A 230686-nucleotide genomic window follows, 5' to 3' on the forward strand; every position below is an offset into this window, starting at 1 on the left:
AGGAGTTGGGCAAAGTGAAACTACCGTAAATGATATGGTAGATTTCTTTTTACTTTTAAAATTGGCAGGTGCCGGTGATGAGTTACAGGGTATTAAACGGGGGATTATTGAAATGGCCGACACCATAGCGATTAACAAAGCTGATGGTGACAATTTAAAAGCGGCCAAATTAGCAAAGGTTGAATTTAGTAGAGCGCTACATTTGTATCCCAAGAAATCATCCGGATGGCAACCCAATGTCATGCTATGTAGTGCCTTAAAAAATGATGGTATTGACGCTATTTGGAGTAATATTGAAGCTTATTTACAGTTGACAAAAGAAAACGGTTATTTTTCAAAACGACGCCAAGAACAAAATAAGTACTGGTTAATCCAAACCATCAAGGAGCAATTACATCTAGCTTTCTTTGAAAATCCCGCTATAAAAAAAGCCTTAACAGAGCAATTACATCTGATAGAACAAAACAAAACGACACCATTTGCCGCTGCTGATTATCTCCTTAATTTAAAAACTGGTCTATAGAAAGTTTTCTTTGTACCAAGCCACCTGCTTCTTAACGCCATCAACTAAAGAAGTTTCAGGGTTGTAATCCAATAATTTTATCGCTTTATCAATATTCGCTTTGGTGCGCCATTGATCTCCAGCTCTGGCAGCAACATGATCTATTTTAATGGTCATACCCATAACTTCCTCGACGGCATCAATACCTTCTTGTGTGGTATGCTCAATCTCTGTCCCCAGGTTAATAACTTCGCCATTTACCAATGTTTCCTTACCAATAACACTCACTATTCCATCTACAATGTCATCAACATATGTAAAACTTCGTAAATGTCTGGCACTTCCTTCATATAAAGGAAAAGCTTCATTATTAAAACCACAGGCTATGAGTTTGGTATACATTTTTTCAGGACGCTCCCTTGGCCCAAAAACGGAATACAAGCGCAATGAACAAGCTGGCATTTGCTTTTCACGACTTTTTTGAAGTACTAATTGTTCGGCTGCCAATTTGGTAACACCATAGTGCGAAGCGGGTTTAGGTGCCATATCTTCCGGAAAAGTGGCCTCTAAACCATATATTGAAGAGGTTCCAATATTGACAAATAATTTTAAATCCTGAAGCTGTAACGCGTAATCAATTAAATTTTTGGTAGCAATAATATTATTGGAAAAATAATCCTCAAAACTTGAAGACGCTGAAATACCTGGTTGAGCTGCAAAATGAAAGATATATTGGATATCTTCCGGTAACTCGTTTATTAAATCTGCAGTTCGCAAATCAATTTTAAGAACTTCGATTCCTTGATTCTTAAGGGCAGATTCATTCAACTTCTTTAATTCTTCACTATAGTAAGGTGAAAAATTATCGAGTCCAACCACGTCATGACCCAATTGCTTTAAACGTTCCGACGTATGCGATCCAATAAATCCTACAGCTCCTGTAACCAGTATTTTCATAAATCTATATTCTGTTACAAAGAAACATTTTTTTTCTGTAAGATTGGAATTCCACTAAAAAGAATACATTTGTATAACCAACACATTCAATATGGCTTACGATTTTACAATCATTGTACCTGTGTATAATGAGGAAGACAACTTACTTCGTGTTGAAAAAGAGCTTTTAGAATACTCCAAAATAGCTTCCAAAAAAACAAAGATTCTTTTCGTTAATGATGGTTCAAAAGACACTAGTCAGGCGATTATGGAAACAATATGTGAGCGACAGGAAAATTTCAGTTATATCAGTTTTGCTGAAAATCGTGGGTTAAGTGCTGCCATCAAAGCAGGCTTTGATTACGCCAATACCGAATTGGTAGGGTATATCGATTCCGATTTACAGACGGCTCCCGAAGACTTTAATTTACTTCTGGAGTACATTGGTGAATACGATTTAGTGACAGGCGTTAGAGCCAATAGAAAAGATTCCTTTGTAAAAAATATGTCTTCAACTATTGCTAATGGTATTAGAAGAGCATTTACCCATGATGGTATGGATGACACAGGCTGTCCGTTGAAAGTCATAAAAACAGAATATGCCAAACGCATTCCTATGTTTAAAGGACTTCACCGATTTTTGCCTGCTATGATTTTACTGCAACATGGTAAAATTATTCAAATTCCCGTTCAGCATTTTCCGCGAATTGCCGGTCAGGCTAAATTTGGGCTTTGGAACAGATTGATAGGCCCATTAATGGATTGTTTTGCCTATTTATGGATGAAGAAAAAGTACATTAATTATTCTGTTGCAAAACAAAGCGAATGAGTAACTGGATAATATATAGTATCGGGTTTTTTGCCCAAATCCTTTTCTCTTCTCGTTTAATAATTCAATGGCTATATTCAGAAAAACATAAACGTGTCATAACCCCAACTATATTTTGGACCTTAAGTTTAATTGCCTCACTCCTATTGTTCATTTATGGTTATTTACGTGATGATTTTGCCATCATGCTGGGTCAGGGACTGACTTATTTTATCTACATCCGTAATTTGCAATTGCAGAATGAATGGGAAAAATTTCCTAAATGGCTACAATGGTTCATTTTATTGATGCCAACTTTTGTCATTATTTATTATTTCAATAACAACACCATTGACGTAGAGAAATTATTTAAAAATGAAGCCATCCCATTTTGGCTATTAAGTTTGGGTATCGTTTCACAAGTGGTATTTACCTTGCGTTTTGTTTACCAATGGCTATATTCAGAAAGGCAAAAACAATCTTCCTTGCCTTTTGGATTTTGGTTATTGAGTTTGGCAGGTTCCATCCTCATTTTAATTTATGCCATTTTCAGAAAAGACCCTGTATTGTTTACTGGTCATGTTTTAGGAGCCATTATTTATATTCGAAATTTAATTTTAATTCATAAAGATGCTAGCCGGCCTCATTAAAAAATATCCCATACAAACACTCTGTCTAATCTTTGCGATCATGTTGTTGCCCAATCTTCATGTTTTGGATGTGACCATAATGGAAGCTCGAAATTTCATTACCGCTCGCGAAATGATAACCGACAACAATTGGTTATTAACAACCATGAACGGTGAAGCACGCTATGAAAAGCCCCCTTTACCCACCTGGCTTACTGCCATTTCAGGATTGATTTTTGGAATTAATAGTGTTTTTGCCATGCGATTGCCAGCTGCCCTCATGGTCATATTATTGGTGACATTGATATATAAAATTTCCCATAAATTAAACCATAATCAAACCTTTGCTTTTAATAATGGTTTGATACTAGGGTCGTCTTTTTATGTCATTGGAATTATCATAGAGGCACCTTGGGATATTTTCACCCATGCTTTTATGAGTGTTGCCATCTACTACCTCATAGTTCTATTTCAAGAATCAAAACTCTTGATTAAACATCTTTTTTTAGTATGTTTTTTTATTGGATTATCCTTTTTAAGTAAAGGTCCTATTTCGATTTACGCCCTATTATTACCTTTTTTAATAGCTTACGGATTCACCTATAAATACAAGCCTTTGCCAAAAAAAATATTGATGATTATTGGATTATTAATAGTTGGAATGGCACTTGGTGGTTGGTGGTATATTTTCGTAAGAATGAATGACCCTGAAACTTTTGCAGCCATAGCTCAAAAAGAAACGGGAAACTGGAGTAGTTATAATGTGAGACCATTTTACTACTATTGGAGTTTCTTTACCCAAAGTGGCTTATGGACCATTCCTGCTTTTATAAGTTTGCTTTATCCTTATTTAAAAAGTCGTGTAACTAATCTAAAAGCTTATCAATTTAGTTTACTCTGGACACTATTGGCCGTTGTGCTATTGTCTTTAGTTCCAGAAAAAAAATCACGATACCTGATGCCTGTTTTGATTCCGTTATCAATCAACATTACTTTTTATATTGATTATTTAATAAGAGAATTTAAAAGCCTAAAAGACAAACGAGAAACTATACCTGTTTACTTTAATTTCGGTTTAATTGGGCTTATTGGATTTATTTTCGGATTACTTGGTTATTGGTATTTACAAGATGTACTAACAGGTTATTGGATGTATTTTATTACAACCTCCCTCCTTCTTTTTATAATTGGTTTCTCAATTTTCAAGTCATTGCGACATAGAGACCTTTCAAAAACATTTTATCTATCGTTTAGCTTATTTGTCATTTTAATGGTAACAGGCTTGCCGCTTAAAAATGCATTTTCAGGTGATGAATACCAGCCCATTAGTCAATTAAAAAAGACTGATGGTAAAGCGCTTTATCAATTAAATTACATTGCACCAGAACTGATTTGGCAATATGGAGACAAAATACCTCCCATTAAATCAGAAACAAACACTATTGAACTTCCTAAAGAAGATACTTTTGGATTACTAACCATTGGTGCTAGCCCAAAAGATTTTGAAATGCTTCAAAATAGCTATGATTTTGAAAAAGTAACTGTTTTTGATTTAAACCGCGTATCTAAAGATTCCCGTCAATATAAGGATCGGTTAAAAGCTAACTATTACGTACTTACCAAAAAATAATTACCGCATTCTAAACCGGTTTTGCAAGTACTTGTCCAATTTATAAAACATAAAGCCAGAAAGCGCTCCAAATATCATTCCGCTGACAACATCCAATGGGTAGTGAACACCAATATAAATGCGACTATAACCCATGAGGGCTGCCCAAAATAACATAATGAAAATGAGGTATTTGTAACGATACCGCAACATCAGTCCACTGAAAACCGCTACAGCCATAGAATTAGATGCGTGTCCTGAAAAATATCCAAATTTACCACCACAACTCGGCTTTACCAACCTTACTAATCCTTCCAAAGTGGGATCATGACAAGGCCGTAATCGCATTACTAAGACCTTTTTAAATAAATTGGTAACCTGATCTGTAAATAACACCATCAGAACAATGACAACAACTGTTAGAATAAAAATTTTAGGATTGGGCATCTTAAAAATTAAGAACAACAAAACAGCATACAGGGGAATCCAGTAAAATTTAGTAGTATAAAACATCCAAAAGGCATCCCATGTTGTGGATCCCAGATTGTTTAGGTATAAAAATAGTTCGGTATCCAGTTGTACTAATTGCTCAATCATAATTAATCCTCGTAACGTGCAATTTCACGATCGTAAAAATCTGTTGCCTGTTGAATTAAATTCTCTGCCTCCTGTTCCAATTCTTTTTGATCATGCTGATCAAAATCCTCTAACCACTCCACATCATCGTTTTCCAGATTAATAATAAATCTTGGAAACTCTGTGTGAATTACAAAAATAGAATCGGGATAATCTGTGTTATCGCCCAATAAAAATTTAGGAAAGTCCATGTTTAATATCAATTAGTTTTTTGGTCAAATAATTAAATCTAATATACAATAATATTGCTGCAGTTGTAAGTCCTGCTAACAACCCTAGCCAGATACCAAAACTACCCATCTTATTTTCCTGTCCAAAATAAATACTAATGGGAAACCCAATCACCCAATATGAAATAAAGGTAATTAAAGTTGGAATTTTCACATCCTGCAAACCTCGTAAGGCACCCAGTACCACAACTTGAATACTATCACTTATTTGGAAAATAGCTGCCGCTATCAATAATTTAGAGGCTATTTGAAGTACTTCAGTATTATCGGCGAGGTTCACTAGATCTTTTTCGTCCAAATATAATTTGGGTAATTCCGTATGGAATGCAAAAAATACCAATCCGAAGAATATGGCAAACAAGGTTCCCATTAAAAAAATGGAAAATGCAATCCGTCTCAAATCCAAATACCGCTGTAACCCTTTTTGATTACCCACTCTAATCATGGAAGCCACACTTAATCCCATGGCCACCATAAAGGTCATGGATGATAAATTTAAAGCTATTTGATTGGCCGCTTGGGCATTTTTACCCAACAAACCACTTAACCAAATAGCCGCTGTAAAAATGGCCACTTCAAAAAACATTTGCATAGCACTAGAAGACCCTAGTGCTATTATTTTTTTGAACATGATTTTATCCAAGACAAAAATCTTAATCTGACTCGCATAAGCTTTGGATTTTTCATGACCTTTAAGCATCCACCATAAAAAAGCGACCATCACGAACCTCGAGATCAGGGTTCCATAGGCAGCCCCAACAATACCCAATTTTGGAAAACCGAACTTACCAAAAATGAGCAAATAGTTTAAAACAATATTCACAATATTGGCCACCAATGTCGCATACATGGGATACTTGGTCATAGACAGTCCATCACCAAATTGCTTAAAAGCCTGAAAGGACACCAATGGAATTAAAGAAAATGCCACCAAATCCAAATATGGAATAGCCAATTTAACAACCTCATCAGGTTGTTTCATTAAATACATTAAAGGTTTTGAAAAAAAGACCATTAGAAACAGAACTATCCCTAAAGCAGTGCACAGAAACAACCCGTGTTTAAAAGCTGATTTTCCTTCCTTGAAATTCTTTTCAGCATCTGCTTCAGCAACCAAAGGGGTAATGGCTGTGGAAAAACCAATCCCTAAAGACATGGCAATAAACATAAAACTATTTCCCAAAGACACTGCAGCCAATTCTGCAGTTCCTAATTGCCCAACCATGATATTGTCAACAAAACTGACAAAGGTATGCCCTAACATGCCTAACATAACTGGAGCCGCCAATTGCCAATTGTATTTAAACTCTTTGGTGTAGTTACTCAAAACCATAGGGCAAATGTAGTATATTCATCTGGGTTTTGTGGGTAATTTAACCTCGAATAAAAGCCTCCTTTAAAAGAAATAAACCTGATTTATAATGAAGATACCGTCTTTTTGGCATCCTCAAATTCACGCATTAAATCCTGAACAATTTGTGCAGCTGGCTTGATGTCGTGAATCAATCCGGCTATCTGGCCAATTTCCAATTCGCCATCTTCCAAATCGCCTTCAAACATCCCACGTTTGGCTCTGGCACGACCCAACAATTCCTTTAATTGCTCTACAGACGGTCCTGTTTTATACAATTCCTGCAGGTCGTTGTAGAATTTATTCTTTACCAAACGAACAGGTGCTAATTCTTTTAATGTCAATTGGGTGTCTCCTTCTTTGGCATCAACTACCACTTGCTTGAAGGCCATATGAGCTGAACTTTCTTCACTGGCGACAAACCGACTACCCACTTGAACGGCATCGGCACCTAACACCATGGCAGCTAACATAGCCTGACCCGTCGCGATGCCTCCAGCTGCAATCAATGGGATTTCTAATTGTTCCTTTACCATAGGAATTAATGTCAAGGTTGTCGTTTCATCGCGGCCATTATGACCACCTGCTTCAAAACCTTCTGCCACTACCGCATCCACACCCGCTTCCTGGGCTTTTAAAGCAAACTTCACACTACTTACCACATGGACAACCGTGATGCCTTTTTCCTGTAACCAGGCGGTCCATGTTTTTGGGTTTCCTGCAGAGGTGAAAACAATTTGAACACCTTCCTCCACAATAATATCCATGATTTCCTGAATATTAGGATACAGCATGGGTACATTCACTCCAAAAGGTTTGTCGGTTGCCTGCTTGCATTTTTGGATATGTTCCCGTAATACATCTGGGTACATACTGCCTGCGCCAATCAAACCCAAAGCGCCTGCATTACTGGCTGCTGATGCCAATCGCCAGCCGCTGTTCCAAATCATTCCTGCTTGAATGATGGGATATTGTATATTGAAAAGTTTAGTTACTCTATTTTGCATATTACTTCTTTTATGGGGAGATTTCAAGACTACATTTCGAGTTGATTCAGTGACCAAACTCGAAATGACATTTTCAAAAATAAGAAAATGAAATCACTTTAATCAGCAGAAATAAGTTTTAAGAAATAACGCCAGAACCAATGAGTTCATCGTCTAGGTACCAGGCAGCAAACTGTCCTTCGGTTATAGCCGATTGTGGTTCTTCAAATTCCATGTACATACCGCTATCCACTTTGTGTAATGTAGCTACTTGTAATGGTTGTCTATATCGAATTCGCGCTTTTACACTCATAGATTCGCCATCCTGTAAGGCCAAATCTTCACGAATCCAATGGAGTTCACTATTTGAAATAAACAGTGCCGATTTATATAATCCTGGATGTGATTTACCTTCACCTGTATATATCACATTCTCTGCAACATCGGTATCAATGACAAATAAGGGCTCAATAGTACCACCTACAGCCAGTCCTTTACGCTGTCCTTTGGTATAGAAATGCGCACCTTGATGCTTACCCACAATTTTACCGTCAGTGATAGCATATTTTAGTTTTCTGGATTTGTACTCCAATTCAGCAACCTTGGAGTCAAACTGATTAATATGCTCCCCATAATTGGAATTGGAATCTGGCACTTGCACAATGACCCCCTCTTTTGGTTTGAGTTGCTGTTGCAAGAAATCCGGTAAGCGTACTTTACCTATAAAACACAATCCTTGTGAATCCTTTTTATCGGCGGTTACCAGATTAAGTCTAGTCGCAATTTCCCGAACTTGAGGTTTGGTCAATTCGCCAATTGGAAATAATGCCTTTGACAGCTGTTCCTGCGATAATTGACATAAGAAATAGGATTGATCCTTATTGGTGTCAACACCCGACAATAACTGATAAATGGTTTCACCTTCTTTTTCAATGGTCCCTTTTCGACAATAATGACCAGTTGCTACATAATCAGCTCCGAGATCCAAAGCGATTTTCATGAATACATCAAACTTGATTTCACGATTACACAGCACATCAGGATTGGGTGTTCTACCGCTTTCATATTCCTTGAACATGTAATCCACAATACGTTCTTTGTACTGCTCACTCAAATCAATTGTTTGAAAAGGAATACCCAATTTATCGGCCACTAACATGGCATCGTTGCTATCATCCAACCAAGGACATTCATCAGAAATCGTTACGGAATCGTCGTGCCAGTTCTTCATGAACAAGCCAATGACTTCATACCCTTGCTCTTTTAAAAGGTATGCAGCAACACTGGAATCTACACCTCCAGAAAGCCCGACTATAACGCGTTTTTGTTTACTCATAATTTGCTTGCAAATATACGGCAATTACCGCAATATTTATATTATATGATTGTGTCAATCCTATCATTTTGAAATTAATTGAACTAAATAAATGAATTTTATTGTTTTGATATTCAATACAATACGTATCTAATTGTGATTTTTTACTTTAAACTGTTTTGAAATATTGATATTAATATCTATCTTGACCGCACTTATGTTTAGGTAACTCTCCATTTTGATTGATTAATAGCTCACAACATTAAAATGTTTATACCTAAATAAGAAAAGCTCCTTAACTGATTAAGGAGCTTTCGTTTTTTATACGCGTTACGATCAGTTATTTTTTCTTTTTGTATGGGTTTTTACTTCTTACTGTAAAATCCTTTTCTTCTTTCAGCTCTCCATTTTCATAGTATTTCCAGATACCATGTTTCTTATCTTTTCTATACACCCCTTCAGCGACCAATACTCCAGCCTTGTCATAAAACCTGGCCTCACCATGTAACTCTCCCATAACATAATAGTATTTTTTAATCAGAATGCCTTCTTCACTATACCAAACAGCTTCACCATCCAGTTTGTTGGCTTTATAAATGGATTGTTCCGCTATTTGACCATTAGGATAGTAAATAAACTTTTTGCCATCCAACTCACCTTTATTGTTGTAGTGTTCCAATGTCATGAGTTGTTTACTGTTGGTATTATGGTAATACTTCCAAGGACCTATATATGTTTTTCCGCGCATAAGACCTTCACTTATTACGCGACCATCGGATGCATAGAACGTCACGTCAGCTAAATCATCATTGGGATGGAATTGCCTGGTTGCTGTTAAAACCGGGACACCTTTAATATTCTTATAGAATTTAAAAAGCCCCACTTCCTGACCATGTGAAAATTCGCCTTCATATCTGACAACCTGGGTGCCTTCAAAGTTCTTTTTCCATTTACCATGACGCTTACCATTACTGTCAAATCCATTTAAAGTCTGACCTAACATGGTAGCTGACATCAAAACCATCATCACTAAAACGAACTGCTTCATAAAACCTGTTTTCTTATTTGTACTTCTGTTAACGAAACTTTTTGTGAAATGTTATAACAAAAAAGCTGCCAAACTATAGTCACAGTAATCAGTCATACAGTTGGCAGCTTTTGTATTCGATCTTTCCTTTCTAATTATTAAGGATAAGACATTCCTTTATTTACTTACGTTGTTGATTCTTTTTTTGCTGCTCTGCCTGTTCCATCATTTCGGCCATTTTCTTCTGGAACCTATTTTGTTTTTTAGGCTTCTTTTTATTTTCCTGAATCTTGGCATGAATCTTATCTTCATCGATGATGTAGTTCTTAATCACCAACATGATACCAATGGTAATCAAATTGGAAATAAAGTAATACAAACTTAAACCAGATGCATAATTGTTGAAGAAAAACAACATCATGATTGGCGAGAAGTAAATCATGTACTTCATCATTTTACCCATGTCTGGCATGCCTTCCTGTGTTGGTTGTGACGCCATTTGCTGACCCGTAGTCATGCGCATGTAGAAGAAGATTGCCAATGAAGCCAATATCGGGAACAAACTCACATGATCTCCATAAAATGGAATATGAAATGGGAGTTTAGCAATGGTATCATATGACGATAAATCTTCTGCCCACAAGAAGCTCTTTTGTCTTAAATCGAATGCCGAAGGGAAAAACTGGAACAAGGCATAGAAAACCGGCAATTGCATCAATGCTGGTAAACATCCAGCCATTGGGCTCGCGCCAGCCTTGCTATATAAGGCCATTGTTTCCTGCTGCTTTTTCATTGGGTTATCCTTGTACTTCTCGTTAATCTCGGCTATTTCAGGTTTTAACACCTTCATTTTAGCTTGAGACACATAGGACTTATAAGTTACTGGCGACATCACAATTCGCACTAAAATAGTCATGACAATAATCGCAATACCATACGGTAAGAAACCGCTTAAGAAACCAAACATGGGAATAAACACATAACGGTTTATCCAACCAAAGATTCCCCAACCCAATGGCACCACCTCATCCAGGTTTCTGTCGTAGCTGTTTAGGATTTTATAATCACTAGGACCATAGTACCAGTTCATGTTTTTATTGATTTCACCACCTTGTAATTCCAAAGGTAATTTGGTAGCAAATGCTTTTGTGAATAAGGTATCAATCTCTTCATCTTTAACGAGGTTTCTAGACTCTAAATTGCCCGTTTTAAACGGTGAATCTGATAAAAGAATAGATGTGAAGAAATGTTGTTTATACGCCACATAAGTAACATCGGAAGCAGTGTCATCGGTTAATTCCTGCTGACCCAAATAATCATCCTTGCCTCCTTCATATTCAAAAACTACTTCAGTATATCTGTTTTCATACGAAATACTCTTGGCATGACGAATCGCCTTTAAATCCCAGTCTAAATTGACTTCTTGAGAACTATTGATGACGTTGCTCAACCCTTGTGATCGAATGGTAAAATCCATCATGTAATCATCGGGCTTCAATTCATAGCGGTATTCCAAGTATTGTTGCGGTGATACTTTCAGCTTCATGGAAACCACCGTATTGTCACCATTTTTGGTAATCGTTGGCTCAAAATACAAATCTTTTGTATTCAGAATACGGCTATCGGTTGTACCGAAATTGATATTGAAATTCGCGTTGCCATCCTTAATGATGTAGATTGGCACCTCATTAAAATCAACAAACTCCTTGAGTTTGATTTCAGAAATATAACCACCCTTGTTGCTGAACTTGATGGCCAGCAAATCGGTTTCAACCAAAGTTTCGGTTGGCTCGGCCGATGGCAATGTTGACGAATATGCAAAAGCTCCCAACTTGTTGTTTAATGCCACCAATTGCATGGAGTCCTGAACGTTGGTTACCGAATAGTCTTCAGCAGTGGTAACCGCTGTGGCTTCTTGTTCGGCTGCCTTTTTCTCGGCTTCAACTTGTTCTTGCTGGGCTTTTTCCTGTTCGGCTAGTTCTTCAGGAGTTGGTTGGTTGGTGTACATCATGTACACTAATATTCCGAAAATAAGAATGAATCCTATAATCGAATTTAAATCAAATTTCTTTTCTTCCATATTTCACTATTTCTCCAATTAGTTTTGGAGTTACGTTGGGATTACAAAAAGCTCTCCAATATTGTTATTGTGCCATAGTGACACCTTTCTGCTTATTCTTATGTTTTAAGGCAGCCTTTACAAATGCCACAAATAAGGGGTGTGGATTGGCTACCGTACTCTTATATTCAGGGTGATACTGCACACCTACAAACCAGGGATGCTCTGGGATTTCAATAATTTCCACCAATTGGGTATCCGGATTGATTCCTGTGGCTATCATACCAGCTGCTTCAATATCGGCTTTGTACTTGTTGTTAAACTCATAACGGTGTCTGTGACGCTCCATAATGGCATTGGCTTTATAGACTTTGTGCACAATACTGTTTGGTTTTAAGTCGCAGGCCCAAGCACCTAAACGCATGGTTCCGCCTTTGTCAGTCACATCTTTTTGCGATTCCATTAAATCGATAACCGGATTGCCGGCTTTTGGTTCCATTTCGGTAGAGTTGGCATCCTTAAGACCTAATACATTTCGGGCGAATTCAATAACTGCCATTTGCATACCCAAACAAATTCCAAAGAATGGAATATTGTTTTCACGAACATATTTTACGGCATCAATCTTACCTTCTATACCACGCTCACCAAAACCTGGCGCTACCAAAATACCATTTAAGTGTGCTAATTTAACCGCAATGTTATCTTCGTTTAAATACTCTGAATGGATAGGCTCCACATGAACTTTTACTTCATTTTCGGCGCCTGCATGAATGAAGGCTTCCAAGATGGATTTGTAGGAATCCTGCAATTCCACATACTTACCAATTAATCCAATAGTGACTTCGGTAACTGGGTTTTTATGACGCTTTAAAAATTGGTTCCACTGTGTTAAATCGGGCTTGGCACTTTCCAAGCCTAATTTCTTAAGAACCACTTGATCCAGCCCTTGCTTGAGCATCAAGTTAGGCACATCGTAAATGGTTGATGCGTCAATGGATTGTATAACCGCTTCCTCTCGCACATTACAGAACAAAGCTAATTTACTACGCAAATCTTCTGGTAATTCATGTTCGGTACGGCACACCAATACATCGGCTTGCACACCGCTTTCCATGAGGGTCTTGACACTGTGCTGGGTTGGCTTGGTTTTAAGCTCACCCGCTGCGGACAGGTATGGTATGAGTGTCAGGTGAATGACAATGGCATTGTTTTCGCCCAGGTCCCACTTTAACTGACGTACAGCTTCTATATAGGGCAGGGATTCAATATCACCCACGGTTCCTCCTATTTCTGTAATGACAATATCATAATCGCCAGACTTGCCTAAAATTTGAACGCGTTCTTTAATCTCGTCGGTGATGTGTGGAATAACCTGCACGGTTTTTCCTAAAAACTCACCACGACGTTCCTTTTCAATAACACTTTGATAAATACGTCCTGTGGTCACATTGTTTGCCTGACTGGTTGGCACATTTAGAAAGCGCTCGTAGTGGCCCAGATCCAAATCGGTTTCGGCACCATCATCAGTTACGTAGCATTCACCATGCTCGTAGGGGTTTAGGGTTCCTGGGTCTACATTGATGTAAGGGTCCAGTTTTTGAATGGTGGTGCGGTATCCTTGTGCTTGCAGTAGTTTGGCGAGTGAGGCGGCAATAATGCCTTTTCCTAGTGAAGAGGTTACGCCTCCGGTTACAAAGATGTATTTAGTTGTCGTTGTCATGTTGCGTTGTTAAACGCAGGCAAATTTACAAAATTAAATTAGGTATTTGGGCATGGATGGGTTGATAAAAAAGCTATTTTTTTTAGGCTTGATTTTGAGGTGGTTTTATGGGGTTTTGGGGTTTAAATGGCGTAAACGCCCTCCTTTTGTAAGAATTTTCGATAGCTGACCCGAAGGACATCCGAAGGAGACCCGAAGGAAACCCGAAGGAGACCGCAAGGAGCTCCTAGTAAAACCAGCTTTTGCGGGGTTGGGTTTGTAGGAATTTTAACGGGTTGACCTTAAGGAGACCTTAATAAAACCTGAGGCAGACCTTAAGGAACACTGACCCAGATTTGGCGCTAAAAACTAGGTACAGGTATGTATGGTTTAAGTGGTTTAAATTGATTAGATTTGGGAATATGAATAACAGAACAAGTGATGTTATCTGCCCGATTTGGGTGTAACTATAATAAATATAACATGACTAGTAATGTTATCCATACGTTAGGTGCAATTTGATCAAAACGACATTACTTTTTGATAAACCTTGTGAAAAACTTTTTTTGAGAAGCAAATATTTTAATAAAGTAATGACCAGATTTCAAATTTGAGACATCAATTTTAATATGCTCGTTATTTGGTGACACTTTTTTTACTTCCTGTCCCAAAAAATTAAATATAATAATTGATTCAACATCAATTTGTTTTTTCATCTTAAGATTAAAAAAATCATTGGTTGGGTTAGGGTATTGAATAAAATAATCAGAAAATTCAAAACTAGGAACATCTAATAAACAACATTGGAATGTATGTTCTAAATTAAAAACATTATCGCTAGGTGTAATTTCAGTTAAATCAGAACTTATAGTTCCAGTAAAATTTAAAACATCACCTTCATTAATAGGTGGAACATTAAAATCTAATGTAAATTCAATTGACCTATTTTCAAAAGGTTTAAGATCGATAAATTCCCAAATTAACTCATTAGTATTTTGCTCTGACACCATTGGGTTAGCCGAACTAAAATCAATTACGTTATCATCAAAACTGAAATTCACGAATCCTGACTGCGTCATAGTTCCTTGGTTTCTGTAATTAATTCTATAAGTAGCAGAATAATCATAATCAGAATTAATTGTTTCGATAGAAATTTTCAAATCAGGATATGAACCAACTGGAGTCATACAAAAATCTTGAACAACTGGACTTGATTCGTCTGGAAAAATAACTACAACACTTGTTGGAGAAATATTGAAATAGGTGTTATTCGACAAAACTGGTGTGATAGTAAAAGAACCCTCTTGCAAACTGTATTGATAATTCCCTAACTCATTTGAAAACATGTCTCCTGAATTAATGCCATCAGACACTGTTAGCATTAAACCTTCATAATTTATATCTGTAGCCAAACATCCATCATTATCTTCATCATACTTAACATTTCCAGCTAAAGAATAAAAAGACTCTCCTTCACTAAAATCACATAAAGAATTGGCATAACAATCCACATAACCATATTGAATAATTTTTTCTTCTACATCACTCAATTGATTCCCATCTGCACATACATATTGCAAATTCTCATTATCCGAGAAATTCAAACTCTCTACCGATTCATTCTTTATATATAAAGTTGTCAAATCATTAAATGAACAATCTAAAAATATCAAATTACCCAAATTACTTACATCAATAGTTGTTAAATCATTGTTATGACAATACAAGTATCTCAATGCTTGTGTTTCATCTAAATTTAAAGATGCAATTTGATTGTTCCTAATATCTAAAACTGCCAAATTTGATAATCCTAATAGATTTATGGTTGTTAATTGATTATCCCTAAACGATATATTATGGACTAATGATAAACCTGAAATATTGACATTTATAAGTTGATTATTATTAATATCAAAACCAACCATATTTGTTAAAGCTGATAAATCTAATTCAGAAATCGAATTATTATTGCACTGCAAGTGTTCAAGGTTTGTAAAAAATTCAATTCCTGTCAAATCAGAAATATTAGAATCACTTATGGCCAAACTACACACTAATAAAGCCTCTGAAACTTCTATTTCTCCATCATTGTTAACATCAATCTTGATAGAATTACCATTATTGCATGCGTATGCAATCCCATTTCCTGATACTGCGGACAATAATTTTGCTTTGAAATTGGTGTCTGGAAAATTTATGATTTGTGAATATGATGATGTACAAACGAGAAAAAACAAAAAATTAAATAAAATATTTTTCATAGCAGTAGTTTAGAATGTTTAATAAAGGTACATAAAAAACTGCACCTAACAGCGTGTATAGTTAATTGCTGCGCAAGTTGGTTAAGACGACGGTTCTTCCCTATTTTTATTATATTGCTTAGCAAAGAATAACAGCGTATTAGCACGCAACTAACCATACACAACATGTTAGGCAACATAAAAACTGAACATTGACAAACAGAAAAATCAACTTCAAAACTATTTGGCAAAGAGCTAAAATCAGACCTATACTATTACTTTTTGCATTTCAAGGAATTGGATTTTCATTATTCCTTTTTCTTCCTTTAGGCTTCATGATGAGTTCATTAGGAAATAGTTTACCATATAATGAGAATTTGGAAAAAATTCAAAATGATGGTATAAAAACAAATGCAATTCTGACTGACATCAAAGCATTTGACAACATAAATATTAATGGAAATAATCCTCAAATTTTGACCTATGAATTTGATTTTAATGGACAAAAAACGAAATCAAAGTTTACTGTATTAGACCCCGACAAAACCAGCGCTTTAAATACTGGCGACATTATAACGATTAAACATCTGAACGGAGATTCAATCCCGACTGAATTCGAACAATATTCGTTTAGATTGAATTTTATGTATTACATAGCAGGCTTTGTTCTATTAATCGGACTAGTTCTATGCTATCTGCTATACTCGAGAATAAAAAAAGAAATCACTTTATATAAAACAGGCAGAATTAAGGAGGGAAAAATAATTTCAATAAGTCATAATAAAGGCTTCACTTTTTCAAAATTTGGTTCATCAATGGATGTGCATTATGAATATGGAAATAAAGTTGCAAAATCCAGAACAAATAATTTCGCCTTGACCAATAATAAATCAATTGGAGATTCAATTAGAATTTTGGTTTCTCAAGACGGGAATGAATCTTGTCTTTATCCAGAATTAATCGCCAAGACCAATGGTTGGAAAGAAAATTACGTTGCCTAACACCGGCTATAATTCATTGCTTCTGACTTTCCTATCGGAAAGTCCTCGCAAATTTGCTATCTTCGGTTTACGGCGGAAAATCCTCGCGGATTTTCACGCAACGAAACCATAGCCAAACCGTTGGCGAAAATAACGATTAACTAAAACCATAATATTATGAAATTCAAAAAATTCACATTAAGCAAAGTAACCGTTCTACTTTTTATAATGGCTATAGTAACAATCTCTTTTCTACAATCTTGCAAGAATGACCAAAAATCAAAAGACAAAACAGAAGTTGAAAACGAGATGGTAGTAGATAGAAATATAGTTGAAGTCGTTACCGAAACGATGGAATTCCAAATGCCGGATACCATACCATCAGGTTGGACGACTTGGCGTTATCACAACAAATCAAACCAGACTCACTTTATTCTTATAGATGATTGGCCAGAGGACAAACACAACATAGATACCATCCGACAAAAAATATTGAAGCCTATCAATGATGGAATGCTACTATTTGACCAAGGAAAAGTAAAAGAAGGGCAAGCAGAATTCGGCAAATTACCGGTATGGCTTAACCAAGTTAAATTCCCGGGCGGTGTTGGTTTGATTTCCCCTGGTCTCACGGCTGAAACGACTATGAATTTGAATCCAGGAAAATATTATGCCGAATGCTATATACGAATGGAAAATGGAATGATGCATCATATTATGGGGATGATAAAGGAATTTGTAGTAACGGAAGAGACTTCGAACCTCAATGAGCCAACAGCAGACTATACAATTGATATTTCTACCGATAAAGGTATGGTCTGGGAACCACCTACATCAGCTGGCACCTACACATTTTTGGTGAATTTTGTTGACCAGATTGAGTATTCATTAGAAACTTCCATCGTAGGACTTGATGTACACCTTGTGAAATATCGTGACGAAGCTGATCTGGTGGCTTTGGAAAAATGGGTTGATTTTATTGCAGGTATGAAAGAACCAGCACCGGAAGGTTTGACGTTTTTAGGAGGAGTAAATGATATGCCAAGAGACAGTAAGGGTTATTTTAAAGCAACTCTAAAGCCAGGTAAGTATGCCCTTATTTCTGAAGTGCCAATGGCTTCAGAAAAGAACCTTTTGAAAACCTTTGAAATAATTGAATGAGCGAGGAATAATTACTTTCGCCAACAACGGCTATAGTTCATTACGGCTGAAATTCCTAATCGGAATTTCTAGCCTTTATACTAAATTAATGATTACGGAGGAATGATACTCGCGTACCATTCCGTAACGAAACCATAGCCAAAACCGTTGTGTGTCATTTAAACAGAACCTATTAAAAAATGAATAAACTGAAAACAATAATACTTATGGCTGGACTTTTAACTTGGTTTACTGGATGCAAAGGTCAATCTGATAATCGAGATTTTGAAGATGAAAAATTTAAAGTCGGGCAAATTTGGAAATATAACACTCGAACTGGAGAAGAAAATTCTACAGTAGAGATTTTAAAAGTTGAGAAATATGACAAATCAGGAATAGTGATTCATATTTATGTAGGAGAACTTAAACTAAAAAACCCTAATAAACCTTCTGGTTTTTCAGAAGAGATTGGACATTTACCATTATCAAAAGAAGCTGTACTCAAAAGTGTTACTTCTCTCGTTTCTGAAAACAACGAATTGTCTGACTATAAGGATGGATATAATAATTGGAAACGAGCATTTGACAGCGATAAAGGCGGAATCTTCTCAATAACAATTAAAGAAGCTGTTCAGTACGTTGAAGAGGCTATGAATAATGCACAAAAAGTAACCGAATAAAAACGCCACACAACAATATATAACCGTTGCCACAATATGAAAATAAAACTTTGAATGAATTATATAAAAAACAACATACTTCTATTAATAAGTTTGACTTTTTGTATAAGCACCTATTCACAAACAACCTATATCCCTGACGATAATTTTGAACAGACATTAATAAATTTGGGATATGATGATATTTTAGACGATTATGTCAATACCATAAACATCAGTTCCATAAACTATCTAAATATACCAGATTCATCTATTTCAGATTTAACAGGCATTGAAGACTTTTCAGCATTATCCATTTTAATTATTGACAATAATGACTTAACAAGTATTGATGTGTCGCAAAATTCAATGCTTGTTATATTAAAGTTCAATCAGAATAACATAAGTGGCACTATTGATCTTTCTCAAAACACACAATTATACGAATTAGAGTGTGATTCTAATTTCATAACCAATATAATTCTCCCAAATACGACTACTTTAGAAAATATTGTTTGTAGAGATAATTTGATAACGACCTTAAACACTACCCAAAATCCTAGTTTAAAGAATTTATTACTTGATCAAAATAAAATTAACAGTCTTGATATTTCACAAAACTTAGAGTTAGAACATGTAAGAGTTAGATTTAATCAACTTCATTCTATTAATACAGAACACAATTTAGATTTAATGATATTTTGGTGTGATTACAATTTTATTACAAATCTAGATGTTTCCTTTAATCATGAGCTGGTATCATTTTCCAGTTCTAATAATCAGCTAGTTGAGTTAAATCTACAAAACGAAAACAACTTGAACATGCTTATAGATACAAGGAGTAATCCCGACCTCATGTGCATACAAGTAGATGATGTGGACTATTCTAATATTCAATGGATAGAACTAATTGATATGCAGTCATATTTTGATTTAGATTGCGCAAACTTAAGTACTGAAGAATTCACAAATAAGGCAATACACGTTTTTCCAAATCCTATAGAAGATACATTATCTATTAAATGTCATGAACAGATTTACTATTCAGTATACGATCTAAATGGGAAAATTTGGGAACAAGGACATTTAATTGAATTGGAAAAGACTTTAAATCTAACTCAACTTAATACTGGAGTTTATTTTTTAAAAATTGAAACTGAAAATGGAATTGAGATAAAAAAAATAATTAAAAAATAGTATCCATTCTAAAATCAATTAATTCATTTATAATTTAAAAAAAATACTGTGGGGAACTATGGCTTTAATCCATTACGTGCTAAATGCTAACCCAAAAATCTGTATATTTATCAAGCTTCCCTTACTCTACCAAACTAGAATCTTAACGCTACGCTGTGCCTAACTAAACCAACTAAAACGTATGACGTCATGAAAAAACTCTTAAAAATTATTGGTATTGGACTGCTTTCTCTAGTAGTACTCATAGGTCTTGGGCTGCTCTATATTGGTATGTCTGACATTCCATCGTACGACGTTGCTACAATTGATTACCAAGTACAAAGTACTCCAGAGTCCATTGAACGTGGCAAGAAACTGGCCACTATGCTTTGTGCCAATTGCCATATGAACAAAGAAACAAGATCCTTAACCGGTGTTAGAATGCTAGATGCACCTCCTGAATTTGGAGATATTTATTCGGCCAATATTACTCAAGACAAAACCTATGGCATTGGCGAATGGACTGATGGCGAGTTGGTTTATTTATTGCGAACCGGTATTAAACGTGATGGGCAATACAGTCCGCCGTATATGGCTAAATTACCAACCATGGCGGACGAAGATATTAATGCTATAATAGCCTTTTTACGCTCGGATGACCCGATGGTTGCCGCCAAAGCCGTACCTGACACTCCTACCAATCCCTCGTTGCTGACTAAAGTATTATGTCGCGTGGCATTTAAACCATTTCCTATGCCAACAGCAAAAATTGAATTGCCCGACAGTACGAATACGGTGGCTTTAGGAAAATATTTGGCCCATAATCTGGATTGCTTTTCATGTCATTCGGCTGATTTTAAAACCAACGATTTTCTAAATCCTGAATTGAGCAAAGGCTATTTTGGAGGTGGCAACAAGCCACTAGACCTGAAAGGTCGCGTTATGCTAACATCAAACCTAACTCCTGATAAGGAAACGGGTATTGGAACCTGGACTCAAAACGATTTTATAAGAGCGGTAAAATATGGCCTTAAGGATGGCGAGCATGCCCTATCCTACCCAATGACGCCCTATACACAACTCACAGATGCCGAGGCTGCAGCCATTTTTGATTACCTCCAAACTATTCCACCTATTCACAATAAGGTGGAACGTTCGGTTTATGAGTAAACTGTTGTATATTTAGTTTTAATAATTTAATTCTTTAAAAGAGTATGGCCTCTAACCAAAACCCTATAACTGTGCGAGCCACCATTGTATCCGATCTGGATTCGGTTTGGGATTGTTACACGAACCCACAACACATTACCCAGTGGAATTTTGCCGACCCCAGTTGGCATTGCCCAAGCGCATCTAACGACATGAAAGTAGGCGGCACATACCTTGCCCGCATGGAAGCCAAAGATGGTAGTTTTGGTTTTGACTTTGAAGCTGTGTACACAGATGTTTCACCAAAAAAGCAGTTTACTTATGAGTTTGGCGGGCGTGAGGCTACGGTAACCTTTACGACTCATAATAACCTAACTGATGTCATAGTGGTTTTTGACCCTGAAACTGAAAACCCCATAGATATGCAAAAAAATGGCTGGCAAGCCATACTTAATAATTTTAAGAAATATGTAGAATCACAATAAAACGTAGCATTGGAGTCAATTGAATTTATCAGGGAATGGATGACAGCACATCCAACAACAGCATCAGTGATTACCTATATACTATGGGTGATTGTTGTTATTGGTTTGGTCCAGTTTTTAAGACGATTACTTCGGAAAAAATTACCAGATACCGATACACGTTACCGGACGCAAAAAGGCATTGAAGTACTTGGATATGTATTTATCATTCTTCTGACGGTATCCTACTTTACAGGCAATATTAAAGATTTTGCTTTGGCTATTGGTTTATTGACCGCTGGTATAACCATTACCCTTCAGGAATTGATATTGAGTATTGCGGGTTCTGTCTATATATTTTTAGTTAAGGTTTATAAACCAGGTGATCGCATTGAAATAAATGGTATTAAAGGTGATGTGATTGATATTGACAGTATTTATACCACTATGATGGAAATTGGCGAGTGGGTAACAAGTGATAATTACAGCGGACGTATTGTGAAGTTGAGCAACGCATTTGTTTTTAAAGGCCCCGTTTTTAATTATTCCAGAGACTTTCCATTTATATGGGATGAAATTGATTTACCCATACGTTATGGCTCCGATTTAGAATTGGCCAAAGAAATTATTATTCGTATTGCTTCTGAGCAACTATCGGACTATGTTGAAAAATCCATAGCTGAATGGAAAACCGTTGTTGACAAATATTATATTGAAGATGCCCAAGTGCAGCCTACTTTAGCCCTGACCATGACTGACAATTGGGTGCGTTTTAATTTACGCTATATCGTTGACTACAAAAAAAGACGTTATACCAAGCATCTGTTGAATTCACTGATAGGTCAAGAAATAGGTAAAACAAATGGCAAAGTAGAATTAGCTTCGGCAACCATTGAGGTCATCAGAGTACCTAAATTAGATATCAACACATCAACCACATAAGGAATCCTAAAAACCTGGAAACCATAAAAACTAACCCTTAAAGGTAGGATGGACGTGTTGCCATAATCATGACAAATTCAAATATATGGTTTCCTTTAATTCACCAAATAATTAGAATCATATCCAATAAATCTAGTTGAACTTCTATCTAGATGTATGAATTACCATAAAAAAAATACGCTCAAACAATCTTAAATTTTATATACCCTATAAGGCTTGTCTTTCAAAAAATCGTAACTTTATAACATAGATGGAGTCCAGAGACCATTAAAAACGGGGTAAATCCGAAAAACCAAACGAGTAGGAATTAAAAATTTTTAATCATGCCAAAATTTGTTATTGAACGCGAAATACCGGGTGCTGGTGATTTAACTCCAGAACAATTACAAGGAATATCACAAACCTCCTGCGGTGTTTTAAATGAATTGGGACCTAGTATACAATGGGTCCACAGTTATGTAACTGGCAACAAAATTTACTGTATATATAACGCACCCAATGAAGACATTGTTAGAGAACATGCCAAGCTCGGAGGATTTCCTGCCAACAGTGTCAGTAAGGTCGTAGCCATTATTGATCCTGTTACCGCTGAATAACAGTATGCAACAGATATTTAAAACATTATAACCAACTAAAACATGCATAATGATTACCAATCGAAAAATTTACACTCTAGCCCTTTTTACTTCCTTAATGTTTTTTGGCTGCAAAAACAACAACACCGATGCAATCAAAGAAAACAGCCCTGAAACCCAAATAACCGAAACGCCTGATGAACCGGAAGTGCAAACACAGTTATCGGATTTTTATAACAACACCAATGACTCTTTTTCAAAAGACCTGGGGCAGCAGGGCTATTTGGGAAATATTACTTTTAAAGTTTGGACTGATGTTGTAGATGGCAACAACCCTGTTGTTAAGGTACAACCTTCCGGCTATGAAGCTGTAAATGATGAGTCCATGTTGGAATACCAAGGTAAAGTTTATGATGCCTTTATTGATGACATGAATGGAGACGGGTTTCCGGAACTATTCATTTTGACCGTAAACAAGGAAAACCAAAGACATGTTATTGGCTATGCATCGAACTCAAATAAATCAATGAGTGGTTTTTATTTTACACCTACAGTTGATAATAGTCAGATTAATAGTGGTTATAGTGGTGGTGATGCGTTTACAGTCATTGAAGGTAAACTGGCACATCAATTCCCTGTATATGAAAACGGCCAGCCAACAGGTAAAACCCGTCAAATAGTTTATAAGATGGTTCCTGGCGAAGCAGGTTATTTATTTAAGGTCGATTCTGTTAACGAATTTTAGGAAGCTTTTTTAACAACAATGAACACTAGACGTCTTTCTCTGGTTGCAGGGATTAGTTACCTGGTTATATTTTTTGCAGCTATTTTTGCTAACTTTTTTGCCTTGGAAGCCTTGAGCAAAAATCCGTTAGAGACTATACAAAATCAGGGGCTAATGGTCCGGTTGGGTATTATGGCCTTTTTAATAACCGTTGTGTTTGATGTGGTGGTTGCCTGGGCTTTAAAACTAATATATCAGGAACATCCTCTTATAGGATTGAGCACCTACTTTAGAATGATGCATGCAGCCATAATGGGTGTTGCGGTTTTTGCCCTGCCTATTACTTTACGTTTGAACCATGCAGATACCATTCTTGATCAAGTAAATAATTTTAATACTATTTGGCTCATTGGCCTGTTCTTTTTTGGTATACATTTAATATTGCTGGGCAAGATAATTGGCAAACCTAAACTTATTGCCTTATTCCTTTTGATCGCAGGAATCATGTATATCGTTGACACTTCTGCCCATTTTTTAATGTCCAATTACGACGACTATAGTGATATATTTTTAGCTTTTGTAGCCGTGCCAAGTATTGTTGGAGAGATGTCGTTTGCAATTTGGTTGTTGGTCAAGGGTGGTAAGGGTTAACTTTAGATAGTTTTGAATTTCAGACTGATAGCAACTATTTATTTAAGTGTTTTTTAAAGAAGCTATTCATGTATTGCTTATTTTTGATACTGTTTGGCAAGCTAATTGCTCCTAACAATAAAAACCTGTATCATGATGAAAACCATTCAACTAATCTTTGTGAGTATTTTATGTATTACTTTAGGTTCATGCAACCAAAACGAGAAAACGACCTACAACGAGCTTTATAATGTTACTTGGGAACTGGAATATATTTCTGGTCCGCGGATAGCTTTTGAAGGGCTTTTTCCCGATAAGAAACCACAAATAACGTTTAATCAGGAAGCAAAAAAAGTAACAGGCAATAACAGTTGTAACGGGTATTCAGCTGATTACACACTAGAAGGCGATGTTATTTCTTTTGGTGAACCTGGCCCAAGCACACTGATGTACTGTGGCGAAGGGGAAAACGTGTTTTTAAAGACCATGAAACAGATAAATAAATTTACCGTTACAGATGGTAAATTGAATTTGATATTGGACGATGTAACTATGATGCGCTTTCACAAAACTGAACCTAATAATATTGAGGAGGTTTCTGAAACCAACAATATAGAAAATACTACTGCTAACACTAAAGAACAACCCATTGAACAAAAGTCTCTTACAGATGCTTATTTTATAGCCAATGGCACGGAACCTTTTTGGAGCTTGACTATTTCTGAAAAAATGATCAAACTCAAAACGATTGAGGGTGATTCCATCATGACACCTCACACTAATCCTGAACGTGCACAGGATGCCAACATAAAGTTATATAAGCTACATACGGAATTGACAAAAATGAACATTGAAATCAAACAGGAAGATTGTATCAATGCGATGTCCGGTAAGAAGTCTCCGTATTCCGCTACCATTAACTATATGAAAGGCAATGAAACTGAATTTACGAAATTAGTTGGTTGTGGTGAATATATTACGGATTATCGCTTACATGATATTTGGGTTTTGGAAGTCCTTAATGGCAAAGAAGTAACCATAGAGAATTTTGCAAACAACCTACCTTCCATGGAAATTGATTCAGCATCCAATTCTTTTAAGGGTTACGCCGGTTGTAATAATATGAATGGCCGATTGTTTTTTGAGTATGGTACTATCCGCTTTGTTGATATTGCTGCCACAAGGAAAATGTGTCCTGATAACCTGGAAACGGAATTTTTGAATGCTTTAAAAGCCAGTACCCGCTACCAAATTGAGAATAATCGTTTAATGCTCTCAAACCCTGACGTTGATTTGCTGGTCTTTAAAAAAGTGGATTAAAACAGCTATTATCGCTTTGGAAAATTGGATTTGATGTTTCTCACAATTTCTTCCAGTCCATTCACTTTCAGCTCGTAAACTGTTTGAAGGTATTCACCTAATTTCCCTTTTGGAAATCCCTTGTTATGATACCAAACGATATAGTATTCCGGTAAATCAATGATATAACGATCCTTATATTTCCCGTAAGGCATTTTGGTATGAGCCAGTTTAATCAGAAAATCTTTATCGGGTTGCAACATTATTCTTGTTTTGTAAAAGCCTTTAGTTCCTCTAGTTGTTTAGTAACTGTTTCTTTCCAATGTGTTTGCTGTTCCCTATTTCTGGAAAAATCACTGGCTGCGTCATAGGCGTCTTGCATAGCTCCCAGATCCTTCAAAACGCGTTGATGCCAATTTTCCAGTTCGGAATTGACCGAATTAGACACCTGTATTTTACTGATATGTTGACGCAGGATACGCGCATGCAACTCGGTTATATCAAAATGTAATTGCTCGTGTTCCAAAATATGATTGCTGACCTCTTCTGGTTTATACCATGATTTATCAGGATAAAAATGGGCCGTAACATCGGCTATAAACTGCGTTATTTGGCCATCCGTCTCACTCATTCTATAACCAAACGTTATTCCCGAAGCCGTTGTTGCTGCGGCATCAGAATTCATATTGGGTGCTCCCTTAAAATTGGACCATTGTAGTTTATAATCCGAAGACCAGGCTATTTCAGATTCTTTGGTTTGAAGCGATACAAAAACAAATAAAAGCATTAAGCCCTTATACATGATAACTATTTAAAATGATATAATAGAAACGTATAAACCCGATCAATATTATATATTTTAGTCCTGCTTTTCGGAAGTATCTTGGATTTCAACAATTTTTAAATCCTGATACTTAACTAAATAAACCGAGTTATTGTAGTAACCACCCATGAATTTCTTCTTGTAGGCAAATTTATTTTCTACATAGGTAGTGAGTGGTGCTTCATTGACCGACTCATAAAGGTCCTCATAATTCAATACTCTCAAAATAACATCCATGGTTATATCAAAACCACGTACTGCCACTTTATTGGGAGTTACTCCAAATCGTTTGACATAGTTTTTGGCAAAGCTATTGGCATCGTCCTCATTGTACATTTTAGCAATGGCTGCAAATTCAAATTGCAAATTGGATAAATGATAATTAGAAACCTCATCATCTTCAAAGGCATCATTCATATTGGTTGTCACCAGAACAATTTGACGCTCCTTTGTTATAAATGCATTCAGTTTGCTGGACACATTAGAAACCAATCCAGGGCTTAATGTTTCTAAAAAGACTACATTTTTACCTGGTTTTAGTTTTGGCAGAATATCATCATCATAAATAAAATAGGCTTCTTTATCATTCTTATCCTTACGGGAATAGACTTGTGGTGCTATTGGGAACTCCCTTTTAAGATTGTCACTGACTTTAACATGATCATTATCGGCTATTATGATTATTTGATCAATGCTTACATCTTGTTTTATGGTGTTGACAATTTTATCATATAATAAATCTTCAGATGGTCTGGATTGAAACACATTTTCTGATAAAGTGACATTTTTGGTAATTGGGGACACCACTGGGATATTATATTTCCTTAATTCAGTGGCCACTTTTTCAACATTGTTGGGCATAAATGGTCCAATAACAGCCGATACTTCTTTGAAGTCATTATCATTTAATATTTTAGAAACTTCACTTGCCTGATTTTTGGTATCAAAAACATTTACTCTTAACGATGCTCCCATTTTCTCCAAAGAATCTAATGCGACTATGGCTCCTGAATAAAAATCCATGGACATTTTCAAAAAAGGATCCTTTTTCATTAATGCTTTGGTATCAGCCACCGAGTCTATATCAATTTTATTCAACTTAAACGGAAGCATAATAGCAATTCGTTTCGTTTCTCTTGTATTAATGGTATGACCCAAATTCACTTCTTCCAAACCTGGCAAAGCAGCATCCACATTTTCAGAATAAGGTATTTTTAGAACCATACCTACTTTCAGGCCACTTTCCTTAAGCTCTGGGTTTAATGCTTCCAACTCTTCCTGTTCCAGTCCCAATTTAAGCTTCAGTCTATAAAATCCTTCTTTCGGTAAGACTTCGTAATAGGAGTATTGATTATCGACTTCTTTTTGATCAGCTGGCCTGATATTAGGTACGTTGATTTTGTCGCCTGGATTTAATACTTCCGCCATACCTGGATTCAATGCCTCCAATTCGTTAACCGTAATGCCATATTTATAGGCAATACGCCATTTACCTTCTTTGGGTAAAACTGTGTATTGTTGTGTTGCAGACTCTGGCTCCTTAACTTCCAAAACGCGTTTATAAACCGGAATTTTTAGTCGATCTCCCTTTTTTAGATTATCAGCATACAAAAAGGGATTATGCTTTTTGATATCCTCTTGCTCTACATCAAATTTTTTGGATATGCTATACAGTGTTTCCTTTCTTTTAACCTTGTATTCCTTAAAACCCGATAATTCTTTAGTAATTGCCGCCTGTGGTGAAGATGTACTAATTTTTGATTTTGGAATGATCAATACCGCATTGCGTTTCAAGCCTTTTTTAGCATCAGGATTGAGACTGTAGATATCAAATGGTGTTACATTATACAGTTTGGCTATTTCCTCAATGGTTTCACCTGCTTTTACTTTGTGGGTTTTATAATTTTGTGCATTTGCAGAGGCACAACCAATAGTCATAATAAAAGCCAGAAGGTAAAAAAACTGTTTCATAAATATATTTTATTAATATACGGACACTACAACGTATTGGACTATTCCCATTCTATGGTAGCCGGTGGTTTTGAACTAATATCGTATACTACTCTATTAACGCCCTTAACTTTATTTATTATTTCATTGGACGTTTTTTGCAAAAATTCATAGGGTAGATTCACCCAATCAGCCGTCATTCCGTCCGTACTTTCCACTGCTCTAAGAGCCACACATTTTTCATAGGTACGCTCATCGCCCATAACACCAACACTATTCACTGGAAGCAAAATCGCACCTGCTTGCCACACGCTATCGTATAAATTATACTTCTTTAAGTTTCCAATAAATACTGCATCAACCTCTTGTAATATACGAACTTTTTCAGCAGTAATATCACCTAAAATTCGGATAGCCAGAACCAGGTCCTGGAAACGGATGACGTCCCAAAAGCGCCTTATCCATTCCCATAGAAGCTCCCACTCTACGTACTTCATCCTTAAACAATGCCTTCAACGGTTCAACCACCTTAAGCTTCATAAAATCTGGTAATCCCCCTACATTATGATGACTTTTGATAGTCGCGCTTGGTCCACCAGTTGCCGATACACTTTCAATGACATCCGGATAAATAGTTCCTTGTGCCAACCATTTAACATCGGTAATCTCATGAGCTTCATCATCAAACACTTCAATGAACACGCGACCAATAGCTTTACGCTTTTGCTCTGGATCACTCAATCCTAATAATGCATCCAAAAAGCGTGCCGAAGCATCAACACCTTTTACATTTAGTCCCATACCCTTGTATTGCTCCAAAACGTCATGGAATTCATTTTTCCGTAAAAGACCATTGTTCACAAAAATGCAATACAGATTTTTTCCAATAGCCTTATGCAATAGCATAGCCGCCACCGATGAATCAACGCCTCCTGAAAGTCCTAATACCACTTTATCATTCCCAAGTTTCAACTTTAGTTCATCAACAGTTTCTTCTACAAAGGATTGTGGTGTCCAATCCGGATTGACACCTGCTATATGCACTAAAAAATTTTCTAATAATTGTTTCCCATCCGTTGAATGATATACTTCCGGGTGAAATTGAATGGCGTAAGTTGGTTCACCTTCAATTTTATAAGCCGCATTTTCAACATCATGGGTACTGGCCAATAAAACCGCATTTTCTGGTAGTTTTTTTATGGTATCGCTATGGCTCATCCAAACTTGACTACCTTCATAGATATTATGAAAAAAATCTTCCTTTTCCTTGACGAAGGATAAATTGGCACGACCATACTCACGAGTATTTGACGGTGCTACTTCGCCTCCAGAAAAATGGGCTAAATATTGTGCTCCGTAACAAACACCTAAAAGCGGTTTTTTACCGCGAATGTTTTTTAAATCGGGATGTAAAACACCTTCTCCTCTTACAGAATTCGGACTACCGGAAAGGATTACGGCTTTATATTCATCTATGTTACTTGGAATTTTGTTGTAAGGGTAAATTTCACAATAAATGTTCAACTCCCTGACTCGTCGGGCAATCAACTGTGTGTATTGCGAACCGAAATCTAAAATAAGTATGTTGTTGTGTTGCATGTGCAAAAGTAATATTTAATACCAAAAATGTATTTATATATTTTAAAAAATTAGGCCATGGAATCCAATATCATCTGAATATCTTTTTCAGTAGTATCTGGATTGATGAAACAAAATCTGGAAACCGTTTCAAATGTATCGCCATTTTTCCATTTGGTAGGTGTTACCAAAGCAAACCCTTTTCTGTGATTTTCATAGGTCCAATGCGTGTAATCTTCGGGTTTCCAACCCTTTCTTCTGTATAACACGCAAGAGAGACTAGGTTCCCTAACTAGTTCTAAATTAGGATCTGAATCAATCATTCGCCCAGCTATTTTAGCTAATTCAATACCACGTTCAACCGATTGCTTGTATTTTTCAGTACCATGTGTTGCCAGTGAAAACCACAAAGGTAATCCCCTAACACGACGGGTTAATTGTATTTGATAATCGGTTGGATTAAATCCATGAGCACCTTCATCCTTGAAAATATCCAAATAAGAACCTTGTTGAGAGTGAGCCTCTTTTGCCAATTCGGGTTTTTTATAAATAACCGCTCCACAGTCATAGGGTGAAAACATCCATTTATGAGGATCTATAGTAATACTATCTGCTTTTTCTATGCCTTTGAACAGCGGCCTTACGGAATCAGCTGCTAAAGCACCACCACCATAAGCTGCATCCACATGAAACCATAGTTTTTCGGATTGACACACTTCTGCAATACCATCTAAATCATCTATAATTCCAGCATTAGTGGTACCTCCTGTTGCTACCACTGCAAATAAGCGTTTACGTTGATGAAATGTTAAGTTTTCAATGGTCTCCTTTAATGATTGACCCGTTAGTTTTTCTTCAGTGTCTACCAAAAGAATATCCACATCCGCAACTTTCGCCATAGCTTTGATTGATGAATGCGCACCAATTGAAGTGATTATCAAACCCTTTTCGCGCTTGTAGGTATCGTCGCGTCGCCAGTATTCTCTTGCCGTCACAATTGCTGATAAGTTAGCTGCTGTACCTCCACTGGTAAACACGCCAAAAGCACCTTTAGGTAACCCTGTGAGTGACACAATCCATTGCATGGCTTCATTCTCGCAAAAAATTCCACCAGCACCTTCCATCCAATACGCACCATGGATACTTGAAGCCGAAGTAACCAAATCAAACATCACAGCAGCACGCGTTGGTGATGCTGGTACAAAGGCCAGATTTCTGGGATGATCCACGGGTACATTGGCTTTTGACAAATGCTCTTTCCATAGATTAAAAGCATACTCACCTCCGATACCTTTTTCGGTAATCGTTTCTCCTACAAGTGCCTTTAATTCTTCTGATTTTTTGGGTTTCCCTATATGATGCTCCGTAGCTGAAATTCTACCAATGGCATATTTCATAACATCCAGGGTCATTTCAATTAGCTCAATATCAATTTTATGCATGAATCAGTCTAGATTTAGTATTGTAAATTCGCCTTTTAACGGTTGCAAATTTAACACTAACTCATCAATTAATTGGTCTCCAAACTCCAAATAAAAGCTAGAAAAATTGGCTTGACGTTCTTGTAAACTTTTGTTGGGGAATAAATTGTTTTGAATTGAAACAACGCGCTCAATATGATCTTGAAATTTCCGTTTTTGAGCCTTTAAAAGACGTTTTTCAAGGTGTTCCAATCCTTTAATTTGTTTCTGCTCTTGAGCAGCAACGGCTCCCACAAAAGATTTATCTGTTTGTTCAGCCAATGCATAGAGATCTTTAAACTGTTTATTCAAGAATTCCTTTTGTGAAGAAAAATCGATGTCAATTTTTGAAAGTTGTTTGGTAACTTTCGATATCAAATGGTCTTGTTTCAAGAACAAATCCTCGATAGTTACATCTAGTTTATCCAGTTTCCCTTTTTGTTTTTTTGTAAGAAGCAACACCGAATTCCGCAATAATAATATGGGGAAAGGAATGTTTTGAGTCTCAAAGTTAGACTTTAACTGAAACCAGTAGGCCAATTCACCGCCACCACCTATGTAACATAAATTAGGAAGTACTACCTCCTGATATAAAGGTCTGGTAATGACGTTGGGACTAAACTGCTCCGGATGCTTTTCAACTTCGGTCATCAATTCATCTTTACTCCAGACTAGGTCAGTTTCTAAAACATGATATTTACCATCCATTTCAACAATGCGCTCCCGCAGATTTTTATCCAGATAAAATAGATTGATTTCCCTAGGGTTTACTTGAATTTTATAATTGGCATCCAACTTATTTAGACGCTCGTTGGTTTCGGAAACATTCTTGAATGATATGTTATTTAGTAGTTCTTCTTTTATGAATGGAATGAATAAATGTTTCAAATCAGCATCATTTCCATCAAGAATTACGAGTCCATGCTTAGAGAAGAGACTATTAACTAAATACCGCATAGCATCAGTTAACGTGTTGTGGTTTAAATAAGACTCCTTGAATAGATTTTTTAGGGCATCTGCATTTATTCCAGGCCCCAACTCCCCTGAAAAGACTTTGCAAACTTCATCGAGTCCTTCTAAACTTAACTCACCAACCGCTCCAGATACATTTTTACTCCATTGTACTTTCTTTCCTTGATAATTAAAGAAATTTATTTCCTCAAAATCATGGTCTTCACTTGCCATCCAATAAACTGGCACAAAGTTATATTCTGGATATTGCTTTTTTAAATCCTTACTCAAGTTAATGGCAGATACAATTTTGTAGAAAAAATAAAGTGGTCCTGTAAACAAGTTTAATTGATGACCCGTAGTGATTGTAAACGTGTTTTCTTGGCTAAGAGACTCAATATTTAATTCGGTTTCTTTTGAAACATGAATATTTTGATATTGATTTTTAAGGGAATCAACCAATACTTGTCTTGACTGCTTGTTGTAATTGGATTGCTTTTCTAAAATTTGTGCTTTGAAGTTTTCAATATTTGGGAACCTATTGTAAAATGGTTTTAGTTGTGCATACTCTTCAAGATAGTCACAAATTAAATCTGAAAAATAACCGGTTTCTTTAAACGGAATACATTCGGAATGCATAGTTTCAATTCAAAATTTATGTAAAGATACCATCTTTTACAGATTCTAAACAGATATTGTGTTTTTAGCTTTTTTTTAACACGACTAATTATGAATAACATATTATTAATTGGAACACAACGATATTCTTAGCACACTGAAATTACCATCTTGTTTATTTTATTCATAACTTTATCATTAGCTACAAAAAAAAATTAAACTATGCGGTATTATTTCAACTTTAGAAATTACGCTACAATGCTTTTCATGGTTTTAACAATACCTAATCTGGTAGCACAAGAACAAAATAGTTTTGTTGAAATCAAGGGTTCTGTCGTGGACTCATCCAACAACGATCCGTTGGTTTTTGCAGATATTATTGTAGCAGACACTAATATTGCTACCATTACCAATACCGAAGGTGAGTATTTGTTAAAAGTACCGGAACAATATTTGAATTCTCTGGTCACTATTCAATTTTTAGGCTATGCCGATCATAGCGTTTCCGTTTCCGAGCTTCTAAAAAATGGTCAGGTATCCCTAAAACCAACATTCACACAACTGGATGAAATACGAATTTCCAGGCCCAAAGATGCCGAGTCGCTAGTACGATTAATGCTGACGAAAAGTGGTGATAATTACTTTACAGAACCCGTAACCATGACGGCCTTTTATCGTGAAACCATAAAAAAACGACGCACAAATGCATCACTTTCAGAGGCAGTAATTAAAATCAACAAACAACCTTATACCAATAACAGACAGGATGCCGTTACGATTGTGAAGGTTCGAAAAAATACCAATTATTCTAAACTAGATACTTTGGCCTTAAAACTACAAGGTGGTCCATTTAGCAACTTATATGCCGATGTGGTGAAGTATCCTGAATATATTTTTTCGGAAGAAACTTTATCACAATACATTTTTTCGTTTGATACGTCTACACAAATTAATGATCAATTAGTTTATGTGGTAAACTTCAAGCAAAAACCTGAATTGAAGATTCCACTATATTATGGCAAATTATTCATTGATTCTGAAAGTTTAGCACTCACGAGTGCCATTTACAGTCTGAATGTAGAAAACAGAGTTTTAGCCAGCGAATTATTTATTCGTAAAAAGCCCAATAGGGTTCGAGTGTATCCTACCGAAGCCAATTATCGTGTAAATTATCGTACCCGAAATGGTAAATGGTATTTTAGTTACAGTAATATTCTTCTAACTTTCAAGGTCAATTGGAAAGGGCGACTGTTCAATAGCTATTACACCTTAAATAGTGAAATGGCCATTACCGATTGGGCGATTGCCCAAGAAAAATTTACAAAACCTGGCAATAGGGATTTAATATTAAGACCGACGACCATTTTAATAGATCAGATATCTGGATTTTCAGATCCTGAATTTTGGGGGCAATACAATATTATTGAACCTGAAAAATCTATTGAAAACGCCATTAAAAAAATTAATAAGCAATTAGAAAAGGACGAATCCGAATAATAAAGAAAGACAATTATTGTGGTGTAACAAATCCCGTATCCCTTCGTCTACCTTTAACAAACCAATCAAAAAAACCAAATGCTTAAAGATTTATCGGAACGGAGGGACGCTTGGAAAACAATCTTTTTATTTCTTTTAATCGTCGTTGTTCTTACTTCACCTTTTCATTATGCCATAGTCAACTTATATCCTTCTCGAATATATGTAGGTGCTATTATGTGGTGCCCCGCAATTGCTGCATTTATTACCCTAAAAATAAAAGGGCGCAAGATATCATCTTTAAATTGGAATTGGGGAGATTGGAAATATATTCGATGGTCTTATTTTATTCCAGCCTTATACGGTATCATGACTTATTTACTTATCTGGATTTTTGGTTTCGGAAGTGTAGTAAATGGTGAAGCTATTACTGATTGGGGAAAAGAACTTGGCTTGATTGGAATTGGGACATTAAGCCCCTTGTCGATAACAATTATTGCTATTCTACTTTTGGGGACTGTAGGCGTCGTAAGAGCTATGGCCACTACTCTAGGAGAAGAAATTGGATGGCGAGGATTTTTTATCTATGAGTTAAGAAAGGTACTGTCTTTTACTGGAGTATCTATATTTAGTGGCTTTATATGGGCTGCCTGGCATTGGCCGCTGCTTGTTTATTACAGCAATAACATGCTTTTGGAATTTATAACTTTCTTTACAGTCATTATTTCTATGTCATTTATTATGACCTACTACACGTTTAAATCTAAAAGTTTATGGCCAGCTGTAATCTTTCACGCCGTTAGCAATGTTTATATTCAAAAAATAATGCCACCACTAACCATGAAAGTTGAAGGAAGTGAGCATTGGTTGGGTGAGAATGGCATTATGTTTGCCATAGTTACTCTTGTTTTTGGTAATTACTATTGGAGAAAAGCAATTAAAGAAAACTTATAACTCATTTTTAATTCACCACTTCTGCATAAAGGTCAAAGTCCGCCGCATCCGTAATCATTACACGGGTATATTCACCAGTTTTCAAATAGGTTTTAGAGGCATCAATCAGGACTTCGTTATCTACGTCTGGTGAATCGTATTCAGTTCTGCCCACAAAGTAGTTGCCCTCTTTTCGGTCAATAACCACTTTAAAGGTTTGTCCTATTTTGGCTTGGTTGAGTTCCCACGAAATCTGGGATTGGATTTCCATGATTTCGTTAGCACGTTCTTGCTTCACATCTTCTGGAACGTCATCCTCTAAATTATAGGCATGGGTATTTTCTTCGTGACTATAGGTAAAGCATCCCAATCGTTCAAAACGCATATCCTGCACCCACTGTTTCAACTCCTGGAAGTTTTCTTCGGTCTCACCTGGATACCCTACAATTAATGTGGTACGAATGGTTATTTCTGGTACAGCCTCTCTAAACTGTTTAATGAGTTTAGTTGTTTTCTCTTTGTTAGTTCCACGACGCATACTTTTTAAAATGTCATCAGAAATATGCTGCAACGGAATATCCAAATAATTGCAGATTTTAGGCTCTCGTTTCATCACATCCAAGACATCCAATGGGAATCCAGTTGGAAAGGCATAGTGTAATCGAATCCATTCAATACCATCCACTTTTACCAAGGCTTCCAATAGTTCTGCCAGATTCCGTTTTTTGTATAAATCGAGTCCGTAATAGGTTAAATCTTGTGCAATCAAAATCAATTCTTTGACACCATTGGCTGCCAGTTTTTCGGCTTCAGTCACTAATTCTTCTATTGGTGTACTTTTATGTTTACCGCGCATTAAGGGAATAGCACAAAAACTGCAAGGTCTGTCACAACCTTCAGCTATTTTTAAATAAGCATAATTTTTAGGAGTGGTTGTTAAGCGCTCACCTATTAACTCGTGCTTATAGTCAGCACCCAAAGCTTTTAATAAATGTGGCAATTCCGTTGTTCCAAAATAGGCATCAACATCAGGTATTTCCTTTTGCAAATCGGGTTTGTAGCGTTCACTCAAACAACCTGTTACAAAAACCTTGTCCACTTCACCTGCCTCTTTTTTCTGCATGAATTCCAAAATGGTATTCACACTCTCTTCCTTCGCATTATTAATAAAACCACAGGTATTGATAACCACAACATTACCTTCCTCCTCATGAGCCACGTCCTTGCCATTGGCTTTTAATTGCCCCATGAGCACCTCACTGTCGTAAACATTTTTACTACAACCCAATGTAACCACATTAATCTTATTCTTTTTAAGCGACTTTGTTCTCATAACTAAATTTCAGGCAGCAAAGATACTGAATGATTGACGAATTTAGATTGACGATTTTTGATTTTTGATGTTTATGAATATGTTGGGGTGGAATATAAATTTTTAAATCATATTAATTAAACCTTTTATACCTTTAACAGTCATAAATAAAACATCTGTCTATGAAAGCCTCCCTTTTGTTATGTTTTGGTCTATCGTTATTGATATCCTGTTCTTCCAGTGATTCTGAACCCAACATCCCTAACAACCCTGAAAATTCAACTGTTTATTTCCCGCCAATAGATTCTAACAATTGGGAAACGATTGCTCCTAGCGACTTGAATTGGAATGACCAAGAGCTATCAAACCTGATGACTTTTTTGGAAGAAAAAAACACCAGAAGTTTTATCATGCTTTACAATGGTAAAATTGCTGTGGAATGGTATCTTAATGGTCATTCAGAGTCCTCACCTTGGTATTGGGCAAGCGCTGGAAAAACACTGACAACTGCATTGGCAGGAATTGCTCAAGACAATGGCACTATCAACATCAATAATAAAGTGTCTGATTATCTTGGAACCGCCTGGACCAGTGCTCCTTTGGAAAAGGAAAATCTGATTACATGTAGAAATCTGTTGTCTATGGATTCAGGATTGGATGATAGTTTAGGCGATGATGTTTCTCCTGAAAATTTACAATATATTGCTGATGCCGGAACGCGTTGGGCATACCACAATGTTTATGTAAAAATGCAGGATGTAATTTCACAAGCAAGTGGCCAAACTTGGCCTAACTATTTCAACGCAAACTTAAGAGATGTCATTGGTATGTCGGGTAATTGGATTCCATTGAACGATTTAAGTGTTTATTGGAGTAATACTCGCAGTATGGCACGTTTTGGCTTACTCATTTTTGCCAATGGTCAATGGGAGGAAACTCAAATTATCCCTGAAGCCTTTTTATATGATGCTACCAATACCTCTCAAGACATTAATGAAGCTTATGGCTATTTATGGTGGTTGAATGGTAAATCAAGTTTTCATTTACCACAATCCCAATTTGAATTTACTGGTGAATTGATTCCTAATGCTCCCAACGATATGTTTGCTGCTTTAGGTAAAAACGATCAAAAAATTTATGTAGTTCCCAGTAAAAATTTAGTGGTCATCAGAATGGGAGAAGCTGCTGATGATGAAAATTTTGCACTCTCTACTTTCGATAATGAACTTTGGGAACAGATAAATGCAGTGATTTATTAGACGCTATCTATTTAAAGAAAGAATCTACAAACTCATACTTATTGAAGACTTGTAAATCTTCGATACCTTCACCTACTCCGATATACTTTACGGGAATTTGAAACTGATCAGAAATTCCAATTACCACACCACCTTTTGCAGTACCATCTAATTTGGTAACTGCTAGAGAAGTGACTTCGGTTGCTGCTGTAAATTGTTTGGCTTGTTCAAAAGCATTCTGACCTGTAGAACCATCCAAAACCAATAAGACATCGTGAGGAGCATCGCCAACCACTTTTTGCATAACGCGCTTAACTTTGGTTAGCTCGTTCATAAGGTTAACTTTATTATGTAAACGACCAGCCGTATCAATAATGATGACATCGGCATCTTGATTAACACCAGACTGAAGTGCATCAAAAGCTACAGAAGCTGGATCACTACCCATTTTTTGTTTAATCATGGGAACATCCACACGATCAGCCCAAACTTGCAATTGGTCAATGGCAGCAGCTCTAAATGTATCGGCAGCTCCTAAAACTACTTTTAATCCTTTCTTCTTGAATTGATAAGCCAGTTTTCCAATGGTAGTTGTTTTTCCAACACCATTGACTCCCACTACCATCAAAACATATGGCTTTTTATCTGCTGGAATGGTATATTCTGTTTCTTCACCCGAATTTGTTTCACTTAACAACCCTGCGATTTCTTCACGAAGTATTTTATTCAATTCATCTGTTCCTAGATACTTATCCTTTGCAACACGGGATTCAATACGCTCAATGACTTTTAAAGTGGTATTGACTCCTACATCACTGGTCACCAAAACCTCTTCAAGGTTATCCAAAACCTCATCATCTACTTTAGATTTCCCTGCTACCGCTTTGCTTAATTTATTAAAGAAAGACGTATTCGATTTTTCAAGCCCTTTGTCGAGGGTTTCTTTTTTTTCTGAAGAAAATATTTTTTTAAAAAAACTCATAGTACTATTAATAACTAAACAGATCCTAGCAAATGTTTTGCCTCAATTGAAAATCTGCCCATTTGTCATTCGCCAATAAATATAAAACAAAAGCTGCTTTCGATAAACCGAAAGCAGCTTGAATATTTTTTACTTAAGTAAAGACTTATTATTGCTTACTTAACCAATCGTTAACCAATTCAGGAGCCATAACAGACTCAACAAATGTGTAAGATCCTGTTTTTGGAGATTTTACCATTTTAATAGCTTTTGTTAAACGCTTAGATCCTGTTTGTAACGATGCTACTGCTTTCTTTGCCATGTCTTAATTATTTTAGGACATTTTCACCAGGTGAAAATCTCTGTGATTACTTAATCTCTTTATGAACAGTCATTCTCTTAAGAATAGGATTAAATTTTTTAATCTCCATTCTATCTGGTGTGTTCTTTTTATTTTTAGTTGTAATATATCTTGAAGTTCCTGGCATACCAGACTCCTTGTGCTCTGTGCACTCTAATATTACTTGTATTCTGTTACCTTTACTTTTCTTTGCCATTTTTCTAAACTTTTAGCTATTACTTAATATATCCGTTTGCTTTGGCTTGTTTTAAAGCAGCAGAAATACCTATTTTGTTAATAGTTTTTAATGTTGAAGTAGCCACTTTTAATGTAACCCACTTATCCTCTTCTGGAATGTAAAAACGTTTCTTAACTAAATTCGCATTGAATTTACGTTTCGTTTTATTCATTGCATGAGACACGTTGTTTCCAACCATTGCCTTCTTTCCTGTAAGTTCACAAACTCTTGACATTTTTCTAACTTTAAGTATGTTAATGTGCTTTGATCAATCTATTATTTCAAAACAGGGTGCAAATTTAGTAAATCTTTGGAATATCAACAAACTAAAATAACTACTTTTTTAAAATTTCTTTTTGTAGCATTTCAAAACCTTTACTTACAGCCTTTCCAATTACTTTGGTACGATGGTTTCCAAAATTAAATTCTTCACAAAAAACTGTTTGTTTTGTTGCTATAGCAATAAAAACTGTACCCACTTCGGCATCAGAATCACCCTTATCTGGCCCAGCATTTCCCGTTGTTGCAATAGCATAATCTGTATTAAATAAATTTAAAACACTTTTAGCCATAGCTTCGGCCACGGGTTTAGAAACTACTGAAAATTCATCAATGAGTTCCTTTGAAATCCCTAGTACATTAATTTTAGCTTCCGTAGCATAGCTAACCACACTGCCTTTAAAATAATTGGAAGCGCCAGGAATAGCTGTAAATGACTCTGCTATCTTTCCTCCCGTACAGCTTTCGGCAGTAGCAACAGTTTTTTCTAAGTATATTAATTGCTTACCAATGAGAGCTTCAATGGATTCATCGGTTTCATAGCCCGCAAAAATATCATCTATTTGTGGCAACAAAGCATCTATTTGCTTTAGCATCTCGGTTTCTACCAACTCCTTACTCATTGCTTTAGCCGATAGACGCAACCGCACACGACCTAGTCCAGGGAGATAAGCCAACTTCATAAAACTCGGTAAATTATCTTCCCAATCTTCAATTTTTGCCGCCAAGGAACTTTCACCCATACCATACGTTAACAATGTGACATGTTTGATATATGGAAACTGATAGGCTTTGCGGAGTCTCGGAATGACTTCATCATTCATCAAGGCTTTCATCTCAAAGGGTACACCTGGAAGCGAAATAAAAATTTTATTGTTTTTTTCCAACCACATACCTGGAGCACTACCATATTTATTCATCAAAACCGTAGATTTTGAAGGGACTAATGCTTGGTCAATGTTCACTTGTGTTAGTGGCTTTTTAATATAGACTTCCCAAAGATGTTCTATATTTTTTAAAACCGCAGGACTTTGAATTAGAGTGTCATTAAAATATTCAGCAAGGGTTCGTTTGGTGATATCATCTTTAGTAGGACCTAAACCACCCGTAATAATAATTATATCAGCATTTTCTTCAGCTTCGCGCAGTGATTTTAGAATATGCTCCTTATCATCTTGAACCGATGTGATTTGATATACTGAAACACCTATTTTGTTGAGTTCCTTACTAATGAAGGCTGAATTGGTATCGACAATCTGACCAATTAGAATCTCATCTCCAATGGTTATGATTTCAGCTTGCATTACAATCCAAAGTCAGCTTTTATTTCTTCAATTGCATTCTCAACAGCCGTTGCGACAATATGTAATTTTTCAGTTGGGTCCATATCCGTTTTCTCAAACTTTCCCCAATCCTGAACCTCAATTAAATCCTGAAGGACACCCAACTCGAACAAATCGACAGTTGGCTTCATTTTGTGAGCTGCTTGGTAAGCCGAGTAGTAATCTGTTTTGGCAACAGCGGTTTTTAATCGTTCCAAATCTTCTGGCACTTCTTCCAAAAATGCAGCAGCCAAAGCCGCTACAAAATCTTCATCATTATCAGCCATTTCACGTACTCGGTATAATTTGTAATGTTGTTCCATTTATTTTATTGTTATTGAAAACATTTCTTTGTCTTCCAAAAATCCTTTTAGTTTATCATTGGCAACTACCTTGCCAACACCAGCAGGTGTTCCGGTAAATATAATATCTCCTATCTTTAAAGTAAAATATTTAGAGACATATTCTATTAACTCGTCAATTTTCCACATCATATGACTGGTGTTTCCCATCTGAACCACTTCATCATTTTTTTGAAGCGAGAAATTGATAGTGTTTAAATCTGAAAACTGGTCTTTGGAAAGCCACTTTCCTATAACGGCTGAACCATCGAAGGCTTTAGCCTTTTCCCAAGGCAACCCTTTTTCTTTTAGTTTTGATTGAACATCACGTGCCGTGAAATCAATTCCTAAACCTATATCATCGTAATATTTATGTGCAAACTTTTTATCGATGTACTTACCGACCCTATTTATTTTGACCAACACCTCAACCTCGTGATGAACCTCATCTGAAAAATCAGGAATGAAAAACGGTTGCTTTTTCAATAAAATAGCAGTATCTGGTTTTAAAAACACAACGGGCTCTGTTGGTCTTTCATTTTCTAATTCTTCAATATGCTTGGCATAATTACGGCCTATACAAATGAGCTTCATTCTAATTCAACTTATTATTAAATGCCCGTAATTTAATGGCTGTTAGCACTTTTTTTGTGTATAACGGAAAATCGGCATTCAGCAACCAGCCAAAATATCCAGGCTCTTCATTCAATACATCTTCTACCCGTTTCCCCTTGTGTTTTCCAAATGAAAAACACTCTTCGCCCTTTTTGTTGTAAATAATAAACCCAGCAAAATCCGCAAACTTTTTACGAGAACTGAATTCCGCTAAAAATTTAGAATCGTTTTCCAATTCGTCGTATTTAGCTACCTGGGCTTTAAGAACTTCATAAGTGGCCTTGGTATCTGCCTCTGCTGTATGTGCATCTTCCAAAATCTTATCGCAGTAAAATTTGTAAGCGGCACTCAAGGTACGTTGTTCCATTTTATGAAAAATGGTTTGCACATCTACCGATAATCTATTTTTCATATCAAAATCCATATCGGCTCGTAGCATTTCTTCTGCTAATAGTGGTATATCAAACCTATTGGAATTAAATCCTCCTAAATCGGAATCTTTGATCATGTTATGAATCTCTTTTGCTAATTCCTTAAAGGTTGGTTCATTGGCTACATCAGCATCTGATATTCCATGAATAGCAGTCACTTCTTTGGGAATAGGCATTTCTGGGTTCACCAACCATCGCTTTGATTCCTCCTTCCCATCAGGATACACTTTAAGAATGGCAATCTCAACAATACGATCTGAAGTAATGTTAACCCCTGTCGTTTCTAAATCGAAAAAACAGATGGGTTTTGATAAGTTTAAATTCATTAAAAAAGAATGTTTTGACAAAGATAACGGAGTTTCTTGGTAAATAAAATTTAGATTTAAAATACCTTATCAATACCTTATTATAAACTTTTATTTCTTATGTTTTTCACACAATAAGTACATTGGAAATCAATTCGCAACTGATAATTGTCATATTATTTATCTTATTAATACAGTAATTTTGACTATGATTTTGTTACAACATTTGTTATAAAATTATCATTTAAACTAGAATTAATTAAAACACTAATTAATCATGACAACAACAGTAGTAATTGGAGGCAGTTTTGCAGGTATGACTGCGGCTTTGGAAATTAAGCGTAAAGGTAAAAAAGACCATAAAGTTATTCTCATAGATAAATCGCCATTATTTCTATTCATTCCCTCTTTAATCTGGGTTCCTTTTAGAAGACGGGAAATGAAGGATATATCATTTAAAAAAGAATATATTTTAAGAAAGAAAGGCGTTGATTTTATCCACGCGGAAGCGTTGAGTGTCGATACCCAATCACAAACAGTTAGAACCACTGAAGGTGATTTCAACTACGACCATTTAGTTGTGGCTACAGGACCAAAAGTCAAGTTTGATGTTGCTCCAGGTGTTGCCGAATACTCACACTATGTAGGAACACCAAATGGTGCTATGAAATTGAGAAGTGCTTTGGAGGCTTTTAAAGAAAATCCTGGTCCGATTGTTATTGGCGCCACGCAAAACGCTGGTTGTATGGGTGCAGCCTATGAATTTTTATTCAATGTAGAAAAATGGTTACGTGAACAAAAAATCAGAAAAAAAGTCGATCTCTACTGGATAACACCAGAGGATTACCTTGGCCATTTTGGAATCGATGGCATGCCACTTGGTGAAACGATGCTCAAGACTTTTATGAAGATGTTCAACATTCATTACAGAACGCAAGTTGCCGTCAAAGAAGTGACTCCCAACTCTGTGATTCTTTCTAACGGAGAAGAAATAAAAAGTTCATTAACGCAATTGATGCCGCCATTTGTAGGTGTCGATTTTGTTCAAAACTCACCGTCACTTTATGCCAATCAGAATGGCTATCTTCCCGTTGAAGACACTTATCGTCATAAGCAGTTAGAAAATGTATGGGCTGCTGGTATTGCTGTGCAAGTTGATTTACCATTTGAATGTAAAAACATTCCTTTCTCTGCACCAAAAACCGGATATCCATCTGATGAAACTGGTAAAATTGTGGCTAAAAATATTATTCGAACCGTTAATGGTAATTCCAAGTTAGTAAAAAAACCTTGGGGTAAAATCCCAGGACTTTGTGTCATGGATGCCGGTAAGAAAGAGGTCCTTATTTTTTCCAATAATTTGTTTAAACCTAGAACCATTGCCATTATGCTACCGAATGTATTTTACGATTTTACCAAAATTTTGTTGGAAAAATACTTTCTGTGGAAATCAAAAAGAGGCTATGCTTGGATGCCTTAAGATTCCGTTTTTAAACAAAAAAAGCACCATAAAATGTGGTGCTTTTTGTTTTTTTAAGAGATTTCTCGACAAGCTCGGAATGACAATTTAAATTTCTCTATTTGGGTCCCAGGCTTCTAAATAATCTTTTACAGCCTTCACAAACTGACCACCTAATGCGCCATTAACAACTCTATGATCATAAGAGTGTGACATAAACATGCGGTAACGGATACCAATGAAATCACCTTCTGGTGTTTCGACAACTGCTGGTACTTTTCTAATGGCACCTAATGCTAAAATACCCACTTGCGGCTGATTGATAATTGGTGTTCCCATGATACTACCAAAAGTTCCAACATTCGTCACTGTGTAGGTTCCGCCTTGAATATCGTCTGGCTTTAATTGGTTTAATCTGGCGCGGTTAGCCAAATCATTCACTTTTTTAGTCATTCCAACCAAATTCAATTGGTCGGCATCTTTAATTACCGGTACAATTAAATTACCATCTGGTAAGGCAGCCGCCATACCTAAATTGATATGTTTTTTCTTGATGATGTTGTCACCTTGCACCGAAATATTCATCATGGGGAAATCCCGTAATGCCTTAGCAACGGCTTCCATAAATATAGGTGTAAAAGTTAAGTTCTCGCCTTCACGTTTTGCAAATTCATTTTTGACTTTATTACGCCAATTCCAGATTTTCGTCACATCAGCTTCAATAAAACTCTGCACGTGTGCTGATGTCTGAACAGACTCGACCATATGATGCGCGATGAGTTTACCCATTCGCGTCATTTCAATAATCTCATCATCACCAGAAGCCACGACAGGTGTCGCTTTTGTTTTTTCAGTTTCACTGATTGGTTGAGACTTCTCGACTGTACTCGATGTGGCAGATGCCTCAACTTTTGGAGTCGCTGAACGGTTTCCTAAATAAGCAAGTATGTCATTTTTAGTAACGCGTCCATCCTTACCAGTTCCAGGCATAGCATCCAATTCACTTTGAGAAATGCCTTCCTTTTTTGCAATATTCTTAACCAGCGGTGAATAAAATCGATCACCTGAAGAGACTATGGGAGCAGCAGTTTCTTGAGCTGCTACCACGGTTTTTTCAACTTCGGCAACAACAGGTGCTGCTGGAGCTGCTTCCGTTTTTGCCGATTCTGGTGATGATGCAGAAACACTGCCTTCTCCTTCAGTTTCTATAATAGCAATAGTTTGCCCCACTTGAACCACATCGTCAACATCAAATAGCTTTTCAACTAAAATACCCTCTACTTCACTGGGCACTTCACTATCAACCTTATCGGTTGCGATTTCTAAAACGGCTTCGTCTGCATCAATAGTTTCACCTACTTCTTTCAACCAAGATGTGATGGTTGCTTCTGCGACACTTTCCCCCATTTTAGGGAGTTTTAATTCAAATTTTGCCATATCTGTAATGGAACGCTGTTTTTTTAAATTACGCCTGCAAAATTAATGAAAATTCATTGAAAGTATTGCAGTTTCTTCAATTAATTATTTTCAACAAGAATGACTTCTCCGCGGTTTTTAGAACTATTACTTCCTAAAATAAAACTTTGGTTTTCTGACAATATCTTGAATGAAATTCCTTTTTGTGTTTTATAATTATCAATTAATTCTATGATGCCTTTATAGGTCATGGTTTTAGCATCAAAAATAATTTCAGTGTGCGCTTTTAAGTCTGGTAATTCAGTAACAACCGTAAAAGGTTTCTTCAATATTGTTTTTAAAAACTCACAGTTGCGACTAGACAAAACCACATATCTATCTACACGAATTTGAGGCTTTTTAGGCTCGCTTCGCATAAGATAAGCACCTTTTATTCCAAGCCAAACCATCATATTGAATAACCTATTTCGCTTGAAATGCTTTTTATAAAAAATCTGCATCGCGCCGTAAAAGCGTTTGGCATATTTGACATCTTTCAATGTGCTTTCTCCTTTATAATGAATGATGCTGGTATTGCCATTGTAATAATTGGTATACCCAGCTGTCAAAATTTTATAAGAAATATCGACATCTTCCCCATACATGAAATAGTCTTCATCAAAACCACCAACCTCATTGTAAAGCGATTGCTTCATGAACATAAATGCTCCAACGAATATCGGCACTTCCCCGATTTCAAATTCATTCACTTGATTGGCATAATAAGCATAGGAATTCCCAAGCAGTTTTTTAAGGGCAACACCTGGTTTAGGAATATTCCGCTTACTTTCGGGTAAAAAATGTCCTGTACCATCAATTAAACGACAACCCACGATACCCAAATTGGATTGCAGGTCCGCAAACTGTAATAATGTAGAAAAGGTATCTTCAGCTACAACAGTATCTGGGTTTAGAATGCATATATACTCCCCTTTGGCTTGATTTACACCTAAATTATTCCCCTTAGAAAAGCCGTCATTATTTTTGTTTTCTATCAGATTGACATTTGGAAAATGTGTTTTAACCATTTGACAACTATCATCTTCAGAATTATTATCTATCACAATGATTTCTGCATCTAAATTGGCAATAGCAGCCTCAACACTGTTGAGACATAACTCTAAAAAGTAACGGACATTATAATTTAATATGACTATGGAAAGTTTCAATAATTAAGTCTTAAGATTTTAGGGAAGCCTCAAAAGGAATACGATTAATAATACTTCTTCCAAGGGTAATTTCGTCGGTATATTCCAGTTCATTACCAACCGAAATACCTCTGGCTATGGTTGAAGTCACAATATTATAATCTTGAATTTGTCTATAAATATAAAAATTGGTTGTGTCCCCTTCCATAGTGGAACCCAAAGCAAAAATCAGCTCCTTAACCTTTCCTGCTTTTACTTTTTCAACCAACGATTCAATATTCAAATCATTAGGTCCAATACCATCCATAGGCGATATTTTACCTCCCAGCACATGATACAATCCTCTAAACGAACTGGTATTTTCAATGGCCATAACATCACGGATATCTTCAACCACACAAATAATTTCTTCGGTACGATGAGGATTTGAGCAAATTTCACAAACAGCATGATCACTGATATTGTGACATTTTTTACAGAAATTAATTTCAGAACGCAATGTTTTCAAAGCGTCTGCCAATTCCAAAGACTGACTTTCTGGCTGACCTAATAAATGCAATACCAAACGTAAAGCTGTGCGTTTACCAATACCCGGCAATTGTGACATTTCATTCACAGCTCGTTCCAACAATTTTGATGAAAATTCCATTGCTGCGAATTTACGATTTTACATTTAAGAATTGTATATACAATCGTAATTTGTATTTTGGCTTAACAATCCATTTTTATGAGTCCAACACAAATTATTTTACTCATTACGGCCTACTTTGGGTTATTAATTTTAATATCCTATTTCACTGGCAAGGAAGATTCCAATGCCGCTTTTTTTAAAGCAAACAAATCTGCTCCTTGGTACTTGGTTGCCTTTGGAATGATAGGCGCATCGTTATCAGGAGTAACCTTTATATCGGTTCCTGGTGCGGTTGAAAGTAAACAATTTGGCTATTTGCAAGTTGTATTTGGCTATTTTTTTGGATACTTAATTATTGCCTATGTCTTACTACCTCTATATTATAAATTAAACCTCACTTCCATATATACCTATTTAAGAGATCGATTTGGTAATACCAGTTACAAAACTGGGTCAGTAGCATTCTTAATATCTCGCACGGTTGGCGCAGCCTTTCGTTTGTTTCTTGTTGCCAAAGTATTGCAGTTATTGGTTTTTGATCAGTTAGACGTACCCTTTTTTGTAACCGTTATCATTACTATAGCCTTGATATGGCTTTACACATTTAAAGGAGGCATCAAGACGATAATATTTACAGATACCTTACAGACGTTGTTTATGTTGATTTCGGTGGTTGTGACTATCATTTTTTTAGCTTCCTCTCTGGATTTGCATGGTGTTTCAGAGGTTTATACTAATGTAAAACAGAGTGCATTAAGTAAAGTATTCTTTTGGGAAGATGTAAACGATGCGCAATACTTTATCAAAAGTTTTCTTGCAGGAATGTTTATTACCATTACCATGACTGGCCTAGATCAAGATATGATGCAAAAAAATCTGACCTGTAAAAATATTAAGGAAGCCCAAAAAAATATGATTTCGTTCAGTGTGGTGTTGATTTTTGTGAACATACTCTTTTTGGTATTGGGGTTGATGCTCACACAATATGCACAACAAAACGGAATCACTGCTAAAAAGGATGATTTATTTCCTACCATTGCCATGCTTCCAGAAATTGGCGTGGTAACTTCAGCCTTCTTTTTGTTAGGTCTTATTGCTGCAGCATATTCCAGTGCCGATTCTGCATTGACCTCTTTAACCACCTCATTTTGTATTGATATTGTGGAATTGGATAATAAACCTCTAGAAAAACAGAAAAGTATTAGAAAAAAAGTACACGTGTTATTCAGTGTTATCCTAATATTGGTTATTATCCTATTTGATTCACTTTTTAAAGACGTATCGGTTATTTGGGAACTATTTAAAGCAGCAGGTTACACCTACGGTCCATTATTAGGATTATTTGCGTTTGGCATCTTAACGAAAGCTCAAATAAAAGACAAGCATGTTTGGCTTATTGCTATTGTGGCGCCAATAATGTCTTACTTCCTCAATTTATATTCGGTTGATTTATTAAGTGGCTATCAAATTGGTTTTGAAATATTAATTATTAATGGACTATTTACTTTTCTGGGCTTAATACTGATTCGTAGAAAGTAACACCAACGTGCAGGATTCTTCAAAAGCAATATTATTTTCTTTCAACAATTTATAAAATTCAGGATTTTCAGTCCCTGGATTAAATATAACTCTCCTTGGATCCAAGCCAATAATATAATCGTAATATTCCTGTTGCCTCGCAGGATTTAGATACAAGGTTACAGTATCAATATTTTCATACTGAAGTAACTCGGTATCAATAGTTACTCCAGAGACCCGACCTGATTTCAAGCCAAAAGCCACAACATCATGGCTGTTTGCCACCAATCTTTGGATGGCATAATAAGAATATCGGTTTGGTTTTAATGATGCGCCAAGCACCAACGTTTTTTTGCCCATGTGTTAAAGTGTTGTTAAGTAATGTTAAAAAGAGTAACAGCTCTTAAAAGTAAGCGTCTATGATAATAATAACAAATTGTAACATCAATCATCAATCAAAAAACAATCAACCTCAATGAAAAAATTACTAACCACGTGCTTGTTATTATTATCATTAGTTATTCAAGCTCAAACATCTACAAATTATGTAGCTGTACTTTTAAATGGCAGTATTACTGGAACCATTTTAGACGCCAATTTGAATGAACCCTTACCGTATGTAACGATTATAGTCAAAAATTCTACTAATGAGACTATTAACGGAACGATTACAGACAATGATGGAAAGTTTCATGTTGAGAAAATTCCTGCTGGTTCGTACACAGTGAATATTCAATTCATTGGTTATAAGACTGTCAGTCAAACCATTTTAATTGACAAAGACCATAAGGATGTTGATCTAGGAAATATAATGCTTCAAGAAGAAGCTATGGACCTGGACGAGGTAACTATAGTTGCAGAAGTATCAACTATTCAACAAAAAGTAGATCGCAAAGTGATAACAGTGGGTAAAGACTTAACTACCACTGGGTCTTCAGCTTCTGATATCATGAACAATTTACCTTCTGTTAGCGTAGATAGTCAGAGTGGTAATATAAGCTTAAGGGGCAATGAGAATGTTCGGGTTTTAGTTGATGGCAAACCAACTAATGTGCCAGCTTCCCAATTACTAAAACAAATTCCTTCAACCTCAATAAAAAGTATTGAACTCATTACCAATCCTTCAGCCAAATATAATCCAGAGGGTATGAGTGGTATTATTAACATCATCCTGCACAAGAACACGAATATAGGATTCAACGGAAGCATTGACGTTGGTCTAGCAAAAGAAATCAATGCCAATTTTAACAGTGCCATAGATATGAACTACAGAAATGGCAAGTTTAATTTCTATGGTAATTACGGGAACAACATTGGAAAGCAAGCAAATTATGGTCATATTGATCGTTTTGATGACAATTCAACACAATTGTTCAATTTTGGCAATAATAACAAATCCCATTTATACAAAATCGGATTAGATTATTACATCAATGACAACAATACTTTTTCGGTTTATACGAATCAGAATATATATGATGGCAAAGGCTTTGGAACAACAGACATTCTATATCCTTTAGGCAATGACACGAATTTCAAACAGATTTTCAACAATGAAAACAGCAATAATACCTCCACCTATAATGCCAGCTTTAAACATGACTTTAAAAAAGAAGGACATAATATCATTTTAGAGGGTGACTATAGCACTTTTGAAAGTGATGAAACGGCTAATTTTAGGTTTTCTGGTGCTCCAAGTTATATTGATATAGTCAATAATGGTCGGAATAACACGGTTATCAATTTGGATTATGTAAATCCGCTTACTGAAAAAAGCAAATTAGAAATTGGTGCGGAATATCGAGATAACAATTCTGATAATGTTTACAACACATCAAATATCAGTTTATTCAATTCCAACTACAGCTATGACAGAAGTATCTATTCATTTTACACAACATTCGGGCAAACCTTTGAAAAATGGTCCTATCAGATAGGTGCTAGACTGGAACAGTATGATGTTGAAGCCAACTTTGAACAGCTTACTCAAGAAAAAGCTCAATTTACCGACAATCAATTCAGTGTATACCCTTCTGGTTTTCTAACTTATACACCTTCAGAAAAGAACACTTATCAATTAAGTTTTAGTCGTAGAGTTGACAGACCTGGACTGGGACAAATAAACCCGATTAGGGAATGGAGCACACCAAGGGTAACTTCAGTTGGAAATCCCAACTTAAGACAACAATTCACTAATTCCATTGAATTCAATTACACGCGAAACCTTGAAAAAGGTAGTGTAACAGCTGGTGGATTTTACAGAATAATTAATGATGAAATCAGTAGATCCGTTTCATTTGACCCACAAGACCCAAATGGTGATCGACTATTGTTAAGCTATGATAATTTTGATAATAACAAAGCTTATGGTTTTGAAGCATCGACCAACTTACGACCAACGACCTGGTTAAGCCTAAATGCCAGTGCCGAATACTTTTTCAAAACGGTAAACGGAGTTGTTCAAGATGCCACAGCTACACCCACCAATGTTCAAATTGACAATGGCACATTTAACTTTAGACTCAATACAAATGTCAAAGCCACAAAAAATCTAAATCTGTCTGTATTTGGTATGTATCGTGGGCAAGATGAAGGCTTACAATTTATTAGAAAACCGATGATATTGGTAAATACAGGCTTGCGTTATGCGTTTTTGGAAGGAAAAGCGACATTTAGTTTTAGCTACAATGATATTTTCAATACGATGAAGTTTGCTTTTGACGGCACCAGACCTTATGAATCGGAAGGTGAATTTAACTGGGAAAGCAACCAATGGCGTATTGGTTTAAACTACCGTTTTGGGGGTGGTAAGTACAGAGCATTACAACGTAAACAACGAGACAGTCGTGAAAAATCTGGTAGCGGCGGATTTATGTAAGATATATTTAGTAGCCTTCATAATAGTTGATGGTTAGTGTTATTGTTTGGCTATTAAATGAGAAAACCCAAGGTGTCACTGCCTTGGGTTTTTGATTATATATTGTTAAATGATAGTTAAAAATGTTAATGTTTGAAATAAAAACAGACTTTTCACGTCTATATAAATAAGTGATAAGTTTTTAAGTAATTTAACTGTGAACTTCTCGCGGTTAGTGTTAGTTAAAATTGGTTAATAGCGAAAAACCCGAGGCTATTAAGTCTCGGGTTTTTTATTTATTATTCCTTTAATATCCATTACCACCTAATAATCACACTACCCCAAGTAAATCCACTTCCAAATGCTGCCAGCACAACCGTATCGCCTTTCTTAATTTTACCCTGCTCCCAGGCTTCTGTTAGAGCAATAGGAATGGAAGCTGCCGTCGTATTTCCGTATTTCTGGATATTATTAAATACTTGGTCGTCATTCAATTTAAATTTTTTCTGAATAAATTGGGCTATTCGCAAATTAGCTTGATGCGGTATTAACATATCAATATCTTCAACCTGCAGTTTATTTTTTATAAGCCCTTCCATAATCACCTCACTAAAACGAACCACAGCATTTTTAAATACAAATTGTCCATTCATATACGGAAAATAACTTTCATCATTAGGGTCATTGTCTGCAATGATGTCATTTACCCAACGCTTGCCCATTCCCGGAGCGACTAACACCAATTCTTCGGCATGTTCCCCCTGTGAGTGTAAGTGTGTAGACAAAATTCCTTTAGAAGTATCCTCTTCACGAGTTAAAACGGCTGCTCCTGCTCCATCACCAAAAATCACAGATACACCACGCCCTCTGGTTGTTTTATCCAATCCATGTGAATGTAATTCACTACCAATCACCAGAACATTTTTATACATGCCTGTTTTGATAAAATTATCAGCTACAGATAACCCATAAACAAAACCTGAACATTGGTTTCTGACGTCTAACGCACCAACCGTTTTAATATCCAATGCATGTTGTACCTGTACACCAGGTCCCGGAAAGTACATATCGGGACTTAATGTCGCAAATACAATAAAATCAATATCATCTTTATCGATTCCAGCGCGCTCGATAGCAACCTTGGCTGCTTCCACACCCATACTGGCGGTCGTTTCGCCAGAGTTTGGTTTTACCCATCGACGCTCTTGAATACCAGTACGCTCTTGGATCCATTCATCACTGGTATCCATCATTTTAGATAAGTCATCATTGGTAACCACATTATCAGGAACATAATATCCTAGCCCAATTATCTTTGAATTGTACATATTTTAAGTTTAAATAAGTCATGCAATTTAACCATTTAGCACCTAAATAATTTTAAATGTCAATCGCAATCGTTATGCATGCATAACAAACTTAAAATGTCACTTTGTCACTTTTTTTGTCTTGGTACTTTTTTTGTCTTCCACCCAATAGAATTTTAACACAATTAAAAAATAGATATCATGACTAAAGGAAATATTAATGTTTCGGTTGAAAACATCTTCCCACTCATTAAAAAATTCTTGTACAGTGACCACGAAATCTTTTTACGTGAGTTAATCAGTAATGCGACAGATGCAACACTAAAACTAAAACACTTAACCAGTATTGGTGAGGCCAAAGTAGAATATGGCAATCCACAAATAGAGGTTAAAATTGACAAAAAAGGCAAAAAACTTCACATCACTGACCAAGGTATTGGTATGACTGCTGAAGAAGTTGAGAAATATATCAACCAAGTAGCTTTTTCAGGTGCTGAAGAATTCTTGGACAAATATAAAGATGCTGCCAAAGATTCTGGTATCATCGGTCATTTTGGTTTAGGTTTCTATTCGGCTTTTATGGTTGCTGATAAAGTTGAAATTATTACGAAATCTTACAAAGATGAACCTGCCGCACACTGGACGTGCGATGGATCTCCAGAATTCACACTAGAGCCAGCAGAGAAATCTGATCGTGGAACCGAAATCATTCTTCATATTACTGAAGATGACAAAGAGTTTTTAGAAGAGTCACGTATTCGTGAGTTATTGGTGAAATACAATAAATTTATGCCAGTCCCAATCAAGTTTGGCACCAAAGAAATTAACGATCCAGATTTCACACCAAAAACCACAACAGATAAGGACGGTAAAGAAACCACAGAACCACATAAAAAAATCACGGTTGATAATATTATTAATAATCCGAATCCTGCTTGGACCAAACAGCCAACGGATTTAAAAGATGAAGATTATAATAATTTCTACCGCGAGCTATACCCGATGCAGTTCGAGGAGCCTTTATTTCACATTCATTTAAATGTAGACTATCCATTTAATCTAACGGGAATTCTTTATTTCCCAAAAATGACGAATGATTTAAATATTCAACGTGATAAGATTCAGTTATACCAAAACCAAGTTTTTGTGACTGATAATGTTGAAGGAATCGTTCCAGAGTTTTTAACCATGTTACGTGGTGTAATTGATTCACCAGACATTCCGTTAAATGTATCGCGAAGTTATTTACAAGCCGATGGTGCTGTAAAGAAAATCTCATCTTACATCACGCGCAAGGTAGCTGATAAATTAAAATCGTTGTTCAACAACAATCGTGAAGATTTCGAGAAGAAATGGGATGATATTAAGATTGTAATTGAATACGGTATGCTTTCAGAAGAAAAATTCTTTGAAAAAGCCGATGCGTTTGCATTGTACCCAACAGTTGATGGTAAGTATTACACCTATGATGAATTATACAATGCCATTAAGGCCAAGCAAACTGATAAAGACGACAAATTAGTGATTCTTTATGCTTCAGATAATGACGCGCAACACAGCTATATTGAAACTGCCAAAGCCAAAGGCTATGAAGTGTTGTTATTAGATTCACCGATTGTTTCGCATTTGATGCAGAAATTAGAAGGTAGTAAAGAAAATATCTCTTTTGCACGTGTGGATGCCGATCATATTGATAACCTCATCAAAAAGGAGGATACCAAAATTTCAAAACTTTCAGAAGACGAAAAGAAACAATTGGATGAATTATTAAAAGAGGTCATCCCTTCTGAAAAATTTATGGTTCAACTGGAAACTATGGATAGTGATGCGGCTCCGTTTATGATTACGCAACCAGAGTTTATGCGTCGTATGAAAGAAATGCAGCAAACCGGTGGAGGCGGTATGTTTGGTATGGGTAATATGCCAGAAATGTACAACTTGATTGTTAACACCAATTCTGAATTGGTAGGTGAAATTTTAAACACCAAAACCAAGAAAAAACAAGAGCGTTTAATTAATCAGAGTTTGGACTTAGCACGATTAAGTCAAGGGCTTCTAAAAGGTGAAGAGTTAACAAACTTCATTAAGCGAAGTTATGATATGATAAAGTAACTATTTGAGTATACAATTAATAAAAAAACCACTTCAAAATTGAAGTGGTTTTTTTGTATTCAGATTTTCAATTGTGCTATTAATATTTCAAATAGTTTAGTGAACTATGAAACTCACATTATTAGTATCTTTAGATAAACTAAAAAATGACATTATGAAAAAACTACAAACTTTCACATTAATAATGGCAATTTTCATGACTGGAATTGTATTTGCCCAAGAGGTCGAAGAAAAAGCATATTCAAAAATTAGTGTTATTGCTTATGGTGGTATTGGCTATGGGATTGTTGATAATGACAATCAAGCAAACTATAATCTAAACAGTAATTCAGGAGATCTCGTAATTAACTACAAATTCTCCAAAAATTTTGGTGTTGCTACTGGATTAGGTTTAAACCAATTAAGTGGTAACGGATTTAATAGTGCTGGACAATTTTATCACGAACGTGACTTAATAAAAATTCCATTATTATTAAGTATCGATCAAAATGTCGGCGACAATTTTAAGGTGTTTGCTTATTTGGGTCCATATGCTCAAACTATTGTAAATGATGAATATACTTTTGTAAATGCAAAGGTTAAAGATGTTTATGAAGGATGGAATTTTGGATTTCAATTAGGTCTAGGCTTTTTATATGATGTCAGCGACAGATTCAGTCTAGGTCTGAATTATTTGGGGCAATCTGATTTGTCAAAATTAGAAACCAAAAACAATCAAATCATTAATGATGAACAGCGATTGAAAAACCTAAACACGGTTGGTCTTATGTTTATTCTGGGCTTCTAATTTAAAAATGGTAACTACTTAACTTCGAAATCAAAATACGTATCCGGAAATGGTTCATTTCTCAATGTAAAATGCCACCATTCTTTAGGGTAGTTTCGAAAACCATATTTTAGCATAACCGCCTGTAATAACTGGCGGTTTTGTTTTTGTTTTTTTGAAATTTCTGCGTGATCAACCCAAGATTCTTCTCCAAAAAAATCATAAGGACTTCCCATATCCAATGGCTGGAGTGTATTGGCATCGATAATGGTTAAATCCAGAGTACTGCCGCGACTATGACCTGAACGCGATGCAATATAACCTTCCTTAAACAGGTTTCGTTTATAAACTTCGGGATAAAACTGTAGTTTGTTAATTGTATCATTCAAATCTTTTGCCCAACGCATAAAATGATTGACCGCACGTTGTGGCCTGTAACCATCATAAACCAATAAACACAAGTTTTGTTGTTGTAGTTCTTCTTGAACCAATTTAAGGGCTTGAGCTGTTGGTTCGGTTATTATTAGTGAATTGGAATGATACCCATCAATTGTATCTCCAACAAAATTATGGATACCATAATAGCGCAAATCAACTTCTAAATCGGGAATAATCGATTTCGCATAAACAAAAGTATCTGGTAAGTGATTCTGTTTTGAAAATGCCAAAAAGAATATTACCAAAACAAAGATGACGAGTTTGTTTTTCATACGATAAAAGCTAATTTAGAAAAAAAATGCCATGAATTTGTTTTCAACTCAAAAAACCCATTTAAATCTGCCTGATGCTGAATTGACTTATATCGCTGATTTCTTGCCCAAGAAAAAAGCTGAAAACTTATTTGAATCACTTAAAAAGAATACAAATTGGCAGCAGGATACCATTTCCATATTCGGCAAAACATACAACCAGCCCAGGCTAACGGCCTTATTTAATAATACAGGTAAAACATACTCCTACTCTAATATCACCATGTATCCGGAACCGTTTTCGAAAGAATTGTTAGAATTAAAACAGACTATAGAAGAAATTTCTCATTCAAAATTCAACTCGGTATTGCTAAATCTTTATCGTGATGGTCAAGATAGTAACGGCTGGCATGCTGACAATGAAAAAGAACTTGGGACTAATCCCACAATTGCATCATTGAGTTTAGGCGCTGACAGAGTTTTCCATTTTAAACATCGTCGAATCAAATCAGAGAGACACAAAATAACATTAGCAAATGGTAGTTTATTAATAATGTCAGGAGCTATGCAGCACAATTGGTTGCATCAGATTCCAAAAACAAAAAAAAGTATTGGAGAGCGAATCAATCTGACATTTAAACAAATTTATTGAACAAAAAAAACCGAGGTCCCTCAACCTCGGTTTAATTTAATTTGCACTTTTATTATGCTGTTAGATTTAGGGTCTCTAGTATCAACGACATAATGCAAATATTAATTAATTAATCCATTGAACTAAAAAGTATGTCTTTTAGTACACTTCAAATGTAGAATTATATTTTAAAAACAACGTTTAAATACATTTATTTTCGATGAAATACACTTTTTTTTAACATTTGAAGTCGAAATATTACATTTTATCGACGAAATGCATCTTTTCTAAAACGATTGACAAACTTTTTAGAGGATAGAATTATATAATAAAAAGCTATTTTTACGGTTATTAGAAAATATGTCACCCATTAAAAATCTATCATTTAAATGAGATTATCACTTTTAGTTTTTCTTCTGATTTTTAATTTTATTGGATTCTCTCAAGAGGGAAATCCTTTGGAAACCGATATTGTCATCAATGAGCACATTGAGGGCTCACTCCTATTGCCTGAAGCTGGGCAATCTGATTATTTGGCAATCATCATAGCTGGATCAGGACCAACGGATAGAAACGGCAATCAGAATTTTTTAAAAAGTAATAACCTTAAAAAGTTGGCCCATAGTTTAGCCCAAGAAAATATCGCCAGTTTTCGGTATGATAAACGTATTGTTAAACAAATCCGCAAAGGTAATGTGGATAAAAATATCATGTTCGATGATTTTGTAACCGATGCCTCATCAGTGATTAACTATTTTTCTGAAAAGAATCAGTTTAAGTCCATTTATGTTATTGGCCACAGCCAAGGAAGTTTAGTTGGTATGATGGCGCTTTCGGATGAAGTTTCTGGTTTTATTTCACTGGCTGGTGCCGGACAATCCATTGATGCGGTTATTACCGAACAGATACAAAAAATGGCACCGGGTTTAACCGAAGATGCCAAGAAAACCTTTGAAATTCTTAAAAAAGGGGAAACTACAACGGACTACCCTCCTGCTTTAGCTTCGGTTTTTAATATTGACACGCAACCATTTATAACCAATTGGATGCAATACCAACCAAAAGAAATTATTTCTAAAGTAGATATTCCTATTCTCATTATAAACGGTACCAAAGATCTGCAGGTTTCAGTTGAAGAAGCCAATCAATTAAAAGAAGCCAATCCAAAGGCACAATTAACGATTATAGAGAACATGAACCATGTACTCTTTATAATTGAAGGTGATGATTTAGAGAACTCCAAATCTTACAATGAATCCTTCAGACCCATTTCAACAGATCTTGTAGAAGCTATTTCCAGTTTTATAAAACACTAAGCACAACACATTAGGTTTCCTTAAAGAAAAGCATCCCGAGAGGGATGCTTTTACTTACTAACCAACCAAAAATATGAAATGTTATTGCCTTTTATTAAAGTAACCACACTTTAACTAAAAGTTAGCTACAATAACAGTTTATACAATTCAATTAGCGTGCCAAACTTGATTTGCAGGATAAAAACTTTTGTGATATATTTGTGATATCATTTTAATATCATTATAAATTTTTAAATCATGAAAGAAGAGAAAATCATCGTCCCTGCCAATGGCTACTTGATGCTGTTTGTATTTCTAATATTATTTTTTGGGACCATAGCTTTAGCTATCCTAAAAGAACAACCAGAATATCTGCCCATAATACTAATAGCCATTCTTATTGCTCCGGGCTTTATTATGGTTCAGCCTAACGGTTCGCGTGTGCTATTATTATTTGGAAAATATGTAGGTACTGTCAAAAAGAACGGTTTTTACTGGGTCAATCCTTTTTATACTAAAAAGAAGATTTCCTTAAGGGCGAGCAACTTTGACAGTGAACGGTTAAAGGTTAACGATAAACTTGGTAACCCAGTCATGATCAGTACTATTTTGGTTTGGCGTGTTCAAGACACTTACAAGGCTGCTTTTGATGTCGATAATTATGAAAACTTTGTTCGCGTTCAAACAGATGCTGCCGTAAGAAAATTGGCAAGCATGTATCCTTATGACAATTTTGCTGATGAAGGGGTTGACGAGGATATCACATTGCGCTCCAGTGTTAATGAAGTGAGTAATGCCTTGGAAAAGGAAATAGATGAACGACTATCTATTGCCGGAATTGAAGTTTTAGAGGCTAGAATTGGTTATTTAGCTTATGCCCAAGAGATTGCCAATGCTATGCTAAAACGTCAACAAGCAACAGCTATCGTGGCTGCAAGACATAAAATTGTGGAAGGAGCTGTGAGTATGGTAGAAATGGCCCTGGAAGAATTAGGCAAAAAACAAATTGTTGATTTAGATGAAGAACGCAAAGCAGCCATGGTAAGTAATCTAATGGTCATTTTATGCGGTGATAAAGACGCTTCTCCAGTTGTTAACGCCGGAACCTTAAACCATTAAAATATGAAAGAATATAAGGTTGTCAATTGGAAAATGGGATTGTCGAATAACAATAAAAAGCTGGAAATGGTTTTAAACGAGCATGCCATTTCTGGTTGGCGCGTCATTCATATAAGCGAACAAACAACAAGAATTGTTTTTGAACGTGATAAAAACAGATAATTATGATAAACAATAGACCTCGTATAAAAGTACCGTTGGAGAGTATTGATATTATTCTTGAATTACTTTCAATTGCTTGTCTATTAATAATGTGGATCTATTTATTGGTTGAATACCCAAAACTCCCTGACATTATTGCATCCCATTTTAATGGAAAAGGGGAAGCAGATGGTTATAGCAACAAGGTTTATTTATGGTTTATTCCTTTATTATCCACGGCTATGTATATTGGATTGTTTGTGCTCAATAAATATCCACATGCACACAATTATATGATTAACATCACTGAAGAAAACGCCTTAAAAAACTATCGATTCAGTACACGAATCGTACGAATTGTAAATACATTAACAGTTATTATGTTTGCTTACATTATTTATTATATTGTACAAAATGCCCAGGAGCAAGACCTACAGTTTAGCAGTTGGTTTCTGCCCATTGTTATTTCTTTTAGTGTTTTGTTACCTATCGGAATTCTCTTGTACAATCGTAAAATAAACAAGTCTTAAAAAAATGTCTAAGAAAAAGGCCTTTGCATTACGTATAAATGAAGATATGCTCAAAGCTATTGAAAAATGGGCTTCTGATGAGTTCAGGAGTACCAATGGACAGATTGAATGGATGCTGATGCAATATTTAAAAGACAATAAAAGAGAACCTAAATCCAAAAAAGACACCCATGAAAAAGGCGACCAATAAGGTCGCTTTTTTTAACCCATTTATTTTGGTATTTTGCAACACTAATTAATCACTTATGCAAGAGGCACCATTATTTACTGACGATACCATTGTTTTTGGACTCCTAATGTTAACTTTAGGATTTATTTTTTATACAGAATCCTTAAAAACAGGCTTTTGGCCTAAATTCTATAAAATTGTACCAGGCCTCTTTATGGCTTATATGTTACCCGCTGTATTAACTACTTTAGGGCTTATTGCTCCCGAATGGGAAACCACTTCAGAATCAGGTGAAGTCTTAAAACACAGCACAAATTTATATTATGTTGCCAGTCGTTATTTGTTACCAGCTGCTCTAGTCTTGATGACCTTAAGTATTGATCTTAAAGCCGTTTTTAATTTAGGTTGGAAAGCTTTGGTTATGTTCCTCACCGGAACATTAGGTATTGTAATTGGTGGTCCTATTGCCATACTTATAGTTTCAATGTTTTCGCCAGAAACTGTTGGAGGCGTAGGTCCTGATGCCGTATGGCGTGGATTATCTACTCTTGCAGGAAGTTGGATTGGTGGTGGAGCCAACCAAACAGCCATGTTAGAAATTTATGGTTATAATCAATCGGAATATGGTAAAATGGTTTTTGTTGATATTGTTGTTGCCAACATTTGGATGGCCATTATTTTAATAGGCATTGGTCGCTCAAAAATAATTGACAAATGGCTAAAAGCTGACAACTCTGCTATTGAGGCCTTAAAGGATAAAGTAACCTCTTTTGCCAAGAGTGTAAAGCGCAATCCCTCATTAACTGATATTATGATTATTGTCGCAATTGCTTTTGGAACGGTAAGTTTTTCACATATTGGCGCCAATAATTTAGCGCCATTCTTTAAAAGTGTAGTGAGTGGCATAGAATCTACAACATTAAGAAATACATTTACATTTCTAGATTCGCAGTTTTTCTGGATGATAAGTATCGCAACTTTAGTTGCCATACTACTATCATTCACAAAAGCTAAAAATTATGAAGGAGCTGGTGCCAGTAAATTTGGAAGTGTTTTTATTTACATATTGGTAGCTTCCATAGGTATGAAAATTGATTTGGGTTCTATTTTTGATAATCCAGGGCTAATTATTGTTGGTTTAATTTGGATGAGCATTCATGCCATTCTCTTGATTATTATTGCCAAAATAATTAAAGCTCCTTACTTTTTCCTAGCTGTTGGAAGTCAGGCCAATGTTGGAGGTGCAGCCTCCGCTCCTATTGTTGCTTCAGCATTTCACCCTTCATTAGCTACGGTTGGAGTGTTATTGGCTGTCTTTGGTTATGCTATTGGCACTATTGCTGCCATAGGTTGCACGATTTTAATGGAATTGGCAGCAGTGAGTTAGTTTTTAAAAAATATTTATAGATATTTGCGCTCATAAATTTCAAAAAATTCCATGAAAAAAATATTGCTAATAGTTCTCATCGGCATAGTTGCATCGTGTTCTAAAGAACAACACGATTTAACGGTAAAAGGCACCGTAAAAGATTTAAAAAAAGGAACCCTGTATTTACAAAAAATGCAAGATTCCATACTAATCAATGTTGACTCATTAGTTATTAGTGGGCAATCTGAATTTGAGCTTTATAGCGATTTGGAATCACCAGAAATATTCTATTTGCATTTAAATAAAACCAATGAAGACAGTGATCGTAAAATAGTTTTCTTTGCTGACAAGGGTATTACAGAAATTCACACATCATTAAAGGACTTTGCATTCAATGCTAAAATAAATGGTTCAGAGCAGCAGAAAAAATTAGAGGAATACCTGAAAATGATGGAACGCTTCAATGATAGAAATCTAGACTTGATAAAAAATGAGTTTGATGCCAAAGCCGCAAATGATTCCATATTATTGGAGGAAAATCAAAAAGATTTTGAAAATTTAGTTAAGAGCAAATATTTGTATACCGTGAATTTTGCAGTAACCAATAATGATAGTGAAGTAGCACCTTATTTAGCATTAACAGAAATTTACGATGCTCAAATAAAATGGTTAGACACCATCAACAACGCATTAACTCCTAAAATCAAAAACTCTAAATACGGTAAAGAACTTGAGTCCTTTATTACAAAAAGAAAAGCAGAATAAAAAAAACCTCTCATTTTGAGAGGTTTTTTTTGAGCCGATAGAGGGACTCCCTTCGACTAAATTCAGGATAAACTTCTCGTCTCTACTTCACAATTTCAAAACCATTACAAACAAAAAAGTCCAGTGTTGAACTGAACTTTCATTTTGAGCCGATAGAGGGACTCGAACCCACGACCTGCTGATTACAAATCAGCTGCTCTAGCCAGCTGAGCTATATCGGCAAAATAGTTCGCAAATATAATCTTGTGGAAAACATTTGCAAATATTTTTTTTAGAATTTAGCCTAATTTATTGATTTTTTCGATTAAGGCTCTTCCTTTGTCTTCAAGCTCTTGGTTAATAGCTTTAAAATGAGCCTTTTTATCTTCGACAGCTCTATCATTCACTTTAGCAATTAATGAATCGAAAGTCTCAATAGCTTCATCAATGATAGCATCACTTTTTTTAGTGTCCTTATCAGTATTGTTGTATTCCCATACGTAAACTGCCTCAATAATGTCACCTAAAACATAATTAATATCCTTCTTAAGGTCTCTCTTATTTGCCATGATTATATAATTTAATTGGATACAAAATTACACATAAACTTCCAATAGCGTGACTTTTTCTGAAGTAATTTCAAAGTCTTTTAAGCCGGCTGGAATTAAGATTGTTTGTCCTTTTTTTAAGCTTTCTTGATGGTTGTCAGTTACAATTTTGGCCTCACCTTCCACACATACATAAATAATAAAAGAATCAAAGGTGTTTCGCTTTTTGATATTTTGAGTGACTTGTAAATAATTAGTTGTGAAATAAGGGCAGCTAACCATGTTATTTGAAGTGTTCAGTTCTTCCTCATAAGACACCCTAAAATTATCAGGCATATTAAAATCAAAAGCATCTATGGCCAAATCATTATGTAATTCACGCTCGTTGCCTTGATCATCCACACGATCCCAGTCATATACACGATAGGTTATGTCACTTGTTTGCTGAATTTCAGCGAGCATCACACCAGCTCCAATAGCATGTACACGACCTACTTCAATAAAATAGGTATCGCCTGACTTTACCTGATCAAAATTTAAAATATCTGTCAGTGTTTTTTCTTCAAGATGTTTTAGATATTTATCTGGTGTCATATCTTGATTAAAACCCACAATCAAATTAGAACCCTCATCGGCTTGCATAACATACCACATTTCTGTTTTACCAAATGAATTATGGCGTTTTGCTGCTAGTTCATCATTAGGATGCAATTGTATCGATAAGTCTTCACGAGCATCAATAAACTTGATGAGCAATGGGAATTTTTCACCAAACTGTTCGAAGTTTTTAGTCCCGATAAGTTCATCTTTATATGTCCTCAATAATTGCTTTAAAGACTGCCCCTTGAGAATTCCATTGGAAACTATTGAAGTATCCCCTTCAACATCACTTATTTCCCAACTTTCACCAACATTCGTTAAATCTGATGGTTTATTTAGAAAGGTTTTTAATTTTTGTCCGCCCCATATTTTATCTTTTAATATAGGTTTGAACATTAATGGATATAATTTGTCTTTCATAACTTAATTCCCAGAATAACTTACAAAATTCCTAGGCGTTTCGTAGAGTGTCACTTCAAGGTCCAAATCGTCAGGAAGTTTGGCTTTCATTTTGTTATAAATGACCACGACAATATTTTCTGCTGTAGGATTTAGATTCTTAAATTCAGGGACTTCAACATTTAAATTCTTATGATCAAAAGCATCCTCCACCTCACTCTTGATAATATCCTTCAAATCTTTCATATCAATTACATACCCAGTTTCTGAATCAATCGCTCCAGTAACACTAACAATTAATTCATAATTGTGTCCATGAAAATTTGGATTGTTGCACTTTCCAAAAACTGCATCATTCTTTTCTTCACTCCAATCTTTTCTATACAAACGATGGGCTGCATTAAAATGGGCTTTTCTACTAACCGTTACTCTCATAATTTGAAATATTAATGTATTGGTAGAATTTATCGAAAATAATTTTAAACCATGCGGTATATTGTTCAGGAGCATTGTCCATATCTTGCTTTACAGCATCTAATGACATCCATTTCCAATTGGCTACTTCATCAACATTAATCTGAGGTTCATCATTATAATAACCAATCATAACATGATCAAATTCATGTTCAGTCAGTCCATTATCAAAAGGCGCTTTATAGATAAACGAAATGGTTTCCTTTAAATCTGTAACGAAGCCCATTTCCTCCTTCAAACGTCTTTTTCCGGCTGCGATATTACTTTCCCCCTCACGTTGATGACTACAACAAGTATTGGTCCATAAGCCAGGTGAATGATATTTATGCATGGCTCGTTGCTGTAACATGAGCTCATTTTTGTCATTGAAAACAAATACTGAAAACGCCCGATGTAACAATGCTTTTTCATGGGCTTCCAATTTGGGCATTAAGCCAATCTGCTCATCCTTTTCGTTAACAAGAATTACATGTTCTTCTATCATAACACAAAAATACCAATCCTAAAATTAAATATATATCAAAGTTTTAATAAAATAAAAAGCTATGAAAACTATGGATTAAATTGTGTTTAATAATACTATCTTTGCAACCCATATTTCAAAGCATATTATGAGTTTTAAAAGTGAAATAGAAAGACGTAGAACCTTCGGAATCATCTCGCATCCGGATGCCGGAAAAACAACCTTAACAGAAAAATTATTACTCTTTGGCGGCGCTATTCAAGAAGCAGGTGCCGTAAAGAGTAATAAGATAAAAAAAGGGGCTACCAGTGATTTTATGGAGATAGAACGTCAAAGAGGTATCTCGGTAGCGACTTCTGTTTTAGCTTTTGAATACAATGGTATCAAAATCAATATTCTTGATACACCAGGTCACAAAGATTTTGCTGAAGACACTTTTAGAACCCTAACAGCGGTAGATAGTGTCATCGTGGTTATTGATGTAGCTAAAGGTGTCGAGGAGCAAACTGAAAAATTGGTGGAAGTTTGTCGCATGCGAAATATCCCCATGATAGTCTTTATTAACAAGTTGGATCGAGAAGGAAAAGATGCCTTCGACTTATTGGATGAAGTAGAACAGAAATTGGGTTTGAGTGTTGTACCATTGAGCTTTCCAATTGGTATGGGTTATGATTTTAAAGGTATCTACAACTTGTGGGAAAAGAACGTTAACCTATTTAGTGGTGATAGCCGAAAAAATATTGAAGAAACCATTGAGATTAATGATTTAGCTTCACCTGAACTTAACAAGTTGGTGGGTGACAAAGCTGCTGATACTTTACGTGAAGAAATAGAACTGGTAGAAGGTATTTATCCAACTTTTGATAAGGAAGAATATCTGAACGGGAAACAACAACCTGTTTTCTTTGGTTCGGCATTAAATAATTTTGGTGTTCGTGAGCTTTTGGATTGTTTTGTTGAAATTGCTCCAAAACCAAGACCCAAGCAAAGCGAAGAACGCTTGGTAAAACCAGATGAACAGAATTTCACTGGTTTTGTATTTAAAATTCATGCCAATATGGATCCAAACCATCGAGATAGATTGGCGTTTGTTAAAATAGTTTCAGGCAAATTTGAGCGCAATAAACCCTATTTACATGTAAGACATAACAAAAAGCTGAAGTTTTCCAGTCCAAATGCCTTTTTTGCTGAAAAAAAAGAAATTGTTGATGTTTCTTATCCTGGAGATATTGTGGGATTGCACGATACTGGTAATTTCAAAATAGGTGACACCTTAACGGAAGGTGAAACAATAAATTACAGAGGTATCCCAAGTTTCTCTCCTGAACATTTTAGATATATCAATAATGCCGATCCTTTGAAATCAAAACAGCTTTATAAAGGCATCGACCAATTAATGGACGAAGGTGTTGCCCAATTATTTACTTTAGAACTTAACGGTAGGAAGGTAATAGGTACTGTTGGGGCGCTTCAATATGAAGTGATTCAATACAGACTGGAACATGAATATGGTGCCAAATGTACTTATGAAAATCTTAATGTACATAAAGCCTGTTGGGTAGACCCCGAAGATAAAAAGAACGAAGAATTCCAAGAATTTTTAAGAGTCAAACAACGTTTTCTAGCCAAAGACAAGCAAAACCAGTTGGTTTTTCTGGCTGACTCACCCTTTTCATTACAAATGACTCAACAAAAATATCCGAGTATTAAATTCCATTTTACATCAGAATTCAATTAAAAAGCGTGTCGTTCATCTAATATTTTGGAAATAATTTGCTTTTAATCGAATTTTTAATACTTTTAATCGATGTTCTAAATATGCTATTTATTTAGATACATACATTTAAACTAGATTATAACCCCAAAAATGATCTACTTATGGAAACTAACGACAATGTTTTCAGTAATACTGATATTACTGTGACCTACAACCCAAGTGCATGTATCAATGCAGAGCGATGTGCTCGTGAACTTTCAAATGTTTTTAGAAACTCTGTTATTCCTTGGATTGACCTGGATGGTGCATCAACTTCAGAAATTATTAATCAAGTTAAAAAGTGCCCTTCTGGTGCTTTACAATTTTGTTTAAATAAAAAAGAGGCCTGTTAAGTAACAGCCCTCTTTTTTATTTTTTATTTCTGATCAAATGATTGATTAAGCCTGACCCGTTGGCCCAAAATTTAAAGGTATTGGAGGTTGTTCATAATCCTTAATCTCTCCATGGGCATTTTCAAAACGGGTAACATTCTCACCTAACGCCTTTAATAAGCGCTTGGCATGTTGAGGTGTTAAAATGATACGCGACTTTACCTTGCTTTTAGGTGTTCCTGGCATAATACTCACAAAGTCAACAACAAATTCTGAAACAGAATGATTTATAATCGCTAAATTGGAATAAGTACCTTCAGCTACTTTTTCATCAATTTCAATATTTATTTGCCCTTGTTTATTTTGATTTTTATTATCGCTCATAATATGATATATATTGTAAAAAAATAGCGTGAATTTCTTCACGCTATTTTATGTTTAGTTATAATTAACTTCTTGTTTAGCTTGCATCATTTCGTCAAACTCTTCTTTGGAACCTACAATGATGTTTTCGTAAGCTCTCATACCAGTACCAGCTGGTATTCTGTGACCTACTATAACATTCTCTTTAAGTCCCTCTAAATTATCAACCTTACCATTTACAGCAGCTTCATTAAGAACTTTTGTTGTTTCTTGGAAAGAAGCAGCAGAAATAAACGATTTCGTTTGAAGCGAAGCTCTGGTAATACCTTGAAGTATCGGTGTTGCAGTGGCTGGTTGCGCATCTCGTGCTTCAACCAATTTCTTATCTTCACGACGTAGCAATGAGTTTTCATCGCGTAATTGTCTTGGAGAAATGATTTGACCTGCTTTGATATTTTCAGAATCACCAGCATCTTCAACAACTTTCATTCCGAATATTTCATCGTTTTCTTCAATGAAATCATCTTTATGCACCAATTGGTTTTCAAGGAAAGTCGTGTCGCCAGAATCCATAATTCTAACTTTACGCATCATCTGTCTGACGACAACCTCAAAGTGCTTATCGTTAATTTTCACACCTTGTAATCGGTATACTTCCTGTACTTCGTTAACCAAATATTGTTGAACTGCAGAAGGACCTTTGATATTTAAAATATCGTTTGGTGTCACAGAACCATCAGATAATGGCATACCCGCCTTCACGAAATCATTTTCTTGTACCAGAATTTGATTTGATAACTTAACTAGGTATTTCTTGACATCGCCTAATTTAGATTCAACAATAATTTCACGGTTACCTCTCTTGATCTTACCAAAAGAAACTACACCATCAATATCACTAACAACAGCTGGATTCGATGGATTACGTGCTTCAAATAATTCGGTAACACGGGGAAGACCACCTGTAATATCCCCTGATTTCGCAGACTTACGAGGAATTTTAACTAAAATCTTACCGACTTTAATTTTCTCTCCATCATCAATCATCAAGTGTGCACCAACTGGTAAGTTGTAAGAACGGATAACATTTCCTTTAGCATCATCAATATGCAATGTTGGAATCAACTTCTTATTTCTAGATTCAGAAATTACTTTTTCCTGGAATCCGGTTTGTTCATCGATCTCAACTTGGTAGGTAACACCTTGTTCGATATTTTCATAACGAACTTTACCTGCAAATTCAGAAATAATAACACCGTTATATGGATCCCATTGACAAACAACATCGCCTTTATCTAGTTCTTGACCGTTTTTAACGAAAATTGTAGAACCATAAGGTATGTTATTGGTACTTAATGTAATTCCAGTTTTCTTATCAATTAATTTTAATTCAGATGTTCTTGAAATAACAATATTGATAGCATTTCCTTCAGAATCTTCACCTTTTACAGTCTTCAATTCATCAATTTCTGCGATACCACCAAATTTAGCTACCAATTTATTTTCTTCAGAAATGTTACCAGCAATACCACCTACGTGGAATGTACGCAATGTTAACTGTGTACCTGGCTCACCAATAGATTGAGCAGCAACAACACCAACGGCCTCACCTCTTTGAACCATCTTACCTGTTGCTAGGTTACGACCATAGCACTTGGCACAGATACCTTGTTTTGCTTCACATGTTAAAGCAGAACGCACTTCAATAGATTCAATTGGTGAATTCTCGATAGCATTAGCCACTTCATCATCAATCATTTGATTAGTAGCAACCAATAACTCATCGGTTAATGGATTGTAAACATCATTTAATGAGATACGTCCAACAATTCTTTCTGCAAGCGTTTCAACTACTTCATCATTTTTCTTCAATGGAGTTACTTCAACACCTCTTAACGTACCACAATCTTCACTGTTTACAATAACATCTTGAGATACATCAACCAAACGACGCGTTAAGTAACCTGCATCGGCTGTTTTAAGAGCCGTATCGGCAAGACCTTTACGCGCACCATGAGTAGAGATAAAATATTCCAAAATTGAAAGACCTTCTTTAAAGTTTGAAAGAATTGGGTTTTCAATAATCTCACCACCTCCAGCAGTTGATTTTTTAGGTTTTGCCATCAATCCACGCATACCTGTAAGCTGACGAATCTGTTCTTTAGATCCACGAGCTCCAGAATCAAGCATCATATATACCGAGTTAAAACCTTGTTGATCTTCACGAATACGCTTCATAGATAACTCGGTTAATTCAGCATTCGTAGACGTCCAAATATCAATTACCTGATTATAACGTTCGTTGTTGGTGATAAGACCCATATTATAGTTGGCAGTAATACCATCAACCAATCCGTTGGCCTTTTCAATCATTTCGTGTTTTTCTGGTGGAATAATTATATCACCTAAACTAAATGACAGTCCACCTTGGAAAGCAAAGTTGTAACCTAACGTTTTTATTTCATCTAAAAACAATGCTGTTTCTGGAACGCTAGTAACTTTTAAAATGTCTCCAATAATGTTACGTAATGACTTTTTAGTCAATACTTCATTTATGAAACCAGCATTGTGAGGTACTTTCTCATTAAAAAGTACACGCCCAACAGTGGTATTAATAATTTGAAGTTTTAACTTTCCTTCCTCATTGAAATCCCAAGTTCTTACTTTAATAGCCGCGTTCAAATCAACACGTTTTTCATTGTAAGCAATGACAACCTCTTCAGGAGAATAGAATGTTAAGCCTTCACCTTTAATTTTTACTTCATCAGTAGATTTACGCTCCTTGGTCATATAATATAAACCAAGTACCATATCTTGAGATGGTACCGCTACTGGAGATCCATTAGCAGGATTCAGGATATTGTGAGAAGCTAACATTAATAACTGCGCTTCTAAAATAGCCTCGGGTCCAAGAGGTAAATGCACCGCCATTTGGTCACCATCAAAATCGGCATTAAATGCCGTAGTTACCAATGGGTGTAATTGGATAGCCTTACCTTCAATTAATTTTGGCTGGAAGGCTTGAATACCCAATCTATGTAATGTAGGAGCTCGGTTTAGTAATACTGGATGTCCTTTAAGAACATTTTCCAAGATATCCCAAACCACTGGCTCTCTTTTATCTATAATCTTCTTTGCAGATTTCACAGTCTTAACAATACCTCTTTCAATTAATTTTCTAATGACGAAAGGTTTGTATAATTCTGCTGCCATGTTTTTTGGCAATCCACATTCGTATAACTTTAATTCAGGTCCAACAACAATTACCGAACGCGCTGAATAATCAACACGCTTACCTAGTAAGTTTTGACGGAAACGTCCTTGCTTACCTTTAAGTGAATCAGATAATGATTTTAACGGTCTGTTAGAATCCGTTTTAACAGCAGAAGACTTACGCGTATTATCGAACAACGAATCTACAGATTCCTGTAACATACGCTTTTCATTACGTAAAATCACCTCTGGTGCTTTAATCTCAACCAATCTCTTAAGACGGTTGTTACGGATAATGACACGACGATACAGGTCATTCAAATCTGAAGTAGCAAAACGACCACCATCTAATGGTACTAACGGACGTAATTCTGGCGGGATGATTGGAATAACTTTCATAATCATCCACTCTGCACGATTCTCACGATTTTCGTTAGACTCACGTAATGCTTCAACAACTTGTAAACGCTTTAACGCTTCAGTTTTACGTTGTTTAGATGTTTCCGTATTGGCTTTATGACGCAATTCAAATGATAATTCATCTAAATCAATACGCGATAATAACTCAATCAAACATTCAGCACCCATTTTAGCCAAAAACTTGTTCGGATCAGTATCCTCTAAATATTGGTTCTCTTGTGGAAGAGTCTCTAAAATGTTTAAATATTCTTCTTCAGTCAGGAAATCCATTTTTTGTACTGGCTCACCTTCTGCGTTCTTGGCAATACCTGGCTGAATTACTACGTAGCGTTCGTAGTAAATAATCATATCTAATTTTTTAGATGGTAAACCAAGTAAGTAACCTATTTTATTTGGTAACGAACGGAAGTACCAGATATGCGCAACAGGAACCACTAAATTAATGTGCCCTACACGATCACGACGTACTTTCTTTTCAGTTACTTCAACACCACAACGATCACATACAATACCTTTGTATCGTATACGCTTGTATTTTCCACAAGCACACTCATAATCCTTTACAGGACCAAAAATACGCTCACAAAACAAACCATCACGCTCTGGTTTATGAGTTCGATAATTGATAGTTTCTGGCTTTAAAACTTCACCTCTAGATTCTGCTAAAATAGATTCTGGTGAAGCTAAACCAATTGAGATTTTGTTAAATCTCTGTACTGTATTCTTATCTTGTTTTCTTGCCATAATATATGGTTGAAATGATTTTTTTAATTAACTACTCCTCTAATCTGATATCCAATCCTAGACCTTTCAATTCATGCATTAATACATTGAATGATTCTGGTAATCCAGGCTCTGGCATTGGCTCACCTTTAACAATACTTTCGTATGTTTTAGCTCTACCAATAACGTCATCAGATTTAACGGTCAATATTTCTCTTAAGGTTGCAGATGCTCCATAAGCTTCAAGAGCCCAAACCTCCATCTCACCAAAACGCTGACCACCAAACTGTGCTTTACCACCTAATGGTTGTTGCGTAATTAAAGAGTAAGGACCTATAGAACGCGCATGCATCTTATCGTCAACCATATGACCAAGTTTCAACATATAGATAACACCTACTGTAGCTGGTTGGTCAAAACGATTTCCAGTACCACCATCATATAGATAGGTATGTCCAAATCTTGGAATTCCAGCTTCATCTGTAAATTCATTGATTTGATCCAATGTAGCACCATCAAAGATTGGTGTTGCATACGTACGGTTTAATTTTTGACCAGCCCATCCAAGAACTGTTTCATATATCTGACCGATGTTCATACGCGATGGTACACCAAGAGGATTCAATACAATATCAACAGGTGTTCCATCTTCTAGGAATGGCATATCTTCCTGACGAACGATACGCGCCACAATACCTTTGTTACCATGACGACCTGCCATTTTATCACCAACTTTAAGCTTACGTTTTTTAGCAATGTAAACTTTCGCTAATTTGATAATACCAGCTGGTAATTCATCACCTACAGAAATCGTGAATTTCTCACGACGCAACGAACCTTGTAAATCGTTTTCTTTAATCTTGTAATTGTGAATTAAATCGGCAACTAATTTATTAGTATGATCATCTGTTGTCCATTGACCACTCGTTAAGTGAACATAGTCATCAACCGCGTTCAACATTTTAAGTGTGTACTTTTTACCTTTTGGCAATACTTCTTCACCTAAATCATTGTAAACACCTTGAGCCGTTTTTCCACCTACAATGGCAAATAGTTTATCAACTAAAATGCTTTGTAAATCATCAAACTTCTTATTATAAAGTGCCTCTAATTGAGCTATATCCTCTTTATCTTGTGCTCTTTTTCGTTTATCCTTAACTGCACGAGAGAATAATTTTTTATCAATTACTACACCGTTTAATGAAGGAGACGCTTTTAAAGACGCATCTTTAACATCACCAGCTTTATCTCCAAAGATGGCACGTAATAACTTTTCTTCAGGTGTTGGATCTGATTCACCTTTTGGCGTGATCTTACCAATAAGAATGTCACCAGGTTTTACTTCAGCACCCACACGAATCATACCGTGTTCATCTAAATCTTTGGTAGCTTCTTCCGAAACGTTAGGAATATCATTAGTCAATTCCTCGTTACCTAATTTAGTATCACGAACTTCTAGTGAATATTCATCAATATGAATTGAAGTAAAGATATCCTCACGAACTACTTTTTCAGAAATTACAATCGCATCCTCAAAGTTATACCCTTTCCAAGGCATAAAGGCTACTTTCATATTTCTACCTAGAGCCAATTCTCCGTTTTGAGTTGCATAACCCTCACAAAGTACCTGACCTTTGGTAACCTTATCTCCTTTTCTAACAATGGATTTAAGATTGATTGAAGTCCCTTGGTTTGTCTTTCTAAATTTAACTAAAGGATATGTTTTGGTTTCACTGTCAAAACTTACTTTAGCTTCATCTTCAGTTCTATCGTATTTAATGACAATTTCATTGGCATCCACGTACTCAACAACCCCATTACCTTCAGCATTGATTAAAACACGTGAATCAGTAGCTACCTGTCTTTCCAATCCTGTACCAACAATTGGTGCCTGCGGACGCAATAATGGAACTGCCTGACGCATCATGTTTGACCCCATCAAAGCACGGTTCGCATCATCATGCTCCAAAAATGGAATTAACGATGCTGAAATAGAAGCAATCTGGTTAGGAGCAACATCCGTGTAGTGAACTTTGTCTGGCTCAACCACTGGGAAATCACCTTCCATTCTAGCAATTACCTTATCATGAACAATTTTACCTTTATCATCAACTTCAACAGTTGCTTGCGCAATTAATTGTTCTTCTTCTTCTTCGGCACTTAAGTAAACTGGATCTCCTTTAATATCTACAACACCTTCTTCAACTTTTCTATATGGTGTTTCAATGAATCCCATGGAGTTTACTTTAGCATAAACCGATAGCGAAGAAATCAAACCAATGTTTGGTCCTTCTGGTGTTTCAATAGGACATAAACGACCATAATGCGTATAGTGAACGTCACGAACCTCGAAACCAGCTCTTTCTCTTGATAAACCACCAGGTCCTAATGCTGATAAACGACGTTTGTGTGTTATCTCCGCCAATGGATTCGTTTGATCCATGAATTGAGACAACTGGTTAGTACCAAAGAAAGAATTAATAACAGACGATAATGTCTTGGCATTAATCAAATCAATTGGTGTAAATACTTCGTTATCACGAACATTCATACGCTCGCGAATAGTACGTGCCATACGCGCTAAACCAACACCAAACTGTTGTGATAATTGTTCACCAACAGTTCGTACACGACGGTTAGATAAGTGATCAATATCATCAATCTCTGCTTTAGAGTTGATAAGCTCAATTAAATATTTAATAATGGTAATGATATCTTCTTTTGTAAGCACCTGCTTATCCATTCCAATATCAAGACCTAATTTTTTATTCATTCTATAACGACCTACTTCACCTAATGAGTAACGTTGGTCCGAGAAGAATAACTTGTCAATAATACCACGAGCCGTTTCTTCATCTGGCGGCTCGGCATTACGTAATTGACGGTATATGTGTTCAACTGCCTCTTTTTCAGAGTTTGTTGGATCTTTTTGTAATGTATTATGAATAATAGCGTAATCCCCTTGTTGAGCACTTTCCTTGTGTAAAAGAATCGTTTTGACACTTGTCTCAAGGATTTCTTCAACATTGTCCTTATCAAGAACTGTATCACGATCTAAAACAATTTCGTTACGCTCAATCGATACAACTTCACCTGTGTCTTCATCAACAAAATCCTCATGCCATGTATTCAAAACACGGGCAGCCAATTTACGTCCCAGTACTTTTTTCAATCCAGCTTTAGATACTTTTACCTCTTCAGCTAAATCAAAAATTTCTAATATATCCTTATCTCTCTCAAAACCAATTGCTCTAAACAACGTAGTAACTGGTAATTTTTTCTTACGATCAATATAGGCGTACATCACACTATTGATGTCTGTAGCGAATTCAATCCAAGAACCCTTGAATGGAATAACTCTAGCCGAGTATAATTTAGTTCCATTCGCATGGAATGATTGACCAAAGAAGACACCTGGAGAACGGTGTAATTGTGAAACCACAACTCGTTCTGCTCCATTAATAACAAAGGTACCACTTGGCGTCATGTATGGAATTGTCCCTAAATACACATCTTGAACAATGGTCTCGAAATCCTCATGTTCAGGGTCTGTACAGTACAATTTTAACCTCGCCTTCAGTGGAACGCTATAGGTAAGTCCTCGCTCAATACACTCTTCAATGGTGTATCGTGGTGGATCGATAAAGTAATCTAAAAATTCTAAAACAAATTGATTACGTGTGTCTGTTATTGGGAAGTTTTCCATGAAGGTATTGTATAAACCTTCATCTCCTCGTTCTTCAGATTTAGTTTCTAGCTGGAAAAAATCCTGGAAGGATTTTATCTGAATATCCATAAAGTCTGGATATTCTGTTCTATTGACAATAGATGAGAAATTTAATCTTTCAGCTTGTTTTTCTAACATCAATGGACGGAATTTTGATTAAAAAAAATGTGACTGCGTATAGGTCACGGTTATATACGCAAAATGGTCTAGGCCCAGAAGTGATTAACTTCAGGCCTAAACCTTTATGTGTTTGGGGTGTTAAGCTTACTTAAGCTCAACCTCTGCTCCTGCTTCTTCTAAAGAAGATTTTAAGCCTTCAGCTTCGTCTTTAGATACACCTTCTTTAATTGCGCTTGGTGCACCATCAACTAATTCTTTAGCTTCTTTTAATCCTAAACCAGTTAATTCCTTAACTAATTTTACAACTGCTAATTTAGAACCACCAGCGGCTTTAAGGATTACATCAAATTCTGATTTTTCTTCTGCAGCTTCACCAGCACCAGCACCTGGGCCAGCAGCAACAGCTACTGCAGCAGCAGCAGGCTCGATACCATACTCATCTTTTAAAATAGTAGCTAACTCATTAACTTCTTTTACTGTTAAGTTAACTAATTGTTCTGCGAAATCTTTTAAATCTGCCATTTTTCTATCGTTTTAATAAATTTTTAATTTTAATATAATTGTGTAAAAAGTGCGTACTTTTTTAGATTATCCTTCTTTTTCGGATAATGTTTTAATAATACCTGCAAGCTTACCGCCACTAGACTGAAGTGCCGAAATAACACTTTTAGCTGGTGATTGTAACAAGCCAATGATATCACCGATAACTTCTTCTTTAGATTTGATATCAACTAAAGCGTCAAGTTGCGCATCGCCAATGTAAACAGCTTCCTCAATAAAGGCACCTTTTAAAAGTGGCTTATCTGATTTTTTACGGAAGTTTTTAATTACTTTGGCCGGAGCATTACCAGTTTCAGAATACATGACTGAAGTATTTCCTTTTAATGTTGAAGGAAGATCTCCAAAATCTTTATCTGATGCTTCCATTGCTTTTTCAAGCAAGGTATTTTTAACAACTGCTAATTTAATGTTAGCCTTAAAGCAAGCACGACGTAAATCTGAAGTCGCTCCTGCATTTAATCCAGATATATCTGCAAGATATATATTTGCATTATCGGCTAATTGTGCAGTTAAGTCTTTAATTACTTGTGATTTTTCTTCTCTAGTCATAATAAAAGTTTTAAACTACTTAACCAATTTTTGGATCAACGGCTAAACTAGGACTCATGGTACTTGACATATAAATGCTCTTTACATAAGTTCCTTTAGCTGCAGTTGGCTTAAGTTTTAATAATGTTTGTAATAATTCATTTGCATTACCTGCAATTTTATCAGCACTGAAAGATGCTTTACCTATAGATGCATGTACGATACCGGTTTTATCAACTTTAAAGTCAATTTTACCAGATTTCACATCATTTACAGCTTTAGCAACATCCATAGTTACCGTACCTGTTTTTGGGTTTGGCATTAAACCACGAGGACCTAATACACGTCCTAAAGGACCTAATTTACCCATTACGCTTGGCATGGTAATGATAACATCCACGTCAGTCCAACCACCTTTTATTTTATCAAGGTATTCATCTAAACCAACATAATCAGCTCCAGCTTCTTTGGCTTCAGCTTCTTTATCTGGTGTTACCAATGCTAATACTTTCACGTCTTTACCAGTACCATGAGGTAATGTTACAACACCTCTAACCATTTGATTGGCTTTACGAGGGTCAACACCTAAACGAACAGCAATATCTACTGATGCATCAAATTTGGTATTGGTAATTTCTTTCACTAATGAAGAAGCTTCATCAATAGAATACAGTTTCCCTTTTTCTATTTTCGCTAAAGCCTCCTTTTGTTTTCTTGTTAATCTTGCCATTTTTTAAAATTTTTTAGATTAATTAGGGGCTTGACCTCCTTTTACAGTTATACCCATAGATCTTGCAGTTCCAGCTACCATAGTCATGGCAGATTCAACTGTAAATGCATTTAAATCCTGCATTTTGTCTTCAGCTATGGTTCTAATCTGATCCCAAGAAACTTTAGCTACTTTTTTAATATGAGGTTCACCAGAACCCTTCTTCACCTTGGCCGCTTCTAATAATTGTACTGCTGCAGGAGGTGTTTTGATTACAAAGTCAAATGACTTGTCTTTGTAAACAGAAATCACAACTGGTAATACTTTACCAGGCTTATCTTGAGTTCTCGCATTAAACTGCTTACAGAACTCCATGATATTAACTCCAGCGGCACCTAAAGCGGGTCCAACCGGTGGCGATGGATTCGCTGCACCTCCCCTAACTTGTAGTTTAACTACTTTACTTAATTCTTTTGCCATTTTTAATAATTTAGTTTATACAATTCTTATGATTGGAAGCGTAAGATTGTATTATATCTTGTAACAATTATTATACTTTTTCAACTTGCATATAACTTAATTCCAATGGTGTCTTTCTTCCGAAAATCTTAACCATTACCTCAAGTTTACGCTTTTCTTCATTGATTTTTTCAATAGTTCCATCGAATCCATTAAATGGCCCATCAATTACCTTAACCGTTTCACCTTTTGTAAACGGAATCGCGACATTAGCATCTGACTCTAAAGACAACTCATCTACCTTACCTAACATTCTGTTTACTTCAGATTGTCTTAATGGCACAGGGTCTCCTCCTTTTGTTTCACCTAAAAAGCCAATAACATTCGTTACTGATTTAATGATATGAGGTATTTCTCCTGTCAAATTTGCTTTTATCATGATGTAGCCAGGAAAATAAACTTTTTCTTTGTTTATCTTCTTGCCATTTCTGATTTGGATAACCTTTTCTGTTGGTACTAAAACCTCATCAACATAATCTCCATATCCTAAACGGGCAATTTCATTTTCGATGTAAGTTTTGATCTTATTTTCTTGACCACTTACAGCTCTAACTACATACCACTTTTTTTCATTTCCTTCAGACATACAATTTTATTTTATCCGTTAATCCATTTAAAGTAAAATCCTATGGCTTTGCTGAACACTGTATCTACTCCCCAAATTGCTAACGAGAAAATAATTGAAAAAACTGCTACTAAAACAGTTAAGCTCTGTGCTTCTGCCCATGACGGCCAAGTCACATTATTTTTTAATTCTCCGAACGATTCTTTTATATAGTTTACAAATCCAGCCATTATATATTTTTTTTTCAATATTGAGAGCCTCAAAATGACGACAGCTCTATACTTTGTTTAACTCTGCACGGGTTGAGAGGCTCGAACTCCCGACACCTGGTTTTGGAGACCAGTGCTCTACCAACTGAGCTAAACCCGTAAATACAAGTCAAGGTATTCCGAAAAAACGGAATACCTTAACTTTATTATTTATTGAATTTTATTAATCTAAAATTTCAGTTACCTGACCAGCACCAACTGTTCTACCTCCTTCACGGATAGCGAAACGTAAACCTACGTTCATGGCGATTGGTTGGATTAACTCAACAGTAATTGTTAAGTTATCACCAGGCATTACCATCTCAACTCCATCAGGAAGCGCGATGTTTCCAGTTACGTCAGTTGTACGTACGTAGAACTGTGGACGGTAGTTATTGTGGAATGGTGTGTGACGACCACCTTCTTCTTTTTTCAAGATATAAACCTCAGCTTTGAATTTTTTGTGAGGAGTAACAGAACCTGGTTTCGTAATAACCATACCTCTTGAGATTTGAGTTTTCTCAATACCTCTTAATAAGATACCTGCATTATCACCAGCTTCACCTCTATCAAGAATTTGACGGAACATTTCAATACCAGTAATAGTAGATGTTAACTTTTCAGCACCCATACCGATAATTTCAACTGGGTCACCAGTATTAGCAACACCTGTTTCAATACGACCAGTAGCAACAGTACCACGACCAGTAATAGAGAATACATCTTCAATTGGCATTAAGAAAGGCTTATCCATATCACGAACTGGCTCTTCAATCCAAGTATCACAAGCTTCCATTAATTCCAATACAGTATCTACCCACTTTTGCTCACCATTAAGGGCACCTAAAGCAGAACCTGAAATTACAGGACCATTATCACCATCATACTCATAGAAGTTTAATAAATCTCTAACTTCCATATCAACTAATTCCAATAATTCCTCGTCATCAACCATATCAACTTTGTTCAAGAAAACAACGATTCTTGGAATACCTACTTGGCGACCTAATAAGATGTGCTCACGAGTTTGTGGCATAGGACCATCAGTAGCAGCAACAACTAAAATTGCACCATCCATTTGAGCAGCACCAGTTACCATGTTCTTAACATAATCCGCGTGACCTGGACAGTCAACGTGGGCATAGTGACGATTTGCTGTTTGATATTCTACGTGAGATGTATTAATTGTAATACCTCTTTCTTTCTCTTCTGGAGCGTTATCGATTTGATCGAATGATCTTGCTTCTGAAAAACCTGCATCAGCTAATACTTTAGTAATAGCAGCAGTTAAAGTTGTTTTACCGTGATCTACGTGTCCAATAGTACCAATATTTAAGTGTGGTTTTGAACGATCGAAAGTTGCCTTTGCCATGTTTAATTTATTTTAATCTTAATTTATATTAGTGTTCAATTTAATGCATCTTGAAAAGAGCCAATGACGAGATTTGAACTCGTGACCTCTTCCTTACCAAGGAAACGCTCTACCCCTGAGCTACACCGGCTTTTCATTTACGATTGCCGATTTAAGATTTACGATTCGTAAACCGCATACCGTAACTCGTAAATTTTAGAGCGGGAGACCGGGTTCGAACCGGCGACATTCAGCTTGGAAGGCTGACGCTCTACCAACTGAGCTACTCCCGCAATCTTAATTTTTTGTGGGGAGAGCAGGATTCGAACCTGCGAAGTTAAAAAACAACAGATTTACAGTCTGTCCTCGTTGGCCGCTTGAGTATCTCCCCAATAAAAAATATGTTTCAGTTTCTTAAAGAACTTGAGCCGATGGAGGGACTCGAACCCACGACCTGCTGATTACAAATCAGCTGCTCTAGCCAGCTGAGCTACATCGGCTTTTCATCACTTTTTTAGCTAAAAAAAAGCCCGCTATTTCTAACGGACTGCAAATGTATATATTTATTTTCTTATTCAAAACATTTTTCGAAAAATTTTATCATAAATATGCTCTTAATTTTTCTTTTCGCTTTTTAAGCTGTCTTTCCAGTGAGGCAACAGCACTATCAGCTCCTTCTTCAAAGGTTTTACATTGTTTTTTTACAACAAAACTATCACCTGGTACACTTAATCGGGCTTCAAATATTTTATTGGCTTTGTCACTGGTATTTTCCACTTTTAAAAATACATCTGATTGAATGACCTTATCATAAAATAAATCCAGCTTGTTCATTCGTTTTTGAATGAAGTCTATCAATTTTCTGTCTGCGTTAAAATTGACTGATTGCGTGTTTACTTTCATACTCTACTAATTTTCGTTAAACAATAGATTAAATTTTCCTATTCGTCACTTCTGGGGTGCGATTTCAGGTATACTTTTTTCAATTCCGAAATACTGTTGTGTGTATATACCTGTGTCGCGGCTAAACTAGAGTGACCAAGCAGTTCCTTTACTGCATTTAAATCTGCACCTTGATTTAATAAATGAGTCGCAAATGAATGTCTTAATATGTGCGGACTCTTTTTTACCTTGGAAGATGCTAAACTAAAATACTCATTTATTATTCGGTAAACAAGTGTTTCATAAATTTTAACGCCTTTTTGGGTTAAAAACAAGTAATCAGAATCTTTGATTATTTCTAAATTATTTCTGGATTCTAAATAACTTTTTAAAGTTTCAATCACAGATTGAAGTAACGGAATAAAACGTTCTTTATTGCGCTTACCCAATACTTTTAATGTTCTTTTTGAAAAATCAATATTTGCAATTTTAATTTCAATCAATTCAATGCGCCGAATCCCTGTTGAATAAAATAATTCAATAATCAACTTATCACGTATGCCCTCAAAGGTGTTGTCAAACTCCCAATCATCCAAAACCGCTGTCACCTCTTTTTCAGAAAAAGGGATTTGAACCTTTTTACTTGTTTTAAGTGCTTTGTGTTTTGCTAATGGATTGGTTGTGATGTCTCCTACTTTCATTAGGAATTTGAAATAGGAATTCAGTGAGGATATCTTCCTATTAATCGATCTATTGGTCAAGCCTTTTTCTACCAAAGAGACGATCCAGCTCCTTATTTGAGAATAATTGACAAGAAGTAAGCTATCGTCGTCATATTCCGAAACTATAAAATCAGAAAATTCATTTAAGTCTCTTTCATAGGCATTGACTGTTAGGTTGGAATAGTTCTTTTCTAACTGTAAGTATTCTAAAAAAGACTTCAAGGACATATTTAATTGTATTTTTATAAAATTACAATCTTTTTTAATAATCACGTTTTAATGCAAAAAAAATCCTGCAACAATTATATGTGCAGGATTTTATATCATAATTAGTGAAATACTAAATATCTTCTTGGTCTCTTAAACGCTGAATGTATTGCGCTTTTTGAATTTGCGCTCTACGTGCAACAGAAGGCTTTGTAAACTGCTTACGCGTTTGTAAAGCTCGCTTTGTACCCGTTCTATCAAACTTACGCTTGTAACGCTTTAGCGCTCTATCTATATTTTCTCCGTCTTTAATTGGTATAATTAACATAGTTCTTAACCTCCTCTCTTTTAGAATTTTCAGGATGCAAAAATAATAACAAATTTAAATCCTGCAATAGAAATTATAATTTTTTATTCTTTAAACAATGAATAGCGTTTTGTTAAATCTTGAATAAGCTTTTCCTCTTCCTCACTTTCCAACAGCGTATTGTAATTTTTCCAGAAATCTTTATCATAAGGTTTCGGCGAAAATATATCCGCATCCCACATTTTGGTTACGGCTTCTGTTACGGCTTCCGGATCTGTTATAATTTCAGTAAACAATATTTCCTGCACTGTATAATAATACCGCTCATCTTTATTGACGGCCGATTCATCAACTTCTGTTCTTGGGTCATCTACAGCAACACCAACATTCACCAATTTTGGCGTTTCATAATAAATGTAATTCAAATACATTTTATCTTGATACTCTTTGTAGGAAATGATTAGTTTATGATTCAAATCGGTGTCAAAAAGTGTTTTACTTCTATTGCGCTGCGCTTGAGAGGCAGCGTGCAATTCATACTCAATTCTCTTAATGGCATAGGTATCCCAATACACATAAATCCACCCTTTGGGTTGAAATCCGTCATTAAACACACCCTTGGTTTCTAAATTGACATGCTCAAAACTTTCAGATATCTGAAGTTTGTAAATCTTTCTGTCGTTTTCAACTAAAACCGTATCCAGTTTAAATTGATGCTTACTCAAAATGTCATCTGAATTAAATAACGCTTTCGGGTTGCCAGAATTTCTCACCATGTTTAACTTACCATGAAACAACGTTTCCAAACCATTAATTCGATTGTCATTCCATTTAATAGCCTTTATTAGCGAGGCCGTTTTAATGGTATCACGGTTTAAGTTTCTTGACCTTAATTGAATACCGTTGTTTCTCAAATAGGATGTATAGGTCAATAAACTATCCACATCGCGCAAATCATAGCTTTTTCTAACCTGATCGACATTTACTTTGACATCACCTAGCGAAATGGAATCAAAACCTGGATCATATAATGTAATCGCACTTTCTATTAACCATTTGAACTCCTTTTTGTTTCGTTCCTTATGACGTAGAAATCCTTTTTGCAAATAAGATGAATCTGGCAAATTTTCAGGAAGTTCTTCCAAGACCCGAAGCATAATATCATTTCCTGTTTTGGGTCTCGTTTCAGCTACAAGTAAGACCTCATCCAGAGATGCTACATCTGGGTCCAGATACACATCAAATGAACTATCAAACTCACCTACAGGAATCTTATAACTTTTAAACCCTATGGAAGAAATCACCAAAGTATCCTTAAGATGTTTATTGGGAACAACAAGTACAAATTTACCATCGGTATTGGTAATGGTTCCAATGGTTGTGTTTTGAACATATACACTGGCACTTTCCAATGGCATAAATGTTTCGCCATCCAAAACGGTGTTTTTTAATTCGGTCTGTGAAAAGGCCATAGTTGAAAACAACGAGATGGTAATTCCCAAAAAATACTTAACTGACTTCATTCTTAAGCTATTTGGTTGCAGGTTTATAGTCCTTTCCGTCCAAAGTCATTTTTGCAATAATTTCACGTAGAATTTCAGAAGTCCCACCGCCTATTGGTCCTAATCGACTGTCACGAAGTAATCGCGCCATAGGATATTCTTCCATGTAACCATAACCTCCTAAAAATTGCAGACATTGGTAAATAACCTCATCGGCCATTTTAGTTGACTGTAATTTTGAAATGGTCGCTTCTTTTACAACATACTCACCCTTATCCATTCTATGTGCTACAGAATAATTGAATTCCTTACACACTTCCATGTAACTGTATGCATCAGAAAAGCTATGGCGTAAAGCTTGAAACGAATTGATGGTTTTTCCAAATGCCTGACGCTCACTCATATATTGTTTCGCGTAATCTAATGCATATTCTGCTCGTGCATGTGCATTCACGCCCATAATTAATCGCTCAAAAGCAAAATGCTGCATGATATACGGAAATCCTTTCCCTTCTTCTCCCATGAGATTGGATGCCGGAATTTTTACGTTATCAAAAGCTATTTCAGCAGTATCACTGGCACGCCAACCCAACTTGTCCAATTTTGTTGACGAAACACCTGGCGTATCACGATCAATGATAAACATGCTGATACCTTTATTCCCTAATTCCGGGTTGGTTTTAGCAGCAACCACCAAGTAGTCACTATAAACGCCATTGGTGATAAATGTTTTGGATCCATTAATTACATAACTATCACCTTGCTTAACAGCTGTTGTGCGCATACCAGCTACATCACTTCCTCCAAAAGGTTCGGTTACACACAAGCAGCCAATCATATCGCCAGAAATACTGGCCGTTAAATATTTTTGTTTAATAGCTTCACTTCCTTCTGCATTGACATGCGTCATCGCCAAGTAGGCATGCGCCCACATATTGGCGGCAAAACCGCCTGAATTTATTTTTTGTAATTCTTCAAGAAAAATAACGGTATAAAACAAATCGAGATTCAACCCGCCATAAGCCTCTGGGTAATTGACCCCAAAGAAGCCCATATCTCCGAACTTCTTCCAGATAAAACGCTCAACCGTCCCATCTTTTTCCCATTTCTCAATATGTGGTGTGACTTCTTTCTTTAAAAAATCCTGTAGGCTTTGCCTAAACATTTGATGTTCTTCGGTGAAGTACATACTATTCATAAATCAAATTTTAACGTTTTATTCGAGCGTCAAATATAACTTAATTATCTCAATTTTATTGAGTGGTAAACCCTTTACTTTTGTTAAATCATCAAGAGATTCAAAGCCTTCTCGCAAGGTTCGCGCTTCAATAATGTTATGGGCTATTTCGTAGTCTATGTACTTAATGGTGACCAGTTGGTCACGTGTGGCAGTATTTAAACTTACTTGCTTAATGGGTCTTGGTGTCTTTACAGTAAACTTCTTTATGATATTTTCAATAACCTCGGGTTTTAAGCCATAAACCTCCTGTAATTCCACATCGGATGCAAAACCACCGTTGAATTGATTCCGGTATTTTATAATATTTGCTGAAAGTTTCTCACCTACTCCATAAACACTTTGTAGTTGACTAGCCGTTGCTTGATTCAAATCGATTTTTTGCTCGTAAGTCTTTGGGGTATTATCATACGTTTTACTGTTATAGGTTTTGCTAACTTTTGGATTTGTCACCCATTCAGGAAATTTGAAATAAGGCGACATAATTCCCAATAACGAATCCGATACACGGGTAACCTGTTGAAATTCTTCTGCTGAATTAACCCATTGGTCTTTAGCCCTAAACGCTAAAAGTCTATCAATTTCTTCTGACGACATCCCGAGAGTATAGCCTTTGTAATCTGTAATGTAATTTGGATTAAACGGATAGATTTTAGGTTTCGAGTTTTCTACTTTTACTTGTTTCAAAGAATCGATCTCATTCTGAAATGCGATTAATTCAGCATCCCTTTTAAAAGGTTCATCATTTGAAAAATCACTAAAATAATACAAGCACTGAAAAGCAATAACCAATAGCAACAATAAAAAAATCCCATTTCGCTGCTTTTTTGAAAACGTGAAATGGGATTTGATATATTGCATTTTTCTGTTTTAATTACATGTGTTTTGTAATGTCTTCATGGCCATCCTCTAATGCCTCCTTTTTGATAGATATCGCATTTAGATAACGTGCCATTTCTTCACGTACTTTAGGGAATAAGAGTAATAAACCTATCATATTTGGAAACACCAAAGCCAAGATCATAGCGTCCGAGAATTTAATAACAGCATCTAAAGTTGCTGCTGCTCCAATAACAACGAATAACAGGAACAATACTTTGTATGTTAAATCAGCTGCTTTACCTCTTCCAAATAAGTATTTCCAAGACTGTAATCCATAATAAGACCATGAAATCATAGTCGAAAATGCAAATAACACAATTGCAATAGTCAACACATAAGAGAAACCTGGAATAACCGAGTCAAAAGCTTCAGATGTTAAATCAACACCACCAATTCGTTCCCCAGTAGCATTAATCATAACATTACTGCCTTCTACCGCACCATAGGTAAATACACTCTGCATATTAGCACCATCAATATTGAAGAATATGATTACTAATGCTGTCATGGTACAGATAACAACTGTATCGATAAAAGGCTCTAAAAGCGCCACAACACCTTCTGACGCAGGGTATTTAGTTCTAACAGCTGAATGCGCAATAGCAGCCGATCCAGCACCTGCCTCATTCGAGAAAGCCGCACGTTGGAAACCAACAATTAAGACACCCATAAAACCACCTAATCCTGCCATTGGCGTGAAGGCACCTTCAATAATTAATCCGAAAGCATCATCAATATATTGGTAGTTAGCAAAGATTATTATTAAAGCTGCTAATATGTAAATACCAGCCATGAAAGGCACCACTTTTTCAGTAATTTTTGCAATTCGCTTGATACCACCAATGATTACAATACCAACCAAAACAGCTAAAATTACACCAATAATCGTACCTGTAGCACCACCTTCTAATCCCATAAGTGATGATAATTGAACTGTTGCCTGATTTGATTGAAACGCATTTCCGCCACCAAATGAAGCTCCCACACATAATATAGCAAAAAGTACAGCAAGAACTTTACCAATTCCGGCTTTTCCTGTTGCTTTCAATCCTTTGGATAAATAATACATAGGACCACCATAAATGGTTCCATCATCTCCTACATCTCGATACTTGACACCAAGCGTACACTCCACAAACTTTGTTGACATACCCAATAATCCACAAACAATCATCCAAAAAGTGGCACCTGGTCCACCAGTAGCAATTGCAACAGCAACACCGGCAATATTACCCAGGCCAACTGTTCCGGACACAGCCGTTGCCAAAGCCTGAAAGTGAGAAACCTCACCATGAGCACTTTCATCACGAATAGTATCTTTTATATCTTCTTCAGCAAGCGCTTCATCATTATCGTATAATTTATCTACTCCGTGCTTCTCTATATCAACATACTTACCTCTTACAGTACTGATGGCAGTTGGAAACCTGGTAATACTTGGCACCTTAAAATATAAGGTAAAGAATGTTGCTCCAGCAACCAATAGAATTACAACAACAGGCACATTAAGTCCTGCTATGGGTACTGAAGTCAATATAAAACCTTCCCACCAAGATGCGACAGGCATAAAGGCATCATTTACTTTTTCATCAATTCCCTTTTCTTGAGCGAAAGTTATAAAAGGGACAATTAAGGTCAATAGAAACAGAAGATATTTCTTCATAATTTGAAAAGTTAGTTTAGTTTTTGTTTTAAAGCTAGCAAGATGCTAAAAAAAAATGAGTTTTTAAAACAAGAGTTGTTAAATCCCTACAAATGCGATTTGATATTATATTCGGAATTCAATCTCTGTATTTGTTCTGGTCTACCTAATACAATAATTTTTGAATTGGGCAGGAGTTGCTGATCTGCTTCAGGATTAACAATATACTCACCGTCACCATTTTTATAACCAATAACGTTGCAACCCGTTTTTCTTCGTAAATCCAAATCCCGAATGGTCTTAATTTCAGAAGCATCATATAATTTATTTACAGGAATTTCTTCAATATTGATATTAGCCTTCCCCACAATGGATAAATTATCAATGAACTCAATTAAATCTGGAACTACAACCAAGGATGCCATGTGGTCTCCTCCAATTTTATCTGGAAGAATGACATTATTTGCTCCAGCCAATTTCAACTTTTTATATGAAGTTTCTTGTGATGCACGGCTGATGATGGTCATTTTACTATTGATTTGTCTAGCTGATAACACCACAAACAGATTATCAGCATCGTTTGGCAAAGCTGAAATTAACGTACTGGCTCGTTCAATGCCTGCTTGAAATAAGATTTCATCTTCATTAGCATTTCCATGGATAAACGGAACCAATTCATTTTGGTACTTATCAATTATCTCCTTCTCTCTTTCAATAACAACAAAAGGTTTCTTATAGGCTATTAACTTCGTAACTGCCTGCTTGCCGTTTCGTCCGTAGCCACAAACAATAATGTGATTAGACAGACTATCAATCTTTTTTTGCATCTTTTTTTGTTTAAGTTCATCAACATTATTTTGACTCAATATGTATTCCGTTATAACCTTTAAGGCATAACCCACAATAACAACACTGGCTAAAATTAGAAAAATAGTAAAAATTTTAGAAGCATCATCCAGTGGTCTGACTTCTCCAAACCCAACCGTTGTAATGGTTATTACAGTCATGTACAGCGCATTGATCCACGAGTAACCCGAAAGCACTTTAAATCCAACAACGCCGATAAACAATAAGGCTACCAACAGAATAATAGCTGTGTAAATTTTAGATCGGAATAAGCGTAGTATTTTATTACTCATGTTTATAAATCAAAAACTGATGACCGTTTGGTATATAATAAATCCTTAATTCGCATCCAAAAGGCAATGAAAAGATACAAGGCAAAACCAAATCCCAAGGTCACAAAAGTCAGGTACATAAACGAGGTTCTGACTACCTTGGCACGAATTCCCAATCGATCTGCTATGCGCTGACAAACATAGTATCCATGCTTTTGAAAATACAGTAAAGACCTGTAGAAAATGTTCATGCTGCAATGTAACAATTTATTCGTTTAGTAAGGCGTTTCCAACAGCACATTGTAAACACTTTTTCTTATCACAATAGGCTGTTTTTAGCTGAATGAGCGCTTGCGAATATCCAGCCGAATTGGGCAGGAACCTTAAATCCTGAAACTTCGAAACGATACTGTTTTTCTCCGCAGGTATTTGTTGCATGAGCTCAAAAACAGCTTCTACTATATCTTGTCCCTGACTTTGAGCATAGGCAAACTGAATAGGAACAATCGTGTTAATAATCAATAGGTGTATAAACGATTTGGTCAATCCTTTTTTTGATTTTCTTGATGGTGTCCCGAAGTTATAATGCGCTTCCCAATAGCTGGGTGTAGACACTTCAAATAGCTTATAGATACTTTCTAAATCATCACAATTTATGATACTGGAAAACAAATTTTGATGTGTATGGTACAAGCTAGCTAACTGTGACAATCGAATGGTTGGAAAATTGGTGGGACGCAGTCTGAAGAATTGTACTGGTGTGACACTGCTATTATCCAATGAAAACTTGTGTTTTATAAAGTTATATCGTTTAATTAATTCATCATAATAGCCGTCCTCCTGTTGCTTATCCAACAATCCAGCTTGCCCAAAAAACAAGGCTTCCAAATCTGGCTGATTGGATTGCAATTTTCTGATAATTGAAAAATCTATGGAGTTGGCCATACTTAAAAAAGCCTCGCCATTAATATTGAGACCAAAGTTTTTGGCTAACATGGCACACAACACCGCTTCCCAATTGTTTTTTGATTTTTGCAAAAGGTTTTCAATAACTTGAGACTTTTGTTCCAAACGCTCAAAATAGAGCCGCTCCAACCAATTGGAAAGGACGAAATCATCTACTTGTGCAAAATCTTTTTCACAATAAATCCAGTGGTTTTGTTTTTGAACTAGCTGATTGTAATTGTTTAGAAATTTACTATCTACAATTGGTTTTAACTCTAGCGTTGGAATCGCTGTATTGTCTTTTCGAAACACATCGGTATCATGTTCCCAAACCACATGCAGAATGACATTGTCGTAATTGGTATCTGTTTCATGATGGTGGACATACCAGTCACTGGATTTTATATGAATTTCGACATTACCTGCCCATAATTGCCCATCAATACTTATTTGGGCATTAAAAAAATCAGGACCTGCACCCAAATTGTGTTGACCCAATGACTTGATATTAACCAATTGGTTTTGGGTTGTCTTTAAGTTGGTAGATTGGAATTTGTTGAACTTCCAGATATGGTGCAATAGGGTTTCTTGCATTAAAACAAGTTACAAAAAAATACCTCATTTTTAACAAGAAAATTCTGCAATCAAAAACCTTTTTAAATCTCGTTTGACTTTATAAAATAAAAAGTCGAACTTCGTTTAACGTTGTATATAAATCATTAAAACGATATCATATACTCAACGTTGTAGAGCATTTAAGAAAATGAAGAACATAACCACAATCCTACTTCTGATTTCAACTTTTAGTTGCTTTTCACAAGCGAAACAATCTGAATTAGTTCTTTTAGCGGAAGCTTATCATAAATACCATTATACGAACAATATAGACAATTCCATTTTTGAAAAAATCGATAAAATTAGTTCGCCCGAACTATTTAAAGAAAAAGAATTCATTGCGGAATTAATCAAACCTAATAATGATATTCTGAATGTCAAATTCCTCACTAAACCAGACATAACTACTTTAGAGAATATATTTATAATCAGAGCTTTGAATTACAATATGTTTAAAGACAAACCAATAAAAAACAATAAAGTAATTGAACAAGTGAAATCTGAACAAATCAGTTATCAAGAAATGTTAAGTACTTATTACAATATGATTTTCGGAGTACTAATTAATAAACACGAGGATTTGGATTTGAGCCAAAAGAGTTTTGATTTAGTCAATTTGAATTTAACAACGAAGCAGGAAAGGGGGATTTTCTTCTTAACAAGTATGGAACGATTTGGTTCTGATATTTGGGGTTTTATGAATATTCCCAAACAAACTGACTACGATAGCGCATTGGAAGTTATTAATCGATATCCAAAATACAACGGAGAAGAATATTATAAATACAATGATTTTGACTTTAGTGACTTTCTAATAACTGTCGATATTCGAAAACCAAAAGTTAGTTATAAGGATTACTACTTAAAAAAATATCTTGAGACGTTAAGTTATCATATGGAAATAATGAAATTTAACCAACAAAAAGAAACAACTGAAAAACAATAAAAAACGCTCTACACATCGGCTATAATTCAGCGTGGCTTATGCCCTATTCTGGAAAATATGTAAATTTAACCAAGCTGATTTCAAAAAAACTAGTCGATATACCCCATTTTTCGCATCCAGTCGTTATTAAACATTTTGCCTACATAACGACTGCCGTGATCGTGAAATAAGACCACAACCACATCGTCCTTACCAAAATGTTCCTTTAACTGCAATACCCCTTTTATAGCCGCACCAGCCGAGTTGCCTAAAAACATCCCTTCTTCTTTAGCCAATAACTGGGTGTAAATCGCAGCATCTTTATCGGTTACTTTGGTAAAGCCATCAATAATGGAAAAATCCACATTTTCTGGTAGGATATCTTCACCAATACCTTCGGTTACATACGGATAGATTTCTTTTTCATCAAAAATACCTGTTTCGTGATATTTTTTAAACACACTACCATAGGTATCTACACCCCAAACCTTAATATTAGGGTTTTGTTCTTTTAAATATTTGCCCACGCCTGAAATGGTTCCACCAGTACCAACACCAACTACAAAATGCGTGACTTTACCATCGGTCTGTTCCCAGATTTCAGGACCTGTACTTTCATAATGTGCTTTGGTATTGCTTGGATTGTCATATTGATTGACATACCATGAATTTGGTGTTTCTTCTCCCAAACGTTTAGATACTGAATAGTAACTGCGAGGGTCTGTTGGTTCTACATCCGTTGGACACACAACCACTTCGGCTCCAACCGCACGAAGGATATCCATTTTTTCTTTTGACTGCTTGTCTGAAATTACAAAAATACACTTATAGCCTTTTACAATGGCTGCCAATGCCAAGCCCATTCCCGTATTACCCGAAGTACCTTCAATTATGGTCCCACCTGGTTTTAAGCGACCATCGGCTTCAGCATCTTCAATCATTTTTAGAGCCATACGGTCTTTAACCGAGTTACCTGGATTAAAGGTTTCGTATTTGGACAGCACCAAACATGGTAATTCAGCAGTTAGCTTGTTTATTTTAACTAAAGGCGTGTTACCAATAGTTTCCAATATATTTTTAGCGTATTTCATGGTCAAATATTTGCGATGCAAATTTACAGGAAAAGTTAGAAAAGTAAAGAAATGATGTGGTTATTTAAAACATGTCTCCATTTTGAGATTGCCACGTCGCTAGCTCCTCGCAATGACAAGACTACTCAAAACGCATAGCCTTGACAGGTGATATTTTGGTAATAACATAAGATGGGACAATGAGCATGAGCAAACACATGATAAAGGTACCAATGTTTAAAGCGACCATATAACCAAAACTTAAATAGACAGGTGCTTCAGTAACGTAATACACATCCGGATTTAAGGGGAACAATTTGAAATATTTTTGAGCCAGCAGAATACCCAAACCTATAAGATTACCCCAAAACAATCCTAAAACAATGAGATAGGATGCATTGTAAAGAAATATTTTTCGGATGCCCAAGTTACTACTTCCCAATGCCTTTAGGATTCCAATCATTTGCGTACGCTCCAGAATAAGAACCAATAAAGCGGTAATCATATTAATGCCTGCTACCAAAATCATAATGCCAATAATACCATAGATGTTTTTGTCAAAAATGTTAATCCATTCAAAAATGGAGGCAAATTTCTGTTCTACAGTAATCGTATTAAGTTCCGAAGGAGTGTTTTGATAAATAGCATTCTGAACTTGGTCCAAATCATCATAATTCGCAACAAAAACTTCAAAATGACCAACCTGATCATTTTCCCATTTATTCAGACGCTGCAAATGTTTGATATCTGAAATGATATAGGTTTTATCAAACTCCTGAAAACCCGAATTGTAAATCCCCACTATTTTGTAAGGAATAATTCGTGGTTGTTTGTTGTAATCTTCGCGTAGGAAGTAGGTTTGAATAGTATCACCCAAATTGAGTTTTAGCCTATTGGCAACGTATTGGGATATCAATACATCTTCACTGTAAGTGTCAGTATATTTAGGTAATTCACCTGCCACTAAAAACTCCTGAAAATAATCCCACTTGAAATCGGTACCAACACCTTTTACAATAACCGCCTCAAAATCGGTTTCAGTTCTGATGATTCCAAATTTAGTAGCCACCCCTTGAATGTGATCAACACCTTCAACCGTTTTAAACTCTGGATAAAATTCTTGATTCAGTGATATGGATCCATCACTTTCCTGGGAGTTATTATTCCCAAATTTAGAAATCATAATATGGCCATTGAAGGCTACAACCTTATCCCGAATTTTTTGTTGCAGGCCTATACCTGTAGCAATAGCAATCATCATGACCACCATACCTATGGCAATAGCTGCAATACCAATTTTTATTATTGGTGCCGAAACGCTACTTTTATACGCTTTACTATCAATTATACGTTTAGCTGTAAAATACTCGAAGTTCAAATGGCGCAATTAAGTTTTTATAAAATCAAAAATACTGTTTTATTATTTGTTTTGGCATTGATTTCCTGTGGAAACTTTTCGCAAACGGAACAAGCCTCCAATAAAAAACCTTTTGAAGAAAATCCTAAAAAAGTTCCAAAAAATATAGAGATCATTGTAGGTGCGAACCGTACCGAGCAATACCTGTCAATACTAAACGGTAAACGTGTAGGGATTGTTGCCAATCAAACATCGGTTATTTTTAAAGAAACAGGTTTCACCCATTTAGTAGATTCATTAGTATCCTTAAACGTTGATGTGGTAAAAGTATTTGCCCCAGAACACGGTTTTCGTGGTACCGCAGATGCCGGTGAGCTCGTAAAAGATGGTATTGATACCAAAACGGGATTACCGATTATTTCCCTTTATGGGAAGAACAAAAAACCATCTAAAGAACAACTGGCAGATATCGATTTAGTTATTTTTGATATTCAGGATGTTGGGGCCCGCTTCTATACTTACATTTCATCCTTACATTATGTTATGGAGGCTTGTGCAGAACAGGACATTTCACTGTTGATTTTAGATAGGCCCAACCCAAATGGGCACTACATTGACGGCCCTATTTTAGAACCTGAACACCAAAGTTTTGTTGGTATGCACCCAATACCTGTAGTTCACGGTTTGACCATAGGTGAATATGCTCAAATGATTAATGGTGAAAAGTGGCTGAAAAATAATGTGATATGTGATTTAAAAATTATTAGCTGCAAAAATTACACACATCAATCATCATACAGTTTACCCATAAAACCTTCACCTAATTTACCAAATGATGTAGCAATCAATTTGTATCCAAGCTTATGTTTTTTTGAAGGTACTAATATCAATGCTGGTCGTGGGACTGATAAACAATTTCAGGTTTTTGGCAGTCCTTACTTGAATAACCAGATATTTAAATTTCAATATACTCCCGAATCGAATGATGGTGCAAAATACCCCAAACATGAGGGTAAAGCTTGCTATGGTATGGATTTGAGTGATACTAATAAATTAGATCGATTAGATTTAAGTTATTTAATTCAAGCCTACAAAAACACTGCAAACCAAAACGAATTTTTTATTGACTTCTTTACCAAACTGGCAGGAACTAAAAAACTTCAGCATCAAATTGAAAATGGTTTAACTGAAGAAACTATTAAAGCGTCTTGGGCAGAAGGCTTAAAGGATTATCGCAACATGCGGAAACCGTACCTGTTGTATAATTAATTATCTGAATAGGATAGTTTTGTGCGCTCGACAGAGGTCAAGTTTTTCGAGTCATAAATGTGTAATACGAACACAATCTTTTTTGAAGATTGACTGACCACTAAAACATGTTTCCCCTTTGAAAGTTCTGACAGAGGAAGCTTAAACTCATTTTTATTGACATAGGAATCTATCTCTCGCTTGTAATCAGAATTTATGGAATACACATAAGTAATTGGCTTATTACTTTGCAACAATAAAGTGTCTTTTGTCTGGTTTAAATCGTGAAAAATATCGGATGCACTGATATTGGAATTTTTTTCAATTAATCCAATATGACTTGACTGTGCTGAAGCTTGATAACAAGTTCCTGTAGCACAACAAATAGCTAAAGCAAAATAAAACGTTAGTTTCCCAATCATTATTCCATATGTTTAAAACAACACATAATGAATCCCAAACGGTAAACATATACAAATCAACTAGTTAAAATAGCAGTTAATCTGTAAACGGCAAAAAAATAGGATGAATGAATAAACTTTTGCTAATAAGATTACTAAAAATCAAGAAGTACCCATCAAATCAAAACAACTGATATCCAACCATAATCCCAAAATTGGAAAGTCCATTGGATCCCGGATTATTTATAATTTTTTCTGATCCCATATATCTCAATTCAGCTGAAAACTTATCAAATCGAACGCCTACTCCAACAACAAAATTAAAATAACCTCCAGATATGGTTTCAAGTGGTATATCTTCACTAGACCCATTAAATGTATTTTTTCTTGTCACAAAAAAATCTTCAGACAAGGTTTGACTTCTTCCTAATCCAGCATTAATAAACGGTACAGCTTTTTTTCTGGTTTAGCAAAACTATAACGAAATAACAAAGAAGCATCTAGGACCGTATGATTAACATGCAAAGGATTATAAATGATAAATTGAGTACTATTGGTCTTATTATTTAGCTCGCCAGAAATCTGACTATAAGTCAATTCAGTAAACATGGACCATTTACCTAATTTTCTTGAAATAATTAATTCGTAGGCTATACCTACATTGAATTTAGAAACCGATCCTTTGTCAAAGTCTTCCAACTGATTAACATCACTATTAACCTTAAAGCTAGAAAAATAGTAACCTCCAGTTGCATAAAATCTATTTTTTACCTTTTTGGTTTCTTTGACGTAATAATTCGTTTTGTCATTACCTGACGATGTACAACTATTGTATTCACTTATAATTTTCATTAAATCTTTTCTTTTGTACTTTAAATTTTCAGTGGCTCGGACATTTCCACAATCGTTCATCAAAAGATTTAACTGACCTATATATTGTCGCAATTTGAAAATTTTATCGTTGTTTTTTGAAAAGGATTCTCGATAGATTAATTCTTTTATTTCTCCATCTTTGCCATAAAAAAAATGATCTCTTGTATCATAAAAATGGTAGAGGCTTAGATTCCCTTCAACAAGCACATTCAAAAAAATATGCATTTCTTTAAATTCAGGCTTTGTTGTCTCATCCATTTTTTGCAAACGTTGTTCCGTCACGTCAACAATTACCTTATGACTGATATATTTATCATCTACAACACCAAAAGCTAATAAATCTTCTGGTCTGTAGGTTGCTTCGTTGGAACCATTTTTAAAACTAATTGTTTCAGGTGTTTTTTTCCAGTCTTGATAATTTATTTCTCCATGTATTACCTGATTGTTTGAAGTAGTAACTGTTCCTGGTAAGTAGTTAGTTTGTGCCATTACAGATGTTACACATAACATCATGGCAAGTTTGAAGATTTTCATTTTTGGTTTTTTAATTGTTAGGCAATGATAAGTGAAATAAACTTAAAAACTAAAGAAAATGCAACTATTGTTTACTATTATATATGGTAGGCTTCTGATATTTTTGAAAGGGTTGTTTCAATAACTCACTAATTTTTCCATTGGCTTCTTCATCTGGAAAAACATCTACGCCATAAACTATTTTTTCACGATCCAATTCCATATAAGTCCCAAAGAGTCTGTCCCAAATTGAAAAAATATTGCCATAGTTCGAATCGGTATAAGGCAACACATAATGATGATGCACCTTATGCATATCCGGCGATACAAGAACATAACTTAAGAGTTTATCAACTCGTTTGGACATTTTAATATTGGCATGCGTAAACTGTGTTGCTACAAGAGATAATGATTGATAAAGCATGACAATGCCTATAGGTGTCCCAACAACGAATACCCCAAACAAGGTAAACGCGAATCGAATAATACTTTCAATGGGGTGATGCCTGTTGGCGGTGGTTGTATCAACATTATGGTCTGTATGATGAACCAAATGCACCATCCATAAAGGTTTTACCTTGTGTTCAACAAAATGCGCTAAATAGGCACCAAAAAAATCCAGCAATAAGACACCTAACAAAACGTAAAGCCATAGTGGCATTTCAGGTAACCAATTAATAAGTCCAAATTCATTTACCGAAACCCAATCCGCGGTGTTAAGTAGTAAAAAAGCTAGTGCAAAATTAATAATGATAGTGGTCAATGTAAAAAACAAGTTAGGGAGTGCATGTTGCCACTTTTTGTATTTGAATTTGAATAATGGCAACGAACCTTCCAACAACCAAAAAAAGGTAATACCACCTACCAGAATGATACTTCTATGAAGTGACGGGATGGTTTCAAAATAATTAATTAAATCCTGCATGAATACCTACTATATTTTCTACAATTTAATTCTTTTTTTCATTTCTTCAACAATGTTAAAAGCTGCTGGACAAATAGCCACATTTTTGAGTGTCAAATTAGATATCTGTTGGAATTTCTTTCTATCAGTATGTGGAAACTCTTTACACGCTTTGGGTCTCACATCATAAATGCTACAATAATTATCTGCTCCTAAAAAAGTACACGGAACCGATTGCAAAACATAGTCATTCTCTTCATCGATTCGCAAATACGTCTCAATGAAATCTTGAGGTTTCATTTTAAAATGTTTGGCTATACGTTCAATATCCTTATCGGTAAATAAAGGCCCAGTCGTTTTACAACAGTTGGCACATTCTAAACAATCCGTTTTTTGAAACTCCTGATCATGTAATTCCTGCATCACATAATCTAGTTGCTTGGGTGGCTTCTTTTTTAGTTTTTTAAAGAAGGCTTTATTCTCGTTATGTTTATCTTTGGCCAGCTGTGGCAGATTATCAATAAAGTCTTGCATGCTGTAAAAATAGTCAAACTAATTATAAAAAATGGATTCCTGCCTTTGCAGGAATGACAAAATATGAAAGATCTTTTTGGGAAAGCCTTATTGGATTATTACCACGATAATTATACGGAAGATATTATAACGGCAACCAATATTTCGGATGAAGATGAACTGCCTTTACCCTACCTCTTCAGAGATTTTAAGAATATGCCTAAATTAGAACAAAAGGCCTTACAGCTTGCCAAGGGCTCTATTTTGGATGTGGGTTGTGGATCCGGATCTCATAGTTTGTATCTTCAAAACAAGGGCCTGAACGTGAAAGCCATTGATATTTCAAAAGGCGCTGTTGAAGTTGCTCAAAAACGTGGATGTAAGAAAGTTCAACAATTGGATTTACTAGATGAAAGCGAACAATTTGATACCATTCTGTTATTAATGAATGGTACTGGCATTTTTCAGGAAATTAATCAGGTTGCCAAATACTTAAAACATTTAAAATCGTTGTTAAGACCTAATGGTCAAATTTTGATAGATTCTTCAGATATTCAATATATGTACCAAGATGAAGATGGTGGTTTATGGATTGATACCAACGCTGGTTATTATGGCGAATTGGATTATTATTTAAGTTATAAAGGTGAGGAAGAAACACCCATGAAATGGCTTTATTTGGATTTTGAAACCCTATTCTTGGCTTGTAAAAGCGTTGGACTTAACTGCGGAAAAATCATGGATGGTGAGCACTTTGATTATTTGGCACAATTGTCATTATAGTAAGTCACAACAGCTTCTAAATCTTTTTTCTCAAAGGTATTATTTTCAATTTTATTTACAAGATCTGGACAATCTTTAAAATATTCAATGGCGCGTTTTTTAAAACCTGTGTATTTGTGAAACCCTTCAGGAATCTCATCGTTTCGCACCAATAAACTTTCTTCAATCATATCGTAGGACGTACCAAAAGCTCTATTCTGCGAGTATGCAATTGTCCTTTTTAAAAGTCTTATTTCCCCATCAACAATTAATTCAGCAAATCCCTGTTTAGTTTTTTTATCATTTTTATAATATGTTACAAATTTTGCTGTTCTTGTTTTATCATATTTTTTACCATTAGACTTCGACCTGTAATGCAGTTCAAAAATTACGCTATCAACATCATTAATTTTAATGGTTACAGTCGGCTTTTTTTTGCCTTCCGAAAATCTTAATGTTTCTTTACTTTTAGATGGGTCAGATACTCTTGCCATTCCTTTTAGAACACTTCCATCTTTTAAATATACTTCAGCAGGTTCCCAGTCTTCATTGTATTGAGAAAACCCATTTTGCCAACATAGTAGAATTAGTAATAGTAAAACGCTTTTCATAATATTTTTCAGAACTGTTAATTTACTCTTTCTCCATTAACATAGGTTTGCAATACTTTTGTATTTGGAACTTCGTCAATAGGCACCTTCATAATATCTCTATCGATAATAATAAAATCAGCCCATTTACCGACTTCGATACTGCCTTTTTCCTGTTCTTCAAAATTGGAATATGCTGCCCAAATGGTCATTCCCTTAAGAGCTTCCATACGTGTCAAACCATTTTCCTTTTGAAAGCCTCCTTCCGGATAATGCTCTAAATCTTGTCTGGCAACGGCAGCATAAAATGTTAAAAAGGGACTCACTTGCTCCACAGGAAAATCAGTACCCAAGGCAATTTTTCCATAATGCTCCAATAATTTTTTGTAGGCATAAGCTCCATGAATACGTTCTTCACCAACGCGATCTTCCGCCCAATACATATCACTGGTCGCATGTGTAGGCTGAACAGAAGGCAAAATATTGTCAAAATATTGAAAATCTTCTGGTGACACTACTTGTGCATGCTCGATGCGCCAACGTCTGTCCTGTTTACTTGACAAGGCATCCTTGTAGGTCAATAACACCTGATGATTGGCAGAATCCCCTATGGCATGGGTATTCATTTGAAATTCAGAATCTGCAATGCGACTTGCAGAATTTTTTATGTGATTTAAAGACATCACAGGTAATCCGTAGGCATCTTGTTTGTCAGAATAAGGTTCACGTAACAACGCTCCTCTGGATCCTAAAGCACCATCGGCATAAAACTTGAAAGATCTGACATTCAACCGTTCTGTTTTGGTAATTCCTGTATTTAAATAATGATTCAAATTCGTTTCTGTACCAGGTACCATCATATAAAGTCTCATTTTCAAATCGCCTGATTTATGGAGGCTATCGATTAAGTTAATAGTTTCTATCCATGGTGATGTAAAAATATCAGGTCCAGCATCTGAAATTGTGGTCAGTCCATTTTCAAAACAAATTTTTTGAGCTGCTAAAAGGGCTTCAATAAGTTGTTCCTGATTAAATTCTGGCCAATTATTCATAACCAATTGTTCGGCATTATCTAAAAGAATACCCGTTAACTTTCCATCTTTTACCTCCACTTCACCACCTTCAATGGTACTGTTAATTGTGACCTTTCCCAAATCTAATGCTGCTTGATTACAAAAAGATGCATGGCCGTCTATACGCGTAAGCGCCACAGGGATATTAGGAAACAATTTGTCCAAAAGCGTTTTATCAGGCATATTTTTATCTTCCCAATCGTTTTGATCCCAGCCTCTGCCTTTTATAAATGGCATGTTGTGTTCTTTTTGAAAATCCAACACACGTATAATCATGTCATCAAAACTTGTGGTTCCTATGAGGTTGACCTGTTTTTGCAATTGCCCTAGGGTTAAAAAATGGGCATGTGCATCGATAAGTCCGGGTAGAACAGTTTGCCCTTCGGCATCTATTATGGTGTCCGCAGCGTATTTTTCCTGTAATTCTGTTGATGAGGCTAGATCAAAAAACTTCCCATCTTTTATAGCAAACGCTTCGCCTTTATCATAGCTATCCAAAAGCGTATAAACGTTGGCATTTATGACAATGGCATCAACCTGTGGTTTCTCTTTTTGACAAGACAAGATGCTTAAAAAAATTAAAGGCAGAATACGTTTTATCATGAATAGATATTTACAAAATCTGCCCTAAATTAACAATTATAATTAAAAATTGAGATACCACTACACGATAATAAGATTACGAAACACGTTTCGAGAACCTCAACGTCCGTTTATAATAATAAGTCACTTACTTTTTTACAAACTTTGAAGTTTGTTCGCCATCGGTAGTTTCTATATTCAAAAAATAAACTCCTTTTGATAACTGACTGACATTTATTTGTGTTTGGTTTGCTGATGTGAGCTGTGTAACTATTTGTCTCCCATGAACATCATAAACCGTTATAGATTCCAAATTGATTCTACTTTCTATATTAATGACATCTGAAGCTGGATTTGGATAGATATTTATTAAGTTTTGTAATTCAGTTTCCTCAACGGACAAGTTTTCAGCAACGGTTGTCATCTCATCATTAGTGATTATTGGTGCATTGTAATCAAAATAGATTTCGGCATCATTTGAAAACGTGTCACCCAATACTAAAGTCTCCAATGTTTTTATTTTGAATAGTACATAGCCATCGTTATTAGCATCATCAAATGGTAGGTTAATATCCTCAAAAATGAACTCTACAATATTATCATCCTTAATTCTCGTTACAAAATCGTGGCTGCCATCTAATGGAATCAATGTTGACACATCATATTTTGTCATATCTATTTCATCCTTGACCACAATGTTTACCGCACTGGCCGTTCCTGTATTTTCAAAACGGATTAAGTAATGTACATATTTGCCAACATCTTCTGGTTCAATGGTCTCACCTTGCAGACAGGTTTTGTCATTAGGATCGAAAGAGTTCACGACAACCTGCTTTAGTTGAAAATTATTATCACCTACTAATTCATCATCGGCAATTGGAAAAATATTCGCTACAAAGCCCAAATAATCACCTCCATTTAGGGGTGGTGTATCCGTTGGTGAGTTTAAATTCATGGTTACTAAAATCTCTCTGGTTTCAAATGGCATCAAATCAGTAAAACTCCAAGTCAGTACATTACCAACATGTGTATCTGCTACTGGTGTAGATGACACTAACTCCATAAGTCCAGCATTTTCATTATAACTAAATTCTAATGAATTGGACATAACGGTATTGCCTTTGTTTTTGTAAATTATTTTGTAATCTGTGTCAAATCCAGGGCGAGCTTCTTCCACTGGAATAATTACGATTTCTAAATCATTATGAATACCATTGGCCATAACACAGAAATCTTGATTAAAGGGACTTGATTCTGTCGGGAAATTTACTGTTATAAATTCAGGATAAATTTGATAATAATTTGGGGTTTCAAATAATGGAGTAATATTATAAGTCCCTTCTAAAACGGGTATTGAATGATTTCCATTTACATCAGGTATATATACACTAAATAGTTCTTGATTTTGGTCGGTAATATAAAAATTAAGCATTGGTACCACTTCATCATTATTATCACAACCATCATTATTTAAATCAAATCTACTATTACCTTGAACTGTATAATATGTTCCTCCCGGATTAAATGAGCAATACGTATTGATCTCACAATTTGTTAAGCCTTCATTATCTATCAAATTTTGTATGAAATCATTGTTAAAATCATCGGAACATATGTAGTTTAAATTTGAGTTACCATTTAATTCAATTGAAAAATTTTGAGAAAAATCCACTCCGTTTTTTAAATAAACCACCTCTAAAGCACTATTATTTCTAATAACTAACCACTCAAGAACCGAACAATTATTTAAGTTCAATGATTCAATCTGTGAATCTCTTATTGACAAATCTATAAGATTTACATTAGAGCTTAAATCTAACATTTGAATATTTACTGCTGAGATATATAGTGTTTCTAACAAAGTATTTTGAGATATATCTATTGTTGTAAAATCATTTTGAATAGCATAAAACTTTTCTAATAGTGGATTTTGAGATATATCTATTGATCCAATTGGATTTATACTAATTGCTAATTCTAATAATCTTGGATTATTACTAACATCTAGACTAGTTAAATTATTTTGACTACAGAATAAAACCTCTAAAAACTCCATATTACTTACATCAAGTTGGGTAACCTGACTATCTCTCAAATCTAATTTCTTCAAATTATTATTATTAGTTAAATTAATATCTCCTAAATAAAAGGTAGAGTATCGTATTAATTCTTCTAACATAAGATTGTTACTTAAGTCTAAATCTTCTAAGGGGTTTTGAGAAACATTTAAATGCGTTAATAAATTATTTTGAGAAAGGTCCAGATAAGGAATCCCAATATTACTGCAGTCTAATTTCTTTAATTCAGGGTTATTGGTAACGTCAAAATTATTAAATCCACTGTTATTACAAATCAATTCCTCTAAAACAATGTTATTACTTAAATCTAAATAGTAAGATCCATTATTACTTGTATTTAATTTTTTTAAATTAACATTTCCTGATAAATCTAAACCACTGATACTATTTGAAGAACTCACGTCTAAAGATTCAAGAGATTGAAAATGTTGAATGCCATCAAAATTTGTAATATATGCACCTGGCAATAATAAATTAAGAACAGTTTCCGCTTCAGAAACTTGGATTTCCCCATCATCATTTGTATCAGCATCTAAATCTCCAACACCATCCCCATTTACATCAACACAATTGGTATTCACTAGAGCATTCTTAAAATTAGCATCTGGAATATTGACAATTTGAGCTTGAGAAAATGTAAACGAAATGAGGGCAATTAGGATTAAGTAATTATGCTTCATGATAATAGTGTTAAGTATGCAAAATACTAATATTTGTAACAACAAAAAAACGCTCAAATTGAGCGTTTTAAGTGTTTTATTAGATTCTAAAACAAGTTCAGAATGACAAAATTATTGCTTGATGAATTTTGACGTTTGTTCACCATTGGCAGTTTTTATATTCAAAAAATAAACTCCTTTGGATAACTGACTGACATTTATTTGCGTTTGGTTTGTCGATGTCAGCTGTGTAAATATTTGTCTCCCATGAACATCATAAATATTTATGGATTTCAAATTGGTTTGGCTTTCTAAATTAAGGACATCTGAAGCTGGATTTGGATAGATGTTTATTAAGTTTTGTAATTCAGTTTCCTCAACGGACAAGTTTTCAGCAACGGTTGTCATCTCATCATTAGTGATTATTGGTGCATTGTAATCAAAATAGATTTCGGCATCATTTGAAAACGTGTCACCCAATACTAAAGTCTCCAGTGTTTTTATTTTGAATAGTACATAGCCATCGTTATTAGCATCATCAAATGGTAGGTTAATATCCTCAAAAATGAACTCTACAATATTATCATCCTTAATTCTCGTTACAAAATCGTGGCTGCCATCCAAAGGAATCAATGATGACACATCATATTTTGCCATATCTATTTCATCCTTGACCACAATGTTTACGGCACTGGCCGTTCCAGTATTTTCAAAACGGATTAAATAATGCACATATTTACCAACATCCTGTGGCGCAATGGTTTCACCTTGCAGACAGGTTTTATCATTGGGATCAAAGGAGTTGACAACTTCCTGTTTTAGTTGAAAATTATTATCCCCTGGGATTTCGTCGCCAGTTATTGGAAAGATATTTGCGACAAACCCCAAATCATCACCTCCATTTAGGGGTGGTGTATCCGTTGGTGAGTTTAAATTCATGGTTACTAAAATCTCTTTGGTTTCAAATGGCATCAAATCAGTAAAACTCCAAGTCAGTACATTATCAACATGTGTATCTGCTACTGGTGTAGATGACACTAACTCCATAAGTCCAGCATTTTCATTATAACTAAATTCTAATGAATTGGACATAACGGTATTGCCCTTGTTTTTGTAAATTACTTTATAATCCGTATCAAATCCAGGTCGAGCTTCTTCTAAAGGAATAATTACGATTTCTAAATCATTATGCGTGCCATTAGGTGTAATGCAAAAATCTTGATTATAGGGGCTTGACTCAGACGGGAAATTGATTGATACACTCTCTGGAGAAACCGCATAATAATTTGGATTTTCCAGAACAGGTGTGATGACGTGTTCACCTTCCAAAATGGGAATTGAATACCCTCCAGTTGAATTAGAGATTATTTCTCCTGTTTCACTACCATTAGTTATACTAAGCTTAAAATAAGGAAAACTAGTATCATTAAAATCGCATCCATTGACATCTAAATCTAATTTATTTTCTCCTTGAATGGTGTAAAATTCACCTCCTGGCACAAATGAACAATAAGAATTTGTAACACAGTTTAGAATACCGGAAATAGAAAGCTGTTCATCAATATAATTCTTTTCATAGCTATCAACACAAATATAGTTTAAGTTGGGCAAATTATTAAAAGTAGCATTATCCAATGTTGTCCCATTCTTTAGATTTAAATAGTTTAAATTAGTACAATCAGAGATTCTTAAATTTGATATAAAAACATTGCTAAAATCTAACATATCAAACCCAGAGTTAGAAAGGACTAAAGTTCCGATTGAGGAATTAAAAAGGTTTAAACTATTTAATGGATTATTTGATAAATCCAAATAAATCAAATTATTTATATTTGGTAATGCTACATCACTCAAAAGATTATCGCCCAATTGAATTTCACCATCTTCAAGATTGTTGAGACCAATACTTGTTATGTGATTATTTCTTGCCGTTAAGTATCCAACAGAGATAAGATTGTTTAAATCAAGATTTACTAAATGATTATTATTTAAGTTAATATTGTCAACTGTTACTAAACTACTCAAATTTACAGATGTTAAATTTTCATCTGTAGAGTTTAAATGAATACTCCCAGCAGTTTCCAAAGATTCTAAATTAACTTCACTTCTATGTCCATTAATACTCAATGAATTAACATGGCTAAGGTTTGGTAAATTTAAAATGTCAGAATCATAAAATAAAGACATTGACGATGGGACACTAATCAAACTATTCAAATTTACACTCATAGTATTTCCTATGCTTTGTATCCATACTCTTTCTATAGAACTTTGTAGATTTTCTAAATTAATGTTTTCAAGGTCGCTGTTATATGAAATTTCAATACCTTGAGAATAACTCATATACAATTCATTTGAAGTCAAACTACCTAAATTTAAATCTGTTATTGTGCTATTATTTTTAAAAAAAAAACCATGAATAGTTTCTAAATTATCCAAATTTATGTTTTCTAAATTATTATCAGATATTTCGGTAATCAGGTTTACATTAGTTAGACTGGAAAGATTGACACTTAATGGCTCAGTAGGCTGATTATCTGTGATGTCTAAATAATTACCTATAGTTAAAAGATTTCTCAAATCTAAATTTGAAACTAAATTATTTGAATTGAAATAAAATGTGCCCCCAAGAGTTGTTAAATTTATCATGTTGAGACTCTCTAAATTGACATTGTTATCACAATAGAAGTGTCTACTAATGGCTGCAACCCCACTTAAATTTATATCTATTAGATTATTGTTATTAGAAATTTCTATTTGTCGCATATTAGTCATAAAGCTTAAATCAAGATTTATAACTAAAGAGTTCAAACATTTAAACTCTATTAAATTAACAAATGCTTCTATCCCTATTATTGAAGTTGCAACACATTCTTGCGTGACTTCCAAAGAATATACCGCTTCTGCTTCAGAAATTTGTATTTCACCATCATTGTTTGTATCAACAGTCGATTCAGCATAACCGTCATTATCCAAATCTGCACAAGTCGAATTCACAAGATAATATTTAAAATTAGCATCTGGAATATTGACAATTTGCGCTTGAGAAAAGTTAAATAAAATAAGGGCAAATAAAATTAAGGAATAGTGCTTCATGATTAATAGGGTTAGAGCATTGTGTATGCAAAATACTAATATTTATGGCAACTAAAAAACGCTCATATTGAGCGTTTTAAGTATTTTTATTAGATTCAGAACTTGTTTCATAATGACAAAATTATTGCTTGATGAATTTTGACGTTTGTTCACCATCGGCAGTTTTTATATCCAAAAAATAGACACCTTTTGATAACTGACTGACATTTACTTGTGTTTGGTTTGTTGATATCAGTTGTGTAAATATTTGTCTCCCATGCACGTCATAGACTGTTATGGATTCCAAATTGGTTCTACTTTCTAAATTAATGACATCTGAAGCTGGATTTGGATAGATGTTTATTAAGTTTTGTAATTCAGTTTCCCCAACGGACAAGTTTTCAGCAACGGTTGTCATCTCATCATTAGTGATTATTGGTGCATTGTAATCAAAATAGATTTCGGCATCGTTTGAAAAGGTGTCACCCAATTCCAAAGTCTCCAGTGTTTTTATTTTGAATAGTACATAGCCATCGTTATTAGCATCATCAAATGGTAGATTAATATCTTCAAAAATGAACTCTACAATATTATCATCCTTAATTCTCGTTACAAAATCGTGGCTACCATCCAATGGAATCAATGATGACACATCATATTTTGCCATATCTATTTCATCCTTGACCACAATGTTTACGGCACTGGCCGTTCCAGTATTTTCAAAACGGATTAAATAATGTACATATTTACCAACATCTTCTGGTTCAATGGTCTCACCTTGCAAACAAGTTTTATCATTAGGGTCGAAAGAGTTAACAACTTCTTGTTTTAGTTGGAAATTATTATCCCCTGCCAACTCATCATCAGCAATTGGAAAGATATTTGCTACAAAACCCAAATCATCACCTCCATTCAGTGGTGGTGTATCAGTTGGTGAGTTTAAATTCATGGTTACTAAAATCTCTCTGGTTTCAAATGGCATCAAATCAGTAAAATTCCAAGTCAGTACATTATCAACATGTGTATCTGCCACTGGTGTAGATGACACTAACTCCATAAGTCCTGCATTTTCATTATAACTAAATTCTAATGAATTTGACATAACGGTATTGCCTTTATTTTTATAAATTATTTTATAATCCGTATCAAATCCAGGACGCGCTTCTTCCACAGGAAGAATTACGATTTCCAAATCATTATGGGTACCATTGGCTGTGATACAAAAATCTTGATTATAAGGGCTTGTCTCTGTGGGAAAATTAACTGATATGCTTTCAGGTGCAAATACAAAGTAATCTGAATTTTCAAAAATTGGAGTAAGCGTATGGGAACCTGTTACCAATGGGATAAAATAATTTCCAGAGTAATTGGCTATTGTTTGCGTTACTATTGAGCCGCTCTGGATGTTAAATTTGGTATTTGGAATACTAGAGTCGTCAATATCGCATCCATCTAAATCAATGTCAAAGTTAATTTCACCTTCAACAATATAATATGTTCCTCCGGGTACAAATGAACAGTACGTGTTCAATTCACAACCAGTTAAACCATAATCATCAACAAAATTTTGAATGTAACTTAATTCAATTTCATCAATACATATATAGTTCAAATCAGGATTGCCCTCAAAGCTCAAACTAGTAGAGCCATACATTCTTGAACCATTTTTAAGAAACAGACCTACTAATTGGTTATTATTACATTGAAGCTTTTCAAGGGCTCCATTATTTGTTATATAGAGGCTCGAAAGTGAATTATCATTTAAGTATAATTGCTCCAAATTAATATTTTGAAAAAGGTCTATACTCTCTAATTCATTGGCGTTTAAATTTAAAAGAGTTAAATTAGGATTTTGAGTAACATCGATACTTGTAAGACCATTAGAATTTGAGTAAAAAGTTTCAAGTAACAGATTATTTGATACATCCAATTCACTTATCAGGTTTGAACCACAACTTAAATAATTCAAATTAGGATTTTGACTGACATCCAGACTTGTAATTTGATTATTTTCACAACTTAATGTTTCAAGTAGTGGGTTGTTTGTGATATCTAAATTAGAAATTGAGTTGCTACCACACCATAAAATCACTAAATTAAGGCATTGTGTTACATCTAAATTTGCAATTCCAGTACCAACTACCCTTAATTCATTTAAACTACTGCTATTACTTAAATCTAGTGAAGAAACATCTGTCGAATTTATGTTCAAAAAATTTAAATCAGGGTTTTGAGTGACCTCTAAACCTGTAAGTGACCAGTTAACAGAACAATTTAAATGAACAAGTTGGGAGTTATTACTAACATCCAAATTAATTAAATTATTTCCATCGCAAATTAAAGTCCTTAAATCTAAATTTTGACTAACATCAATTGAATCCAATTCATTATTGGCGCAAGCTATATAGGTCAACAATGTATTACCACTAAAATCTAAATTGATAATATCATTATTTGAACAATATATGGCTGTCATATTTGAAAAATACTGTATCCCTTCCAATGACACAATTTGTTTATATCTTACATCTAAATTCCTTACATTTTCTGCTTCTGAAACCTGTATTTCTCCATCATTATTAGCATCTACATCTGTGACAATCCCATTGAGAAGTGTTGCCACATTATCATGTAATAAAGCATCCTTAAAATTGGCGTCAGGTATATCAATAATTTGTGCTTGAGAAAAGTTAATTGAAATAAGGGCAAATAAAATTAAGTAATAGTGTTTCATGAATAATAGGGGTTAAAGCATTCTGTGTGCAAAATACTAATATTTGTAACAACAAAAAAACGCTCAAAAATTGAGCGTTTTTTAATGTATTTAAGATGTCTCGACTTCATTTCGAGTTGCCTCAATGACCACACTCGAAATGACAATGAGATTCCTGCTTTCGCAGGAATTTAAAAATCAAACTTATAAGTGGCACCACCTAACAACTGAATACCTTGAACATCAAAATTTTGCCAGCGCTGATAGTCTTGATTTGCCAGATTGTTTCCTTTTAAATAAGCTGATAATCTATCGGTAATATGGTACCCTACATGCGCATTCAAATCAAAATAACTATCCAATGTCACAACGCCTTCAAACGGTTGGATTAGATTGGGATAGAAAAGATAATCTTTTCGTTCTCCTACATAAAACAGATTAGCTCCTGCAAACCATTTCTCATTAATTTGATAGTCCATAAATAATGAGGCCTTGATGTCTGGTAAATTCCAAGCTTCACGTTGTTCACTGACATCATAAATAAAATACTCCCCTTGAATACCCAAGGTGAAATTTCGGCTGACATCCACACTTAATTCGCCACCAATGGAAAAGGTAGATACGTCATCATACACCACACCAAAAGAATTCCCATAGGTATAGCTTTCACCCATAGCCAGAATATCGTTATTCAAAAACAAAGCTTTATTGTTTTCTGCGACATAACCACCTTTAATATTGTAACCCATGCTATTGGACAGCTTCCCTTTAAGTCCCACAAAGGCATTGTACTGCTGATCAGTTGGTGTTATAAAAAGTGTTGGTGATACAAAAGGATTCTCCTGGGCAAAGTCGTAGTAACTATTCTGGTTCAAACCTCCTTGAATACCTCCATAGGCAATAAGCACCTCATCAACCACGCGATAAGAGGCCGAAACATTCGGATAGATATAGAATTTATTATCCCCTAATTCGGTATCATTCAAATAATATAATGACACTCCCAAATCCAATGTCAAATCATCTTGGGTTAATCTGTAAGTTGGTGCTAGACCAATGTTAAAGTTACCATATTTTAATTCTTCATCCAGATAATAACTGCGATCAAATGAACCACCTAAATAATCAATTTTTAGAACTGTGGCTATTTCAAAATCAGAAATAGGAATATCTGCAGTTGCCTGGGCCTTAAACCTATTTTCTCCTGAACCTTTATCATCTCCAAAGCGTCTAAAAAATACAGATCCTGAATTAATGTATGAGTCTTCAAAAGAGATATCACCTGACACATGTGCCCCGTAAAACTCGTGTAAAACCGGTAAGCGATCGACATCAGATTTCTCAAAAATAGATTTGGGCACACCATACCAATTATAACTTTGATGCAGACCTCCCAACTCCACATTCCAGGCCATGTCCCTCAAGTTTTGCGCATAGTTAATGTTCAACTTAGTATCGTAAAAACTATCATCTAAATAAACCCCATCAATACCACCTTGCGATGAATGGTGACTAATGTAGCCTCCAACGCTTTCCGTTCTTGATAAAGCATGATTGAGATATAATTCTCCTAGAATATTGACATAATTTCCGAATCCCAAAGATGCATAGTTATCATATAATTTAGGTGGTTTCTCCTTATCGACTACAGCTGCCTTACCTTTGGCAGGGGTGAACGTTGAAGCCACTGGAAAGGAAAAAATATTATACTGAATGTCTTTTTTGGTGGTAGTCACTTCATCATCCAATGATGGTTCTTCCTTGACTTTAAACGCATCGGAAATAGTTGGCTCGTAAGGTTTTACGACATTAATAACATTGGTGTCCAATGTATCATTTGGGCGCTCTTGAGACCAAGAATTTGTAATTGAAAAAACGGTTACCGCTATTAAGATTTGATAAACTTGCTTACGCATAGATTTGTTTTTTGTTTGATGTCTTTTTTTGATTTTCTTTCTGTTCAAAATTGTTTGAACTAATCTTCACTTTGAACAGATGCGTTGGTTTTAGCTTGTTCGGATTTTATAGTATTCAATTCGGTTTGTGCTTCCTCCACCACGTCATCAAAATCTGGAAAATTTTCAATGACACTTTCTAAAATATAGGTTGCCTGAAAAGCATCTTCCAAAGCATAATAGTTTTTAGCCATAATGATCAAGCCTTTAGCAGAATAATATTTATAACCCGAAAAGTCTTTGGCTAATTGTTGGACCGTTGTATTGGAAGCTTCATAATTTCCAGATTGATGTTTGAAATACGCATTATAATACAATGCTTCAGCAGCTGTTTCTCCTGTTGCTGTTTTTTCTACTTCTGCATACGCCGTTTTAGCGCGTTCTTCGTTTCCTTGCTTAATAGATGATCTGGCTATAATGACATGCGCATCACTTTTGATTTTATTATCAATGCTGCCATTCGACAAAACCTTTTCAGCATATGAAATAGCTTGATCATATTTTTCCAATTGGTAATTGGCTTTCATTAAATTGGATTGGGCAAAAATGACATTCTGTGGAAAACTGGCTTCCACTTCCAATCGTTTTAGAATAGGAATGGCTTCATTCCAATTTTTGTTTTCCAAATAAATCTGCGATAGCCTAGACAGTGCTTCTTCAGTAAATTCATTTTGGGTGGCATCCACAACTGCTTTATAATGCGGTCCCGCATTCGATTTTAAATCTTTTTTGAAATATAATTGTGCCAAATAGAAATGTGCCTGCAAGGCATGAATACCTCGAGGGAATTCATTTAAATAGCCATTAAATTGACGAATGGCATCATCCGTTTTGTTTTCAATATATTTTTTTTCGGCTGATTCAAAGGTGGTATTATCCAAGTCAGCATCCGTGACATCCACATAATCCAATGTTTTTACCCAAGATGCATAGTCATTTACACGTCCTAAATCAATATAAATCAATCGTGCTGTTGCAACTGCCTGATTAGCTTCTGGTGTTCCTGGATAATTTGTTGCCACGGTTTTAAACTTACTTAACGCGCGTTCATTATCTCGAGCATTATAATATATCAACCCCTGTCTCAATTGGGCTTTTGGTGTTAAAACACTCATACGATATTCCGAGTTCAGTCGGTCATACATTTTAATGGCCTTCTCTGATTCGCCTTTTTTAACATAAGAATTACCTAACTCATACATGGCATCATCGCGCAATGTAGATTTAGGAAATCTCTCAATAAAGGACTCTAATCCTGAAATTTTTTGGTTTGTATTTCCGGCGTAACCCTGACTCAAGGTTTTTTGAAAAAAAGCATAATCGGTATCGACTTTATTTAACTTGACTGCCTGATCGTAAGCCTGAATGGCTTCTGAATATTCTGTCGATACAAAATGCGCATCACCTAATCTCAAATAGGCATCATTTAAACGAATATCATCTTCCTTTACCTGACTAATAAAAGCATCAAAATGTTCGCCTGATTGGGCGTAATTCTTTTGCTTAAAATACGTGTAAGCCAAATTATAATCAATATTTGTATACTCTGGTGTATCAGTTGAACTGGCTTGTTGCTTAAACTGTTTGAACCCAATTAAGGCATCTTCATAATTGGTTAAATTATAATCGGTTTCGGCTTTCCAAAAAGTCGCACGAGCCGTATACATATCATCCCGTGGCTCCTTGATTGATTTCTCAAATAAATTTTTAGCTTCTTGGTAATTGCCTTCGTTGTACAATTCCAGCCCTCTATAAAATGCTACTTTTTGATAAGCAACCTTATTTTCAAAACTGCGTTTTCCTTCAAGTAAGGTTAATGCCTCCTTGTAGTTTTTTGAAGTGATATAAGAATCTATCAATAGGGTTTCTATTTCATCCTTGTAAGCCGTATCGGGATACTTGTCCAAATAAGAAGTCAGCACTTGAGGAACTGATTGATAAGGATTCCCTATTTCATAACTTATTTTGGCGTAGTTTAACCATGCATCTTCCTGAATTTTCAGATCAAAATCCATTTGGGATGCATTTCTAAAGGCGTTGAGTGCCTCCTGTTTTTTATCAAGATGCACATAACTTTCTCCCAAATGGTAATAGGCATTTTGAGCCACACCATTATTACCATCGACTATTTTATTGAACTCTGATATAGCCTCCTCATAATTGCCCTGTTTATAATAGGCATAACCCAACTGATAGTAGTCCGTATTGTTCCATTTACCACGTCTACCTTTAAATTCCTTGAGATATGGAATAGCTTCGGCATATTTTTCTAGATTAAAATAGCTTTCACCTATAATTTTATTGAGCTCAGAAACTTCATTTGGGTCGCTATCCGGTAAACGTTCTTTAGCCAATTTGATAGCTTCTTCAAACTTACCAAGTTTAAAATTTAAATCCGCTTGATAGTATGACAGCTTCTCCTTGTATTTTTCCTGATCGCTTACCTGATCAAAATATTCATTAGCTTGATTATAATCATCATCCTGATAGGCCATAAAACCCATGTAATATTTTGCTTGAGAACCATATTTTTGGGATGTTTCCAATCTGGAAAGATAAGTCTTTGCCGTTTTATAATCACCTGTAGTAAAGGCTACATAGCCATTGTTGAAACTAAATTTGTCCCGTTCACTCCTTGCCAAAGAATTCTCATCAACCTTATCATACCATTTTTTAGCATAGGCATATTTGCCATTCACAAAATAATAGTCGGCAACATCTAAAAAGGCGGTATTGCGTTTGGTACTTGTTGGATAATTTTCAACAAAATCCTCTACCAGTTTATCGGCATTTTGCTGATTGAGCCTCACTGCACAATTAGCGATATAGTAATCACAGTCGGATTTCAAGGCATCTGTTTCAGCATCTTTTTTGATGCTTCTAAATAATGATTGTGCCGCGAGATACTGATTATTATTATAGAGGGATAATGCTTTTTGATACTCAACCAAATCGTTGGTGTAAGCTTCGGTCTGCTGTGCTAATGTTATTTGAAAAATTCCAAAAACCAGTGTGAAAAATAAGGCTATTCTTCTGTACATGAATGCTATTTTTTTAATTCAAAATCAAAGATAATTCAATATGTATTCCATAACGGTGGAATTAACTTATAATTATAAACAGAGTTATAAAATCTCAAAACTTAATAAATCGATTAAACAATTACTGCATTCTATTTTCCCTATTTCGCATTAATTGTTTACTTTGTCGTATCGAATTTATTTTCTTTTAAAAACTCTAATTCATAAGTATGCAGCAAGTACTTTATCTTAAAGACGCTTCTATTTTTCAAGGTGATAGCTTGGTATTGTCCGATATCAATGTTGAAATAAACAAAGGCGATTTTGTATATCTCATTGGTAAGACTGGAACAGGAAAAAGTAGTTTTATGAAAACGCTGTATGCTGATTTGCCTTTAACTAAAGGAGAAGGCAGTATTGTGGACTTTGACTTAAGAACTTTGAAAGAAAAAGACATTCCGTTTTTAAGGAGAAAATTAGGAGTTGTTTTTCAAGACTTTAAGCTATTAACGGATCGAACGGTTAATGATAATTTGAGTTTTGTTTTGAAGGCCACGGGATGGAAAGACAAAAAAGAAATGAATACACGAATTGAGGAAGTCCTTGATAAGGTTGGCATGAAAACCAAAGGCTTTAAATTTCCTCATGAACTTTCTGGTGGTGAGCAACAGCGAATAGCCATTGCAAGAGCCTTGTTAAACAATCCTGAACTAATATTAGCTGATGAACCTACAGGAAATTTAGATCCACAAACCAGTGTTGAAGTCATGGAAGTCCTTCAGGATATCAATAAAAATGGCAATACGATTTTAATGGCCACCCATGATTATGCTTTACTTTTAAAATATCCCAGCAAGACACTTAAGTGTGATGACAATCAAGTCTATGAAGTGGTTCAAAAGAAGAATCAATGATTTTTAAGAAATTCGTTAATAATACTGGTGCATTTTTTTGCACCATATTTATTTAAGTGATCAGCATCCTGAAAATCCTCTAATTCAAATCTTGTATCCTGGACCAAATTTAAATTCTTTACATGTTCATTTGTAACAGCCAATTCTTCTGATTTATTTAATATTTCTGATACCTCATCCTGTTCTAATAACTGATAATATTGCTGGTTAACCGGTAAATTGACCAAAAGAACTTGAATATTTTTTGATTTACAGATGGTAATCATCGATTCAATTCGCTCAAGGTTTTGAGAAATATCAGTTTTGCCATCATTGTGTTTTCTAGAAATAACTTTAGCCAGTCTTAATCTTTCCAAGGAATCTACAGACGCATCATAACCCAAACCCCAACCATTTGTATCACAATTAACAAGCGTATTATTATGCCTAAAAATATCTAACGCCTGCACAGTTCTAACTAATTTTTGAGATAATGCTAAACTATATTTTTTTGGGTCATACCATTTTACGAGTGGCACTTCTAAATCCATTTGCACCTCATAAAAATACTTTCTCCAAACATCCTCTTGGGTGTTATCCGCCTGACTCATGGTGGTATATTCCATAGGAATAATAACGTATTCAAGGTTATTCAATTTATTAATGTACTTTTTGAAGAGTAATTCATCAAAATAGATGGTTTGACTCAAATTAGCTATGTTAAATGCGTTGCCATCCAAATATTCTGGATTAATACCATACATGGCATGAGAATCACCAAAAATCAAAATCTCAAGGGAGTCTGCTCGCTTGAGTATTTCGCCATGCTTAAAGCTGTAATTAGTCGGAACCGTCCTGTAAAATATATCTATACCTACTAATACCAATAAAATAGGCAACAAAAACAATCCCGTATATTGTAACAGTTTTTTCATTAAAATTGAAAATAAATAAAAGGTTGCGAATTGCCAGAAAAATAGAAAATACAAATTGCTATTGCATAGTAAATGGACATTCTTAAAAATCTCGATTTTATAAAATCAATATCCAGTAAATGTGCTCTTTTGCGCTGGAACCATTCCAAGATTATGAAACCAAAAAGCAGCAATATCAACCCTCTTGATACTTGAGGCAATGAAAACAATGATGCATTAAATATGCCCTGCAAATACAAAATGGCATGCGAGAAATTCTCTGCTCTAAAAAAGACCCAAGCAAACGTTACAATCAAGAATGTCACCACCATTTGAATGAAAGTCTTGAATGAGGGTAATAATTTATTTTCATCTGCAACATCTTTATGGTCTTTATGCCAACCAAATAAAACTAGAGGTAAAAAGCATAAAGCATGAATCAATCCCCAAATCACAAAAGTCCAGTTGGAACCATGCCATAAACCGCTCAATAAAAACACTGCAAATATATTTCTAACTATTTTTATTTTTGAAACACGACTACCTCCTAACGGAATATATACATAATCCCGAAACCATGTGGACAGTGAAATGTGCCAGCGGCGCCAAAACTCGCCCAAATTCCTTGACAAATAGGGCATTTTGAAGTTTTGCATTAAATCGAATCCCAACAATTTTGAGCAACCTATAGCAATATCGGTATATCCAGAAAAATCACCATAAATTTGAAAAGCAAAAAAGAAGGCCCCAAAAAACAAGGTACTACCACTTTGCTCCGGATAGTATTGAAACAATTCATTGACAACTTTGGCACAATTGTCAGCAATGACCATTTTTTTAAAGAGTCCCAATAAAATTAAGCGTAAACCATTTACACCAGTCACATAATTGATTACCCTAATCTTTTCAAATTGAGGCAATAAATTACTCGCTCTTTCAATTGGACCTGCAACCAATTGTGGAAAGAAACTCACAAATGCAAAAAAAGATATGGGGTTTTTGGTTGGCTGAATTTTATTATTATAAATATCTATTGTATAACTTAAAGTCTGAAACGTATAAAAACTAATACCAACTGGTAGCATTATTTTAAGTGTTGCCGTATTGAAACTACTCCCAAAAATCGTAAAAACACTATTAAAGCTTTCTACAAAAAAGTTATAGTATTTAAAAAAACCTAATAGCCCCAAATTCACCACTAAACTTGTCAGTAACAGGAATTTTCTATTCAAAGACCTTGATTCTTTATACAAGTACCTTCCTACTAAAAAATCAACCGTAGAGCTTATAAAAATTAAAGACAAAAAGCGCCAATCCCAACATGCATAAAAAAAATAACTGACAACAATTAAAAATATGTTTTGGACTCGCAGACTTCTATTAAATACAAACCAATACAAGAAGAATACAAGGGGCATGAAAATGGCAAAATCTACGGTATTAAAAAGCATGTCTTGACTAAAATTTGACTTTAGTTCCCCTGTTTATAATGTTTATAATTGGTAAGGATTTAATGGTATCCTTTAATTTGGAATTCATATTGAATGGTGACATAATAAGCAATATTCCTATGCATAAAATCGCACCATACATTGAAACATTTAAGGTCAAGGCAATTCCTGCATGTAATAGCAACAATAAAACACCCCAAACCCTATGCAGATAAGCTCTAAAAAAAACAACAACTGAAAACAACTCAATATAAACAGCTCCTAAATACAGAAACCAAGCTAGAAAATAATGATCTATAAGCCAAGTGCCTACCAAAGTGGGTTCAATGAGCTGATTTTGCAATATAATAACGTTCCTCATAGATAATGGAGAGAACAAGCTGACCTGACCGTTAAACCACTCAATAACCCCCCAAAACACTTTCCAAAAACCAGTTAATGAATAAGAAAGCAGCAAGAAAAATTGCATGGTTGCAAACATCAGAATGGTTTTCTCTTTGAAATGTGCTTTTGTTTTATCAGGAATAAACATTAAACAAAAAAGATACATTAATGGTAAATAGAGTCCGTGGTTTATTTTACCGAATGAATTGGTAAACGCTATAAAGAAAAAGAAATTGACAAATGCAAAAACCTTTAAAAACAAATTATTGTTTTTAAAACAAAGTCCTATGAATGCCGAAAGTAAACTCAATTTGAAATATAATGCCAGATAAACTGATGGAATTCCCTTAAAAAACACCAATGGCCACAAAGGATTAATTCTTTCAGCATTTTCATAGATACTGATATTAAAGACATTATTGAAGACCAAAACCACAAAAAACACATATGAAAACCTAATTATGATTTGAATGTCCTCATATAATTTATCAACTGGTTTTGAGAAAATTGAAAATTTACCAAAGGTAAGTTTCCAAAAAAAATGATTTTTTATATACTCATTCAATGTTTACAATCTTATTATTAATAACAGAACAAACCTTGATTGATTTTTCGGTGTTCTTATAATCTTTTTTACTCAAATCAATCTTTTTTATGAACAAATCATAATTACTACCAACTGGCAATATTTTCAAAAACCTAGTTTCCTCAATTTTGGTTTCATCAAAATTGTTGGCAACCGCAATATAAAAATTAGCTACGTTCAAATTCATATCAATTAAGGAAAGATGATGAATATCTTGAAGTTCTAAAATATTAGTAGGTGGTATTATAGAATCACCAACTCTAGTAACTAAAACATAGGGAAATTCAACAGTGTTAGGTGTTTTTGAGTACAGAGACCACCTGAAAAAAGGAAAAATCTCCTTGTTGTATGTCGTGAATCTACCAATAAAAGCTAGGCTTAAATAAATTATTGACCAAAAAACAATAAAATTTTTATAAAATTTCATATCAATTTAACACGACCAGTCTAATGTAATGAATATTTACAAAATAGGTAGTAATTAGAGGCCTGAATAAATTAAAACAACCACTTAAATAAACGTTTAATAAAACTTTCTGGCTCTTCTATTATATCAGATTTTTTTTCTTCAAAATCAACAATAAAAACCCCAAAATTGTTAAGTGTTTTATTTGCTGTTCGTTTTAAACTCATTGGAAATTCGACAGTAGAAGAATCTGAAAGTTCACCAGACATTAAAACCTCATCTAAATTTTCAACATCACGAACTGTATAGGTTACGTTATTTTTACCAATAAAGTCATGGAAATCAACTTGAATTGCCTCTTCATTCTTACTAAAAAGCACCACTCTGTAAGAGTTTGATTTGTGTTCATTTTTTGTAATATCCAATACTGGCGGTAAGTCAAATTGCTTTATGTTTTTATGTTCACTATTGTTATCCTGCTTAAAAGTTGTTTGCCACTTATCAAACGGATATTTATTTTTTTCAATTATAAATGGGGTTTCATTTTTTGTGTAATAGGTATTGTTATTTAAGCTCCCCGAAGATAGACTATTGGTAGTATGCAACATCAAATAAGCGTATCCAGTATAAACAATATTATCTGTAATTGTAACAGATTTTGCATGAAGCACCCTAAAGGCATTATTTCTTCCAAGTATGATGTTATTTTTAACCACGACGTTTTCGATCGGGGCTTTGAAAATAAAACCTAATGTTAATGAAGCCGCATTTCCGTTGATTTGATTTTGCTCATAGTTTGTATTGTGATAAAGGATATTGTTAGTAACCTCAACATTTTTCGCGATATTGATTCCATTTCTATCATTGGAAGCCACTATAACATTGTCAACAGGTCTTCCAGAAACTAAACCACTATTGAAAATCACATTATTATCAAGTGTGATGTTCTTTACAAATTCACTTTTTGATCGTTTACTTGCTGACCAAACTTCAATGCCTTTGTAATAATTATTGAAAATGATGTTGTCTTTAATAATTCTTGTTTCATTATCACTATCATTTTGAACATAAAACCCTTCTCCTAATCCTTCGTTACTTTTCCCAATGTATCCATTATCGTAAACAATACAATTAGCAATTACGGTGCCTCCTGTTTTTTTCCAGGAACCAAAGCCTAAGCCATTATTACCATGTATTACAAGATTAATGAATTTACAATTTGCACCACTATTATGATTAATACCACCGAATTGGTTAAATCCTTTATCATTTTCATTTCTGGTGTAAGCTCCTACTGGTGAAATTTCAAAATCTTTGAAGGTGACATTATTTCCGACGATGGTTAATGTGGGTTCAGCAGAACCAGAAATATTTCCATTCAAAATTGCCCACTCATCTTTGTATGATGAAACGATAATATTTTTATTAGAAATGGTGCTTTTCAATTTACTTGTAAATTTACCCGAATAAACACCACCGTGCAACCAAATCGTATCACCTCCATTGACAACTTCTGGTTTCTGTCTTAATGCTGTTTTCAAGTCCCATGGTTTATGCAAACTTCCATCACCATTTTCCGAACCTTTGTTGGTCAAGTGATCTTTTGGAAAAACGTGAAATGATTTCTGACTATATCCTTGAATAGTAAAAACCAATAAACAAAATGTCGTTATAATCAATCTCATAGAAACAAAATTACAATTACCATACCACATCAACGTTTAAAATTGGTTTTAATTAAAAAACTGTTTAATATTGATTAGATTTGACATAATTGTGAGATTCATGCTTTCTATTTTAATTCCTACATTCAACTACAATGTTTATCCATTAGCAAAAAAACTAGTTTTAGAAGCTGAAAACATCGGATTAAATTATGAACTAATATGTGTCGATGATGGCTCATTGTCTGAAACCAACCGTGTCAATCAACAAATAAACCATCTTAAAAATAGTCTTTTCATTGAAAATAAAAACAACTCAGGAAGAACAGCAACCAGACAGTTTTTAGCCCATAAAGCGCAATTTGATTGGCTGCTTTTTTTAGATGCTGATGTTTTACCAGTTCATGATGACTTTTTAACAAGGTTAATGTCAGATGACTTTTTAACAAGCGATGTAATTTTTGGCGGAATATCCTATCAGTATAAAAAACCCGATGACAACCATATACTGCGCTGGAAGTATGGCAAAAAAAGGGAAGAAAAATCTGTTCCTTATCGAAAAAAACAGCCTTATACATCCATCATATCAGGTGCTTTTTGTGTGAAAAAAAAATTGTTTTTAGACATTAACCAACATTTATTAATGTCAAAATATGGACTGGACATTTTATTTACGCATAAATTAAAATGTACTCATGCTAAAATAAGTCATATAAATAATCCTGTATTTCATTATGGTTTGGAAACAAACCACGTTTATTTATCAAAGTCAAAAGAATCCATTAAAACATTGCATGAGCTCGTTATTCAAAACACCATTCCTAAATCCTCAACACCGCTATTACGATTATATTTTCAATTATTATCACTTAAACTAATAGGTCCCATTATGTATTTGACTAACAAGTTCAATAATGTTTTAGAGAAAAATCTACTTGGAAACTCTCCTAGTTTATTGTTATTTGACTTATATAGATTAGGATACTTCAGTAGGCTAAATAAAAATCAATGAATCCAAATTTTTCAATAATAATACCCTTATTTAATAAAGAAAATTATGTAACGAAATGCATTCAATCGGTATTGGATCAAACCTATCTGGATTTTGAAATCATCATAATTAATGATGGTTCAACTGACAACAGCCTTAAAATTGTTGAGGGATTCAATGACAATAGAATAAAAATTTTTACTACCAAAAACAATGGGGTTTCCGCTGCCAGAAATTTAGGCATCCAAAAATCTAACAGTCATTATTTAGCTTTTCTAGATGCTGACGATTATTGGGAAAAGTCTTTTTTGGAATCAGTTATGCGACTCATTTCAATATATCCAGATTCACACGTTTTTGCTACTGCCTTAAAGATAGAAACTGAAAGAACTACTTATCCAGCCAATTACAAAAGCTTAAATATTCAATCTGGTGACCATGACACAATTAATTACTTTCAGAGCAGCATCGGACATTCCGTATTGCATTGCGCAAATTCAGTATTCAGCAAAAAATCAATTGAAGACATTGGTGAATTCGATGAGTCGCTAATGACTAATGAAGACACAGATTATTGGATTAGAACTGGTTTGAAATACTCAATCGTTTTTTTGAATGAGATACTTGCAACGCATCGATCCGTCAGTGATGGATTAACAAGGTCAAACAAATTGGATTATAATCCCATTAATTTTAAAAAGTATCTTTCCATTGCTTCAGATAATCCAGACGCTTTAAAATTCTTGACCAAAAACATGTACTCATCAATACTTAAGTTAAAATTAAATGATGATATTGAAAATAGCAATAAAATAAAAAGCTTAATCCCGAGGCAATATTTGACATTTAAGCAATTTCTTATTTTGGCATTACCCAAACCGTTTTTAGCAGTTATTGTAAAGTTTTATCAAAAAACCTCGAATAAGAAGTCGTATTATTGATTTTTGTATGAAATAAATTCATCATAATCCCGAATGTAATCAGTTTCTTCAAAAACCTCGGAAGCTAGGACCAGACAAACAGAACCCGACGAGAAGTTCTCCAATTCTCTCCAAATCCCAGTTGGTATTAAAAGTCCTTTATTGGGTTTATTCAAGGAAATTTTAGAACGTTTTTTACCATCGTCCAATACGACATCAAAACTCCCACTTAAAGAAATTAAAACCTGACTTAATTTTTTATGGGCATGTCCGCCTCTATAAGCGTTACTAGGCACATCATATAGATAATATACGCGCTTGATATCAAAGGGTAACACATTTTTCTCGATGATTGCTAAATTACCTCTTACATCTTCTATTTTAGGAATCTCAATAAGTTGTACATCTTTTAATGTCTCCATTTAATAACTATTAATTTGTCTATACCTTCTAATACCATTCAATCCAATCTCAAATTTATTCTTGACATCGGCAAAAGTTATCAATCGCTTTCGCAATAACGAAACAATTAACTTTAATAACAAAAAATACGCCCAAAACCCATAAAGTTTATAATTCATAGCCCCTCTAGCAAAAAAATGTTTATCGGAGGTTACATCATCACTCGAACTATACGGTTTATGAATGACAATAAATTCTGGAACGAACAAAGCAATGATTTTTTCTGATAAAACCTGCCGGAGAAAAAAAACATTTTCACCATCTTCAAAAGTACTTCCTAATCCAAAAAGTTCATCAAATTTTATATTATGGTTAATTATTGCTTTTTTTCTAAAAGCAATTTCTATTGAAAGGACTTTTCTGTAAATAGCATTTATAGGCGTAATTGATTTTGGATAATTCCAATATGAATTACCATTCGTTGTTTGAGTCTTGAATGTTATAAGGCTAGCATTTTCATGATTTTTGAAAGCTTCTATTATGTTATCTAAAAACCCTTTCAAATAAATGACATCATCATCAGCCAAGAGACAAATACGACCTAACGCATTTTCTAAAGCCAGATTTCTACTTTTACTTAAACCTTTGTCAAATGAATTAATAACCCTAATATTTGGGAAATCGGAAGTCAATAGATGCTCTTCGGACGTTTGATTAATAATTAACAAGAATAGATTCTCCTGCTCATTATTTGGAAACATATTATTTAGAAATTCCAATGAGTTTCTATTCATGGTCGAAATCAGGATTTCCAATTCAATTTCGCTTCCTGCCTGATTATTCATTTAAACATTTATCTTTGAAACAAAGATATTAAAATAAGCATGCGAATTCTCTTGGTTGGCGAATTTAGCCGATTACACAATTCTTTGAAAGAAGGCTTAATAAAACTAGGTCATGAAGTAGTGATTATTGGCAGCGGTGATCAGTTTAAAAAATATCCTGTTGATATTAATATTGACGCCAAACTATTTAAAAAACAACCACTCCAATTATTTAGGAAAATCTTTCATAAAATAACCAAAATCGATATTGCTCAAATTGAAATTTACTTTAGAATTAAAAACAAATTACCCATTCTAAAGAATTTTGATGTGGTACAACTGATAAATGAAGATGCCTTTTTTATTCATCCCAATTTACAAATTCCACTTCTGAAGTATCTCATGAATCGCAATAAAAAAACCTACCTACTATCATGTGGCGACGACTTTTCTTCAATAAACCATTATCTGAATCAAAACTCAAAATACTCAATCTTAACACCATATTTAAAAGATGGAAAATTAAAAAAAACTTACCGTTATTCCTTAAAGTATGTTTCAAAGCCATACAAAAAACTACATGATTTTATTTATTCAAACATTGCTGGAGTCATTGCATCCGATTTAGACTATCATTTACCACTACTCAAGAATCCAAAATATTTAGGATTAATACCAAATCCTATCAATACTGACATAATAAAATATGAAGACTTGAAATTAAATAATCCAATAGTCATTTTTTTAGGTATTAATCGTCCAAATTATTGCAAAAAAGGTATTGATTATTTTGAGCAGGCTTTGGACATTGTTTCAGAAAAATATGGTAATGGCGTTACTATTATAAAAACAGAAAATCTACCTTATGCGAAGTATATACAGTCTTATAACCGCGCTCACATACTTTTAGATCAGGTTTATGCATATGACCAAGGATACAATGCCTTAGAGGCTATGGCTAAAGGCAAAGTTGTATTCACTGGAGCCGAACAAGAATGGTTAGATTATTATCATTTGGATGAAGACACCATTGCCATTAATGCTCTACCCGATTCAAAATATATAGTTGAGAAACTCTCTATGCTTATTGAAAACCCAGAAAAACTCGATGACATTTCTAAAAGGGCACGCTTGTTTATTGAAAATGAACACCACTATATTAATATTGCCAAACGTTATATTGATGTTTGGAATAATCACTCCTGAATTATTCTTCCAAATCAGGTTCTTCGGGCAATACACCAAACAAGGAGGAACTAAATATCAAAAGTATCAATCCATAATACGCTACATAAGTCACAAAGTGGGCAATATTAGCACCTTTAGTTCCATAGATATCAATAAAATAAATACTGGTGAAATACAAAATAACAACAGAAAAAGCTTCGGTAATAATATAATGCCAAAACATCTTTTTGGCCAAAAATTGATAGGCTATTACAATTGACAGTACTTTTACAAAATCTCCCAACAACTGCCACAGGAACAAATCTTGAACAGGCAAAAATTCCTCTGAAAAAATTAATAGAACTATATATTTACGCAATAGATATATCAAAAGTAACCCACCAGCGAAAATTGGAATAATGGTCTTATAAAAATTAAAAACCTCATTTCTAAACTCTTTCTTATTGTCAATTTCTGATAACCTCGGTAGAATATAAAGGGTTAATAAAGAAGACACAAACATCAAATAATATTTTGAAATCCGATTCATAGTCTCCCAGAATCCAGCCTCCTTTATACCAACGGAATCTGTGATGTAGTTTCTGATAATTATAGCAACAACTGGTAGCATGACCGCAGAAAAAATCGCCATCAATGAATATGAACTCAACTTTTTAATATAATCGAAACTAATATTTTTTACTTTCACCAATGGTGCTAAACTTTTTCGGTTGGCAACTCCTACCAGCGTTATTAAAAATATAAGGGATTCAGAAATAGCCACCGAAATCAAAGCACCGTCAATGCGTTCTTTATAGATTAATAATATGGTAATCGAAAGCCCTAATAGCTGTCCAATAATATTGATAATAATAAGGATTTTATATTTTGAATAGCCATTCAAAATACCAAACGTAAACATGTTGAGAGCATAAAATGGCAAGGCTATAGCTAAAATCCTGATGACATAGGCATAATCATTATAATAAGAAAAGACATAATCATTGATTAAATTTGCTCCAAAGTAGCAAGCCAATGAAACCAAAATAGTTGAGAAAAAACCTAAATAAAATATGGTAGACAGTGTTTTGCTTAACTCAATAGTATTTTCTTTAAATTCAGCTATATATTTTACAATGCCGTTGTAAAATCCGAGAATAGACAACGTTTGAACTGAACTTAAAAAATTTCGCAAATTACCAATTAGAGCCATTCCTTCAGCACCCACAAATAAAGCAATAGCTTTAGATGTCAAAAATCCGGCAATAATTTTGGTAGCTACAGAGGCCGAATTTAATGAGGCTACTTTTATTAATACATTATTATTGATATAGTGCAATAATCTCTTCAATTAAAAAGTATTTAGTAGATTAATAATTATGGTTACCTCTTCTTCACGCATGACAGGACTAATTGGAATACTGACAACTTGATCATGTATTTTTTCGGTTATGGGCAATTTCAAATTACTATATTCCTCCAGTGCTATTTGTTGGTGAGGTGCTTTTGGATAATGAATCAAATATTCAATCTGGTTTTTAGTCAGAAATGCCAAAAATTCCTCCCTATCATCAACTCTTAAAACAAATACATGAAACACATGATTTTCTGACCCATCATAATAAGGCAATTGTATTCTATCGTTTTTGATTTCATTCAAGTAACGTATCGCCACTCCTCGTCTTTTGGAATTATCTTTATTTAACATCGGAAGTTTAATACTCAATATAGCTGCCTGAATTTCATCTAATCGATTATTGAAACCTTTACTATCAAACAAATATTTTTCGGTTGAGCCATAATTTCTTAATTTTTGTACAACACTCGCCAATTTTTCATCATTGGTTGTTACGGCTCCAGCATCACCTAAAGCCCCTAAATTTTTGCTGGGATAAAAACTAAATGCCGCCGCATCACCCAAATTGCCAGCACTAATTCCATTACTGTCTTGAGCGCCATGTGCTTGAGCAGCATCTTCAATAACTAATAATTTATGCTCTTTAGCCAAATTATTAATAGCTTCCATATCAGCCAATTGTCCGTAAAGATGAACCACTAATATGGCTCTAGTTTTGTCATTAACATTTTGTGCTATTTCTTCAGATGACATGTTAAATGTCTGTGCATCAGGCTCGATAAAAACAGGTTTTAATCCTGAATGTATTATAGATAAAATACTTGCTATATATGTATTGGCTGGGACTAAAACTTCATCATTTGGCTTCAACAGACCCAGTTCAACATAAGCTTTGAAAATAAGCATTAAAGCATCCAAGCCGTTACTTGTACCGATACAATAATTAGTTCCGCAATAGGTAGCAAAATCTCTTTCAAAAACTTCCACTTCATTACCAAGAATGTATCGCCCTGATTCCACAAACTCATGAAACTTCTTTTGAAAAGCCGCTTCAAAACGTGCATTTATTTTTTGTAAATCCAAGAACTTTATCATTTCAAAACGGTATCTAAAATTTTGTAATTAGCAATTGGTAACTCATAAAAATCCTGTACAAACGCTCTAGCACCAAATCCCTCTTTCCAATATTGCAATCCAGAATTGACTTGTAAACCATTATTTTCGTTGGAAATACCAAAATCAAAATACGGTTTTTGCTTGAAAACATCTTTTAACAAAAAATCATGAAGAAAATCCAAACTACCTGTTTGGTTCTTGTTCTCATCAGCAGAAATATATTGGGAATGCGCTACTTGGTCCGTAACAAAAATCGTTGTTCCTGCAATTAATTTTTCATTGTGATAAACATTATATTGTATGATATTTTTGGGAAAACGCTCCTTAAGTAATTTAATCTCCGCTAAAGTATGAACAGGTGTAGTACCGTGTTTACTTTTGAGATTTGGAATTAAAATTTCGTTCCAAAAAGCATCAAATTCATCATCACATTTAATAATCAAACCAATATTTTTAGCACGTTTAATACCATCAATCCTATCCTTTGAGTATTTAATTAATGAATTTTGCTTGACGACTGCCAACATGTCTCTTTTAGATAGTTTAGCCTTTAAAACGCTCATGAGATATAGAAATTCCTCACTGGGGCATTTGGCATAAATACTGGGCAATGTTTTAATTTCCATCATTTGGAAATCTTGATTGTGATAATATTCCAAAATAATTTGAAAACAATTCAAAATCGAATGAAACTTTAGATTTTTACCTACCAATAACCCACCATAAGTTAATCCTTTATGCGAATAAATAACGGTGCCCTCCTTGCAAGCTGGGAATGCAGCAATGACTTTCTCTCCTTTGAAAACCAACAATGAAGCATCAGCAAATCGGTCCTGATGGTAATCCATAAAATCTCTAAAAAAAAGAAACGTAGCGTTTTTTGCCTCATGCATAAAAGCATCCCACTGAATTTTATGGTCACTATAATATGGTTTTACGGAATATTCGATTGTCAATTATTTTTTTCTATTTGAAAAATACTAATTAATTTAATGTTCTTCAATTTTATTAAAAACTGGAAGTCCGTTTTCATCTAAATACTCATAAACTCCAAATGGCGCACCATCTAGAATTTGAATATAACTTTTATCATCTTCCATATGATTTAATAGAGTCCTATTTGTACTTAAATAAGAAAAAATTACTCTAAAAAGGTTCACATTAGTCTTTAATTCATTTTCATAATAGGAATCCATTTTTTCAGGCCATTTAATGGATAAGTTAGCAGAAAAAATCGATTTAATTAAATATGGATCTTTCACTTTCGTTTTTGATTCTACTGTATAATTAAAGCCAACATAACCTCCATGATCTGCAGCAATAATTATTAACGCATCAGGATCTTCTTTTGTTATGAGACTTACAACGTCTTCAAGAAATTTATTAGCCTCCTTCAATCTGGTAAGATAGTTATTACGTTCCAAGTCTACTCCATCACTTTTATCTCCATATGAAGTAATATGACCAGGACTAATTTTTTCAACAAAGTAAAAGTTACTTTTATTGCTATTGGCATTAATTGCCTGTTTCAAATCCTGCAGTACATCTCTCTTAAACTCAAATCCTCTGGCAAAAAAAGATACATCACTATAATTTATATTACATGAATCATAAAATAAATTTGGTCTATTAACCAACAAATATGGATGTTCCAAAATCAAATTATTCTGATATCCATTATTCTTTAAAATGGTTAAAACAGGATTCTTACCCACGATTATTTCTCGAGAATTGAATAATTCACCTTCATTCGGCTTGGGGTCATTATAATAATGATGTTTCATACCGAACATAGACGTATTGGAACTTAATGTGGAATAATAATTACTTCTGAAATTGGGATAATTTTTGAATCCAAATGTATTCATATAGCCTTCAAACGTACTATTGTCAAATTTATAATACCCTTTACTTAATTCTGAAAAATTAACGTAACCATCCGGTTGAATAAGATATATATTTGGTTGCTTTTTAAATGAAACATTGGCGATGTCATCTTCTTGATCCAACCAATCATATGAATAAAATAATTGCTTTGATATATCAGGAATTAATTTAGGTGCTGTTATAATAGCTAGCAAAAATTGGAAAACTATTAATTTGTGAAAGTGTTTTTTAAGAATTATACCGACGCAAAATGTAGCAATAATAACTAATAAAACGAGTTTTTTTCTACCTAAACCATAGGTGCTAAACATGATTAATATGGCAAAAATCACAAAGCCAAGGACAGGGATAATATGATTATTTAAAGGCCAATTTTTGGTGTTGTTTTTTACAATCTTAATCGAGTAAAAAACTATTATTGGTACAATTAAATACAACAAACAAAAAAATGCTAATTGACTCCAAGAATTTAGAAGTGTATAATTGGAATTATAAAAATATAATAATGGGTATAATCCAGAAGCAATACCAGCAATGATTGGATAATCCTTTTCACTGTTAATAAAATCAATGATTTTTTGCCTTAAGCCTAACATCATTTTCTTTTTAAAAAATACATGACTCGTCTTGAACCAGGAATTTCAACCTTATCCAAAACCTTAAAAAATTGTAAATAGGCATCAATGAAATTCGACTCATTATAAAAATCAAAGTGACTTCTAAAATCGCCTTTACTTTTTAATAAACGCTCAACCCATGAATCCCCGAGTTTTGGAAACTCAATAATAAGATGTTTGGAAAATGATTCAAAAAAAGATGCCGACATTTTAAAAGTAACATTCCCTGAAAGTGTTATATGATGAATAACAGCAAGTGCTAAAGTAATGTCCGGGTTATATTTTTCTATTCTATCCTTAAAAGCTGATCGCTCTTGATTATTGAAACCAATATCCCCAGAAGGATTCAAAACATCCATTACAAAAGGAAGAATGTGGGCTTCTTGCTGTTTTTTGACCCTGATATAATTTTGATCTACAGCATTATTATCCACATCACATACCAGAGCTTGTTCCAATTTTTGTTCTATCCTACGCACAAAAGTACCATCATTACCACCAATGTCAATTAAAGTCTTGGCGTTTATGAGTTGAATCCATTTATTGATTATTTGTGCTTTAAAATTAAATGCCTCGTCAGTATAATTCGTTTTATTATAATAATCACCCCATTCTGTATGTTCCTTCAACTCTATTTTTTTTATGTAATCATACAATGACTTTACAATATTGAGTTGTGCTTGTTTTGAAAGTGTGGTATGTTTTTGATCACCATTATAATCAGCATGATGCTTTTCTTCAAATTTTGCCAGCAAGTATACATTGGAGTATAAAAAAGGGTTTAGTTTAGACTTAAACGGTAGCATAGAAGCTAACATACCTATTGGTATACCATCTATAAAATTACTCATCATTTTAAGGGATTGCGCACCGTGATAATGTGCCAGAAGTAATGGGCCTAAAAAATGAGTAATAAATTGTTTATAGGCACGCCATGGTTCATTTTCTTTATAAAAATCAAATGATAAAGTATCAATAAAAATAGCTTGTCCTTTATAAAATGTAACATTGAAAGCTGATGCATCCTTCAGTGAGTACCCATGCTCCAAAGCAAATTTTTGAATCTTAAGCGTTAATAAAGCAGCCTCTTTATACTGCAAAAAGCTCCACTCATAAGGATAAGTTAGAAAAGGTATCTGTTCAGGTATTAAGATTATATGGGAAGGGCTTGATTCCTCTTCAGTATGTCGTATCAACAAATTATTTTGAAACAATTTTTCAAAAAAACCTGTTTCTTTTAGGCTCTGGTATTGTTTAAAATAAATCGGATTAATAAGGCGCTTATAGACATTATTGTCATTAAAAACGAATCCTGATGGATCTCTAAATGAAGATGGATGCTGTTGATTATCTATCACTTGATTGTTTGTTTTCTATGTCAGTTTCTTTAATATCAATATCATCAAATAGGTCCTCATCATGTTTCACAAGACCAAAAAATGATTTGATTTTAAACATCAAACCTTTTGAAAACAAAACAACCCCAGCTACGGCAGCAACAACTGCCTGAACAATCATAGCACCAATGCTCGGATCAAAATAAAGAAAATGCATACTCAAACTTTTTTGTAAATATAGTGAAGTCTAATTTTTCTTGAGCACTAAATAATAGAGATTTATGAAAACGATAGCTCCATTGGATATGATTATAGGCCAGGATGTTTGAAGCATAAATCCATAAATAACAAACAATATACACCCAATTGAATTGACAATTCGCAGCCTACTAACATCTTTCATCATAAATGAAATCAATAATACTGCCATAGCAGCATAGCCAACCCATTCCGTTAAGGAAACTCCCAATATTTCCATATTTATATATGTTTAGATTGCAAAAAAAAGGAATTCTATTTAGAATCCCTTTTTTAACTTTTAATTTTATATCGCTTTATTTCGCTTGCGATCAACTTCTTTTAAAAGGATTTTTCGCAATCTTAAATGTTTTGGTGTTACCTCAACATATTCATCCTTTTGTATATATTCTAAAGCTTCTTCCAGTGAAAATTTGATAGCTGGAACAATTTTAGCCTTGTCATCAGCTCCAGACGAACGCACGTTACTCAACTTTTTGGTTTTGGTCACGTTGACGACCATATCATCACCTCGAGAATTTTCACCAATCACCTGACCTTCATAAATATCTTCTCCTGGATCAATAAAAAACTTACCACGTTCCTGTAATTTATCAATAGAATAAGGGATTGCCTGACCATTTTCCATGGATACTAACGATCCATTTTGACGCTCTGGAATACCCCCTTTTAACGGTTGATATTCTTTAAATCGGTGAGCCATGATAGCTTCACCCGCTGTAGCCGTCAATAATTGATTACGTAAGCCGATAATACCTCTTGAAGGTACGATAAACTCACAAACCATGCGATCACCTTTGGCTTCCATACTCAACATTTCACCTTTACGCATGGTCACCATTTCTATGGCTTTACCAGAAACCTCTTCAGGTAAGTCAATAGTCATTTCTTCAACAGGTTCACATTTTACCCCATCAATTTCTTTTATAATAACCTGTGGTTGACCAATTTGAAGTTCATAGCCTTCACGACGCATCGTTTCAATTAACACCGATAAATGCAAGACGCCACGACCAAATACCATAAATTTATCTGCACTGTCTGTTTCTTCAACACGTAATGCCAAATTCTTTTCCAACTCTTTGGTTAAACGCTCTTTTATATGTCTGGATGTCACATATTTACCGTCTTTACCAAAGAATGGTGAGTCGTTAATAGTAAACAACATACTCATCGTGGGCTCGTCAATCGCTATGGTTTTTAATCCTTCTGGATTTTCCCAGTCGGCAACCGTGTCACCAATTTCAAAACCTTCCAAGCCTACTATAGCACAGATATCACCTGCTTTAACTTCATCAACTTTTTTACGGCCTAATCCTTCAAAAGTGTGTAACTCCTTAATCTTAGATTTTACAACGCGACCATCACGCTTAACCAAGGAAATATTCTGACCTGCTTTCAATTCACCACGTGTCAAACGGCCAATGGCTATTCGACCTGTAAAAGATGAGAAATCCAATGAGGTAATCAACATTTGTGTTGTACCTTCTTCTATTTTTGCTTCTGGAATATGCTCAATAACCATGTCCAGCAACGGCTCAATAGAATCAGTTTGTTTTTGCCAATCTTCACTCATCCAGTTGTTTTTAGCAGAACCATAAACCGTTGGAAAATCCAATTGCCACTCCTCTGCACCCAATTCAAACATCAAGTCAAACACTTTTTCGTGGACTTCCTCTGGCGTACAGTTTTCTTTATCAACTTTATTAATAACTACACAGGGTTTCAATCCTAAATCAACTGCTTTTTGTAATACAAATCGCGTTTGCGGCATGGGTCCTTCAAAAGCATCAACCAATAATAATACGCCATCTGCCATATTCAATACACGCTCTACTTCACCTCCAAAATCGGCGTGACCTGGTGTATCGATAATATTTATTTTGGTATCCTTATAAACAACAGAAACGTTTTTAGACGTGATAGTAATACCACGTTCACGTTCTAAATCGTTGTTATCCAAAATCAAATCACCTGTATTTTCGTTTTCACGAAATAACTGACAGTGATACATAATTTTATCAACCAAGGTCGTTTTGCCGTGGTCAACGTGCGCAATAATTGCAATGTTTTTTATAGTAGCCATAATGGTGCCGTATTTTAAGCGTGCAAAGGTACGTTATATTTTAATATTTAAACCATTATATTTCATCAATTAGTTAATTAAATGTTATAATCATTTAGCACTGAAATAAAACACAAGGAATTCCGTTAAGTAATTGATTGATAGTAAATAGCCATTACTAACCAGCTCATAACCACCCAAGGCGCTTTACTCATGTATCCATGCATGTTTAACCCTTAAAGAATTAAAAAATGAAACTGATTAGTAAATATTCTAAATTTATTCCCTATTTATATTTTTTAGCGGTAATAGCCTATTGGTTTACCGATATTAATAAAAGTGAAGGACTCACAGCATATCCTATTCTACTATTGGGAATACCATTTGTTTGGCAATTAATAAAACCCAATAAACAACTCAATTTCTCATTAGGAATTATTTTTGTCTGCCTATCGTCCTATCTCATTCTGGCTTATATATCGGATTTGCTACATATCATTGATATTTCATCTTCAACCAAAACCTTTATTATTTATGGTGGCATTTTTGTCTTTACCAATTTTTTAATGGCACTTTGGATGATTCGAAATAGTCTAAAAAAAGCGTTTTAATTTAACTATCTTTGTGGCTTAAATTTTAAGCTGATGAATCTTAAAGACGTTCCAAAGTTGATGCACACCAATAGTGATAATTTCTTTCTGTTGGCTGGCCCTTGTGCCATTGAAGGTGAAGACATGGCATTGCGTATAGCCGAAAAGGTTATAACTATTACCAATAACCTGCATATTCCTTATGTCTTTAAAGGAAGTTTTAAAAAGGCTAACCGTAGTCGTATTGATAGTTTTACGGGTATTGGTGATGAAAAAGCCCTAAAAATATTACGCAAGGTGTCTGAAACTTTTGATGTGCCTACAGTTACGGATATCCATGAAGTATCAGATGCTAAAATGGCTGCCGAATATGTTGATGTACTCCAAATTCCTGCATTTTTAGTGCGTCAAACCGATTTGGTTGTGGCGGCTGCCGAAACTGGCAAGGTGGTCAATTTAAAAAAGGGACAATTCATGAGTCCCGAATCCATGAAACATGCTGTGCAAAAGGTTAAGGATACTGGTAGTGACAAGGCTTGGATAACCGATAGAGGAACCATGTTTGGCTATCAAGACATGATTGTTGATTTCCGGGGTATTCCGACCATGCGCCAATATGCACCAACCATTTTAGATGTCACCCATTCCCTACAGCAACCCAATCAATCGGTAGGTGTTACAGGTGGCCGTCCTGATATGATTGAAACCATTGCTCGCGCTGGTGTGGTTAATAATGTGGATGGTTTATTCATTGAGACCCATTTTGACCCAACCAATGCCAAAAGTGATGGTGCCAACATGTTGCATTTGGATAATTTAGAAAATTTATTGACCAATTTAGTGGCTATTAGAAAAACTATAAATAGCTTAAAATAGGCTTTTAGTATGGATATTGAAATCCGCCAAGCAACTATCGAGGACATTCCAGAGATAACCACACTCTTTAGAAATACTGTTCGCGAGGTTAATTCAAAACATTATTCTGATAAACAGATTCAAACTTGGTCTGCTGGTGCCAATGATACCCAGAAATGGGAAGAGCGGATTCTCAAATGCTACTTTTTGGTTGCCGAAAGCCATGACACCATTGTTGGTTTTGCCTATTTAAAAAATGGCAATTATTTTGATGGGTTGTTTGTTCATAAAGATTATCAACGTCAAGGTATTGCTTCAAAATTACTGCGTATTATAGAATCTAAAGCTATGATGGATGGTTTTGAGGAAATTAAATCGGATGTCAGTATTACCGCCCTACCCTTTTTTGAAAACCACTATTTCAATGTCATCAAAAAGCAGAAAAAGGTTCTTAACGGTATAATCTTTGAGAATTATATTGTTTCAAAAGCTCTCTAAATAAACCAAGCTTTTTTGCTTTTTTCCAATTGCCTGGCTGCAGCTTGTAGTAATATAACAAAGCGATGTTCATCCAAATCCTCTATGTGTTTTAATTGAATGGAACGCACCTGTTTACGATTATTATAATTTTGTAATTCAGGAAATTCAGATTCCAACAAAACACCTTGGACAAAAGCCACATCTACAAAATCAGTTCCTTTTAAAATATTTAAATAAATCATGGGTTTTTTACCTATGTTATAAAACGGAATTTTATAACTATATCGCTCTTGAACATCAGGCAACGTCTTCAATATCACCTCTCTGACATAAAGCATTATGGACTGGTAGGGTTCCTTCTGATTTAAAAAATAGACATCAATGGGTTTCATTTAGTTACTCGGAATTGATTTTATTTTGTAAGAAATTACTAAATTACTAATCGAAAACAACCAACCAAAACTACCACACTATTTAATTTACTTGGAACTGACCAGTAAATGCTTAAATTCTTTCGCCGTATAAGGCAAAATCTCCTTTTTGAAAACAAAACGGGTAAATACCTTAAATACGCCATTGGCGAAATCATTCTCGTCGTCATTGGGATTTTAATCGCTCTGCAAATCAATAACTGGAATGAACAACGCAAGTCTGACACCTTTGAACTAAAAATGTTAGGCGAGATATACAAATCCTTGAGCTATGATAATTATATTATGAAAGCCATTTTAAATGATAGGATTTTAGTTGTTGATTCCAGTATTAATACCATCCTAGAGATGTATAATCGAGATAGTCTTGATATGGAAAGTTTTAATAAACATGCCATAAATTTGAGCTTGGGTTATATGTTTTCTTATTCCGTCGGACCCTATGAAACCCTCAAAATTGCTGGATTAGATAAGGTTAAAAATGATACGTTGCGAGACAAACTCATTTTTCATTATGACTATGAAATTCCAAGACGTGCTAATTTAATTCAACTTCACAGTAATTCTGAAATATTTGAAAAAACAAGAGATTTAGAATTCAAGATTTTTAGTTATAAAATTACTTCAGATGAGTCGGGTAATACGTTTGAAATAGATTCTTTTAAGCTAAACAACCCCAGAGATGAACTTTTTATGAATTATTTGCACTTAAGAACGCGATCAACCAAAAAAGGCATCTCAAATTTTAAAAACTATATGGAAGATGCTGATAAAATGATTGCGCTTCTACTCAAGGAATTTGAAAAAAGACATTACCCAAAACCTGAATTCATTTTGCTATGATTAAATTCTTTAGAAAAATACGTCAAAACATGATTAAAGAGAACAGAGTCAGCAAATATCTGCTTTATGCCATTGGCGAAATAATCCTTGTGGTTATAGGTATTTTGATTGCACTTCAAATCAATAATTGGAACGAGCATAGAAAAGAGCTTCAAAAAGAACTGGTAATTGTAAACGAACTATATAACGAATTACAGCAAAACTTAAAAGTAACCACAAAACACCAACAGAGTATTGAAAAAATAAACCAAGAAGTACTTTTTCTCCTTAATATAAGTAATGATTCACTAAAGTCATTAACCAACAAAGAGCTAAACGAACATATTTTTAAATCTTCAGAAATCACCAGTTTTACACCAATTAACCAAAAATTGAAAAGGGTATTAGGTATAGAAAGTTTTGGGTTCAGCCACTCCAAAACGCTTTTAAATAAACTGCAGGACTACAATAACTCCATTGATGATATTACTGCAATGAATTTATCAGCAGTTGATGTATTTAGAAATAAATTGGTTCCATTTTTAAGCAAAAACGTTAGCATAAAAAATTTAATGCACGAAATTTACCCTAATAAAATTACCAAAAGTGATAATTATGTTGATGTTAGACCTATTATTAAATCTATGGCATTTGAAAATCTCTATGCCGATTTTTTTGCTAGTTACACTTCCTATATCTGGACTTTAGAGCAGAATATTGAATTAATAAACACCCTAATAAAACATATCGAAAAAGCCTATCCTTCAGTTATTTTAACCACAGAAACTCGTTCATGATAAAATTCTTTAGAAACATCCGTAAAAAACTTTTAAACGAGGGTAAAACCTCAAAATACTTCAAATATGCCATTGGTGAAATTATACTTGTGGTTATTGGTATTCTAATAGCGCTTCAAATCAATAATTGGAATGAACACAGAAAGGGTTTAAATAAAAGAGGTGCTTACACCAAGTCCCTTTTAAAAGAACTAAAACAAGACACTACAGATTTTAGAAAGAACACAGAATTTCTTAAGAAACAAATGGAAGTCTTGAAAGGTTTTCATGAAAGATTAAAATCAGAAAGCGCAACTATAGACACCATGAAACAGATTGCTCGATATGAATTTAATATGGTTATAGACAACAAAAAAAACTACAACGACAAGACACTAAAATCTTTACAAACTTCGGGTGAAATACAGTTATATCCTAAATATGTACAAGATATAATGCTTGAACTCACAGCGATTCAAGAAGAATATAATGATCTTATAGACTTATACCTTGCGGATTATCTACATACAGTACAAGCGCAAAATCTTTTGGCCACAAAACCCGAAAAGTATAATTTTTTTGGAATACATGATAAATTCAAATCTAAAACTTGGGATGCTATGGATGAAGTTGAGTTTATCACAGTTTTTGACAATTTACTAAATTCAAAGGCAGACTTTACTGGCTCAAGAATCATGATTTACGAGGAAGTTTCCAAAAAAACGGAAGAGCTTATAGAAACCCTTCAAACTATAGATGAACATGATTAAACTCTTTAGAAACATACGTCAAAAGCTTGCTGCAGAAAACAAATTTATGGCCTATTCCAGATACGCCATAGGCGAAATAGTGCTTGTTGTTATTGGGATTTTGATAGCTCTTCAGATTAATAACTGGAATTCTCAAAAGAAATTACGAGGAGAGGAGTTGAATATGCTCAATGAAATAAAATTAAACCTAAAAACCTGTAAAGATGAACTACAATATACTTTAAAAAGCAATAAACAATTTGAAAAGAACTATATAATGTTGCTGGAACATATTGAAGCCAAACGCCCCTATAAAACCGAACTAGACACTATTTTTTCACAAGTGCATGCCTGGCAATCTCCTTATTTAACCTACTCAGCTTATGAAACATTGAAGTCTAAAGGTGCCGATATTATCCAAAACGATTCGTTAAGAATTCAAATTATCAACATTTACGAAAGTGCCTTTACCTTTTTATCCAAAGACTGGGATCAGTCTGAATGGCGAGATAGCCAGTCTGTGGTTGTGCCCTATTTTGTAAAACATTTTGCTCGGGATATTGATTCCCTTAAAGCAAAACCTAACGATTACGATGCGCTTATTGCAGACCAAGAATTCTCAAATATCCTTAGAAAGCTTATTACTAATAGGAAATGGGGAAATAATGCTTGTGAAGGTATTAGTGAGTATTTAGATTTTGTTATAGCAAATATTGATGAAGAGTTACAGGACAGAGGATATAAAAGTGATACCCAATAAACGGCATTGACATTGTTATCGTATTTGCAGTTATCCTATTTGCCCGTTTAGGCCTTAGGTTAATTAGTAAATATTTTGAAATAAAAAAGAAGAAGAGCATGATTAAAATCTTTAGAACTATCCGGAAAAGACTTCTTAAGGAAGGAAAAACCAGCCAGTATTTAAAATATGCCATCGGCGAGATCATTTTAGTAATCATTGGTATTTTGATGGCTCTTCAAATAAATAATTGGAATCAAAACAGGAAAGAGCAAAAACTGGAATTATACTTACTCAAACAAATTAAAAAAGATATTCAATCTGACAGTTCTTTGATAGCCAGTTATATTATGCTGACACATGGTAAAACTCTTCAAGCTAAAAGATTGCGAAAAGTCGTCGAAAATAAGCAATATGATGTCTCTAAAGATTCACTGGTCATAAATGCTTTTCTCATTGGTAAACTAGTTTTGTTTGATGCCTATACCCCAACATTTGATGAATTGGTTTCTTCAGGCAAGTTAAACATCATAAAAAGTGAGGAGTTGAAAACGCTCATCAAACGCTATAAAAATTTTAATGATGGTTCAAAATCATTCACCTATGATGAAAGTCAACATAAAAAAGAGGCTTACAACACTCATATTTATCAGTATTTAGAACCCCAAATCATGACATATTTATGGGAAACTTTTGGCAAAGGCAAAAGTTTGGATTCCATAAACCAATACCGAACGGATGTGAAAGGGCTTATTGATGATCCAAAAACCCTATACCATATCAATACCATGATTGGCATTGATCGCGATTTAAATTGGTTATATAAAGAAAGACTTATTAAGACCATTCAGAAAATGACAGCTGTGGTTAACGATGAAATTGCAAAGCATCATGATTAAAATCTTCAGAAATATTAGAAAATCACTTCTTAACGAAGGCAAAACCAATAAGTACCTTAAATATGCTATTGGCGAAATAATCCTTGTAGTTATTGGTATCTTGATTGCACTCCAGATAAACAATTGGAATAATAACCGATTAGAAAAAGTTGAAGTCAAAAACTATTTAAAGCAAATTAAAACAGAGCTCATCTTGGATGTGGATAATTTTAATGAAGATATCATTAACATAAATACTTACACAAATTACCTAAATAAAGTAAGCGAAGGCAAATATGAGGATGTTGATCTTTCTCTATTACTCATGTCTCTAAGTAGAAACCTTGAGCCTGGAAACTGTGGCATCTCATTCAATAAAATGTTAGAATCTGGAGCTATTGAGCATATTGAGAATAATGAGATAAACCAAAAACTTCAAGCATATTATTTAATAAATTGCGCAGATTACAATAAAATCACTGCTTTTCATTCCAAGTTTATTTCAGAAAACATTGAAGGACCACTACTTTTAATACTCGACCATAAAAAAGACTTTAGAGTAGACCCCAAAGATGTCATAGAACAGCTAGAGCATGGAAAATTAAAATCAATGGTCAACTGGCAAATCTCTTACTTAAGTTACTATATCCCTGAAATTAACAAAAACATTCAATTAGCAGAAGAATTAATACACTTAATTGATTAATGATAAAATTATTCAGAAATATTAGAAAGTCACTTCTTTCTGAAGGCAAAACCAGCAACTATCTAAAATATGCCATCGGTGAGATTATTCTTGTGGTGATTGGAATATTGATTGCACTTCAAATCAATAACTGGAATGAGCAGAGAAAAGAAAAAATACGAGCTTCCAATTATATGGATAGAATTGAAGAAGACCTCAATAGATCCATTTCAAGAAGTGAAAATCTTCTGGAGCTCAATAAAAGAATTTTAAAATCCGTAACGGACACTCAAAAACTGTTGGAGCGAGGGACTGCTCTTAATGATGAAGAGAAAAAAACAGTAGACTATGCCTTCTTATGGTTTCCAAGAACTACTTACCAAATGCCTAATATGCTCACTTATGAAGAAATGAAAGAAAGTGGTGATTTACATCTTATAGAGAATATTGAATTAAGAAATGATTTAGCAGAGTTTTACAGTTATCTTCAACAAGTAGAATCCGTTTATGAGAAGTTAAGTCAAGACATTGAAAGCCAATTCAGTGTTTATAACTCTTCAATCAGAGCCAATACGAATCCAGAAACTTTAAAAATCACTTTTGAATATGACTTTAACCAACTTTGTCAAGATACTGTTTTTATCAACACTTTCTCTCGTATGAGCATACACTGGAGAGGCTTTGTCTATTTTATGGAGCGTGTGAATTCAGATGCGAACAAGGTAAAATCCAAAATTGATTCTATATGATTAAATTCTTAAGAAAAATACGATATAATCTTATGAGTGAAAATAAAACAGGTAAATATTTCAAGTATGCCATTGGAGAAATTATTCTTGTGGTGATTGGAATATTGATTGCACTTCAAATAAACACTTGGAATCAAAATAGAATTGACAGAAACGAGGAAAATGACATTATAACTAAACTCCATAAAGACTTTAAAGAAAATAAAAAGAGCATACAAGGCTTCATTGTAACCAACAAAAATGAAATGGACGCCCAAATGGAACTGATGAGTTTAATTGGAACCTCAAAAGAAGAGCTTTCAAAACACAATTTAGATAGCTTGTTTTATGTGTCTTTTGGAGCCAATGAACTACATTTTGCAGACAACACCCTTAAAAACCTAATAAACAGTGGACAATTAAATCTTTTAAAAAATGAGGATATTAATGTTCTTCTTTACGAATGGAATGTATTGTCGGAAATTAGGCAGACTAGGATGGATAAATTAGACAATTGGGTAAATGACAAGTTTATACCCTATTTAATATCTAAAATATCATTTAAAGAAATGGACATGAATGACAATTTGAAATGGAGTGGCAAATCTAAAGTTAAACCCAAATATTATAACTTGTTTCAAGAAGTGGAATTTGAAAATTATTTAGACAACAATTTGTGGTTCCACCAGCAAATAGCAGAAAGATGTGACGAAACTGAATTATTGATTGATGAAATCATTAAAGCCACAAAACCAACCAATGACCATGATTAAACTTTTTAGAAACATTAGAAAGTCACTTCTAGCCGAAGGCAAAACCAGCAAATACCTAAAATATGCTATTGGTGAAATTATACTTGTAGTCATAGGTATTTTAATTGCTTTACAGATTAACAATTGGAATGCTCTCAAAAAACAAGAAAACAATAATATATTTTTAAGTAAGCGGCTACTTGTAGAAACTGATAAAAACATCATTGAACTCGAGAAAGAAATCATTTCAATAGAAAAATCAATAAACTCATTGCTTATGATGTTACACCTAACAGGTGAAGATTACCATAAAGTTGACCCAAAAAAAGTTGACAGTTTAATTTATAATATTTTAAGTACACCAACCTATTATTTCAATGATGCAGTTTTAAATGAAGCATTATCTACTGGTCAAGTGTCCAGTTTTGAAAATGACAGTTTAAAAAATATCATTTACAGCATTCCAACAACTATGGAAACAGTCAAATTTCGTGAGCAAAACATTGAACAAGACACCAACACCAATTTAACTCCTTTTCTCTACAATTATATCTCTTTAAGGAATGTTGACCACCAATTCTCTAACCTTAATAACCTAGGAAAAAGTCAAGTGAAAGAGGTTGATAATCGTCAAATACTCTCCATGCTATTTTGGGAAAATGAAATTGACAACCTCCATTTTATATATAACACGCTCCTAAAAGAAAGTTACAGGAAACTGGATAAAGACTTGAAGAGTTTAAAGATTTTATTGGAGAAACAAATAAACCGCAATCATGATTAAATTCTTCCATTATCGAAACGTAATTTTGTGTTTGCAAAATCAAAGGTCTTGTAGACCTTTGGTGGAGATAGCCGCTTGCGGAAAGCTCAAAATTAAAATGTGTGAAATATGATTCAGTTTTTCAGACACATACGTAAATCACTCCTCATGGAAAATAAAACTGGTAAGTACCTCAAATATGCCATTGGAGAAATCGTACTTGTGGTAATAGGCATACTCATTGCTTTACAAATTAACAACTGGAATGAAGACAAAAAAATACTAAAACAGGAAAAAGCAACTATTGCTAGTTTAAAACTGGAGTTTCAAAAAAATCTCGCAGACCTCGAAGACAATATTGATGCCATTGAAAAAATTATTTCAGCTGGAAACATTTTAATGGAACATACTGGACCTGATTATGAATTTGGCACATTGAGCAATGTGGATAGTTTAATTAGTATGACTCCAAGAATGTCCGTTTGGGATCCTAGCCTCTACACTTTAAGTAACATCAAGAATTCTGGAAAACTATCCAATCTGTCAAACGAAGCACTAAAAGTACAACTTATAGAATGGGAAAGTTTTTATAACAACCTATTGGATTGGGGCGATTTCTATGTTCAAAGGGGACATTATTATTTTAATTACTTGGTAGAAAATTCAGTAAACAGAAATTTAGATAAAACTGGACCCATAAAAATGAGTCAATCCAAATTTGAAGGATCAAACGAAGAACTCTTGAGAATGCGTTCTTTTGAGAATAATTTGACACAACGCATAACACACAATGGTTTCATGCTCCGGTTTTATTTAGATGCCAAAAATAGATTAACGACTATTATTGAGCTTTGTGATGAATATTAGGAATGAGTAAGTGTTTTTGACTATGACAAATATTAATAACTCGATTTATGATTAAACTCTTCCGTAAAATACGCTATAACCTGATGAATGAAAACAAAACAGCTAAGTACTTCAAATATGCCATAGGCGAAATAGTTCTGGTGGTTATTGGAATTCTCATTGCGCTACAAATCAATAACTGGAATGAAGCTAACAAGACCAAACAGTTAGAGGCAAAAATCTTGAAAGAATTGCAAGGTAATTTAAGGCTAGACTTAAAAGAAATTCAACAGGATATCGCTTCTATGGACTCCATTGTAAAAGCTTGTAAGGACCTAAAAGACTATATAAAAACACATGAAACACCCGATTCCAAATTCAATTATTCAGCGACATTATTGAGAGTTGTACCTCATTTTGACCCCAATAAAAGCGGCTATGGACTTCTACAATCTAAAGGCGTTGAAGTTATTTCGAACGATAGTTTGCGAAACAATATCTCGCTGCTTTACGAAAGAGCCTATCCCTATTACAGACGATATGAAGACGAGCGATTTGGTTTCTTTAATCTAAATACCCAACCCAAGTTGTTGGAATATTTTTACAAAAATTTTGATAGTACAGCTACCTGGTATGCCAATTACAAAATAACACAAGCAGATTATGAAAGGCTCAAGGGAGACGAATCATTCTCCAGGTTATTAGCAACCATCGCATTTGAAAATGCAGGCGTGCAAAACAGAGCCAAACGAACAGAAGGACAAATTAAAGAACTACTGAAATTCATTGATGAGGAATTAAATTCAATTCATAAATAGTCATTACTCCCAAAAAACCAAACCATGGAAAGCGACAATGTAAAACCAATCTCCAAAAGTGAACGTATAGCCTATCTGGATATCTTAAGAGGCATTTCGATTCTGTTTATTTATACAGCAAACATTCTCATGTTCTCGGGTATATTCTTTTTTCCAGAGGACACACCTAGAAGGATATACACCTTACCTACCGATGAAATTCTCGACTTTATAAACTATGTTTTGGTTGATGGTAAGTTCTACTCCATTTTCTCGCTTCTTTTTGGAATTGGCTGTGTAATCCAGTTTAACAACTTAACGGCACATGGTAAGGCCTTTGCACCATTTTTCAGAAGGCGCATGTTTTGGTTATTAATTATTGGAGGCATTCATTTAGTGCTCTTTTGGCCAGGTGATATTTTGACTCTTTACGCTGTTCTTGGTTTTTTCTTGATATGGTTTGTTAGAAAATCCAATAAAACACTTTTAACCACTGCTGTTATCCTCATTTTGTTTCCATTAGTAAATTGGGCTTTCATGCACTTTTCAGGCGTCTATTATCCTGGATTGGCTTTTCAAAAAAGCACCGATATCTATCAATATTTCGGGATGCCAATTATAGAATTCCAAGGTCGGTTAGTTCCTGATTTTGTTGCCTACCAACTCAATGATAATATAGCTGATTTTTTTAAAATGAATTTGGGAAATACGTTTATTAGAATAGGTAGAATTTTAGATGAAGGGAGATTATTTAAAGTTTTTGGGATTTTTTTAATTGGCATTTGGACAGGTAGAAAAATTCTCAATGAAAATATTTTGGATAATACCGCATTTTTAAAAAAAGTGTTTCTAATTGGCTTATTGGTAGGCTTACCTGTAAATATTGTTAGAGGCTACATCGAGTTTTTTGTTGATAGCACAGATACTACAAAACTGTTTCATGTTCTTGCATATGCTTTAGGAACCTTACCTTTAGCGTTGAGTTATGCCGCTGGGATTGCCTTGTTAGTAAAGAAAAAAGTGCATTTTCTTGATTGGTTTAAACCTGTTGGGAAAACGGCATTATCCAACTACCTGTTTCAAACAGCTATTTCTACCATTATTTTTTACGGATTTGGATTTAACCTCGTCGGAAAATTTGGCTTTACTTATGTCATGATGATTGGTTTGTGTGTATTTATCATACAAATTGTATGTAGTAAAATTTGGCTCAATTATTTCAAGTTTGGACCCATGGAATGGCTCTGGCGAAAACTAACTTATGGTGTACAAATAAAAATCAAAAAATGATAAAATTTTTTAGAAACATTCGTAAAAAACTGGCATCCGAAAATAAAGCTGCGGCCTATTCAAGATATGCCATAGGCGAAATTGTACTCGTAGTTATTGGAATTCTCATTGCCCTTCAGATTAACAATTGGAATGAAACCCGCAAAGAGCGCGAAGAGGAAAGAGCGCTGTTACAACAGTTGCAATCTGAATTTGAAAGTAATCAAAAGCAACTGAACGAAAAAATAATCATTCGCAATAATATGATTGCCGCATCTTTTAAACTTTTGGATTACATAGACCACCCTGAAAAACGCCATACAGATAGTATAAATAGCTACCTAGTTCAAACAATTTTGGTCCCTACCTTCGATCCCATAATCAATGATATTATGAGTTCGGGAAGAATTCAGTTACTAAAAAACAATAAATTGAAAGAACTATTGACCCTATGGACGAGTGAAATTGTTCAGGTTACCGAAGAAGAGGTTGCGTGGAGAGAGTATAAATACAATCAATACCAACCTTTCTTACTCAAAGAAGCTTCAATAAGGTCCATAACCAATCAATACTGGCAAGACAATGCTATGGAAACCTTTTATTTGGACAAAGGAACAACCGTTAAGTTCGATTTAAAGAACTCAAGAACTCACATCGATTTTTCAAACATTTTTGAGAGTGCAGATTTTGAAGACCATCTTGCCATATGTGCAACCGATGCCAAAATTGCTAACATTCAATCCTTAAGTCTACAAAATAGGATTAAAGAAATATTATTGATTATTAAACAAGAACTCGAAGAAAATTCATGATAAAGTTATTCAGAAATATCCGCAAAAACTTACTCAATGAAGGTAAAACCGGCAAGTACTTCAAGTATGCCATTGGTGAAATTGTATTAGTTGTCATTGGAATTCTCATCGCGCTTCAGATTAATAATTGGAATGAAAGTAGGAAACTGGAGAACAGCAAACAAAAACTAATGCTGGCTCTAAAAAATGAATTGGTTAACAACAAAAATACGTTGGACAGTTATCTCTATGATCTCAACATAGCTAATTCAAAATTTAACAAGGTGCTACGTTATTCCGTTGGAGACTATACTATTCCACAAGATAGTTCTAAAATATTATCTCTCTGAAATGCTTTACAACAGAACACTTTCCATTTTCAGTTCGGTCCAGGAGGAAGCCATTAGCTCTGGTAAATTTGAATTATTAAGTGATAGCCTTAAACAATATCTGTCTTTACTAAAAGATTATACCCACTCTAGAAATACTATAATAGATAAAGGTAGTAATATATTTTTTTCTGAAAGAGATAATCAGATAGAGAAATTAATCACTTGTTTGAATATGTCTCCCGAAATACCAGATGAATTGGCAAGCCACCCACCAATTCCTAAACATCCTGAATTTTTATTGCCTGAGATAGAGCTTTCAAATTTGGTCAAAAATCCAGAAACTTATTTAACTTTAAATAAAATGTACCTTACATATACAAGTGATGAAGTTTGGGTCAAACACGGCCTTGTAAACATCACTAACAAAACCATTGCCTTAATTGATAAAGAATTGAATACACATGATTAAATTCTTTAGAAAAATTCGCTATAACCTTATGAGTCAAAACAAAGCAGGCAAATACCTTAAATACGCTGTTGGAGAAATTATTTTAGTGGTTATTGGCATACTCATTGCGCTTCAAATCAATAATTGGAATGAGAAACGCATAAAATCAAATAAGGAAACTGCCATTCTAAAAAACATTCATCACGAATTCAAGGAAAACCAAAAACAACTCGATTCAGTACTATTTGAACACAGAAGGGTTTTTAATAATTGTAAAAAAGTCATTGGTCTTTTTCCCATAAAATCAAAACCTGAACAAAAAGTATTGGATTCTTTAACAGTTCAGCTTTGGTGGACTTATGGAGGCCATACGTTTAACCCATCGCAAACCAGTATTAATGCACTAGCCAGTACATCATCTTTTGATATCATTAAAAATGATACGTTGCGCGATTTATTAATTTCATGGAATGATTTAGTAAAAGATTATCAGGAAGAAGAATCTCGTTCTAGAGATCATCTTTGGGACCAATACGACCCTTACATGTCTAAAAATTTTGATTGGAATTTTAATTTTAATGACGAAAGAAACCATTTTGATGCTCTTCAAACTTTGGAGTTTGAATATTTAATGAAAAGCAGATATGATTTTCTTGATCAAATTTTAAACTCAAGCGGGGAGTTACAAAAAGTACAAAAGTCCCTAGAACAGATAATCAAGCTATCAAGTCCAAATTCAGGCAAGTAAATTTCACTGTTAAATATTTCATCTTTTTACTTGCTTGAAAACATATTTTTATTTTACTTTGTATTTCAAAGTACTTTTACATAGAATCAAAAGATTATCTAAAGGACATTAGCGAGATCAAAAATCTCATGAATAAATCATCCCGATTTATCTCATTATCAGGATTGTCAGGAATATTGGCCGGAGTGTATGCTCTTATTGGTGCTGCAGTAGCTTACTGGCTAGTAATAACCTATAGTGACGGCACATTAATATTAAATGGCTGGGTGTTTAGAACCTGTGTGTTAATTCTGGGTCTGGTGGCCTTCTTAAGCATCGTTACAGGCATTTGGCTTACCACCCGGAAAGCAAAAAAACACGGTGAGAAAATTTGGGACGCCACATCCAAACGTTTAGTTTATAATTTTTTAATTCCATTGGTCACTGGTGGACTATACATTTTAATCATCCTCAATCAACAAAAATATGGACAAGCAGGTGCTCTAATGCTCATTTTCTATGGTCTTTCTTTAATTAGTGCTTCAAAATACAGCTTGGGTGATATTCGTTATTTGGGCCTTATTGAAATTATACTGGGGCTAATCTGTGCCCTGTTCCCTGGATATGGCTTTTGGCTCTGGGTATTGGGATTTGGTGTTATGCACATAGTCTATGGCACCTGGATGCATTATAAGTACGACAAACAATAAAGTATTAATTTAAAAACTAAAATTATGTTAGCACAAAACAAACGCTTTCTCACAATCATGTTGTGTTTAGAAGCACTTTTACTCATCCCTCTAATTGCTATGCAATTTACCTCTGACGTGAATTGGAGTTATACCGATTTTATTGTTATGGGTGTATTACTTTTAACAATTAGTGTTTTAGCTGAATATATATTACGAATCGTTAAAAATCAGGAAAGACGTATTATTTTAATTGCTTTTTTGATATTGTTATTCTTATTAATTTGGGCCGAATTGGCAGTAGGAATTTTTGGAACACCATTTGCTGGAAGTTAATTTTTAATGAGCATTATAACCAACATAAATAAAGTTTTTGATCACCGCATTCGTTTGGGGATCATGTCTATTTTAATGGTTAATGAATATGCCGATTTTAATACTTTAAAAGAAATGTTAGATGTTACTGACGGTAATTTAGCCAGTCATACCAAAGCCTTGGAAAAAGCCGAATACATTTCAGTTGAAAAGCAATTTATTGGCAGAAAGCCCAATACCCGTTATGCGACAACTAAATTGGGTAAAGCTGAATTCAAAAAACACATAGACGCATTAGAAAAATTAATAAATAACTAAATACTATTTTTTTTATCAAATCACTTTGTATTTCAAAGTACTTTAAATAATATGAGAAAACAATTTATAGAATGGTTATTCAGCATATCTCAAAAGATATATACTTCTTTTTTCAAAAACCATGAAGCTTGGAACATTTCAAAATCAGAGTTATTAAAATTCCCAATAAATTCATTTGGTTATCATTTAGGATGCTTCCTAAATGAGCATGGTTTTGAATTAATACCAAAAGTTGAACGTCATGACGCTTACCATACACTCTGTGGTTTTGGCATAAATGTAGAAGACGAAATAGCCTTACAATGTTTGTGTATGGGCAACGGTAAGCGTAGCCCTTATATGTTCGGTGCTGTTATTTTAGGAGTCCTGATCTTACCTGATTATTTAGATTACTACATGAAATCTTATAAAATTGGAAAGCAGTGTAACACATTTCACCATTACAATTACAAAAATCTTTTAAACATTAATTACAATCAATTCAAAAAAGTCATATTTAACAATGAACAGATTGATTTGCTTAACACCATTCAATTTAAATTAGTATGAATAGACTTAGAGTTTCGACAGGTATTGCTATTACTTTTTTTACTATTGGTTCCATCCTATTTGCCTTACAACTTTTTATGAGAGGTGTTACAGCAATTACAATAATTGGCTACTACTACCTTATACTTTCAGTTATAATTAATTTAATAGTAGTACTTTTCTTTTTAGCTGCTTTATTTCTTGACAAGAATAAAAAAGAAACCCTAAAATCTATTTGCGTTATATTATTAAATATACCTGTAAGCAGTTTATATGCGTATATGACTTTAAATTATTTACTATAATCAAAGAATGAAAAATATCCTAAAAATAATAAGCTTCATAACATTAATATTCATTTCGACCATTTGGTTAACCAATTACATTATAGAAAAATCCGCTAAAGGTAAAACTTACAATTCCATGTCTGAAATACCCAAAAACAAAGTTGGATTATTATTAGGTGCAAGTAAAAACTTAATGGATGGTCGTACAAATTTGTATTATACTTATAGATTAGAAGCAGCCCTAAAGTTATACAAAGCTGGAAAAATTCAATACATTTTGGTAAGTGGTGACAATAGCAGAAAAGACTACGATGAACCCAGTGATTTCAGAGGAGATCTCATACAAAATGGTGTCCCAGAAGAGAAAATATTTTTAGACTATGCAGGTTTCAGAACATTAGATTCTATGATTAGAGCCAAAAAAATTTTTGGATTAGATTCTATTACAATTGTATCCCAAAAGTTTCATAATGAACGAGCCATATACTTGGCGCAACATTATAATATAGATGCCATAGCCTTTAATGCAAAAGACGTAAATAGGCATTATGGTTATAAAACCAAAATCCGTGAATATTTTGCTCGTACCAAGGCCTCTTTAGATATCCTATTTCATGTTAAACCTAAATTTTTAGGAAAAAAAATAGAAATTAAATGAAACTACAATTCAACAAATCCTATTTTATTAGCTTCATCACACTATTCATTACAGAAGCACTCATAGCCTTATTTTTAAAATCTGGGTTTATCCGTCACACCTTTGGGGACGTTTTAGTCGTGATACTCATCTACTGCTTTGTAAAAAGCTTTATTGATATCAAACCATTACCACTTGCTTTGGGTGTCTTACTGTTTGCTTTTATCATAGAGTTTTTACAGTTGTATGATTTTTTGGAGCTCCTGAACCTTCAACACAATAATATAGCGGTCTTGGTTTTAGGAAGCACATTCCAACTATCAGATTTAGCTGCTTATTCGGTTGGAATTCTTTTGATATTAATTTTTGAAAAACTAAAAACAATATGAATCAATTTAAAGCCCTAATTTTTAATCATTTTAATACCCTTTTCTACTTGACGGCTTGTGTACTTTTAAGCACGTTTTTGTTAACCTTTCGCATCAAGCTAACCCATTCATTTTTCCTAATATTTTTAGTTTGGAACTTATTTTTGGCCATAATTCCATATGCTATCAGTCTATATCTAAAAAACAAAAAAAACATCTCGAAACTCAGTCTGATACTTTATTCAGGTACTTGGTTGTTGTTTCTTCCCAATGCACCTTATATCGTTACGGATTTTATACATTTAAGAATAAGCTCAAATTATTTGGCGTGGTTGGATGGTCTAATTATAACATCATTTGCTATAACTGGGTTAGCTTTTTACTACCTGTCTATAAATGACATGCTACAGACCTTCGGCAGATATTTGAAAAGTCAATACAGTACCTACATGCTATGTATACTGTTTTTATTATCTGGGTTTGGTGTTTATTTGGGACGGTTTTTACGATACAATTCATGGGAAATAGTGCAAAACCCGATTGCAATCCTCAACGATATTATTTCTATTGTCATTCATCCTTTTCAAAATTCAGATGCCTGGCTATTTACAGTAAGTTTCTCACTTGTACTATTAATAGTGTACAAGCTATTTAATAGTCTTTATTTCAAGGGAATTCAGATAGAAGTAAAAAAATAAGTATATTCATACTCCATAAAAATTAGACCTATCATGAAAAAAATCACAACCTGTTTTGCAATACTTGCATTAATTTTCACAGCCTGTAAAAAGGACCATAAAGAAGACGTTGTAGCTCCAGAGCTGGCTTTGGGTGACTTTGTTTTACAAACCGACTATCTAAAACCTGGTGACACCGTTCAATTAACTTACAACGGAAATAGTAAAGATGTCGAAAGTCACTACTATTATATGGTGAACTATCGCACGTTTCCGGTAGACATAAACCTCAACGCAAACAACACAGCAACAATCAAAATCCCAGATTCTGCGCAAGCTTTAGCGTTTAATTTCAAAGTAGATGGCAAGTATGAACACAATAGCAAAAAAGGCTATTTGGTACAACTAAAAGACCATGAGGGTAACGACTTACCTGGCAGTAAAGCTGCACTTGCCAATTATATCATGATGTATGGCGATAGTTTTGGCATTGCATCTGAAAAGGATACTTTGTTTAATGATATTGAAACAGATGTTAACAGTAACCCCGAAGTCAAGGAAGCTTGGAATAACGTCTATTTGAGTTTAGCTTATAGACAAGACAAAGAAAAAGCTGAAAAACTCATTGATGAATACCTGACTGCTTTGGCTGCCAAAGAACCTAAAACCGAAGAGGATTACAGCAGCATGATCAGAATGTGTCAAATAACCAGAAACAAAGAGCAAGCTGATAAAATATTAGAAGAAGCCAAAACAGCTTTCCCAAATGGCTCTGCAGTAAAGAACGATTATGCCTCACGTTTTTCAGAAGAAAAGGATTTAGCTGAAAAAGAAAAAATCTTTTTAGAATTCAAGGATAAGTATAATGAGCTTGATGGTAATTTAGCAAATTACATGTTACGTTCTTTGGCTCAAGCATACCAAAGCAAAGGTGACACTGAAAAATTTGATAAGTACGCTGGTATGATGAAAGACAAAACGGCTAAAGCTGGTATGCTCAACAGTATTGCTTGGCCTTTGGCGGAAAAAAGGTGAAAATTTGGATTTTGCAGCGAAAACATCCAAAGAATCCCTGGATCTTATGAAGCAAGCCCAAGCGAATCCAGGTGACAAACCTGACTTCTATACCAAAAACCAATATGAAAATAGTTTAGAAAGTTCCTATAATATGTATGCGGATACCTATGCGCTTATTTTGTTTAAGCAAGGTAAGGTCAAAGAAGCCATAGAATATCAAGAACAAGCAGTTGGCGAAGGAAAAAATGGTGAAATGAATGAACGTTACATCGAATTTTTAACAGCTGATAAACAATATGATTTGGTTGTTGAAAAAGCAGAAGCTTACATTAAATCGGGAAATGGTTCCGAAAAAATAAAGGCATATTATAAAGAAGCCTTTACTAATACTCATGCCGAAACAGAGTCTTTTGAAAATAAATTGGCCGAACTGGAAAAAGTGGCCTATGATAATTACAAAAACGAAATCAAAGAAAAGATGATTAATGAGGATGCCCCAGTATTTGCCTTAAAAAATACAGCTGGCGAAGAGGTATCTTTAGAATCATTAAAAGGTAAAACGGTTATTTTGGATTTTTGGGCTACCTGGTGTGGTCCTTGCAAAGCATCGTTTCCAGGAATGCAGGAAGTTGTCACTAAATACAAAGACGACGAAGGTGTTGTTCTACTGTTTGTAGATACTTTTGAAAGAGGTGACAATCGTGAAAAATTAGTAACCGATTTTATTTCAGAAAACAACTATGATTTCCACGTGCTGTATGATATGGAATCTGAAAATAGTCAAGACTTTGAAGTTGCTGAAAAATATGGTGTTACTGGAATTCCAACCAAAGTCATTATCGATAAAGATGGGAAAGTCCGTTTTAGATCCGTTGGCTATAGCGGTCAAACCGAAAAGCTAGTCAAGGAAATGGATATTATGATTGATATTCTAAAATCTTAAGACAAAAAAGGGAACATTTTAGTTCCCTTTTTTATCCTTATTCTCTATTCTTCTCCTGAATGCGTCTAACAATTCTCGTTGCCATATTTCGAGGGATGAAACGGGGCAAGGTTCCCAGTATTTTATTCAACCCGCCAGGAATAGCAACGGTTTTTCCTTTTTTCATGGCTTTATAACCATAAGCCGCAACTTCTTTAGCACTAGCCATATTAAAGGTAATTTTATTCTCGGAAGAAGCACTGGCTACCACTTCTTGAAAAGATGTTTTGGTTGGTCCAGGACAAAGTGCCGTAACCGTAACACCTGTTCCCTTTAATTCGTTCGCTATGGCTTCTGAAAATGACAGAATAAAACCTTTGGTAGCATAATATAAAGACATTAGAGGTCCAGGCTGAAAGGCTGCTAAAGATGATAAATTTAATATCATGCCCGAACCACGCTTAACCATTCCTTTCAAAAGTAATTTGGTAAGATGTGTGGTTGTTAAAACATGTAAATTCAGCATTTGCGATTGTCGTTTCCAATCAACCTCATGAAAAAGACCAAAGGCACCAAAACCAGCATTGTTGACTAGAGCATCTATTTGAGTATCTCCCAATTCAGAAACAATCTCATCCGAAATATTGACTAGACTTAAATCCTTCGCCATGATTTGCACGGATACATGATATGCCGATTCTATTTCCTGTTTGGTTTCCTCCAGTTTATCAGCATTAATATCAACCAATACTAAATTATAACCATCTTTGGCAAACAATAAAGCCAATTCATAACCTATTCCGGAAGCACCTCCTGTTATTAATGCTGTTTTACTATTTCCCATCTACATAGTCTTGAAGGTAGGCAAATCGTTCCGTTAGCTTACCATTATTGGTAATTTTGGCACGTTTTAAAATACCACGTTCATCGTTATTAAAAAAAGCAGGAATCACATGTTCCAAAAACATGTCACCAAATCCTTCACTGGCATCTTTAGGCAATTCACAAGGTAAATTATCAACTGCCATAACCGTTATAGCGCCTTTGGCATCATAAGCTACTTCGCTTTCGGTTTGGGCATCGTACCCATAAAATGGGTCGGCAATAGTTGAAGCTCTCAAGGTTGATGCAACCGGACCATCAACATCACAGCTAATATCCGCTACCAGATTAATTCTAAATTCTGGATGTTTGGCATCTTCCCTTGTGAACAAAAATGGTGCATTGTTGCCATAAAAATGACCTGCTATAAAAAAGTCTGTTTGTTTGGCATATGGCATAAAATTACTTTCATAACCTGTTGGATCCTTGTAAAATTCCCACTTATCGCCCACTCTACCATCTTTACGTTTGTTGTATTCCATCACATCCACCCGACAATAAACTGGTTCAGAAAATTCAGAAGTTAAATACAAAGCATCGCTAACCTCCTTGATTTGTAAATGATCCAATATTTCTTTGGCGCCAAGGGCTACCTTACCGGTTCCTGACAGTAAAATTTTAATGTTTGGAATGGTTATTTTATCCAATTCCGCTTTAACCTCATTTAAATCGGCCAAGGTTTCCACTTTGGGTAAATCAAACAAACCTTCTCGTAATCCTAAGGCTCTAAATCCATTGTAAGCACCTACTAAACCAGCATAACGTCCAAAGCCAATTAAACGTGCACCACTTTTTTTAACAATAGTTTCGTGGTCATACATATCAATATTTTTCTCCAGCATCGCTTGCAACAACTTACGGTTGTATGGTTGCTTTTTGATGGTATGTGAGAAATAAAAGTATTTCTTATTGGGAATGAGGTTTTCAATAGGCACTTCTTTAACCCCAATCATCACATCACAATCTGACACATTATCAGTCACCTGAAAACCTAAAGCTTTATAAGCAGAATCCGGAAACACACGAATATCACTGGATTCAACCACAAACTCCGCTTGTGGAAACTGTGCTCTGGCTTCAGCAAGTTTTTTAGGTGAAAAAACCACTCGTCTATCTGGTGGGTTTTTGCGCTCTTTAATAATGGCAAACTTCATAAATTGAAAATTGGAATAATTATTGCACGAAAATAAGCGTATTGGTAAGGTTATACAAACTTTTTGATAACTTTGCAGACCTTTATCATTTCAGATAATTGTAAAATTGGGGTCGACTGGTTTTGACAGCAAGATTAATGAAATGGTAAGCACGTCGTGTAATGACTTTGAAACACGTAAAAGGCTAGGTCAAACTTTTAAACGGCGAGAATAACTACGCTTTAGCTGCCTAATCCGAATCATAGTAGGATTGGCCTAGGTACACAAGGTGTACAAGCTAAATGTCTCCTGAAAGCCTTGATTAACGGCGTTCGATTAGAGGCATCGTAAATGTTAATATAGAACGTAAAACGCTTCGATTTGCGTTTGAAACTAAAGAAGATAAGTTGTCAGTAGGTTGTCTGTAACCAGCTTGCAATCGAAAAAATAAGAACAGAATAAACGTGTAGAAAGCCCTTTGGTTACTTGTTTGGACGAGAGTTCGATTCTCTCCGACTCCACTAATGCTCTCCTAGCCTAGTGCATAGGAGAGTTTTATTTGTGTTATCCCATGAAAATAATTAAAAATTTTTTATTAGTTCTAATTACAATCTCATCATTAAGCGCTAGAGCGCAAGAAACCAATTGTAAGAAATTTTTAAATGGAGATTTTATCTACCCAACCCTTGAAAATAAAATAACCTCAAGACAGGATTCAATTCAAAAAAGTTATGACCATGGTAAATTGGAAATGGTCTGGAAAGTGACTTGGTTAAATGATTGTGAATACAATATAACATGCATAAAAATCCTTAATGAAAATTTAGATGTAAAACTTGGGGATAAAATAAACGTCAAAATAGTTTCGACCGAGGAAAATTGTTACTACAGTGAATTGATTTTATTCAACAGTCGCTATCCAGAAGGCTTTGAAATACCTAACGGGCCATTCCCTTTGTGTTTCAAATGATAAGATCGTTACTGCAACACTTTCACTTCCATCCCTTCATGTTGCCATTTTGAAATACCACCTTCCAAATCATAAATTTTTACAAACCCAGCATCTAGCATTTTTTGAGCACAGCTGGCACTGCGACCTCCAGATTTACAATATAAAATCACGGGTTTGTTTTTATCTAATTTGGCAATATCTTCATCAAAGGTTGGAGATAAAAAATCAATGTTCTGAAAATTTTCAATATAACCTTCGGCATACTCACCTGGAGTTCTAACATCCACCAATTGAATATCCTCCAGTTCCATTAAAGACTGCATTTCTTCAACAGAAACCACTTTTACCTCACCTTTTTTTTCTTCTTTTTTACAACTGCTAACGCCAATAAACATGAGCAGTGCAACGAATACAATATGTTTTTTCATCTCTAATTATTTATGGGTTATCGCACCTTGCCATTCTGAAAAGCCACCTAAAAGATTATAGGTTTTATTAAATCCCAACTGATTCATGATGGCACATGCCTGGGCACTTCTTGCACCAGATCGGCAATAAATATAGTAGGTCTTATCTTTGTCAAGTTCTTGAACTTTGTCCATAAAAGCCTGACCTTGATAAATATCCATATGTAATGCTTCAGGAATATAGCCTTCATCTATTTCTTGCTCTGTTCGAACATCAATGATGACGGCATTGGAATCATTTTCCAATTTTTCACGCCATTCGGTTTGGGTCAAATCTGCCATATCTCTTTTTTTTGATTTATAACAAAATTAAGATTTATTGATTAACAGACGAAAAAAAATCCGAAGTGTTACGCTTCGGATTCTTTATTTTTCTAAACTTTTATAGAGCAGCCTATGGCTCGGGTCTTGGTTTCGGTAATTTCTTTGCCTGACAATAAAGCATCAACGGCGTTTTCTACATACTTCTGATTAACAGCATTGGCATCTTGGTAATTATCATCTATGGCTCCAATATATTTAACCACATTACCCTTTTTGGTTTTTTGCAATACAAATACATGCGGTGTTTTTGTAGCGCCATATTGCGGATAAATCTTTTGGCCTTTATCCATTAAATAAGGAAAGGTAAAGCCTTTGGCTTTGGCTCTGGCTTGCATAGCCTCCATATTGTCACCAGGTTTCACATCGGTATTATTAGGCATGATGGCAATAACCGGATAGCCTTTATCAGCATACTTTTTGTTCAGCGCTTCAACGCGATCTTCATAGGCAACTGCGTAAGGGCAGGTATTGCAAGTAAATACAACAATAAAACCTTTGGCTTCTTTAAAATCGGCCAAGGATACCATTTTACCATCAATGTTTTCCAGACTAAAATCTGTAGCAATATCGCCTATTTCATAACCGCCGCTGTCATTGGTTGCGGTAAATGAAAATAAGGTCACAACTGCTATAAGTGCGAATACTGTTTTTAGTGTTTTCATAATAATTAGTTTAAAAAGTGTTTGAGTTCGGTTTCTAGTTCTTCATAATTAAAAGACTGTTCATAGAATTGCCTTTTCTCTTTATTGTATATCAATGTGGCCGGAATAGCTCCTGACCAATTTTCATCAACTTTAGGAATCCAATAATTACTATCCACATCATTCAACACAACAACTTTAGATTGCAGCTTCTTTTCAACAATGAAAGGTTTTAATTTGGAATCATACTGTTTAGGGAAGTCCAGACTGATCAAAATCACTTCAACATTTTCTGATTCATACGTTGCCCCTAATTTTTCAAAATATGGAAGCTCCTTCACACAAGGTCCGCACCAGGTAGCCCAAAAATTCACAACATAGGTCTTTTCATCAGAAAACTTCAAATATTTTTCAATACCAGTAAAATCATGAATCTCAAGTGAAATTGCTGGCTCTTGCGTTTGAACTTCTTCGACCTTAATAGTATTGGAATCTGCTACAACATCTTTTTTTTCTTGATTGCAATTAAACAAACAAATTCCAAAGAATAAAACTAGATACTTCATTTCACTAAAATTAGATATAACTGCTGAAACCAAATAATGTTTAACAAATATTTAATTTTAAGCTATTTATATATTTATTTTTTTACATTTGTATATACAACAGTTGTAATGAGAATTGAAGACATTCTTAAAACAAGTAAATCGTTATCCGATTCCAAAAAAACTGTGGTTAGTTTAATTTATACGGCCTGTTTGGTCAATTATGAATTAAATGATGCTCTTAAGTCACATGCCGTATCCATTGAACAATTTAATGTTCTGAGAATATTGAGAGGTCAAAAAGGTGTCGCTTCCACGTTAGCCAACGTTCAAGAACGTATGATTACTAAAAATAGTAACACCACACGCTTGATTGACAAATTAATCGCGAAGGGTTATGTGACCAAAGAAGTAAATGCTAAAAACAAACGAAAAGTAAATATTAATATTACAAATAAGGGTCTGGAGGTTTTAAAGACCTTGGATGTATTGATTGACAATATAGAAAAAGACCTAACAAGCCAACTAACCAAAGATGAATCCCGAGAATTAAACAAGTTACTGGAAAAGATTCGATTAATAGCTAACTAATTCTCTTTAAATATCTAGTAACTAGAAGAACTACCATCATTGTATGGTAGTTTTTTTTTGTTATCTATTTTTAAGAAACATCTGTTCATTATAAGTCAAAATTGTAGACTAGTTTAGCAAAATGTTCGGTAAATTAGCATCGCTAACAGAAAGTTTTTATTACTCATGAAGCGTGTTTTGGTTATTGATAATTATGATAGCTTTACCTTCAATTTGGTTCATTATCTGGAAGATTTAGATTGTCATGTTACGGTTGTAAGAAATGATCAATTTGAACTGGAACTTGCTGACCAATACACAAAAATATTGTTGTCGCCAGGACCTGGTATCCCTGAAGAAGCTGGATTACTCAAACCTTTGATTCAGCAATATGCATCAACAAAAAGCATCTTGGGTATTTGTTTGGGGCAACAAGCTATTGCTGAAGTTTTTGGTGGCACACTCATTAACCTTGACACAGTATTCCATGGTGTAGCTACAACCATACAGATAACCGATAAAGAGGACTATTTGTTCAAAGGTCTTGAGAGCACTATGGAAGTCGGCAGATATCATTCTTGGGTGGTCAGTCCCATATTACCGAATTGTTTAGAAGCAACATCTGTTGACAGTAATGGTCATATCATGTCCCTCAAACACACCCATTACGACGTAAGATCCGTGCAGTTTCACCCGGAATCCATATTAACTCCAAATGGAAAACAAATTTTAAAAAATTGGCTAAATACTTAAAATGATTGAATTACCGTAAAAAAACATTATTTTAGTAGGGAAACAACAACCAAAAAATGAAAGCATATCTTCTACTATTATTTATTTTCTGTTATAGTTATACCTATTCCCAAAACACAGAAAATAACGAGGAGGCCCCTCAAGAATCCCAGGCAGATGCTTTAGCTAAGCAATTACAGAATCCTGTTGCCAGTTTGATAAGTGTACCCTTTCAGGGGAATTTTGACTTTGGCATAGGTCCTGAAAACGGATCCAGAATGACCTTGAACATTCAACCTGTTGTCCCCATTAGCTTAAGTGAAAATTGGAATCTAATCGGGCGTGTTATTTTACCTGTTATTTCTCAAAATAACGTTTATGGTAACAGCGGTAGTCAATTTGGATTGAGTGATGCCGTGTTAAGTGGTTTTTTCTCACCAAAGGAACCCACTTCCAGTGGTCTTATTTGGGGTGCTGGACCTGTATTTTTGGTACCTACTGCAACCGATGACCTTCTGGGCACCGAAAAGTTTGGGATGGGACCCACAGTCGTCATGTTAAAACAAGCTGGACAATTTACTATTGGTGCTTTGGCAAACCACATTTGGTCTGTAGCTGGCAGTGATGATCGAGCTGATGTCAATAATACGTTTTTACAACCATTTATAGCCAGAAATTTTAAGGGTGGCTATTCATTAACAATTAATACAGAGCTTACACAAAATTGGGACACAGATGGTACATCAGGAAGTTTGCATCTGGTTGGTGCCAAAGTATTTAGCATCGGAAAGCAGCTCACGCAATTTGCCATTGGCCCGAGAATACCTTATGGTAATGCCAATACCGCCGATTGGGGATTTAGGGCTATAATTGTATTATTGTTCCCAAAAGGATAAAAGACATACAAAATCATATTTCATGAAATACTGTAAAATAATTTGTAACTATTTACTGCTCCTCATGCCCCTGACTTTATGCGCTCAAAATGACACCATTGTTCTAAAAAATAATGACAAATTAGTTGGTGAAATTAAGTCTATGGATCGTGGTGTTGTGACCATTGAAACGGATTACAGTGATTCCGATTTCACCATTACCTGGATTGATATCATTAGTATTAAAAGTAAGCAAACCTATTTGATGACGTTGTCCGATGGAACCCGTATCAACAGTACCATGTACACGCAACCTGGAGATTCGGCAGTGGTGACATTAAAAGGCTATAATAACGATAAAGTAGACATCAAGGATATTGTTTACATCAATCCCGTGAAGAAAAAATTCCTGTCCCGAATTGTCGCTTCGGTTTCATTGGGCTATAACATCACAAAAAGCAACAATTTAAGTCAACTTTCAATTAATAGTAATATAAGCTATACAGCTTACAAATGGAGATTTCACGGTAGCTATAATGAAGTAAGAAGTAATCAGGACAGTGTGGAAGCAACCAGCCGTATGGACGCATCGGCAGGTCTTAAATACTTTATGAAGAATGATTGGTTTTATTCGTTTTCAGGTGACTTTTTATCCAACGACGAGCAAAAACTCCAGTTGCGTTCAACAGTCAAAAGTGGTTTGGGTAAATACATCATTCACTCCAATAGTATGTACTTTGGCGGCGGTTTTGGTCTGGCCTTCAACAACGAAAAATTTAATGACATTAACAATACCAGCAGAAATTCATTGGAAGCCTATATAGGCTTCATGCTGGATATTTTTGATGTCAAGGACTTTAACCTTACAACCGATGTCACCTTCTATCCCAGTTTAACCGAAGGCGGCAGATATAGAGCAGATTATAACTTAAATCTGAAATACGATCTCCCACTGGATTTCTTTATAAAACTCGGGCTAACCTATAATTACGACAGCAAACCTGTTGAAGGCGCTTCGGTATCTGATTATGTGTTTCAATCAACTTTTGGATGGGAATTTAATTAATTGACCTATGGTACTTTTCAATAAATCATCAAGAGCATTAATTATTGGCGGTCTTTTTTTTATACTACCTATCTTGTTGATTTTATTTGCATGGAAACATCTGCACGAAATCCTTCAGCCAATCAGCTCCAAAATAAGTGAAACATTTGATTTGCACACCGTTTTCGGGTCTGCATCCGTGTTGATTGTCACAATCATCCTAGCCATACTATTGTGTTATTTGGCAGGCCTGTTAATAGAAAAAGGCATTGTAAAAAACTGGAATTCCGGTATTGAAAAAAAACTCTTTATTTTCTTTCCTTCATTGCAAATGCTCAAGTTTCGGATGATTGGCGACAAAAACCGTGTTATCAACGAAGTCTGGCAAGGTATTGTATTCAAGGAAGACAGCGCTTACAGAATAGCCTTCATTACCGACAAAAAAGCAAAGTACACCACTATCTACATTCCCGATGCCCCAAAAATCGATGCTGGCGAAATTCGCTATATGAGCAATTCAGAATTTGAATACTATCCCATCACCATGAAAGAAGCCATGTCTGCCATTTATAGTTTCGGTGAAGGACTGGATATTGAATCCATTACAAAAAACAACTAACCAGTCATTCTGAACTTGATTCAGAAATCGAAGATTCAGCCTAGCTAATCTAAAAACCCTTTTTGATTATAGAATCCCAACTCACAATTAATCTTAAAACCAACTCGGTTTGTAAGAATTTTAATTATTTTTAGAGGTATGAACATCATGGAGAATAAACATAATTGCGTTTATGCAATTGTTGACAATAATATGAAATATAGATTCTTTACAATAATTCTTCTTTTCATTTTCAAATTTGGTTTCTGCCAAACAATAGTTGTTGACCCCACAATTAAAACGACCGAAACAAAGGTCAAAACTAAAGACTACCTTTATGAAAAAGATTATCTCATTGACTACTCATTCGACAAGAAATTAAATAACACTTTAGAAATAAGTTTTATGAAACAAGGGCTTGGTGGAAATGGGATTAAAATAATAGTATCGGACACTATCTGTATTAAGACATTTATTTGGGCAGATTTTGCAAAATTTGATGGTAAAAATATTCTTTATGATGACCCTAAATATTATCATTTGAAAATGAATAAAGTCCATTTTAAAGAGGGGGATACTTTGATGGGAATAATTCAACTTCGAAGCAAACCGATTTTGTATTCTCCAACCAAACTTGAGTTTACTTATATTGGCGAATTATACCACATAATCAGTGATTAATTTTTTAAGAAGTAAATACTATTGCCAACACCGGCTATAATCCATTGCTCGCAAAATGCTAAACCAAAAAACATTATATTTAACTTGGTTCGATTCCTACTCCGAAATTCTTCCGAATTTCCTCGCAACGGAATCATAGCCTAGCCGTTAGGTCACAATCAGCTGAAGCTGACTTGTGTTGCTACGTGCTACGCACTCCCACCCCACAAGTAATTGTGACCTAACGCCCTGCTAAACCAAATTGTGCCTTTACTTATCAGCATATTACAGCTCCAGCTGACGCACTCAAGTGCTTAACATGACATAACAAGTGCTAAAAGCAATTTGGTACGGGTAATCTAACTCCCAATACAATAAAATGGCAATTAACGATATCTTCATTATCTAATTGACAACCGATGCCATGATCATTATCAGAACTCTATCATGGCTTCGTTATCCATTTTATCGTATCTTCGTTTTCATACCCGAACTGCGTTTAGCAGGGCGTTAGCGAAAATGATGAAGAATCACCTGTACATATTATTAATTTTCGGATTTGCGATTTCAGCCTGTGCTCAAAATAAACAACTGAATATTGAAAAGCAGCTCGTGGATTATTTTCAGAAACATAATTGGGATAATGTTGTAATAACGAAAGATAGTCTATATACAAATAATTATTCTGATGATAAATTTAATGTATCTATAAGTGACCATTTAATAGAATTTGACACAACTCATATTGTAGTCAAAAATCCTTACTTCTCTACCAAATACGAAGATGCTGATGAAGACAAAGATTACGTTAAAAATTTTCCTAAATCATTTTCAGTCATCTACGAAAATTCACTCATTTCACTCTTTGAAAACGGAAAATTTGCCTGTTTCAAACTTGACAATTTTGAACGAAACACAAATCTTGAGAGTAAATTAAATACTAAAAATTTTAAGTATCATTGGATAATCAATAATCAGTTAGGAGGATTATCAGGAAACTCAATTTACATCTGGAATGATAACAAATGGATTAAATTTAAAGATAATTTTCCTTTAAGACATCAACCAAAACTGTTTGAAGACGATGAATTTATTGTATATGGAGATTGTCACGGAGAATGGGGAGGAACAGTTTATTTTTACGAAAAACAGACTTCAAAAACATTCTTTACTGAATCAACTTGCACGAATTCAGTAATTAGAAGTGAAAATGGCTATGTAGTTCTTGCTCAATTAGGACACGGAGGTGGTTCATCTGAAATCAAAATTATTAAAGACCCGAGAAAATTAACATATGCTAAAGACACAGAAATAAATACAAGAGTAAAAGGAGAAGCCCTAGGATATACAGATAAATCAAATGCATTTGAGAAAAAATTAGATTTTTATGGAGTGCAGATATTTTCATCATTTATTAATCATGGTAAAGAACTTTATATTGTACATCTTTCGGAATTGACTTTCATAGCGGAAATAAAAAATAATGAAATAGAAATAGTCAACCCTTTATTTTTTAGTGATTTATATACTCACAACCCTATCACTACTCAATATGGAAATTATACTTTAATAAATTTAGACCATTACGGAACAGGATTGGACAGAGAAATTTCAGTAATGATTATAGATGGAAATAAGATAACGAAATTAGATTGGAATGAAAATCACAGCCGCTAACATCGTATATAATTTATTGCTAGTTCTAGCCTACTTACGAAAATCCTCCCGGATTTTCTATTCGGCTTGTATTTGCTAAATTAGGTGATTTAAACACACAACGAAACCTTATACAAACAGTCGCACTTAATACGCTAAAAACATCCTGTTAAAACATGCCAATGAAAAAAAATATTCTACAATTACTTTTATTTGTTTATAGTTTTTCTTTTTCTCAAGCTATATTAGAAGATGAAAGATACGTCCCCGAAACTGATCCCTTGGTCCTGGAAAAACTAGACCAGTGGCAAGACATTAAATTTGGATTATTAATGCATTGGGGTGCTTACAGTCAATGGAGTATTGTAGAATCCTGGTCCATTTGTCCAGAAGACTACGGTTGGTGTGAGCGCAAAAAAGGAAGCAACCCAGGCAACTATAACGAATATGTCAAAGAGTATGAAGGATTAAAAAAAACCTTTAATCCAGTAAAATTTAATCCTGAAGATTGGGCAGAGGCTGCACACAAAGCAGGTATGCGTTACATGATTTTTACTACCAAACATCATGATGGCTTTACCATGTTTGATTCTAAATACACAGATTACAAAGTAACAGACAACGCGTGTGCTTTTAGTTCAAATCCCAGAGCAAATATTACCAAAGAAATCTTCGAAGCATTCAGATCCAAAGATATGTGGGTTGGTGCTTATTTTTCTAAACCCGATTGGCATCATGACAGTTACTGGAATCCTTATTGGCCCGCATTTGATAGGAATGTTAATTACGACCCTGCATTATATCCTGAAGAATGGGAAAACTTTGTACAATTTACACACAACCAATTGTTAGAATTAGCTACAGACTACGGTAAAATTGATGTTGTTTGGTTAGATGGTGGCTGGGTTAAAAAACGAGACCAGCAAAATTTAGAAGAAAATTATGCCGAAAAATTTGCTGAAAATAAAGCTGCTAATGGGTTTATAAAACACCGAATGGTATCGCAAGATATTAGAATGGATGAACTTGTTGGAAAATTAAGAGAAAAACAACCAGGGCTTATTGTTGTTGACAGAGCTGTTCACGGAAAAAATCAGAATTACTTAACACCAGAAAACCGTGTGCCAGAAAAAGCGTTACCCTACCCTTGGGAATCTTGTATTATTTCTGGTGGTGGCTGGGCTTACACTCACGATGCTGTATACATGTCTGGTCATAAAGGCATACAATTACTGGTAGATATTGTAGCTAAGGGCGGCAATTTATTGCTCAATATCGCACCAACTCCTGAAGGCGAATGGCAAGATGGTGCTTATCGTTTGTTAAAAGATTACGAAAATTGGATGGCTATAAATAGTGAGTCCATTTACGATACAAAAGCATTGGCACCATACAAAGAAAAGAATATTTGCATGACGCAAAAAGACAATGGCAGTGCTTATTTCTATTATATGGCTGAAGAGAATGAAACCAAGCTTCCAAAAAAAATTACAATAACTGCGCATCAGCCAGAAAAATATGCTGACGTTTATCTTTTGGGTTACGATAAACCGTTGTCGTGGCAGGCAAACACAACAGGGTTTACCATTTCTATTCCCAAAAAACTGCAAAATAACCCGCCAAGTGATTATGTATGGACCTTCAGGGTAAGTCTGCTTAAAAAGTAAATTATCATGATGCAAAAAAGAATAATAGTATTTACCGCCATTGTCCTAATACTATGTTTGTGTAGTTGTAACTCCAATACCAACCATACATTTGTAAAAGAGCAAACAAAGGAAAAATCACATAACACATTTGCTTTTAAAGGTGAAGAATTTATTCTAAACGGGAAACCTTTTCAAATTATTTCAGGCGAAATACATTATGCAAGAGTACCTAAAGCCTATTGGCGTCATCGCATACAAATGGCCAAAGCAATGGGGTGCAATACGATAGCTTCTTACGTGTTTTGGAATTACCACGAGATAGAAAAAGGCGTATTCGATTTTGAGACTGGAAACAAAAATCTTCGTGAGTTTATAGAAATAGTCCAAGATGAAGGCATGTGGTTTTTGTTTAGACCTGGACCTTACGTTTGTGGTGAATGGGATTTGGGTGGTTTACCACCTTATTTATTAAGCATTCCAGATATTAAATTACGTTGCAGTGATTCCCGTTATATGGCTGCCGTTGAAAACTATATCAATAGAGTTTCTACGGAAATACAACCGCTTCTTGTAACTAATGGCGGGCCAATTATTATGCTACAACTTGAAAATGAATATGGTAGCTATGGAAATGATGCAAACTACATGAAAACCATTAAAACCCTATGGGATAATAATGGTATAGATATCCCTTATTATACTTCAGATGGCCCTGCCGACTTTGCCTTGGAAGCCGGAACACTTCCTGGAGTTGCCGTTGGATTAGATCCAGGTGCAAATGTTCATAATTTCAACTTGGCAAAACAAATGAATCCAGGTGTTCCTGTTTTTAGTTCAGAAACCTATCCTGGTTGGCTAACGCATTGGAATGAAAAATGGCAACGACCAGACACTACAGCATTACTACAGCAAGTGCGTTATTTAATGGACAATAAACTATCCTTTAATTTTTACGTCTTGCATGGTGGTACTAATTTCGGATTCACTGCAGGAGCAAATTCTGGCGGATTTGGTTACCAACCTGATGTTACCAGTTATGATTATGATGCACCTATTAATGAACAAGGACAGGCAACAGATAAGTACCATGCCATAAGAAGGATCATAACGAGTTATAATGACAGTGATGCAAGTTTTGTATCCATGCCAGAGGCAATTCCTCAAATTACAATTCCAGAAATAGAAATGGAAACGCACAGTTCTATTTGGGATAACTTACCAAAACCCATTTCAACCATACAACCCAAACCATTTGAAGCACTTAATCATTTTCAAGGTTTTGCCTTGTATAAAACAACGCTTCATGGCAGAAAATATGGCCTATTAAAAATTACGCATTTACACGACTATGCCACTGTATTTTTAGATGGAAAATATATTGGCAACATTGACAGGTCTCAAGGAGAAAATAGCATTGATCTTCCCAAAACAGAAAGTAAAAATCCTGTTTTAGAAATATTCGTAGAAGGTATGGGACGCATCAATTTTGGAGAAGAACTCATTGATAGAAAAGGCATTACAGAGCGTGTATCGTTAGATGGCAGAACACTGATGAATTGGGAAACCTATTGTCTTCCATTAAACTCAAAAGACCTATTGGAGTTACAACCTTCAAAAAATTTCAATAAAAATGGCGTCTTCTTTAAAGGTAATTTTAAACTAGATACTTTAGGAGATACCTATATGGATATGTCAAATTATCAAAAAGGTATGGTTTGGGTAAATGGACATAACCTGGGAAGATATTGGGATGTAGGACCACAATTTACACTCTATTGTCCAGCAACATTTCTGAAGCAGGGAGATAATGAAATCGTAGTTTTCGATTTGCTGCAAACAGAAGCAAAATCCATATCTGGAGTCAAACAATTAAACCGATAATGCAAACAACAAATTCTTGTATCCTATTTAGTTTTAAAAGTGTACTGCTATTCTTTATCTTTTGTGCTGTTTTATCGTGTAAAAACACCAATACCCAACCCAATGATATCAGGTCCAATACAGTGGTTCCCACCCAATCTCAAATAGACTACCAAAAGATGGAACTCATTGGCTTTATTCATTTTACAACCAATACCTTTACTGGAAAAGAATGGGGTTTTGGCGATGAAAGTCCAACCGTATTTAATCCAACATTTTTAGATGCTGAACAATGGGTAATCACTGCAAAAAATGCTGGTATAAAACAACTTATTTTAACCGCAAAACATCACGATGGTTTTTGCCTTTGGCCAAGCCGGTTTACCAATCACAGCATACAGTTCAGTCCATACAAAAATGGTAAAGGCGATATCGTAAAGGAATTCACAGAAGCCTGCAAAAAGCACAACATCAAAGCAGGTTTATATCTTTCACCTTGGGACAGAAATCATAAAGATTACGGTAACCCTGCATATGTAGACTATTACAAAAATCAAATTACAGAATTGTTGACCAATTATGGTCAAATAAATGAACTCTGGTTCGATGGCGCCAATGGTGGTGACGGCTATTATGGCGGCACCAATGAAACCCGCAAAATAGAAGCCAAAACCTACTATCGCTGGCATGAGATTTTTGAATTGGCAAAAGAATTGCAGCCCAATATAAAACTCTTTTCAGACGCCGGACCAGATGTCCATTGGATAGGAAACGAAGCTGGTTTTGCTGGTGAAACGTTTTGGTCTACCATAACTACGGATAGCATTACTATAGGAAAATCGAATCCAGCCTACCTCAATAAAGGTGATGCCAATGGTAAAAATTGGGTGATTGGTCAGTGCGATGTTTCCGTACGACCCGGATGGTTTTATCATAAAGAGGAAGACAGCCTAGTAAAAACAACCGAACAACTCATGGATATCTATCTAAAATCGGTAGGCAGAAATGCTGTATTACTACTTAATATTCCACCAAACAAAGATGGGTTATTTCATGAAAATGATGTCCAAGCACTCCTCCAATTAAAACAGACTATCGATACAACGTTTAAAAATAATTATGCAAAAAACGCCACAATAAATGCATCAAATCAGCGGTTTAATCACCCCAAGTTTGCACCTGAAAATTTATTTGATTCAGAAAAACTTAAGCATTACTGGGCAACAGAAGATACTGTGTCATCAGCAAGTCTTACCATACAACTTGACGAAGAAAAAATTGTAAATTATGTTTTGCTTCAAGAACCTATTCAATTTGGCCAGCGCATATCTTCATTTTCTTTAGAAGCCTATGTTAATAATACTTGGACAGAATTATATAGAGGCACCACTATAGGTTATAAGCGTATTTTATCTTTAGACGGCGTGAAAACTAATGCATTAAAGTTGAATATATTAAAAGCCAATAATACCATTGCACTATCAAATTTTGAAATCTATTAATTTAAAAATATATACCCACAAAAGCTTCATTGTATTCATTAGTTTATACAGTGTGCTTTTTTCTTGTGAACAAAAAGACACATTGGCCTATAAAAATGCCGAACTACCTATTGAAAACCGTGTAGAAGACCTATTAAGTCGTATGACACTAGAAGAAAAATTCTGGCAGCTATTTATGATTCCAGGAGACATCTTTGAAGGAAAAGAAAAATACAAGCATGGTATTTTTGGATTTCAAGTGGCAACTAAAAGTTCTTCAGGTGAGAGTGCTGAACAGATTTTAGACTATTCCAATGGCAGTGATGCCAAAGAAACGGCAGTACTAATTAACAAGATGCAAAAACACTTTCTTGAAGAAACACGATTAGGCATACCAATTATCCCCTTTGATGAGGCCTTGCACGGATTAATTCGGGAGGATGCTACTGCTTTTCCTCAAGCTATCGGATTAGCAGCTTCATTTAATACAAAATTAATGGATTCTGTGGCAGCGGCCATTGCCTGTGAGGTAAAAGCAAGAGGTATTCGCCAAAATTTATCACCCGTTATAAATATAGCCCGCGATGTACGCTGGGGCCGTGTAGAAGAAACCTATGGTGAAGACCCTTTCTTAACTTCAAGAATGGCCGTTTCTTATATTAAGGCATTTGAAGAACGTGGCGTAATCACAACACCAAAACATTTTGTAGCAAACGTAGGTGATGGTGGGCGCGACTCCTATCCTATTCATTTCAACGACCGTATTTTAAATGAGGTTTACTACCCAGCTTTTAAGGCCAGTATACAAGAAGGAAAAGCATGGTCTATTATGACGGCCTATAATTCAGTAGATGGAACCCAAGCCTCCGCGAACCATAAATTGCTCAATGAAACATTAAAAAAAGATTGGGGTTTTAACGGCTTTGTTATTTCCGATGCAGGTGCCGTAGGCGCTGCCAACGTGCTTCATTTTACCGCTAAAGACTATGCACAATCAACCAAACAAGCAATAGAAGGTGGTTTAGATGTCATATTTCAAACCTCCTATGATCATTACCCGTTGTTTTATGAAGCCTTTGAAAAAGGTATGATTGACCAAGAAGCTATTGATGAAGCGGTAAGACGTGTGCTCTATGCCAAATTTAAATTAGGCCTATTTGAAAATCCCTATGTGGATATTGAGGCTTTAGAAAATCAAAATAGCATTGCAAACAACAAATCGTTGACCAAAACAGCTGCTCTGGAATCCATTGTGTTGCTAAAAAATGACAATCAAACACTTCCTATCAAAAAATCAATAAAATCCATTGCAGTAATTGGTCCGGATGCCAATGAGGCGCGTTTAGGAGGTTATTCAGGTCCAGGTAACAACCCTGTAAGTCTTTTAGAAGGTCTACAAAATAAGGTCGGAGATTTAGTAACAGTAAATCATGCCAGAGGCTCTGAAAGAACAGCAGAAGACTTTGTAGCCATTTCAAAAGAATACTTTTTTCATGAGGTAAATGGAGATACGAAAGCAGGGCTTCAAGCAGATTACTTCAATAATATTACACTTGAAGGTGAACCAGCCTTGTCCAGAATTGATAACAATATTGATTTTAGATGGACGCTTTTTTCACCAGACCAAAACACCATTAACTATGACTTTTATTCAGCTAGATGGACAGGCAAACTAATTGCCCCGCAAACTGGAACTATTGATATAGGCTTAAAAGGAGATGATGGCTATCGTTTATACATAAATGGTGAACTTATCATAGACAACTGGAAAAAGCTAACGGTACAACAAATTACAACACCGTACACTTTTATTAAAGACAAAACCTACGACATTAAAGTTGAATTCTTTGAAACAACAGGAAACGTGTGGTTTAAACTCGTTTGGAATGCGGGTATAGTAAACAATTGGCAAAATGACATTGAAGAAGCCGTCATGATTGCAAAAAAATCTGATGTTGCCATAGTTTGCGTAGGCATTGAAGAAGGCGAATTTAATGACAGAGCCTATTTATCATTGCCTGGACATCAAGAAGATCTCATCAAAGCTGTAGCGGCAACAGGCACACCAACCGTAGTGGTATTAACCGGTGGCAGTGCCATAACCATGCAAAACTGGCTGCATGATGTACCCGCTATTCTTGATGTATGGTATCCAGGTGATGAAGGTGGAAATGCTGTGGCAGAGGTTATTTTTGGCGATTATAATCCAGCCGGAAGACTACCTATTACATTTCCAATTCATGAATCGCAATTGCCCCTATATTATAATCATAAACCAACAGGACGTGGTGATGACTATATAAATTTAAGTGGAAAACCAATGTTTCCTTTTGGCTTTGGATTGAGTTATACAACTTTCAAATACAGCGACTTAAAATTGCATAAAACGGCAATAAATTCGTTTGAAAGCACAACCGTTAGTTTTAAGCTTACAAATACTGGAAATTACGATGGAAACGAAGTTGTTCAACTATATATCAAAGATGTATATGCTTCGGTAGCAAGACCGGTTATGGAATTAAAGGGATTTCAGCGAGTTAATCTTAAAAAAGGGGAAACTAAAATTGTAAAATTTGATATTACACCTGATATGCTAACCATGTTGGACAAAAAAATGAAACCAATAGTAGAATCGGGTGATTTTAGAATAATGATAGGGTCCTCATCAAACAATATAAGACTTCGAGCCACTTTGAATGTTAGATAAAAAAAAGAGACAAATAGCAATCTAAAATAAATTACCTTAAGCATAACATAAACCATTGCCCCCTAAACACTAAACCAAAAACCACTAACTTTAATCCTGTAATAAAATCAAAGATTCAAAGAAGTTAAACCATATCCAAATCCGTTAAGCACTCTATGAAAAAAATCCTGTTTTATTTATTAATTGCCATTTCACCCATAATTTTCTACTTGATTTTTGGAGGAATTTTTGGAGGAAATCATAGATGGATGATTTCATTAACCTTAACCGCCGTTTTTTTATTATCCTCAATTTTATTTAATAAAACAGAAAAAAAAGAGCATCTAAAATTAGGATTAACAATAATACTTCCCATTTTTCTACTGTTCTTAATAACATCTTTTTTTATTAGTTTTTCAAGAACATTACTGTACTTAATTTTTATACCATTAAGCGTTTATTTAGGCTGGTTGTATTCTAATCGAAAGTCTACATTGATGCCCATAATTTCAATTGTTTTATTTGCATTTGTAGGGCTAATTTTACTTCCAAATGTATTTGTTTTACAAAATAATGTTGGAGCACATACCAATGAAGAATTTAGTGGCATATCATTAGTAAACAAGAACAAAGAAAGTGTCGAACTAGATAGATCAAAAATTATCGTTCTTGATTTTTGGACAACATCTTGCGGCATTTGTTTTAAAAAGTTTCCCGATTTAGAAAAATACTATCTAGAATTCAAGGACAATCCAAACGTAGAATTTTATTCAATAAACGTACCTTTAAAAAGAGATGAGTTCAACGAAGTGGTTAATTTAGTAGATGAACTTGACTACAAATTTCCAACGTTATATGCCACTTCAATAAAAGAAGTTCATAATTTAGGAATCTATGCTTATCCTCATTTGTTAATACTCAAAAACGGAAAATTAAGATACGATGGCAGATTGGAAACAGATAAGTACATTTTTGTAAATCATTTGAAATCTGAAATAAATAAACTGATAGCGGAATAAAAAACTATAGCCAAACCCGTTGTGTTTAATTCCCAAGCAAATCTATAAATCAGAAAACAAGAATTGAATTTAACAGATAAACAAATAAAAATAAAGGAATTCATCTCTAAACATTACTGGTTTGCTGGAATACCTTTTATGATTTGGGTGTTTTTCCTCGTAATGGATAAAAAAGAGGATATAAACAATAATACAGCAGTGACTTTTGGAATGGTTTATGGCTCTAGATCCATTTATAAACAATACAGCAAGCGGAATTACAAATATGAATTCAATTATAAAGGAAAAAGATATACCGGAACCTCATCTGCTTACAATTCCAAAAATGTCAAAAAAGGGAGTTTCTACAAAGTAGAATTCTCCTATAAAAATCCTGAACATAGTCGGATGATTTTTGACTTGGAATATGTAAGACAAATTAAGACTAATGAAAACGGAAAAATAGATACAATTTATGTTCGGAAAGACCAAAAATTTCGAAATGAATTAAAAAAACAAATAGAAAAATATAAAATTGAACTAGACAGTATATAAAACTAAACACATCACAAACCACAACCCATTACCCCTAAATACTAAACCAAAAACCACTAACTTTAATCCCATAACTAACAGGTATAGGGCACGGTTGCCAACAAGCTAAAAAAACAACTCAAAAATTTGAAATCAATTATTGTATTCTTAATTATTCTTGCACTTTTCTCTTGTGAAAAAAGTCAGAATGAATTAGAATCTGAATACCAAAAATGTATAAATAATAAAACTTTTGACAGAGGGGTTCTATATTCTTTAGAATCATCAGATTCCTATGTTTTAAGTTCTGTTAGTGTATTCGATTCAATAAAAAAGTTCGAACACTATTTATATAAAACTGAAAACTTATCTGAAGTCAGCAAAAATGGTTATTTGGCATTAGTAACTGATATTAAAAAAGCAGGATTTCTCAAAAAAGAGTTTAAGGAATTTAATTCAAGTCATAATTTTATAGAGCATAATTTAATGACCGCATTGTTTTTTGAAGAATTGTTTTACCAATGTACTATGAGTGCATTCAAGAACCAAATACAGTATAACTATCTTTTTGAAACAAAAGACAAAATCCAGCTCAATTCATATCCCAATTCGGAAATATTGACTGAATTTGTTCACAAAGTAGATTTTAAAAGTGAAACGCAAAGATTAATACTCACCTATCTCGTTTATTACAACTTATACTGGAAGTATAGAAACCAATAAGCTACAACTAATAACCCACACCTGTCCCGACTTTTAACGTCGGGAGCCCAACACCTAAAAAAACTCCCGATACTGCATCACCCGAAAATCAAAGGTATTGAATTCTGGGTTTTGAGCCTTTAACTGCTTATACAAGGGCAAGCGGCTAATGGAAATATTGGCTGCTCCCGACCCTGATGTTAAGGAAACCGTTTTAATAATACGTTTGTCATTTCGAGCCTGTCGAGAAATCTCATTATTTAAAGATTCTTCGCTTTGCTCTGAATGACACAGTTCAAATTGGTGTATTCTGGGAACGGCGTTGTCTACCAACTCCAATTTTAGGTTATAATCCTTTATATGCCTTCTAAAAAAATACTCCGGGCCATTTTTACTGTTGCCACCGGTAAACAACAGGGTATCAACACGGGGATATTGCTTTAAATAGCCCACCAAATCACGCAGCGTAATGTTTGTCATTCCCAAATCAGAGGCATCAATCTTGTCGCGTTCAGCAGAAGCTACAATATCGCAAACACCAATTTGGTGTTCAATTAAAAATGTTTTACGCTCATCAACAGCTTCCTGCGAGTTGTCATACCGCAGCCCCAGTTGATGTATGGCATCAATAAACAACCACAAACTGTTGTAGTAACTCCCATAGCAAAAATCGACATCCTTTTCCAGTAAATCGCCTGTAGAAAAACGTGGCGGTGGCAAAGTGCCAACAATCAATTTCGTCGTGTTTTCTTGAATAAAAGGCTCGTATGGATGTTTGTGTTGGAACAAGCTAATTGGTATTTAGATTCAAATTTCGTATTTTATAGCTAATAAAAATATGTTTAATTAAATGAGATTCCCACTTTCGTGGGAAGTAAAAAATGGGAAAAGGCGATAAAAAAACAAAACGTGGTAAAATTAATCGAGGTTCTTACGGTGTCAGACGACCACGCATTAAGAAAAAAGTAAAACCAGAAGATAAAATCAATGTCAACAAGAAAGCTAAACCTTGATTTTATTTCCTAGTCTTTTGCCAATTTTATAGGCACCGGCTATAGCTGTCAGTATGATTAATATATTCATAAAAACATAGCCTGTATACAGCAAAACATCTTCTTTGGAATTGATGCAAAAACGCGCTGTAATACAAGTTTCAAGAGGCTCTTCGTAAATTTGAATGAGCATAAAACTCATTACAAACAAGACCAGTATAGCAATAAGAATATATTGCAAAGTTTTGTTTTTAGGCTTCTTTCCAGTTGGCTTAAAAATATTGCGCTCTTTTTCGGTGCGCTTATTATCTTGTAAAGACCAGATTGTTTTCTTTTGAGAGCTGCTCATGGAATCGGTAGTTTTCTACATTAAAATTCTTGATATCATCTAATGTTTTGGCATTAGTATCAATAATATACCGTGCCATTAATCCACGAGCCACTTTGGCAAAAATACCAATGGTTTTGTAGTCGCCATTTTTAAACTCCTTGAAATCGATATGAATAACCGGAACTTTTAATGCCTTGGCATCAACTGCTTTAAAATACTCATTACTGGCCAAGTTTAAAAATAGCTCATCGTCTTTCAATTCGTCATTCAAAGCTTGAGTGACCTTCTTTTTCCAAAATTCATAAAGATTCTTGTTTTTACCAACAGGCATTTTAGTACCCATTTCCAAACGGTAAGGCATAATCAAATCCAAAGGTTTCAAAATACCATATAGTCCAGATAGAATCCTAACGGTATCTTGTAATGTCTCCATGTTTTCTTTTGGAATGGTATAGGCATCCATACCCCTGTACACATCACCATTAAAGGCATAAACAGCTTGTCGTGCACTATCTTTATTAAAAGGTAACTGCCAGTCTTGATTACGCTCATAATTGAGTTGTCCCAAATTATCAGAAATGCTCATCAGTTTAGACAAACTTTTAGCCGATTTCTTTTTAAGCAACTTGTTTAAGCGTTCAGCTTCGTTTAAAAAACAGGCTTCAGTGCTTTTAGGTGTTGGCAGTTTACTTTCAAAATCCAATGATTTGGCAGGAGATAAAACGAGTTTCATGAGTGTCTAAATTTTTAACAAATTTACAATGACGCTTGGTAAGAATCAACTTTATAATTTAGTTGTTTCCTATGAAATGATAATTAAAATTTATTCGTCAACTTGATGCTTGGAATATTGACGCCATTTCTCAATGCAAGCTTGCATATCTTCAGGTATTTCAGAATCAAATCGTAAAGTTTTACCTGTTTTAGGATGCTCAAATCCCAATGTTTTAGCATGTAGTGCTTGCCTTGGTAATACTTTAAAACAATTCTCCACAAACTGTTTGTATTTGGTAAAGGTGGTGCCTTTTAGAATTTTTTCACCACCATAGCGTTCATCATTGAACAGGGTATGCCCAATGTGTTTCATGTGCACCCGGATTTGGTGCGTGCGTCCGGTTTCCAACTTACAGGAAACCAAAGTCACATATCCCAACCGCTCCAAAACCTTGTAGTGCGTTACGGCAGGTTTGCCTTTATCGGCTTCATCATCTTCAAATACCGTGTTTTGAAGTCGGTTTTTAGGATGTCTGCCAATATTGCCTTCAATAGTGCCTGCGTCTGCTTCAACATTGCCCCAAACCAAAGCCACATATTCGCGCTCACTGCTTTTATCAAAAAACTGTTTAGCCAAATGGGTCATGGCTTCTTCATTTTTAGCAATCACCAAAAGCCCACTAGTATCCTTATCGATTCGGTGAACCAAACCGGGTCTATTACTAGAGTTATTGGGTAGGTTATCAAAATGATAAATGAGCGCATTAATCAAAGTACCCGAATAATTGCCATGCCCAGGATGCACAACCATACCAGCTTCTTTATTGACCACCAATAAATCATCATCTTCATAAACAATATCAAGTGGAATATTCTCAGGTGTGAGCAAATATTCATAAGGTGGATGCTCAAACAACACACGAATTTTGTCAAATGGCTTGACTTTATAATTAGATTTTACGGGCGTATCGTTTACATAAATATTCCCATTCTTGGCAGCAGCTTGAATCTTATTACGCGTAGCGTTTTCAATAAAATTCATAAGGTATTTATCTATACGAAGTGGCTGCTGACCTTTTTCGGCTGTAAAAGCATAATGCTCATACAAGTCATCATCTTCTTCTTGATTTTCGGGTGTGTAGTCCTCCATCACTATTCGGTTGAACCAGGGCGTTTTCCGTTACCCAAGACCAAATCTATTTTAGATGTTTTAGGCAACATATCGCCTGCTGCTATTTCTTGACCGTCATGAGTCATTTTCAAAACCACATCAATGGCAATATTATCCACATACTTTAATTCTCCCAATTTAAAACCAAGTGCTTCCAAAGTTGGTTTTGCTTGGCGAAGTGTTCGTTCCTTTAATTCAGGAACCATAACTTTTCTGTAACCAGAAGGATTTAAGGTTAGGTATATTTTTCTATTTTCCTTAACCTGTTTACCAGCATCAGGATCTTGCTCAATAACTGAAAATTTGGGATAATCTGGATTGAAATTTGAAGAATCCAAAATTTCCATGACAAGATTGTTTTCTTTTAATTCCATGTTAGCTACTTCAATGGATTTTCCTTTTAAATCAGGCACCGTTTCAAATTCACCGTGATTGGTGGAAATATTCAACCATTTTAACATAATAAAAACAATCACTACCAAAGCTACTACAGCCAAGGCTAATTGTTTTAAAAATACTTTACTCTTAAGGAATCCTAATAAACTCATGAAAGATAATTTCTGAAACAAATATATAAAAACAGAACTGTTTTTAGTTTTGATTTTTAAGTGATATTTTAGCTTAACTAATAATAGATACGTTTTATTGCACGTTTTAGATTATATAGATAGTATTAATTAACACGGTTCTGCTCCTGCAGAAATTATCTATGAAAAAAAACATAGGCATCATCATGGGTGGCTACTCGAGTGAATACGAAATTTCACTGAAAAGTGGCAACGTTGTTTACAAAACATTAAATCCTGAAAAGTACCATGCGTATCGCTTGCATATCTTTTCAGATAAATGGGTATATGTTGATGACAACGATAGAGAATATCCCATTGACAAAAATGATTTCTCCATCATGGTTGATGGCAAAAAAATAAATTTTCACTGCATATTTAATGCTATTCATGGATCTCCAGGTGAAGACGGCTACATGCAAGCGTATTTTAAATTACTCAACATACCGCATACAAGCTGTGGCATGTATCAAGCGGCACTAACGTTTAACAAAAGAGATTGCTTGAGCGTCTTAAAGCCATTTGGAATTAAAACAGCCGAAAGCTATTATTTAAATTTAGGTGACACGGTTGATGAAGAAGCCATTGTAAAAGCGGTTGGATTACCCTGTTTTGTAAAAGCCAACAGGGCTGGTAGTAGTTTTGGTATAACCAAAGTTTATAAAAAAGAAGATTTACAAGCCGCCATTGATCATGCTTACAAAGAAGATAATGAAATTATTATAGAATCGTTTTTAGATGGCACCGAAGTTTCGGTAGGTGTTATTAGTTATAAAGGTGAAACAATGGTGCTTCCCATTACAGAAATTGTCAGTGAAAATGATTTTTTTGATTACAAAGCTAAATACCTAGGTCAATCACAGGAAATTACACCTGCTCGTATTTCTGAAGCAGACACGAACAAGGTAAAGGAATTGGCCAAAAAAGTATATGAGGTTTTAAAGATGACTGGATTTTCAAGAAGTGAATATATTTTCAAAAATGGCGAACCTCATTTATTGGAAATCAATACTGTTCCAGGATTAACGCAGGCTAGCATTTTACCGCAACAGGCACAAGCTGCTGGAATCAGTCTTTCTGAACTCTTTGAAAATGCCATTGAGGAAGCTTTGAAATAAAAATTGTAATTTTAAATTATGAAACGAGCCATTTTTCCAGGATCTTTTGACCCCATTACTTTAGGGCATTACGACATCATTAAACGAGCTGTCAATTTGTTTGATGAAGTTATTGTGGCCATTGGCATAAATGCTGAAAAGAAATACATGTTCTCTCTAGAAGAACGCATGCAGTTCATCAAAGATGCCTTTGTCAATGAATCCAAGGTAACGGTGGTGTCCTATCAAGGGCTCACAGTTGATTTCTGTAAAAAAAATAATGTCAAATTCATTTTGCGCGGCTTACGAAATCCAGCTGATTTCGAATTTGAAAAAGCCATTGCCCATACTAACAGGGATTTAGCGCCCATTGAAACGGTGTTTTTATTGACTGCTGCTGATACCTCCTATATTTCATCTTCCATCGTTCGTGATGTTATCCGAAATAACGGTGATTACACCAAATTGGTACCAAAAAGTGTTCGCGTTAAATAGTAAACTGATGAAATATCTCAAGCTAAATGCCTTACTCCTAATTTTTGTGTTATTAGGATGTCGAAAGGAAAAATCGGAGGTATTTAATAAAGACCAAAGCATCACCGAAATTCAATCCATGTTTAATAATTATCATGAAGCCATCAAACAAAATGGTTTACCTGCTGAATTTGATTATTTAGATGATTCTGATGATTTTTTCTGGGTACCACCAGGTTACAAGTCTGCTATTAAATATGATTCCATAAAAGCCATTCTTATCCAGAATAACAAAAGCATACAATCTATTTCTTTTGAATTTGAAACTTTGGAAATATTTCCTTTGTCACCAGAAATTGCTAACTATTCTGGTATTGTGAAAGGAAAAATGATTGATACAGCTAATGCGACTTCTAACTTCAAAATAATAGAATCGGGCACACTTATTAAGCGCACTGACGGTTGGAAACTACTAAACGGACAATCTCGAAATTTGGATTAGCAACCATAAACACTTTATGAAATTCAGGATTCTCTGGCTTTCTATGTAACAACTCGATATCATCTTGCACTAATTATATAAAGACCAGTTCAATTAATGCTCTATCGAATTACATATTTACTTTTTAAAATAAAACTCATTCAACCTTCAGAAAGAGCAATTTATTATTGGATGCAAACAGCACAAGTTGCAAAATTGGAATATGCCCTAAAATTTGGAAATTACAAAACACGTAAACTCGCTGCAGAGGCTTTAGAACACGCTGGTAATTCTGCATCAATTCCCATTTTACTTCATGCCACTACGGATAGAGTTCAAAATGTTTCTTTAGCTGCTTTGAACGCTTTGGAAAAATTAGGAGAATCTGATGAGCTATTGAAAGGTATTATAGCAAAACGCTTTAATTGGGTAAAACAAAATCGTGAAAGTGATGCCAAATATCAAGCCAACAAGAATAAAAAATACAAAATTTACCGTTGGGAAAGAGCTAGTAAAAAATCTTTTGACAGAGTCAAAGAGCAATTGAAAAAGCCCATTCGATAACCCTTAAAACTTATATTCCGAAAGCGGCTTTGGAAATTCTTCGGGATTTGCTGCCAAATGATAGCGTGGATCATCTATGGCCTCAACAATAACTTCTCGGAATTTCGGACTGGCTTTGTATAATAAGATTTTACAATCCTCACTCAAGTGCTTTAGTTTAATGGATTTGCCTTCGGCTTCATATTTTTCAACCAGATTGAAAATAGCCTCTAAAGCCGAATGGTCACTGACACGCGATTCCACAAAATCGATTTCAACCGTTTCAGGGTCATTCTTTACATCAAATTTTTCATTAAACGCCTTTATGGAACCGAAGAACAATGGTCCCCAAATTTCATAAACTTTAGTACCATCATCCCTAAAGCGTTTACGAGCACGAATACGTTTCGCATTTTCCCAAGAGAATACCAAAGCACTAACAATAACTCCAGCAATTACAGCAACGGCCAAATCAAACAATACCGTTAAACCTGAAACCAAAATCAACACAAATAAATCAGATCGCGGAATTTTTCGTGCAATTCTAAAACTGGACCATGCAAAAGTTCCGATGACCACCATAAACATCACACCAACTAATGCTGCAATAGGTACTTGTTCAATAAGACCTGATGCAAACAAAATAAACATTAACAAAGCAACGGCCGCTACGATACCAGATAGCCTAGTTCGACCGCCTGCTTTAATATTGATAATAGATTGGCCAATCATGGCACAACCACCCATACCACCAAACAGACCCGTAACGATGTTAGCACCACCTTGTGCCAAACATTCCCGATTGGTATTTCCTCGGGTTTCGGTCAATTCATCAATTAAGTTCAAGGTCATTAAAGATTCTATCAAACCAATGGCCGCCAAAATCAAGGCATATGGGCCAATGAATTTTAAGGTTTGCCAAGTAAAAGGAATCTTATTAAAAATATCAAACTGAAATTGTGGCAAGCCACCTTTTAATCCTTCTCCTCCTCCATCACGGATAAAGCTTCCAACAGTAGCCACGTCCAAATTTCCAAAAATCACAATAGCAGAAACGACCAATATCGCCATTAATGCTTCTGGTAACTTTTTAGTCAACTTAGGTAAACCAAACATAATTCCCATGGTCAATGCTACTAGTCCGATCATAATCCACAGTTCACTTCCATGCAACCAAACTTCTTTACCGTTTTCAGTAGTCATAAACATACCCAACTGCGATAGGAAAATCACAATCGCCAAACCGTTTACAAAGCCCATCATGACAGGATGTGGTATTAACCGAACAAATTTCCCAAGTTTAAAGACGCCAGCCAGCATTTGAATGACACCCATAAGAATAACGGTTGCAAACAGATAATATAAACCTAATTGGTCACCTGCTCCACCCATAGCATTTCCTTCAGCCACTAAATTAACCATCACCACCGCTAAAGCACCTGTGGCGCCACTAATCATACCTGGACGACCGCCAAAAATAGAGGTTATCAAACCAATCATAAAGGCTGCATACAAACCAACTAAAGGATCTACACCTGCTACAAAAGCAAAGGCAACAGCTTCAGGTACCAATGCCAAAGCAACCGTTAAACCTGATAAAATATCGTTTTTGGCATTAGCCGCTCGTTTTCTAATAAACTCTGTCATGATGGTCGTTTTTCAGGCTGCAAAAATACGGTTAATATGAACAAGCACAAGTTTATATTGTTAGATTTTGATTAAGTTTATAGTTTAAAACTTGCCTTTATGAATAGATTGTTTGTTTTTCTGATTTCTTGTTTGCTGTACCAAAATTTGCATGCTCAAGATTTTGAGACGGTTTTTGAAAAAAGTAAGGGCACCGAAACCGCTACGTATCACCAAACCATTTCGTATTACGAACGTTTAGCCAAAACATATCCAGAGATTTCTATTCAAGCTATTGGAAAAACTGATTCCGGAGAACCTTTGCATGTGGTGACATTAAATCCAGATAAAGAATTTGATTTTAATAAAATCAGGCAAAACGATAAACGCATTTTACTCATCAACAACGGCATCCATCCAGGTGAAAGCGATGGCATTGATGCCACCATGATGTTGTATCGTGATATTGTTCAAGGCAATATTATTGTACCAAAACATACCGCCTTAGTTACTATCCCAATTTATAATGTTGGTGGTAGTTTAAACCGGAATTCAGGAACACGCGCCAATCAAAACGGTCCAAAGGAATATGGTTTTAGAGGTAATGCCCGAAACTATGATTTAAATCGAGATTTTATAAAATGTGATACCGAAAACGCCAAAACCTTCGCACAGATTTTTCATTTGGTAAAACCTGATGTTTTTATAGACAATCATGTGAGCAATGGTGCCGATTACCAATACACCCTAACACATTTATTTACACAGCATAACAAGCTAGATAGTTCTCTTGGTGAATTTTTACACCGAGAATTAATGCCACAACTAGAAAACAAATTGGCTAATAAAAATTGGGACATCACGCCTTATGTAAATGTTTTTAATCAGGTTCCCGAAAAAGGCTTTAGTCAGTTTATGGATTACCCGAGATATTCTACAGGTTATACAACACTATGGAACACCCTGGGCATGATGGTGGAAACCCATATGTTAAAACCTTACAAGCAACGTGTTGAAGGCACTTATGAACTCATGAAAAGTATGATTGAAATTATTGAAGAAAATCATGAACCAATTAGTTTGTTGAGAGAAGCAGCTTTTAATAGATTTAGAACAGGAGAAACATATTCTTTAGACTGGGAAATAGATGAAAGCCAAACAAGCACATTGCAATTCAAGGGTTACGAAGGAGAATTTATTAAAAGTGAGATTACTGGCAGTAACCGTTTAAAATATGATCGCAACCAACCTTTTACAAAAGAGGTGGTTTACAAAAACTATTTTAAACCCAGCATGGAAGTAACCGTTCCAAGCGCTTATGTTATACCACAAGGTTGGCATGATGTCATTGATTTATTAAAATTAAATCAAATTGAAATGAAACGCCTTGAAAAAGACTCAACGATGTTAGTGGAATCCTATAGAATTTCAAATTATGAAACGCGAAAGTCGGCTTATGAAGGGCATTATATGCATTATAATACGCAAGTCAGTTCATCGGAGACAGAAATAAACTTCCGAAAAGGTGATTATATCATCACAACCCACCAATACGGGAAACGCTATTTATTGGAAACACTAGAGCCACAGGCTCCCGACTCATTCTTTAATTGGAATTTCTTTGATACCATATTACAACAAAAGGAAGGATTTTCTCCTTATGTCTTTGAAGATGAAGCTATACTTTTATTAAGAGATAATCCTAAATTAAAATCAGAGTTTAAAAATAAGAAGCATTCCGATTCAGAATTTGCCAATAATTGGTACGCTCAACTCAACTGGATTTTTGAACGCTCCAATCATTATGAAAAAGCTCATTTGCAATATCCTGTATTTAGATTAAAATAGAAAACGCCCCAATTAAATTGAGGCGAGATCTTTCTTAACTAAAAAATGGTTGGTTAATTAGAAAAGCACTATTCTACAGATATACCAGAATTTGGTCTTATTCGCATAGTTTTATATTCTGTAGCTTCAGTACAACCCGTAAATTCAAAATTTTCATCAAACATCGCCTGTGCATCACTCATATTACAATGGCCATTTACTGTTTCATTAGAAGCATTTTCACCAGTAGGGATGTAAAAAGTAAATACCATTCCAGGAATTGGCTCGAATACCACTTCTTCATATTCACTAATGTAACTATAGTTGAAAGTACCTAATGGTCCTTCTATACAATCACTTGAATACGTCGTTTCAAAAAATGGTAAACTAATTACAGCTGCTGAAGGCGAATTCGTGTGAATTGAAAATCTTCCTCTACCGTCTGGCATGGCCTCAATACTACCTGCTCCACCAATAATATAAAAGTAATCGCCTGTATTTGCTAGATAGGATAAGTTAAATCCGTCATCCAACAGCATAACGCCATTGCCGTTGTTTCGATGCGTTTGATTTGAATTAATAAACTCCATAATTTGAGAATCAGATTGAATAATGTTTAGAGATTCCGTTAAGTTGGTGTTTTTTTTCAAATTAACATTTTGTTCGATTGGCCCCGATACTTCTTCAGTTGAACAGCTTATCGTAAAAAGGGCAAGTGTAAAAATTAGTACTAAATTTTTCATAATAGTTGGTTTTAGATTAATAGATTAATTTTCAGTTGATTTAGCATTTACGTTTCTAAATCTTAAACCAATATTAACATATCAATTTTGATCATCCTATGTTTTTTTATCCAACTCCATGACAATTGTACAAGCGGTTTATCTAACGGTAAAAAACGCATAAAAAAACCGTTTGATTAATTGATAATCAACTTATTAATAAATAAGGTATCTTTAAATAAAATTGCATGACCAAAAAAATAATTGAAATGAATGCTGAACAACAAATGCACTATATTAATCTTGAAAATGTATTAGCTGTTTCAAGAGGTAGCACAGAACGCATGCTGAAGTATTTATTTCAATTTCAAGAATTAATTCCTGAACGATTAGACCAATTAAAAAAGGCAAAAAACCAAGACAACCGAACACAAATACGACAGATACTACATAAAATGAGTCCACAGTTACAGTTTTTTGGTATTCAAAATATTATCATTCCTATTCAGCGTTTGGAGTTTGAATACGAAACGATGCCCAATCAGGAATTAGAAGTTTTAGTCAATGAAATAATTAGTAAATTGGAAGGTGCTTTAATTGAAGTTACCAAAACCATCCAAAAATATCATGTCTAATATTCAATTGAATTCTATTTCGGCAGTTATCATTGATGACGACCCATTTATTCAAGAATTATTGAAGGATAAACTCAATCAATATTTCCCCGAAATTCAGATTCTAGGTTTAGGGAATAATGGTCAAGAAGGTATCCTTAAAATCCAACAATTAAAACCTAATTTGGTTTTTTTAGATGTCGAAATGACCGATATGACTGGGTTCGAGATGCTTTCCAGATTGGATGCCATTACATTTAAAACGATTTTTATTACATCATACAAGCATTATGCAATTAAAGCAATCAGATTCAATGCATTGGATTATTTGTTGAAACCATTTGATTTAGAAGAATTAAAAAATGCCATAATTCGTTTTAAGAAGAATCAAAAATCAAATAATGTACCCATTGCTCTACAAAATTTGAAGTCAAAACAAGCAAGCGATCAAATTTTAATTTTAAAAACCCAGCAAGGTGAATTGCATATTCAATTAAAAGACATTATTAGCATAGAAGGCGAACGGAATTATAGCTATATCAATATGGCAAATGGCAAGAAAGAATTGGTGTCAAAAACATTAAGTAATCTGGAGGAGTTATTGGAAGACAAAGGCTTTTTCAGATGTCATAAATCATATTTAATAAATAAGATACATATTGCTGACAACCCCAATGATACCACTCTGTTTTTATCAAATGGAATGAAAATTCCAATTTCTAGACGAAAAAAAGACACTTTTAAAGATTGGTTCAATAATGAATTAATATGAGATACACCTTAACTCTATTTGTATTATTAATATCTGTATTGGCTTTTGGGCAACATAATCAAGACTCATTACAGAACGCTAATTTGCTTGAGTTTGAAAGACTGGAAAGTGAATTACAAAACGTTAGAGCTAATGGAGATATCCAATCCGAAATACACATTTTAAATGATATATTATATCATAAATTAGGGAGCTTTCAAGATTTTACATCTAGCTATTTCGATGCGAAAAACCTTGAGGATTTAATTGAAGAAAATCCACAAATTCATGTTTCAAACAAATTAAAATCCAAGTTATTTGACAATATAAGTTGGTTGTTACAAAGTCAGGAAGAAACCGAAGAGAGCATCGTTTATATAAAAAAAGCTATTCAAGCAGCTAATAATGATAAGGATATAAAACAAGCTAAAATCCATTTAATAAGGCTGGCCATATTAGAAAATGATTTAGGTAATAAACAAAAATCAGATTCTATATTCCAACATATACAAGAATGGGCAATATCTCAAAACGACACTGAATTTCTTGCAGCTCAATATGAAACTAAAGCCTGGATGGCACTTATTCAAGAAAATTATACCGAAACCATAAGATATGGAAATATATGCTTAAGGCTTAGTGACAATTTTGTGCGAACCACTTACAATAATATGTCAGAAGCATATTTAAAATTAAACAAGCCTGATTCAGCATTAATTTATGCAAAAAAGGCTTATGATGCTGTTGTAAGTACTGGCCATATGGCAGATAGAGCCAACTCACATCATAGTTTAAGAAAAAGCTATGCGGCCTTAAATGATTTTGAACAGGCCTATTACCATTTTAATGAATATTATAAAATTAGCGAGAAGCATAACTCCTATAAAACGGCCCAAAAAATAGGGAACTATAACTTGCAAAGACAAAAGGAATTAGCTCGAATAAAAGAAGCCATAAATACTGAAAAATTAACCAATCAACGTCTGATAATTTGGCTGATTTCTGGTAGTTTAATAATCTTAATCATAGGATTAATTTATATTTTCAATCGTTTAAAACTTATCAGAAGACAAAACACAATCATTGCTCAAGAAAAAGCGCGTGCAGAACAGTCAGAAAAATATAAAGAACAGTTTTTAGCCAATATGAGTCATGAGATTCGAACTCCTATGCATGCTATTTCAGGCATGACAAATAGTCTACTACGCAATTCTCACCTCAATGAACAATTACCTTATTTGGAGGCTATGAAAACCAGTTCTGACAATCTCTTGGTTTTATTAGATGACATACTCGATTTATCAAAAATTGAATCTGGAAAGCTCGAAATACAGCATGTTTTAATGAATCCAAAGTCAGTGGTAGAAAGCGTCGTTAAAACCTTGCAATACCGAGCAAAAGATAAAGGATTGAAAATAAGCTATAAAATAGATTCTAATGTTCCTGATCAAATAGTTGGTGACTCCTTACGATTAAATCAAATCTTGATGAATCTTGTTGGAAACGCTATCAAGTTTACCGAGCAAGGTTCCATTCAATTAACCTGCTCACTAAAAACAACCCATAACTTACTTTTTTGTGTTGAAGATACTGGAATAGGAATATCAAAAGAAAAAATAGAAACTATTTTTAACTCGTTTGAACAAGGTGAGAAATCAAAATCTCAAATATTTCAAGGCACGGGTTTGGGATTGAGTATTTCAAAAAAATTAGTTGAGTTACAAGATGGAGAGATTTGGGTGGAAAGTGAAATAAACAAAGGCAGTAAATTTTGTTTCACCTTACCATTGATTAAGCAATCAACCGAAAGCATGGAAAAAGCTATCTATACCGAACCAGAACTATTAAAAATTGGGACAGAACTTAAAGGCATCCGCATTTTATTGGCAGAAGATGATGAATTCAATACTATGGTTATTCAAGATGACTTGAATTATTTTATCAAGGATTTTTCGCTTAAAAAGGCTAAAAATGGACATGAGGCACTGGAACTTTTCAAATCTAATTCGTTTGACATAATTTTAATGGATATGCACATGCCTGTATTGAACGGGATTGAAGCTACAATTGAAATTCGTAAAATAGAAAGCAGTAACAATCAAATGATGCCAATTCCTATATTGGCAATGACGGCAAACATTGTTAAATCAGAACTTGACAAATGTATCGAGTCTGGTATGAATGCTGTTATACCCAAACCCTATAAACCTGAACAATTATTGGTGAAATTATCTGAATACTTTGGTAATTAGAATTCAAAATTTAAATTAAGGACCGAATGTTAGCATAAGAATTTTCAAGCGCCTCCTGTTGTTCTTCAGAATTTAACCATGCAACTTTGGTAATACCCTCGGATTCTTCTGGTTTGAATTCACCATCGAAGTTGCTTGTCATTTCAAACCAATAGGTAATTTTAATTCGGAATCTACCGTTGCGTTTAAAAATATGATAAGTTGTATCTAAAGGCTTTATGATTTCCAACCCTGTCACACCAGTTTCTTCCTCCACCTCTCTTAAGGCCGATACTTCAATCGATTCCTTTTTTTCAGTTCGACCCTTGGGCAAATCCCATTTACCGTTTCTAAAAATAAACAGAACCTCTCCTTTTTTGTTAATGACTTTACCGCCACCAGCTACAACATTGGGTAATTTTTTAAGAAATAGTTTTAGAAGCTTGTCTTCTTTATGGTGCACGAGCCGTACTTCTTTCATTGAAGTTGTATTCAGTTCTTTTATTACTTTCCTAATATCTACAGATTTTAAAAGATAGTTTTTGAATTTACTTTCTTTTTCAACCTCTGTTGTTAAGATAATAGGTTTATCATTAACAAAAACTTTATACATGCCTTAAAGACTTATCTTAATTAAGTTTTGTAAAAATATCAATTTTTAAATCACTGCAAAGACTTTAAAAAATAATTTTATATCCATTTTTCAAACAGAGATTTTCCAAAAAAAATGTAATTTTGCCTTCATGATCTTCAACAAACACACCGCCAGAAAAACTGCTGAAGTCTTACTTCAGGTAAATGCTATTAAACTACAACCAAAAAACCCTTTTACTTGGGCATCTGGTTGGAAATCACCTATATACTGCGATAATAGAATTGTGTTATCCTATCCGCCCATTCGCAATTATATTCGTGAAACCATGGCCAAGCAAATTGAAAAACAATACGGCAAACCAGACGTTATAGCCGGAGTAGCTACTGGAGCAATCGGAATAGGGATGCTTGTAGCGGAGTATTTAGGATTGCCTTTTATTTATGTGAGACCTGAAGCCAAAAGTCACGGTCGACAAAATCAAATTGAAGGTCATCTTGAAAGTGGGCAAAATGTAGTAGTCGTAGAAGATTTAATCAGTACCGGAAAAAGCAGCTTGAATGCTGTTAAAGCCATCAGGGCAAATAATGCCAATGTCAAGGGAATGGTCGCGATCTTCTCTTACGATTTTCAGGTTGCTAAAGACAATTTCGAAAAAGAAAACGTGCAATTATTAACATTGAGTGATTACGAGTCACTGTTAGAACAGGCACAACACACCAACTATATTTCTAGCAAAGAACAAGACATTTTAGCATCTTGGAATGCCAATCCTGCAGAATGGAACGCTAATTGATATTCCAATTGAAAACAATACAAAACTTATGAATTTAGAATCTCCTCAAACAACTGTCAATAAATCACCACAAGATGTATTTGATTTTCTTTCCGATGTCAAAAACTTTGAAAAATTAATGCCTGAAAACATTAGTAAATTTGAAGTATTGGGTGATGACACATTTTTGTTTGCTCTAAAAGGGATGCCTGAAATTGTCCTTAAAAAGAAAGAAACCACCCCTCCAAATCAAATAGTTTTGGGAGCTGCTGGTGGTAAAATAGATTTTTCATTGGTCGGTAATATTACTGAAATTGAAACTGATAAGAGTGCGGTTCAATTAGTTTTCAATGGTGATTTCAATCCTATGATGGCTATGATGATTAAAGGTCCAATCTCAAAATTTATTGAGACCTTATCAACCAATATTCCAAATGCCATTTAGTAGAGCAAGGTAATTTCTTTTAAATCAAAATCGGACAATTTATCATCCTCTAAAAGAACCTGAAGACATCCCGACTCAGTGACTTGTTTGATATATCCAGAAAATAAATTCCCGTCAACATCCTGAAAAGTGGAGGGCCTATTTTTTCTGAACAAATAGGATTCATAATCTGTTTTCAGAATATGGTATTGCTGTTTTTCCAATTTTTTAAAATAGTACTTTAGGTTCTTGACAACGGTAATGAGTAACTCGTCCAAATCAAATTGGGTTCCCAGAATAAGCTTCAACGATGATGCTCTGGGTAAATCATCAAAATTCATTTGATTGACATTCATCCCAATTCCAATGATTGTTGATTTTAAAGAATCCTGCTTGAGTATATTCTCAATTAAAACACCACAAATTTTGTTGTTTTCTGACAAAATGTCGTTAGGCCATTTGATACTTAATTTAGGAACAGAAAATTGCTGCAACGATTTTATTAATGCCAGTGAGACTACCCTACTAATGTAAAAATTAGACTGAATCTTTAGAAAAGAAACATCTTTCAAGACGCTAAACATCAGGTTTTTACCGGCTTCCGACTCCCAAACAGTGCCCATTTGTCCGCGACCAGCTTCCTGAAAATCGGTAACAACAACCGTATAATCCTCCAAGGTTTTGGAGTTACTTAATTGCCTTAAATATGAATTCGTGGAATCAGTGGCATTAAGTTTGATGATATGCATATAATTGTAATCTTTTGTAGAGGTAAAATCTTATGATTTTTTTGCACTATAAAGAACTAAAAAATAATAACTTTGCACAAATTAAATCAAGTTAATGGCGAAAAAACATTCTAATGCAGACCAATTAATAACTTCTATATTAAGCGGGATTGAAGATGTAAAGGGAAGGGAAATAAACATTCTAGATTTACGGGAAATTGAGAATACGGTTTGCGACTACTTTATTGTTTGCGAAGGAACCTCAAACACACAAGTAAATGCCATAGTTAATTCCATTCAGAAAAAAGTAAGTAAAGAACTTAAAGACAAGCCTTGGCATATTGAAGGAGAAGATAATGCCGAATGGGTGCTTATGGACTATGTCAACGTTGTGGTGCACGTATTTCAAAAGCATATTCGCGAATACTATGACATTGAAAGCCTTTGGGGAGACGCCAAAACAACTGTGATTGAAACAAATTATTAAGCAGATTAATGACAAACGACAACAATAAACAAAAAAATAAAAAACCCAAGTTTAGCCCCTATTGGATCTATGCTGGTATAATAGCCATATTTTTAATTTTGAATGTTTTAGGTGGAAGTGGCTTTCAAGACGCCAATCCTACAACACCTTCGCAATTCATGAATTACTTAAGGGATGGTGACGTTGAAAAGGTTGAAATAGTGAATAGACGTGAGGCCAAAGTTTATTTGACTAAAGAAGCCGAATCTAAAGATGTTCATAAAAAGTCAAAGCCTACCAATTTTTTGCCAAGTGCAACAAGACTACCAAACTACACTTTTGAATTTGGAGATTTACAAAATTTTGAGGATGATATTGCCCAGATAGTCAATTCTGAAAATTTAGATCCTAAACCACGTATAGAGTATAAAACCGAACAAAACCTTTGGGGCGATTTCTTGATAGGCATCCTGCCTTTTATATTATTGATTGGTGTTTGGATATTCATCATGCGACGAATGTCAGGTGGTGCTGGAGGTGGTGCTGGAGGACAGATTTTTAATATTGGAAAATCTAAAGCCAAGCTTTTTGACCAAAACACAGAGGTTAAAACGACATTTAAAGATGTTGCTGGATTGGAAGGCGCTAAAGAAGAAGTCCAGGAAATTGTTGATTTCCTGAAAAATCCAGAAAAATATACGTCTCTTGGAGGTAAAATTCCTAAAGGAGCCTTACTAGTAGGACCTCCTGGAACCGGTAAAACGCTTTTAGCCAAGGCTGTAGCAGGTGAAGCTAAAGTACCTTTTTTCTCATTGTCTGGTTCAGACTTTGTGGAGATGTTTGTTGGTGTTGGTGCTTCCAGGGTTCGTGATTTGTTTAAGCAGGCTAAAGAAAAATCGCCAGCTATTATATTTATTGATGAAATTGATGCCATTGGTCGTGCTAGAGGAAAAAATGCCATGTCTGGAAGTAACGATGAACGTGAGAATACCTTGAATCAGTTATTGACAGAGATGGATGGTTTTGGAACCAACACCAATGTCATTGTTCTGGCGGCTACCAACCGTGCTGATATTTTAGATAAGGCCTTAATGCGCGCCGGACGTTTTGATAGACAAATTTTTGTCGATCTTCCAGATGTTCGAGAGCGTAAAGAGATTTTTGAAGTTCACTTAAGACCGCTTAAAAAAGCCAAAGGCTTGGATATTGATTTCTTATCAAAACAAACGCCTGGATTTTCAGGTGCCGATATAGCCAATGTTTGTAATGAAGCGGCTCTAATAGCTGCCAGACAAGGCAAAAAATCGGTTGACAAACAAGATTTCTTGGATGCTGTTGACCGTATCGTTGGCGGATTGGAAAAGAAGAATAAAATCATCACGCCAGATGAAAAGAAAGCTGTTGCCTATCATGAAGCTGGCCATGCCACTGTCAGTTGGATGTTGGAACATGCCGCGCCACTTGTAAAAGTTACCATAGTACCTAGAGGACGTTCATTAGGTGCTGCTTGGTACTTACCAGAGGAACGCTTGATTGTGAGACCTGAACAAATGTTGGACGAGATGTGTGCTGCCCTTGGTGGGCGTGCTGCTGAAAAGGTCATTTTCAATAAGATTTCAACGGGCGCTTTAAGTGATTTGGAAAAAGTTACCAAACAAGCCCGTGCTATGGTAACTATCTATGGCTTAAGCGATAAGGTAGGAAACTTAACTTATTACGATTCGTCTGGGCAAAGTGAATATGGTTTCACAAAACCTTATAGTGAGCAAACAGCCGAATTGATTGATAAAGAGATATCTAGCATCATTGAAGAGCAATATCAACGTGCTATTAGCCTTTTGGAAGCTAACAAAGATAAATTAACCGAATTGGCAGAAGTATTACTTGAAAAAGAGGTAATTTTCAAAGACAATCTTGAAAAAATATTTGGTAAAAGACCTTTTAAATCAAATGATACTAATTCGGACGAAGAGGAATAATCTGTTATTCTGTTAACTTTAACTAAAAATCTTAAATAAACTTAAAGGTTCGTTTAAGATTTTTTATATTTGAAAAACACCTAAATCACACAGATTAATAGCTATTTAATACATGAGTCTGTTTAGAAAACTTTTTGGTTCCAAATCTGATGACAAAGAGGAAGAAGTAAAATCAGGGGAACGTAGTAAATACATGCCTGAAATCAAACTGCCCATAGACGAACGGTTTACAATAAACTTTAAGGCTAATGGCGGTAAGTTCTTGTATTGTGAAAACCTGGATGAAGTATTTGAATCGTTCAACAATATCCTTTCTGAAAACGATTGGCACGAAAAAAAAGGGTTAATACTGGATAACAATCTTAAAGATCGCTTCAGTGATTCTGAAATAACAATGACCAACACAGTTTCTGAATCTGTCTACTTTTTTACGACCTGTGAAAATTTGATTGCGGACGATGGTTCTCTCTTAATCTCTTCAAACCAAATTGCCGAAAAAAAATTAAAAGAATTTCCTGACAACTTTATAGTCTTTGCTACAACCAGTCAGATTACTGCCAACATTGGTGAGGGATTACGTGGTATTAAATCTAAAAACAGAAAAAAAATACCAACGAACATCACCACTATTAAACATTTCAAATCTATTGAAGAAAAGGACTTTATGACCTATGGCAGCAGCTCCAAAAACCTATATTTGTTGCTATTAGAAGATCTTTAAAATGAAAGAAATCCTTACCCGATCATTTACTGGATTACTCTACATAAGCCTTTTAATGGTTTCTCTTTTAAACGAGCATGCCTTAATTATTTTGTTTTATGCCTTTGGATTAATCTGCCTAGCAGAATTTAAAAAACTCATTGACTACAAATCGCTCATTCCGTTTGTAATTTTTACAGTTCTGTATCTGGTCTTTGGATATTGGCAGTTTTTCATGAATTCCCACAATGGATTGGAAGAAGCAACAAGAATTTTACAAGTCATTACTATTTTTGTCCAATTGTTCCTCATTAAAGATTTGTTTACGGAGAAAACAATTCCGTTGTTTATCTCGAAACGGTTTATTATCACCACGTTTTACCTTTCCAGTGGGTTTGTCTTTTTAATCCTCATCGCCAATCCTAAACATAATTTCGAACCTTTAATCCTTTTGGGTTCCTTTATCTTGGTATGGACCAATGATACTTTTGCTTTTTTAGTGGGCAAGAATTTTGGTAAGCAAAAGTTGTTCTCGAAAATATCACCAAAAAAAACCGTTGAAGGATTTTTAGGTGGACTCTTTTTTTCATGTGTAGCAAGTTATTTTATTGCTACCTTTACAGAAACACTTCATTTTAATCAATGGCTTATTTTGGCCATTATTATTAGTGTGTTTGGCACATTAGGCGACTTAATAGAGTCCAAGTTTAAGCGTCAGGCAAATGTGAAGGACAGTGGTATTATAATGCCTGGTCATGGTGGTCTTTTAGATCGATTAGACAGTATTATTTTTGCTTCGCCATTTATTTACCTGTACTTACAAATTATATAACTATGTTTCACAAAGAAGGCCATAAGATAATTTTAGGAACCCTAATTATAGTGGTTGGCTTGTTTTTATTGATTGATAACTTCAATCTGGCTTCATGGATTAAATCTTCCATTATGATAGCACTATTGATATTTTTAGTGCTAATTCTACAATTCTTCAGAAACCCAAAACGGTTTATCCACATAAATGATGATAATGTGGTGTCACCCGTGGATGGAAAAGTGGTTGTTATTGAAGAAGTTTTTGAAAAGGAATATTTAAAAGAAAAATGTATCCAAGTCAGTGTGTTTATGTCGCCAATTAATGTGCACGTTACACGATACCCGGTTGGCGGTAAGATTTTATATAGTAAGTACCATCCTGGAAAATATCTGGTAGCATGGCATCCCAAAGCCAGCGAAGAAAATGAACGCACAACCGTTGTTGTTGAAAACCATGGATTTGGTAAAGTGTTATACCGCCAAATTGCTGGAGCTTTAGCCAAACGTATTGTAAATTATGCCAATGAAGGCGAACAGGTCGTGCAAGGAAGTGATTCCGGATTTATTAAATTTGGCTCTAGAGTTGATTTATTTTTACCTTTAGATTCTAACATTAAAGTAGCCCTTAATGACAAGGTTCGTGGAGGCGAAAGTATTATTGCTGAAAAATGACTTCTGAAGAATTAGATATCGCTTTTGAAGAGGCCGTTGAGCGTATCAATGCGCACACGGAACCATTTCCTGCTGATTTCTTATTGCGCCTCTATGCCTATTACAAAAAGGCAACCAATGATTATGGCAGGCCTAGCAGCCGAAAACCAATAATCAATGCCTTTAAAACCAATGCCTTGTTTCAAGTAAAGAATATTTCTCAAGATGAGGCGAAAAGAACTTATATTGATTTAGTAAACAACTATTTCCTGTACCGCAAATAAGTATTAATTTTTTAATACAAACTCAAGCGGTGTGCCAATAGAACCATTTGGAAAACTAATCCCTAACAACGCTGATATCGTAGGGGCTATATCCGTAATTTCGGTACGCTTTAAGGTACGACCTTGTGCTATTCCTTTGCCAAAAAACAGTAACGGCACATGCGTGTCGTAATTCATACCCGTATGATGATCTGTTCCAGTCCTATTCCATGGTGTATCCTTAAATACTGCTGGTTCATAAACAAACAGAATATCACCTGAACGTTTTTGATTATGGCCATTACGAAGCAAGGTTTCCAAATAACCATCTGGTCCCATAAATTGATTGATAGGCGAAGTGACATAAACTTTATCAATTAAGGGATAGTTCAATAATTTATTGGCTATATCATTTTTAAGCATTTCAAGATTGAAACCAGACTCATTTATTTTGTTATGGTCCAAAAACAATTGATTATTTACTCTGCTTAAAATTAAATCAGACTGATGGTACTTCTGAAATAAATAATCATTCATTTCCTTCCGCATAGCGCTTTCATCAAAAAGTCCGGCAGGGATTCTTTGAGATAACAAATATGACGGTACATTGGGCGCTGCATGGTCTGACGTTAAAAAAACAACATACTCACCCTTGCCAACCTTTTCATCCAGAGCATTAAACAAACGTTCCAATTCCAAATCCAAACGCAAATAGGTATCTTCAACCTCAACTGAATTTGGACCAAAATCATGACCCACCTTATCCGTACTGGAATAACTTACGGTCAGAACATCTGTAATGGCATCTGTTCCCAATCCCTCGGCATCAATAGCCTTAATTGTAAAATCTGTTGTTAAACTATTGCCAAATGACGATTCGGCAATAATCTTAAATCCACCATTATATTCTTTTAACGTATTCAGGTCATAAGGAAATGTTGCTGTTTCCTTTCCTTTAAAAATTCTTTCAAACGTATTTAAATCTGTTCCACTCGCTACATAAGATTTGATGTCGTACAAAGTGTTCCAAACTTTAAAATAGGATTTAGCCACATTAGATTCGTTAAATTCTTTAACCCACTGTGGTAAATCATTCATATAAAACGAACTCGAAATCCAATTACCAGTGCCATCGTGATCATAATCAAACCAATAGGCTGCATTGGCAGTGTGTCCTGATGGCAAAATGGCGCCTCTGTGTTTTAATGAAATACCTATCGTTTTCCCTTTCATTTGCGTGAACAATCGATTCTCATCAGCAAATGTGGTATTCAACATGCGAATGGGTGACTTTTTACCGTCCTGACTGTCTGTCCCTATAGGTCTGACATGATCATCTTGAACACAGTTCACGTTTTCTCCCAATTGTTTATCAAACCAGTTATTACCTATGATACCATGATATTTAGGCGTCGTTCCCGTAAAAATGGAAGCATGCCCTGGTCCCGTCTTGGTTGGAATGTAATTGAAGTGATTATTTTGACAGTTAAACCCCTCCCGTATCATACGCTTAAAACCGCCTTCTCCATAGCGATCCATAAACCGAGTTAAATAATCATAACGCATCTGATCAACAACAATACCGACAACCAATTTAGGCCGATCGGAATCCACTTTAGTGAAGCTTTCATTATAGGTTTGAACAGTATTCTGGGCTTTACAAGAGATTAAGCTAATAATAAAAACAAGGGACAAAAAAATCTTTTTCATAATGACATAACACCTTTAGGGACGCAAAAATACTCATTTTTAAATATCACTATTTAAAATTACGGTTAAATACGTTTTAGTTTTTTATTTTAGCGTGAACAAAAAAATCTATGACCTACCTTCATAATATTGGAACCTATTTCTTGATGATCAAAGAGATGTTTCGCAAACCTACCAAGTGGTCGGTAATGAAAACCTTGATCTTTAAGGATATTGATGATTTAATCATGGGATCATTGGGTATTGTTGCCTTTATTTCATTTTTTGTTGGAGGTGTTGTAACTATTCAAACTGCTCTAAATATTGACAATCCACTCATACCAAAATATTTGGTTGGCTTCGCAACCAGACAATCAGTGATATTGGAATTTGCACCCACATTTATTTCAATCATTATGGCTGGTAAGGTAGGATCCTTTATTACCTCGAGTATTGGTACTATGCGCGTTACCGAACAAATAGATGCCTTGGAAGTTATGGGAATCAACACCATCAATTATCTGGTATTCCCAAAATTTGTGGCTATGATGCTCTATCCATTTGTTATTTCCATTGCCATGTTCTTGGGGATCTTGGGTGGTATGGCCGCATGTATTTATGGCGGCTTTAGTACGTTGGAGGATTATATTACAGGTGTTCAAATGGATTTCAACACTTTTCACATTACTTATGCTTTTGTCAAAACATTTGTTTTTGCCTTTTTATTAGCAACCATTCCATCGTTTTATGGTTATTATATGAAAGGTGGTGCTTTAGAAGTTGGTAAGGCCAGCACTACGTCATTTGTTTGGACCAGTGTCATGATTATTCTTTTGAATTATTTATTAACCCAGTTGATGTTGAGCTAATGATTGAAGTTAAAGATTTGCATAAATCGTTTGGAGAAGCCCATATTTTAAAAGGTATAACAACCACTTTTGAAAAAGGCAAAACCAGTTTGGTCATTGGTCAAAGTGGCTCGGGTAAGACTGTATTTCTAAAGTGTTTGTTAGGATTATTTCACCCTGAAAAAGGAACCATTTCGTACGACGGAAAAATATATTCCGAATTATCCAGGGACCAAAGACGTGAATTGCGTGCCGAAATGGGTATGGTCTTTCAAGGTAGTGCCTTATTCGACTCCATGACCATTGCCCAAAATGTCATGTTCCCGCTGCGTATGTTTACCAAACAAAGCAAAAGTGAAATGATGGATCGCGTCAATTTTGTATTAAAACGTGTGAACCTGGCAGATGCCCATAACAAAATGCCCAGCGAAGCTTCTGGCGGTATGCAAAAACGGGTAGCCATAGCCAGAGCTATTGTAAATAATCCCAAATACTTGTTTTGTGATGAACCCAATTCAGGTTTAGACCCAAAAACCGCTACAGTCATTGACAACCTGATTCAAGAGATTACGGACGAATATAATATTACCACAATCATCAATTCTCACGATATGAACTCCGTGATGGAAATCGGTGAAAAAATTGTGTTCTTAAAAGACGGCTACAAAGCCTGGGAAGGTTCTAACGAAACCATATTTAAGACTGATAATGAAGCCGTAACCAACTTTGTGTATTCTTCGGAGTTATTTAAAAAAGTACGTCAAATGTATATTGAGGAACGCCAATAAACGAATATTATCGATCTCGTCTTACCACCAGCGTATCCAATTGCAACTTAACCTTCAACCAACGACCTAACTTATCAGTTTCATTATGAATATCGCGCTCATTTATTTTAGATGCATCCCATTTTACCGTAAAGACTGGAAGCGTGTCCGAAGTTTTAAAGTTGGAAGTGATCTCATTGGCAAAACTAAAACTCGACAGGGCTTCATAATTAATATGGACTTCTTTAGTTACCTGATCAAAAGGTATCATTTCCTTTTCCAGTGCCGCCAGTTGTTTTTCACGTTCTTCCAGATAGGCTATTTTTTGCGTTTGTTCAATTAAGTCTATGGAATCCCGATACCGTAGCTGTTCCATGTATTTGAGGTTATCAAACCCTTCTGTACGACTTTGGTTAAAAACAACCCGTGTATTGGTCAAGGCTGGGTAAGCTGATTTTCTATTTCTCAATAAATTGATAGTTGTTTCTGGAATTTCTTCAAGACCATAGGTATTGAATGTAATGTAGGAGTTGCCATCGTTAAAATTATAGGTGGCATTTTTCTTGATATACTCAAATTGTGGCAATCCTTTTAATTCGGTATCAATAAAAGATTTGGCTGCGGTATTGAAGTTACTCTCCTGTAATACGGTCCAAAAAGTCCAAAAAGCAGGAACCATAACTATGATAGCCAAAAAAGACGCTATTCGTGCTATACGTTTACGCTTTTTGGAATTGGCATATTTAAGCATTGGATAGCGTAAGGCCTTCAAAACAATAAAGGTAGCCAATGCAATAAAAATGGTATTGATGATAAATAAATACATGGCTCCTAAAAAGTAGCTCCAATTAGCTTTGGCCAATCCGTATCCGGCTGTACACAAAGGTGGCATTAAAGCTGTAGCAATAGCCACGCCAAATATAACTGACGCAATAGTTCCCTTTTTTGTTTTAGCTATAATCAAAGCCATACCACCAAAAAATGCTATCAGCACGTCCCGGATATCCGGTCTGGTTCTGGCAAAAAGTTCTGAAGTTTCCTCACTTAACGGAAAGAGCCAAAAGAACAGGTAGGCCGTTAATAAACTTAACACAATCATAGTCGCCAAATTAACCAGCGACTTTTTCATAGTATCTATATCGTTGATGGCAACTGACAGTCCAATACCCAATATTGGGCCCATAAGCGGTGAAATTAACATGGCTCCAATAACCACAGCTGTTGAGTTGGCATTCAGTCCTACCGAAGCAACCATAATAGAACACACCAATATCCAGGCAGTGGCACCTTTAAAAGGAATATCCTTTTTTATGGCTTCAATAGTTTCATCACGATCGGTGTCTTCCCTAAAGTCTAACAGTTCGTTCAGGAATTTACGTATGTTTTGGAACAAACCTTTGGCATCTTTCTGAACCGCTTTTTTAGATTCTTCAACAGCCGCATCTTTTTTGGCTTCATCGGCTGATACTTGCTTTTTTTCTTCTTCGTCTGAGAAATTGAATTTATTTTCTTCCATGTTAACCTAAATTATCACCAAACTTATCTTTCACACCTTGCAGCACTTTCTTAATATCCTGCTCTTTTGCTTTAGGAAAGATAAGCAAAACTTCCTCTTTATCAACAATGATGTAATCATTTATACCATCAACAACCACTACCTTGTTTTTAGGAGTCCTGATCATATTTCCCGATGCATCCTGTGCCAAAACCCGAGCATTCACTACGGCATTGTTTTGGTCATCCTTGTCTAGTTTATCATAGAGGCTTCCCCAAGTACCCAGGTCATTCCAATCAAAAGTAGCCGGAAGTACAAATACGTTTTGGGAAGCTTCCATAATAGCATAATCTACTGATATATTTTCGGCCTTGGCGTAATTTTCTTGTATAAAAGCAGCCTCGTCATTAGTATTAAAGGCGGCCATTCCTTTTTCAAAAAGTTGAAATAATTCGGGTTGATTACCCTTGAAAGCTTCAATGACACTATGCACGCTCCACATAAAAATACCGGCATTCCATAAAAAATTCCCTTGTGCTATAAACTGTTTGGCGGTTTCATAATCGGGTTTTTCTCGAAATTGAGCCACTGACTTAATGGTTGAGTCTTCGAGAACCTCAGACTCCATATTATATTCAATGTAACCATAACCCGTATTGGGGAATGTGGGTTGGATACCCAAGGTCATCAACGCATTATTTTGCGTACAAAAATCGAAGGCTTGCTGCACATTATCTGTAAATGCCGCCTCATCTTCAATCCAATGGTCACTGGGTGCTACAATCATGACTGCATCGGGGTTTTCCTTTTGGATTTTCAATGATGCATACAAAATACAGGGTGCTGTATTACGCATGGCTGGTTCCAGTACCACCTGACGTTGCGCAACATCTGGCAGTTGTTGCAACACCAGGTCATTGTAGCGCGCATTGGTGAGAATGAATATATTTTCTTTGGGAATCATATTGGCCAACCTGCTAAAGGTTTTTTGAATCAGGGTTTCGCCTGTTCCCAACATATCGTGAAACTGCTTTGGAAATTCTTGGGTGCTTACTGGCCAAAATCTTGAGCCCACACCACCTGCCATGAGTATGGCATAATAGTTTTTGTTCATAATTTAATTTACTAGTTCTACCTCGGCATTGGGGTTGAAAAGATACAATTTTCCTGATGTAACCTCAACACATTCGTAACGTTTTACCCGCTTTTCACCTTTTTTGAATATTCGACCATTATACAACTTAAAAGTTTGACCTAAAGGCACCTCGAAAACAAAGGTTTTATCATTGGGTGCATCAAACTGTTTAAGTGCCCACGCCAGTTGTACATCAGTGTCGCTGGACGCCTTGGGGTTTTTAAAATGTCTGGCTAAAAGCGGTAATAAATCCTGCGGAAATACCTCTGGGTTTAAAAAGGGCAACATGAGCCGTTGAAATGTATGCTTCCACTCCTTGCCATGTGGCTTGATGGCTCTCCCAAATTTAAGATAGGCTTCCAAATGCGCCACCTCATGCACCAAAGTGATTAAAAATCGGTAGGGATTCAAGTTGGTGTTGATAGTAATTTGATGCCACCCGTTGGGCAAGCGCCTGTAGTCACCATGTCGGGTTTTACGCTCCTGTTTGACTTGGACACTAACATGGTCATGATCCAGCAGGGCTTCCAGCTGTTGTATGGCTGCTTGAGGGATGTGCTGATGTAGGTTTGCTTGCATACTGCAAACTTACAGTTTTTTGTTTAGGAATTTATACGCTAAACTTCGAGAAAAGTCAGAATTTTAGCTATTTTTAATGGTGTAAACATAATGGGAATAAACGCCATTGCGTTTATCCAATTGTTAGCAAACATACGAATGAAACAAATTACCTTCATATTATCACTCTTACTGTCTTTAAATCTTTTTGGACAATCAAAATTTGACCAAAACAAGATTTCGAACAAAACAGATAAAGTTGTTCAGAAAATAGCAAATGTCAATGAATTAATGGGTTCTGCGGTTTCTATTGGTGGAACAAGACCAAAACAATATGACTATTTTGTGGAATTAGAAAAAAAAGCTTCTAAAGAGGAACTGATTGAATTAACAAATCATCCAAATGGAGTTGTACGTTCATATTCGTTTTGGGCATTGTCACATAAAAAGAACATTGACTTATTTCCAATAATTAAGAGTCATCTGAATGACGATGAATTAGTAAGTACAATGTTTGGTTGTATTGTAAGTAGAGAAAAAGTTGGCGATTTTTTTATAAGTGTTGCTACGCCAGAATACATCGATTTAGATTCAAACAAAATGGACTCTAAAGAAATGAAAGAATTAGATAGCCTTTTAATATTTCAACCAAACAATTTATCGGCTCGATTTGATGCTATTAATAGAGCTGAACCAACCGAAAGTTTATACCCAAAAATTCGTGAACTAGTTATAAATGAAAAGAATCAAAGTGCATTGGTAACTTTGGCTAAATATCAAAAAGAACAAGACATTGATATTATAAAAAACTTTCGAGACGAAACAGATAAAGATGAAGGCGGATATTTTTTTACATATAAAGCAATAAGTTATTTTCCAAATCCGAAATTCTTCCCATTTTTAAAATCACAACTTCAAAAAACATTAGATAATACGCATTTTAGTAATGAATGGACACAATTGTACAGAGCAATTGCAAGCTACAAAAATGAAGATGCTAAAAATCAATTACTAATACCTTTTACACAAGTCGAACATAAGCATATTAGAAAGTATCATTTGAATATGATTTTTTCCGCATTAAATGAATTTCAATGTAAGAACTATGAAGAAATTCTATGGAAACTATGGGAAGAAGAAAATAAAATTTCACCAAAAGTATTCGAGTATTTAAGTAGTCTAAATTCAAGCAGAGCATTTGAATTGACAAAAAAAGTATGCAAAACCCTAATGACTTGGACATTGCGAATTTCAGTTTTGACAATCTTGAAGAAACAAAAAGCTTGAACGAACAAATGCTAGACTTAATAATAGATAAAGACAGAGATTTTGGATTTCAGTTAATCAGAGAGAACATCACAAAATCAAATGTTCATAATTTCCCATTATATGCTAAAAAGGCATCTGAATTTAAAGACAACTCATTTGTAAAGCCACTAATAGAAATATTAGAAACGGAGTGGAATGCACATATTTATCTGTCTGCTACCAAAGCGTTAATATCTTATAATAATCAAAACATTAATAATCAGATTTTAAGTGCGAGAACAAAAAATGAAAACTTGAGAAAGGATTGGGGCGGAAAAGCTTTTGACCAACTACTCGCTGAAAACGGAATAAAATAAAAGTACGTTTGCTAACAACGTATATAAAAAATAGCGGTTTAATCGCTTAATCGAAAGAAAATGAACAAATTAAAGGTCAGTTATATACCGAAAAGTTAGTGCTTAAAATCCGCTACTTTTCATATACAAGACCGTTGGCATACATATGAAAAAAAGCATATTCCTATTTATTTTATCAATTGCTAGTTTGAGCATCAAAGGTCAAACTAAAATGGATATGGAATTTTCAGAATCGGAAAAAGATTCTATTTCAAACATTATTGCAAAACTATACGGAAATTGGATTTCAGAAGACATCGAAATACTTGACCTTTATGAAAATGGAGTTTACAACTGTCATATGACAATAGACAAATGTCTAATATTGCTTAAAATTAATGATGATTCTAAAAAACCATTTGAAAACAAAATTTGTATTGAAGAAATTATTCCGATTTCAGAAACCTCAATTAATGAGCCTGAACCTGATTCTGTCCAAATAAACCTGTTAATAAAAAAACACTACTTGCCTGACTCATTTGGGATATTCATTACTAAAAAGGATAATACATACGGATTTTTATATCCATCTGAAATAGAAGACACTTTTGTGCCTATTAAATTTCTAAATGACTATTCTTTAATGTTAGCAGATGGTAGGTCATTTAAAAAAATAAAATAAATACGTATGCCAACACCGTTAGCATTAATTTAAAACACATATAATGTTATCATTTTACAAAAAAACAAAGTACTTCTGGCTAATATCAAAATTAATCATCATAATACTAGTCATTTTAGACATTATTGATAGAATTAGTCAAACTGACATTGGAAGCCTTTTTGTTCAATTGATATTTATTAGTTATGTATTTTTCTCTGGTATTATACTGTATTATGAATTCACTAAAAGATATAATCTTAAATTAGGTAAAATCTTTTTAGGGATAGTTAATATTTCTCTTGGATTGTTTTTCGCTTATTTATTTTCTGTTGGTTTTGTTGAGTCAGCAACCCTAATCGTTGATATTTGGTATGTATATTTTATTTTCTGGATGGTGTTCATCGGATTATATGACATTATGGTTCAAAATAAAAATTGATTTTGATTGCTAACATTGGTACTAGTCCTCTCCTTATATTTCCTAAAACCATAATTTTCTATCCATTTTAAATTTTGTAAATTAGGGTTCGCTTTCCAAAAACTTGTCATAATAACTACTTGTGTTTGAATAAACCAATTAATCAAACCGCATTCCCATGAAAAGCATCAAGAATCTCATCCTCATGACAACCTTGTTTCTAATGACATTAGGCTGTGAGAACAACACTAGCACTGCCAGTAGCAATACAACAAACACTATTGTATTATTAAAGTTTAAAACCCAACCTAACAAGAGTTCCGAAACCGTAACGGCATTAACCAAACTGATTGAACAAGTAAAGCATGAACTCTACTTTAAAGGTATTAGTCTTCATGTAGACCCTAATGATGATACCAATATCTTGCTTTATGAAGAATGGGAAGATGTTGACTACTACAATAATGAACACATGGAAACGGAGTACATTAAAGCGTTTATGGCCAATTCGAACAACTTTCTGGCCGGACCTCCAGACATTACATTCTGGCGTGTTTCCAAAGAATTTAAATAGTACCTTACACACTTCAAATTCCTAGAAATTTAACACTTATGAAAAAAATCGTCACTCCCGTTTTGCTTTTACTCTTAATGGGCTTAAATAGCCAAGCGCAAAATCAAGAAACCAAGATGGATGCATCTCCCAACCATCATCTTATCGGGGAATGGCTCATTGACCTGCGTCCAACACCGCAATCGGAAGGATATTTTCAAGATTTTGTTGTACAATCGGTATCCGACAACACGTTTACCGGAACTTTTTATGGTAGCGGTTTGGAACAAGGCCATATTAACAACAAATGGGAAAAACTCTATTTTGCCTTTAGCACCAAAGATCAAAGTAATGTGTATTATCATTCAGGCTATTTGTTAGATGACAAATTGTATGGTATGACCTACTGCCCCAACAGACAGTTTACAGCGCCTTGGACTGGAAAACGAAAAAACTAATCCAGGTTATGGAAATCAAGAAAAACAAGCATCCTTTATTTGTAGGAATTGTGGTTTTGACGCTTACGGCTATAGCCTGTCAATCACAAAAAAAAGAAGAGACAACATATTCAGACATTCAGGTTGTTGGCGCCATGAAACATGTCATGTGGAAAGGTGAATTGGGCAGTAGTATTGAGTTGGACACCATCATGAATAAATCTGGCCTTTATGGGCTTGGACCCACAAGCTATTTAACAGGTGAACTATTGATTAACAATGGCGTGAGCTATGTGTCCAAAGTAACTTCGGACTCGACAATGACCGTCGAGAAACGGTATGATGTTTCAGCGCCTTTCTTTGTATATAGTCATGTAAAAGAATGGCACGACATTAAATTGGCAGAAAATATAAAGACCATCAAGGAATTAGAAACATTTATTGACCAGCAAACAATGGATCTTAAAAGACCCTTTACCTTCAAATTAGTTGGACAGATTTCAAGTGCCATAATCCACGTTCAAAATTTACCCGAAGGCACAATAGTGTCGTCTCCAGATGAAGCCCACCAAGGTCAAACCAATTATAACCTAAAGAATGAAACTGTAGAAATCATTGGTTTTTTTTCGACAGAACATCAGGGCATTTTCACCCATCATGATTCCTTTTTGCACATGCATCTTATAACTAAAGACGAGCGCAAAATGGGTCATTTGGACGCCATGGAAATTGACAACATGACATTGTTTCTTCCTAAAAAATAGCGAAAGCTCTTATTTTTAACAAAATCATTAAGCGTCATTAAATCTTATGAATCAGATTTTTACCGATTTTTTTAAGGTGTATTAAACTAAAATTATTATTTTCACACCTCTTAAAATTCGAATCTATAATGAAATCCTTACTTTTTTCAGCATTCATGCTGTTTTTAGTCATGTCTTGCTCGAGTGATGACGATACAACCATTGCCCAATGTGCCAAACCAACGAATGTTTCGGTCAGTAACATTACGTATCAAAGTGCCACTATCTCTTGGAATAGCACCAATGCTAATTCCTACACAGTTGAAATTGTTCCTTCTGGATTTACTGTAGGAACAGGAAATGAAACCAATACAGATACCAATTCTGTTGAATTTTTAAACCTTACTGCCAACAGAACCTATGATGTTTATGTTAAGGCCAATTGTAGTTCTACTAATTCCAGTATGTACACTGACGCATTTAGTTTTACAACTGCCGCACCACTGGTTGTGCCGGAATTTATGCCAACGTTATCCGAACTAAACATTTATGTTGGTGCTATCGAGGATTTAACACCAAGTCCATACGCTTTTGAATATGAATTGAGCACACCGTTGTTTACGGATCATGCTCACAAGCAACGCCTCATTGCATTACCTCTAGGAACGACTATGGATTATGTGGATGATGGGTTCCCAAATTTCCCTGACAAAACAGTTATAACAAAAACATTTTATTACTTTAATGATGAACGCGATGAGTCATTAGGTAAGAAAATTATTGAAACACGTGTCCTTATAAAAGATAATGGCGTTTGGCAAATGGGTAACTACAAATGGACTGCCAATCAATCTGAAGCGCTCTTGGACAATACCACAGGAAACGTTCCAGTTAGTTTCATTGATGTGGATGGAGACTCTTATGATATTGATTATGTAATTCCTTCGGCAAACCAATGTTTTGATTGTCATAATTCGTATGATGAAGTGACGCCTATTGGACCTAAATTACGTTCCATGAATTTCAACAATCAGTTACAGGATTTTATTGATGCTGGTCATTTAGCAAATTTAACCGATCCTAGCAATGTTACTGTTTTGCCAAACTGGTTAGATGAAAGTTATACGCTTGAAGAACGTGCCAGAGCTTACATGGATGTTAACTGTGCGCATTGTCATTCGGAAGGTGGTTTTTGTGAAGTACAAACCTTACTGCGTTTACCTTACGAAACACCGTTTGAAAATTCTTATATTTTTGAAGCGAGAGATCAAATAGATGCTCGAATGAGTACTTATAATCCTCCATACACCATGCCTTTAATTGGTACAACTATGGTGCATGATAAGGGGTATTCTTTGATTAGATCTTATTTACAAACTTTACAATAATTAATAAATCCAGTGATTAAATTATAAAATTAAATCACTGGATTTTTTCTTTAATAACCATAGGTTTATTGTTTAATACATTTAGACTGTTTTAACATCCCTTTATAAGGGTTAAAATTCTCTGGCAGATAATCTTTGGTATCAAAGCCCAAATCAACAGTTTCTTCCAGTTCTATCAGGTTAATTTTGCTCCAATCTAAATCATCTTTTCCTTTTAAAGGATTAAAGTTTTTTGGTAAGTACTTGCTAATCTCAATAGGTAAGCAAACATCTTCCTCTAACTCCAATACCCGGATGTCTTCAACAGCAATTGGTTTGCTGTCAGGATTGTGAAACAATACAGACTCCAGGTAACTTTTTTCGTTTAAAACAGTTGTTTCTGTTTTATTGGACGCATAATCGTCTGGCTCATCGATGGTTGAATCGGCGACAACTGAACTTGCTGCAAGTATCAAGCTGCTCATTAAAAATACTAGTTTCATAGTGGTAAAGATTTAAAAGTTTAATTTATATTGAAGTGACTCATTTTATTTCAAATCGTTACATCTGTTTTGAAATCTTTAACACTGATTAATAATACTTTATGCTTTTATTAAGAATCCCAACCAGGAAACGTTAAAGATTTTAATAAAACAACTTCAATATGGGATTCCAAAATCAAATGAGTCAAAATGTTAATGTCAGGTTAAAATCATCGCATGGATTAAACCAAAATCATTTTCAAAAGTCCTAATCATATAAATCATTAAAAATACAGCAACGATGAAAAAAATATTCCTAATAGCCCTGGCCTTTGTTAGTTTACAAATGACAGCACAAGAAAAAAGAGACCACCACGAGAGAAAACAAAAAATGGAACGTGCCGAACGTATGAGCGAATACACACCCGAAGAAATGGCGCAGCTTCAAACCAAGCAAATGACTTTAGATTTGGATTTAACAGAGGCGCAACAAAAGCAAATTATGGCTGTAAATCTCAAAAATGCCCAATCGAGAAAAGCCATGATGGAAGACAGAAAGGCACGCATGGAAGAACATAAAGAAGCCAAAGAAATTTCTAAAGATGAAAAGCTAAAGATGAAAAATGATATGCTTGATCGAAAAATTGAAATGAAAAAGCAGATGAAAGAGATTCTAAATAAAGAACAATTTGAAAAGTGGGAAGTTATGGCAAAAGAAAAAATGAGCAAAGGTCGTCATCACAAAAAGCAAATGATGCACAGAAAATAATTTGAGTTAGTTAGATTGGTTAGTTTGTTAAAGCGGGTTGGGCAATATGCGTCCAACCCGTTTTTATTTTATAAACTTTTTGCTACTTTATTGCAAGCATCTATGGTTTTATCTAAATCCTCATAAGTCAAGGCATCAGTGATAAACCATGTTTCAAATGCACTAGGCGCAATGTATATACCTTCGTTTAACATACCATGAAAAAACTTCTTGAAAGTCTCATTGTTGCCATGGGCAGCCGATTCAAAATCCACAACTTTGATATCTGAAAAATGAACTGAAATCATAGAGCCAACTCTGTTAATTGTATGCTGAACATTGTGTGCGCTTAAAACCTTAGAGAGTCCATCGTGAAGATATTTTGTTTTTTGCTCTAAACGATTATAAATTTCCGAATCACCATTCAACTCTTGAAGCATAGCCAATCCTGCTGCCATAGCCAACGGATTCCCACTTAAGGTACCTGCTTGATACACAGAACCCAATGGTGCTAAATGATTCATAATATCGTTACGGGCAGCAAATGCACCAACTGGTAAACCACCTCCTATGACCTTACCAAAACACACAATATCAGCTGAAACATCATATAATTCCTGCGCACCGCCTTTTGCCAATCTGAAACCAGTCATCACCTCATCAAAAATTAAAAGCACCTTATGCTCATCACATAGATTTCTTAATTGGTTTAAAAAATCCTTTTTCGGAGGAATACAACCCATATTCCCTGCTACAGGCTCTAAAATAATACAAGCGACTGCTTGTTTATTAGCATTTAGAATTTCTTCAACGTGCTCAATATCATTGTATCTTGCCAACAACGTATCTTTTGCCGTTCCTTGAGTTACTCCCGGGCTGTTTGGTGAGCCAAAAGTCACAGCGCCACTACCTGCCTGTATGAGAAAACTATCACTGTGTCCATGATAGCAACCCGAAAACTTGATTATCTTTTCTTTACCTGTATAACCTCTAGCCAATCTCACGGCACTCATACATGCTTCCGTGCCTGAATTTACAAAACGGATTTTATCAATATTGGGAACCATAGAAACTGCTAATTCAGCAATACGGGTTTCGATTTCAGTAGGTGTGCCAAATGAAGTTCCTTTTTTTGTCTTTTCTAAAATGGCTTCAACCACAGGTTCATGGGCATGTCCCAAAATCATAGGTCCCCAAGAATTTATATAATCTATATAACGATTACCATCAACATCATACAAATAAGCTCCTTTTGCCTTCTCAATAAAAATGGGTGTCCCACCAACGGCTTTAAATGCCCTTACAGGCGAATTGACACCTCCAGGAATAACGTGTTCTGCTTCGGCAAACAAAGCACTACTTCTCTTATAGTTCATAAAAATTGGATTATTCAGATTTGATAACCAAGATATCACCAATGGTCAAATCATTTGATTTCAGATTATTCAATCGTTTTATTTCTTCAACAGTTGTGCTGTAACGTCTGGACAATGAATACAATGTATCTCCCTTCATTATTTGATGTGTTGTGGCAGTGTTCATACGTTCATTGTTAGTAGTAACAGGATTTTCACCTAAAATACCCTGATCATATTTATAGAGCTCATAACGTTCAATCAAACTGATCAATTTATCTGGATATTTTCGATCTGTTGCATAACCAGCGGCTCGCAGTTCTCTTGCCCAACCCTTGTAATCATCCGACCTTAATTCAAATAATTTATAATAACGTTTGCGCTCCTTTAAAAATAACGAATGGTCTCTAAAGGAATATCTGGCATCGTTATACTTTCTGAAACATTCTTGTCGGGCATCATCATCATGATAAATTCTTGCGCCAGTCCATTCGTGACATTTAATTCCAAAATGATTATTGGCTTCAATAGATAAACGCCCTTGACCAGAACCTGATTCCAAAATACCTTGAGCCAGCGTAATGCTAGCCGGAATACCATAAAGCCGCATTTCGTTTTGCGCTATGGGCCCATATAATTGGATATATTGTTCGGTAGGTGTGCCCGATAACTTCGTAGAATTTGTTGTTTCAATGGGGTTGTTTGTTGGCGATTGGTTGGTTGGTTGTTGACGCCTAACAACACGTTCGGTTTTCGGCTTGTTGTTAGAGGTTTTACTAACCACTTTCTTTTTTGAACCACAGCCAAAAACCAGAAGGATCAAGCTAACAATCAGTATGTTTTTTTTCACGTTATTAATGTCTTTTTTTTTCGTTTCAATTCTTCATTAATTCCTATTATGCCTTGCAAGCCACCTGTATGAATAGCTAGTATTTTAGCCTTTTTAGGAAAGTAACCTTTCTTAATCAAATCAAAAATACCAAACATCATTTTTCCTGTATAAATAGGGTCCAATGGAATTCCGTATTTTTTTTTGAATTCATTTATAAAACTGATTAAATCATCATTTATTTTGGCATAGCCTCCAAAATGATAATCCGAAATCAATTCCCAATTATTATTTTTTGCAAATTTACTAATATCTTTCTTTAAAAAGTCCCCTTTTAAGGCAGGAAACCCTAAAATTTTCTGATGAGCCCTGCTCGAATTAATCAACCCTGAAATAGTACCTCCAGTGCCAACAGGGCAACAAACAAAATCAAATTTTGAATCATCTGAAATCAGTATTTCTTCACAACCCTTGATCGCCAGGTTATTTGTACCACCTTCAGGAATCAAATAAAAATCTCCCAAATCTGCTTTTAAGGATTCTATAAAATCTGATTCCGTTTTTCTCCGGTACATGTCTCTGGAAACAAATACAAACCGCATACCGTTTTCTTTAGCCAAAAACAGGGTTGGATTTAATACAGATGTGTCTTTTAATTCTTCACCTCTTATAACTCCAACAGTATTAAAACCATATTTCTTGCCTGCAAAAGCAACCGCAGCAACATGGTTAGAATAAGCCCCTCCAAAAGTCAATAAAGTCTTACAGTTTTTAGCTTGAGCTTCACGTAAATTATACTTCAATTTTCGATATTTATTACCAGAAATAAATATATCAATTTTATATTCCGGCTTCAAAAACAGATTTTCATTAATACAAATATTTAATTGGTCTATGATTTTCACCATTTTAACGAATTTAAAAACAGATACTTAGATAATATGCAAATTTATAATAATTTAACACCCCAACGAAAGTATGGAATACATACATTTTTGATGCTATTTAATAAAATTCTATTCCAGATATAAACCTAAAAACTTAAATGCCTCATAATAACTTGACATTTTTATTTAACGAATGTGTGTCTTGTCATAATTATATGACCAAGATGTTTTTGACATTTGTTTTTTGCTTATCACTAGGTGTCACTTTTGGCCAAACAGTTTTATTGTCGCCAACGGGTGATGGAGGTTTTGAGAATCTTAGTTTTGATAATCTCGGTTGGCGTGTTACCAGTAATCCGAATCAAACTTATAATCAATGGGTGACCAATGAAGGTGCCCAGCCTGGTTTTACAGGTCGTGGATGTGCATACATCAGTAATAATATTGCTGCTGCCATTCCTCCTCATAAATATACATTCAGCCCAGCTCGAGTGGCACATATCTATAGAGATATTAGTGTTCCTGCTGGTGAAACTGAAATAACAGTTGATTTTAAGTGGATTGGTGTCGGTCAAAGTATCCGAGACCGTATGCGTATTTGGATAGTCCCAATAACTTATGATCCTGTATACGGTATAGAAATTACGCCTACCGCTGATCGTATTAGGCTTGGCAACAACTATAGTGGCGGCAGTACCTGGACAGCCTCTCCAACTTTAACGATTCCCAGAAGTTATGCAGGCACCATATTTAGATTTGTGGTAGAATGGGCGAATGATAATAATACAGGTGCTGATCCACCAGCAGCCATTGATGATATCTCTATTATATCAGACATCCCACCGGCACCCTCAAACGATAACCCCTGCAATGCCATTTGGCTAGCAAACAGCTCTACTTGCAACTATACTTATTACACTAATTATGGTGCAACGGACACCAATTCAGTTCCCGATCCCGGTTGTGCAAATTACCAAGGAGGAGACGTATGGTTTAAAACCGTTGTACCTAGCAGTGGCGGTATTATTGTCGATACACAAATTGATGAAATGACCGATGGCGGAATGGCCATTTATACTGGTACTTGCAGTGCTTTAACATTAATTGCCTGTGATGACAACTCCAGTTTTAATGGATTGATGCCACAAATTATGAATACTAATTTAACTCCTGGACAGAATATATTTATAAGGGTTTGGGAAAATGGCAATAATAATAATGGATCTTTTGGTATTTGTGTATCTCCTCCTCCTCCTCCTCCAACTAACAATGAATGTTCTAATGCTATTGGCCTAGTGGTAAATCCATCTTTAATTTGTAATGATGTAACATTTGGCTCTACAGCTTTTGCTACCCAATCACCTCAACCAGATAACGTGGTAGGTATTCCTGACAATGATGTTTGGTTTTCATTTGTTGCCACCAACACCAACCATCAAATATCACTTTTAGATGTCAATCCTATTGTTGGATCGAATGTCAACATGGGTATTGGTGTTTACAATAGCCCTTCTGCTAACTGCTCATCCCTCAATTTAGTAACCAGTATAAATTCCGAAGTACTAACTATTAATGGTCTAAATGTTGGTGACACCTACTACGTTCGAGTATATGGCTTTGACCCTAATCCTAATGCCGCTCAAGTAAATTTTAATATTTGTGTAAGTACTACTCCTGATCCTCCACCTAATAATTATTGTTCTAGCGCCATTGGTTTACCAGTCGCACCTGTATGTAACTATCAAACATTTACTAACGCTGGTGCAGCTGCTACAACAGGTGTACCAAATCCAGGTTGTGCAAACTATATGGGAGGAGATGTTTGGTTTTATGCGGTTGTTGATGATACTGGAGAAATTACCATTGACACGGAAGATTTAGACATGACCAATGGCGGAATGGCTATCTATAGTGGTAACAGTTGTGGAACTTTGACCTTGTTGGATTGCGATGACAATAGCAGCGCCAATGGTTTAATGCCATCCATAACAAGTACTGGTTTGACCCCTGGTGAAATTATTTATATCAGAGTTTGGGAGGAAGGTAATGACAACAATGGAACCTTTGGTATTTGCGTGACTTCTCCTACGACTGAAGACACAATAGATGTTACCTTGGCGTGCCCAGGTAATCCTAGCGAACCATTATATGCCACATTAGCTTGTGTCGGAACTACAAATTTAGGAAATACGTTAAGCGGAATTATGCAAGGATCTGATCCAGTAGCATTGCAACCTATTATTTTTATTTCAAGTTCTGACCCTTGTACTTTTGATTCAAGCAATACCTCCAACTATTCATCAATTAATTTCACAGTCACCACCACTGGAACTTATGTATTTACCATGAATACGCCGGCTCCATATTTTGACGCCATGGGATATATTTATGTCAACAATGGTAATTTCAACCCTGGTTCATGTGCAACAGGTACTTATATAGCAGGTGATGATGATGATGGACCATCGTTAAATCCGCAAATAACTGCAACCCTTACAGCTGGTGTGCAATATACACTTGTTACTACTAAATTTGCCTTTCAAAACACATCTCATATTGGTCCATATCAATGGAATGTTCTGGGACCACCAACAGATGTTGACTGGTATGTTAATGAAACTGGAGGTTCTCCAATTGCATCAGGATCAACTTTTAATCCTGTAGGTGTAAGTGGTTCAAATTTACCTAATACAAATACCCCGGGAGTTTATACATATTGGGTGAGTTGTCCGGGAAGTACCGCCCCTAGAATAAAAGCTGAATTTACTATTGGGAAGATTTGGAAGGGAACTGTAGATTCTGATTGGAATAATATCAATAATTGGAAACCTATTGGAAAACCAACGGCCAATGATTGCGTTTATATAGAAAATGCACCTAACTCAGCGGTTTTAACATATCCCGAGGCACCAATTCCACCTACCCCAGCATTTGCCAAAAATTTTACTGTGGGTAGCAATGCTAGCGTAGAATTATCATCGGGTACAGCTTTAACGGTAACAGATTGGATAAATGTTTCAAGTACGGGAGAATTTTTAGTTAGAGATAGCGCCAACTTGATTCAAATAGATAATGTCCTGACCAATAACAATACTGGCAATATCAAAATGCAACGCACGGTCCCAGGAGGAGTCTCTAATTTAGATTATGTTTATTGGAGTAGTCCGGTGGATCGCTTTGACGTCAATAATGTTTCTCCGGGCTCAAACCATATTTACAAATGGATTCCAACGCAATCAGGAAATGGCATTGGTAATTACGGCGAATGGGTCTCTACAGGTGAAAGAATGACGAACGGCAAAGGCTATATAATTAGAGGACTTTCAGGAACCACTCCAACACCTCCTGCTGCAGATTTTACCACCGAATTTAGCGGCAAGCCTAATAATGGAAAAATAAATGTAACTATTCAACGTGGAACATACAATGGCGCTGATTATCCTGGAGCTGGCTCTACAATGGCAACAGCTTACGATGATAATTGGAATTTGTTAGGAAATCCTTATCCGTCATCTATTTCTGCACGAGATTTTATTACAGCTAATGCAACTGAAATAACAGATGATTCTAATCCTAGTATTTTAGGCACGGTTTATCTGTGGCGTCATTTGAGTGCTCCAAGTGATACCGTGGATGATCCATTTTATGGTGATTTTGGTTATAATTACAATCCTAATGATTACATCAAGTTCAACCATACTGGATCTGCTCCAGCAGGGTTTTCAGGTTATATTGGAGCCGGGCAGGCGTTTTTTGTTTTAATGGATCATAACTCGGCTATGGCGACAAGCTCTGTTGCATTTGGCAATTCAATGAGACATGAAACTCATAGGAATGATCAATTCTACAGAACGCAAACCAACGAACCAGAACATCATCGTATATGGTTAGATTTAATTGATCATAATAATATGGCAACGCCTTTATTAGTTGGCTACATAGAAGGTGCCACTAATGATAATGATCGTTTGTTTGATGGATTGGAATTAAGCGAAGGTGCTATCAGTTTTTATTCATTAATAGATAATGAGAAAATGGCGATTCAGGGACGAGCTATCCCTTTTATTGAGGAAGATATTGTACCTCTTGGATTAACGGTTTCTCAAGAAGGTCAATTTACAATTGCCATTAATAAATTAGATGGTCTTTTTGAATTAACCGAACAAACCATATATATCGAAGATTTATATACCAACATTATTCATGACCTTCGAACAACACCCTATGAATTTACAACTGATTCCGGCGAATTTAATGACCGCTTTATTTTACGTTATACTACGCGATTATTAAGTACAGAGACTTTTGAAATCAATAACACCATTTCAATTACTACGCCTCAATCAGAATACATTAATATTTATTCAAACAATTCACCTATTGATGAAGTCAGTGTTTATGACATACTTGGCAGAAATCTAATTCAAAGAAAAAATCTAAATAATTTCAATCAGAAAATAGAAACAAATAATTTTTCTAGTGGTGTATATATTGTCACAGTAAGATTGCAAAATGGTACCCAGAAAAAACAACAAGTCTTATTAAAATAACAGATTTAAATCAAAACAATAACTATCTCAAAGGAAAACCATTTGGAGAATATGAAAAATAAAACACGTAATACTAAATATTTGCATTTTATCGAATTTTTTATCAATAATTTAACATTGTGTTAAAATATCTATATATTTAACGACTTCCCCAAGCTACGTTAAATAAATTTGATTCCTAACATGTTGTTACCCAAATTATTACATTAACCTAATTTATTAACTATTAATTATTTTTTTATGAAAAAAATCAACACATTTTTTAGAGGGATTGCATTTGTGCTGTTCTCTATGTTTGCGCTATCGGGTTTTTCTCAATGTAATTTCACATTGGAAATGATTGACTCGTGGGGCGATGGTTGGAACGGAAACAGTCTTGATTTGTTTGTCAATGGTGGTCTTGTTTTTGACAATCAAACCATGAGTGGCTCTTCTCAAAGCGTTTCTTTTGCAGTTAGCACTGGCGATGCCATTTCTGTCGTCTGGAACGGTGGAGGATCATATCCCTGGGAGACCTCTTACAACATTTTAGACAATACTGGTGCGGTAGTTGCTAGTGGTGATGAGTCTAATGTTTCATTAACTGCTGTATGTACTGTTCTAACGTCGTACTGTAATGCTACACCAAGTAGTGGTGATGGTTCGGGTATTACGTCAGTGACTGTTGGGTCTTCGACGTACCCAATTTCAATGCCAAGTTTTTACCAAGATGTTACTGGTAGCCCAGCTACTTTACAGCAAGGTATAAACAGTAATTTAGACATTTCTTATGGTCATGCTTATTCGTATTACACGTTTGCCTGGATTGATTTTAACGATGACTACACATTCGATGCTTCTGAATTAGTAAGTAGCGGAAACTCATCAGGTGGTTCTGGACAATCTATTAACCTTGACATCGTTGTTCCTGCTGGAGCAGATTTAGGTGTTCACAGAATGCGTATTATTGGTTCTGATTTTGGATCATCTCCTGACCCATGTAGAACTGGTTCTTGGCAAGCTACTGTAGATTTAGATGTTGAAGTCATTGTACCTGCTTGCCAGCAAGCTACTATTGGCAACGTTGAAGTTATTGCAGAATGTGAAGGATCTTTAGGTCCTGTATATTTTGTTAGTGTAGATGTTCAACAAGGTGGTGATGCCGTATCTATTACAGATGGCGTGTCTAACTTCCCAATTTACAATACAGGAATTAATACTGTTGGGCCATTTAACAGTGGTGTAACAGCTTCATTAACTGTTGTACATTCTGATTCAGATTGTGATATAATTTTAGGAGACTTTGTTTACAACTGTCCTCCAGTAAATGATGATTGTGCAAATGCTATTACTGTTGATTGTGGTACAACTGATGGAACTACAATTGCATCAACATTTAATGCACCTACTAGTTCTTGCGGTACATTCCTTAATACACCAGGTGTTTGGTATGTTTACCATGGTACTGGTGGTGACATCATTGCTAATACTTGTGTTCGTAGCTATGATACTAAATTAGCCGTTTTCGAAGGTGATTGCAGCAATTTAGTTTGCGTTACTGGAAATGATGATTCATGTGGTTTAGGTTCTCAAGTATCATTTTCTACAGTTGAAGGAACAGATTATTACATTTATGTGACTGGTTTTAGTGGACAAACTGGAACTTTTACTCTTGATATAGAATGTGTTTGTGATGTTTATATTGCTGAAGGAGAATGTGTAAAAGTATTCACTGGTTATGAGGCATCTGCAAGTACAGAATTAACAGCAGTTGGTCAGTTTGGTCAAGGACCTTATACTTACGAGTGGAGTGATGGTCAAACAGGAGAAACAATTACTGTATCACCAACTTCACAAACTACTTACACAGTAACAATGACTGATAGTGCTGGATGTACTTCTACTGATTCTACTACGGTTCTTGTTCAAGATATTTCTTGTCAAGATAACGGTAACGATAATAATGCTAAAGTGAATATTTGCCATGATGGCGAGCCATTATGCGTATCTACTAACGCTGTTCAAGCGCACTTAAACCATGGTGATACACTTGGTGCTTGTGATGATGATGTTAACTGTAGTACAGCACCATTGTGTGATGCACGTTTAAAAGTACCAGCACCATTCGCAACAGATGTTAGCGCTAATATCGAAATTTCTTGGGGTGCAGCAACTGGATATGTAGTTGGATACTATTTAAGTGTTGGTACTACTGATGGTGGTACTGATGTATTGAATAATGTAGATGTAGGTTTAGCACTTGATTATGACTTAAGTGGTTTATTGGATTACAATACCACCTATTATGTAACTATTGTACCTTATAACAACATTGGTGTTGGTACGGCTTGTGAGTCTTCTTACTTTACTACGTCATCAGGACCTTGGTGTACAGCTACACCTGTTGATTGTAATGGATCTGTAAGCGGTAACACAGCTACTGATGGTGAAGTTGCTAGCGGATTATCATTCTGTGGAACATCCTTAACTTCAGCTCCAGGTGTATGGCATTCATTTGTTGGAACAGGATTTGAAGTAACTGCAGGTCTATGTAACTCTAGCTATGACACTAAAATAGGTGTCTTTACTGGAGATTGCGCTGCGTTAACTTGTGTAACAGGAACTGATGATGGTGGATCTTGTAGTGGGTTCTTACAATCTGAAGTTGAATTCCAAACAGTTGCTGGTGAAACATACTACGTTTATGTAACTGGATATGGTTCAAATGCTGGAGCTTACACATTAGATCTTACTTGTGCTGGCCCACCAGATGTTATTCCAGCTTGTGAATCTGCCATTAGTGTAGATTGTAACAGTACCACTTCTGGCTCAACTGTTGGATATGGTATCAACGATTTTACTTGCGGTACAAATTTAAATACTGCTCCAGGTAGATTCTACAAGGTAGAAGGTAATGGCGGTTCAATTAACGTTAATACTTGTAGTGCTTCTTATGACACTAAATTAGGCGTATTTACTTCTACTGACTGTGCTACTTTAACATGTGTTGGAGGTAACGACGATACTTATGATTGTACAGGATCTTACAGTACAAGATCTTCTGTTACATTTAATTCTGTAAATGGTGTTACATACTACATCTATGTTACAGGATGGTCTAGCAATGCAGGTAACTTTGACTTGACTGTAAGTTGTTCTGGTGCTAGAGAAGCTGATCCAGTAATTGTTGAGAACGGTGAGTGGACATTATATCCAAACCCAGCAAGTCATGGTGAAGTTGAATTGAATCTTACTAATTACCTAAATCAGGATGTTAGCATCCAAATGATGGATTTCTCTGGTAAGATTTTAGTTAACAAAAATGAAACTAACTTACAAAACCCTAGATATCGTTTAAGCACTTCAGGTATGGCTTATGGCATGTACTTCGTTCGTGTAGCAACAGATTCTGGTATGTCAACTAAAAAGTTGATTATTGCCAACAACTAGGAAATGTAATTTATAAAATGAGTTAGACGGTTTTACCGTGTGATTTAAAATGAAGCTGGACAGTATAAATACTGTCCAGCTTTTTATTTTGACATAATTCACGTCTACCTATTAATTACCATAAAATTCAACAAATAACTGATTCTCAAGAAAAAAAAAGCTATTCAACTAAAATTCTCCTCCTTATATCGATTAGTTGATAAACTAGTATGCATATTCAAAAAACTATAATATTTTTATGTTAATAAATTTGCGATAAATCAATAATTAATTGTTATCTTTTAAAGGATAAAATTGCTATTTTTCGTAACTTTGTAAACTTATTCGTTTGATTACGAATTTATTATAGATTTCCCCAAAATCTGCAAGACAATTTGACCTATATTGTTATATATGACATTAAGTTGTCAGGATTAGTTATTAGCAACCTTAAGACGATCAATTCGTTTTTAATTTACAATACAATGAGCCACAATTACACGCTTAACTCGTTTTTCAAAACAAAATTATTTTTTAACCTATCATTATCTGCACTGTTTTTGCTTGTCTTCTCTATTGAAGGCTTTGGACAAACCTTTACGGACAATACCCCGGCAGGAGCCAATGAAACTTGGGTAGTACCAGGAGGCGTCTCTTCCATAACCGTTGAAGTCTGGGGTGCCGGTGGTGCAGGTGGTGGTAGTAATGGCAGTGATGCGCCTGGTGGCGGTGGCGGTGGCGGTGGCTACGCCATTAACACTTATGCAGTTACTGCTGGTCAAATAATTACCTATCGTGTTGGTGCTGGTGGGATTGGTGGTCAAGGAACTGGTGGTGCAGGTGGCTTTACCAATGTATCTTCTCCTTTCACCATTACAGCAGGTGGTGGTGCTGGCGGCGTTGCTAATGGTGGTGCTGGTGGTGCTGGTGGTACAGCAACTGGTGGTTCAACTAATGCTACAGGTCAGCCTGGTAGTGCTGGTGTTGCGAATACCAATGGTGGTGATGGTGGTGATGGCGCCAATGGTGGTGCTGGTGCTCCTGGCCCAACATCTGGTAATGGTACTGCTGGAAGTCCTCCTGGTGGTGGAGGTTCAGGTTGTATTAGACAAGGTGGACAAAGAAATGGTGGTAACGGTGCTGTTGGTCAAATAGAGATAAGCTATATTATTTCATTCGCACCGCCAAACGATGAATGTGCGAATGCGGAAGTCTTAACCGTAAACCCAGATGAAAGCTGTAGCGTGGTTATTTCAGGTACTATTGATGCTGCTACCGATTCAGGAATTACTTCAGGCTGTGGCGGTACAGATGACGATGATGTTTGGTATACCTTTACAGCTACAAGTGTATCTCACACTATTGATTTATTAAATATTGTAGGTAGTACTACCGATTTATATATTTCCATTTATGGAGTAAACCCTTGTTCAGGTCCGGACACGCCTCTTTTGTGTTCAGATGCTGAAAATATTGTTGTTTCTGGTTTTACTCCCGGAGCAACCTATTATGTGCAGATATTTTCTTGGTCTTCTTTAGCCCATGATTCAACTTTTGATATTTGTATTGGTACACCTCCTCCCCCGCCTTCCAACAATGATTGTACGAGTGCAACACCATTGACTGTAAATCCAGATTATTCTTGTACGACTGTGACTGCTGGAACAGTTGAATATGCAACAGCTTCTGGAATTGCCAACTGTGGTGGTACGGAAGATGATGATGTTTGGTATAGTTTTGTAGCTACATCAACTTCTCACAGAATAGAGTTGTTAAACATAGCTGGTAATACCACCGATATGTACCATGCCGTTTATGATGCGGCCCCAGGATGTGGTAGTTTAGCCGCTCCTCTTATTTGTAGTGACCCAAACACCTCTGATGTTACGGGATTAACTCCAGGAAACACCTACTATGTCCAAGTATATACATGGACATCATTGGGCGGAAGAGATACGACTTTTGACATTTGTGTAGGAACACCTCCAGCTTGTACCACACCTAACTCACCAGCTTCACCGATAACTTTTGGTACTATAACTGACACATTAATTGATGGAACATTTCCACCATCTGTGCCTGCTGCTGACTATTATTTGGTTTTAATAAATACAACGGGAACACCTCCGACGCAACCAACAGACGGTGTGTCATATCCTGTGGGAGATACTTCTTTAGGAGCTACAGTTATTGATGATGACAGTAATGTGAATTTTACGGCAACAGGTTTGACTCAAAATACAACCTATTATTTTTACATATTTGCATTTAACAATGAAGATTGTGGTGGTGGTCCTCTCTATAGTACACCATCGTTAAGTGACAATGCGACAACTGCTATACCAACTTATTGTATACCATCATCAACCAATACATCCTATTATATCGATGACTTTACAACTACAGGTGGTACAGCCAATATTAATCATACAAATTCTGGTTATTCAGGAACAGGTTATGGTGATTTTACAGGACAGGCTGTTTCTCAATTGCCTGCAAGTAACGTAAATTTCAATATTGTCCTAATGCCTACCGCTACTAATTTTGAGACTAATATTTGGGTAGACTGGAATAACGATTTAGATTTTTTCGATGCCAATGAATTGGTATTTCAAACAACTGGATTCAGTAATCCAACTGCTGGATCATTTACTGTATTAGCAAGTGCTGCAGCCGGTGATTATAGAATGCGCGTGCGATCAGATTCTGGTAATTCTAATCCAAGTTCGTGTGGCTTTGATGATCAAAGTGAAACTCATGACTATACGCTAACTGTTTTACCATTGAATTGTACCTCCGATCCTATTGCTGTGACTGCAACTGCTAACACACCAACTTCTGGTACGATTAGCTGGACAGCTCCTACCCCTGCTCCTGGAAATGGTTACGAGTATATTATTTCTTTAGATAACACGCCTAATACACCGGGTGGTGATATTACTGGCACTACTTTTTCGACCAGTGTTACGGTAACCGGTTTATCTGCTGGTACTACATACTATGTATTTGTCCGAGGTGATTGTAACGGTACCGATCAAGGGCTTTGGCAGAGTACAACTTTTAGTACAGGTTGTACAACAACTGTTAACACACCAACATTATGTGGTATCATTGTTGATGAAACAGGTAATGATCCATTTACTGCGGATCCATTTGACCCAGATCCTACAGCCTTTATAGATTGTAATAGTAGTGCGGTGACTCTAGAGGCCCATGCTAATTTAAGAGAAACTACTGATTATATTGTTGAGCAAATAGAATTTCCAACAACACCTCCTGATTTTAACTTTTCTGGTACCAATCAAGGTTTGAATACATCAGATGATAACTGGTCAGGTTCAGCCACTAGTATTGGCTTTGATTTTAGTTTCTATGATGTGTGTTTTGATGAAGTTTTAATTGGATCAAATGGGATGTTAACTTTTGATATTGCTCCAACTGGCGCCAATACACCAGGAACAAACCATGGTTGGTCTATTTCTAATAATTTACCAGGAAGTATTGGGTCTAGAAACTTTGAATATACCATTTTTGGAGTTATGCATGACATATACCCTGTAGGTGCACCATCCAATTCTGTGAAAACAAGAACTATTGGTACTGCGCCTTGTAGACAATTTCAAGCAACATGGCATGATATACCAATGTTTGGTGACTCAACCAGACTGTATACAGGTATGATTGTATTACATGAAACCACTAACATTATTGAAATTTTCATTGAGCAAAAACTGATTGAAAATGGTAATGTAAGTCCATGGAATGGTGGAAATGCCATTGTTGGTATTCAAGGAAATAATGTGGATGAGAATGCAGGTAACGCAGCTAACGAATATGTGGTAGCACCATGTCGTAATTCATTAGATACGAACTGGGAAGCATTTAATGAAGCATGGCGTTTTTCTCCTAGTGGAGCCGTTATTGCACCTAATTCAGTAGATTGGGTTGCTTTAAGCACGGGTACTTCTGTTGGATCAGGCACAACCTTAAGTGTTACTACTGCCGATACTTATACAGCTACTTCCGAATATACAGTTTGTGGTAATACAGTGACCTTAACTGATGATATTGTAGTGACTTCAAGTTCATTGAAATTATGGAATGGTAATGTTAGTACAGCATGGACTGATGGCAGTAACTGGACACCAGCAGGTGAACCAGATTTAACGGATTGTGTTTTAATTCCTCAAGCACTTACAAGATATCCTATTATTGACGGTACTTACGATAATGCACAAGCAGGAACACTTACCATTCAAGGACCAACGGTACCAGGAGGCGCTGATTATGGAAGCCTATTAATTTTAGCAGGTGGAACTCTTACAGTTAATAATGAAGTCATTGTAGAAAATGAAGCCATACTCGAGTTAGAGGGTGTTGCAGGTGCTTCTGGTACAACAAGTGGCAACCAAACTACCTTTGACTCTAGTTTGACAGCTAACCTGATACAAAATGATGATTCCGCTGTTAACTCCGGAGTAATTACTATAGATAGACATGTTTTTGTTAGGACTCGTGATTATGTATATTGGTCTTCTCCTGTTGAAAACTGGAATACATCTTCTATTTATAGTACACCAAATATCTATGAATGGATTCCAACAATTTATGTAGATGCCACTACCCAATTTGGAAATTGGAGTTCAGCAGCTGGTAGCATTATGGATCCTGGAATAGGCTATATTATACGTGGGCCCAATGGTAATGGTAACACCAATATTTTAGGTACTTGGAATTCAGCCTCTTTTACTGGAGTACCACATAATGGTATTTATCAACCAACTGTTTCAAGAGGGACCTTTACTTCAGGTACTTCAAATGGAAACAATAATGGTGATCCTGGAGATGAAGACGCTACAGCAGAAGATGATAACTGGAACTTATTAGGCAACCCTTACCCTTCTGGATTAAGTGCTGACGATTTCCTGTTTGAAAACGCAGTAGCTAATGACAGAATTGACGGTGTCGTTTATTTGTGGCAACACGGTCTTCAAATTAGAGCAGGTAACAGTCCATTTTTTGGAGACTTTTACTTTTCTTATGACGAAGCTGATTATTTAGCTTATAACTATTCGGGATCTACTGGTGGCTTTAATGGCGTAATTGGTTCTTGCCAAGGATTCTTTGTATATATGGAAGATAGTCATGGTTCTCCAAACGGCAACCAATTTGACGGCACGGTTACATTTGACAATAGTATGCGTGTGGGATCTGATGAAATGTACTTCAGACAATCTAACCCTGACAGAAATAGAATTCAAAGGCCTTCAGATTTAGAGCGTCATAGAATTTGGTTAAGTCTCGTACAACCTTCTTTCAATGTAAGTACTATGCTTGTTGGATATATTGAAGGTGCTACTATGGAAAAAGAACAAACTGTTTGACGCTGGTTTAATGAGTGGTAGCGGTAGAAAACTATACTCAATTATTGATGATAGTGACAAAAAGTATGTCATTCAAGGTAGAGCCTTACCATTTGATGAGTCAGACACTATTCCTTTAGGAATTATAATTGATCAGGAAGGTGAATATGCCATAAATATGGAAGGTGTTGATGGTCTATTTGATATGGAACTGTCACAAAACATCTACATTGAAGATTTATACTTGGGTGTTATACATAACATCAAGGAGTCTCCTTATTTCTTTACACCTCAAGAAATGGGTGAATTTACTGATCGTTTCAGAATTCGATTCACAACCAACTCTTTAGGTGTTGATGAATTTGCTGCAAACTCGGTCATTTCTATTATAGCTCCAAATAGTGATTATATCAAAATTAATACGACTACTGATGTTATCGATTCAGTTGAAGTATACGATATTTTAGGACGAAACTTAATGAGTTTTGATAAAGTTAATGAACAAGAGCTTATTATAGAAAATAGTGCCTTAAGTGATGGTGTACTCATGGTTAAAGTAACTTTGGCTAATGGTGTACAGAAAATCCAAAAATTAGTGTTACGACAATAACATACTAATTAATCCATAATTCCCTCAAAAGGACCTTGAAAATTTCAAGGTCCTTTTTTTATTGTACTGATTTTCAATAATAAATGATTTTCAAATAAAATATTCGTCGTTCACCGAAATTGATTTTCTATTGAGAATAAATTGCATAAAATTGTTAACAAAATTAGCTTAAACACTTAATTTTTAGTAATTTAAATGAAGCTTTTAATTTAATGGGGTAGATTATGAAGAAAAATACATTTTTGTACATTTTTATTTTGGCTTTATTCATCCAAGTTAATGGATATAGTCAAATATTTACAGAAGACTTTGAAGCCGCTTCGTCAACTGCACCTGTTCAAGCAGAACATGAATTGAGTGTTGCCGCCTATTTAAATTGGGAAAGTGCTCAATTTACTGCTCAAACCAATGATAATTATTGGTGGATTTTTGATAATTCACGTTGTAATGTTATAAGCGGCAATTACTCAATGGCTGTCAGCCAAAATAACACTGCTACTTCAGGTACTCTACCGCAATATGCAACTAATAGAAGAGCTTTTACACTGGGCTATCACACTGTCGCTATAGATGCGACTAACTATATTAATGTGACTTTAGATTTTAATTGGATTGCAGGTGGTGAAACTGGTTCAGATTATGGAAATGTTGTCTATTCAACTGACGGTGGTAATAATTGGTTTACTATTCCTGGTGATTATTTAAACCAGAATACCGTTCAATCGGTAACAAATCTGGACTTATCTATATTGGACGGTCAAGTTTTTCATTTAGGTTTTAGCTGGATTACTGATAACAATGGTGGGGATAATCTTGGTTTTGTAGTTGATGATATTGTTGTTAATGGTACCCTTTTGACACCTTGTACAACTCCGGATCAACCAACAAATTTATCGCTTACTTCTACTGGCGACACTATTAACGGGTCTTTTAATGTTCCTGGTGCCAACCAACCCGATAATTATTTGGTGGTTATTAGTACATCAGCAACACCTCCAAGTCCGGTTAATGGAACAACTTATAATATAGGGGATACAATTGGAGCAGGATATACGGTAGTGGATAATGACAGCAATACAACATTCACGGCAGCGGGATTAAACCCATCAACAACCTACTACATTTATGTCTTTTCCTTCAATACTGGTTGCTTAGGTGGTCCTTTTTATAACAACACGACCCCATTATCTGGGAGCACGACCACAACAAGTTCTGTTTATTGTACGCCATCAAATGAATTGGTTTCTTATGGTGCTACGGTCAAATATATTGATGATGTTGAATTTATAGGGACGCTTAATGATGTGTCTAATTTAAATTCTGGCAATTCTGTTTCGGGATATACAGATTGGACAGGTTTAACAAACAGCATTCAGGCACAAGGAGAAGGCGTTAATATTTATGTAGGAGCAGAAAATGGTAGAGGCAGATGGAAGGCCTGGGTAGATTGGAACAAAGATGATGCTTTTGATTTTACCACTGAAGAGGTATATGATAGTGGTGGCATTGGAACTACTACCACAACATTTGGTTTTATTATTCCAGCAAATCAACCAATTGGTGATTACAGAATTAGAATCAGATTTTACAATTCAGCAACCGATAATTGGAATTATGACTTTAATGCTTGCGAGTTTTTCGATTTTTGGAATGATGCTACTGGAAATCCAAATGATGGAGATTATCGCTTGGGAGAAGCCGAAGATTACCTATTCACTGTAGTACAAAGTTGTCCAGCTAAAATTACTAGTTTAACTGAAGGCGCAACTTGTGGTCCTGGTTCAGTTACCTTGTCGGTAACAGGATCTGCAGGAGTCAATGGTTATAATTGGTATGATTCTGAAACCGGAGGTAATTTAATAACGACTACTGCTTCTGGCACTTTTACGCCAGTTGTTTCCCAAACGACAACTTACTGGGTTACGGCAACTAATGGCAGTTGTGAATCTTTAGTTAGAACCGAAATTATAGCAACTGTTAACCCTGTCTCTGAATTAACAATTAATTCAGATAATAATATATGTGGAGAAAATAATATTATTGAAATTTCAGCAACCGGTGATACAGAACTTGCCTTTTTAATAGATGAGGATTTTGAAAGTGGTAATTTAGGAGTTTTCACCAGCGTCAACTATGATGCCAATGGAGTTGCTATTGATAATTTATCCGAATGGCAATATCAAGCTAGCACCTATGTACCAGCAAATTACGTTTGGTTTCCTGCAATTTCATCGGGTTTTGGCACTAATGGCTTTGCTATGTCTACTTCCGATGTCAATCCTACTTATTATATTGAAAATTCACTCGAATCACCTTCCGTTGATACTTCTAATTTCAATGATTTGACTCTAGATTTTGATATGTATTTTTCAAGATATGTCTATGATAACACAAATCCTGGCTTATATGAATTTGTATATATTGACGTTTCAATTGATGGGGGCACTAATTGGACTAATATTCAAGTGTATGATAATGATATTGGTTATGGAACAAATTTTGAAAATAGGTCATTAGATTTATCTGCTTATGTTAATGAACCAAATTTTCAAGTAAGAGTCTATTATTACGCAGCCTGGTGTGATGGCGTGGCTATTGATAACATTAGACTATATGGCACTAGAGATTTAATACCATCATTCACATGGACAAGTGCCACAACAATTGATGCCTTTACGGATCCAGCAGCAACAATACCTTATGTTACAGGAACTGCAACTCTTGGAACGATTTACATTAAACCATCAATAACTCAATTAGAAGATCCAAATTTTACCTTTACGGCCAATGCCACGTTAACCAATGGCTGTGTTATTAATAAAGATGTTACCGTACAAAATAAAACTAAAGTATGGCAAGGACTATCTTCTAATTGGAATGATGCCAACAATTGGAAACCTAATGGTGTTCCTGATAATACGAATTGTGTCATTATTCCTGATAAACCTATCGATCCAATAATAACAAGTGGTATAGATGGTGATGCATTTAGTCTATCTGTAAAAGATGATGCTCTTTTAACAATAAATGCTGGTGCAACCCTGACAGTCGTTGATTTGGTTAACATAGATGCTTTAGGAGAAATTGTTTTAGAGGGTATTAATGGAGCCGTTGACGGCAGTAGTTCCAGTGTAAGTGGTAGTCTAATTCAGGTAGATGATAGTGCAGTCAATACTGGAACCGGAAATTTAACTTTAAATAGAAACACTTTTGTACGAAGTCGCGATTATGTTTATTGGTCTTCTCCAGTTGCAAATTTTGCTGTGACCAGTATATTAAATACTCCCAATATTTTTGAGTGGATTCCAACAATATTCGTAGATAGTGCCACA

The 230686-nt window shown here is 35.0% G+C and carries 222 protein-coding genes, 6 tRNA genes, 1 other RNA gene and 1 pseudogene (2 of these 230 running past the window's edge); 116 read left to right on the forward strand and 114 right to left on the reverse strand.

Translation table 11 applies throughout. The features are described 5' to 3' along the window. Positions 1-523 carry the final stretch of a methylmalonyl Co-A mutase-associated GTPase MeaB gene (gene meaB, locus ACKXGU_RS04055; RefSeq protein WP_463466784.1) on the forward strand. The gene continues 566 nt to the left of window position 1, outside the view, so 523 of the gene's 1089 nt are visible here — the last part of the coding sequence; its start codon lies off the left edge, out of view; it ends in the stop codon at positions 521-523. Here meaB and ACKXGU_RS04060 read toward each other — a convergent pair. Further along, a complete protein-coding gene (locus tag ACKXGU_RS04060) occupies positions 518-1459 on the reverse strand; it encodes an NAD-dependent epimerase/dehydratase family protein (RefSeq protein WP_463466785.1) in 942 nt (313 codons plus the stop codon). The genes meaB and ACKXGU_RS04060 overlap by 6 nt on opposite strands. A gap of 91 nt (positions 1460-1550) precedes the next feature. Here ACKXGU_RS04060 and ACKXGU_RS04065 point away from each other — a divergent pair, with 91 nt between their 5' ends. The 3 genes from ACKXGU_RS04065 to ACKXGU_RS04075 are packed head-to-tail and all read left to right on the forward strand — an operon-like array spanning position 1551 to position 4505. Then, positions 1551-2267, forward strand: coding sequence for a glycosyltransferase family 2 protein (locus ACKXGU_RS04065; RefSeq protein WP_463466786.1), 717 nt, complete (start codon positions 1551-1553; stop codon positions 2265-2267). After that, positions 2264-2896, forward strand: a complete 633-nt coding sequence (locus tag ACKXGU_RS04070; protein ID WP_463466787.1) for a lipid-A-disaccharide synthase N-terminal domain-containing protein — start codon at positions 2264-2266, stop codon at positions 2894-2896. The genes ACKXGU_RS04065 and ACKXGU_RS04070 overlap by 4 nt, the downstream gene beginning before the upstream one ends. A gap of 40 nt (positions 2897-2936) precedes the next feature. Continuing rightward, positions 2937-4505, forward strand: coding sequence for an ArnT family glycosyltransferase (locus ACKXGU_RS04075; protein WP_463466788.1), 1569 nt, complete (start codon positions 2937-2939; stop codon positions 4503-4505). Here the strand turns inward: ACKXGU_RS04075 and ACKXGU_RS04080 are convergent, their stop codons facing one another. From ACKXGU_RS04080 to ACKXGU_RS04120, 9 genes are all read right to left on the reverse strand, one after another. Beyond that, a complete protein-coding gene (locus ACKXGU_RS04080; RefSeq protein ID WP_463466789.1) occupies positions 4506-5081 on the reverse strand; it encodes a phosphatase PAP2 family protein in 576 nt (191 codons plus the stop codon). Positions 5082-5083: 2 nt separating this feature from the next. Then, a complete protein-coding gene (locus tag ACKXGU_RS04085) occupies positions 5084-5311 on the reverse strand; it encodes a hypothetical protein (RefSeq protein ID WP_463466790.1) in 228 nt (75 codons plus the stop codon). Beyond that, on the reverse strand, positions 5298-6683 hold the full coding sequence (locus tag ACKXGU_RS04090) for an MATE family efflux transporter (RefSeq protein WP_463466791.1): 1386 nt from the start codon (positions 6681-6683) through the stop codon (positions 5298-5300). Before ACKXGU_RS04090 ends, ACKXGU_RS04085 begins: the two co-directional genes overlap by 14 nt. A gap of 83 nt (positions 6684-6766) precedes the next feature. Then, a complete protein-coding gene (locus tag ACKXGU_RS04095) occupies positions 6767-7708 on the reverse strand; it encodes an NAD(P)H-dependent flavin oxidoreductase (RefSeq protein WP_463466792.1) in 942 nt (313 codons plus the stop codon). 118 nt (positions 7709-7826) lie between these two features. Beyond that, entirely contained in the window at positions 7827-9023 is a 1197-nt protein-coding gene (gene mnmA, locus ACKXGU_RS04100; RefSeq protein WP_463466793.1) for a tRNA 2-thiouridine(34) synthase MnmA, read from the reverse strand. 319 nt (positions 9024-9342) lie between these two features. Further along, on the reverse strand, positions 9343-10050 hold the full coding sequence (locus ACKXGU_RS04105) for a toxin-antitoxin system YwqK family antitoxin (protein WP_463466794.1): 708 nt from the start codon (positions 10048-10050) through the stop codon (positions 9343-9345). 160 nt (positions 10051-10210) lie between these two features. Further along, positions 10211-12109: a membrane protein insertase YidC gene (gene yidC / locus ACKXGU_RS04110; RefSeq protein ID WP_463466795.1), complete on the reverse strand. Its 1899-nt coding sequence runs from the start codon at positions 12107-12109 to the stop codon at positions 10211-10213. 64 nt (positions 12110-12173) lie between these two features. Beyond that, entirely contained in the window at positions 12174-13811 is a 1638-nt protein-coding gene (locus ACKXGU_RS04115; protein WP_463466796.1) for a CTP synthase, read from the reverse strand. A 512-nt stretch (positions 13812-14323) separates the two neighbouring features. Beyond that, positions 14324-16051: a T9SS type A sorting domain-containing protein gene (locus ACKXGU_RS04120; RefSeq protein WP_463466797.1), complete on the reverse strand. Its 1728-nt coding sequence runs from the start codon at positions 16049-16051 to the stop codon at positions 14324-14326. A 191-nt stretch (positions 16052-16242) separates the two neighbouring features. On the opposite strand from ACKXGU_RS04120, the gene ACKXGU_RS04125 reads away from it, so the two are divergent. The 11 genes from ACKXGU_RS04125 to ACKXGU_RS04175 all read left to right on the forward strand — a co-directional run bounded on the left by ACKXGU_RS04125 (position 16243) and on the right by ACKXGU_RS04175 (position 25789). Then, positions 16243-17031, forward strand: coding sequence for a hypothetical protein (locus ACKXGU_RS04125; RefSeq protein ID WP_463466798.1), 789 nt, complete (start codon positions 16243-16245; stop codon positions 17029-17031). A 156-nt stretch (positions 17032-17187) separates the two neighbouring features. After that, the gene (locus ACKXGU_RS04130; protein ID WP_463466799.1) at positions 17188-18171 is read left to right on the forward strand and encodes a hypothetical protein; all 984 of its coding nucleotides are present in this window, start codon (positions 17188-17190) and stop codon (positions 18169-18171) included. Positions 18172-18350: 179 nt separating this feature from the next. After that, positions 18351-18830 carry a hypothetical protein gene (locus ACKXGU_RS04135; protein WP_463466800.1) on the forward strand — a complete coding sequence of 160 codons (480 nt, stop codon included), beginning with the start codon at positions 18351-18353 and terminating at the stop codon, positions 18828-18830. Between the two features lie 93 nt (positions 18831-18923). After that, on the forward strand, positions 18924-20006 hold the full coding sequence (locus ACKXGU_RS04140; protein WP_463466801.1) for a T9SS type A sorting domain-containing protein: 1083 nt from the start codon (positions 18924-18926) through the stop codon (positions 20004-20006). A gap of 189 nt (positions 20007-20195) precedes the next feature. Continuing rightward, positions 20196-21155 (forward strand): c-type cytochrome, encoded by a 960-nt coding sequence (locus ACKXGU_RS04145; protein WP_463466802.1) that lies wholly within the window; start codon positions 20196-20198, stop codon positions 21153-21155. A gap of 44 nt (positions 21156-21199) precedes the next feature. Further along, positions 21200-21619 (forward strand): SRPBCC family protein, encoded by a 420-nt coding sequence (locus ACKXGU_RS04150; protein ID WP_463466803.1) that lies wholly within the window; start codon positions 21200-21202, stop codon positions 21617-21619. 9 nt (positions 21620-21628) lie between these two features. Then, complete coding sequence (locus tag ACKXGU_RS04155) at positions 21629-22540, forward strand: mechanosensitive ion channel family protein (protein ID WP_463466804.1); 912 nt, start codon at positions 21629-21631, stop codon at positions 22538-22540. A 323-nt stretch (positions 22541-22863) separates the two neighbouring features. Then, positions 22864-23136, forward strand: a complete 273-nt coding sequence (locus ACKXGU_RS04160) for a DUF4242 domain-containing protein (protein ID WP_463466805.1) — start codon at positions 22864-22866, stop codon at positions 23134-23136. A gap of 49 nt (positions 23137-23185) precedes the next feature. Next, a complete protein-coding gene (locus tag ACKXGU_RS04165) occupies positions 23186-23860 on the forward strand; it encodes a hypothetical protein (protein ID WP_463466806.1) in 675 nt (224 codons plus the stop codon). An 18-nt stretch (positions 23861-23878) separates the two neighbouring features. Continuing rightward, positions 23879-24490, forward strand: coding sequence for a DUF4386 domain-containing protein (locus ACKXGU_RS04170; RefSeq protein WP_463466807.1), 612 nt, complete (start codon positions 23879-23881; stop codon positions 24488-24490). Between the two features lie 132 nt (positions 24491-24622). Continuing rightward, positions 24623-25789, forward strand: coding sequence for an META domain-containing protein (locus ACKXGU_RS04175; RefSeq protein ID WP_463466808.1), 1167 nt, complete (start codon positions 24623-24625; stop codon positions 25787-25789). 8 nt (positions 25790-25797) lie between these two features. On the opposite strand, the gene ACKXGU_RS04180 is transcribed toward ACKXGU_RS04175, so the two are convergent. The 6 genes and pseudogenes from ACKXGU_RS04180 to bshC all read right to left on the reverse strand — a co-directional run bounded on the left by ACKXGU_RS04180 (position 25798) and on the right by bshC (position 33169). Beyond that, the gene (locus ACKXGU_RS04180) at positions 25798-26031 is read right to left on the reverse strand and encodes a DUF3820 family protein (protein ID WP_463466809.1); all 234 of its coding nucleotides are present in this window, start codon (positions 26029-26031) and stop codon (positions 25798-25800) included. Continuing rightward, positions 26031-26570 (reverse strand): DUF922 domain-containing protein, encoded by a 540-nt coding sequence (locus ACKXGU_RS04185; protein WP_463466810.1) that lies wholly within the window; start codon positions 26568-26570, stop codon positions 26031-26033. The genes ACKXGU_RS04180 and ACKXGU_RS04185 overlap by 1 nt, the downstream gene beginning before the upstream one ends. Before the next feature lie 57 nt (positions 26571-26627). After that, positions 26628-28562, reverse strand: a complete 1935-nt coding sequence (locus ACKXGU_RS04190) for an amino acid ABC transporter substrate-binding protein (RefSeq protein WP_463466811.1) — start codon at positions 28560-28562, stop codon at positions 26628-26630. Positions 28563-28603: 41 nt separating this feature from the next. Further along, positions 28604-30140: pseudogene (gene guaA / locus ACKXGU_RS04195) on the reverse strand (glutamine-hydrolyzing GMP synthase). A gap of 50 nt (positions 30141-30190) precedes the next feature. Next, a complete protein-coding gene (locus ACKXGU_RS04200; protein ID WP_463466812.1) occupies positions 30191-31561 on the reverse strand; it encodes a pyridoxal phosphate-dependent decarboxylase family protein in 1371 nt (456 codons plus the stop codon). Between the two features lie 3 nt (positions 31562-31564). Next, entirely contained in the window at positions 31565-33169 is a 1605-nt protein-coding gene (gene bshC / locus ACKXGU_RS04205) for a bacillithiol biosynthesis cysteine-adding enzyme BshC (protein ID WP_463466813.1), read from the reverse strand. Positions 33170-33370: 201 nt separating this feature from the next. On the opposite strand from bshC, the gene ACKXGU_RS04210 reads away from it, so the two are divergent. Further along, on the forward strand, positions 33371-34645 hold the full coding sequence (locus tag ACKXGU_RS04210; RefSeq protein WP_463466814.1) for a carboxypeptidase-like regulatory domain-containing protein: 1275 nt from the start codon (positions 33371-33373) through the stop codon (positions 34643-34645). A gap of 78 nt (positions 34646-34723) precedes the next feature. After that, the gene (locus ACKXGU_RS04215; RefSeq protein WP_463466815.1) at positions 34724-35578 is read left to right on the forward strand and encodes a CPBP family intramembrane glutamic endopeptidase; all 855 of its coding nucleotides are present in this window, start codon (positions 34724-34726) and stop codon (positions 35576-35578) included. Between the two features lie 7 nt (positions 35579-35585). Here the strand turns inward: ACKXGU_RS04215 and rimO are convergent, their stop codons facing one another. Continuing rightward, the gene (rimO, locus tag ACKXGU_RS04220; protein WP_463466816.1) at positions 35586-36890 is read right to left on the reverse strand and encodes a 30S ribosomal protein S12 methylthiotransferase RimO; all 1305 of its coding nucleotides are present in this window, start codon (positions 36888-36890) and stop codon (positions 35586-35588) included. Positions 36891-37051: 161 nt separating this feature from the next. Between rimO and ACKXGU_RS04225 the strand changes: the two genes are divergently transcribed. Then, positions 37052-38128: a serine hydrolase domain-containing protein gene (locus tag ACKXGU_RS04225; protein ID WP_463466817.1), complete on the forward strand. Its 1077-nt coding sequence runs from the start codon at positions 37052-37054 to the stop codon at positions 38126-38128. Between the two features lie 7 nt (positions 38129-38135). Here the strand turns inward: ACKXGU_RS04225 and ftsY are convergent, their stop codons facing one another. The 8 genes from ftsY to ACKXGU_RS04265 all read right to left on the reverse strand — a co-directional run bounded on the left by ftsY (position 38136) and on the right by ACKXGU_RS04265 (position 42960). Beyond that, entirely contained in the window at positions 38136-39089 is a 954-nt protein-coding gene (gene ftsY, locus ACKXGU_RS04230) for a signal recognition particle-docking protein FtsY (protein WP_463466818.1), read from the reverse strand. A gap of 148 nt (positions 39090-39237) precedes the next feature. After that, positions 39238-39390, reverse strand: a complete 153-nt coding sequence (locus ACKXGU_RS04235; RefSeq protein WP_463466819.1) for a DUF4295 domain-containing protein — start codon at positions 39388-39390, stop codon at positions 39238-39240. A 46-nt stretch (positions 39391-39436) separates the two neighbouring features. Next, the gene (rpmG, locus tag ACKXGU_RS04240) at positions 39437-39625 is read right to left on the reverse strand and encodes a 50S ribosomal protein L33 (RefSeq protein WP_463466820.1); all 189 of its coding nucleotides are present in this window, start codon (positions 39623-39625) and stop codon (positions 39437-39439) included. A 19-nt stretch (positions 39626-39644) separates the two neighbouring features. Next, on the reverse strand, positions 39645-39881 hold the full coding sequence (rpmB, locus tag ACKXGU_RS04245) for a 50S ribosomal protein L28 (RefSeq protein ID WP_463466821.1): 237 nt from the start codon (positions 39879-39881) through the stop codon (positions 39645-39647). Between the two features lie 100 nt (positions 39882-39981). After that, on the reverse strand, positions 39982-41229 hold the full coding sequence (locus ACKXGU_RS04250) for a competence/damage-inducible protein A (RefSeq protein ID WP_463466822.1): 1248 nt from the start codon (positions 41227-41229) through the stop codon (positions 39982-39984). Continuing rightward, on the reverse strand, positions 41229-41570 hold the full coding sequence (locus ACKXGU_RS04255; RefSeq protein WP_463466823.1) for an Hpt domain-containing protein: 342 nt from the start codon (positions 41568-41570) through the stop codon (positions 41229-41231). The genes ACKXGU_RS04250 and ACKXGU_RS04255 overlap by 1 nt, the downstream gene beginning before the upstream one ends. Then, complete coding sequence (locus ACKXGU_RS04260; RefSeq protein ID WP_463466824.1) at positions 41571-42182, reverse strand: fumarylacetoacetate hydrolase family protein; 612 nt, start codon at positions 42180-42182, stop codon at positions 41571-41573. A gap of 1 nt (position 42183) precedes the next feature. Then, positions 42184-42960, reverse strand: a complete 777-nt coding sequence (locus ACKXGU_RS04265; protein WP_463466825.1) for an exonuclease domain-containing protein — start codon at positions 42958-42960, stop codon at positions 42184-42186. Positions 42961-43216: 256 nt separating this feature from the next. Between ACKXGU_RS04265 and ACKXGU_RS04270 the strand changes: the two genes are divergently transcribed. Next, complete coding sequence (locus ACKXGU_RS04270) at positions 43217-44419, forward strand: NAD(P)/FAD-dependent oxidoreductase (RefSeq protein ID WP_463466826.1); 1203 nt, start codon at positions 43217-43219, stop codon at positions 44417-44419. A gap of 87 nt (positions 44420-44506) precedes the next feature. Here the strand turns inward: ACKXGU_RS04270 and ACKXGU_RS04275 are convergent, their stop codons facing one another. From ACKXGU_RS04275 to recR, 3 genes are all read right to left on the reverse strand, one after another. Beyond that, a complete protein-coding gene (locus tag ACKXGU_RS04275) occupies positions 44507-45835 on the reverse strand; it encodes a dihydrolipoamide acetyltransferase family protein (RefSeq protein WP_463466827.1) in 1329 nt (442 codons plus the stop codon). 80 nt (positions 45836-45915) lie between these two features. Then, positions 45916-47022: a glycosyltransferase family 2 protein gene (locus ACKXGU_RS04280; RefSeq protein WP_463466828.1), complete on the reverse strand. Its 1107-nt coding sequence runs from the start codon at positions 47020-47022 to the stop codon at positions 45916-45918. A gap of 10 nt (positions 47023-47032) precedes the next feature. After that, positions 47033-47650, reverse strand: coding sequence for a recombination mediator RecR (gene recR, locus ACKXGU_RS04285; protein ID WP_463466829.1), 618 nt, complete (start codon positions 47648-47650; stop codon positions 47033-47035). Between the two features lie 78 nt (positions 47651-47728). Here recR and ACKXGU_RS04290 point away from each other — a divergent pair, with 78 nt between their 5' ends. Continuing rightward, positions 47729-49171 (forward strand): sodium:solute symporter, encoded by a 1443-nt coding sequence (locus ACKXGU_RS04290; RefSeq protein WP_463466830.1) that lies wholly within the window; start codon positions 47729-47731, stop codon positions 49169-49171. On the opposite strand, the gene ACKXGU_RS04295 is transcribed toward ACKXGU_RS04290, so the two are convergent. Then, entirely contained in the window at positions 49148-49510 is a 363-nt protein-coding gene (locus ACKXGU_RS04295) for a CoA-binding protein (RefSeq protein WP_463466831.1), read from the reverse strand. The two genes, ACKXGU_RS04290 and ACKXGU_RS04295, sit on opposite strands and share 24 nt — an antisense overlap. A gap of 115 nt (positions 49511-49625) precedes the next feature. Here ACKXGU_RS04295 and ACKXGU_RS04300 point away from each other — a divergent pair, with 115 nt between their 5' ends. Next, the gene (locus ACKXGU_RS04300) at positions 49626-52028 is read left to right on the forward strand and encodes a TonB-dependent receptor (RefSeq protein WP_463466832.1); all 2403 of its coding nucleotides are present in this window, start codon (positions 49626-49628) and stop codon (positions 52026-52028) included. 296 nt (positions 52029-52324) lie between these two features. Here ACKXGU_RS04300 and ACKXGU_RS04305 read toward each other — a convergent pair whose 3' ends face one another. Further along, on the reverse strand, positions 52325-53335 hold the full coding sequence (locus tag ACKXGU_RS04305; protein ID WP_463466833.1) for a 3-oxoacyl-ACP synthase III family protein: 1011 nt from the start codon (positions 53333-53335) through the stop codon (positions 52325-52327). 180 nt (positions 53336-53515) lie between these two features. Here ACKXGU_RS04305 and htpG point away from each other — a divergent pair, with 180 nt between their 5' ends. Beyond that, positions 53516-55426: a molecular chaperone HtpG gene (htpG, locus tag ACKXGU_RS04310; RefSeq protein WP_463466834.1), complete on the forward strand. Its 1911-nt coding sequence runs from the start codon at positions 53516-53518 to the stop codon at positions 55424-55426. Positions 55427-55580: 154 nt separating this feature from the next. Next, positions 55581-56213 (forward strand): outer membrane beta-barrel protein, encoded by a 633-nt coding sequence (locus tag ACKXGU_RS04315; protein WP_463466835.1) that lies wholly within the window; start codon positions 55581-55583, stop codon positions 56211-56213. A gap of 14 nt (positions 56214-56227) precedes the next feature. Here ACKXGU_RS04315 and ACKXGU_RS04320 read toward each other — a convergent pair whose 3' ends face one another. Then, complete coding sequence (locus tag ACKXGU_RS04320) at positions 56228-56902, reverse strand: M15 family metallopeptidase (protein WP_463466836.1); 675 nt, start codon at positions 56900-56902, stop codon at positions 56228-56230. A gap of 31 nt (positions 56903-56933) precedes the next feature. Between ACKXGU_RS04320 and ACKXGU_RS04325 the strand changes: the two genes are divergently transcribed. The 8 genes from ACKXGU_RS04325 to ACKXGU_RS04360 all read left to right on the forward strand — a co-directional run bounded on the left by ACKXGU_RS04325 (position 56934) and on the right by ACKXGU_RS04360 (position 62900). Beyond that, the gene (locus ACKXGU_RS04325) at positions 56934-57533 is read left to right on the forward strand and encodes an alpha-ketoglutarate-dependent dioxygenase AlkB family protein (protein WP_463466837.1); all 600 of its coding nucleotides are present in this window, start codon (positions 56934-56936) and stop codon (positions 57531-57533) included. 368 nt (positions 57534-57901) lie between these two features. Next, on the forward strand, positions 57902-58828 hold the full coding sequence (locus tag ACKXGU_RS04330) for an alpha/beta hydrolase (RefSeq protein ID WP_463466838.1): 927 nt from the start codon (positions 57902-57904) through the stop codon (positions 58826-58828). A gap of 237 nt (positions 58829-59065) precedes the next feature. Continuing rightward, positions 59066-59926: an SPFH domain-containing protein gene (locus ACKXGU_RS04335; RefSeq protein WP_103051373.1), complete on the forward strand. Its 861-nt coding sequence runs from the start codon at positions 59066-59068 to the stop codon at positions 59924-59926. A gap of 3 nt (positions 59927-59929) precedes the next feature. Beyond that, on the forward strand, positions 59930-60088 hold the full coding sequence (locus ACKXGU_RS04340; protein ID WP_463466839.1) for a DUF4177 domain-containing protein: 159 nt from the start codon (positions 59930-59932) through the stop codon (positions 60086-60088). 2 nt (positions 60089-60090) lie between these two features. Beyond that, on the forward strand, positions 60091-60597 hold the full coding sequence (locus ACKXGU_RS04345; protein ID WP_463466840.1) for a DUF1648 domain-containing protein: 507 nt from the start codon (positions 60091-60093) through the stop codon (positions 60595-60597). Positions 60598-60601: 4 nt separating this feature from the next. Then, a complete protein-coding gene (locus ACKXGU_RS04350; RefSeq protein ID WP_463466841.1) occupies positions 60602-60787 on the forward strand; it encodes a type II toxin-antitoxin system antitoxin in 186 nt (61 codons plus the stop codon). A gap of 55 nt (positions 60788-60842) precedes the next feature. Then, positions 60843-62153, forward strand: a complete 1311-nt coding sequence (locus tag ACKXGU_RS04355; protein WP_463466842.1) for a DUF819 family protein — start codon at positions 60843-60845, stop codon at positions 62151-62153. A 51-nt stretch (positions 62154-62204) separates the two neighbouring features. Beyond that, a complete protein-coding gene (locus ACKXGU_RS04360; RefSeq protein ID WP_463466843.1) occupies positions 62205-62900 on the forward strand; it encodes a DUF4369 domain-containing protein in 696 nt (231 codons plus the stop codon). Between the two features lie 147 nt (positions 62901-63047). Here ACKXGU_RS04360 and ACKXGU_RS04365 read toward each other — a convergent pair. The 5 genes from ACKXGU_RS04365 to idi form a co-directional block, all read right to left on the reverse strand. Continuing rightward, positions 63048-63121, reverse strand: a tRNA-Thr gene (locus tag ACKXGU_RS04365). 57 nt (positions 63122-63178) lie between these two features. After that, complete coding sequence (locus ACKXGU_RS04370) at positions 63179-63448, reverse strand: hypothetical protein (protein WP_463466844.1); 270 nt, start codon at positions 63446-63448, stop codon at positions 63179-63181. Positions 63449-63475: 27 nt separating this feature from the next. Next, entirely contained in the window at positions 63476-64447 is a 972-nt protein-coding gene (locus tag ACKXGU_RS04375; RefSeq protein WP_463466845.1) for a type I phosphomannose isomerase catalytic subunit, read from the reverse strand. Positions 64448-64450: 3 nt separating this feature from the next. Further along, positions 64451-64861 (reverse strand): 6-pyruvoyl trahydropterin synthase family protein, encoded by a 411-nt coding sequence (locus tag ACKXGU_RS04380; protein ID WP_103051381.1) that lies wholly within the window; start codon positions 64859-64861, stop codon positions 64451-64453. After that, positions 64845-65384 (reverse strand): isopentenyl-diphosphate Delta-isomerase, encoded by a 540-nt coding sequence (gene idi / locus ACKXGU_RS04385; RefSeq protein WP_463466846.1) that lies wholly within the window; start codon positions 65382-65384, stop codon positions 64845-64847. The genes ACKXGU_RS04380 and idi overlap by 17 nt, the downstream gene beginning before the upstream one ends. Before the next feature lie 127 nt (positions 65385-65511). Here idi and ACKXGU_RS04390 point away from each other — a divergent pair, with 127 nt between their 5' ends. After that, complete coding sequence (locus tag ACKXGU_RS04390) at positions 65512-67101, forward strand: peptide chain release factor 3 (protein WP_463466847.1); 1590 nt, start codon at positions 65512-65514, stop codon at positions 67099-67101. Between the two features lie 140 nt (positions 67102-67241). Next, positions 67242-67472, forward strand: a complete 231-nt coding sequence (locus tag ACKXGU_RS04395; protein ID WP_463466848.1) for a (4Fe-4S)-binding protein — start codon at positions 67242-67244, stop codon at positions 67470-67472. Positions 67473-67517: 45 nt separating this feature from the next. Here ACKXGU_RS04395 and ACKXGU_RS04400 read toward each other — a convergent pair whose 3' ends face one another. The 25 genes from ACKXGU_RS04400 to ACKXGU_RS04520 form a co-directional block, all read right to left on the reverse strand. Continuing rightward, the gene (locus tag ACKXGU_RS04400) at positions 67518-67835 is read right to left on the reverse strand and encodes a DUF3467 domain-containing protein (RefSeq protein ID WP_463466849.1); all 318 of its coding nucleotides are present in this window, start codon (positions 67833-67835) and stop codon (positions 67518-67520) included. A gap of 54 nt (positions 67836-67889) precedes the next feature. Beyond that, complete coding sequence (rpoC, locus tag ACKXGU_RS04405; RefSeq protein WP_463466850.1) at positions 67890-72191, reverse strand: DNA-directed RNA polymerase subunit beta'; 4302 nt, start codon at positions 72189-72191, stop codon at positions 67890-67892. A gap of 31 nt (positions 72192-72222) precedes the next feature. Next, positions 72223-76035: a DNA-directed RNA polymerase subunit beta gene (gene rpoB, locus ACKXGU_RS04410; protein ID WP_463466851.1), complete on the reverse strand. Its 3813-nt coding sequence runs from the start codon at positions 76033-76035 to the stop codon at positions 72223-72225. Positions 76036-76161: 126 nt separating this feature from the next. After that, complete coding sequence (gene rplL, locus ACKXGU_RS04415) at positions 76162-76539, reverse strand: 50S ribosomal protein L7/L12 (protein WP_463466852.1); 378 nt, start codon at positions 76537-76539, stop codon at positions 76162-76164. 66 nt (positions 76540-76605) lie between these two features. Continuing rightward, positions 76606-77127, reverse strand: coding sequence for a 50S ribosomal protein L10 (rplJ, locus tag ACKXGU_RS04420; protein WP_463466853.1), 522 nt, complete (start codon positions 77125-77127; stop codon positions 76606-76608). Positions 77128-77146: 19 nt separating this feature from the next. After that, positions 77147-77836, reverse strand: coding sequence for a 50S ribosomal protein L1 (gene rplA, locus ACKXGU_RS04425; protein ID WP_103051390.1), 690 nt, complete (start codon positions 77834-77836; stop codon positions 77147-77149). An 18-nt stretch (positions 77837-77854) separates the two neighbouring features. Beyond that, positions 77855-78295: a 50S ribosomal protein L11 gene (rplK, locus tag ACKXGU_RS04430; protein WP_103051391.1), complete on the reverse strand. Its 441-nt coding sequence runs from the start codon at positions 78293-78295 to the stop codon at positions 77855-77857. Positions 78296-78365: 70 nt separating this feature from the next. Continuing rightward, positions 78366-78920: a transcription termination/antitermination protein NusG gene (gene nusG, locus ACKXGU_RS04435; protein ID WP_463466854.1), complete on the reverse strand. Its 555-nt coding sequence runs from the start codon at positions 78918-78920 to the stop codon at positions 78366-78368. 11 nt (positions 78921-78931) lie between these two features. Beyond that, the gene (gene secE / locus ACKXGU_RS04440; RefSeq protein ID WP_103051393.1) at positions 78932-79129 is read right to left on the reverse strand and encodes a preprotein translocase subunit SecE; all 198 of its coding nucleotides are present in this window, start codon (positions 79127-79129) and stop codon (positions 78932-78934) included. A 66-nt stretch (positions 79130-79195) separates the two neighbouring features. Beyond that, positions 79196-79268, reverse strand: a tRNA-Trp gene (locus ACKXGU_RS04445). Between the two features lie 63 nt (positions 79269-79331). Continuing rightward, positions 79332-80519 (reverse strand): elongation factor Tu, encoded by a 1188-nt coding sequence (gene tuf / locus ACKXGU_RS04450; protein ID WP_463466855.1) that lies wholly within the window; start codon positions 80517-80519, stop codon positions 79332-79334. Between the two features lie 58 nt (positions 80520-80577). Continuing rightward, positions 80578-80649, reverse strand: a tRNA-Thr gene (locus ACKXGU_RS04455). Between the two features lie 69 nt (positions 80650-80718). Beyond that, positions 80719-80791 (reverse strand) — tRNA-Gly (locus ACKXGU_RS04460). Between the two features lie 15 nt (positions 80792-80806). Further along, a tRNA-Tyr gene (locus tag ACKXGU_RS04465) sits at positions 80807-80889 on the reverse strand. Between the two features lie 35 nt (positions 80890-80924). Continuing rightward, positions 80925-80998, reverse strand: a tRNA-Thr gene (locus ACKXGU_RS04470). 100 nt (positions 80999-81098) lie between these two features. After that, positions 81099-81401, reverse strand: a complete 303-nt coding sequence (gene hpf / locus ACKXGU_RS04475) for a ribosome hibernation-promoting factor, HPF/YfiA family (RefSeq protein ID WP_463466856.1) — start codon at positions 81399-81401, stop codon at positions 81099-81101. A 38-nt stretch (positions 81402-81439) separates the two neighbouring features. After that, complete coding sequence (locus ACKXGU_RS04480) at positions 81440-82330, reverse strand: tyrosine-type recombinase/integrase (RefSeq protein WP_463466857.1); 891 nt, start codon at positions 82328-82330, stop codon at positions 81440-81442. A 112-nt stretch (positions 82331-82442) separates the two neighbouring features. Further along, on the reverse strand, positions 82443-82637 hold the full coding sequence (gene rpsU / locus ACKXGU_RS04485; protein ID WP_103051397.1) for a 30S ribosomal protein S21: 195 nt from the start codon (positions 82635-82637) through the stop codon (positions 82443-82445). Between the two features lie 83 nt (positions 82638-82720). Continuing rightward, positions 82721-84139 (reverse strand): carboxypeptidase-like regulatory domain-containing protein, encoded by a 1419-nt coding sequence (locus tag ACKXGU_RS04490; RefSeq protein WP_463466858.1) that lies wholly within the window; start codon positions 84137-84139, stop codon positions 82721-82723. 7 nt (positions 84140-84146) lie between these two features. Continuing rightward, positions 84147-85316 (reverse strand): acyl-CoA dehydrogenase family protein, encoded by a 1170-nt coding sequence (locus ACKXGU_RS04495; RefSeq protein WP_463466859.1) that lies wholly within the window; start codon positions 85314-85316, stop codon positions 84147-84149. An 18-nt stretch (positions 85317-85334) separates the two neighbouring features. Beyond that, a complete protein-coding gene (locus ACKXGU_RS04500) occupies positions 85335-86216 on the reverse strand; it encodes a ComEA family DNA-binding protein (protein ID WP_463466860.1) in 882 nt (293 codons plus the stop codon). Between the two features lie 13 nt (positions 86217-86229). Next, a complete protein-coding gene (locus tag ACKXGU_RS04505) occupies positions 86230-87900 on the reverse strand; it encodes an alanine/glycine:cation symporter family protein (RefSeq protein WP_463466861.1) in 1671 nt (556 codons plus the stop codon). A gap of 86 nt (positions 87901-87986) precedes the next feature. After that, positions 87987-89018: a potassium channel family protein gene (locus ACKXGU_RS04510; protein ID WP_463466862.1), complete on the reverse strand. Its 1032-nt coding sequence runs from the start codon at positions 89016-89018 to the stop codon at positions 87987-87989. Between the two features lie 2 nt (positions 89019-89020). Continuing rightward, positions 89021-89248, reverse strand: a complete 228-nt coding sequence (locus ACKXGU_RS04515) for a PspC domain-containing protein (protein ID WP_103051403.1) — start codon at positions 89246-89248, stop codon at positions 89021-89023. 16 nt (positions 89249-89264) lie between these two features. Further along, complete coding sequence (locus ACKXGU_RS04520) at positions 89265-90536, reverse strand: DUF2851 family protein (protein WP_463466863.1); 1272 nt, start codon at positions 90534-90536, stop codon at positions 89265-89267. Between the two features lie 169 nt (positions 90537-90705). On the opposite strand from ACKXGU_RS04520, the gene ACKXGU_RS04525 reads away from it, so the two are divergent. Next, positions 90706-91503, forward strand: a complete 798-nt coding sequence (locus tag ACKXGU_RS04525; protein ID WP_463466864.1) for a hypothetical protein — start codon at positions 90706-90708, stop codon at positions 91501-91503. An 89-nt stretch (positions 91504-91592) separates the two neighbouring features. Here the strand turns inward: ACKXGU_RS04525 and ACKXGU_RS04530 are convergent, their stop codons facing one another. Both ACKXGU_RS04530 and ACKXGU_RS04535 read right to left on the reverse strand, forming a co-directional pair. Then, entirely contained in the window at positions 91593-92573 is a 981-nt protein-coding gene (locus tag ACKXGU_RS04530; protein ID WP_463466865.1) for a PLP-dependent cysteine synthase family protein, read from the reverse strand. Positions 92574-92694: 121 nt separating this feature from the next. After that, positions 92695-93930, reverse strand: coding sequence for an ABC transporter permease (locus tag ACKXGU_RS04535; RefSeq protein ID WP_463466866.1), 1236 nt, complete (start codon positions 93928-93930; stop codon positions 92695-92697). Here ACKXGU_RS04535 and ACKXGU_RS04540 point away from each other — a divergent pair, their 5' ends adjacent. After that, positions 93931-95178 (forward strand): exo-beta-N-acetylmuramidase NamZ family protein, encoded by a 1248-nt coding sequence (locus tag ACKXGU_RS04540; RefSeq protein WP_463466867.1) that lies wholly within the window; start codon positions 93931-93933, stop codon positions 95176-95178. Here the strand turns inward: ACKXGU_RS04540 and ACKXGU_RS04545 are convergent. From ACKXGU_RS04545 to ACKXGU_RS04565, 5 genes are all read right to left on the reverse strand, one after another. Further along, positions 95175-95579: a hypothetical protein gene (locus tag ACKXGU_RS04545; protein ID WP_463466868.1), complete on the reverse strand. Its 405-nt coding sequence runs from the start codon at positions 95577-95579 to the stop codon at positions 95175-95177. The two genes, ACKXGU_RS04540 and ACKXGU_RS04545, sit on opposite strands and share 4 nt — an antisense overlap. Before the next feature lie 160 nt (positions 95580-95739). Beyond that, positions 95740-95970: a hypothetical protein gene (locus ACKXGU_RS04550; protein WP_463466869.1), complete on the reverse strand. Its 231-nt coding sequence runs from the start codon at positions 95968-95970 to the stop codon at positions 95740-95742. Between the two features lie 14 nt (positions 95971-95984). Next, complete coding sequence (locus ACKXGU_RS04555; RefSeq protein WP_463466870.1) at positions 95985-96965, reverse strand: hypothetical protein; 981 nt, start codon at positions 96963-96965, stop codon at positions 95985-95987. Between the two features lie 64 nt (positions 96966-97029). Beyond that, positions 97030-97869, reverse strand: a complete 840-nt coding sequence (locus ACKXGU_RS04560; protein ID WP_463466871.1) for a sterol desaturase family protein — start codon at positions 97867-97869, stop codon at positions 97030-97032. Between the two features lie 18 nt (positions 97870-97887). Continuing rightward, the gene (locus ACKXGU_RS04565; protein ID WP_463466872.1) at positions 97888-98382 is read right to left on the reverse strand and encodes a YkgJ family cysteine cluster protein; all 495 of its coding nucleotides are present in this window, start codon (positions 98380-98382) and stop codon (positions 97888-97890) included. 63 nt (positions 98383-98445) lie between these two features. Between ACKXGU_RS04565 and ACKXGU_RS04570 the strand changes: the two genes are divergently transcribed. Next, complete coding sequence (locus ACKXGU_RS04570) at positions 98446-99144, forward strand: class I SAM-dependent methyltransferase (RefSeq protein WP_463466873.1); 699 nt, start codon at positions 98446-98448, stop codon at positions 99142-99144. Here ACKXGU_RS04570 and ACKXGU_RS04575 read toward each other — a convergent pair. The 7 genes from ACKXGU_RS04575 to ACKXGU_RS04605 form a co-directional block, all read right to left on the reverse strand. After that, the gene (locus ACKXGU_RS04575) at positions 99120-99734 is read right to left on the reverse strand and encodes a hypothetical protein (RefSeq protein ID WP_463466874.1); all 615 of its coding nucleotides are present in this window, start codon (positions 99732-99734) and stop codon (positions 99120-99122) included. The two genes, ACKXGU_RS04570 and ACKXGU_RS04575, sit on opposite strands and share 25 nt — an antisense overlap. Positions 99735-99751: 17 nt before the next feature. Then, a complete protein-coding gene (locus tag ACKXGU_RS04580; RefSeq protein ID WP_463466875.1) occupies positions 99752-101389 on the reverse strand; it encodes an amidohydrolase in 1638 nt (545 codons plus the stop codon). 127 nt (positions 101390-101516) lie between these two features. After that, positions 101517-104126: a T9SS type A sorting domain-containing protein gene (locus ACKXGU_RS04585; protein WP_463466876.1), complete on the reverse strand. Its 2610-nt coding sequence runs from the start codon at positions 104124-104126 to the stop codon at positions 101517-101519. Positions 104127-104237: 111 nt separating this feature from the next. Then, positions 104238-107201, reverse strand: coding sequence for a T9SS type A sorting domain-containing protein (locus ACKXGU_RS04590; RefSeq protein ID WP_463466877.1), 2964 nt, complete (start codon positions 107199-107201; stop codon positions 104238-104240). A 121-nt stretch (positions 107202-107322) separates the two neighbouring features. Beyond that, positions 107323-109914: a T9SS type A sorting domain-containing protein gene (locus ACKXGU_RS04595; RefSeq protein WP_463466878.1), complete on the reverse strand. Its 2592-nt coding sequence runs from the start codon at positions 109912-109914 to the stop codon at positions 107323-107325. A 170-nt stretch (positions 109915-110084) separates the two neighbouring features. Further along, a complete protein-coding gene (locus tag ACKXGU_RS04600; RefSeq protein ID WP_463466879.1) occupies positions 110085-111809 on the reverse strand; it encodes a TonB-dependent receptor in 1725 nt (574 codons plus the stop codon). Positions 111810-111868: 59 nt separating this feature from the next. Continuing rightward, positions 111869-114889: a tetratricopeptide repeat protein gene (locus tag ACKXGU_RS04605; RefSeq protein ID WP_463466880.1), complete on the reverse strand. Its 3021-nt coding sequence runs from the start codon at positions 114887-114889 to the stop codon at positions 111869-111871. 209 nt (positions 114890-115098) lie between these two features. Here ACKXGU_RS04605 and ACKXGU_RS04610 point away from each other — a divergent pair, with 209 nt between their 5' ends. Then, the gene (locus ACKXGU_RS04610; RefSeq protein ID WP_463466881.1) at positions 115099-115782 is read left to right on the forward strand and encodes a cell division ATP-binding protein FtsE; all 684 of its coding nucleotides are present in this window, start codon (positions 115099-115101) and stop codon (positions 115780-115782) included. Here the strand turns inward: ACKXGU_RS04610 and ACKXGU_RS04615 are convergent. The 5 genes from ACKXGU_RS04615 to ACKXGU_RS04635 all read right to left on the reverse strand — a co-directional run bounded on the left by ACKXGU_RS04615 (position 115776) and on the right by ACKXGU_RS04635 (position 121187). Next, a complete protein-coding gene (locus ACKXGU_RS04615) occupies positions 115776-116696 on the reverse strand; it encodes a D-alanyl-lipoteichoic acid biosynthesis protein DltD (RefSeq protein ID WP_463466882.1) in 921 nt (306 codons plus the stop codon). The genes ACKXGU_RS04610 and ACKXGU_RS04615 overlap by 7 nt on opposite strands. After that, on the reverse strand, positions 116696-117907 hold the full coding sequence (locus tag ACKXGU_RS04620; protein WP_463466883.1) for an MBOAT family O-acyltransferase: 1212 nt from the start codon (positions 117905-117907) through the stop codon (positions 116696-116698). The genes ACKXGU_RS04615 and ACKXGU_RS04620 overlap by 1 nt, the downstream gene beginning before the upstream one ends. A 226-nt stretch (positions 117908-118133) precedes the next feature. Next, positions 118134-119075 carry a hypothetical protein gene (locus ACKXGU_RS04625; RefSeq protein ID WP_463466884.1) on the reverse strand — a complete coding sequence of 314 codons (942 nt, stop codon included), beginning with the start codon at positions 119073-119075 and terminating at the stop codon, positions 118134-118136. Further along, complete coding sequence (locus ACKXGU_RS04630; RefSeq protein WP_463466885.1) at positions 119068-119523, reverse strand: hypothetical protein; 456 nt, start codon at positions 119521-119523, stop codon at positions 119068-119070. Before ACKXGU_RS04630 ends, ACKXGU_RS04625 begins: the two co-directional genes overlap by 8 nt. A gap of 71 nt (positions 119524-119594) precedes the next feature. After that, positions 119595-121187, reverse strand: coding sequence for a right-handed parallel beta-helix repeat-containing protein (locus tag ACKXGU_RS04635; RefSeq protein WP_463466886.1), 1593 nt, complete (start codon positions 121185-121187; stop codon positions 119595-119597). 100 nt (positions 121188-121287) lie between these two features. Between ACKXGU_RS04635 and ACKXGU_RS04640 the strand changes: the two genes are divergently transcribed. Together ACKXGU_RS04640 and ACKXGU_RS04645 are read left to right on the forward strand one after the other, a co-directional pair. Then, positions 121288-122178: a glycosyltransferase family 2 protein gene (locus tag ACKXGU_RS04640; protein WP_463466887.1), complete on the forward strand. Its 891-nt coding sequence runs from the start codon at positions 121288-121290 to the stop codon at positions 122176-122178. Continuing rightward, positions 122175-123098: a glycosyltransferase family 2 protein gene (locus tag ACKXGU_RS04645; RefSeq protein ID WP_463466888.1), complete on the forward strand. Its 924-nt coding sequence runs from the start codon at positions 122175-122177 to the stop codon at positions 123096-123098. Before ACKXGU_RS04640 ends, ACKXGU_RS04645 begins: the two co-directional genes overlap by 4 nt. Here ACKXGU_RS04645 and ACKXGU_RS04650 read toward each other — a convergent pair. Beyond that, complete coding sequence (locus ACKXGU_RS04650) at positions 123092-123499, reverse strand: sugar 3,4-ketoisomerase (protein WP_463466889.1); 408 nt, start codon at positions 123497-123499, stop codon at positions 123092-123094. The two genes, ACKXGU_RS04645 and ACKXGU_RS04650, sit on opposite strands and share 7 nt — an antisense overlap. Further along, positions 123500-124324, reverse strand: coding sequence for a glycosyltransferase family 2 protein (locus ACKXGU_RS04655; protein ID WP_463466890.1), 825 nt, complete (start codon positions 124322-124324; stop codon positions 123500-123502). It abuts the gene before it with no gap. Between the two features lie 39 nt (positions 124325-124363). On the opposite strand from ACKXGU_RS04655, the gene ACKXGU_RS04660 reads away from it, so the two are divergent. After that, positions 124364-125509: a glycosyltransferase gene (locus ACKXGU_RS04660; protein ID WP_463466891.1), complete on the forward strand. Its 1146-nt coding sequence runs from the start codon at positions 124364-124366 to the stop codon at positions 125507-125509. A 1-nt stretch (position 125510) separates the two neighbouring features. On the opposite strand, the gene ACKXGU_RS04665 is transcribed toward ACKXGU_RS04660, so the two are convergent. From ACKXGU_RS04665 to typA, 8 genes are all read right to left on the reverse strand, one after another. Further along, positions 125511-126821, reverse strand: coding sequence for an O-antigen translocase (locus ACKXGU_RS04665; protein WP_463466892.1), 1311 nt, complete (start codon positions 126819-126821; stop codon positions 125511-125513). Continuing rightward, positions 126822-127922, reverse strand: a complete 1101-nt coding sequence (locus ACKXGU_RS04670; protein ID WP_463466893.1) for a DegT/DnrJ/EryC1/StrS family aminotransferase — start codon at positions 127920-127922, stop codon at positions 126822-126824. Then, positions 127919-128899, reverse strand: a complete 981-nt coding sequence (locus tag ACKXGU_RS04675; protein ID WP_463466894.1) for a GNAT family N-acetyltransferase — start codon at positions 128897-128899, stop codon at positions 127919-127921. The genes ACKXGU_RS04670 and ACKXGU_RS04675 overlap by 4 nt, the downstream gene beginning before the upstream one ends. 33 nt (positions 128900-128932) lie before the next feature. Then, positions 128933-130429, reverse strand: a complete 1497-nt coding sequence (locus tag ACKXGU_RS04680; protein ID WP_463466895.1) for a hypothetical protein — start codon at positions 130427-130429, stop codon at positions 128933-128935. Further along, the gene (locus tag ACKXGU_RS04685) at positions 130426-131805 is read right to left on the reverse strand and encodes a class I SAM-dependent methyltransferase (protein WP_463466896.1); all 1380 of its coding nucleotides are present in this window, start codon (positions 131803-131805) and stop codon (positions 130426-130428) included. The genes ACKXGU_RS04680 and ACKXGU_RS04685 overlap by 4 nt, the downstream gene beginning before the upstream one ends. Then, positions 131795-132001: a hypothetical protein gene (locus ACKXGU_RS04690; protein ID WP_463466897.1), complete on the reverse strand. Its 207-nt coding sequence runs from the start codon at positions 131999-132001 to the stop codon at positions 131795-131797. The genes ACKXGU_RS04685 and ACKXGU_RS04690 overlap by 11 nt, the downstream gene beginning before the upstream one ends. 30 nt (positions 132002-132031) lie before the next feature. Further along, positions 132032-132262, reverse strand: a complete 231-nt coding sequence (locus ACKXGU_RS04695; RefSeq protein ID WP_463466898.1) for a uroporphyrinogen decarboxylase — start codon at positions 132260-132262, stop codon at positions 132032-132034. 66 nt (positions 132263-132328) lie between these two features. Beyond that, the gene (typA, locus tag ACKXGU_RS04700) at positions 132329-134128 is read right to left on the reverse strand and encodes a translational GTPase TypA (protein ID WP_463466899.1); all 1800 of its coding nucleotides are present in this window, start codon (positions 134126-134128) and stop codon (positions 132329-132331) included. 230 nt (positions 134129-134358) lie between these two features. On the opposite strand from typA, the gene ACKXGU_RS04705 reads away from it, so the two are divergent. Genes ACKXGU_RS04705 through ACKXGU_RS04715 form a run of 3 tightly spaced genes read left to right on the forward strand, consistent with a single transcriptional unit; the run spans position 134359 to position 136050 of the window. After that, positions 134359-134718, forward strand: coding sequence for a hypothetical protein (locus ACKXGU_RS04705; RefSeq protein WP_463466900.1), 360 nt, complete (start codon positions 134359-134361; stop codon positions 134716-134718). A 33-nt stretch (positions 134719-134751) separates the two neighbouring features. Then, positions 134752-135573, forward strand: coding sequence for a 3-deoxy-8-phosphooctulonate synthase (gene kdsA / locus ACKXGU_RS04710; protein WP_463466901.1), 822 nt, complete (start codon positions 134752-134754; stop codon positions 135571-135573). A gap of 9 nt (positions 135574-135582) precedes the next feature. Then, positions 135583-136050, forward strand: a complete 468-nt coding sequence (locus tag ACKXGU_RS04715) for a GNAT family N-acetyltransferase (RefSeq protein WP_463466902.1) — start codon at positions 135583-135585, stop codon at positions 136048-136050. Here ACKXGU_RS04715 and ACKXGU_RS04720 read toward each other — a convergent pair. After that, positions 136047-136424 carry a DUF1801 domain-containing protein gene (locus tag ACKXGU_RS04720; protein ID WP_463466903.1) on the reverse strand — a complete coding sequence of 126 codons (378 nt, stop codon included), beginning with the start codon at positions 136422-136424 and terminating at the stop codon, positions 136047-136049. The two genes, ACKXGU_RS04715 and ACKXGU_RS04720, sit on opposite strands and share 4 nt — an antisense overlap. A gap of 108 nt (positions 136425-136532) precedes the next feature. Between ACKXGU_RS04720 and ACKXGU_RS04725 the strand changes: the two genes are divergently transcribed. From ACKXGU_RS04725 to ACKXGU_RS04845, 25 genes are all read left to right on the forward strand, one after another. Next, entirely contained in the window at positions 136533-137306 is a 774-nt protein-coding gene (locus tag ACKXGU_RS04725) for a DUF6090 family protein (protein WP_463466904.1), read from the forward strand. 29 nt (positions 137307-137335) lie between these two features. Next, entirely contained in the window at positions 137336-138082 is a 747-nt protein-coding gene (locus tag ACKXGU_RS04730; RefSeq protein ID WP_463466905.1) for a DUF6090 family protein, read from the forward strand. Beyond that, a complete protein-coding gene (locus tag ACKXGU_RS04735) occupies positions 138079-138831 on the forward strand; it encodes a DUF6090 family protein (protein WP_463466906.1) in 753 nt (250 codons plus the stop codon). Before ACKXGU_RS04730 ends, ACKXGU_RS04735 begins: the two co-directional genes overlap by 4 nt. Continuing rightward, the gene (locus ACKXGU_RS04740) at positions 138824-139570 is read left to right on the forward strand and encodes a DUF6090 family protein (protein ID WP_463466907.1); all 747 of its coding nucleotides are present in this window, start codon (positions 138824-138826) and stop codon (positions 139568-139570) included. Before ACKXGU_RS04735 ends, ACKXGU_RS04740 begins: the two co-directional genes overlap by 8 nt. Positions 139571-139668: 98 nt before the next feature. Further along, positions 139669-140448 (forward strand): DUF6090 family protein, encoded by a 780-nt coding sequence (locus tag ACKXGU_RS04745; RefSeq protein WP_463466908.1) that lies wholly within the window; start codon positions 139669-139671, stop codon positions 140446-140448. Beyond that, positions 140441-141133 carry a hypothetical protein gene (locus ACKXGU_RS04750; protein WP_463466909.1) on the forward strand — a complete coding sequence of 231 codons (693 nt, stop codon included), beginning with the start codon at positions 140441-140443 and terminating at the stop codon, positions 141131-141133. Before ACKXGU_RS04745 ends, ACKXGU_RS04750 begins: the two co-directional genes overlap by 8 nt. After that, positions 141133-141861, forward strand: coding sequence for a DUF6090 family protein (locus ACKXGU_RS04755; RefSeq protein WP_463466910.1), 729 nt, complete (start codon positions 141133-141135; stop codon positions 141859-141861). The genes ACKXGU_RS04750 and ACKXGU_RS04755 overlap by 1 nt, the downstream gene beginning before the upstream one ends. Then, positions 141858-142613, forward strand: coding sequence for a hypothetical protein (locus ACKXGU_RS04760; protein WP_463466911.1), 756 nt, complete (start codon positions 141858-141860; stop codon positions 142611-142613). The genes ACKXGU_RS04755 and ACKXGU_RS04760 overlap by 4 nt, the downstream gene beginning before the upstream one ends. Then, positions 142570-143376 carry a DUF6090 family protein gene (locus ACKXGU_RS04765; RefSeq protein WP_463466912.1) on the forward strand — a complete coding sequence of 269 codons (807 nt, stop codon included), beginning with the start codon at positions 142570-142572 and terminating at the stop codon, positions 143374-143376. Before ACKXGU_RS04760 ends, ACKXGU_RS04765 begins: the two co-directional genes overlap by 44 nt. A 108-nt stretch (positions 143377-143484) precedes the next feature. Beyond that, a complete protein-coding gene (locus ACKXGU_RS04770) occupies positions 143485-144222 on the forward strand; it encodes a DUF6090 family protein (RefSeq protein WP_463466913.1) in 738 nt (245 codons plus the stop codon). Between the two features lie 47 nt (positions 144223-144269). Continuing rightward, positions 144270-145019: a DUF6090 family protein gene (locus tag ACKXGU_RS04775; RefSeq protein ID WP_463466914.1), complete on the forward strand. Its 750-nt coding sequence runs from the start codon at positions 144270-144272 to the stop codon at positions 145017-145019. A gap of 24 nt (positions 145020-145043) precedes the next feature. Then, positions 145044-146288 (forward strand): DUF418 domain-containing protein, encoded by a 1245-nt coding sequence (locus ACKXGU_RS04780; protein WP_463466915.1) that lies wholly within the window; start codon positions 145044-145046, stop codon positions 146286-146288. After that, positions 146285-147079, forward strand: a complete 795-nt coding sequence (locus ACKXGU_RS04785; RefSeq protein WP_463466916.1) for a DUF6090 family protein — start codon at positions 146285-146287, stop codon at positions 147077-147079. The genes ACKXGU_RS04780 and ACKXGU_RS04785 overlap by 4 nt, the downstream gene beginning before the upstream one ends. Continuing rightward, complete coding sequence (locus ACKXGU_RS04790; RefSeq protein ID WP_463466917.1) at positions 147076-147408, forward strand: DUF6090 family protein; 333 nt, start codon at positions 147076-147078, stop codon at positions 147406-147408. Before ACKXGU_RS04785 ends, ACKXGU_RS04790 begins: the two co-directional genes overlap by 4 nt. Position 147409: 1 nt before the next feature. Next, positions 147410-147859 (forward strand): hypothetical protein, encoded by a 450-nt coding sequence (locus ACKXGU_RS04795; protein WP_463466918.1) that lies wholly within the window; start codon positions 147410-147412, stop codon positions 147857-147859. Positions 147860-147887: 28 nt separating this feature from the next. Further along, positions 147888-148586: a DUF6090 family protein gene (locus ACKXGU_RS04800; protein WP_463466919.1), complete on the forward strand. Its 699-nt coding sequence runs from the start codon at positions 147888-147890 to the stop codon at positions 148584-148586. 128 nt (positions 148587-148714) lie between these two features. Further along, a complete protein-coding gene (locus tag ACKXGU_RS04805; RefSeq protein WP_463466920.1) occupies positions 148715-149275 on the forward strand; it encodes a hypothetical protein in 561 nt (186 codons plus the stop codon). Positions 149276-149299: 24 nt separating this feature from the next. Further along, on the forward strand, positions 149300-149590 hold the full coding sequence (locus tag ACKXGU_RS04810) for a hypothetical protein (RefSeq protein ID WP_463466921.1): 291 nt from the start codon (positions 149300-149302) through the stop codon (positions 149588-149590). A gap of 6 nt (positions 149591-149596) precedes the next feature. Beyond that, positions 149597-149887 (forward strand): winged helix-turn-helix domain-containing protein, encoded by a 291-nt coding sequence (locus tag ACKXGU_RS04815; protein WP_463466922.1) that lies wholly within the window; start codon positions 149597-149599, stop codon positions 149885-149887. A 51-nt stretch (positions 149888-149938) separates the two neighbouring features. After that, positions 149939-150436 (forward strand): Coq4 family protein, encoded by a 498-nt coding sequence (locus ACKXGU_RS04820; protein WP_463466923.1) that lies wholly within the window; start codon positions 149939-149941, stop codon positions 150434-150436. Between the two features lie 291 nt (positions 150437-150727). Further along, positions 150728-151360 (forward strand): SanA/YdcF family protein, encoded by a 633-nt coding sequence (locus ACKXGU_RS04825; RefSeq protein WP_463466924.1) that lies wholly within the window; start codon positions 150728-150730, stop codon positions 151358-151360. Next, positions 151357-151728, forward strand: a complete 372-nt coding sequence (locus ACKXGU_RS04830; protein WP_463466925.1) for a ribosomal maturation YjgA family protein — start codon at positions 151357-151359, stop codon at positions 151726-151728. The genes ACKXGU_RS04825 and ACKXGU_RS04830 overlap by 4 nt, the downstream gene beginning before the upstream one ends. Further along, a complete protein-coding gene (locus tag ACKXGU_RS04835; RefSeq protein WP_463466926.1) occupies positions 151725-152405 on the forward strand; it encodes a DUF1361 domain-containing protein in 681 nt (226 codons plus the stop codon). The genes ACKXGU_RS04830 and ACKXGU_RS04835 overlap by 4 nt, the downstream gene beginning before the upstream one ends. A gap of 33 nt (positions 152406-152438) precedes the next feature. Then, a complete protein-coding gene (locus ACKXGU_RS04840) occupies positions 152439-153419 on the forward strand; it encodes a tetratricopeptide repeat protein (RefSeq protein ID WP_463466927.1) in 981 nt (326 codons plus the stop codon). Between the two features lie 46 nt (positions 153420-153465). Beyond that, positions 153466-154344, forward strand: a complete 879-nt coding sequence (locus tag ACKXGU_RS04845; RefSeq protein WP_463466928.1) for a TlpA family protein disulfide reductase — start codon at positions 153466-153468, stop codon at positions 154342-154344. Positions 154345-154381: 37 nt separating this feature from the next. Here ACKXGU_RS04845 and ACKXGU_RS04850 read toward each other — a convergent pair whose 3' ends face one another. Together ACKXGU_RS04850 and ACKXGU_RS04855 are read right to left on the reverse strand one after the other, a co-directional pair. Further along, positions 154382-155167 carry an SDR family NAD(P)-dependent oxidoreductase gene (locus tag ACKXGU_RS04850; RefSeq protein WP_463466929.1) on the reverse strand — a complete coding sequence of 262 codons (786 nt, stop codon included), beginning with the start codon at positions 155165-155167 and terminating at the stop codon, positions 154382-154384. After that, complete coding sequence (locus ACKXGU_RS04855) at positions 155157-156359, reverse strand: NAD(P)-dependent oxidoreductase (RefSeq protein WP_463466930.1); 1203 nt, start codon at positions 156357-156359, stop codon at positions 155157-155159. The genes ACKXGU_RS04850 and ACKXGU_RS04855 overlap by 11 nt, the downstream gene beginning before the upstream one ends. Positions 156360-156467: 108 nt before the next feature. On the opposite strand from ACKXGU_RS04855, the gene ssrA reads away from it, so the two are divergent. Beyond that, positions 156468-156862, forward strand: a transfer-messenger RNA (tmRNA) gene (gene ssrA / locus ACKXGU_RS04860). 47 nt (positions 156863-156909) lie between these two features. Continuing rightward, positions 156910-157308: a hypothetical protein gene (locus tag ACKXGU_RS04865; protein WP_463466931.1), complete on the forward strand. Its 399-nt coding sequence runs from the start codon at positions 156910-156912 to the stop codon at positions 157306-157308. An 8-nt stretch (positions 157309-157316) separates the two neighbouring features. Here ACKXGU_RS04865 and ACKXGU_RS04870 read toward each other — a convergent pair whose 3' ends face one another. From ACKXGU_RS04870 to ACKXGU_RS04885, 4 genes are all read right to left on the reverse strand, one after another. Beyond that, the gene (locus ACKXGU_RS04870; protein WP_463466932.1) at positions 157317-157718 is read right to left on the reverse strand and encodes a rhodanese-like domain-containing protein; all 402 of its coding nucleotides are present in this window, start codon (positions 157716-157718) and stop codon (positions 157317-157319) included. 6 nt (positions 157719-157724) lie between these two features. Continuing rightward, on the reverse strand, positions 157725-158039 hold the full coding sequence (locus ACKXGU_RS04875; RefSeq protein WP_463466933.1) for a rhodanese-like domain-containing protein: 315 nt from the start codon (positions 158037-158039) through the stop codon (positions 157725-157727). Positions 158040-158131: 92 nt separating this feature from the next. Next, on the reverse strand, positions 158132-158743 hold the full coding sequence (locus ACKXGU_RS04880; protein WP_463466934.1) for a thioredoxin family protein: 612 nt from the start codon (positions 158741-158743) through the stop codon (positions 158132-158134). 5 nt (positions 158744-158748) lie between these two features. Beyond that, on the reverse strand, positions 158749-159288 hold the full coding sequence (locus tag ACKXGU_RS04885; RefSeq protein WP_463466935.1) for a TlpA disulfide reductase family protein: 540 nt from the start codon (positions 159286-159288) through the stop codon (positions 158749-158751). A 108-nt stretch (positions 159289-159396) separates the two neighbouring features. Here ACKXGU_RS04885 and ACKXGU_RS04890 point away from each other — a divergent pair, with 108 nt between their 5' ends. The 14 genes from ACKXGU_RS04890 (at position 159397) to ACKXGU_RS04955 (ending at position 175334) form a co-directional block, all read left to right on the forward strand. Continuing rightward, positions 159397-159858 carry a MarR family winged helix-turn-helix transcriptional regulator gene (locus ACKXGU_RS04890; RefSeq protein WP_463466936.1) on the forward strand — a complete coding sequence of 154 codons (462 nt, stop codon included), beginning with the start codon at positions 159397-159399 and terminating at the stop codon, positions 159856-159858. 165 nt (positions 159859-160023) lie between these two features. Continuing rightward, a complete protein-coding gene (locus ACKXGU_RS04895) occupies positions 160024-160590 on the forward strand; it encodes an anthranilate synthase component II (RefSeq protein ID WP_463466937.1) in 567 nt (188 codons plus the stop codon). Between the two features lie 56 nt (positions 160591-160646). After that, complete coding sequence (locus ACKXGU_RS04900; protein ID WP_463466938.1) at positions 160647-161465, forward strand: hypothetical protein; 819 nt, start codon at positions 160647-160649, stop codon at positions 161463-161465. A 22-nt stretch (positions 161466-161487) separates the two neighbouring features. Continuing rightward, positions 161488-162510: a DUF481 domain-containing protein gene (locus tag ACKXGU_RS04905; RefSeq protein WP_463466939.1), complete on the forward strand. Its 1023-nt coding sequence runs from the start codon at positions 161488-161490 to the stop codon at positions 162508-162510. A gap of 7 nt (positions 162511-162517) precedes the next feature. Further along, complete coding sequence (locus tag ACKXGU_RS04910) at positions 162518-163108, forward strand: hypothetical protein (RefSeq protein WP_463466940.1); 591 nt, start codon at positions 162518-162520, stop codon at positions 163106-163108. A 147-nt stretch (positions 163109-163255) separates the two neighbouring features. Further along, entirely contained in the window at positions 163256-163768 is a 513-nt protein-coding gene (locus ACKXGU_RS04915; RefSeq protein ID WP_463466941.1) for a hypothetical protein, read from the forward strand. A 426-nt stretch (positions 163769-164194) separates the two neighbouring features. Beyond that, positions 164195-165424, forward strand: a complete 1230-nt coding sequence (locus ACKXGU_RS04920) for a hypothetical protein (RefSeq protein WP_463466942.1) — start codon at positions 164195-164197, stop codon at positions 165422-165424. A 161-nt stretch (positions 165425-165585) separates the two neighbouring features. Then, a complete protein-coding gene (locus tag ACKXGU_RS04925; RefSeq protein WP_463466943.1) occupies positions 165586-167070 on the forward strand; it encodes an alpha-L-fucosidase in 1485 nt (494 codons plus the stop codon). Between the two features lie 6 nt (positions 167071-167076). Further along, positions 167077-168933, forward strand: coding sequence for a beta-galactosidase (locus ACKXGU_RS04930; protein ID WP_463466944.1), 1857 nt, complete (start codon positions 167077-167079; stop codon positions 168931-168933). Continuing rightward, positions 168933-170414: an alpha-L-fucosidase gene (locus ACKXGU_RS04935; RefSeq protein ID WP_463466945.1), complete on the forward strand. Its 1482-nt coding sequence runs from the start codon at positions 168933-168935 to the stop codon at positions 170412-170414. The genes ACKXGU_RS04930 and ACKXGU_RS04935 overlap by 1 nt, the downstream gene beginning before the upstream one ends. After that, positions 170401-173100, forward strand: a complete 2700-nt coding sequence (locus ACKXGU_RS04940; RefSeq protein ID WP_463466946.1) for a glycoside hydrolase family 3 C-terminal domain-containing protein — start codon at positions 170401-170403, stop codon at positions 173098-173100. The genes ACKXGU_RS04935 and ACKXGU_RS04940 overlap by 14 nt, the downstream gene beginning before the upstream one ends. A gap of 155 nt (positions 173101-173255) precedes the next feature. Further along, a complete protein-coding gene (locus ACKXGU_RS04945) occupies positions 173256-174098 on the forward strand; it encodes a TlpA family protein disulfide reductase (RefSeq protein WP_463466947.1) in 843 nt (280 codons plus the stop codon). 63 nt (positions 174099-174161) lie between these two features. Then, positions 174162-174632, forward strand: coding sequence for a hypothetical protein (locus ACKXGU_RS04950; protein WP_463466948.1), 471 nt, complete (start codon positions 174162-174164; stop codon positions 174630-174632). 126 nt (positions 174633-174758) lie between these two features. Continuing rightward, on the forward strand, positions 174759-175334 hold the full coding sequence (locus ACKXGU_RS04955; protein WP_463466949.1) for a hypothetical protein: 576 nt from the start codon (positions 174759-174761) through the stop codon (positions 175332-175334). A gap of 54 nt (positions 175335-175388) precedes the next feature. On the opposite strand, the gene ACKXGU_RS04960 is transcribed toward ACKXGU_RS04955, so the two are convergent. Then, the gene (locus ACKXGU_RS04960; protein WP_463466950.1) at positions 175389-176102 is read right to left on the reverse strand and encodes a uracil-DNA glycosylase family protein; all 714 of its coding nucleotides are present in this window, start codon (positions 176100-176102) and stop codon (positions 175389-175391) included. Between the two features lie 92 nt (positions 176103-176194). On the opposite strand from ACKXGU_RS04960, the gene ACKXGU_RS04965 reads away from it, so the two are divergent. Beyond that, the gene (locus tag ACKXGU_RS04965; protein WP_463466951.1) at positions 176195-176326 is read left to right on the forward strand and encodes a 30S ribosomal protein THX; all 132 of its coding nucleotides are present in this window, start codon (positions 176195-176197) and stop codon (positions 176324-176326) included. Here the strand turns inward: ACKXGU_RS04965 and ACKXGU_RS04970 are convergent. The 4 genes from ACKXGU_RS04970 to ACKXGU_RS04985 all read right to left on the reverse strand — a co-directional run bounded on the left by ACKXGU_RS04970 (position 176316) and on the right by ACKXGU_RS04985 (position 179069). Next, positions 176316-176654: a hypothetical protein gene (locus tag ACKXGU_RS04970; RefSeq protein WP_463466952.1), complete on the reverse strand. Its 339-nt coding sequence runs from the start codon at positions 176652-176654 to the stop codon at positions 176316-176318. The genes ACKXGU_RS04965 and ACKXGU_RS04970 overlap by 11 nt on opposite strands. Next, complete coding sequence (yaaA, locus tag ACKXGU_RS04975; protein WP_463466953.1) at positions 176611-177369, reverse strand: peroxide stress protein YaaA; 759 nt, start codon at positions 177367-177369, stop codon at positions 176611-176613. Before yaaA ends, ACKXGU_RS04970 begins: the two co-directional genes overlap by 44 nt. 90 nt (positions 177370-177459) lie before the next feature. Further along, positions 177460-178500, reverse strand: coding sequence for an RluA family pseudouridine synthase (locus tag ACKXGU_RS04980; protein ID WP_463466954.1), 1041 nt, complete (start codon positions 178498-178500; stop codon positions 177460-177462). A 2-nt stretch (positions 178501-178502) separates the two neighbouring features. Then, positions 178503-179069 (reverse strand): PASTA domain-containing protein, encoded by a 567-nt coding sequence (locus tag ACKXGU_RS04985; protein WP_463466955.1) that lies wholly within the window; start codon positions 179067-179069, stop codon positions 178503-178505. Positions 179070-179230: 161 nt separating this feature from the next. On the opposite strand from ACKXGU_RS04985, the gene ACKXGU_RS04990 reads away from it, so the two are divergent. From ACKXGU_RS04990 to ACKXGU_RS05005, 4 genes are all read left to right on the forward strand, one after another. Next, positions 179231-180205 carry a D-alanine--D-alanine ligase gene (locus ACKXGU_RS04990; protein ID WP_463466956.1) on the forward strand — a complete coding sequence of 325 codons (975 nt, stop codon included), beginning with the start codon at positions 179231-179233 and terminating at the stop codon, positions 180203-180205. Positions 180206-180223: 18 nt separating this feature from the next. After that, the gene (coaD, locus tag ACKXGU_RS04995; RefSeq protein WP_463466957.1) at positions 180224-180679 is read left to right on the forward strand and encodes a pantetheine-phosphate adenylyltransferase; all 456 of its coding nucleotides are present in this window, start codon (positions 180224-180226) and stop codon (positions 180677-180679) included. Positions 180680-180686: 7 nt separating this feature from the next. Further along, positions 180687-181160, forward strand: a complete 474-nt coding sequence (locus ACKXGU_RS05000) for a hypothetical protein (protein ID WP_463466958.1) — start codon at positions 180687-180689, stop codon at positions 181158-181160. A gap of 171 nt (positions 181161-181331) precedes the next feature. Next, a complete protein-coding gene (locus tag ACKXGU_RS05005) occupies positions 181332-181703 on the forward strand; it encodes a HEAT repeat domain-containing protein (RefSeq protein WP_463466959.1) in 372 nt (123 codons plus the stop codon). 3 nt (positions 181704-181706) lie between these two features. On the opposite strand, the gene ACKXGU_RS05010 is transcribed toward ACKXGU_RS05005, so the two are convergent. Further along, positions 181707-183329, reverse strand: a complete 1623-nt coding sequence (locus tag ACKXGU_RS05010; protein WP_463466960.1) for a SulP family inorganic anion transporter — start codon at positions 183327-183329, stop codon at positions 181707-181709. Between the two features lie 99 nt (positions 183330-183428). Here ACKXGU_RS05010 and ACKXGU_RS05015 point away from each other — a divergent pair, with 99 nt between their 5' ends. Next, positions 183429-185156, forward strand: coding sequence for a M14 family metallopeptidase (locus tag ACKXGU_RS05015; protein WP_463466961.1), 1728 nt, complete (start codon positions 183429-183431; stop codon positions 185154-185156). Positions 185157-185224: 68 nt separating this feature from the next. Here ACKXGU_RS05015 and ACKXGU_RS05020 read toward each other — a convergent pair whose 3' ends face one another. Continuing rightward, positions 185225-185878: a hypothetical protein gene (locus tag ACKXGU_RS05020; RefSeq protein WP_463466962.1), complete on the reverse strand. Its 654-nt coding sequence runs from the start codon at positions 185876-185878 to the stop codon at positions 185225-185227. A 227-nt stretch (positions 185879-186105) separates the two neighbouring features. Here ACKXGU_RS05020 and ACKXGU_RS05025 point away from each other — a divergent pair, with 227 nt between their 5' ends. From ACKXGU_RS05025 to ACKXGU_RS05035, 3 genes are read left to right on the forward strand one after another with little or no spacing between them, the layout of a single operon-like run. Further along, a complete protein-coding gene (locus ACKXGU_RS05025; protein WP_463466963.1) occupies positions 186106-186492 on the forward strand; it encodes a hypothetical protein in 387 nt (128 codons plus the stop codon). Beyond that, complete coding sequence (locus ACKXGU_RS05030) at positions 186485-187243, forward strand: LytR/AlgR family response regulator transcription factor (RefSeq protein WP_463466964.1); 759 nt, start codon at positions 186485-186487, stop codon at positions 187241-187243. Before ACKXGU_RS05025 ends, ACKXGU_RS05030 begins: the two co-directional genes overlap by 8 nt. Continuing rightward, positions 187240-189474: a tetratricopeptide repeat-containing hybrid sensor histidine kinase/response regulator gene (locus ACKXGU_RS05035; protein WP_463466965.1), complete on the forward strand. Its 2235-nt coding sequence runs from the start codon at positions 187240-187242 to the stop codon at positions 189472-189474. Before ACKXGU_RS05030 ends, ACKXGU_RS05035 begins: the two co-directional genes overlap by 4 nt. A gap of 10 nt (positions 189475-189484) precedes the next feature. On the opposite strand, the gene ACKXGU_RS05040 is transcribed toward ACKXGU_RS05035, so the two are convergent. Further along, positions 189485-190066, reverse strand: a complete 582-nt coding sequence (locus tag ACKXGU_RS05040) for an NUDIX hydrolase (protein ID WP_463466966.1) — start codon at positions 190064-190066, stop codon at positions 189485-189487. Between the two features lie 130 nt (positions 190067-190196). On the opposite strand from ACKXGU_RS05040, the gene pyrE reads away from it, so the two are divergent. Then, positions 190197-190841, forward strand: a complete 645-nt coding sequence (gene pyrE, locus ACKXGU_RS05045) for an orotate phosphoribosyltransferase (RefSeq protein WP_463466967.1) — start codon at positions 190197-190199, stop codon at positions 190839-190841. A 28-nt stretch (positions 190842-190869) separates the two neighbouring features. Beyond that, positions 190870-191265 (forward strand): SRPBCC family protein, encoded by a 396-nt coding sequence (locus tag ACKXGU_RS05050; protein WP_463466968.1) that lies wholly within the window; start codon positions 190870-190872, stop codon positions 191263-191265. On the opposite strand, the gene ACKXGU_RS05055 is transcribed toward ACKXGU_RS05050, so the two are convergent. Next, complete coding sequence (locus ACKXGU_RS05055; protein WP_463466969.1) at positions 191262-191993, reverse strand: biotin--[acetyl-CoA-carboxylase] ligase; 732 nt, start codon at positions 191991-191993, stop codon at positions 191262-191264. The genes ACKXGU_RS05050 and ACKXGU_RS05055 overlap by 4 nt on opposite strands. 94 nt (positions 191994-192087) lie before the next feature. Between ACKXGU_RS05055 and rsfS the strand changes: the two genes are divergently transcribed. From rsfS to ACKXGU_RS05085, 6 genes are all read left to right on the forward strand, one after another. Continuing rightward, entirely contained in the window at positions 192088-192459 is a 372-nt protein-coding gene (gene rsfS / locus ACKXGU_RS05060; protein WP_103051496.1) for a ribosome silencing factor, read from the forward strand. A gap of 8 nt (positions 192460-192467) precedes the next feature. Further along, positions 192468-194417: an ATP-dependent zinc metalloprotease FtsH gene (gene ftsH, locus ACKXGU_RS05065; RefSeq protein WP_463466970.1), complete on the forward strand. Its 1950-nt coding sequence runs from the start codon at positions 192468-192470 to the stop codon at positions 194415-194417. A 112-nt stretch (positions 194418-194529) separates the two neighbouring features. Continuing rightward, a complete protein-coding gene (locus ACKXGU_RS05070) occupies positions 194530-195138 on the forward strand; it encodes an LUD domain-containing protein (RefSeq protein ID WP_463466971.1) in 609 nt (202 codons plus the stop codon). 1 nt (position 195139) lies between these two features. Further along, a complete protein-coding gene (locus tag ACKXGU_RS05075) occupies positions 195140-195949 on the forward strand; it encodes a phosphatidate cytidylyltransferase (RefSeq protein ID WP_463466972.1) in 810 nt (269 codons plus the stop codon). A 2-nt stretch (positions 195950-195951) separates the two neighbouring features. Continuing rightward, entirely contained in the window at positions 195952-196602 is a 651-nt protein-coding gene (locus ACKXGU_RS05080; RefSeq protein WP_463466973.1) for a phosphatidylserine decarboxylase family protein, read from the forward strand. Then, entirely contained in the window at positions 196599-196865 is a 267-nt protein-coding gene (locus tag ACKXGU_RS05085) for an acyl-CoA-binding protein (RefSeq protein ID WP_463466974.1), read from the forward strand. The genes ACKXGU_RS05080 and ACKXGU_RS05085 overlap by 4 nt, the downstream gene beginning before the upstream one ends. Before the next feature lie 3 nt (positions 196866-196868). Here ACKXGU_RS05085 and pafA read toward each other — a convergent pair whose 3' ends face one another. Next, positions 196869-198554, reverse strand: coding sequence for an alkaline phosphatase PafA (gene pafA, locus ACKXGU_RS05090; protein ID WP_463466975.1), 1686 nt, complete (start codon positions 198552-198554; stop codon positions 196869-196871). A 110-nt stretch (positions 198555-198664) separates the two neighbouring features. On the opposite strand from pafA, the gene ACKXGU_RS05095 reads away from it, so the two are divergent. Next, the gene (locus ACKXGU_RS05095; RefSeq protein WP_463466976.1) at positions 198665-199402 is read left to right on the forward strand and encodes an MlaE family ABC transporter permease; all 738 of its coding nucleotides are present in this window, start codon (positions 198665-198667) and stop codon (positions 199400-199402) included. Then, entirely contained in the window at positions 199402-200169 is a 768-nt protein-coding gene (locus tag ACKXGU_RS05100; protein ID WP_463466977.1) for an ABC transporter ATP-binding protein, read from the forward strand. Before ACKXGU_RS05095 ends, ACKXGU_RS05100 begins: the two co-directional genes overlap by 1 nt. A gap of 7 nt (positions 200170-200176) precedes the next feature. Here the strand turns inward: ACKXGU_RS05100 and ACKXGU_RS05105 are convergent, their stop codons facing one another. From ACKXGU_RS05105 to ACKXGU_RS05115, 3 genes are read right to left on the reverse strand one after another with little or no spacing between them, the layout of a single operon-like run. Continuing rightward, entirely contained in the window at positions 200177-201664 is a 1488-nt protein-coding gene (locus ACKXGU_RS05105; RefSeq protein WP_463466978.1) for a DUF389 domain-containing protein, read from the reverse strand. A gap of 1 nt (position 201665) precedes the next feature. Continuing rightward, complete coding sequence (locus ACKXGU_RS05110) at positions 201666-202757, reverse strand: mannose-1-phosphate guanylyltransferase (protein ID WP_463466979.1); 1092 nt, start codon at positions 202755-202757, stop codon at positions 201666-201668. A gap of 3 nt (positions 202758-202760) precedes the next feature. Continuing rightward, complete coding sequence (locus tag ACKXGU_RS05115) at positions 202761-203357, reverse strand: SprT-like domain-containing protein (RefSeq protein WP_463466980.1); 597 nt, start codon at positions 203355-203357, stop codon at positions 202761-202763. A gap of 138 nt (positions 203358-203495) precedes the next feature. Here ACKXGU_RS05115 and ACKXGU_RS05120 point away from each other — a divergent pair, with 138 nt between their 5' ends. The 7 genes from ACKXGU_RS05120 (at position 203496) to ACKXGU_RS05150 (ending at position 209143) form a co-directional block, all read left to right on the forward strand. Beyond that, a complete protein-coding gene (locus ACKXGU_RS05120; RefSeq protein WP_463466981.1) occupies positions 203496-204623 on the forward strand; it encodes a hypothetical protein in 1128 nt (375 codons plus the stop codon). Between the two features lie 8 nt (positions 204624-204631). Then, positions 204632-204961: a hypothetical protein gene (locus ACKXGU_RS05125; RefSeq protein WP_463466982.1), complete on the forward strand. Its 330-nt coding sequence runs from the start codon at positions 204632-204634 to the stop codon at positions 204959-204961. 217 nt (positions 204962-205178) lie between these two features. Continuing rightward, positions 205179-205622 (forward strand): hypothetical protein, encoded by a 444-nt coding sequence (locus ACKXGU_RS05130; RefSeq protein ID WP_463466983.1) that lies wholly within the window; start codon positions 205179-205181, stop codon positions 205620-205622. A 578-nt stretch (positions 205623-206200) separates the two neighbouring features. Further along, entirely contained in the window at positions 206201-206596 is a 396-nt protein-coding gene (locus ACKXGU_RS05135) for a putative quinol monooxygenase (protein ID WP_463466984.1), read from the forward strand. 38 nt (positions 206597-206634) lie between these two features. Then, entirely contained in the window at positions 206635-207033 is a 399-nt protein-coding gene (locus tag ACKXGU_RS05140) for a hypothetical protein (RefSeq protein WP_463466985.1), read from the forward strand. An 8-nt stretch (positions 207034-207041) separates the two neighbouring features. Continuing rightward, positions 207042-207776 carry an acetolactate decarboxylase gene (locus ACKXGU_RS05145; protein ID WP_463466986.1) on the forward strand — a complete coding sequence of 245 codons (735 nt, stop codon included), beginning with the start codon at positions 207042-207044 and terminating at the stop codon, positions 207774-207776. Positions 207777-207904: 128 nt separating this feature from the next. Further along, positions 207905-209143: a fibronectin type III domain-containing protein gene (locus tag ACKXGU_RS05150; protein ID WP_463466987.1), complete on the forward strand. Its 1239-nt coding sequence runs from the start codon at positions 207905-207907 to the stop codon at positions 209141-209143. A gap of 65 nt (positions 209144-209208) precedes the next feature. Here the strand turns inward: ACKXGU_RS05150 and ACKXGU_RS05155 are convergent, their stop codons facing one another. Continuing rightward, complete coding sequence (locus tag ACKXGU_RS05155; protein WP_463466988.1) at positions 209209-209625, reverse strand: hypothetical protein; 417 nt, start codon at positions 209623-209625, stop codon at positions 209209-209211. Between the two features lie 280 nt (positions 209626-209905). Between ACKXGU_RS05155 and ACKXGU_RS05160 the strand changes: the two genes are divergently transcribed. Then, a complete protein-coding gene (locus ACKXGU_RS05160; protein WP_463466989.1) occupies positions 209906-210373 on the forward strand; it encodes a DUF4890 domain-containing protein in 468 nt (155 codons plus the stop codon). A 68-nt stretch (positions 210374-210441) separates the two neighbouring features. On the opposite strand, the gene hemL is transcribed toward ACKXGU_RS05160, so the two are convergent. Genes hemL through ACKXGU_RS05175 form a run of 3 tightly spaced genes read right to left on the reverse strand, consistent with a single transcriptional unit; the run spans position 210442 to position 213444 of the window. Then, positions 210442-211728 carry a glutamate-1-semialdehyde 2,1-aminomutase gene (hemL, locus tag ACKXGU_RS05165; RefSeq protein ID WP_463466990.1) on the reverse strand — a complete coding sequence of 429 codons (1287 nt, stop codon included), beginning with the start codon at positions 211726-211728 and terminating at the stop codon, positions 210442-210444. Positions 211729-211738: 10 nt separating this feature from the next. After that, entirely contained in the window at positions 211739-212557 is an 819-nt protein-coding gene (locus ACKXGU_RS05170) for a glucosaminidase domain-containing protein (protein WP_463466991.1), read from the reverse strand. Continuing rightward, positions 212554-213444: a 1-aminocyclopropane-1-carboxylate deaminase/D-cysteine desulfhydrase gene (locus ACKXGU_RS05175; protein ID WP_463466992.1), complete on the reverse strand. Its 891-nt coding sequence runs from the start codon at positions 213442-213444 to the stop codon at positions 212554-212556. The genes ACKXGU_RS05170 and ACKXGU_RS05175 overlap by 4 nt, the downstream gene beginning before the upstream one ends. 137 nt (positions 213445-213581) lie before the next feature. On the opposite strand from ACKXGU_RS05175, the gene ACKXGU_RS05180 reads away from it, so the two are divergent. From ACKXGU_RS05180 to ACKXGU_RS05200, 5 genes are all read left to right on the forward strand, one after another. Beyond that, complete coding sequence (locus tag ACKXGU_RS05180; protein ID WP_463466993.1) at positions 213582-217973, forward strand: T9SS type A sorting domain-containing protein; 4392 nt, start codon at positions 213582-213584, stop codon at positions 217971-217973. Positions 217974-218213: 240 nt separating this feature from the next. Continuing rightward, positions 218214-221402: a T9SS type A sorting domain-containing protein gene (locus tag ACKXGU_RS05185; protein WP_463466994.1), complete on the forward strand. Its 3189-nt coding sequence runs from the start codon at positions 218214-218216 to the stop codon at positions 221400-221402. 464 nt (positions 221403-221866) lie between these two features. Next, positions 221867-226765, forward strand: a complete 4899-nt coding sequence (locus tag ACKXGU_RS05190; protein WP_463466995.1) for a fibronectin type III domain-containing protein — start codon at positions 221867-221869, stop codon at positions 226763-226765. Then, complete coding sequence (locus ACKXGU_RS05195) at positions 226716-227354, forward strand: T9SS sorting signal type C domain-containing protein (RefSeq protein ID WP_463466996.1); 639 nt, start codon at positions 226716-226718, stop codon at positions 227352-227354. The genes ACKXGU_RS05190 and ACKXGU_RS05195 overlap by 50 nt, the downstream gene beginning before the upstream one ends. Before the next feature lie 224 nt (positions 227355-227578). Next, positions 227579-230686 carry the 5' portion of an Ig-like domain-containing protein gene (locus tag ACKXGU_RS05200; protein ID WP_463466997.1) on the forward strand. It continues 1314 nt past the right edge of the window, so 3108 of the gene's 4422 nt are visible here — the first part of the coding sequence; the start codon lies at positions 227579-227581; its stop codon lies beyond the right edge, outside the window.

The organism is Hanstruepera sp. CR43 (assembly GCF_055227665.1).

What these genes read in the sequence shown, in the direction of transcription:
- rimO (WP_463466816.1), bottom strand. Translation starts at nt 36,890, where the DNA reads ATGAGAACAAAGTCGCTTAAAAAGAATAAGATTAATGTGGTTACATTG.
- ACKXGU_RS04350 (WP_463466841.1), top strand. Translation starts at nt 60,602, where the DNA reads ATGTCTAAGAAAAAGGCCTTTGCATTACGTATAAATGAAGATATGCTC.
- recR (WP_463466829.1), bottom strand. Translation starts at nt 47,650, where the DNA reads ATGGAATTTTCATCAAAATTGTTGGAACGAGCTGTGAATGAAATGTCA.
- ACKXGU_RS04785 (WP_463466916.1), top strand. Translation starts at nt 146,285, where the DNA reads ATGATAAAATTTTTTAGAAACATTCGTAAAAAACTGGCATCCGAAAAT.
- ACKXGU_RS04985 (WP_463466955.1), bottom strand. Translation starts at nt 179,069, where the DNA reads ATGAGTTTATTAGGATTCCTTAAGAGTAAAGTATTTTTAAAACAATTA.
- rpoB (WP_463466851.1), bottom strand. Translation starts at nt 76,035, where the DNA reads ATGTTAGAAAAACAAGCTGAAAGATTAAATTTCTCATCTATTGTCAAT.
- ACKXGU_RS05000 (WP_463466958.1), top strand. Translation starts at nt 180,687, where the DNA reads ATGAAATATCTCAAGCTAAATGCCTTACTCCTAATTTTTGTGTTATTA.
- bshC (WP_463466813.1), bottom strand. Translation starts at nt 33,169, where the DNA reads ATGCATTCCGAATGTATTCCGTTTAAAGAAACCGGTTATTTTTCAGAT.
- ACKXGU_RS04490 (WP_463466858.1), bottom strand. Translation starts at nt 84,139, where the DNA reads ATGAAGTCAGTTAAGTATTTTTTGGGAATTACCATCTCGTTGTTTTCA.
- ACKXGU_RS04145 (WP_463466802.1), top strand. Translation starts at nt 20,196, where the DNA reads ATGAAAAAACTCTTAAAAATTATTGGTATTGGACTGCTTTCTCTAGTA.
- pafA (WP_463466975.1), bottom strand. Translation starts at nt 198,554, where the DNA reads ATGAAAAAGATTTTTTTGTCCCTTGTTTTTATTATTAGCTTAATCTCT.
- ACKXGU_RS04905 (WP_463466939.1), top strand. Translation starts at nt 161,488, where the DNA reads ATGAAATACTGTAAAATAATTTGTAACTATTTACTGCTCCTCATGCCC.
- ACKXGU_RS04600 (WP_463466879.1), bottom strand. Translation starts at nt 111,809, where the DNA reads ATGCGTAAGCAAGTTTATCAAATCTTAATAGCGGTAACCGTTTTTTCA.
- ACKXGU_RS04875 (WP_463466933.1), bottom strand. Translation starts at nt 158,039, where the DNA reads ATGGCAGATTTGACCCAAACCGAATGGCGTGAAAAATTGGAAAATGAT.
- ACKXGU_RS04715 (WP_463466902.1), top strand. Translation starts at nt 135,583, where the DNA reads ATGGATATTGAAATCCGCCAAGCAACTATCGAGGACATTCCAGAGATA.
- ACKXGU_RS04930 (WP_463466944.1), top strand. Translation starts at nt 167,077, where the DNA reads ATGATGCAAAAAAGAATAATAGTATTTACCGCCATTGTCCTAATACTA.
- ACKXGU_RS04495 (WP_463466859.1), bottom strand. Translation starts at nt 85,316, where the DNA reads ATGAATAGTATGTACTTCACCGAAGAACATCAAATGTTTAGGCAAAGC.
- yaaA (WP_463466953.1), bottom strand. Translation starts at nt 177,369, where the DNA reads ATGAAACTCGTTTTATCTCCTGCCAAATCATTGGATTTTGAAAGTAAA.
- rpmG (WP_463466820.1), bottom strand. Translation starts at nt 39,625, where the DNA reads ATGGCAAAGAAAAGTAAAGGTAACAGAATACAAGTAATATTAGAGTGC.
- ACKXGU_RS04200 (WP_463466812.1), bottom strand. Translation starts at nt 31,561, where the DNA reads ATGCATAAAATTGATATTGAGCTAATTGAAATGACCCTGGATGTTATG.
- typA (WP_463466899.1), bottom strand. Translation starts at nt 134,128, where the DNA reads ATGGCTACTATAAAAAACATTGCAATTATTGCGCACGTTGACCACGGC.
- ACKXGU_RS04635 (WP_463466886.1), bottom strand. Translation starts at nt 121,187, where the DNA reads ATGAGATTGATTATAACGACATTTTGTTTATTGGTTTTTACTATTCAA.
- ACKXGU_RS04735 (WP_463466906.1), top strand. Translation starts at nt 138,079, where the DNA reads ATGATAAAATTCTTTAGAAACATCCGTAAAAAACTTTTAAACGAGGGT.
- ACKXGU_RS04795 (WP_463466918.1), top strand. Translation starts at nt 147,410, where the DNA reads ATGCTTTACAACAGAACACTTTCCATTTTCAGTTCGGTCCAGGAGGAA.
- ACKXGU_RS04170 (WP_463466807.1), top strand. Translation starts at nt 23,879, where the DNA reads ATGAACACTAGACGTCTTTCTCTGGTTGCAGGGATTAGTTACCTGGTT.
- ACKXGU_RS04870 (WP_463466932.1), bottom strand. Translation starts at nt 157,718, where the DNA reads ATGAAAAAACATATTGTATTCGTTGCACTGCTCATGTTTATTGGCGTT.
- ACKXGU_RS04645 (WP_463466888.1), top strand. Translation starts at nt 122,175, where the DNA reads ATGAATCCAAATTTTTCAATAATAATACCCTTATTTAATAAAGAAAAT.
- ACKXGU_RS04655 (WP_463466890.1), bottom strand. Translation starts at nt 124,324, where the DNA reads ATGAATAATCAGGCAGGAAGCGAAATTGAATTGGAAATCCTGATTTCG.
- ACKXGU_RS04650 (WP_463466889.1), bottom strand. Translation starts at nt 123,499, where the DNA reads ATGGAGACATTAAAAGATGTACAACTTATTGAGATTCCTAAAATAGAA.
- ACKXGU_RS05110 (WP_463466979.1), bottom strand. Translation starts at nt 202,757, where the DNA reads ATGAACAAAAACTATTATGCCATACTCATGGCAGGTGGTGTGGGCTCA.
- ACKXGU_RS04345 (WP_463466840.1), top strand. Translation starts at nt 60,091, where the DNA reads ATGATAAACAATAGACCTCGTATAAAAGTACCGTTGGAGAGTATTGAT.
- ACKXGU_RS04070 (WP_463466787.1), top strand. Translation starts at nt 2,264, where the DNA reads ATGAGTAACTGGATAATATATAGTATCGGGTTTTTTGCCCAAATCCTT.
- ACKXGU_RS04080 (WP_463466789.1), bottom strand. Translation starts at nt 5,081, where the DNA reads ATGATTGAGCAATTAGTACAACTGGATACCGAACTATTTTTATACCTA.
- ACKXGU_RS04330 (WP_463466838.1), top strand. Translation starts at nt 57,902, where the DNA reads ATGAGATTATCACTTTTAGTTTTTCTTCTGATTTTTAATTTTATTGGA.
- ACKXGU_RS04095 (WP_463466792.1), bottom strand. Translation starts at nt 7,708, where the DNA reads ATGCAAAATAGAGTAACTAAACTTTTCAATATACAATATCCCATCATT.
- ACKXGU_RS04500 (WP_463466860.1), bottom strand. Translation starts at nt 86,216, where the DNA reads ATGCAATATATCAAATCCCATTTCACGTTTTCAAAAAAGCAGCGAAAT.
- ACKXGU_RS04980 (WP_463466954.1), bottom strand. Translation starts at nt 178,500, where the DNA reads ATGGAGGACTACACACCCGAAAATCAAGAAGAAGATGATGACTTGTAT.
- ACKXGU_RS05015 (WP_463466961.1), top strand. Translation starts at nt 183,429, where the DNA reads ATGAATAGATTGTTTGTTTTTCTGATTTCTTGTTTGCTGTACCAAAAT.
- hpf (WP_463466856.1), bottom strand. Translation starts at nt 81,401, where the DNA reads ATGAAAGTAAACACGCAATCAGTCAATTTTAACGCAGACAGAAAATTG.
- ACKXGU_RS04190 (WP_463466811.1), bottom strand. Translation starts at nt 28,562, where the DNA reads ATGAAACAGTTTTTTTACCTTCTGGCTTTTATTATGACTATTGGTTGT.
- ACKXGU_RS04745 (WP_463466908.1), top strand. Translation starts at nt 139,669, where the DNA reads ATGATTAAAATCTTTAGAACTATCCGGAAAAGACTTCTTAAGGAAGGA.
- ACKXGU_RS04765 (WP_463466912.1), top strand. Translation starts at nt 142,570, where the DNA reads ATGAAATCATTAAAGCCACAAAACCAACCAATGACCATGATTAAACTT.
- ACKXGU_RS04610 (WP_463466881.1), top strand. Translation starts at nt 115,099, where the DNA reads ATGCAGCAAGTACTTTATCTTAAAGACGCTTCTATTTTTCAAGGTGAT.
- ACKXGU_RS05105 (WP_463466978.1), bottom strand. Translation starts at nt 201,664, where the DNA reads ATGGAAGAAAATAAATTCAATTTCTCAGACGAAGAAGAAAAAAAGCAA.
- ACKXGU_RS04390 (WP_463466847.1), top strand. Translation starts at nt 65,512, where the DNA reads ATGAGTTTTAAAAGTGAAATAGAAAGACGTAGAACCTTCGGAATCATC.
- ACKXGU_RS04090 (WP_463466791.1), bottom strand. Translation starts at nt 6,683, where the DNA reads ATGGTTTTGAGTAACTACACCAAAGAGTTTAAATACAATTGGCAATTG.
- yidC (WP_463466795.1), bottom strand. Translation starts at nt 12,109, where the DNA reads ATGGAAGAAAAGAAATTTGATTTAAATTCGATTATAGGATTCATTCTT.
- ACKXGU_RS05095 (WP_463466976.1), top strand. Translation starts at nt 198,665, where the DNA reads ATGACCTACCTTCATAATATTGGAACCTATTTCTTGATGATCAAAGAG.
- ACKXGU_RS05085 (WP_463466974.1), top strand. Translation starts at nt 196,599, where the DNA reads ATGACTTCTGAAGAATTAGATATCGCTTTTGAAGAGGCCGTTGAGCGT.
- ACKXGU_RS05140 (WP_463466985.1), top strand. Translation starts at nt 206,635, where the DNA reads ATGAAAAAAATCGTCACTCCCGTTTTGCTTTTACTCTTAATGGGCTTA.
- ACKXGU_RS04375 (WP_463466845.1), bottom strand. Translation starts at nt 64,447, where the DNA reads ATGAAAGACAAATTATATCCATTAATGTTCAAACCTATATTAAAAGAT.
- rplJ (WP_463466853.1), bottom strand. Translation starts at nt 77,127, where the DNA reads ATGACTAGAGAAGAAAAATCACAAGTAATTAAAGACTTAACTGCACAA.
- ACKXGU_RS04830 (WP_463466925.1), top strand. Translation starts at nt 151,357, where the DNA reads ATGAAACTACAATTCAACAAATCCTATTTTATTAGCTTCATCACACTA.
- ACKXGU_RS04810 (WP_463466921.1), top strand. Translation starts at nt 149,300, where the DNA reads ATGTTAGCACAAAACAAACGCTTTCTCACAATCATGTTGTGTTTAGAA.
- ACKXGU_RS04705 (WP_463466900.1), top strand. Translation starts at nt 134,359, where the DNA reads ATGAAACTGATTAGTAAATATTCTAAATTTATTCCCTATTTATATTTT.
- ACKXGU_RS04880 (WP_463466934.1), bottom strand. Translation starts at nt 158,743, where the DNA reads ATGAAAACACTAAAAACAGTATTCGCACTTATAGCAGTTGTGACCTTA.
- ACKXGU_RS04790 (WP_463466917.1), top strand. Translation starts at nt 147,076, where the DNA reads ATGATAAAGTTATTCAGAAATATCCGCAAAAACTTACTCAATGAAGGT.
- ACKXGU_RS04835 (WP_463466926.1), top strand. Translation starts at nt 151,725, where the DNA reads ATGAATCAATTTAAAGCCCTAATTTTTAATCATTTTAATACCCTTTTC.
- rpsU (WP_103051397.1), bottom strand. Translation starts at nt 82,637, where the DNA reads ATGTTAATTATACCAATTAAAGACGGAGAAAATATAGATAGAGCGCTA.
- ACKXGU_RS04660 (WP_463466891.1), top strand. Translation starts at nt 124,364, where the DNA reads ATGCGAATTCTCTTGGTTGGCGAATTTAGCCGATTACACAATTCTTTG.
- ACKXGU_RS04120 (WP_463466797.1), bottom strand. Translation starts at nt 16,051, where the DNA reads ATGAAAAATATTTTATTTAATTTTTTGTTTTTTCTCGTTTGTACATCA.
- ACKXGU_RS04540 (WP_463466867.1), top strand. Translation starts at nt 93,931, where the DNA reads ATGGCGCAATTAAGTTTTTATAAAATCAAAAATACTGTTTTATTATTT.
- ACKXGU_RS04585 (WP_463466876.1), bottom strand. Translation starts at nt 104,126, where the DNA reads ATGAAGCATAATTACTTAATCCTAATTGCCCTCATTTCGTTTACATTT.
- tuf (WP_463466855.1), bottom strand. Translation starts at nt 80,519, where the DNA reads ATGGCAAAGGCAACTTTCGATCGTTCAAAACCACACTTAAATATTGGT.
- ACKXGU_RS05185 (WP_463466994.1), top strand. Translation starts at nt 218,214, where the DNA reads ATGAAAAAAATCAACACATTTTTTAGAGGGATTGCATTTGTGCTGTTC.
- ACKXGU_RS04075 (WP_463466788.1), top strand. Translation starts at nt 2,937, where the DNA reads ATGTTGTTGCCCAATCTTCATGTTTTGGATGTGACCATAATGGAAGCT.
- ACKXGU_RS04895 (WP_463466937.1), top strand. Translation starts at nt 160,024, where the DNA reads ATGAAGCGTGTTTTGGTTATTGATAATTATGATAGCTTTACCTTCAAT.
- ACKXGU_RS05025 (WP_463466963.1), top strand. Translation starts at nt 186,106, where the DNA reads ATGACCAAAAAAATAATTGAAATGAATGCTGAACAACAAATGCACTAT.
- ACKXGU_RS04555 (WP_463466870.1), bottom strand. Translation starts at nt 96,965, where the DNA reads ATGAAAATCTTCAAACTTGCCATGATGTTATGTGTAACATCTGTAATG.
- coaD (WP_463466957.1), top strand. Translation starts at nt 180,224, where the DNA reads ATGAAACGAGCCATTTTTCCAGGATCTTTTGACCCCATTACTTTAGGG.
- ACKXGU_RS05115 (WP_463466980.1), bottom strand. Translation starts at nt 203,357, where the DNA reads ATGCAAGCAAACCTACATCAGCACATCCCTCAAGCAGCCATACAACAG.
- ACKXGU_RS04570 (WP_463466873.1), top strand. Translation starts at nt 98,446, where the DNA reads ATGAAAGATCTTTTTGGGAAAGCCTTATTGGATTATTACCACGATAAT.
- ACKXGU_RS04115 (WP_463466796.1), bottom strand. Translation starts at nt 13,811, where the DNA reads ATGACAACGACAACTAAATACATCTTTGTAACCGGAGGCGTAACCTCT.
- ACKXGU_RS05005 (WP_463466959.1), top strand. Translation starts at nt 181,332, where the DNA reads ATGCAAACAGCACAAGTTGCAAAATTGGAATATGCCCTAAAATTTGGA.
- ACKXGU_RS04825 (WP_463466924.1), top strand. Translation starts at nt 150,728, where the DNA reads ATGAAAAATATCCTAAAAATAATAAGCTTCATAACATTAATATTCATT.
- ACKXGU_RS04925 (WP_463466943.1), top strand. Translation starts at nt 165,586, where the DNA reads ATGAAAAAAAATATTCTACAATTACTTTTATTTGTTTATAGTTTTTCT.
- ACKXGU_RS05155 (WP_463466988.1), bottom strand. Translation starts at nt 209,625, where the DNA reads ATGAAACTAGTATTTTTAATGAGCAGCTTGATACTTGCAGCAAGTTCA.
- rsfS (WP_103051496.1), top strand. Translation starts at nt 192,088, where the DNA reads ATGGCGAAAAAACATTCTAATGCAGACCAATTAATAACTTCTATATTA.
- ACKXGU_RS04290 (WP_463466830.1), top strand. Translation starts at nt 47,729, where the DNA reads ATGAGTCCAACACAAATTATTTTACTCATTACGGCCTACTTTGGGTTA.
- ACKXGU_RS05070 (WP_463466971.1), top strand. Translation starts at nt 194,530, where the DNA reads ATGAGTCTGTTTAGAAAACTTTTTGGTTCCAAATCTGATGACAAAGAG.
- rplK (WP_103051391.1), bottom strand. Translation starts at nt 78,295, where the DNA reads ATGGCAAAAGAATTAAGTAAAGTAGTTAAACTACAAGTTAGGGGAGGT.
- ACKXGU_RS04845 (WP_463466928.1), top strand. Translation starts at nt 153,466, where the DNA reads ATGAAGCAAGCCCAAGCGAATCCAGGTGACAAACCTGACTTCTATACC.
- ACKXGU_RS04595 (WP_463466878.1), bottom strand. Translation starts at nt 109,914, where the DNA reads ATGAAACACTATTACTTAATTTTATTTGCCCTTATTTCAATTAACTTT.
- ACKXGU_RS04175 (WP_463466808.1), top strand. Translation starts at nt 24,623, where the DNA reads ATGATGAAAACCATTCAACTAATCTTTGTGAGTATTTTATGTATTACT.
- ACKXGU_RS04235 (WP_463466819.1), bottom strand. Translation starts at nt 39,390, where the DNA reads ATGGCAAAGAAAGCAGTAGCATCGTTACAAACAGGATCTAAGCGTTTA.
- ACKXGU_RS04135 (WP_463466800.1), top strand. Translation starts at nt 18,351, where the DNA reads ATGAATAAACTGAAAACAATAATACTTATGGCTGGACTTTTAACTTGG.
- ACKXGU_RS04640 (WP_463466887.1), top strand. Translation starts at nt 121,288, where the DNA reads ATGCTTTCTATTTTAATTCCTACATTCAACTACAATGTTTATCCATTA.
- ACKXGU_RS04400 (WP_463466849.1), bottom strand. Translation starts at nt 67,835, where the DNA reads ATGAGCGATAATAAAAATCAAAATAAACAAGGGCAAATAAATATTGAA.
- ACKXGU_RS04060 (WP_463466785.1), bottom strand. Translation starts at nt 1,459, where the DNA reads ATGAAAATACTGGTTACAGGAGCTGTAGGATTTATTGGATCGCATACG.
- ACKXGU_RS04370 (WP_463466844.1), bottom strand. Translation starts at nt 63,448, where the DNA reads ATGGCAAATAAGAGAGACCTTAAGAAGGATATTAATTATGTTTTAGGT.
- ACKXGU_RS04340 (WP_463466839.1), top strand. Translation starts at nt 59,930, where the DNA reads ATGAAAGAATATAAGGTTGTCAATTGGAAAATGGGATTGTCGAATAAC.
- ACKXGU_RS04275 (WP_463466827.1), bottom strand. Translation starts at nt 45,835, where the DNA reads ATGGCAAAATTTGAATTAAAACTCCCTAAAATGGGGGAAAGTGTCGCA.
- ACKXGU_RS04530 (WP_463466865.1), bottom strand. Translation starts at nt 92,573, where the DNA reads ATGAAATACGCTAAAAATATATTGGAAACTATTGGTAACACGCCTTTA.
- ACKXGU_RS04515 (WP_103051403.1), bottom strand. Translation starts at nt 89,248, where the DNA reads ATGAACATTTTCTACAGGTCTTTACTGTATTTTCAAAAGCATGGATAC.
- ACKXGU_RS04605 (WP_463466880.1), bottom strand. Translation starts at nt 114,889, where the DNA reads ATGTACAGAAGAATAGCCTTATTTTTCACACTGGTTTTTGGAATTTTT.
- ACKXGU_RS04565 (WP_463466872.1), bottom strand. Translation starts at nt 98,382, where the DNA reads ATGCAAGACTTTATTGATAATCTGCCACAGCTGGCCAAAGATAAACAT.
- ACKXGU_RS04740 (WP_463466907.1), top strand. Translation starts at nt 138,824, where the DNA reads ATGATTAAACTCTTTAGAAACATACGTCAAAAGCTTGCTGCAGAAAAC.
- ACKXGU_RS05130 (WP_463466983.1), top strand. Translation starts at nt 205,179, where the DNA reads ATGGAATTTTCAGAATCGGAAAAAGATTCTATTTCAAACATTATTGCA.
- ACKXGU_RS04300 (WP_463466832.1), top strand. Translation starts at nt 49,626, where the DNA reads ATGAAAAAATTACTAACCACGTGCTTGTTATTATTATCATTAGTTATT.
- ACKXGU_RS05035 (WP_463466965.1), top strand. Translation starts at nt 187,240, where the DNA reads ATGAGATACACCTTAACTCTATTTGTATTATTAATATCTGTATTGGCT.
- ACKXGU_RS04315 (WP_463466835.1), top strand. Translation starts at nt 55,581, where the DNA reads ATGAAAAAACTACAAACTTTCACATTAATAATGGCAATTTTCATGACT.
- rplL (WP_463466852.1), bottom strand. Translation starts at nt 76,539, where the DNA reads ATGGCAGATTTAAAAGATTTCGCAGAACAATTAGTTAACTTAACAGTA.
- ACKXGU_RS04945 (WP_463466947.1), top strand. Translation starts at nt 173,256, where the DNA reads ATGAAAAAAATCCTGTTTTATTTATTAATTGCCATTTCACCCATAATT.
- ACKXGU_RS04915 (WP_463466941.1), top strand. Translation starts at nt 163,256, where the DNA reads ATGGAGAATAAACATAATTGCGTTTATGCAATTGTTGACAATAATATG.
- ACKXGU_RS05050 (WP_463466968.1), top strand. Translation starts at nt 190,870, where the DNA reads ATGAATTTAGAATCTCCTCAAACAACTGTCAATAAATCACCACAAGAT.
- ACKXGU_RS04165 (WP_463466806.1), top strand. Translation starts at nt 23,186, where the DNA reads ATGATTACCAATCGAAAAATTTACACTCTAGCCCTTTTTACTTCCTTA.
- ACKXGU_RS05100 (WP_463466977.1), top strand. Translation starts at nt 199,402, where the DNA reads ATGATTGAAGTTAAAGATTTGCATAAATCGTTTGGAGAAGCCCATATT.
- ACKXGU_RS04965 (WP_463466951.1), top strand. Translation starts at nt 176,195, where the DNA reads ATGGGAAAAGGCGATAAAAAAACAAAACGTGGTAAAATTAATCGAGGT.
- ACKXGU_RS04480 (WP_463466857.1), bottom strand. Translation starts at nt 82,330, where the DNA reads ATGTCCTTGAAGTCTTTTTTAGAATACTTACAGTTAGAAAAGAACTAT.
- ACKXGU_RS04755 (WP_463466910.1), top strand. Translation starts at nt 141,133, where the DNA reads ATGATAAAATTATTCAGAAATATTAGAAAGTCACTTCTTTCTGAAGGC.
- ACKXGU_RS04680 (WP_463466895.1), bottom strand. Translation starts at nt 130,429, where the DNA reads ATGATGTTAGGCTTAAGGCAAAAAATCATTGATTTTATTAACAGTGAA.
- ACKXGU_RS04820 (WP_463466923.1), top strand. Translation starts at nt 149,939, where the DNA reads ATGAGAAAACAATTTATAGAATGGTTATTCAGCATATCTCAAAAGATA.
- ACKXGU_RS04890 (WP_463466936.1), top strand. Translation starts at nt 159,397, where the DNA reads ATGAGAATTGAAGACATTCTTAAAACAAGTAAATCGTTATCCGATTCC.
- ACKXGU_RS04545 (WP_463466868.1), bottom strand. Translation starts at nt 95,579, where the DNA reads ATGATTGGGAAACTAACGTTTTATTTTGCTTTAGCTATTTGTTGTGCT.
- ACKXGU_RS04815 (WP_463466922.1), top strand. Translation starts at nt 149,597, where the DNA reads ATGAGCATTATAACCAACATAAATAAAGTTTTTGATCACCGCATTCGT.
- ACKXGU_RS05080 (WP_463466973.1), top strand. Translation starts at nt 195,952, where the DNA reads ATGTTTCACAAAGAAGGCCATAAGATAATTTTAGGAACCCTAATTATA.
- ACKXGU_RS05190 (WP_463466995.1), top strand. Translation starts at nt 221,867, where the DNA reads ATGAGCCACAATTACACGCTTAACTCGTTTTTCAAAACAAAATTATTT.
- ACKXGU_RS04210 (WP_463466814.1), top strand. Translation starts at nt 33,371, where the DNA reads ATGCGGTATTATTTCAACTTTAGAAATTACGCTACAATGCTTTTCATG.
- ACKXGU_RS04525 (WP_463466864.1), top strand. Translation starts at nt 90,706, where the DNA reads ATGAAGAACATAACCACAATCCTACTTCTGATTTCAACTTTTAGTTGC.
- ACKXGU_RS04395 (WP_463466848.1), top strand. Translation starts at nt 67,242, where the DNA reads ATGGAAACTAACGACAATGTTTTCAGTAATACTGATATTACTGTGACC.
- ACKXGU_RS04970 (WP_463466952.1), bottom strand. Translation starts at nt 176,654, where the DNA reads ATGAGCAGCTCTCAAAAGAAAACAATCTGGTCTTTACAAGATAATAAG.
- ACKXGU_RS04085 (WP_463466790.1), bottom strand. Translation starts at nt 5,311, where the DNA reads ATGGACTTTCCTAAATTTTTATTGGGCGATAACACAGATTATCCCGAT.
- rplA (WP_103051390.1), bottom strand. Translation starts at nt 77,836, where the DNA reads ATGGCAAGATTAACAAGAAAACAAAAGGAGGCTTTAGCGAAAATAGAA.
- ACKXGU_RS04510 (WP_463466862.1), bottom strand. Translation starts at nt 89,018, where the DNA reads ATGAGTAATAAAATACTACGCTTATTCCGATCTAAAATTTACACAGCT.
- ACKXGU_RS04255 (WP_463466823.1), bottom strand. Translation starts at nt 41,570, where the DNA reads ATGGAACAACATTACAAATTATACCGAGTACGTGAAATGGCTGATAAT.
- ACKXGU_RS05145 (WP_463466986.1), top strand. Translation starts at nt 207,042, where the DNA reads ATGGAAATCAAGAAAAACAAGCATCCTTTATTTGTAGGAATTGTGGTT.
- ACKXGU_RS04855 (WP_463466930.1), bottom strand. Translation starts at nt 156,359, where the DNA reads ATGAAGTTTGCCATTATTAAAGAGCGCAAAAACCCACCAGATAGACGA.
- ACKXGU_RS04305 (WP_463466833.1), bottom strand. Translation starts at nt 53,335, where the DNA reads ATGTACAATTCAAAGATAATTGGGCTAGGATATTATGTTCCTGATAAT.
- ACKXGU_RS05125 (WP_463466982.1), top strand. Translation starts at nt 204,632, where the DNA reads ATGCTAGACTTAATAATAGATAAAGACAGAGATTTTGGATTTCAGTTA.
- ACKXGU_RS05120 (WP_463466981.1), top strand. Translation starts at nt 203,496, where the DNA reads ATGAAACAAATTACCTTCATATTATCACTCTTACTGTCTTTAAATCTT.
- ACKXGU_RS04065 (WP_463466786.1), top strand. Translation starts at nt 1,551, where the DNA reads ATGGCTTACGATTTTACAATCATTGTACCTGTGTATAATGAGGAAGAC.
- ACKXGU_RS04720 (WP_463466903.1), bottom strand. Translation starts at nt 136,424, where the DNA reads ATGAAACCCATTGATGTCTATTTTTTAAATCAGAAGGAACCCTACCAG.
- ACKXGU_RS04590 (WP_463466877.1), bottom strand. Translation starts at nt 107,201, where the DNA reads ATGAAGCACTATTCCTTAATTTTATTTGCCCTTATTTTATTTAACTTT.
- ACKXGU_RS04360 (WP_463466843.1), top strand. Translation starts at nt 62,205, where the DNA reads ATGAAAAAAATATTGCTAATAGTTCTCATCGGCATAGTTGCATCGTGT.
- ACKXGU_RS04265 (WP_463466825.1), bottom strand. Translation starts at nt 42,960, where the DNA reads ATGAATTTAAACTTATCAAAACCCATCTGTTTTTTCGATTTAGAAACG.
- mnmA (WP_463466793.1), bottom strand. Translation starts at nt 9,023, where the DNA reads ATGAGTAAACAAAAACGCGTTATAGTCGGGCTTTCTGGAGGTGTAGAT.
- ACKXGU_RS04800 (WP_463466919.1), top strand. Translation starts at nt 147,888, where the DNA reads ATGAGTCAAAACAAAGCAGGCAAATACCTTAAATACGCTGTTGGAGAA.
- ACKXGU_RS05055 (WP_463466969.1), bottom strand. Translation starts at nt 191,993, where the DNA reads ATGCATATCATCAAACTTAATGCCACTGATTCCACGAATTCATATTTA.
- ACKXGU_RS04250 (WP_463466822.1), bottom strand. Translation starts at nt 41,229, where the DNA reads ATGCAAGCTGAAATCATAACCATTGGAGATGAGATTCTAATTGGTCAG.
- idi (WP_463466846.1), bottom strand. Translation starts at nt 65,384, where the DNA reads ATGATAGAAGAACATGTAATTCTTGTTAACGAAAAGGATGAGCAGATT.
- ACKXGU_RS05160 (WP_463466989.1), top strand. Translation starts at nt 209,906, where the DNA reads ATGAAAAAAATATTCCTAATAGCCCTGGCCTTTGTTAGTTTACAAATG.
- ACKXGU_RS04295 (WP_463466831.1), bottom strand. Translation starts at nt 49,510, where the DNA reads ATGGGCAAAAAAACGTTGGTGCTTGGCGCATCATTAAAACCAAACCGA.
- ACKXGU_RS04695 (WP_463466898.1), bottom strand. Translation starts at nt 132,262, where the DNA reads ATGGAAATATTGGGAGTTTCCTTAACGGAATGGGTTGGCTATGCTGCT.
- ACKXGU_RS04130 (WP_463466799.1), top strand. Translation starts at nt 17,188, where the DNA reads ATGAAATTCAAAAAATTCACATTAAGCAAAGTAACCGTTCTACTTTTT.
- ACKXGU_RS04150 (WP_463466803.1), top strand. Translation starts at nt 21,200, where the DNA reads ATGGCCTCTAACCAAAACCCTATAACTGTGCGAGCCACCATTGTATCC.
- ACKXGU_RS04630 (WP_463466885.1), bottom strand. Translation starts at nt 119,523, where the DNA reads ATGAAATTTTATAAAAATTTTATTGTTTTTTGGTCAATAATTTATTTA.
- rpmB (WP_463466821.1), bottom strand. Translation starts at nt 39,881, where the DNA reads ATGTCAAGAGTTTGTGAACTTACAGGAAAGAAGGCAATGGTTGGAAAC.
- ACKXGU_RS04805 (WP_463466920.1), top strand. Translation starts at nt 148,715, where the DNA reads ATGAATAAATCATCCCGATTTATCTCATTATCAGGATTGTCAGGAATA.
- kdsA (WP_463466901.1), top strand. Translation starts at nt 134,752, where the DNA reads ATGAATCTTAAAGACGTTCCAAAGTTGATGCACACCAATAGTGATAAT.
- ACKXGU_RS04780 (WP_463466915.1), top strand. Translation starts at nt 145,044, where the DNA reads ATGGAAAGCGACAATGTAAAACCAATCTCCAAAAGTGAACGTATAGCC.
- ACKXGU_RS04775 (WP_463466914.1), top strand. Translation starts at nt 144,270, where the DNA reads ATGATTAAACTCTTCCGTAAAATACGCTATAACCTGATGAATGAAAAC.
- ACKXGU_RS04615 (WP_463466882.1), bottom strand. Translation starts at nt 116,696, where the DNA reads ATGAAAAAACTGTTACAATATACGGGATTGTTTTTGTTGCCTATTTTA.
- ACKXGU_RS04730 (WP_463466905.1), top strand. Translation starts at nt 137,336, where the DNA reads ATGATTAAAGAGAACAGAGTCAGCAAATATCTGCTTTATGCCATTGGC.
- nusG (WP_463466854.1), bottom strand. Translation starts at nt 78,920, where the DNA reads ATGTCTGAAGGAAATGAAAAAAAGTGGTATGTAGTTAGAGCTGTAAGT.
- ACKXGU_RS05135 (WP_463466984.1), top strand. Translation starts at nt 206,201, where the DNA reads ATGAAAAGCATCAAGAATCTCATCCTCATGACAACCTTGTTTCTAATG.
- ACKXGU_RS04840 (WP_463466927.1), top strand. Translation starts at nt 152,439, where the DNA reads ATGAAAAAAATCACAACCTGTTTTGCAATACTTGCATTAATTTTCACA.
- ACKXGU_RS04185 (WP_463466810.1), bottom strand. Translation starts at nt 26,570, where the DNA reads ATGTATAAGGGCTTAATGCTTTTATTTGTTTTTGTATCGCTTCAAACC.
- ACKXGU_RS04520 (WP_463466863.1), bottom strand. Translation starts at nt 90,536, where the DNA reads ATGCAAGAAACCCTATTGCACCATATCTGGAAGTTCAACAAATTCCAA.
- ACKXGU_RS04335 (WP_103051373.1), top strand. Translation starts at nt 59,066, where the DNA reads ATGAAAGAAGAGAAAATCATCGTCCCTGCCAATGGCTACTTGATGCTG.
- ACKXGU_RS04270 (WP_463466826.1), top strand. Translation starts at nt 43,217, where the DNA reads ATGACAACAACAGTAGTAATTGGAGGCAGTTTTGCAGGTATGACTGCG.
- ACKXGU_RS05020 (WP_463466962.1), bottom strand. Translation starts at nt 185,878, where the DNA reads ATGAAAAATTTAGTACTAATTTTTACACTTGCCCTTTTTACGATAAGC.
- ACKXGU_RS04575 (WP_463466874.1), bottom strand. Translation starts at nt 99,734, where the DNA reads ATGAAAAGCGTTTTACTATTACTAATTCTACTATGTTGGCAAAATGGG.
- ACKXGU_RS04770 (WP_463466913.1), top strand. Translation starts at nt 143,485, where the DNA reads ATGATTCAGTTTTTCAGACACATACGTAAATCACTCCTCATGGAAAAT.
- ACKXGU_RS04380 (WP_103051381.1), bottom strand. Translation starts at nt 64,861, where the DNA reads ATGAGAGTAACGGTTAGTAGAAAAGCCCATTTTAATGCAGCCCATCGT.
- ACKXGU_RS04910 (WP_463466940.1), top strand. Translation starts at nt 162,518, where the DNA reads ATGGTACTTTTCAATAAATCATCAAGAGCATTAATTATTGGCGGTCTT.
- ACKXGU_RS05040 (WP_463466966.1), bottom strand. Translation starts at nt 190,066, where the DNA reads ATGTATAAAGTTTTTGTTAATGATAAACCTATTATCTTAACAACAGAG.
- pyrE (WP_463466967.1), top strand. Translation starts at nt 190,197, where the DNA reads ATGATCTTCAACAAACACACCGCCAGAAAAACTGCTGAAGTCTTACTT.
- ACKXGU_RS04355 (WP_463466842.1), top strand. Translation starts at nt 60,843, where the DNA reads ATGCAAGAGGCACCATTATTTACTGACGATACCATTGTTTTTGGACTC.
- ACKXGU_RS05010 (WP_463466960.1), bottom strand. Translation starts at nt 183,329, where the DNA reads ATGACAGAGTTTATTAGAAAACGAGCGGCTAATGCCAAAAACGATATT.
- ACKXGU_RS04160 (WP_463466805.1), top strand. Translation starts at nt 22,864, where the DNA reads ATGCCAAAATTTGTTATTGAACGCGAAATACCGGGTGCTGGTGATTTA.
- ACKXGU_RS04885 (WP_463466935.1), bottom strand. Translation starts at nt 159,288, where the DNA reads ATGAAGTATCTAGTTTTATTCTTTGGAATTTGTTTGTTTAATTGCAAT.
- ACKXGU_RS04320 (WP_463466836.1), bottom strand. Translation starts at nt 56,902, where the DNA reads ATGAAAAACAAACTCGTCATCTTTGTTTTGGTAATATTCTTTTTGGCA.
- ACKXGU_RS04505 (WP_463466861.1), bottom strand. Translation starts at nt 87,900, where the DNA reads ATGAAGAAATATCTTCTGTTTCTATTGACCTTAATTGTCCCTTTTATA.
- ACKXGU_RS04850 (WP_463466929.1), bottom strand. Translation starts at nt 155,167, where the DNA reads ATGGGAAATAGTAAAACAGCATTAATAACAGGAGGTGCTTCCGGAATA.
- ftsH (WP_463466970.1), top strand. Translation starts at nt 192,468, where the DNA reads ATGACAAACGACAACAATAAACAAAAAAATAAAAAACCCAAGTTTAGC.
- ACKXGU_RS04215 (WP_463466815.1), top strand. Translation starts at nt 34,724, where the DNA reads ATGCTTAAAGATTTATCGGAACGGAGGGACGCTTGGAAAACAATCTTT.
- ACKXGU_RS05180 (WP_463466993.1), top strand. Translation starts at nt 213,582, where the DNA reads ATGCCTCATAATAACTTGACATTTTTATTTAACGAATGTGTGTCTTGT.
- ACKXGU_RS04750 (WP_463466909.1), top strand. Translation starts at nt 140,441, where the DNA reads ATGATTAAAATCTTCAGAAATATTAGAAAATCACTTCTTAACGAAGGC.
- ACKXGU_RS04690 (WP_463466897.1), bottom strand. Translation starts at nt 132,001, where the DNA reads ATGCATTTTCTTTATTTTGATCCGAGCATTGGTGCTATGATTGTTCAG.
- ACKXGU_RS04865 (WP_463466931.1), top strand. Translation starts at nt 156,910, where the DNA reads ATGAAAATAATTAAAAATTTTTTATTAGTTCTAATTACAATCTCATCA.
- ACKXGU_RS04560 (WP_463466871.1), bottom strand. Translation starts at nt 97,869, where the DNA reads ATGCAGGATTTAATTAATTATTTTGAAACCATCCCGTCACTTCATAGA.
- ACKXGU_RS04670 (WP_463466893.1), bottom strand. Translation starts at nt 127,922, where the DNA reads ATGATAAAGTTCTTGGATTTACAAAAAATAAATGCACGTTTTGAAGCG.
- ACKXGU_RS04580 (WP_463466875.1), bottom strand. Translation starts at nt 101,389, where the DNA reads ATGATAAAACGTATTCTGCCTTTAATTTTTTTAAGCATCTTGTCTTGT.
- ACKXGU_RS04225 (WP_463466817.1), top strand. Translation starts at nt 37,052, where the DNA reads ATGAAAGCCTCCCTTTTGTTATGTTTTGGTCTATCGTTATTGATATCC.
- ACKXGU_RS04260 (WP_463466824.1), bottom strand. Translation starts at nt 42,182, where the DNA reads ATGAAGCTCATTTGTATAGGCCGTAATTATGCCAAGCATATTGAAGAA.
- ACKXGU_RS04990 (WP_463466956.1), top strand. Translation starts at nt 179,231, where the DNA reads ATGAAAAAAAACATAGGCATCATCATGGGTGGCTACTCGAGTGAATAC.
- ACKXGU_RS04105 (WP_463466794.1), bottom strand. Translation starts at nt 10,050, where the DNA reads ATGAAGCAGTTCGTTTTAGTGATGATGGTTTTGATGTCAGCTACCATG.
- ACKXGU_RS04935 (WP_463466945.1), top strand. Translation starts at nt 168,933, where the DNA reads ATGCAAACAACAAATTCTTGTATCCTATTTAGTTTTAAAAGTGTACTG.
- ACKXGU_RS04180 (WP_463466809.1), bottom strand. Translation starts at nt 26,031, where the DNA reads ATGTTGCAACCCGATAAAGATTTTCTGATTAAACTGGCTCATACCAAA.
- ACKXGU_RS04920 (WP_463466942.1), top strand. Translation starts at nt 164,195, where the DNA reads ATGGCTTCGTTATCCATTTTATCGTATCTTCGTTTTCATACCCGAACT.
- ACKXGU_RS05175 (WP_463466992.1), bottom strand. Translation starts at nt 213,444, where the DNA reads ATGGTGAAAATCATAGACCAATTAAATATTTGTATTAATGAAAATCTG.
- hemL (WP_463466990.1), bottom strand. Translation starts at nt 211,728, where the DNA reads ATGAACTATAAGAGAAGTAGTGCTTTGTTTGCCGAAGCAGAACACGTT.
- ACKXGU_RS05075 (WP_463466972.1), top strand. Translation starts at nt 195,140, where the DNA reads ATGAAAGAAATCCTTACCCGATCATTTACTGGATTACTCTACATAAGC.
- ACKXGU_RS04325 (WP_463466837.1), top strand. Translation starts at nt 56,934, where the DNA reads ATGAATTTGTTTTCAACTCAAAAAACCCATTTAAATCTGCCTGATGCT.
- ftsY (WP_463466818.1), bottom strand. Translation starts at nt 39,089, where the DNA reads ATGAGTTTTTTTAAAAAAATATTTTCTTCAGAAAAAAAAGAAACCCTC.
- rpoC (WP_463466850.1), bottom strand. Translation starts at nt 72,191, where the DNA reads ATGGCAAGAAAACAAGATAAGAATACAGTACAGAGATTTAACAAAATC.
- ACKXGU_RS05030 (WP_463466964.1), top strand. Translation starts at nt 186,485, where the DNA reads ATGTCTAATATTCAATTGAATTCTATTTCGGCAGTTATCATTGATGAC.
- ACKXGU_RS04725 (WP_463466904.1), top strand. Translation starts at nt 136,533, where the DNA reads ATGCTTAAATTCTTTCGCCGTATAAGGCAAAATCTCCTTTTTGAAAAC.
- htpG (WP_463466834.1), top strand. Translation starts at nt 53,516, where the DNA reads ATGACTAAAGGAAATATTAATGTTTCGGTTGAAAACATCTTCCCACTC.
- ACKXGU_RS05150 (WP_463466987.1), top strand. Translation starts at nt 207,905, where the DNA reads ATGAAATCCTTACTTTTTTCAGCATTCATGCTGTTTTTAGTCATGTCT.
- secE (WP_103051393.1), bottom strand. Translation starts at nt 79,129, where the DNA reads ATGGCTGGATTTGTAAACTATATAAAAGAATCGTTCGGAGAATTAAAA.
- ACKXGU_RS04900 (WP_463466938.1), top strand. Translation starts at nt 160,647, where the DNA reads ATGAAAGCATATCTTCTACTATTATTTATTTTCTGTTATAGTTATACC.
- ACKXGU_RS04760 (WP_463466911.1), top strand. Translation starts at nt 141,858, where the DNA reads ATGATTAAATTCTTAAGAAAAATACGATATAATCTTATGAGTGAAAAT.